The organism is Pseudomonas sp. TE6283, from assembly GCF_054060555.1.
On the sequence record NZ_JBSSDH010000002.1, the window covers coordinates 1 to 229055 of the forward strand.

Annotated in this window: 202 protein-coding genes, 2 tRNA genes, 1 other RNA gene and 4 pseudogenes (1 of these 209 running past the window's edge); 88 read left to right on the plus strand and 121 right to left on the minus strand. The window is 63.8% G+C overall.

The window, feature by feature from the left end:
- Positions 1-272: 272 nt before the first annotated feature.
- From ACVWZ5_RS03625 to pip, 7 genes are all read right to left on the minus strand, one after another.
- Positions 273-1007, minus strand: a complete 735-nt coding sequence (locus ACVWZ5_RS03625) for an amino acid ABC transporter ATP-binding protein (protein ID WP_457340456.1) — start codon at positions 1005-1007, stop codon at positions 273-275.
- Positions 1000-1962 carry an amino acid ABC transporter permease gene (locus tag ACVWZ5_RS03630; protein ID WP_028688381.1) on the minus strand — a complete coding sequence of 321 codons (963 nt, stop codon included), beginning with the start codon at positions 1960-1962 and terminating at the stop codon, positions 1000-1002. Before ACVWZ5_RS03630 ends, ACVWZ5_RS03625 begins: the two co-directional genes overlap by 8 nt.
- Before the next feature lie 79 nt (positions 1963-2041).
- On the minus strand, positions 2042-2839 hold the full coding sequence (locus ACVWZ5_RS03635; protein ID WP_028688382.1) for a transporter substrate-binding domain-containing protein: 798 nt from the start codon (positions 2837-2839) through the stop codon (positions 2042-2044).
- A 262-nt stretch (positions 2840-3101) separates the two neighbouring features.
- Positions 3102-5675 carry a glucans biosynthesis glucosyltransferase MdoH gene (gene mdoH / locus ACVWZ5_RS03640; protein WP_062572598.1) on the minus strand — a complete coding sequence of 858 codons (2574 nt, stop codon included), beginning with the start codon at positions 5673-5675 and terminating at the stop codon, positions 3102-3104.
- On the minus strand, positions 5668-7404 hold the full coding sequence (locus ACVWZ5_RS03645) for a glucan biosynthesis protein G (protein ID WP_336196370.1): 1737 nt from the start codon (positions 7402-7404) through the stop codon (positions 5668-5670). Before ACVWZ5_RS03645 ends, mdoH begins: the two co-directional genes overlap by 8 nt.
- A 263-nt stretch (positions 7405-7667) precedes the next feature.
- A complete protein-coding gene (dtd, locus tag ACVWZ5_RS03650) occupies positions 7668-8105 on the minus strand; it encodes a D-aminoacyl-tRNA deacylase (RefSeq protein ID WP_062572597.1) in 438 nt (145 codons plus the stop codon).
- The gene (gene pip / locus ACVWZ5_RS03655; protein ID WP_046853900.1) at positions 8102-9073 is read right to left on the minus strand and encodes a prolyl aminopeptidase; all 972 of its coding nucleotides are present in this window, start codon (positions 9071-9073) and stop codon (positions 8102-8104) included. Before pip ends, dtd begins: the two co-directional genes overlap by 4 nt.
- A gap of 190 nt (positions 9074-9263) precedes the next feature.
- Between pip and ACVWZ5_RS03660 the strand changes: the two genes are divergently transcribed.
- A complete protein-coding gene (locus ACVWZ5_RS03660; RefSeq protein ID WP_186599688.1) occupies positions 9264-14777 on the plus strand; it encodes a dermonecrotic toxin domain-containing protein in 5514 nt (1837 codons plus the stop codon).
- Between the two features lie 6 nt (positions 14778-14783).
- On the opposite strand, the gene hutG is transcribed toward ACVWZ5_RS03660, so the two are convergent.
- The 7 genes from hutG to hutC all read right to left on the minus strand — a co-directional run bounded on the left by hutG (position 14784) and on the right by hutC (position 23103).
- Complete coding sequence (gene hutG, locus ACVWZ5_RS03665; protein ID WP_062572595.1) at positions 14784-15587, minus strand: N-formylglutamate deformylase; 804 nt, start codon at positions 15585-15587, stop codon at positions 14784-14786.
- Positions 15588-15597: 10 nt separating this feature from the next.
- Positions 15598-16803 (minus strand): imidazolonepropionase, encoded by a 1206-nt coding sequence (gene hutI / locus ACVWZ5_RS03670; protein ID WP_062572594.1) that lies wholly within the window; start codon positions 16801-16803, stop codon positions 15598-15600.
- Positions 16804-16821: 18 nt separating this feature from the next.
- Positions 16822-18225, minus strand: coding sequence for an amino acid permease (locus ACVWZ5_RS03675; protein ID WP_062362632.1), 1404 nt, complete (start codon positions 18223-18225; stop codon positions 16822-16824).
- A 149-nt stretch (positions 18226-18374) separates the two neighbouring features.
- On the minus strand, positions 18375-19907 hold the full coding sequence (gene hutH, locus ACVWZ5_RS03680) for a histidine ammonia-lyase (protein ID WP_028688391.1): 1533 nt from the start codon (positions 19905-19907) through the stop codon (positions 18375-18377).
- Positions 19908-19994: 87 nt separating this feature from the next.
- Positions 19995-21668, minus strand: coding sequence for a urocanate hydratase (hutU, locus tag ACVWZ5_RS03685; RefSeq protein ID WP_028688392.1), 1674 nt, complete (start codon positions 21666-21668; stop codon positions 19995-19997).
- Positions 21669-21823: 155 nt separating this feature from the next.
- A complete protein-coding gene (locus ACVWZ5_RS03690) occupies positions 21824-22396 on the minus strand; it encodes a HutD/Ves family protein (protein ID WP_457340417.1) in 573 nt (190 codons plus the stop codon).
- On the minus strand, positions 22393-23103 hold the full coding sequence (gene hutC, locus ACVWZ5_RS03695; protein WP_172402402.1) for a histidine utilization repressor: 711 nt from the start codon (positions 23101-23103) through the stop codon (positions 22393-22395). Before hutC ends, ACVWZ5_RS03690 begins: the two co-directional genes overlap by 4 nt.
- A gap of 144 nt (positions 23104-23247) precedes the next feature.
- On the opposite strand from hutC, the gene ACVWZ5_RS03700 reads away from it, so the two are divergent.
- The gene (locus tag ACVWZ5_RS03700; RefSeq protein ID WP_280071100.1) at positions 23248-24612 is read left to right on the plus strand and encodes a formimidoylglutamate deiminase; all 1365 of its coding nucleotides are present in this window, start codon (positions 23248-23250) and stop codon (positions 24610-24612) included.
- Positions 24613-24760: 148 nt separating this feature from the next.
- On the opposite strand, the gene ACVWZ5_RS03705 is transcribed toward ACVWZ5_RS03700, so the two are convergent.
- Both ACVWZ5_RS03705 and bamE read right to left on the minus strand, forming a co-directional pair.
- On the minus strand, positions 24761-25333 hold the full coding sequence (locus ACVWZ5_RS03705) for a lipocalin family protein (RefSeq protein WP_062572593.1): 573 nt from the start codon (positions 25331-25333) through the stop codon (positions 24761-24763).
- The gene (bamE, locus tag ACVWZ5_RS03710; RefSeq protein WP_028688397.1) at positions 25330-25584 is read right to left on the minus strand and encodes an outer membrane protein assembly factor BamE domain-containing protein; all 255 of its coding nucleotides are present in this window, start codon (positions 25582-25584) and stop codon (positions 25330-25332) included. Before bamE ends, ACVWZ5_RS03705 begins: the two co-directional genes overlap by 4 nt.
- A gap of 222 nt (positions 25585-25806) precedes the next feature.
- Here bamE and ACVWZ5_RS03715 point away from each other — a divergent pair.
- Positions 25807-26844: pseudogene (locus ACVWZ5_RS03715) on the plus strand (cache domain-containing protein); the annotation flags it as partial.
- 129 nt (positions 26845-26973) lie between these two features.
- Positions 26974-27699 carry a methyl-accepting chemotaxis protein gene (locus ACVWZ5_RS03720; RefSeq protein ID WP_371263164.1) on the plus strand — a complete coding sequence of 242 codons (726 nt, stop codon included), beginning with the start codon at positions 26974-26976 and terminating at the stop codon, positions 27697-27699.
- Positions 27700-27821: 122 nt separating this feature from the next.
- Here ACVWZ5_RS03720 and ACVWZ5_RS03725 read toward each other — a convergent pair whose 3' ends face one another.
- From ACVWZ5_RS03725 to ACVWZ5_RS03735, 3 genes are all read right to left on the minus strand, one after another.
- Positions 27822-28418, minus strand: a complete 597-nt coding sequence (locus tag ACVWZ5_RS03725) for a DUF924 family protein (RefSeq protein WP_457340418.1) — start codon at positions 28416-28418, stop codon at positions 27822-27824.
- Between the two features lie 3 nt (positions 28419-28421).
- The gene (locus tag ACVWZ5_RS03730; protein WP_028688400.1) at positions 28422-29432 is read right to left on the minus strand and encodes a class 1 fructose-bisphosphatase; all 1011 of its coding nucleotides are present in this window, start codon (positions 29430-29432) and stop codon (positions 28422-28424) included.
- Between the two features lie 208 nt (positions 29433-29640).
- Positions 29641-32106, minus strand: coding sequence for a glycogen/starch/alpha-glucan phosphorylase (locus ACVWZ5_RS03735; protein WP_062572590.1), 2466 nt, complete (start codon positions 32104-32106; stop codon positions 29641-29643).
- 198 nt (positions 32107-32304) lie between these two features.
- Here ACVWZ5_RS03735 and ACVWZ5_RS03740 point away from each other — a divergent pair, with 198 nt between their 5' ends.
- On the plus strand, positions 32305-32709 hold the full coding sequence (locus ACVWZ5_RS03740; protein WP_028688402.1) for a YkgJ family cysteine cluster protein: 405 nt from the start codon (positions 32305-32307) through the stop codon (positions 32707-32709).
- A 115-nt stretch (positions 32710-32824) separates the two neighbouring features.
- Here the strand turns inward: ACVWZ5_RS03740 and typA are convergent, their stop codons facing one another.
- Positions 32825-34645 (minus strand): translational GTPase TypA, encoded by a 1821-nt coding sequence (gene typA, locus ACVWZ5_RS03745; RefSeq protein WP_028688403.1) that lies wholly within the window; start codon positions 34643-34645, stop codon positions 32825-32827.
- A gap of 128 nt (positions 34646-34773) precedes the next feature.
- On the minus strand, positions 34774-36228 hold the full coding sequence (thiI, locus tag ACVWZ5_RS03750) for a tRNA uracil 4-sulfurtransferase ThiI (RefSeq protein WP_062572589.1): 1455 nt from the start codon (positions 36226-36228) through the stop codon (positions 34774-34776).
- Between the two features lie 414 nt (positions 36229-36642).
- On the opposite strand from thiI, the gene glnA reads away from it, so the two are divergent.
- The 4 genes from glnA (at position 36643) to ntrC (ending at position 41510) form a co-directional block, all read left to right on the plus strand.
- The gene (gene glnA / locus ACVWZ5_RS03755; protein WP_028688405.1) at positions 36643-38049 is read left to right on the plus strand and encodes a type I glutamate--ammonia ligase; all 1407 of its coding nucleotides are present in this window, start codon (positions 36643-36645) and stop codon (positions 38047-38049) included.
- 145 nt (positions 38050-38194) lie between these two features.
- Positions 38195-38737: a chorismate mutase gene (locus ACVWZ5_RS03760; RefSeq protein ID WP_457340419.1), complete on the plus strand. Its 543-nt coding sequence runs from the start codon at positions 38195-38197 to the stop codon at positions 38735-38737.
- A 254-nt stretch (positions 38738-38991) separates the two neighbouring features.
- Entirely contained in the window at positions 38992-40077 is a 1086-nt protein-coding gene (glnL, locus tag ACVWZ5_RS03765; RefSeq protein ID WP_062362614.1) for a nitrogen regulation protein NR(II), read from the plus strand.
- Positions 40074-41510, plus strand: coding sequence for a nitrogen regulation protein NR(I) (gene ntrC / locus ACVWZ5_RS03770; protein WP_062572586.1), 1437 nt, complete (start codon positions 40074-40076; stop codon positions 41508-41510). Before glnL ends, ntrC begins: the two co-directional genes overlap by 4 nt.
- Before the next feature lie 155 nt (positions 41511-41665).
- Here the strand turns inward: ntrC and ACVWZ5_RS03775 are convergent, their stop codons facing one another.
- Positions 41666-42493: an RHS repeat-associated core domain-containing protein gene (locus ACVWZ5_RS03775; RefSeq protein ID WP_457340420.1), complete on the minus strand. Its 828-nt coding sequence runs from the start codon at positions 42491-42493 to the stop codon at positions 41666-41668.
- Positions 42494-42824: 331 nt separating this feature from the next.
- Positions 42825-43262: a hypothetical protein gene (locus ACVWZ5_RS03780; protein ID WP_457340421.1), complete on the minus strand. Its 438-nt coding sequence runs from the start codon at positions 43260-43262 to the stop codon at positions 42825-42827.
- Here ACVWZ5_RS03780 and trmL point away from each other — a divergent pair.
- The gene (gene trmL / locus ACVWZ5_RS03785; protein ID WP_028688410.1) at positions 43261-43716 is read left to right on the plus strand and encodes a tRNA (uridine(34)/cytosine(34)/5-carboxymethylaminomethyluridine(34)-2'-O)-methyltransferase TrmL; all 456 of its coding nucleotides are present in this window, start codon (positions 43261-43263) and stop codon (positions 43714-43716) included. The genes ACVWZ5_RS03780 and trmL overlap by 2 nt on opposite strands.
- A gap of 114 nt (positions 43717-43830) precedes the next feature.
- Here trmL and secB read toward each other — a convergent pair whose 3' ends face one another.
- From secB to ACVWZ5_RS03800, 3 genes are read right to left on the minus strand one after another with little or no spacing between them, the layout of a single operon-like run.
- Positions 43831-44313 (minus strand): protein-export chaperone SecB, encoded by a 483-nt coding sequence (secB, locus tag ACVWZ5_RS03790; protein WP_011531802.1) that lies wholly within the window; start codon positions 44311-44313, stop codon positions 43831-43833.
- Positions 44314-44352: 39 nt separating this feature from the next.
- Positions 44353-44607: a glutaredoxin 3 gene (grxC, locus tag ACVWZ5_RS03795; RefSeq protein WP_003249204.1), complete on the minus strand. Its 255-nt coding sequence runs from the start codon at positions 44605-44607 to the stop codon at positions 44353-44355.
- A gap of 1 nt (position 44608) precedes the next feature.
- Entirely contained in the window at positions 44609-45022 is a 414-nt protein-coding gene (locus ACVWZ5_RS03800; RefSeq protein WP_028688411.1) for a rhodanese-like domain-containing protein, read from the minus strand.
- 206 nt (positions 45023-45228) lie between these two features.
- On the opposite strand from ACVWZ5_RS03800, the gene gpmI reads away from it, so the two are divergent.
- The 5 genes from gpmI (at position 45229) to ACVWZ5_RS03825 (ending at position 52034) form a co-directional block, all read left to right on the plus strand.
- The gene (gpmI, locus tag ACVWZ5_RS03805; protein ID WP_084941995.1) at positions 45229-46764 is read left to right on the plus strand and encodes a 2,3-bisphosphoglycerate-independent phosphoglycerate mutase; all 1536 of its coding nucleotides are present in this window, start codon (positions 45229-45231) and stop codon (positions 46762-46764) included.
- A 140-nt stretch (positions 46765-46904) separates the two neighbouring features.
- A complete protein-coding gene (locus ACVWZ5_RS03810; protein ID WP_084941996.1) occupies positions 46905-48200 on the plus strand; it encodes a murein hydrolase activator EnvC family protein in 1296 nt (431 codons plus the stop codon).
- Positions 48201-48287: 87 nt separating this feature from the next.
- The gene (locus tag ACVWZ5_RS03815) at positions 48288-49616 is read left to right on the plus strand and encodes a S41 family peptidase (RefSeq protein WP_062572581.1); all 1329 of its coding nucleotides are present in this window, start codon (positions 48288-48290) and stop codon (positions 49614-49616) included.
- 9 nt (positions 49617-49625) lie between these two features.
- The gene (locus ACVWZ5_RS03820) at positions 49626-50390 is read left to right on the plus strand and encodes a divergent polysaccharide deacetylase family protein (protein WP_301143238.1); all 765 of its coding nucleotides are present in this window, start codon (positions 49626-49628) and stop codon (positions 50388-50390) included.
- A gap of 159 nt (positions 50391-50549) precedes the next feature.
- Entirely contained in the window at positions 50550-52034 is a 1485-nt protein-coding gene (locus tag ACVWZ5_RS03825; protein WP_172402401.1) for a trypsin-like serine peptidase, read from the plus strand.
- 55 nt (positions 52035-52089) lie between these two features.
- Here ACVWZ5_RS03825 and ACVWZ5_RS03830 read toward each other — a convergent pair whose 3' ends face one another.
- Entirely contained in the window at positions 52090-54093 is a 2004-nt protein-coding gene (locus ACVWZ5_RS03830; protein WP_062572578.1) for a BCCT family transporter, read from the minus strand.
- A gap of 479 nt (positions 54094-54572) precedes the next feature.
- Here ACVWZ5_RS03830 and betI point away from each other — a divergent pair, with 479 nt between their 5' ends.
- The 7 genes from betI to trxC all read left to right on the plus strand — a co-directional run bounded on the left by betI (position 54573) and on the right by trxC (position 65834).
- Positions 54573-55229, plus strand: coding sequence for a transcriptional regulator BetI (betI, locus tag ACVWZ5_RS03835; protein WP_028688420.1), 657 nt, complete (start codon positions 54573-54575; stop codon positions 55227-55229).
- Between the two features lie 38 nt (positions 55230-55267).
- Complete coding sequence (betB, locus tag ACVWZ5_RS03840; RefSeq protein WP_062362587.1) at positions 55268-56740, plus strand: betaine-aldehyde dehydrogenase; 1473 nt, start codon at positions 55268-55270, stop codon at positions 56738-56740.
- 76 nt (positions 56741-56816) lie between these two features.
- Entirely contained in the window at positions 56817-58514 is a 1698-nt protein-coding gene (gene betA / locus ACVWZ5_RS03845; RefSeq protein WP_028688422.1) for a choline dehydrogenase, read from the plus strand.
- Between the two features lie 164 nt (positions 58515-58678).
- Positions 58679-60421: a potassium/proton antiporter gene (locus ACVWZ5_RS03850; protein WP_062572577.1), complete on the plus strand. Its 1743-nt coding sequence runs from the start codon at positions 58679-58681 to the stop codon at positions 60419-60421.
- A 35-nt stretch (positions 60422-60456) separates the two neighbouring features.
- Positions 60457-63762, plus strand: a complete 3306-nt coding sequence (gene mscK / locus ACVWZ5_RS03855; RefSeq protein WP_301143216.1) for a mechanosensitive channel MscK — start codon at positions 60457-60459, stop codon at positions 63760-63762.
- A 132-nt stretch (positions 63763-63894) separates the two neighbouring features.
- Complete coding sequence (selO, locus tag ACVWZ5_RS03860) at positions 63895-65355, plus strand: protein adenylyltransferase SelO (RefSeq protein ID WP_301143214.1); 1461 nt, start codon at positions 63895-63897, stop codon at positions 65353-65355.
- A 44-nt stretch (positions 65356-65399) separates the two neighbouring features.
- Positions 65400-65834 (plus strand): thioredoxin TrxC, encoded by a 435-nt coding sequence (gene trxC, locus ACVWZ5_RS03865; protein WP_096048893.1) that lies wholly within the window; start codon positions 65400-65402, stop codon positions 65832-65834.
- Here the strand turns inward: trxC and ACVWZ5_RS03870 are convergent.
- Both ACVWZ5_RS03870 and ACVWZ5_RS03875 read right to left on the minus strand, forming a co-directional pair.
- Positions 65831-66604: a ParA family protein gene (locus ACVWZ5_RS03870; protein WP_457340422.1), complete on the minus strand. Its 774-nt coding sequence runs from the start codon at positions 66602-66604 to the stop codon at positions 65831-65833. The genes trxC and ACVWZ5_RS03870 overlap by 4 nt on opposite strands.
- Before the next feature lie 52 nt (positions 66605-66656).
- A complete protein-coding gene (locus ACVWZ5_RS03875; protein ID WP_028688428.1) occupies positions 66657-67562 on the minus strand; it encodes a LysR family transcriptional regulator in 906 nt (301 codons plus the stop codon).
- Between the two features lie 122 nt (positions 67563-67684).
- Here ACVWZ5_RS03875 and ACVWZ5_RS03880 point away from each other — a divergent pair, with 122 nt between their 5' ends.
- Positions 67685-68926, plus strand: coding sequence for an MFS transporter (locus ACVWZ5_RS03880; RefSeq protein ID WP_062572572.1), 1242 nt, complete (start codon positions 67685-67687; stop codon positions 68924-68926).
- Between the two features lie 34 nt (positions 68927-68960).
- Here the strand turns inward: ACVWZ5_RS03880 and ACVWZ5_RS03885 are convergent, their stop codons facing one another.
- Together ACVWZ5_RS03885 and ACVWZ5_RS03890 are read right to left on the minus strand one after the other, a co-directional pair.
- Positions 68961-69533: a DUF2780 domain-containing protein gene (locus ACVWZ5_RS03885; protein ID WP_062572571.1), complete on the minus strand. Its 573-nt coding sequence runs from the start codon at positions 69531-69533 to the stop codon at positions 68961-68963.
- A 174-nt stretch (positions 69534-69707) separates the two neighbouring features.
- Positions 69708-69986: a hypothetical protein gene (locus tag ACVWZ5_RS03890; protein WP_062572570.1), complete on the minus strand. Its 279-nt coding sequence runs from the start codon at positions 69984-69986 to the stop codon at positions 69708-69710.
- Positions 69987-70387: 401 nt separating this feature from the next.
- Between ACVWZ5_RS03890 and ACVWZ5_RS03895 the strand changes: the two genes are divergently transcribed.
- Positions 70388-71218, plus strand: coding sequence for an RHS repeat-associated core domain-containing protein (locus ACVWZ5_RS03895; protein WP_186599680.1), 831 nt, complete (start codon positions 70388-70390; stop codon positions 71216-71218).
- Between the two features lie 90 nt (positions 71219-71308).
- Here ACVWZ5_RS03895 and fdhA read toward each other — a convergent pair whose 3' ends face one another.
- From fdhA to ACVWZ5_RS03930, 7 genes are all read right to left on the minus strand, one after another.
- Positions 71309-72508: a formaldehyde dehydrogenase, glutathione-independent gene (gene fdhA / locus ACVWZ5_RS03900; protein ID WP_069015871.1), complete on the minus strand. Its 1200-nt coding sequence runs from the start codon at positions 72506-72508 to the stop codon at positions 71309-71311.
- Between the two features lie 289 nt (positions 72509-72797).
- Positions 72798-73655 carry a formyltetrahydrofolate deformylase gene (gene purU / locus ACVWZ5_RS03905; protein ID WP_062572568.1) on the minus strand — a complete coding sequence of 286 codons (858 nt, stop codon included), beginning with the start codon at positions 73653-73655 and terminating at the stop codon, positions 72798-72800.
- A gap of 12 nt (positions 73656-73667) precedes the next feature.
- Positions 73668-74300: a sarcosine oxidase subunit gamma gene (locus ACVWZ5_RS03910; protein WP_084942005.1), complete on the minus strand. Its 633-nt coding sequence runs from the start codon at positions 74298-74300 to the stop codon at positions 73668-73670.
- A 135-nt stretch (positions 74301-74435) separates the two neighbouring features.
- Entirely contained in the window at positions 74436-77453 is a 3018-nt protein-coding gene (locus ACVWZ5_RS03915; protein WP_062572566.1) for a sarcosine oxidase subunit alpha, read from the minus strand.
- Positions 77450-77785, minus strand: coding sequence for a sarcosine oxidase subunit delta (locus ACVWZ5_RS03920; RefSeq protein ID WP_028688435.1), 336 nt, complete (start codon positions 77783-77785; stop codon positions 77450-77452). Before ACVWZ5_RS03920 ends, ACVWZ5_RS03915 begins: the two co-directional genes overlap by 4 nt.
- Positions 77786-77801: 16 nt before the next feature.
- On the minus strand, positions 77802-79052 hold the full coding sequence (locus tag ACVWZ5_RS03925; RefSeq protein ID WP_011536148.1) for a sarcosine oxidase subunit beta family protein: 1251 nt from the start codon (positions 79050-79052) through the stop codon (positions 77802-77804).
- A gap of 15 nt (positions 79053-79067) precedes the next feature.
- Positions 79068-80321, minus strand: a complete 1254-nt coding sequence (locus tag ACVWZ5_RS03930; RefSeq protein ID WP_457340423.1) for a serine hydroxymethyltransferase — start codon at positions 80319-80321, stop codon at positions 79068-79070.
- Between the two features lie 272 nt (positions 80322-80593).
- Between ACVWZ5_RS03930 and ACVWZ5_RS03935 the strand changes: the two genes are divergently transcribed.
- Entirely contained in the window at positions 80594-81634 is a 1041-nt protein-coding gene (locus ACVWZ5_RS03935) for a threonine aldolase family protein (protein ID WP_028688437.1), read from the plus strand.
- Positions 81635-81712: 78 nt separating this feature from the next.
- On the opposite strand, the gene ACVWZ5_RS03940 is transcribed toward ACVWZ5_RS03935, so the two are convergent.
- The 4 genes and pseudogenes from ACVWZ5_RS03940 to ACVWZ5_RS03955 all read right to left on the minus strand — a co-directional run bounded on the left by ACVWZ5_RS03940 (position 81713) and on the right by ACVWZ5_RS03955 (position 84315).
- Positions 81713-82450: a methyl-accepting chemotaxis protein gene (locus ACVWZ5_RS03940; protein WP_410175753.1), complete on the minus strand. Its 738-nt coding sequence runs from the start codon at positions 82448-82450 to the stop codon at positions 81713-81715.
- A 123-nt stretch (positions 82451-82573) separates the two neighbouring features.
- Positions 82574-83650, minus strand: a pseudogene (locus ACVWZ5_RS03945) (HAMP domain-containing protein); the annotation flags it as partial.
- A gap of 135 nt (positions 83651-83785) precedes the next feature.
- Positions 83786-84088 carry a cell division protein ZapA gene (locus tag ACVWZ5_RS03950; protein WP_062572563.1) on the minus strand — a complete coding sequence of 101 codons (303 nt, stop codon included), beginning with the start codon at positions 84086-84088 and terminating at the stop codon, positions 83786-83788.
- Positions 84085-84315, minus strand: coding sequence for a hypothetical protein (locus ACVWZ5_RS03955; RefSeq protein ID WP_028688440.1), 231 nt, complete (start codon positions 84313-84315; stop codon positions 84085-84087). Before ACVWZ5_RS03955 ends, ACVWZ5_RS03950 begins: the two co-directional genes overlap by 4 nt.
- 291 nt (positions 84316-84606) lie before the next feature.
- Between ACVWZ5_RS03955 and ACVWZ5_RS03960 the strand changes: the two are divergent.
- Positions 84607-85362, plus strand: a pseudogene (locus ACVWZ5_RS03960) (MCP four helix bundle domain-containing protein); the annotation flags it as partial.
- Complete coding sequence (locus ACVWZ5_RS03965; protein WP_410175754.1) at positions 85354-86217, plus strand: methyl-accepting chemotaxis protein; 864 nt, start codon at positions 85354-85356, stop codon at positions 86215-86217. The pseudogene ACVWZ5_RS03960 and the gene ACVWZ5_RS03965, both read left to right, overlap by 9 nt.
- A 153-nt stretch (positions 86218-86370) precedes the next feature.
- Here the strand turns inward: ACVWZ5_RS03965 and gbcB are convergent, their stop codons facing one another.
- Positions 86371-87471 carry a glycine-betaine demethylase subunit GbcB gene (gbcB, locus tag ACVWZ5_RS03970; protein ID WP_062575666.1) on the minus strand — a complete coding sequence of 367 codons (1101 nt, stop codon included), beginning with the start codon at positions 87469-87471 and terminating at the stop codon, positions 86371-86373.
- Between the two features lie 297 nt (positions 87472-87768).
- Between gbcB and gbcA the strand changes: the two genes are divergently transcribed.
- Positions 87769-89061, plus strand: a complete 1293-nt coding sequence (gene gbcA, locus ACVWZ5_RS03975) for a glycine-betaine demethylase subunit GbcA (RefSeq protein ID WP_062572561.1) — start codon at positions 87769-87771, stop codon at positions 89059-89061.
- 150 nt (positions 89062-89211) lie between these two features.
- Here gbcA and ACVWZ5_RS03980 read toward each other — a convergent pair whose 3' ends face one another.
- From ACVWZ5_RS03980 to ACVWZ5_RS04020, 9 genes are all read right to left on the minus strand, one after another.
- Positions 89212-89955, minus strand: coding sequence for an RHS repeat-associated core domain-containing protein (locus ACVWZ5_RS03980; protein ID WP_084942009.1), 744 nt, complete (start codon positions 89953-89955; stop codon positions 89212-89214).
- Positions 89956-89961: 6 nt separating this feature from the next.
- Positions 89962-90759: an RHS repeat-associated core domain-containing protein gene (locus tag ACVWZ5_RS03985; protein ID WP_081100200.1), complete on the minus strand. Its 798-nt coding sequence runs from the start codon at positions 90757-90759 to the stop codon at positions 89962-89964.
- Positions 90760-90840: 81 nt separating this feature from the next.
- Positions 90841-91683 carry an RHS repeat-associated core domain-containing protein gene (locus tag ACVWZ5_RS03990; protein ID WP_081100199.1) on the minus strand — a complete coding sequence of 281 codons (843 nt, stop codon included), beginning with the start codon at positions 91681-91683 and terminating at the stop codon, positions 90841-90843.
- Between the two features lie 453 nt (positions 91684-92136).
- Positions 92137-92907 carry an electron transfer flavoprotein subunit beta gene (gene etfB / locus ACVWZ5_RS03995; RefSeq protein ID WP_084942010.1) on the minus strand — a complete coding sequence of 257 codons (771 nt, stop codon included), beginning with the start codon at positions 92905-92907 and terminating at the stop codon, positions 92137-92139.
- Positions 92908-92918: 11 nt separating this feature from the next.
- A complete protein-coding gene (gene etfA / locus ACVWZ5_RS04000) occupies positions 92919-94151 on the minus strand; it encodes an electron transfer flavoprotein subunit alpha (RefSeq protein WP_062572558.1) in 1233 nt (410 codons plus the stop codon).
- Positions 94151-96103, minus strand: a complete 1953-nt coding sequence (gene dgcB, locus ACVWZ5_RS04005; protein WP_457340424.1) for a dimethylglycine demethylation protein DgcB — start codon at positions 96101-96103, stop codon at positions 94151-94153. Before dgcB ends, etfA begins: the two co-directional genes overlap by 1 nt.
- 207 nt (positions 96104-96310) lie before the next feature.
- On the minus strand, positions 96311-98371 hold the full coding sequence (gene dgcA / locus ACVWZ5_RS04010) for a dimethylglycine demethylation protein DgcA (RefSeq protein WP_062572556.1): 2061 nt from the start codon (positions 98369-98371) through the stop codon (positions 96311-96313).
- 15 nt (positions 98372-98386) lie between these two features.
- The gene (locus ACVWZ5_RS04015) at positions 98387-98917 is read right to left on the minus strand and encodes a DUF5943 domain-containing protein (RefSeq protein ID WP_028688448.1); all 531 of its coding nucleotides are present in this window, start codon (positions 98915-98917) and stop codon (positions 98387-98389) included.
- Between the two features lie 78 nt (positions 98918-98995).
- Positions 98996-99973, minus strand: a complete 978-nt coding sequence (locus ACVWZ5_RS04020; protein WP_011536164.1) for a dipeptidase — start codon at positions 99971-99973, stop codon at positions 98996-98998.
- A 275-nt stretch (positions 99974-100248) separates the two neighbouring features.
- On the opposite strand from ACVWZ5_RS04020, the gene ACVWZ5_RS04025 reads away from it, so the two are divergent.
- Positions 100249-100650, plus strand: a complete 402-nt coding sequence (locus tag ACVWZ5_RS04025) for a lysozyme inhibitor LprI family protein (RefSeq protein ID WP_028688449.1) — start codon at positions 100249-100251, stop codon at positions 100648-100650.
- A gap of 103 nt (positions 100651-100753) precedes the next feature.
- On the opposite strand, the gene ACVWZ5_RS04030 is transcribed toward ACVWZ5_RS04025, so the two are convergent.
- Entirely contained in the window at positions 100754-101698 is a 945-nt protein-coding gene (locus tag ACVWZ5_RS04030) for a GlxA family transcriptional regulator (protein WP_062572555.1), read from the minus strand.
- Between the two features lie 110 nt (positions 101699-101808).
- Here ACVWZ5_RS04030 and ACVWZ5_RS04035 point away from each other — a divergent pair, with 110 nt between their 5' ends.
- The 5 genes from ACVWZ5_RS04035 to ACVWZ5_RS04055 all read left to right on the plus strand — a co-directional run bounded on the left by ACVWZ5_RS04035 (position 101809) and on the right by ACVWZ5_RS04055 (position 106910).
- Positions 101809-103245 (plus strand): metallophosphoesterase family protein, encoded by a 1437-nt coding sequence (locus ACVWZ5_RS04035; protein WP_457340425.1) that lies wholly within the window; start codon positions 101809-101811, stop codon positions 103243-103245.
- 168 nt (positions 103246-103413) lie between these two features.
- Complete coding sequence (gene choX, locus ACVWZ5_RS04040; protein WP_062572553.1) at positions 103414-104358, plus strand: choline ABC transporter substrate-binding protein; 945 nt, start codon at positions 103414-103416, stop codon at positions 104356-104358.
- A 197-nt stretch (positions 104359-104555) separates the two neighbouring features.
- Positions 104556-105440, plus strand: a complete 885-nt coding sequence (locus tag ACVWZ5_RS04045) for a BKACE family enzyme (protein WP_186599674.1) — start codon at positions 104556-104558, stop codon at positions 105438-105440.
- A 20-nt stretch (positions 105441-105460) separates the two neighbouring features.
- A complete protein-coding gene (locus tag ACVWZ5_RS04050; protein WP_062572551.1) occupies positions 105461-106426 on the plus strand; it encodes an L-carnitine dehydrogenase in 966 nt (321 codons plus the stop codon).
- Between the two features lie 10 nt (positions 106427-106436).
- On the plus strand, positions 106437-106910 hold the full coding sequence (locus ACVWZ5_RS04055) for a thioesterase family protein (protein ID WP_062572550.1): 474 nt from the start codon (positions 106437-106439) through the stop codon (positions 106908-106910).
- Positions 106911-107031: 121 nt separating this feature from the next.
- On the opposite strand, the gene ACVWZ5_RS04060 is transcribed toward ACVWZ5_RS04055, so the two are convergent.
- Positions 107032-108348: a hypothetical protein gene (locus ACVWZ5_RS04060; RefSeq protein ID WP_301142484.1), complete on the minus strand. Its 1317-nt coding sequence runs from the start codon at positions 108346-108348 to the stop codon at positions 107032-107034.
- 323 nt (positions 108349-108671) lie between these two features.
- Between ACVWZ5_RS04060 and ACVWZ5_RS04065 the strand changes: the two genes are divergently transcribed.
- On the plus strand, positions 108672-108929 hold the full coding sequence (locus ACVWZ5_RS04065; protein ID WP_028688456.1) for a hypothetical protein: 258 nt from the start codon (positions 108672-108674) through the stop codon (positions 108927-108929).
- A 323-nt stretch (positions 108930-109252) separates the two neighbouring features.
- On the opposite strand, the gene ACVWZ5_RS04070 is transcribed toward ACVWZ5_RS04065, so the two are convergent.
- Together ACVWZ5_RS04070 and ACVWZ5_RS04075 are read right to left on the minus strand one after the other, a co-directional pair.
- Entirely contained in the window at positions 109253-110035 is a 783-nt protein-coding gene (locus ACVWZ5_RS04070; RefSeq protein WP_155721625.1) for a hypothetical protein, read from the minus strand.
- Between the two features lie 207 nt (positions 110036-110242).
- Positions 110243-111034, minus strand: coding sequence for a hypothetical protein (locus tag ACVWZ5_RS04075; RefSeq protein WP_457340426.1), 792 nt, complete (start codon positions 111032-111034; stop codon positions 110243-110245).
- 245 nt (positions 111035-111279) lie between these two features.
- Between ACVWZ5_RS04075 and ACVWZ5_RS04080 the strand changes: the two are divergent.
- Positions 111280-111483: pseudogene (locus ACVWZ5_RS04080) on the plus strand (hypothetical protein); the annotation flags it as partial.
- A gap of 50 nt (positions 111484-111533) precedes the next feature.
- Here the strand turns inward: ACVWZ5_RS04080 and gbdR are convergent.
- Together gbdR and ACVWZ5_RS04090 are read right to left on the minus strand one after the other, a co-directional pair.
- A complete protein-coding gene (gene gbdR, locus ACVWZ5_RS04085; RefSeq protein ID WP_062572548.1) occupies positions 111534-112640 on the minus strand; it encodes a choline metabolism transcriptional regulator GbdR in 1107 nt (368 codons plus the stop codon).
- 389 nt (positions 112641-113029) lie between these two features.
- Positions 113030-114406, minus strand: a complete 1377-nt coding sequence (locus ACVWZ5_RS04090) for an L-serine ammonia-lyase (protein WP_084941140.1) — start codon at positions 114404-114406, stop codon at positions 113030-113032.
- A gap of 444 nt (positions 114407-114850) precedes the next feature.
- On the opposite strand from ACVWZ5_RS04090, the gene ACVWZ5_RS04095 reads away from it, so the two are divergent.
- The 3 genes from ACVWZ5_RS04095 to choV all read left to right on the plus strand — a co-directional run bounded on the left by ACVWZ5_RS04095 (position 114851) and on the right by choV (position 117903).
- Positions 114851-115798: a choline ABC transporter substrate-binding protein gene (locus ACVWZ5_RS04095; RefSeq protein WP_062572546.1), complete on the plus strand. Its 948-nt coding sequence runs from the start codon at positions 114851-114853 to the stop codon at positions 115796-115798.
- Positions 115799-115879: 81 nt separating this feature from the next.
- Positions 115880-116728, plus strand: coding sequence for a choline ABC transporter permease subunit (choW, locus tag ACVWZ5_RS04100; protein WP_172402369.1), 849 nt, complete (start codon positions 115880-115882; stop codon positions 116726-116728).
- Complete coding sequence (gene choV, locus ACVWZ5_RS04105) at positions 116725-117903, plus strand: choline ABC transporter ATP-binding protein (RefSeq protein WP_062572545.1); 1179 nt, start codon at positions 116725-116727, stop codon at positions 117901-117903. The genes choW and choV overlap by 4 nt, the downstream gene beginning before the upstream one ends.
- Positions 117904-118041: 138 nt before the next feature.
- Here the strand turns inward: choV and hisF are convergent, their stop codons facing one another.
- The 6 genes from hisF to ACVWZ5_RS04135 all read right to left on the minus strand — a co-directional run bounded on the left by hisF (position 118042) and on the right by ACVWZ5_RS04135 (position 123010).
- Positions 118042-118812 (minus strand): imidazole glycerol phosphate synthase subunit HisF, encoded by a 771-nt coding sequence (gene hisF, locus ACVWZ5_RS04110; RefSeq protein WP_062572544.1) that lies wholly within the window; start codon positions 118810-118812, stop codon positions 118042-118044.
- A gap of 9 nt (positions 118813-118821) precedes the next feature.
- A complete protein-coding gene (gene hisA, locus ACVWZ5_RS04115) occupies positions 118822-119559 on the minus strand; it encodes a 1-(5-phosphoribosyl)-5-[(5-phosphoribosylamino)methylideneamino]imidazole-4-carboxamide isomerase (RefSeq protein ID WP_062572543.1) in 738 nt (245 codons plus the stop codon).
- Between the two features lie 27 nt (positions 119560-119586).
- Positions 119587-119847, minus strand: coding sequence for a DUF2164 domain-containing protein (locus tag ACVWZ5_RS04120; protein ID WP_096048918.1), 261 nt, complete (start codon positions 119845-119847; stop codon positions 119587-119589).
- Positions 119848-120486 carry an imidazole glycerol phosphate synthase subunit HisH gene (gene hisH, locus ACVWZ5_RS04125; RefSeq protein WP_062572541.1) on the minus strand — a complete coding sequence of 213 codons (639 nt, stop codon included), beginning with the start codon at positions 120484-120486 and terminating at the stop codon, positions 119848-119850.
- On the minus strand, positions 120487-121080 hold the full coding sequence (gene hisB / locus ACVWZ5_RS04130) for an imidazoleglycerol-phosphate dehydratase HisB (RefSeq protein WP_028688464.1): 594 nt from the start codon (positions 121078-121080) through the stop codon (positions 120487-120489).
- A 271-nt stretch (positions 121081-121351) separates the two neighbouring features.
- Positions 121352-123010, minus strand: coding sequence for an OFA family MFS transporter (locus ACVWZ5_RS04135; protein ID WP_062572540.1), 1659 nt, complete (start codon positions 123008-123010; stop codon positions 121352-121354).
- Positions 123011-123426: 416 nt separating this feature from the next.
- Between ACVWZ5_RS04135 and ACVWZ5_RS04140 the strand changes: the two genes are divergently transcribed.
- The 6 genes from ACVWZ5_RS04140 to ACVWZ5_RS04165 all read left to right on the plus strand — a co-directional run bounded on the left by ACVWZ5_RS04140 (position 123427) and on the right by ACVWZ5_RS04165 (position 128917).
- Entirely contained in the window at positions 123427-125676 is a 2250-nt protein-coding gene (locus ACVWZ5_RS04140) for an AsmA family protein (RefSeq protein WP_301142489.1), read from the plus strand.
- A complete protein-coding gene (gene mutY / locus ACVWZ5_RS04145) occupies positions 125673-126740 on the plus strand; it encodes an A/G-specific adenine glycosylase (protein ID WP_062572538.1) in 1068 nt (355 codons plus the stop codon). The genes ACVWZ5_RS04140 and mutY overlap by 4 nt, the downstream gene beginning before the upstream one ends.
- On the plus strand, positions 126737-127009 hold the full coding sequence (locus ACVWZ5_RS04150) for an oxidative damage protection protein (protein ID WP_011536185.1): 273 nt from the start codon (positions 126737-126739) through the stop codon (positions 127007-127009). Before mutY ends, ACVWZ5_RS04150 begins: the two co-directional genes overlap by 4 nt.
- Positions 127010-127098: 89 nt before the next feature.
- Positions 127099-127174 (plus strand) — tRNA-Phe (locus tag ACVWZ5_RS04155).
- Between the two features lie 188 nt (positions 127175-127362).
- A complete protein-coding gene (gene ppk2 / locus ACVWZ5_RS04160; RefSeq protein ID WP_028688468.1) occupies positions 127363-128373 on the plus strand; it encodes a polyphosphate kinase 2 in 1011 nt (336 codons plus the stop codon).
- 106 nt (positions 128374-128479) lie between these two features.
- Positions 128480-128917, plus strand: a complete 438-nt coding sequence (locus tag ACVWZ5_RS04165) for a hypothetical protein (RefSeq protein WP_084941153.1) — start codon at positions 128480-128482, stop codon at positions 128915-128917.
- A gap of 76 nt (positions 128918-128993) precedes the next feature.
- Here ACVWZ5_RS04165 and gabP read toward each other — a convergent pair whose 3' ends face one another.
- Complete coding sequence (gene gabP, locus ACVWZ5_RS04170; RefSeq protein WP_084941158.1) at positions 128994-130379, minus strand: GABA permease; 1386 nt, start codon at positions 130377-130379, stop codon at positions 128994-128996.
- 606 nt (positions 130380-130985) lie between these two features.
- Here gabP and ACVWZ5_RS04175 point away from each other — a divergent pair.
- Genes ACVWZ5_RS04175 through ACVWZ5_RS04195 form a run of 5 tightly spaced genes read left to right on the plus strand, consistent with a single transcriptional unit; the run spans position 130986 to position 135241 of the window.
- Positions 130986-131759 carry an ABC transporter ATP-binding protein gene (locus ACVWZ5_RS04175; RefSeq protein ID WP_062572536.1) on the plus strand — a complete coding sequence of 258 codons (774 nt, stop codon included), beginning with the start codon at positions 130986-130988 and terminating at the stop codon, positions 131757-131759.
- A gap of 11 nt (positions 131760-131770) precedes the next feature.
- Entirely contained in the window at positions 131771-132523 is a 753-nt protein-coding gene (locus ACVWZ5_RS04180; RefSeq protein ID WP_084941161.1) for an ABC transporter substrate-binding protein, read from the plus strand.
- Positions 132524-132576: 53 nt separating this feature from the next.
- A complete protein-coding gene (locus ACVWZ5_RS04185; RefSeq protein WP_062572534.1) occupies positions 132577-133269 on the plus strand; it encodes an ABC transporter permease in 693 nt (230 codons plus the stop codon).
- Positions 133270-133959, plus strand: a complete 690-nt coding sequence (locus ACVWZ5_RS04190; protein WP_062572533.1) for an ABC transporter permease — start codon at positions 133270-133272, stop codon at positions 133957-133959.
- Between the two features lie 58 nt (positions 133960-134017).
- On the plus strand, positions 134018-135241 hold the full coding sequence (locus ACVWZ5_RS04195; RefSeq protein ID WP_084941164.1) for a methyltransferase: 1224 nt from the start codon (positions 134018-134020) through the stop codon (positions 135239-135241).
- A gap of 225 nt (positions 135242-135466) precedes the next feature.
- Here the strand turns inward: ACVWZ5_RS04195 and mdtI are convergent, their stop codons facing one another.
- Both mdtI and ACVWZ5_RS04205 read right to left on the minus strand, forming a co-directional pair.
- Entirely contained in the window at positions 135467-135784 is a 318-nt protein-coding gene (gene mdtI, locus ACVWZ5_RS04200; protein WP_028688476.1) for a multidrug/spermidine efflux SMR transporter subunit MdtI, read from the minus strand.
- Positions 135778-136137: a multidrug/spermidine efflux SMR transporter subunit MdtJ gene (locus tag ACVWZ5_RS04205; RefSeq protein ID WP_028688477.1), complete on the minus strand. Its 360-nt coding sequence runs from the start codon at positions 136135-136137 to the stop codon at positions 135778-135780. The genes mdtI and ACVWZ5_RS04205 overlap by 7 nt, the downstream gene beginning before the upstream one ends.
- 526 nt (positions 136138-136663) lie before the next feature.
- Here ACVWZ5_RS04205 and ACVWZ5_RS04210 point away from each other — a divergent pair.
- The 7 genes from ACVWZ5_RS04210 (at position 136664) to ACVWZ5_RS04240 (ending at position 139896) form a co-directional block, all read left to right on the plus strand.
- Positions 136664-137242 carry a hypothetical protein gene (locus ACVWZ5_RS04210; RefSeq protein WP_084941166.1) on the plus strand — a complete coding sequence of 193 codons (579 nt, stop codon included), beginning with the start codon at positions 136664-136666 and terminating at the stop codon, positions 137240-137242.
- A gap of 9 nt (positions 137243-137251) precedes the next feature.
- Positions 137252-137458 carry a helix-turn-helix domain-containing protein gene (locus ACVWZ5_RS04215; protein WP_023629980.1) on the plus strand — a complete coding sequence of 69 codons (207 nt, stop codon included), beginning with the start codon at positions 137252-137254 and terminating at the stop codon, positions 137456-137458.
- A gap of 18 nt (positions 137459-137476) precedes the next feature.
- A complete protein-coding gene (locus tag ACVWZ5_RS04220) occupies positions 137477-137857 on the plus strand; it encodes a hypothetical protein (protein ID WP_084941169.1) in 381 nt (126 codons plus the stop codon).
- 22 nt (positions 137858-137879) lie between these two features.
- Positions 137880-138131 carry a hypothetical protein gene (locus ACVWZ5_RS04225; RefSeq protein ID WP_028688480.1) on the plus strand — a complete coding sequence of 84 codons (252 nt, stop codon included), beginning with the start codon at positions 137880-137882 and terminating at the stop codon, positions 138129-138131.
- Positions 138132-138229: 98 nt separating this feature from the next.
- Positions 138230-138305: transfer RNA gene (locus ACVWZ5_RS04230), tRNA-Thr, on the plus strand.
- A gap of 155 nt (positions 138306-138460) precedes the next feature.
- Positions 138461-139606 (plus strand): copper-containing nitrite reductase, encoded by a 1146-nt coding sequence (gene nirK, locus ACVWZ5_RS04235; protein ID WP_062572529.1) that lies wholly within the window; start codon positions 138461-138463, stop codon positions 139604-139606.
- Positions 139607-139683: 77 nt separating this feature from the next.
- Positions 139684-139896, plus strand: a complete 213-nt coding sequence (locus ACVWZ5_RS04240; RefSeq protein WP_028688484.1) for a DUF3079 domain-containing protein — start codon at positions 139684-139686, stop codon at positions 139894-139896.
- A gap of 90 nt (positions 139897-139986) precedes the next feature.
- Here ACVWZ5_RS04240 and ACVWZ5_RS04245 read toward each other — a convergent pair whose 3' ends face one another.
- The 6 genes from ACVWZ5_RS04245 to serA form a co-directional block, all read right to left on the minus strand.
- Positions 139987-140400 (minus strand): type II toxin-antitoxin system HicB family antitoxin, encoded by a 414-nt coding sequence (locus ACVWZ5_RS04245; RefSeq protein WP_062572528.1) that lies wholly within the window; start codon positions 140398-140400, stop codon positions 139987-139989.
- Positions 140401-140518: 118 nt separating this feature from the next.
- Positions 140519-141064, minus strand: coding sequence for a phosphonate degradation HD-domain oxygenase (locus ACVWZ5_RS04250; RefSeq protein ID WP_457340427.1), 546 nt, complete (start codon positions 141062-141064; stop codon positions 140519-140521).
- A gap of 91 nt (positions 141065-141155) precedes the next feature.
- Positions 141156-142178: a putative 2-aminoethylphosphonate ABC transporter substrate-binding protein gene (locus tag ACVWZ5_RS04255; RefSeq protein ID WP_028688487.1), complete on the minus strand. Its 1023-nt coding sequence runs from the start codon at positions 142176-142178 to the stop codon at positions 141156-141158.
- 30 nt (positions 142179-142208) lie between these two features.
- Positions 142209-143933, minus strand: coding sequence for a putative 2-aminoethylphosphonate ABC transporter permease subunit (locus ACVWZ5_RS04260; protein WP_062572526.1), 1725 nt, complete (start codon positions 143931-143933; stop codon positions 142209-142211).
- Between the two features lies 1 nt (position 143934).
- On the minus strand, positions 143935-144993 hold the full coding sequence (locus ACVWZ5_RS04265) for a putative 2-aminoethylphosphonate ABC transporter ATP-binding protein (protein WP_062359809.1): 1059 nt from the start codon (positions 144991-144993) through the stop codon (positions 143935-143937).
- A 183-nt stretch (positions 144994-145176) separates the two neighbouring features.
- On the minus strand, positions 145177-146406 hold the full coding sequence (gene serA / locus ACVWZ5_RS04270) for a phosphoglycerate dehydrogenase (RefSeq protein ID WP_028688490.1): 1230 nt from the start codon (positions 146404-146406) through the stop codon (positions 145177-145179).
- Positions 146407-146578: 172 nt separating this feature from the next.
- Here serA and ACVWZ5_RS04275 point away from each other — a divergent pair, with 172 nt between their 5' ends.
- From ACVWZ5_RS04275 to ACVWZ5_RS04290, 4 genes are all read left to right on the plus strand, one after another.
- A complete protein-coding gene (locus tag ACVWZ5_RS04275) occupies positions 146579-147976 on the plus strand; it encodes an FAD-binding oxidoreductase (protein ID WP_062572525.1) in 1398 nt (465 codons plus the stop codon).
- A 25-nt stretch (positions 147977-148001) separates the two neighbouring features.
- Positions 148002-148667 carry a fumarylacetoacetate hydrolase family protein gene (locus tag ACVWZ5_RS04280; RefSeq protein WP_050707388.1) on the plus strand — a complete coding sequence of 222 codons (666 nt, stop codon included), beginning with the start codon at positions 148002-148004 and terminating at the stop codon, positions 148665-148667.
- 151 nt (positions 148668-148818) lie between these two features.
- The gene (locus ACVWZ5_RS04285; RefSeq protein WP_084941180.1) at positions 148819-149739 is read left to right on the plus strand and encodes an SdiA-regulated domain-containing protein; all 921 of its coding nucleotides are present in this window, start codon (positions 148819-148821) and stop codon (positions 149737-149739) included.
- Positions 149740-149825: 86 nt separating this feature from the next.
- On the plus strand, positions 149826-150731 hold the full coding sequence (locus ACVWZ5_RS04290; RefSeq protein WP_084941183.1) for an SdiA-regulated domain-containing protein: 906 nt from the start codon (positions 149826-149828) through the stop codon (positions 150729-150731).
- Between the two features lie 106 nt (positions 150732-150837).
- On the opposite strand, the gene rpiA is transcribed toward ACVWZ5_RS04290, so the two are convergent.
- Positions 150838-151512 (minus strand): ribose-5-phosphate isomerase RpiA, encoded by a 675-nt coding sequence (gene rpiA, locus ACVWZ5_RS04295; protein WP_011536226.1) that lies wholly within the window; start codon positions 151510-151512, stop codon positions 150838-150840.
- Between the two features lie 133 nt (positions 151513-151645).
- Between rpiA and ilvA the strand changes: the two genes are divergently transcribed.
- Entirely contained in the window at positions 151646-153160 is a 1515-nt protein-coding gene (gene ilvA, locus ACVWZ5_RS04300) for a threonine ammonia-lyase, biosynthetic (protein ID WP_028688495.1), read from the plus strand.
- 53 nt (positions 153161-153213) lie between these two features.
- Complete coding sequence (locus tag ACVWZ5_RS04305) at positions 153214-153639, plus strand: DUF2269 family protein (protein WP_062572521.1); 426 nt, start codon at positions 153214-153216, stop codon at positions 153637-153639.
- A gap of 32 nt (positions 153640-153671) precedes the next feature.
- Here the strand turns inward: ACVWZ5_RS04305 and ACVWZ5_RS04310 are convergent, their stop codons facing one another.
- A complete protein-coding gene (locus ACVWZ5_RS04310) occupies positions 153672-154328 on the minus strand; it encodes a histidinol-phosphatase (RefSeq protein ID WP_062572520.1) in 657 nt (218 codons plus the stop codon).
- Between the two features lie 141 nt (positions 154329-154469).
- Here ACVWZ5_RS04310 and ACVWZ5_RS04315 point away from each other — a divergent pair, with 141 nt between their 5' ends.
- Together ACVWZ5_RS04315 and ptsP are read left to right on the plus strand one after the other, a co-directional pair.
- A complete protein-coding gene (locus ACVWZ5_RS04315; RefSeq protein WP_028688498.1) occupies positions 154470-154949 on the plus strand; it encodes an RNA pyrophosphohydrolase in 480 nt (159 codons plus the stop codon).
- Positions 154950-154971: 22 nt separating this feature from the next.
- Complete coding sequence (gene ptsP, locus ACVWZ5_RS04320; protein ID WP_050707395.1) at positions 154972-157245, plus strand: phosphoenolpyruvate--protein phosphotransferase; 2274 nt, start codon at positions 154972-154974, stop codon at positions 157243-157245.
- 95 nt (positions 157246-157340) lie between these two features.
- Here the strand turns inward: ptsP and ACVWZ5_RS04325 are convergent, their stop codons facing one another.
- The gene (locus tag ACVWZ5_RS04325) at positions 157341-158087 is read right to left on the minus strand and encodes an NRDE family protein (protein WP_457340428.1); all 747 of its coding nucleotides are present in this window, start codon (positions 158085-158087) and stop codon (positions 157341-157343) included.
- 131 nt (positions 158088-158218) lie between these two features.
- Between ACVWZ5_RS04325 and ACVWZ5_RS04330 the strand changes: the two genes are divergently transcribed.
- The 3 genes from ACVWZ5_RS04330 to ACVWZ5_RS04340 are packed head-to-tail and all read left to right on the plus strand — an operon-like array spanning position 158219 to position 160847.
- Positions 158219-159001: a sulfite exporter TauE/SafE family protein gene (locus ACVWZ5_RS04330; protein WP_062572518.1), complete on the plus strand. Its 783-nt coding sequence runs from the start codon at positions 158219-158221 to the stop codon at positions 158999-159001.
- Between the two features lie 16 nt (positions 159002-159017).
- The gene (gene lgt / locus ACVWZ5_RS04335; protein WP_050707398.1) at positions 159018-159827 is read left to right on the plus strand and encodes a prolipoprotein diacylglyceryl transferase; all 810 of its coding nucleotides are present in this window, start codon (positions 159018-159020) and stop codon (positions 159825-159827) included.
- A 48-nt stretch (positions 159828-159875) separates the two neighbouring features.
- A complete protein-coding gene (locus tag ACVWZ5_RS04340; protein ID WP_457340429.1) occupies positions 159876-160847 on the plus strand; it encodes a thymidylate synthase in 972 nt (323 codons plus the stop codon).
- 101 nt (positions 160848-160948) lie between these two features.
- On the opposite strand, the gene cadR is transcribed toward ACVWZ5_RS04340, so the two are convergent.
- Complete coding sequence (gene cadR, locus ACVWZ5_RS04345; protein ID WP_028688504.1) at positions 160949-161392, minus strand: cadmium resistance transcriptional regulator CadR; 444 nt, start codon at positions 161390-161392, stop codon at positions 160949-160951.
- A gap of 111 nt (positions 161393-161503) precedes the next feature.
- Here cadR and ACVWZ5_RS04350 point away from each other — a divergent pair, with 111 nt between their 5' ends.
- Together ACVWZ5_RS04350 and ACVWZ5_RS04355 are read left to right on the plus strand one after the other, a co-directional pair.
- Positions 161504-163735 carry a heavy metal translocating P-type ATPase gene (locus ACVWZ5_RS04350; protein WP_457340430.1) on the plus strand — a complete coding sequence of 744 codons (2232 nt, stop codon included), beginning with the start codon at positions 161504-161506 and terminating at the stop codon, positions 163733-163735.
- Between the two features lie 32 nt (positions 163736-163767).
- Positions 163768-164637, plus strand: coding sequence for a LysR family transcriptional regulator (locus ACVWZ5_RS04355; RefSeq protein WP_062572515.1), 870 nt, complete (start codon positions 163768-163770; stop codon positions 164635-164637).
- A gap of 58 nt (positions 164638-164695) precedes the next feature.
- On the opposite strand, the gene ACVWZ5_RS04360 is transcribed toward ACVWZ5_RS04355, so the two are convergent.
- Positions 164696-165172, minus strand: a complete 477-nt coding sequence (locus tag ACVWZ5_RS04360; RefSeq protein ID WP_096048938.1) for a DUF4399 domain-containing protein — start codon at positions 165170-165172, stop codon at positions 164696-164698.
- Between the two features lie 228 nt (positions 165173-165400).
- On the opposite strand from ACVWZ5_RS04360, the gene ACVWZ5_RS04365 reads away from it, so the two are divergent.
- Positions 165401-165883, plus strand: a complete 483-nt coding sequence (locus ACVWZ5_RS04365) for a transporter substrate-binding domain-containing protein (RefSeq protein WP_323089082.1) — start codon at positions 165401-165403, stop codon at positions 165881-165883.
- A gap of 76 nt (positions 165884-165959) precedes the next feature.
- Here ACVWZ5_RS04365 and ACVWZ5_RS04370 read toward each other — a convergent pair whose 3' ends face one another.
- Positions 165960-166457, minus strand: a complete 498-nt coding sequence (locus ACVWZ5_RS04370) for a DUF523 domain-containing protein (protein WP_457340431.1) — start codon at positions 166455-166457, stop codon at positions 165960-165962.
- Positions 166444-167067 carry a 2OG-Fe(II) oxygenase gene (locus ACVWZ5_RS04375; protein WP_062572512.1) on the minus strand — a complete coding sequence of 208 codons (624 nt, stop codon included), beginning with the start codon at positions 167065-167067 and terminating at the stop codon, positions 166444-166446. Before ACVWZ5_RS04375 ends, ACVWZ5_RS04370 begins: the two co-directional genes overlap by 14 nt.
- Positions 167068-167188: 121 nt before the next feature.
- On the opposite strand from ACVWZ5_RS04375, the gene ACVWZ5_RS04380 reads away from it, so the two are divergent.
- On the plus strand, positions 167189-167941 hold the full coding sequence (locus ACVWZ5_RS04380; RefSeq protein ID WP_457340432.1) for a DUF2059 domain-containing protein: 753 nt from the start codon (positions 167189-167191) through the stop codon (positions 167939-167941).
- Here ACVWZ5_RS04380 and bipL read toward each other — a convergent pair whose 3' ends face one another.
- A complete protein-coding gene (gene bipL, locus ACVWZ5_RS04385) occupies positions 167942-168868 on the minus strand; it encodes a phospholipase BipL (protein WP_096048942.1) in 927 nt (308 codons plus the stop codon). It lies immediately after the preceding gene.
- Between the two features lie 112 nt (positions 168869-168980).
- On the opposite strand from bipL, the gene ACVWZ5_RS04390 reads away from it, so the two are divergent.
- Complete coding sequence (locus ACVWZ5_RS04390) at positions 168981-169538, plus strand: DUF6436 domain-containing protein (RefSeq protein ID WP_457340433.1); 558 nt, start codon at positions 168981-168983, stop codon at positions 169536-169538.
- On the opposite strand, the gene ACVWZ5_RS04395 is transcribed toward ACVWZ5_RS04390, so the two are convergent.
- Positions 169517-170083 carry a sugar O-acetyltransferase gene (locus ACVWZ5_RS04395; protein WP_062359830.1) on the minus strand — a complete coding sequence of 189 codons (567 nt, stop codon included), beginning with the start codon at positions 170081-170083 and terminating at the stop codon, positions 169517-169519. The two genes, ACVWZ5_RS04390 and ACVWZ5_RS04395, sit on opposite strands and share 22 nt — an antisense overlap.
- A gap of 88 nt (positions 170084-170171) precedes the next feature.
- Between ACVWZ5_RS04395 and ACVWZ5_RS04400 the strand changes: the two genes are divergently transcribed.
- Together ACVWZ5_RS04400 and ACVWZ5_RS04405 are read left to right on the plus strand one after the other, a co-directional pair.
- On the plus strand, positions 170172-172535 hold the full coding sequence (locus ACVWZ5_RS04400) for a penicillin acylase family protein (RefSeq protein WP_457340434.1): 2364 nt from the start codon (positions 170172-170174) through the stop codon (positions 172533-172535).
- 47 nt (positions 172536-172582) lie between these two features.
- Positions 172583-173401 (plus strand): alpha/beta fold hydrolase, encoded by an 819-nt coding sequence (locus ACVWZ5_RS04405; protein WP_062572507.1) that lies wholly within the window; start codon positions 172583-172585, stop codon positions 173399-173401.
- Between the two features lie 37 nt (positions 173402-173438).
- Here ACVWZ5_RS04405 and ACVWZ5_RS04410 read toward each other — a convergent pair whose 3' ends face one another.
- From ACVWZ5_RS04410 to ACVWZ5_RS04495, 18 genes are all read right to left on the minus strand, one after another.
- Positions 173439-174311, minus strand: a complete 873-nt coding sequence (locus tag ACVWZ5_RS04410) for a transporter substrate-binding domain-containing protein (protein ID WP_062572506.1) — start codon at positions 174309-174311, stop codon at positions 173439-173441.
- Complete coding sequence (locus ACVWZ5_RS04415) at positions 174308-175081, minus strand: amino acid ABC transporter ATP-binding protein (RefSeq protein ID WP_186599655.1); 774 nt, start codon at positions 175079-175081, stop codon at positions 174308-174310. Before ACVWZ5_RS04415 ends, ACVWZ5_RS04410 begins: the two co-directional genes overlap by 4 nt.
- Positions 175078-175737 (minus strand): amino acid ABC transporter permease, encoded by a 660-nt coding sequence (locus tag ACVWZ5_RS04420; protein WP_062572504.1) that lies wholly within the window; start codon positions 175735-175737, stop codon positions 175078-175080. The genes ACVWZ5_RS04415 and ACVWZ5_RS04420 overlap by 4 nt, the downstream gene beginning before the upstream one ends.
- A complete protein-coding gene (locus ACVWZ5_RS04425) occupies positions 175718-176383 on the minus strand; it encodes an amino acid ABC transporter permease (RefSeq protein ID WP_050707417.1) in 666 nt (221 codons plus the stop codon). Before ACVWZ5_RS04425 ends, ACVWZ5_RS04420 begins: the two co-directional genes overlap by 20 nt.
- A 553-nt stretch (positions 176384-176936) precedes the next feature.
- Positions 176937-177722 (minus strand): MetQ/NlpA family ABC transporter substrate-binding protein, encoded by a 786-nt coding sequence (locus tag ACVWZ5_RS04430; protein WP_084941214.1) that lies wholly within the window; start codon positions 177720-177722, stop codon positions 176937-176939.
- A 181-nt stretch (positions 177723-177903) separates the two neighbouring features.
- Complete coding sequence (locus tag ACVWZ5_RS04435) at positions 177904-178851, minus strand: sigma 54-interacting transcriptional regulator (protein ID WP_084941217.1); 948 nt, start codon at positions 178849-178851, stop codon at positions 177904-177906.
- A gap of 62 nt (positions 178852-178913) precedes the next feature.
- On the minus strand, positions 178914-179495 hold the full coding sequence (locus tag ACVWZ5_RS04440; RefSeq protein WP_062572501.1) for an alpha/beta hydrolase: 582 nt from the start codon (positions 179493-179495) through the stop codon (positions 178914-178916).
- Positions 179496-179737: 242 nt separating this feature from the next.
- Positions 179738-180139, minus strand: a complete 402-nt coding sequence (locus ACVWZ5_RS04445) for an ExbD/TolR family protein (RefSeq protein ID WP_028688526.1) — start codon at positions 180137-180139, stop codon at positions 179738-179740.
- 1 nt (position 180140) lies between these two features.
- Positions 180141-180863 (minus strand): MotA/TolQ/ExbB proton channel family protein, encoded by a 723-nt coding sequence (locus ACVWZ5_RS04450; protein ID WP_028688527.1) that lies wholly within the window; start codon positions 180861-180863, stop codon positions 180141-180143.
- A 30-nt stretch (positions 180864-180893) separates the two neighbouring features.
- The gene (locus ACVWZ5_RS04455; protein ID WP_062572499.1) at positions 180894-181691 is read right to left on the minus strand and encodes an energy transducer TonB; all 798 of its coding nucleotides are present in this window, start codon (positions 181689-181691) and stop codon (positions 180894-180896) included.
- Positions 181692-181989: 298 nt separating this feature from the next.
- Positions 181990-182979, minus strand: coding sequence for a sulfate/molybdate ABC transporter ATP-binding protein (locus ACVWZ5_RS04460; RefSeq protein WP_028688529.1), 990 nt, complete (start codon positions 182977-182979; stop codon positions 181990-181992).
- Positions 182980-182982: 3 nt separating this feature from the next.
- Entirely contained in the window at positions 182983-183852 is an 870-nt protein-coding gene (gene cysW / locus ACVWZ5_RS04465) for a sulfate ABC transporter permease subunit CysW (protein ID WP_062572498.1), read from the minus strand.
- Between the two features lie 12 nt (positions 183853-183864).
- Entirely contained in the window at positions 183865-184683 is an 819-nt protein-coding gene (gene cysT, locus ACVWZ5_RS04470; RefSeq protein ID WP_062572497.1) for a sulfate ABC transporter permease subunit CysT, read from the minus strand.
- A gap of 198 nt (positions 184684-184881) precedes the next feature.
- Positions 184882-185889, minus strand: a complete 1008-nt coding sequence (locus ACVWZ5_RS04475) for a sulfate ABC transporter substrate-binding protein (RefSeq protein ID WP_069015899.1) — start codon at positions 185887-185889, stop codon at positions 184882-184884.
- A gap of 48 nt (positions 185890-185937) precedes the next feature.
- Positions 185938-186120 (minus strand): sulfur starvation response protein OscA, encoded by a 183-nt coding sequence (gene oscA / locus ACVWZ5_RS04480; RefSeq protein ID WP_016489716.1) that lies wholly within the window; start codon positions 186118-186120, stop codon positions 185938-185940.
- A 259-nt stretch (positions 186121-186379) separates the two neighbouring features.
- Positions 186380-189445: an efflux RND transporter permease subunit gene (locus ACVWZ5_RS04485; protein ID WP_028688533.1), complete on the minus strand. Its 3066-nt coding sequence runs from the start codon at positions 189443-189445 to the stop codon at positions 186380-186382.
- On the minus strand, positions 189442-190509 hold the full coding sequence (locus ACVWZ5_RS04490) for an efflux RND transporter periplasmic adaptor subunit (protein ID WP_062572495.1): 1068 nt from the start codon (positions 190507-190509) through the stop codon (positions 189442-189444). The genes ACVWZ5_RS04485 and ACVWZ5_RS04490 overlap by 4 nt, the downstream gene beginning before the upstream one ends.
- On the minus strand, positions 190506-191594 hold the full coding sequence (locus ACVWZ5_RS04495; RefSeq protein WP_084941118.1) for an efflux RND transporter periplasmic adaptor subunit: 1089 nt from the start codon (positions 191592-191594) through the stop codon (positions 190506-190508). The genes ACVWZ5_RS04490 and ACVWZ5_RS04495 overlap by 4 nt, the downstream gene beginning before the upstream one ends.
- A 141-nt stretch (positions 191595-191735) precedes the next feature.
- On the opposite strand from ACVWZ5_RS04495, the gene ACVWZ5_RS04500 reads away from it, so the two are divergent.
- The gene (locus ACVWZ5_RS04500) at positions 191736-192902 is read left to right on the plus strand and encodes an AAA family ATPase (protein ID WP_457340435.1); all 1167 of its coding nucleotides are present in this window, start codon (positions 191736-191738) and stop codon (positions 192900-192902) included.
- A 60-nt stretch (positions 192903-192962) separates the two neighbouring features.
- Here the strand turns inward: ACVWZ5_RS04500 and ACVWZ5_RS04505 are convergent, their stop codons facing one another.
- The 7 genes from ACVWZ5_RS04505 to ACVWZ5_RS04535 all read right to left on the minus strand — a co-directional run bounded on the left by ACVWZ5_RS04505 (position 192963) and on the right by ACVWZ5_RS04535 (position 201260).
- Positions 192963-193856, minus strand: a complete 894-nt coding sequence (locus ACVWZ5_RS04505; RefSeq protein WP_028688537.1) for an ABC transporter permease subunit — start codon at positions 193854-193856, stop codon at positions 192963-192965.
- On the minus strand, positions 193853-194734 hold the full coding sequence (locus tag ACVWZ5_RS04510; RefSeq protein ID WP_172402367.1) for an ABC transporter permease subunit: 882 nt from the start codon (positions 194732-194734) through the stop codon (positions 193853-193855). Before ACVWZ5_RS04510 ends, ACVWZ5_RS04505 begins: the two co-directional genes overlap by 4 nt.
- 35 nt (positions 194735-194769) lie before the next feature.
- Entirely contained in the window at positions 194770-195912 is a 1143-nt protein-coding gene (potA, locus tag ACVWZ5_RS04515) for a polyamine ABC transporter ATP-binding protein (RefSeq protein ID WP_062359856.1), read from the minus strand.
- Between the two features lie 57 nt (positions 195913-195969).
- Positions 195970-197064: a polyamine ABC transporter substrate-binding protein gene (locus ACVWZ5_RS04520; RefSeq protein ID WP_084941113.1), complete on the minus strand. Its 1095-nt coding sequence runs from the start codon at positions 197062-197064 to the stop codon at positions 195970-195972.
- Positions 197065-197225: 161 nt separating this feature from the next.
- The gene (locus ACVWZ5_RS04525) at positions 197226-198323 is read right to left on the minus strand and encodes a polyamine ABC transporter substrate-binding protein (RefSeq protein WP_084941111.1); all 1098 of its coding nucleotides are present in this window, start codon (positions 198321-198323) and stop codon (positions 197226-197228) included.
- A gap of 168 nt (positions 198324-198491) precedes the next feature.
- A complete protein-coding gene (locus tag ACVWZ5_RS04530; RefSeq protein ID WP_028688541.1) occupies positions 198492-199853 on the minus strand; it encodes an aspartate aminotransferase family protein in 1362 nt (453 codons plus the stop codon).
- A gap of 48 nt (positions 199854-199901) precedes the next feature.
- Positions 199902-201260: a glutamine synthetase family protein gene (locus ACVWZ5_RS04535; RefSeq protein WP_301140084.1), complete on the minus strand. Its 1359-nt coding sequence runs from the start codon at positions 201258-201260 to the stop codon at positions 199902-199904.
- Positions 201261-201927: 667 nt separating this feature from the next.
- On the opposite strand from ACVWZ5_RS04535, the gene ACVWZ5_RS04540 reads away from it, so the two are divergent.
- Complete coding sequence (locus tag ACVWZ5_RS04540; protein ID WP_028688543.1) at positions 201928-203304, plus strand: glutamine synthetase family protein; 1377 nt, start codon at positions 201928-201930, stop codon at positions 203302-203304.
- 88 nt (positions 203305-203392) lie between these two features.
- Here the strand turns inward: ACVWZ5_RS04540 and argA are convergent, their stop codons facing one another.
- Both argA and argE read right to left on the minus strand, forming a co-directional pair.
- Positions 203393-204691 (minus strand): amino-acid N-acetyltransferase, encoded by a 1299-nt coding sequence (argA, locus tag ACVWZ5_RS04545; protein WP_062572490.1) that lies wholly within the window; start codon positions 204689-204691, stop codon positions 203393-203395.
- A gap of 109 nt (positions 204692-204800) precedes the next feature.
- Positions 204801-205946, minus strand: coding sequence for an acetylornithine deacetylase (gene argE, locus ACVWZ5_RS04550; RefSeq protein WP_062572489.1), 1146 nt, complete (start codon positions 205944-205946; stop codon positions 204801-204803).
- 127 nt (positions 205947-206073) lie between these two features.
- Here argE and ACVWZ5_RS04555 point away from each other — a divergent pair, with 127 nt between their 5' ends.
- Positions 206074-207453, plus strand: a complete 1380-nt coding sequence (locus ACVWZ5_RS04555; RefSeq protein ID WP_062572488.1) for a CYTH domain-containing protein — start codon at positions 206074-206076, stop codon at positions 207451-207453.
- A gap of 72 nt (positions 207454-207525) precedes the next feature.
- On the opposite strand, the gene ACVWZ5_RS04560 is transcribed toward ACVWZ5_RS04555, so the two are convergent.
- Positions 207526-207996, minus strand: coding sequence for an Lrp/AsnC family transcriptional regulator (locus tag ACVWZ5_RS04560; protein ID WP_062359868.1), 471 nt, complete (start codon positions 207994-207996; stop codon positions 207526-207528).
- Between the two features lie 126 nt (positions 207997-208122).
- Between ACVWZ5_RS04560 and ACVWZ5_RS04565 the strand changes: the two genes are divergently transcribed.
- The 3 genes from ACVWZ5_RS04565 to ACVWZ5_RS04575 all read left to right on the plus strand — a co-directional run bounded on the left by ACVWZ5_RS04565 (position 208123) and on the right by ACVWZ5_RS04575 (position 210626).
- Positions 208123-208437 carry a hypothetical protein gene (locus ACVWZ5_RS04565; RefSeq protein WP_186599646.1) on the plus strand — a complete coding sequence of 105 codons (315 nt, stop codon included), beginning with the start codon at positions 208123-208125 and terminating at the stop codon, positions 208435-208437.
- A 99-nt stretch (positions 208438-208536) separates the two neighbouring features.
- Entirely contained in the window at positions 208537-210219 is a 1683-nt protein-coding gene (locus tag ACVWZ5_RS04570) for a GspE/PulE family protein (RefSeq protein WP_457340436.1), read from the plus strand.
- Positions 210220-210311: 92 nt separating this feature from the next.
- A complete protein-coding gene (locus ACVWZ5_RS04575; protein ID WP_028688550.1) occupies positions 210312-210626 on the plus strand; it encodes a DUF2388 domain-containing protein in 315 nt (104 codons plus the stop codon).
- Positions 210627-210719: 93 nt separating this feature from the next.
- On the opposite strand, the gene gcvP is transcribed toward ACVWZ5_RS04575, so the two are convergent.
- The 10 genes from gcvP to ACVWZ5_RS04625 all read right to left on the minus strand — a co-directional run bounded on the left by gcvP (position 210720) and on the right by ACVWZ5_RS04625 (position 223076).
- The gene (gene gcvP / locus ACVWZ5_RS04580) at positions 210720-213593 is read right to left on the minus strand and encodes an aminomethyl-transferring glycine dehydrogenase (protein WP_457340437.1); all 2874 of its coding nucleotides are present in this window, start codon (positions 213591-213593) and stop codon (positions 210720-210722) included.
- A gap of 139 nt (positions 213594-213732) precedes the next feature.
- Positions 213733-214116 carry a glycine cleavage system protein GcvH gene (gene gcvH, locus ACVWZ5_RS04585; RefSeq protein ID WP_062572484.1) on the minus strand — a complete coding sequence of 128 codons (384 nt, stop codon included), beginning with the start codon at positions 214114-214116 and terminating at the stop codon, positions 213733-213735.
- Between the two features lie 48 nt (positions 214117-214164).
- Positions 214165-215247 carry a glycine cleavage system aminomethyltransferase GcvT gene (gcvT, locus tag ACVWZ5_RS04590; RefSeq protein WP_062572483.1) on the minus strand — a complete coding sequence of 361 codons (1083 nt, stop codon included), beginning with the start codon at positions 215245-215247 and terminating at the stop codon, positions 214165-214167.
- 124 nt (positions 215248-215371) lie between these two features.
- The gene (locus ACVWZ5_RS04595; RefSeq protein WP_084941100.1) at positions 215372-216994 is read right to left on the minus strand and encodes an ABC transporter permease; all 1623 of its coding nucleotides are present in this window, start codon (positions 216992-216994) and stop codon (positions 215372-215374) included.
- A 116-nt stretch (positions 216995-217110) separates the two neighbouring features.
- Positions 217111-218112: an extracellular solute-binding protein gene (locus ACVWZ5_RS04600; protein WP_062572481.1), complete on the minus strand. Its 1002-nt coding sequence runs from the start codon at positions 218110-218112 to the stop codon at positions 217111-217113.
- Positions 218113-218263: 151 nt separating this feature from the next.
- Positions 218264-219481 carry a 2-octaprenyl-3-methyl-6-methoxy-1,4-benzoquinol hydroxylase gene (locus ACVWZ5_RS04605; protein WP_457340457.1) on the minus strand — a complete coding sequence of 406 codons (1218 nt, stop codon included), beginning with the start codon at positions 219479-219481 and terminating at the stop codon, positions 218264-218266.
- Between the two features lie 9 nt (positions 219482-219490).
- Entirely contained in the window at positions 219491-219973 is a 483-nt protein-coding gene (locus tag ACVWZ5_RS04610; RefSeq protein ID WP_062572480.1) for a DUF4442 domain-containing protein, read from the minus strand.
- The gene (ubiH, locus tag ACVWZ5_RS04615) at positions 219970-221169 is read right to left on the minus strand and encodes a 2-octaprenyl-6-methoxyphenyl hydroxylase (RefSeq protein ID WP_062572479.1); all 1200 of its coding nucleotides are present in this window, start codon (positions 221167-221169) and stop codon (positions 219970-219972) included. Before ubiH ends, ACVWZ5_RS04610 begins: the two co-directional genes overlap by 4 nt.
- Complete coding sequence (pepP, locus tag ACVWZ5_RS04620; protein ID WP_028688559.1) at positions 221166-222500, minus strand: Xaa-Pro aminopeptidase; 1335 nt, start codon at positions 222498-222500, stop codon at positions 221166-221168. The genes ubiH and pepP overlap by 4 nt, the downstream gene beginning before the upstream one ends.
- 21 nt (positions 222501-222521) lie before the next feature.
- Positions 222522-223076 (minus strand): YecA/YgfB family protein, encoded by a 555-nt coding sequence (locus tag ACVWZ5_RS04625; protein WP_028688560.1) that lies wholly within the window; start codon positions 223074-223076, stop codon positions 222522-222524.
- A gap of 146 nt (positions 223077-223222) precedes the next feature.
- On the opposite strand from ACVWZ5_RS04625, the gene ACVWZ5_RS04630 reads away from it, so the two are divergent.
- The 4 genes from ACVWZ5_RS04630 (at position 223223) to ACVWZ5_RS04645 (ending at position 224613) form a co-directional block, all read left to right on the plus strand.
- Positions 223223-223432, plus strand: a complete 210-nt coding sequence (locus ACVWZ5_RS04630) for a TIGR02449 family protein (RefSeq protein WP_028688561.1) — start codon at positions 223223-223225, stop codon at positions 223430-223432.
- Positions 223429-223746, plus strand: a complete 318-nt coding sequence (locus tag ACVWZ5_RS04635) for a cell division protein ZapA (RefSeq protein WP_028688562.1) — start codon at positions 223429-223431, stop codon at positions 223744-223746. The genes ACVWZ5_RS04630 and ACVWZ5_RS04635 overlap by 4 nt, the downstream gene beginning before the upstream one ends.
- Positions 223747-223763: 17 nt before the next feature.
- Positions 223764-223943, plus strand: a non-coding RNA gene (gene ssrS / locus ACVWZ5_RS04640) — 6S RNA.
- Positions 223944-224004: 61 nt separating this feature from the next.
- Positions 224005-224613 (plus strand): 5-formyltetrahydrofolate cyclo-ligase, encoded by a 609-nt coding sequence (locus tag ACVWZ5_RS04645; protein WP_028688563.1) that lies wholly within the window; start codon positions 224005-224007, stop codon positions 224611-224613.
- Between the two features lie 16 nt (positions 224614-224629).
- On the opposite strand, the gene ACVWZ5_RS04650 is transcribed toward ACVWZ5_RS04645, so the two are convergent.
- Positions 224630-224785 carry a hypothetical protein gene (locus tag ACVWZ5_RS04650; protein WP_011536298.1) on the minus strand — a complete coding sequence of 52 codons (156 nt, stop codon included), beginning with the start codon at positions 224783-224785 and terminating at the stop codon, positions 224630-224632.
- A gap of 176 nt (positions 224786-224961) precedes the next feature.
- On the opposite strand from ACVWZ5_RS04650, the gene ACVWZ5_RS04655 reads away from it, so the two are divergent.
- The 3 genes from ACVWZ5_RS04655 to rbbA all read left to right on the plus strand — a co-directional run.
- Complete coding sequence (locus ACVWZ5_RS04655) at positions 224962-225411, plus strand: EVE domain-containing protein (protein WP_062572478.1); 450 nt, start codon at positions 224962-224964, stop codon at positions 225409-225411.
- A gap of 93 nt (positions 225412-225504) precedes the next feature.
- A complete protein-coding gene (locus ACVWZ5_RS04660) occupies positions 225505-226464 on the plus strand; it encodes an HlyD family secretion protein (protein ID WP_084941094.1) in 960 nt (319 codons plus the stop codon).
- Positions 226461-229055 carry the 5' portion of a ribosome-associated ATPase/putative transporter RbbA gene (rbbA, locus tag ACVWZ5_RS04665; RefSeq protein WP_457340438.1) on the plus strand. Its footprint extends 129 nt past the window's final position, so only the first 2595 of its 2724 coding nucleotides appear in the window; its start codon is at positions 226461-226463; the stop codon falls past the right edge of the window. Before ACVWZ5_RS04660 ends, rbbA begins: the two co-directional genes overlap by 4 nt.

Here is a 229055-nt window from a genome sequence, read left to right on the forward strand (position 1 = left end):
ATCCTGGGGCGCAGCGCTTGACGGGCATCCATGCCCGTCACCTCCCTCCGCAAGAACTCCGCTCGGCCTCCTGAAGTCGCAATTGGCGGCGCCTGAACTATCGCGCACTTAGAAGCAAGATCAAGATCAAGATCAAGATCAAGAAATGAGCATTCTTTGATTGGAAGGTGGTGGTATTTCGACAGTCAGGCCTCTCGCCAATATATAGCAAGAGGCCTGAACAGTTTTGATCACATACATTGCACCCACGGTTTACGCAGGTCTAAACACAATCACAAAACTTGCCGCAAGAACGCCTGCGCCCGCAAATCCTTCGGCGCAGCAAAGAATTCCTGCGGCGGCGAATCTTCCAGCAACTTCCCGTGGTCAAAGAACAACACCCGATCCGCCACTTCCCGGGCAAAGCCCATCTCGTGCGTCACGCAGACCATGGTCATGCCTTCCTGGGCGAGGGTCTTCATCACATCCAGCACCTCCCCGACCATTTCCGGATCGAGCGCCGAGGTCGGCTCGTCGAACAGCATCACCTTCGGGTCCATCGCCAGGGCCCGGGCGATGGCCACCCGCTGCTGCTGGCCACCGGAAAGCCGCGACGGGTACTCGTTGGCCTTCTGCGCGATACCGACCTTTTCCAGCAACGCCTGGGCCTTGGCCTCGCGCTCGGCCTTGTTGCGCTTGCGCACCACCTTCTGCGCCAGGCACAGGTTCTCCAGCACGGTCATGTGCGGGAACAGGTTGAAATGCTGGAACACCATGCCGACTTCTCGGCGATAGGCGTTGATATCGGTCTTCGGGTCGTCCAGCTGCAAACCGCCGATGGACACATGGCCCTCGTCGAAATGCTCCAGGCCATTCAGGCAGCGCAGGAAGGTCGACTTGCCCGAGCCCGAAGGCCCCAGCACCACCACCACCTCGCCCTTGGCGACCTGGGTGGTGACGTTGTCCACCGCGCGCACCACCTGGCCGCGGGTGTCGAAGACTTTCAGCAGGTCACGGACTTCAATCACTTTGCGCAAGCCTCCGCTCGAGCCGGCTGGCGATGTGCGACAGCGGCAGGTTGATCAGCAGGTACAGGCCCGCCACGCAGAACCAGATCTCGAACGTCGAGAACGAGGTGGTGATGGCCTCGCGGCCGCTCTTGGTCAGCTCGGTGATGGCGATCACCGACACCAGCGAGGTGTCCTTGACCAGGCTGATGAACTGCCCGGCCAGCGGCGGCAGCACGCGCTTGAACGCCTGCGGCAGGATCACGTGGCGCATCGACTGGGCGCCGTTCAGGCCCAGCGATCGCGCCGCCTCGTTCTGCCCCTTGGCGATCGACTGCACGCCGGCACGGACGATCTCGGCCACGTAGGCGCCAGTGAACAGCGCCAGCGCCGCCACCCCGGCGAACTCGCGGGACAGGTTGAGCACGGTACCGATGAAGAAGTAGAAGATGAAGATCTGCACCAGCAGCGGCGTGCCACGCACCAGCTCGACATAGACAGTGGAAAGATCACGCAAGGTCGGGTTGTTCGACAGCCGGCACAGCCCGGCGAACAGGCCGATCACCAGGCCCAGGGCGCCGGAGATCACCGAGATCCACAGCGTCGTCCACAGGCCCCAGGCCAAGGGCCCGGCGGCCCAGTGGCGGGTGACGCCGATGGCATCGCCCTCGGCGACGTCGTCGCCGCGGGCCAGCAGCATGCTGTCCTTGGCCACTTCGACGACCTGGTTGTCGCCGTTCTCGTCCTTCAGGGTGACCCGGGCATTGTCGCCGGACACCACGATTTCCTCGACCGTGCCGGGGTTGGTGGCACGCTGGGTTTCCTCGGCCTTGTAGGCGAAGTATTGCGGAACGCGGTTCCAGCGCCACTCATAGGAAATCATCGAGGTGGCCAGGTACAGGCTGAACGCCAGGCCCACCAGGACCAGCGCGGTCAGCCCATGCCAGGGCCACTGTGCTTTCTTGTGTTTGATCACGTGGGGTACTTCCGTAAAAGCGAAACGCGCAGGGCTTGCCTGCGCGTCGAGGTCAGCGCCTGGGGTTTTGGCCCGGGCCTTATTCCATTTCCTTCAGCCAGTCCTTGCTCTTGAACCACTTGTCGTGAATACGATCGTAGGTCCCGTCATGCTTGATCTGGTGCAGGAAGTTGTTGATGTAGTTGATGCTGTCGTAGTCGCCTTTCTTCAGGCCGAAGGCCAGCGGCTCGTAGGTGAAGGGCTCTTCCAGGAACACCAGCTTGCCGGCGCCGGCCTTCTCCACCGCCACCACGTTGTAGGGCGAGTCGTAGACGAAGGCGTCGGCCTTGCCGTTGACCACGTCCATCACCCCTTCCTGCTCGTTGTCGTAGCCGTGGTACTTGGCCTTGCTGATCAGCTTCTTCGCGACCATCTCGCCGGTGGTGCCAAGCTTGGAAGTGAGGCGGTACTTCTCGTTGTTCAGGTCCTTGTACGACTTGATCTCGCCCGCAAGCTCCTTGCGGATCAGCAGGGTCTGGCCAACCACGATGAAGGGTTCACTGAAGTTCAGGCGCAGGTTGCGTTCCTGGGTCAGGGTCATGCCGCTGCCGATGAAGTCGAACTTGTCGGTCATCAGGGCCGGGATGATGCCGTCGTAGGCGGTGGAAACCATCTCCAGCTTGACGCCCATGGACTTGGCCATGGCCTTGAGGATGTCGACCTCGAAGCCGATGATCTCACCGCGCTTGTTGGTCATTTCGAACGGCATGTAGGTCGGGTCCATGCCCACGCGCAGGGTGCCACGCTTGACCGCGTCGTCGATGGCGCCGGCCTGGGCGGCGGTCACCGCGATCAGGGCGGTCGCACCTACCAGCAGTCGCGACAGGTATTTCTTAATCATCACCAAGTCCCCTAGCAAGAAGTACGCAGATTTTTTCTTGTAAGCACGGTCCGACAGACCGATGCGCAATATCGGGACGGATGCTAACGCATGCGCGGCGCAGGACCTAGAGCCGGGGGGGACTTTGTTGGCCAAAAGATGGCGAAGAACGAGGGCTTTGCCCTCGTATCGCCGGCAAGCCGGCTCTCACAAGGATAATGTTGCACCTGTGGGAGCCGGCTTGCCGGCGAACGGGCCGCGAAGCGGCCCCAAGGAAGGGTCAGGCGCCGGCCAAGGCTGGCTGGGCCACGTTCTCCGGATGCAGCGGCAGCAGCGGCGAGTGCGGATCGTTGGCGATGGACGCCCGCCACACATCGATCCACGCCGTGTTTTGCCCGGTCCACACCTGCTCGTGCAGACGCGATAGCGCCACCGGATCGCTGAGCAGCGCCAGGCGGGTGTTCAGGTCCAGGCCTTTCGGGCCGACTTCCAGTGCCTTGGCCACGCGCTCCGCGCGCAGCGCCTCGATCGGGGCCGCCTGGCCGTGACGCGCCGTGGCCATGGCACAGGCCAGGGCGTTCTGGCGCGGGTCGACCACGGCACGGACGAAACCGTCGTGCAGGGCGTGCCAGCGGTTCTCGTGGGTGTACTGGTCGGTCGCCAGCAGCTCTTGCGGCGTTGCGTATTCCTCGGGGATGAGGAACAGCTTCTCGTCCTTGGCCGCCAGGCCCAGGCGCGTGCGGCTGGAAATTACCGACACCGGGATCGACAGCACCAGCGAGCCGACGATCGGCGCCAGCCACCACAGGAAGCTCGGGTTCAGCCAGGCCACCAGGCCAGCCCAGGCGATGCCCAGCAGGGTCTGCGGACCATGGCGACGTACCGCCTCGCTCCACGGAGTCGAGTCGTCGTCACGCTGCGGCGAGTTCCAGGTCGCGGCCCAGCCGAGGAACGCGGCCAGCACGAAGCGGGTGTGGAAGATCATCCGCACCGGCGCCAGCAACATGGAGAACAGCATCTCCATCAGCATCGACAGGGTGACCTTGATGCGCCCGCCAAATTCGGTGGCGCCTTTGGCCCAGATCAGGATGACGCTGAGCAGCTTGGGCAGGAACAGCAGCACGATGGTGGTGGAGAACAGCGCGATGGCTTTCTCCGGGTGCCACTGCGGCCACAGCGGGTAAAGCTGGAACGGCTCGATGAAGTACTGCGGCTCCATCAGGGTGTTGGTCGCCAGCAGCGCCGTCGACAGCACCAGGAACAGGAACCACAGCGGCGCCGACAGGTACGACATCACCCCGGTGAGGAACACCGCGCGGTGCACAGGGTGCATGCCCTTGACCAGGAACAGGCGGAAGTTCATCAGGTTGCCGTGGCACCAGCGGCGGTCGCGCTTGAGTTCGTCGAGCAGGTTCGGCGGCAGCTCTTCGTAGCTGCCCGGCAGGTCGTAGGCGATCCACACGCCCCAACCGGCACGGCGCATCAGCGCGGCTTCGACGAAGTCGTGGGAGAGGATCGCACCAGCAAACGCGCCTTTGCCCGGCAACGGCGCCAAGGCGCAGTGCTCGATGAACGGCTTCATGCGGATGATCGCGTTGTGGCCCCAATAGTGCGACTCGCCCAGTTGCCAGAAGTGCAGGCCGGCGGTAAACAGCGGGCCGTACACGCGGGTGGCGAACTGCTGCATGCGCGCATACAGGGTGTCCATGCCCGAGGCTTTCGGCCCGGTCTGGATGATACCGGCGTCCGGGTTGGCCTCCATCAGGCGCACCAGGCTGCTCAGGCACTCGCCGCTCATGACGCTGTCGGCGTCGAGCACGACCATGTACTTGTATTCGCCGCCCCAGCGACGGCAGAAGTCGTCGAGGTTGCCGCTCTTGCGCTTCACCCGGCGCCGGCGGCGGCGGTAGAAGATGCGGCCGAAGCCCTTGGTTTCACGGCACACGTCGAGCCAGGCCTGTTGTTCGGCGACGGCGATATCGGTGTCGTTGGTGTCGCTGAGCACGAAGAAATCGAAGCGGTCGAGGTTGCCGCTGGCGGCCACCGATTCGAAGGTGGCGCGCAGGCCGGCGAACACCCGTGGCACGTCTTCGTTGCAGATCGGCATCACCAGCGCGGTGCGCGCCTCGGGCGCGATCGGCTCGTTGCCGGCGCTGCTGCCGGAAATCTTGTACTTGTCACGCCCGGTGAGCAGCTCGAGGAAGCCCATCAGGGCGGTCCAGAAGCCCGCCGACACCCAGCAGAACAGGATGCCGAACAGGACCAGGATGGAGGTCTGCAGCGCATACGGCCACACCTGCACCACCGTGTCCCACAACGGCTGGTTGAGGATCTCGTCGAGATCGACGAACGACCAGCCCTGGTAAGGCAGGATGCCCTTCATGTACCAGCCGGCGACGAGGGTCTGGCCGATCATCAGGGTCAGCAGGATGTAACGGCGGATCGAACCAACCGTGCGCCAGCGCGCCGGCGGCAGCTCGCGCTTGGGCGGCTGCGGGGCGTTGGTGCGGCCGGTCATGCGGCGCCACATGCGGATCAGGATGTTGGTGCGCCACGGCTCGGGCACGACCTTGGTGCGCTTGATCGGCGGGGCGATCTTCAGGCACAGCCGCCCACCGGCATCGACGCCGAGCATCTCGGCGTCTTCCAGTTCGGCGGCGCTGCCGACGGTAAGACGGGCGCCCACCGAAGCCTGGGCGGCCTCGGTGGTGCCGGCGGCCGGTTGGGCCGCCAGGTGTTGGTGCAGCTCGCTGAAGGAGGTGCAGCGGGCAAGTTCCGCACGCTGCTCGTCGCTCAGGGGAAGGTGGGCCAGGTACTCGCTCAGCGATTCCGGCCTTGCGCTTGAGTTACTCATCGGCAGGCAACTGATAGCTCCAGGTCTCGGTCAGCACTTTCTCGGTGGTGGCCGGGATCCCGTTGGTGGATGCCGCATCGGCGGCGGGTTGCTCGGCAGCCTTCTCGGCCTTGGCTTTCTCGGCCTTGGCGTGAGCGTGCTTGGCCGCGGCCTTGTCCTGCTTGGCATCCTTGGCCGGCTTGGGCTGCTCGACCGGAACGTCACGCAGCAGCGCGGCACGCATCTCGGTGGATTTCTTCGGATCCTGCACCTTCAGGCGCAGGGTCAGGCGCCAGCCCTTGGTTTCCGGGTTGTAGCGCAGGTTGTTCTCGACCACTTCGGCGTTGTCGCCAACGCTGACCTGGCTGCGCACGGCGGTGTCGGCCGGCAGGCTGGCAAGGTTCGGGCCGATGAAGTCGACCAGGAAGGCGATGGTGCCATCGGGCTGACGGATCAGGTTGGACTGCTTGACGTCGCCGGTGGAACGCAAGGTTTGCTTGACCCAGCCCAGCTCAGGCGAGTGCAGCTGGTCTTCCTTGATGGTCCAGCGCAGGCGGTAGTCATACTCGAACGGCTTGCCTACCTCCGGCAGTTTTTCCGGACTCCAGAAGGCCACGATGTTGTCATTGGTCTCGTCGGCGGTCGGTATCTCGACCAGGTCGACAGTGCCCTTGCCCCAGTCACCCTTCGGCTCGATCCAGGCGCTCGGGCGCTTCTCGTATTCGTCATCGAGGTCTTCGTAGTCGCTGAAATCGCGCTGGCGCTGCAGCAGGCCGAAACCACGCGGGTTCTCGACACTGAAATTGCTCACGGCCAAGTGTTTGGGGTTGTTCAGCGGACGCCACAGCCATTCGCCGTTGCCGGCGTGGATCGACAGGCCCTCGGAATCGTGCAGGGCCGGACGGTAGTTCATGACCTTGGACGGCTGGTTGGGGCCGAACAGGTACATGCTGGTCAGCGGGGCGATGCCCAGGCGGCTGACGTTGTCACGCAGGTAGACCCGCGACTTGACGTCGACCAGGGTATCCTCGCCCGGACGCAGGGTCAGCTTGTAGGCGCCGGTGGAGCGCGGCGAGTCGAGCAGTGCGTAGATCACCAGGTGCTTGTCATTCGGCTTGGGTTTTTCGATCCAGAACTCGCGAAAGCGCGGGAATTCCTCGCCGGACGGCAGCGCCGTGTCGATGGCCAGGCCACGGGCCGACAGGCCGTAGCGGTGGCCCTTGCCGACCACGCGGAAGTAGCTGGCGCCAAGCAGAGTCATGATCTCATCTTGCTTGTCGGCCTTGTTGATCGGGTAGAGCACGCGGAAACCGGCGTAGCCGAGGTTCTTGGTGGCGTCGGCGTCGTGCGGCACGTCACCGAACTCGAAGCGGCTCGGGTCGTACTTGATTTCCCTGACCTTGTTGGCGGTGATCTCGTTGATGGTCACCGGCGTGTCGAAATGCATGCCCTGGTGGTAGAACGAGAGCTTGAACGGCGTCTTGTCCTTGGCCCACTCGGCCTTTTCCTGCAGGAAGCGGATCTTCTGGTAGTCGGCGTACTTCATGTCGCGGAACACCGGCGGCAGGTTGCTCTTCGGTGCCTCGAACTTCTGACCGGCCAGATCCTTTGCCTTGGCTGCAACATCGTCCAGATTGAATGCCCACAGCTGGCCCGCGCTCATCAGGCCGACCAGCGCCACGCCGGCCAGCATGGCCTTGCGCAGCCGGGTACCGGGGATTCTAGGTGCAATACAGGGGCTTACAATCACGAGCAATCCTCGCCGAAAACAGATCATGAAACCAACGGCCAGCGACCAATGCCGGGTTGGCGAGCACTGTTCGGACCCCGTGAGGGCCTAATGATTCCCCAAACGGATCCTGACAATGCTCGAGTCAAAGTGAAACGAACCTGCGAACGCAGGTTCATGCAGCGCGCGATTATCCAGCAGGTCGCGTTACAACGCATCAGGCTGAACAAACTATTTATCGTACAAAACCCCTTGTTTTTCGACAAACAAAGGGTTTTTTGACCTCATATTTGTAACATAAATGTTACCGGGCCATCATTGACCAGATGCACCTGCATGTCGGCACCGAAGCGACCACTGGCCACAACCGGGTGCCGACCCTGCGCCTGGCGCAGCAGATAGTCGAACAGTTCGGCGCCGAGGGCCGGTGGCGCAGCCGTCGAGAAGCTCGGGCGCATGCCGTTGCGGGTGTCGGCGGCCAGGGTGAACTGCGACACCAGCAGCAGGCCACCACCAACATCCTTGAGCGAACGGTTCATCTTGCCCTGTTCGTCGCTGAACACCCGGTAGTTCAGCAGTTTGTGCAACAGCTTGTCGGCATGCTCAGGCGAATCTTCAGGCTCGACCGCCACCAGCGCCAGCAACCCCTGGTCGATGGCGCCGACGATTTCCCCCGCCACCTCCACCCGGGCGCCGCGCACGCGCTGGATCAGCCCCTTCATGCTTCTTCCAGGGGCAGGTCGAGCAGGCGTCGGGCCATCTGGTCGGCGGCGCGCACCAGGGCATCGGTGATGCCGGGCTCGGAGGCGGCGTGGCCGGCGTCGCGGATCACCTTCAGCTCGCTGTTCGGCCAGGCCTGGTGCAGCTCCCAGGCGTTGTCCAGCGGGCAGATCACGTCGTAGCGGCCATGCACGATCACCGCCGGCAGGTGGGCGATCTTCGGCATGTCGCGGATCAGTTGGTCCTGCTCGAGGAAGGCGTTGTTGGTGAAGTAGTGGCATTCGATGCGAGCGATCGACAGGGCGCGCTGCGGCTCGGAGAAGCGGTCGACCACCAGCGGGTTCGGACGCAAGGTCGCGGTGCGGCCCTCCCAGGTTGACCAGGCCTTGGCGGCATGCATCTGGGCGATCTGGTCGTTGCCGGTCAGGCGCTTGTGGAAGGCCTTGACCAGGTCGCCGCGCTCTTCCGGTGGAATCGGTGCGATATAGTCCTGCCAGTAATCCGGGAACAGACGGCTGGCACCTTCCTGGTAGAACCAGCTGATTTCCTGCGGGCGGCACAGGAAGATCCCGCGCAGGATCAGCCCATGCACGCGCTCAGGATGGGTCTGGGCATAGGCCAGGGCCAGGGTGGAACCCCAGGAGCCGCCAAACAGCACCCACTTGTCGATGCCCAGATGCTCGCGGATGCGCTCCAGGTCCTCGACCAGGTGCCAGGTGGTGTTGTTCTCCAGGCTCGCATGGGGCGTGGAGCGACCACAGCCGCGCTGGTCGAAGGTGATGATGCGGTACAGGTTGGGGTCGAAATAGCAACGGCTCTGGGCATCGCAACCCGCGCCCGGGCCACCGTGGATGAACACCACGGGCAGACCTTCCGGCGAGCCACTCTCATCGACATACAGCACATGCGGCGCTTCCACGGCCAGATCGTGCCGGGCGTAGGGTTTGATCTGCGGGTAGAGGGTCTGCATCGCGCACTCCGTGTGAGGTTTGGTTCAGCCGTGGGCCATCATAAACCTGAATTGCGCTTTGAGCATGTTCTCGTGCAGCCGAACGTCAAAGTTCGAGCAATCGAGCAATCACCGAACAGAAACATCTACCACATGCGCGCCAGGCGCAAGGACATAGTCACTGAGCCTTTCACTTCACACAGGGCTCCTCATGACATTGCAGAAAGACTCCAGCATCGCCTATGCGCTGATCGCCGGAAAAACCCCCGAGTGGTTGAAATCCGCGCCACCCTCGATCCATACCCAGATGAAACAGGTGATGAGCGGCCGGGCATCTACACTGGAACAGGCATGCCAGGCCCAACCTGCCATAGCCAAAGCACTGGCAACCGAGCATGCGCGGTTTCAGACAGCCATGGCTCAGGTGCAGGCCCTGTATCAGCCCCTGCCGGACCTGGAAGCATTCGCCAGGGAGCGGTTGAGCACGGCCATCAAGGAAACCTTCGGCTTCGAGGTGGATGTCACCAACAATTTTCTGCTGGACGTCAGGCAACTCGACAATCAGCCCGGCCAGGAGGTCGGGGCCTACAAAAAAGCCACCCGCTCATTGCTGGAGAGTGCGCTGCGAAATTTCGCGGCCAGTGCAGCCGAACCCGGAGGCATGGACAACGCTGATGCCCTGCTCACGAAGTCGGTGATCCTCGACCATAAAGGCTTCATGGGCACGGTCCCCATCCCCAACGCCCTCGACATGGCGCCCGAACGATTTGCCCAGCTGTGCCGCGAGCTGGATATCGGCGGCCAGTACCAGGCAATGCTGCAGGCCATCTATTACAGCGACATCAAGAGCGGCGCAAGCAACCAGGCGACCTTCGAAAAGATAGCCGAGCTCGAGCGCTGCACCTTCATGCAAAGCCTGCACCTTGCCCGGCTGCAGAATGACATCAGCCAGAACCTCTATGAAGCAGCGCTGGCGCTACCCCTGGATGTTCCGGTTCGATCCTCCTCCCTCACGTTCAGTGTCATTTCGCTTTGGGACGTGCAGCTGACCGGCATGCGCCTGTTCAATTACAGGACAATCGATGGACAACGATCGGTGGCGCTTTACATTCCCGGCGACCCGAGGACACCGCTCAGGGAATTTGCCTCACAGACAGAATGCGAGCAATGGCTGCATGATCGCCTGCGCGGCGACATCAGGTACCTCGATCAGTGCGTAAAAGAGCGCCACAAGCCCTATCTGCTGGGCAAGTTGCTGGACCGGTTGATGCCGTTGACGCTGACGGTCAAGGGCACTCATGAACGCACCGCAGATCCACAAGCCAAGTTGCATTGGCAAACGCGCCAACTGGAAGGATCCCTGTTGCAAGGACTGGTCACGGAAAAAGTCTTCCGCCATGAAGAAGATGCCGCCTTCCACGCTATCCCTACGACCCTCATCGATACCATCACGGCGGTAAGCTACCGCGAGCATTTGCTGCAAAAAGCCCTGACCACTCTCAACATCGCTGGTTTCCTTGTACCTGCACTCGGCGAGGTGATGCTGGGTGTCTGTGCGCTGCAACTGGCCTACGAAGTCTACGAGGGTATCGAAAGCTGGACCCAGGACGATCGGCAACAGGCTTACGAGTACCTGTTGGACGTGGTGAAGAACGTGGCGGAGATGGCCGCATTCACCCTGGCCATCAAGGCGGTCAGGGGTGGCGTGGGTGCCGCTGTTGGCGGCTTGGCAGAGCCAGCGCCTTTGCCTGAGCCCATGCCAGTGGAGACGCCTTCATTCATCGAAGAACTCGACGATGTGGAACTCCCCGAGGGGCAGACCAGGCTCTGGCAACCTGACCTTACGCCCTACGCCCAGTCCGTCGACCTTCCTGCAACACTCCAGCCAGACAACCTGGGGCTGCGTCAACATCATGGCAGAACCTGGCTGCAACTGGACGGCAAAGTGTTCTCGGTCAGGCGCTCAGCACAGGGCGATGGCTACCGCATCGAACACCCGAGCCGGGCGAACGCCTATCAACCACTGCTGCGTCACAACGGCACCGACATCTGGCTGCACCCGTTGGACCGCCCCGAGCTATGGCAGGAAAGCCAACTGCTGCGCCGCTCGGGAGCACTCAACGAAGGATTCGACGACGATACCGCACAGCGCATCTTGCGTGTGAGCGACATCGATGAGGATGTCCTGCGCAACGTGCTCTGCGAAGGTCGGCGCCTGCCTTGCCAACTGCAGGATACCTTTACCCGCTTCAAGCTCTACCAGGCCATGGAACAGGCAAATACGCAGGCATTACCTGGCGAGGTTCAGCGTGACTTCCTGCAGCAGTACCAGCGCCTGCCTGCAAGCCAGGCGCCGGGTGCCGAAATGCTCCGCACACGCTATCGGCAGCTCCCCTCCCCCTTTATCGAGGAGCTGCTGGGCAATGCCACCGCAAGCGAACTGGGCGAGCTGCGCAATGGCAAAGTTCCCAGGCGCCTGGCCGACGAAGTACGCCTGCTCCAGCAGCAGATCAGGCTCAACCGGGCCTATGAAGGGCTGTACCTGGAGCAGTTGCGCAACTGGGACACCGACCGGCTGGTACTCCATACCGTTGCACAGTTACCCGAGTGGCCAGCGGATCTCGGCATCACTCTGGAGCAGCGCATGTACTCGCCCAGCCAAAGTACCCGCATCGGTCCCGACGATGCGCCGGCAGACTCAACGATCATCAGTGCCCAGGCCGGCTATGTGCTGATGCGCAGCGAAACCCCCGGTGCACCACTGAACGCCCACGCCTCGTTGTACGGCGCCCTGTTCGAAGCACTCAGCGAAGCACAGCGCGCTGCGCTGGGGATTAATGACGAGTTGGCACTCAAGGCAATGGTTCAGCAAGCTGACTTGCTGCCACGCCCAGTGCTGAGGCAGGTACTGGGCATGCAGGCGGTGGAACCGGGCTTCCGCTCGCCCATGCGCCTGGCCGATGGGCGTATTGGCTACCCCCTGGGCGGCTCTCGCCCACGCGCTGCCAGCATTTCACGGCAATCACTGCTCGCCAGGATCAGGCAGATTGGCCTGCACACCCCCGTGTCACGCCCCGCCGAGCAGCTCCTGACAGCACTGGAGAGCCGCAGCCTTGATCGTAATGCAATCAACGACCTGCTCGACAATCTGCAGGAGCAACGTAGCCAATTACACACCAGCCTGAACAACTGGCGGCAAAGGACGGCTGCTCTGCCTGGCCAGAGTGGGAGCGACTTCGAGCAGTTGACGAACGCCATCATGCAGCATTGGTATGATCGCGCCTTTGCCGCAAACGGCAGCGTGGTTACACCCTTGCGCCTGGAGCGATTGTCCCTGTTGGACTTCCCCCTTCAGTTGCCGACGTTCTTCACCGCAGGCGTCAGCGATTTGCAACTGCTCGAGACCCAACCTGAACGCTATGAAAGCGTGCGCGAGCACACACCGCGCTTGCACAGCCTGCTGCTGCAATTCGCCAACCTGAGAACACTGGAGATCAGCCGCGCTTACCGGCCAGAGGCTTTGCCCTCGCCGTTCCAGTTCAGCCTGCCGTTGATCGCAGAGCGGCTGCCCTTGCTGCAATCGCTGAGCCTGACACACCAGAACATGCTGATTTCCACAGCAGATATCGACAGCCTCGCAAGCCTGGCCGACCTGCGCCACCTGGATCTCAGCGGAAATCGCCTCTCCGAGGACTACCCGCCTGATTACAGTCAACTCAGGCTGACCTATCTGGGCCTGGACCACATGCACCTGGACCATTGGCCGGACGGACTCGGCTACAGTACCGTCTCGCGCCTGGAGCAGCTTTCCTTGCGCAACAACCAGATCACGTTACTGCCCCACTTCCTTCTGGAAAGCCCTTACGGCGCCAGCGAACATCCCCAGCTGTACCTGCAAGGCAACCCCATCAGTCACGACCACATGCTGTCTGTGATGCTCAACCAGGACGGGTTTGGGTCGCGCCTGGACTGGGACCAGCCCGATGCTTTCCGTGAACGTCTGAATCAGCAATTGAGCCTGCGGCAGCAACTGCATGACCTTCTCGACAACTACATCAACGCCTCCTCCTCGACCACGGTGGTCAGCCAGGCCGTTCTGGCCGGCAGATTGCGTATCGCCACGGCATTGAGGCAGTTCTGGAGTGGTCAGGAGACCCGTCAACTGAGCATCCCGCTACGCCTGACAGGTGTCGCACTAGACTTGTTTCCGGCCCGGCTACCTGCGTTCTTCACCGAACGGGTACGCGACCTCTGCCTCGAAAATGTCAGCGGTAGCACCTCACAGCTGCTGGATCTGCTCAGTCGTTTCCCTCATGTGACGCGCTTGACCCTGGACACTTTCGTACGGGCACCACAAGACCTGCCAATGGCGCTAAGGCAATCTTCCGGGCTCAGCTACCTGGCACTGCGAAATATCGGGCTGGAGGTCGACCAGCACTTCATGGATGCGCTGGAGCCACTGCACCGGCTTGAAGTACTGGACCTCAGCAGCAACGGCGCCGGCACGATCATCAATGCCCCACATACACTCCTCTCGCTGCGACGCCTTTATCTCAACGAGATGGGCCTCGAGCATTGGCCGACCTGGGTAAATCGCCTGTTGCCCCTGGAAATGCTGGACCTGAGCGATAACCAGATCAGGGAGCTTCCCCCCCACATCATGCATAACCTCGATAACAACGTGCTCATCAGCACGATCGGCCTCCACGGCAATCCACTGTCGGAGGACACGGTGCACCGCGCACGCGCGGCATCGGAAAGCCAAAGCAGCTTCACCCTGAGGTTCGATGCACCTGCCGAATGGAACGAGGACCTGCTCAACGAACTTCTCGGGGACCCGGCGCGGCTGCTCATCGACGATGTTCCCAGGCTCAACGACTGGCTCCAGGCGTCGGAGGTGGAGAACGAAGCGCTGCGCGATGTCTGGGAGCAACTTCAGAAGGCAGGCGATGCCCAGGAACTACTCGCCCTGGTGGGCCGGTTGAGGAACACCTCCACCTACCGGAACGACGAAACCCGCGTAGGACTGTGCGAACGGGTGCACAAAGTGCTGGTCAGAGCACTGCTCGACGCAGACGATCGGGCACTGTTCAATATCCAGGCCAGTGAAGCCCTGACGCAGGAGAACGGCAGCCAGACCTGCCATGACGGCGCACTGCTGGCCTTCAAGAGCATCGAGTTCTACATCGCCCGCGAACGCCTGCAGTTCGAAGGCGCGGACAGCGAGGCCAACCTGTACCGTGAACTGCGTCGCCTTTATCGCATACATGCAGTGGATGAGGTGGCAACGCGAGAGGCCGGCAACCGGGATATCGCCGAGGTGCGCCTGACCTACCTGCGCGAACTGAACGGGCCACTGCAGCTAGGTCAGCCTGTCGACAGGCTGCTCTATGCCATCAACCCCAGTATCGAGGAATTGATCGATGCCGAGCTGCAGGTTCGGCGTGGTGAACTCGGCGAAGATTTCCTGCGCTTTGCCGCCACCAATGAAGTGTGGGTGCAGCACTTGCGCCAGGCCTACGCGCAACGCTTCGAGCAGATCGAAAGCGCTTACCGGGACCAGGTGATTGAATTGCAGGAACGTAACCCAGATCGACCACTGGATACACTGGCCGGTGAGTTCAACGTCCTGGAGCAAAGGCGACAAGCCCGCGAAGCGCACCTGATTCGTGAACTCACCGCCTTCGCCGACCCTGATCGCAGACCACGCTCCTCGAGCGAATGACCCGGCTCAACGCCCGTGGCGTTCACGCCCCCAGGCCAGCGTGGCTTGCAGCAACCGCCGCAAGACCACCTGGGTCGGCTGCGCGAGATCTTCGCGGTAGCGGAAAGGCTCGACCTCTTCCATGTAGGTGCTTTGCGCCAGCTCCAGTTGCACCGCATGTATGTTGTTTGCCGGATCGCCGTAGTGCCGGGTGATATGCCCACCCTTGAAACGCCCATTGAGCACATGGCTGTAGCCTTGGGCGTCGCCGCACACGCCCTGCAGCCGATCGGCCAACTCGGGATTGCAACTGGCGCCGTTGAAAGTGCCCAGGTTGAAGTCCGGCAGCTTGCCGTCGAACAGGTGCGGGATCAGCGAGCGGATCGAGTGGGCATCCCACAGCAGCGCATAACCGAACTCGGCACGCAGGCGGTCCAGCTCGCGACGTATCGTGTCGTGGTAGGGGCGCCAGATCTCTTCCAGGTAGGTTGCCCGCTCATCAACGGAGGGCACCTGGCCTTCCCTGAACAACGGCTGGCCATCGAACAATGTCGCCGGGTACAGGCCGGTGGTGGCGCCGGCGTACAGCGGCTTGTCGTCATCCGGGCGGTTCAGGTCGATGACGAAGCGCGAGTACTCCGCCGCCACCACGCTGGCGCCCAGGTCACGGGCGAAGTCGTAAAGGCGCGGAATGTGCCAGTCGGTGTCCGGCAGGCTGCGCGCCTGGTCTACCAGGCCGTCGCGTACGGCATCGGTGAGGCCCAGCCCGGCGTGAGGCATGCTGATCAGCAGGGGCAGGCGGCCCTGGTGGAAACTCAATACCTTGTCCATGTCGCCTCGCTCAATTGGATATCTCATGGCCCAGGCGCACCACGCGCTTGGGCAGGTCGCCGCCGAGCCAGTAGCTGAGGTCGGCCGGGCGTTCGATCTGCCAGGCGATGAAGTCCGCCACCTTGCCCACTTCCAGCGAGCCGTGGCTGTCGCCCAGCCCCAGCGCCGTGGCGGCGTGAACGGTGACGCCGGCCAGCGCTTCCTCCGGGGTCATGCGGAAACAGGTGCAGCCCATGTTCAGCATCAGGCGCAGCGACAGCCCCGGTGAAGTCCCGGGGTTGAGGTCGCTGGCCAGGGCGATCCTCACGCCGTGCCGGCGCAGGGCGTCCATCGGTGGCAGCTGGGTTTCGCGCAGGAAGTAGAACGCCCCTGGCAACAGCACGGCAACGGTGCCGGCCTCGGCCATGGCGATGGCGTCTTCCTCGGTCATGAACTCCAGATGGTCGGCCGACAGCGCCTGGTAGCGCGCCGCCAGGCTCGAGCCGTGCAGCGAAGACAGCTGCTCGGCGTGCAGCTTGACCGGCAGCCCCAACTCGCGCGCCTTGATGAACAGGCGCTCGACCTGGGCCGGGGAGAACGCCAGGTGCTCGCAGAAAGCGTCCACCGCATCCACCAGCCCCTCGGCAGCAAGCGCCGGGAGCATCTGCTCGCAGATATGATCGATGTAATCGTCTGCCTTGCCCGCGTATTCCGGCGGCAGGGCGTGGGCAGCCAGGCAGGTGCTGCGTACCGTCACCGGCAGCTCCTCGCCCAGGCGCCGGGCGACGCGCAGCATCTTGCGTTCGTTCTCGAGGTCCAGGCCATAGCCGGACTTGATCTCGATCGTGGTCACGCCGTCGCGCATCAGCGCCTGGACCCGCTGGCGGGCACTGGCCAGCAGCTCGTCCTCGCTGGCGGCGCGGGTGGCCCGCACGGTGCTGGCGATACCGCCGCCCTGGGCGGCGATCTCGGCATAGCTGACGCCCTGCAGGCGCTGCTCGAACTCGCCGCTGCGGTTGCCGCCAAATACCGCGTGGGTGTGGCAGTCGATCAGCCCGGGGGTGACCCAGGCGCCGCCCAGGTCGACGACGCGGTCGGCCGCGACCGACGGCACATCAGCGCGGGGGCCGATCCACTCGATCAGGCCAGCGCTGGTGACGATCGCCGCGTCCTCGATGACCGCGTAGCGACCATCGGTCATGGTCGCGGCGTGGCAGTGCTGCCAGAGGGTTCTCATCAGGATCTCCTTTCTAATTCAGCGGTGCAGCTCGGCAGGCTCCCGGACCTGCTCGCCACCACCGGCGCGCGGCTTGCACCACAGCAGGTAGGACGCCACCAGGAACACCACCCAGATCACGCCAACGATCAATGCCGCCTGGGTGTCAGGGAAGTAGCCGAGCACACCGAAGATGAACACCATGAAGGCAATGGCCAGGGCCGGGCCATAGGGCCAGAACGGTACCGGGAACTTGAGCTGGGCGACCTCCTCGCGGCTCATGCTGCGGCGCATGGCGACCTGGGTGACGAGGATCATCAGCCACACCCATACCGTGGCGAAGGTGGCGATCGAGGCGATCAGCAGGAACACGTTTTCCGGGATCAGGTAGTTGAGCAGCACGCCTATCAGCAGCGCCGCGCCCATCACCACCACGGTCATCCACGGCACGCCGTGTTTCGACAGTTTACCGAAGCCACGCGGCGCCTGGCCGTGCTGGGCCAGGCCATACATCATGCGCCCGGCGCCGAAGATGTCGCTGTTGATTGCCGAGATCGCCGCCGAGATCACCACGATATTGAGCACGGCCGCGGCCGAACCGATGCCAAGGTTGCTGAAGATCTGCACGAACGGGCTGCCCTGGCTGCCGATCTGCGGCCACGGGTACAGGCACATCAGCACGAACAGGGTGAGCACATAGAACAACAGGATGCGCAGCGGCACGGCATTGATCGCCTTGGGGATGACCCGCTGAGGATCTTTCGCCTCGCCGGCGGTGACGCCGATGATCTCGATGCCGCCGAAGGCGAACATCACCACCGCGAACGAGGCGATAAGGCCACTGACGCCATTGGGCATGAAGCCGCCATGGTCGAACAGATTGCTCACCCCGACCGCGTGCCCGGTGCCCACCTGGCTGAAACCGAAGGCCATGATGCCGAGGCCCGCGAGGATCATCGCGACGATGGCGCCGACCTTGAGCAGCGACAGCCAGAACTCCATCTCGCCGAAGACCCGCACGTTGCACAGGTTCAGGCCGCCAATCAGGAAGACGATACCCAGCACCCAGATCCAGCGGGCGACCTCGGGGAACCAGAAGCCCATGTAGATACCGAAGGCGGTGACATCGGCGATGGCGACGATGACCATCTCGAAGGCGTAGGTCCAGCCGAGGATGAAGCCGGCCATCGGGCCGAGGTAGGTGCTGGCGTAGTGGCCAAAGGAGCCGGCCACCGGGTTGTGCACGGCCATCTCGCCGAGGGCGCGCATGACCATGAACACGGCAGCGCCGCCGATCAGGTAGGCCAGCAGCACGGCCGGGCCGGCCATCTGGATGGCCGAGGCCGAACCGTAGAAAAGCCCGGTGCCGATTGCCGAACCGAGCGCCATGAAACGGATATGCCGGGCCGATAGCCCGCGCTTTAGACCTTGAGCTTGTTGCATGTCACGTCCTTATTGTTGTTCTGGTCGTGAGAATGAGGGGGCTGCTGCGCAGCCCATCGCCGGCAAGCCGGCTCCCACAGGGCGCATGCGGCGCACCTGCGTGGGAGCCGGCTTGCCGGCGAAAGGGCCGCACAGCGGCCCCAGCGGCATTACAGGCTAGGCAGGACCCCAGCCGGCAGCAGGCCGGTCAAGGTACCTTTGGCCAGCAGCTCGGACGCCACTTCGATATCCGGCGCGAAGAAACGGTCGCGGTCATAGTGCGGCACGTCCTTGCGCAGCGCCTGGCGCGCTTGTTCGAGCTTGACCGAAGTCTTCAGCCCCTTGCGCAGGTCCAGGCCCTGGCAAGCGCCCAGCCATTCGATGGCCAGCACGCCACGGGTGTTCTCGGCCATTTCCCACAGGCGCTTGCCGGCAGCCGGGGCCATCGACACGTGGTCTTCCTGGTTGGCCGAGGTCGGCAGGCTGTCGACGCTGTGCGGGTGCGACAGCGCCTTGTTCTCGCTGGCCAGCGCGGCGGCGGTGACCTGGGCGATCATGAAGCCGGAGTTGACCCCGCCGTTTTCCACCAGGAACGGCGGCAGCTGGGACATGTGCTTGTCCATCATCAGCGAGATGCGCCGCTCGCTCAGCGAACCGATCTCGGCAATGGCCAGGGCAATATTGTCGGCGGCCATGGCCACGGGCTCGGCGTGGAAGTTGCCACCGGAGATCACATCACCTTCGGCGGCGAACACCAACGGGTTGTCCGATACGGCGTTGGCTTCGATGCCCAAGACTTCGGCGGCCTGGCGGATCTGGGTCAGGCAGGCGCCCATGACCTGTGGTTGGCAGCGCAGGGAATACGGGTCCTGGACCTTGTCGCAGTTCTTGTGCGACAGCGACACTTCACTGGAGTCGCCCAGCAGATCGCGGAAGCAGGCGGCGGTGTCGATCTGGCCACGTTGGCCACGCACGGCATGGATGCGCGCATCGAACGGTGAACGCGAGCCCAGTGCCGCTTCCACGGTCAGGCCGCCACAGGCGATGGCCGCGGCGTACAGGTCTTCGGCCTGGAACAGGCCGCGCAAGGCGTAGGCGGTGGACGCCTGGGTGCCGTTGAGCAGGGCCAGGCCTTCTTTGGCGGCCAGGGTCAGCGGCTCGAGGCCAGCGACGGCCAGGGCTTCGGTGGCAGGCAGCCACTGACCTTTGTAGCGCGCCTTGCCTTCGCCCAGCAGCACCAGCGACATGTGTGCCAGCGGCGCCAGGTCGCCGGAAGCGCCGACCGAGCCCTTGAGCGGAATGTGCGGATAGACTTCGGCGTTGACCAGGCCGATCAGCGCGTCGATCACCTTGCGGCGGATACCGGAGAAACCTCGGCTCAGGCTGTTGATCTTCAGCACCATGATCAGGCGCACCAGGTCGTCGTCCAACGGCGCGCCGATACCGGCGGCGTGGGACAGCACCAGCGAACGCTGCAGGTTCTCCAGGTCATGGCTGGCGATGCGGGTCGAGGCCAGCAGGCCAAAACCGGTGTTGATGCCGTAGGCGGTGCGGTCTTCGGCGATGATCTGCTCGACGCAGGCGACACTGGCGTCGATGGCCGGCGCGGCGCTGGCGTCCAGCTGCAGGCGCACGGGGGCGGCGTGGATGGCGCGCAGTTGGGCCAGGGTCAGGGTGCCGGGCTTGAGGGTCAATTCGGTCACTTCGCTACTCCAATCGCTTGGGGCCACGCGGGGCCCCTTCTTGTTGTTCAGTATCACCCGTGAAGGGTGCGATCCAAAGCGCGGCGATCAGCCGGTGATCATCGGCAGGTCCAGGCCCTGCTCCTTGGCGCAGTCGATGGCGATCTGGTAGCCGGCATCGGCGTGGCGCATCACACCAGTCCCCGGGTCGTTGGTCAGTACACGGGCGATACGCTCGGCGGCTTCATCGGTACCGTCGCAGACGATGACCATGCCCGAGTGCTGGGAGAAGCCCATGCCCACGCCACCGCCGTGGTGCAGCGAAACCCAGGTGGCGCCGCCCGCGGTGTTGAGCAGGGCGTTGAGCAGCGGCCAGTCGGAGACCGCGTCGGAGCCGTCGCGCATGGCTTCGGTCTCGCGGTTGGGGCTGGACACCGAGCCCGAGTCCAGGTGGTCACGGCCGATGACGACTGGCGCCGACAGCTCGCCGCTGCGCACCATTTCGTTGAACGCCAGGCCAAGCTTGGCGCGCAGGCCCAGGCCGACCCAGCAGATACGTGCCGGCAGGCCCTGGAAGCTGATGCGCTCGCGGGCCATGTCCAGCCAGCGGTGCAGGTGGGCGTCGTCGGGGATCAGTTCCTTGACCTTGGCGTCGGTCTTGTAGATGTCCTCGGCGTCGCCGGACAGCGCGGCCCAGCGGAACGGGCCGACGCCGCGGCAGAACAGTGGGCGGATGTACGCCGGGACGAAGCCCGGGAAGTCGAAGGCGTTGGCCACGCCCTCTTCCTTGGCCATCTGGCGGATGTTGTTGCCGTAGTCGAAGGTCGGGATGCCTTGCTTCTGGAAGTCGAGCATGGCCTTGACGTGCACGGCCATCGATTGCTTGGCGGCCTTGACCACCGCAGCCGGGTCGGTCTGCGCGCGGTCGCGGTATTGCTCCCAGGTCCAGCCGGCCGGCAGGTAGCCGTTGAGCGGGTCATGGGCGCTGGTCTGGTCGGTGACCATGTCCGGGCGCACGCCACGCTTGACCAGCTCCGGCAGGATTTCGGCGGCGTTGCCGTGCAGGGCGATGGAGATGGCCTTGCCTTCGGCGGTGTACTTGGCGATGCGCGCCAGGGCGTCATCCAGGTCCTTGGCTTGCTCATCGACGTAGCGGGTTTCCAGGCGGAAATCGATGCGGCTTTGCTGGCACTCGATGTTCAGCGAGCAGGCACCGGCCAGGGTGGCGGCCAGTGGCTGGGCACCGCCCATGCCACCGAGGCCGGCGGTCAGTACCCACTTGCCTTTCAGGCTGCCGTTGTAGTGCTGGCGGCCGGCTTCGACGAAGGTTTCGTAGGTACCCTGGACGATGCCCTGGCTGCCGATGTAGATCCAGCTGCCGGCGGTCATCTGGCCGTACATGGCCAGGCCCTTGGCATCCAGCTCGTTGAAGTGTTCCCAGTTGGCCCAGTGCGGCACCAGGTTGGAGTTGGCGATCAGCACGCGTGGGGCGTTGCTGTGGGTCTTGAACACGCCGACCGGCTTGCCCGACTGCACCAGCAGGGTTTCGTCGTCTTCCAGGCGGGTCAGGGTCTCGACGATCTTGTCGTAGCACTCCCAGTTGCGCGCGGCGCGACCGATGCCACCGTACACCACCAGCTCTTTCGGGTTTTCGGCGACCTGCGGATCAAGGTTGTTCATCAGCATGCGCAGCGGGGCTTCGGTCAGCCAGCTCTTGGCGGTCAGCTTGTTGCCACGCGGGGCACGGATTTCTACGTCACGGTATTTGTTGTTGTCAGTCACGGGAGAGGTCCTCTGCGGTCGTCCGCGGGCGGGTATGTCGTGCTCAATATACAAACACACCTTTACTTGTATGTACAAGCATGGACAACCAAAAAAATCAGACCTATCCGCTGAGCGGCTGAAATAACTGGGGCCGCTTTGCGGCCCCAGTTATTTCAACGCGAAGTGAGTTCGATCAGGCAGAATCGCCCCTGCATATCCATTTCCAGCAACCCCTCGTTGCCATCGATCCGCAGGCAGTCATACCGCCCAAGCTGCTGCGTCTCTTCCCCAGCCAACCCCACCTCGACATGAGTGCCGGCGGCAAACAGCAACAGCGTCGACGCCGAACTGAACACGCGGTTGCCGCCATCGAACCACTGCAACCGAGCCCGATACCGCTGCGGCGCGTAGATCAGATTGAAATCTCGAATCGCCCCGCCCAGCAGCTTGCAACTGACCTGGCTCTCGCCACTGAAGGCAAACGCATCGAACGGCAGCAGCGGCCGGCTGGCCTGGCCATCGACCAGCAACCGCATGCCGTCGCCTTGCAACACGGTGATGATCCGCTGGTACCCGGCAAAGCTGGAAAAGCCACCGGACTCCTCGATATCGGCAATCGACAAGCGCCAGCCAAAACCGTCCAGGCTGTCGCCGGCATCGCGGGTGATCTCTTCGGTGAAGCCACCACCGTTCTTCCAGGGCATGCGCGGATAATCCCGGGCGCGCAACAACTGCAACTGAGTCATTTGCTGAATCGTCCTTCAAGGCGATGGCGGGAACCGGGGTGGATCAGGCGCGCGGCGGTCACCGGCTGGCGCCCAGACCAGGTGCGGCGGCGGATCAGCAGGCAAGGTTCGCCCCGCTCGATCTGCAACAGCGTGCATTCTTCAGGCTCGGCAAGGATGGCCTCGACCACGTGCTCGCCTTCGGTAAGCGGCGCGACCTGCGAAAGATAGGCGTAAGGCGTCTGCAGGGTGAAATCCTGCTTGAGGTAATCCGGAGCGATGGCCGCGTTGACGTAGCGGTCCTCGATCTGCACCGGCACGCCGTTCTCGTAATGCACGATCAGCGAATGGAACACCCGCTGGCCTTCGCGCATGTCCAGGGCCAGGGCGCGCTCGGAACCGGCGGCCTCCTCGGCCAGGGTAATCACCTGGCAGCTATGCTGGTGGCCACGGCCGGCGATCTCGTCGGCGATGTTGTTGACCTCGAACAGTGCCGAGCGGCTCTTGGGCTCGGCGACGAAAGTGCCGACACCCTGCATGCGCACCAGCAGGCCTTCGGCGGTCAGTTCGCGCAGGGCGCGGTTGATGGTCATCCGGCTGAAGCCCAGCTCGCTGACCAGTTCGCTCTCGGAAGGCACCCGGTGATGAGGCGGCCAGCTGCCGCTCTCGATCTGCTGGATGATCATCTGTTTCACCCGGGCGTAGAGCGGCGCCGGCCCTTCGCCCATCTGGGCAACCAGCGCGGAGACAGGAGGTGTCGGCACGGCGTTGAATCCTTGTGCGGTTGGAGTGAACGGTAGCTTGCCGGAGTTTACCCGGCAGGCAAACGGCTGTATATGTATATACAAGTTAACAATAACAGGATTTCACCGATGTCCGCCTACTTCGCCGAACGCGCCCTGCTGCCCTCGGGCTGGGCCCGCAATGTCCGCCTGGAGGTCGCCGCCGACGGCCAACTGGCCTCGATCGAGGCCGATGCCAGCGCCGCAGGCGCCGAGCGCCTGGCCGGGCCGTTGCTGCCGGGCATGCCCAACCTGCACTCGCACGCGTTCCAGCGGGCCATGGCGGGGCTGGCGGAAGTGGCTGGCAATCCCAACGACAGCTTCTGGACCTGGCGCGAGCTGATGTACCGCCTGGTCGGCCAGATCACCCCCGAGCAACTCCAGGTGATCGCCCGCCAGCTGTACATCGAGATGCTCAAGGCCGGCTACACCTCGGTGGCCGAGTTCCATTACGTGCACCATGACCAGAACGGCCAGGCCTATGCCGACCCTGCCGAGCTGTCGCGCCGCATCAGCGCCGCCGCCAGTGCCAGCGGCATCGGCCTGACCCTGCTGCCGGTGCTGTACAGCCATTCCGGCTTCGGCGGCCAGGCGCCCAACGACGGTCAGCGACGTTTCATCAACTCCACCGAGCAGTACCTGCGCCTGCAACAGCTGCTTGCCCCCTTGCTGGCGCAAAAACCGACGCAGGCGCTGGGGCTGTGCTTCCATTCCCTGCGCGCGGTGACGCCGGGCCAGATCGCCGATGTGCTGGGCGCCAGCGATGCGGCCTGCCCGATTCATATCCACATTGCCGAGCAGCAGAAGGAAGTCGATGACTGCCTGGCCTGGAGTGGCCACCGTCCGCTGCAGTGGCTGTACGAGCATGTCGAAGTCGACAAGCGCTGGTGCCTGGTCCACGCCACCCACGCCGAAGCCGACGAAGTCGCCGCCATGGCCCGCAGCGGCGCGGTGGCCGGGCTGTGCCTGACCACCGAGGCGAACCTGGGCGATGGAATCTTCCCGGCGGTGGACTACCTGGCCCAGGGCGGACGCATGGGCATCGGCTCGGACAGCCATGTGTCACTCAGCGTGGTCGAAGAGCTGCGCTGGCTGGAGTATGGCCAGCGCCTACGTGACCAGCGGCGCAACCGGCTGTATCGCGCCGACCAGCCGATGGTGGGCCGCACGCTCTACGATGCCGCGCTGATGGGCGGTGCCCAGGCGCTGGGGCAGCCGATCGGCGAACTCGCCGTGGGCAAGCGCGCGGACTGGCTGGTGCTCGATGGGCAGGATCCATACCTGGCCGTGGCCGAAGGCGATGCGATCCTGAACCGCTGGCTGTTCGCCGGCGGCGACCGCCAGGTGCGCGATGTGATGGTCAACGGGCAGTGGGTGGTGCGCCAGGGGCGGCATGGGCAGGAAGAGGAAAGCGCGGTGGCGTTTGTCGAGGTGCTACGCCAGGTTCTAGCCTGAACGCGGACCCTGTAGGAGCGGCCTTGTGTCGCGAAAGGGCCGCGAAGCGGCCCCAGCGATTTATGCGTCGGTGCTGACACCCCGGGGCTGCTACGCAGCCCTTTCGCGACACAAGGCCGCTCCTACAGGGACCGCGTCAGCCTGCTGCTCAATGACGGGCAACGATATCTCTGTCGGGCGTGCGCCAGATCAGTCGGCTGGTATCGAAGCCCTGCTGCCGTGCCTTGGCCAGCAGGTTCTCGCGCTCCCACGCCGGCAGCGAAGGCGTACGTGAAAGAATCCACAGGTACTTGCGATCTGGGCTGCCGACAATCGCCGTGCGGTAGCGTTCGTCGACGAACAGGATCCAGTAGTCGCCCTTGGCCACGCCGGGCACCAGGCGGGTGAACCAATTGTCGAACTCCACCCACAGCTTGTCGGTATGCCCGGCCTCCTGCGGGGAGGCATGGCCTTCGGCGCGCAGCCACTCGTCGCCCAGGGTGCGGCAGCGATTGAGCACGCCGACCGTGCCGTCGGGCTTGAGGTTGTAATGGGCTTCCGATTGGGCGCAGCCGTCCTGGTACTTCATCGGCAGGCGCGCCAGTTCGAACCATTTGCCCTGGTAACGCTTGAGGTCGACCGCACCTGCGGTCTTCGGCGCCAGCGGGTCGGTGGCCGAGGTGGCGCAGCCACCGAGCAGCATCACCAGGCACACGCCCAGCAGCAGGTGCAGACGCCTCATTTGAGGCCCTGCCCGGAATACATCAGGACCTTGTCCGCCGCGTACTGCACGCTGATGAAGCTCTTCTCGTCACCCCAGGTGCAACTGCTCATGCCCAGCGCGCCGGAGCACTCCTTGGGCGAACCGAGCAGTTGCTCGACCTCGGCCTTGTTCATGCCGGCCTTGAGCTTGGAATAGTTTTCCTGGTTGATCTTGCTGCAGGCGGTCAGGACGACGCACAAGGACAACAGGGCGAGGGAACGCAACGACATGAAGGGACACTCCTGGAGGTGGATACGCAGGTACGAGGGCCTGCAGGGAGCTTAGAAGGGAAAAAGGCTCCGCGGTTCCCTGGCAGGCCAGGTTTCGTTGTGCGCCGTTGGTCGCCTGGTGCGCAAACGATTAATGTTTTATTCCTGCGCGTCGACATAGAGCGATGGTGTGGCCTTTTGCCGCACCCTCCCCTTCGTGCCCGTGCGCAGATTCCAAGAAAAATGACCAAGAACCTCAAGTTCAGCCACAAGATCCTGCTGGCCGCCGCCCTCGTGGTGGCCGTCGCCTTCACCTGCTTCGTCCTGTTCAACGACTACCGGCAGCGCCAGTCGCTACGCAGCGACACCGAATCGACGTTGCAGTCACTGGGCAACCTGACCGCGGGCAACATCCGCACCTGGCTCGACAGCCGCATTCAGCTGGTGAACTCGGTGGCCCAGCAGATCGCCGTCGACGGCCCGGCCAAGGGCAGCCTTGACCGCATCCTGGCGCTGCCGGTGTACAGTGCCAACTTCATCCTCACCTACTTCGGTGGCCAAGACGGCAGCATGCAGTCGGTGCCGGTGGGCAACCGCGCCGCCGACTACGACCCGCGCGTGCGCGGCTGGTACAAGGCAGCCAGCGCGGCGGGCCAGACCATCGTCACCGAGCCGTACATCTCGGTGTCGGCCGGCAAGCTGGTGATCACCCTGGCCACCCCGGTACAGCAGGGCGGACGCATGATCGGCGTGAGCGGTGTCGACACCGACCTGCAGACCATCAGCAACCTGATCAACACCCTGGACTTCGGCGGTCGCGGCCATGCCTTCATCGTCAACGGCGAAGGCAAGGTGCTCATCCATCCCAAGGGCGAGCTGGCGCTCAAGACCCTGGCCGATGTCTACCCCGGCAACGACCTGCGCATCGGCAGCGGCCTGAAAGAGGTCGAGGTCGAGGGCCGCCGGCAGTTCATCAGTTTCACCCATGTCGACGGCGTGCCGTCGGCGGACTGGTACGTGGCGCTGGTACTGGACCAGGACGCGGCCTTCGCCATGCTTGGCGAGCTGCGCACCTCGGCGCTGGTGGCGACGCTGATCGCGGTGGTGGTGATCATCGCCCTGCTCGGCCTGCTGATCCGCGTGCTGATGGAGCCGCTGCACGTCATGGGCCGCGCCATGCGCGATATCGCCGAGGGCGAGGGCGACCTGACCCGACGCCTGAATATCCACGCCCAGGACGAGTTCGGCAGCCTGGCGCAGTCGTTCAACCGCTTCGTCGAGCGGATCCACGAATCGATCCGCGAAGTGGCCTCGGCCACCGGCCAGGTAAATGCCGTGGCCAGCCAGGTGGTCAACGCCTCCAACGCCTCGATCCACAACGCCGACCAGCAGTCGAGCCGCACCAGCAGCGTGGCCGCGGCAATCAACCAGCTCGGCGCCGCCGCCCAGGAAATCGCCCAGAACGCCGCCCTCGCCTCGCAGCACTCCAGCGCCGCGCGTGGCCTGGCCGAGGAAGGCCAGCAGGTGGTCGGCGAGACCATCGACGTGATGAACCAGCTGTCGGCGCGCATCAGCGACGCCAGCGGCAATATCGAGACGCTGAACAACCACACGGCGAACATTGGTCAGATCCTCGATGTGATCAGCGGCATCTCGCAGCAGACCAACCTGCTGGCGCTCAATGCCGCCATCGAAGCCGCCCGCGCCGGTGAGGCAGGCCGCGGCTTCGCGGTGGTGGCGGACGAGGTGCGCAACCTGGCCCATCGCACCCAGGACTCGGCGCAACAGGTACAGCGCCTGATCGAAGAGCTGCAGGCCGGCGCCCAGGTGGCGGTCAGCACCATGAACCAGAGCCAGCAGCACAGTGACCGCAGCGTGGGCATCGCCAACCAGGCTGGCGAGCGCCTGGGCAGCGTCACCCAGCGTATCGGCGAGATCGACGGCATGAACCAGTCGGTGGCCACCGCCACCGAAGAGCAGACGGCCGTGGTCGAGTCGATCAATGTCGACATCAACGAGATCAATACGCTGAACCAGGAAGGGGTGCACAACCTGCAGAGCACCTTGCGTGCCTGCACCGACCTGGAACATCAGGTCGAGCGGTTGAAGCATCTGGTGGGCAGTTTCAGGATCTGATTCGAAGGCCCTGGGGGCCGCTTTGCGGCCCATCGCGACACAAGGCCGCCCCTACAGGGGGATGCGATTCCCTGTAGGAGCGGCCTTGTGTCGCGAAAGGCCTGCGCAGCAGGCCCGGCTATTCAGAAGCGGGAACCAGGCTCCAGCAAGAAGTCCATCTCCTCGCTGGTGCTCGGGCGGTTCAGCACCAGGTTGCGGTGCGGGAAGCGCCCGAAGCGGGCGATCACCCGCTGGTGCTGCTCGGCATAGTCGAGGAAGCCTTCGAACAACCGGCGGTTGGCCTCCGACTGCTCATCCAGCAGCATCCGGTAGCGCTCGACGCACAGGTTCTGCCAGTCCAGCACCTCGGCATGCTCCAGCACAAGCAGCACGAACACCCGCTGGATCGGCAGCAGCTGATAGTCCCAGCCCTTCTGCAACCCCTGCATGGCCACTACCTGGGCACGCCGGTCACCCTCGAAGGCACGCGGCGTGTCGCGATAGATCATGCGCGGCAGCTGATCCAGCAGCAGCAGCAGACCGAGCCAGCCCTGGGGGCTCTGCTGCCACTCGTCGAGCCCGCCCGCCAGGGCTTGCTCGACCAGGTCGCCGAACAGCGCCTGGGCATCGGCGTCGTGATGCTTGCCGAACCACAGCGTGTTCTTCTCGTCAGCCACGGCCTGGGCACTCGTGCCCCAACCGAACCACCACTCCAGCAACGGCTGCCAAGGTGCGAGCATGACTTACTCCTTGTGGTAGGCGGTGACGCGCTCGACCTCTTCCTTCGAGCCGAGGATCACCGACACGCGCTGGTGCAGGCTCTGCGGCTTGATGTCGAGGATGCGCTCGTAACCGTTGGTGGACGCGCCACCGGCCTGTTCGATGATGAACGACATCGGGTTGGCCTCGTACATCAGGCGCAGCTTGCCCGGCTTGCTCGGCTCGCGGGCGTCGCGCGGGTACATGAACAGGCCGCCACGGGTCAGGATACGGTGCACGTCAGCCACCATCGAGGCGATCCAGCGCATGTTGTAGTTCTTCTTCAGCGGACCGGTCTCGCCGGCCAGCAGCTCGCCTACGTAGCGCTGCACCGGGGCTTCCCAGTGACGCTGGTTGGACATGTTGATGGCGAACTCGGCGGTGGTTTCCGGGACGCGGATGTTCTCGTGGGTCAGGACGAAGCTGCCCAGTTCGCGGTCAAGGGTGAAGCCCTTGACGCCGTTGCCCAGGGTCAGGATCAGCATGGTCTGCGGGCCGTAGATGGCGTAACCGGCGGCGACCTGCTCGGTGCCTGGCTGCAGGAAGGCATTCTCGTTCAGGCTTTCGTTCTGGCTCAGGTACTGGTTAGGGCAACGCAGTACCGAGAAGATGGTGCCGACCGAAACGTTGACGTCGATGTTCGACGAGCCGTCCAGCGGGTCGAAGACCAGCAGGTAGGCGCCTTTCGGGTATTTGCCCGGGATCTGGTAGGCGTTGTCCATCTCTTCGGACGCCATGCCGGCCAGGTGGCCGCCCCACTCGTTGGCCTCGAGCAGGATGTCGTTGGAGATCACGTCGAGCTTCTTCTGCACTTCGCCCTGCACGTTTTCGGTGCCCATGCTGCCCAGCACGCCGCCCAGGGCGCCCTTGGACACGTGGTGGCTGATCTCCTTGCACGCACGCGCCACCACCTCGATCAGGAAGCGCAGATCGGCAGGGGTATTGTTGCTGCGGGTCTGCTCAATCAGATAGCGACTCAGGGTAACGCGGGACATGTATGGCTCCGAAAGGAATAGGGGGAGAAAACCCCCGCAGTTTACAGGGAGAGTGGCGGGCTAGCGAGCAAAGAGACTCGTCGGGAGGTCTTGAGTTCAGCAATGGACAGGCCAATGGTCGGTTGGCGTCATGCTCCGGCGGCCTACCCGGACTCCTTGGGAGCGGCCTTGCGTCGGGGAAGGGGCGCTCCCACAGGTGCCCCCAGCCTCAATCCAACGCCTTCCAGATCTCGGTCGCATACTCGCGGATGGTTCGATCCGACGAGAACCAGCCCATCCGCGCCGTGTTCAGCACTGCCATGCGCCACCAGTCCTGCGGCGCGTGCCACAGTTCCTCGACCCGCCGCTGGGCATCCCAGTAGGCATCGAAGTCGGCGCATACCAGAAAGCGGTCGTAAGCGATCAATCCATCCACCAACCCGGCATAGCGCGCCGGGTCGTCCGGCGAGAACACCCCGCTGCGGATCGCCTGCAGTACATCCCCCAGGCGATGGGAGGCGGCGATCGCCGCCGCGGCGCCGAAATCGCCGCTGCGCTTGCGTGCCTCCACCTGCTGGGCGGTCAGGCCGAAGATGAACATGTTCTCGGCGCCCACCTGCTCGCACATCTCGACATTGGCGCCATCCAGGGTACCGATGGTCAGCGCGCCGTTGAGTCCGAACTTCATGTTGCTGGTACCGGACGCCTCGTAGCCGGCGGTGGAGATCTGCTCGGACAGGTCCGCCGCCGGGATGATGCTCTCGGCCAGGCTGACGTTGTAGTTGGGCAGGAACACCACCTTGAGCAGGCCACGCACCGTGGGGTCGTTGTTGACCACCCGGGCGATGTCGTTGGCCAGCTTGATGATCAGCTTGGCCTGGTGATAACTGGCCGCCGCCTTGCCGGCAAAGAGCTTCACCCGCGGCACCCAGTCGGTGCTGGGGTCATTGCGGATCGCCTGGTACAGCGCCACCGTGTGCAGCAGGTTGAGCAACTGGCGCTTGTACTCATGGATACGCTTGACCTGAACGTCGAACAGCGCCTCCGGATTGACCGTCACCCCCAGCCGGTCCTGGATGATGCTGGCCAGGGCGCGCTTGCTGTGCAGGCGCTGGGCGGCGAACTGCTTGCGGAAGGTGGCCTTGTCGGCAAACGGCGCCAGCCCCTTTAGCTTGCCTTCCGGATCGTCCAGTACCTCGGGGCCCAGCGCCTCGATCAGCATCGCCGTGAGCTGCGGGTTGGACTGGTACAGCCAGCGACGGAAGGTAATGCCGTTGGTCTTGTTGTTGATCCGCTGCGGGTAGAGCTTGTGCAGTTCGGCGAACACCGTGCTCTTCATCAGCTTGCTGTGCAGCGCCGACACGCCGTTGACGCTGTGCGAACCGAGAAACGCCAGGTTGCCCATGCGCACCCGCCGGCCATTGTCCTCTTCGATCAGCGACACCGCGCGCAGCACGTCGAAGTCATGCAGGCCTTTGGCCCGCAGGGCATCGATATGGTAGGCGTTGATCAGGTAGATGATCTGCATGTGCCGCGGCAGCATGCGCTCCATCAGCGCCACCGGCCAGGTTTCCAGGGCCTCGGGGAGCAGTGTGTGGTTGGTGTAGGCCAAGGTTCCGACGGTCAGCTCCCAGGCCTTGTCCCAGGGGATTTCGTGCTGGTCCACCAACAGGCGCATCAGTTCGGCCACGGCGATCGACGGATGGGTGTCGTTGAGCTGGATCGCCGCCGCGTCCGGCAGGTTGAGCAGGTCCTTGTGCATGTTCAGGTGACGGCGCAGCAGGTCCTGCAGCGAGGCCGAGACGAAGAAATACTCCTGGCGCAGGCGCAGCTCCTGGCCGGCCTCGGTGCTGTCGGCCGGGTACAGCACCCGCGAGATGCTCTCGGCGCGGGCCACCTCGGCTACCGCGCCCAGGTGGTCGCCGGCATTGAAGCGCTCCAGGTGCAGCTCTTCCAGGGCCCGGGCCCGCCACAGGCGCAGGGTATTGACGCTGGAACCGCGCCAGCCGACCACCGGCGTGTCGTAGGCCACCGCCCGCACCGTTTCGCCCGGTGACCAGACCTGGCGCTGCTGGCCGTTGCCCTCGTGCACGGTTTCAACGCTGCCGCCGAAGCTGATCGGGTAGATCACCTCGGCGCGCTCGAACTCCCAGGGGTTGCCGAAATCCAGCCAGTTTTCGGTCTGCTCCTGCTGCCAGCCATCGACCACCGCCTGGCGGAACAAACCATGCTCGTAGCGGATGCCGTAGCCATGGGCGGCGATGCCCAGGGTCGACATGCTTTCCATGAAACACGCCGCCAACCGACCCAGGCCGCCGTTGCCCAGCGCCGCGTCGGGCTCGAGCAGGCGGATGCGCTCCAGGTCCACGTCCAGACCTTCGAGGGCCTCGCGGGCGATCTCCAGGTAGCCGAGGTTGCTCAGGCTGTCGTACAGCAGGCGGCCGATGAGGAACTCGAGGGAGAGGTAGTAGACGCGCTTCTGGCTGCGCCGGTAGGCCTGGCGGGTATGGTCCATCCAGTGATCGACCATGTGGTCGCGAGCGGCCAGGGCGATGGCCTCGAACCAGTCGTGGTCGAAGGCATGTTCCGGATCCTTGCCGACCGCGTAGGTCAGCTTGGCCAGCACGGCGGCGCGAAAGGCCGCCACCTCTGCACTATGGTGCTTTTCGTCACGGGCTTCGGTTTCCTGGGACATGGGGCATCCTCGGGCAAATGGGCGAAAGCGCAGGGAGATTGTTCAGCCTAGACGCTCTGACACGGAGCGACAGCGACGGTTCGCGGTTTTCATCCACCGCTGGAGAAACCGGCAAAAGGTTGTTCACAAATTGAACAACTCCGGTATCATCGCGCGCCCCAAAACCGTGATTTCCCTTGCAAGAATAAAACCGCAACCATGAAACCGACCCTGATCGCCGCCGCCGAAGTCGACCGCCTGGAGACCTGGCAGCGCTATGCCAGCCACATGTGCGGTGGCTGCCACTCGACCTGCTGCACCTTGCCGGTGGAGGTGAAGATCAAGGATCTGATCCGTATCGGCGTGGTGGACGAGTTCGAGAAGGACGAGCCGCCGAAGAACATCGCCAAGCGCCTGCAGAAGGACGGCATCATCGAACGCTTCAACCAGAAGTCGGGGATCTTCACCCTGACCCGGATGAGCAACGACGACTGCCTCTATCTGGACCGCAAGAGCCGGCTGTGCACCATTTATGACAAGCGCCCGGATACCTGCCGCAATCATCCCAAGATCGGGCCGCGGCCGGGGTATTGTGCGTACAAGCCCAAGGTGGCTACCCGCTGATCCTGCTTTGCTTTTGAAATCCCGGGGCTGCAAAGCGGCCCCAATTTCTCAAGGCAAACAAAAACGCCCCCGGCCTTTCGACCGGGGGCGTTTTCATTCAGCCTGAACTAATGACTCAGTTCTTGGCTTTCTTGGCAGCGCGGGTACGCTCGCCTTCGTCGAGGATCTTCTTGCGCAGACGGATCGACTTCGGCGTCACTTCGCACAGCTCGTCGTCCTGGATGAATTCCAGGGCCTGTTCCAGAGTGTGGCGAACCGGCGGAACCAGGGCGATGACTTCGTCCTTGCCCGAAGCACGCATGTTGTCGAGCTTCTTGCCTTTGGTCGGGTTCACGCCCAGGTCGTTGTCACGGCTGTTCAGGCCGATGATCTGACCGTTGTAGATCTCCTGGCCGTGTTCAACGAACAGCTTGCCGCGAGCCTGCAGGGTTTCCAGCGAGTAGGTCAGGGCCTTGCCGGTCTCGACCGAAACCAGGACACCGTTCAGGCGGCCGGACATCTGGCCCGACTTCATGGTGTCGTAGCGATCGAAGATCGAGGTCAGGATGCCTGCACCGTTGGTCAGGGTCAGGAACTGGTTACGGAAACCGATCAGGCCACGGGCTGGGATGTTGTATTCCAGGCGAACACGGCCCTTGCCATCCGGAACCATGTTGGTCAGGTCGCCTTTACGCAGGCCCATCTCTTCCATGACCTTGCCCTGGGATTCTTCAGGGATGTCGATGGTGACGTTCTCGAACGGCTCCTGCTTGACGCCGTCGACCTCGCGGATGATCACTTCAGGACGGCCCACGGCCATCTCGAAGCCTTCACGACGCATGGTTTCGATCAGTACCGACAGGTGCAGCTCGCCACGGCCCGATACCTTGAACTTGTCAGGGGAATCGGTTTCCTGAACGCGCAGGGCAACGTTGTACAGCAGCTCTTTGTCCAGGCGGTCCTTGATGTTACGGCTGGTGACGAACTTGCCTTCTTTACCGCAGAACGGCGAGTCGTTGACCTGGAAGGTCATCGAAACGGTTGGCTCGTCAACGGTCAGCGGCTTCATCGCTTCGACGGTATCCGGGGCGCACAGGGTGTCGGAGATGAACAGCTCGTCGAAACCGCTGATGCAGACGATGTCGCCAGCCTGGGCTTCTTCGACGTCGACGCGGTGCAGGCCGTGGTGGCCCATCAGCTTGAGGATACGACCGTTGCGCTTCTTGCCTTCGGTGTCGATGGCAACAACCGGGGTGTTCGGCTTGACGCGACCACGGGCGATGCGGCCAACGCCGATAACACCGAGGAAGCTGTTGTAGTCCAGTGCGGAGATCTGCATCTGGAACGGGCCGTCACGGTCAACAGACGGTGCGGGTACGTTGTCGACGATCGACTGGTACAGCGCGGTCATGTCCTCACCCATTTCGGTGTGGTCCAGGCCGGCGATGCCGTTCAGGGCCGAGGCGTAGACAACCTTGAAGTCCAGCTGCTCGTCGGTAGCACCGAGGTTGTCGAACAGGTCGAAGATCTGGTCCAGAACCCAGTCAGGACGCGCGCCCGGACGGTCGACCTTGTTGATCACGACGATCGGCTTCAGACCGGCTTCGAAGGCCTTCTTGGTCACGAAGCGGGTTTGCGGCATCGGGCCGTCCTGGGCGTCGACCAGCAGCAGCACGGAGTCGACCATCGACATTACACGCTCGACCTCACCACCGAAGTCGGCGTGGCCGGGGGTGTCGACGATGTTGATGTGGTAGCCGTTCCAGTTGATGGCGGTGTTCTTCGCCAGGATGGTAATGCCGCGCTCTTTTTCCTGGTCGTTGGAGTCCATGACGCGCTCGTCGTTGAGCTCGTTACGCTCCAGGGTGCCGGACTGGCGCAGGAGTTTGTCGACCAGGGTGGTTTTACCATGGTCAACGTGGGCGATGATGGCGATGTTACGCAGATTTTCGATCACAACTGTATCTCGATCAGAGGATTCGGTTGCCGCCCAGTGTAGGCGGCCAATATGTACGGTTTGCGGCTCAGCGGGCCCGGTGGTCGGGAGGGCGATGGCGGATGCTGCCGCCATACAGCCCTGGCGTCTTATGTCGGACGATAAACACGCACATTGGCATGTCCCTCACTGAGCAGGTGGTGTGCGTGCAGACGGCTCATCACACCCTTGTCGCAATACAGCAGGTACTGGCGCGTAGGGTCCAGGTGCTTGAACTTGCTGTTGATCGCGTAGAACGGCATGGCCTGGACCTCGATACCTTCCAGCGCCAGGGGTTCGTCTTCCTGGGCATCAGGGTGACGAATGTCGATGACGATCTGACCGGGCAGCGCCTCGGCCACTTCCTCGACTTCGATGTCCTTGCCCAGTTCATCGATCACGTGGTCGATGGAAATGAACTTGGCGCGCTCCAGGGCACGTTCCAGCACTTCCATCTCGAACTGCTTCTCTTCGTGCTCCATGCGGTGACGCTTGGCATGGGTGGTCGGGTTCACCGAGATCACGCCGCAGTACTCGGGCATGTGCTTGGCGAAATCGGCGGTGCCGATCTCGGTGGCCTGGTCGATGATGTCCTGCTTATGGCTGGCCAACAGCGGGCGCAGCACCAGCTTGTCGGTGGCCGAATCGATAATCGACAGGTTCGGCAACGTCTGGCTGGAGACCTGGGAAATCGCCTCGCCGGTGACCAGGGCATCGATCTGCAGGCGGTCGGCCATGCGAGCAGCAGCACGCAGCATCATGCGCTTTAGCGTGACACCCATGTAGCTGTTGTCGACCTTGTTGAGGATTTCGCCGACCACTTCCTCGAACGGCACGCTGATGAACAGCACGCGCTGGCTGCTGCCGTACTTCTTCCACAGGAAGTGGGCCACTTCCATCACGCCCAGTTCGTGGGCGCGGCCACCGAGGTTGAAGAAGCAGAAGTGCGTCATCAGGCCGCGACGCATCATCTGGTAGGCCGCCACGGTGGAGTCGAAGCCACCGGACATCAGCACCAGGGTCTGTTCCAGGGCGCCCAGCGGATAACCACCGATGCCGTTGTGCTGATTGTGGATCACGTACAGGCGCTGGTCGCGGATCTCGATGCGCACCAGCACTTCGGGCTTCTTCAGCTCGATGCCGGCAGCGCCGCACTGCTGGCGCAACTGGCTGCCGACGTAGCGGTCGACGTCCATCGAGGTGAAGTCGTGGTGGCCGCCGCGCTTGCAGCGCACGGCGAAGTACTTGCCGGCCAGCAGATGGCCAAAGTGGTGCTTGCACTTGGCGACAATGTCGTCGAAGTCGCCCAGCGGGTATTCCTCGACCTGCAGGAAGTGGGTGATACCCGGGGTGCAGGACAGGCGCTCGATCATCTCGCGCTGAATCTTCTCGTCCTCGACGCGGGTGACCACCTCGAGATTATCCCAGACACCGTCAACCGCGAGCTCAGGATCAAGGTCCTTGAGCACGTTGCGGATGTTCTTGGCGAGCTGGCGGATGAAGCGCTTGCGCACCGGCCGGCTCTTGATGGTGATCTCAGGGAAGACTTTGACGATAAGTTTCATTGGTTTAACAGCGCGCGCAGGGCCTGCCGAAAATAGGGGGCGCGAATTATAGCGGAAATCGCTCAAGGTTTGAGCAACTTTTGTACAGAAGGTGCGATTTATGTTGGCCGCACCACCCCTCGTCGGCCTGCTGCGTGGGAGCGGACTTGCCCTGCGATAAGGCCCGCGCCGGCACAAGAGCACCATAATGGTGCAGAAGCACCCAAAAACGCATCTTATGAGTGCAAGCCTACACTCCACATCTCCATGAAATGCCCGCCAACGCCCCCTTTTATCCCACGCTCGCCATTTTTGGGCACTGGCATGCAATTTGCTCCCTTGTGAGGCAGGTACGCTTGGCCGACTATCCGCGCCCAGCGACACCCTTTTTCCAGGGCAGCGGCCAACTGCGCCCTAGACCATCCGGAGGACAACATGTCGAAGTCGGTTCAACTCATCAAAGATCATGACGTCAAGTGGATTGATCTGCGTTTCACGGACACCAAGGGCATTCAGCATCACGTGACCATGCCGGCGCGCGATGGCCTGGACGAAGACTTCTTCGAAGTCGGCAAGATGTTCGACGGTTCCTCCATCGCTGGCTGGAAAGGCATCGAAGCCTCCGACATGATCCTGATGCCGGTCGACGAAACCGCCGTGCTGGACCCGTTCACCGAAGAGCCGACCCTGATCATCACCTGCGATATCGTCGATCCGTCGAGCATGCAGGGCTACGATCGCGACCCGCGCGGCATCGCCAAGCGCGCCGAAGAGTACCTGAAGAGCACCGGCATCGGTGACACCGTGTTCGCCGGCCCAGAGCCTGAGTTCTTCATCTTCGACGAGGTGAAGTTCCAGTCGGACATCTCCGGCTCGATGTTCAAGATCTTCTCCGAGCAAGGCTCGTGGATGACCGGCGCTGACGTCGAAGGTGGCAACAAGGGCCACCGTCCAGGCGTGAAAGGCGGCTACTTCCCGGTTCCGCCGTTCGACCACGACCACGAAATCCGCACCGCCATGTGCAACGCCCTGGAAGAAATGGGCCAGACCGTCGAAGTTCACCACCACGAAGTGGCGACCGCCGGCCAGAACGAGATCGGCGTCAAGTTCAACACCCTGGTCAAGAAAGCTGACGAAGTGCAGGCCCTGAAGTACGTCGTGCACAACGTTGCCGACGCCTACGGCCGTACCGCCACCTTCATGCCCAAGCCTCTGTACGGCGACAACGGCTCGGGCATGCACGTGCACATGTCGATCTGGAAAGACGGCAAGAACACCTTCTCCGGCGAAGGCTATGCCGGCCTGTCCGATACCGCCCTGTACTTCATCGGCGGCATCATCAAGCACGGCAAGGCCCTGAACGGCTTCACCAACCCTTCGACCAACTCCTACAAGCGTCTGGTCCCAGGTTTCGAAGCCCCGGTAATGCTGGCCTACTCGGCTCGCAACCGTTCCGCCTCGATCCGTATTCCGTACGTCGGCAGCCCGAAAGCCCGCCGTATCGAAGCACGCTTCCCGGACCCGTCGGCCAACCCATACCTGGCCTTCGCGGCCCTGCTGATGGCAGGCCTGGACGGCATCCAGAACAAGATCCACCCAGGCGATGCCGCCGACAAGAACCTGTACGACCTGCCGCCTGAAGAGGCGAAAGACATCCCGCAAGTGTGCGGCAGCCTGAAGGAAGCCCTGGAAGAGCTGGACAAGGGCCGTGCGTTCCTGACCAAGGGCGGCGTGTTCTCCGACGACTTCATCGATGCCTTCATCGAGCTGAAGAGCGAAGAAGAGATCAAGGTCCGCACCTTCGTGCACCCGCTGGAATACGAGCTGTACTACAGCTGCTGATATGATCGGCGCCCCGCGTCGATGACATCAGGACGGCCTCCCTCGGGAGGCCGTTTCTTTTTCATACCCTCATCATCGGACAACACCTATTAGCCGCCGCACAGCCAAAGGCGACACTCAAGGCTTCATTCCCAAGGAGATCGCCATGCGTGCCACCACCCTCGCCCTGACCTGCTGCTTCGCCCTATCCGGCTGCGCCACCTCACCGAGCGTCACCCCAACCCTGGATCAGTTGCTTGCCACCATTGACCGGCGCCTGGACCTGGCCGAAGCGGTCGCCCTGCACAAGTGGGATCACCAGCAACCGGTGCAGGCCAGCGCCCGCGAGCGGCAGGTACTGGCCAGTGCACGCCAGGCCGCCATCGCCCACCATCTGGACCCCGCCCGCGCCGAGGCCTTTTTTGCCGACCAGATCGAAGCCAACAAGCTCCTGCAGTACCACCTGCTCGACACCTGGCATCGCGCCCGTCAAGCGCCAGCCCTGCCACGCCGCGACCTGGCCAACGACGTGCGCCCGGAACTGGATCTGCTGCAGGAACAGCTGCTGAGCGCCCTCGCCCGCTTTGACCAGACCCCGCCGGCCAATTGCGCCAACCACTTGGCCGACGCCCTGCAGCAACGCGCCCAGGACACCACGCGCCACCTCGCCCTGGTTCGCGCCAGCGCCCAGCTGTGCAAATTGCGCTGACCGCCCTATGCTCCATATTGGTGCATGATTGCGCGATCCGCCCCATCATGTATCCCAATTTGGGTCACAAGAATCGATAAACCAAGGCTTTCTGGCTCGAATTCGCGCATTTCCGAGTCTTTATCCGGAATTTCCGCTTCTTTTCGGAGCCTTGGTTTGGTTCTTGCATTTTCACTGCATCCAGCACTCTTCCGTGCGCGCCCCAGGCCTGAGCCCTTGGGCGCCACTGTGCCAAAAGAGGTCAACGACGCCTTATGACCATCAGCGATGCACAGCACCGTCTGCTTCTGGACAACCTGACCACGGCCACGCTGTTGCTCAATTCTGAACTGCGCCTGGAGTACATGAACCCGGCCGCGGAAATGCTTCTGGCCGTCAGCGGCCAGCGCAGCCACGGGCAGTTCATTAGCGAGCTGTTCACCGAATCGACCGAGGCGCTCAATTCGTTGCGCCAGGCGGTGGAGCAGGCGCACCCGTTCACCAAGCGTGAAGCGCAGCTGACCTCGCTGACCGGACAGACCATCACCGTCGACTATGCCGTCACGCCCATCCTGCACCTGGGCCAGACCCTGCTGTTGCTGGAGGTGCACCCACGCGATCGGCTGTTGCGCATCACCAAGGAAGAGGCCCAGCTGAGCAAGCAGGAGACCACCAAGATGCTGGTGCGCGGCCTGGCCCACGAGATCAAGAACCCTCTCGGCGGCATCCGTGGCGCGGCCCAGTTGCTGGCCCGTGAACTGCCGGAAGAAAGCCTGCGCGACTACACCAACGTGATCATCGAGGAAGCCGACCGCCTGCGTAACCTGGTCGACCGCATGCTTGGCTCGAACAAGCTGCCGTCGCTGGCCATGACCAACATCCACGAAGTGCTCGAGCGCGTGTGCAGCCTGGTCGAGGCCGAGAGCCAGGGCTGCATCACCTTGGTGCGCGACTACGACCCTAGCCTGCCGGACGTACTGATCGACCGCGAGCAGATGATCCAGGCCGTGCTCAACATCGTGCGCAACGCCATGCAGGCCATCGGCGGGCAGAACGAGCTGCGCCTGGGCCGCATCACCTTGCGCAGCCGCGCCGTGCGCCAGTTCACCATCGGCCATGTGCGCCACCGCCTGGTCGCCCGGATCGAGATCGTCGACAACGGCCCCGGCATCCCCACGGAACTGCAGGACACCCTCTTCTATCCCATGGTCAGCGGCCGCCCGGACGGTACCGGGCTGGGCCTGGCCATCACCCAGAACATCATCAGCCAGCACCAGGGCCTGATCGAGTGCGAGAGCCATCCCGGCCACACCACCTTCTCGATCTACCTGCCCCTGGAACAAGGAGCCACTGCCCCATGAGCCGAAGTGAAACCGTCTGGATCGTCGATGATGATCGTTCCATCCGCTGGGTCCTGGAAAAGGCCCTGCAGCAGGAAGGCATGACCACCCAGAGCTTCGACAGCGCCGACGGCGTCATGGGCCGCCTGGCCCGCCAGCAGCCGGACGTGATCATCTCTGACATCCGCATGCCCGGCGCCAGCGGCCTCGACCTGCTCGCCCAGATCCGCGAGCAGCACCCGGGGCTGCCGGTGATCATCATGACCGCCCACTCCGACCTGGACAGCGCCGTGGCCTCGTACCAGGGGGGCGCCTTCGAGTACCTGCCCAAGCCGTTCGATGTCGACGAGGCGGTGTCGCTGGTCAAGCGCGCCAACCAGCATGCCCAGGAGCAGCAAGCCCTGGAAGTGCCCCAGGCGCTGGCCCGCACGCCCGAGATCATCGGCGAGGCGCCGGCGATGCAGGAGGTGTTCCGCGCCATCGGTCGCCTCAGCCACTCCAACATCACCGTGCTGATCAACGGTGAGTCCGGCACGGGCAAGGAGCTGGTGGCCCACGCCCTGCACCGCCACAGCCCGCGAGCGGCGTCGCCGTTCATCGCCCTGAACATGGCGGCGATCCCCAAGGACCTGATGGAGTCCGAACTGTTCGGCCATGAAAAAGGCGCCTTTACCGGCGCCGCCAACCTGCGTCGTGGGCGTTTCGAGCAGGCCGACGGCGGCACGCTGTTCCTCGACGAGATCGGCGACATGCCCGCCGACACCCAGACCCGCCTGCTGCGGGTGCTGGCCGATGGCGAGTTCTACCGGGTCGGCGGCCATGTGCCGGTAAAGGTGGATGTGCGCATCATCGCCGCCACCCACCAGAACCTCGAGTCGCTGGTGCAGGCAGGCAAGTTCCGTGAAGACCTGTTCCACCGCCTCAACGTGATCCGTATCCATATCCCGCGCCTGGCGGATCGACGCGAGGACATCCCGGCCCTGGCCCGCCACTTCCTCGGCCGCGCCGCCCAGGAGCTGGCGGTGGAACCCAAGCTGCTCAAGCCGGAGACCGAGGAGTTCATCCGCAACCTGCCGTGGCCGGGCAACGTACGCCAGTTGGAGAACACCTGCCGCTGGATCACCGTGATGGCCTCCAGCCGCGAAGTGCTGGTCGGCGACCTGCCGCCGGAGCTGCTCAACCTGCCCCAGGACGCCGCGCCGGTGACCAACTGGGAGCAGGCCCTGCGCCAGTGGGCTGATCAAGCCCTGGCCCGTGGCCAGTCGAGCCTGCTCGACAGCGCCGTGCCCAGTTTCGAGCGGATCATGATCGAGACCGCGCTCAAGCATACGGCCGGGCGTCGTCGTGATGCGGCGTTGTTGCTGGGGTGGGGGCGTAATACCTTGACGCGCAAGATCAAGGAGTTGGGGATGAAGGTGGATGGCGGGGATGAGGATGAGGGGGAAGAGCACTGATCATACGAAGTATTGATGGATAGATGAGGACTATGCATTGAGAAATGAGGGCCAGGCTTGGCCCTCATGAATGCCTTGCTAAACTGTAGCGCTCATCCGGATCTTAAGCAGCGCTTCACCAATATCTCACCTGCCACTCATGAGTAAACATTTATTTAATTAGCGGGAGTAACTACAGCTTCCACCATAGGAACCCTGACTTGTTGATTAAGCTTATCAACCTCCCAGGCCACCTGTTTGATTCGGTCCGAATAATTGTATCTTAACCCTCCTGCCACCTCATTTATCGCCGCATTGGAGAAAAGAAGCGTCATTTCAGCTACCTCTTCAAATCCAGCGTACTCAGTCAGACCTGGATCCAGATGCTCCCCGTTCACATTGAGGCTAGCGATATCGGTAACTCCCCCTCCAGAGCCACTCGCGACCTTCGCAATATTTTTCTGCGCAATTCCAAGACCAACTAAGCCCAGCACCACCCCCGCCCCAGCGGCAACGGCGTCCCTTTTTGAGGTGGGCATTGGAAGCCTTGCTTCATCCACACCAGCTTTAATTGCTTGCCGCCTATTCCAAGTGTAATTACCCATGTTGACCAACGCCATGCCATGATCAACTACCTTCGGACCAAAGATCGTCCCAGCCATTAACTTAATCGCTTCCAGATAGCTACCTTTGGGATCAATATAGTTAACCGGATCACCATGGCAATACATGTACGCATTAACCCCACCTTTGCCAAATGGACTCAAATGGTCAGGGGAGGAAAATCGCATCAGCGCCGGGTTGTATCCACGATGACCATTACCCAACAGATACCAACTCAGCTCTGGCTCACATATCTGACCAGTAAACCCCGTCTTGGTATTTTCATCACGCCCTGGGCGCCAACCGTAGGGTGTATAGCAGGTAGTTTTCCGTTGATCGGATACCAGAGACTGTAAAGCGCTTCTTGACCAGTCGGTCGCCAGCAGCATTTGCGTAGCCATTGCGCCACCCCACCTTTGAGAGTCGGTATGAAACATACCAAAGCGGTGCGGACTATGAACCTAGCAGAAATGCCAGGTGCACCTGGCTGGTCATGCGCAGGCCTTGGAAAACATTCGCCCCCAGCACCTGACAAATACAAGTAATCGCTTGCCCCTGCACCGATGCAGTGCCTAATGCACCGCCATAAGGCAAATTTGCCCTCAAAAACCCTAGAAAAATGGCCAAAACACCGCATTCCCGGGCGTACTAGACCTGGCACGCTCCCTGCTAAGTAACCAGCACCTTCAGTTTTGGGGACCTCGGTACAGGCAGGCCGGGAAATCCCCTCTTTTATTCGTGCAGCCTCACCTGCACCCGCCAGCGCCCCGCGTCCTCTGTCGCGCTCCATTCACCGCGCAGGGGGCGGGCGGCCACCACGGTCAATACCAGCCCCTCCTCGCTCTTCTGCAAGCGCCAACCCACAGGCTTGCCTTGCAGGCTCAGTTGGCCACGCTGGGTCTTGCCCTGGGCCTCGAACACGATGGCCACGGTGCCCTGGACGTTCTCGCCATGCAATTTAGGCTCTTCGTTGAACCACAGGTCCAGGCCATCCTGCACCACCTGCACCTGCTCGAGCATCCGTTCCTCCGGGGTGGTCAGGCGCCCGATCATCATGCCGACCATCAGCCCGACAATCGCCAGCGACAGGATCACCCGCGGGAAGGCCTTCGAACGCAGGTCGGGTTCGGGGGTAGAATGCCCGTCATCTTCATGCCTGGAGCCGTGCATGTTTCACGTCATCCTTTTTCAACCAGAAATTCCGCCGAATACCGGCAACATCATCCGCCTGTGCGCCAACAGCGGCTGCGACCTGCACCTGATCGAGCCAATCGGCTTCGAACTGGACGACAAGCGCCTGCGCCGGGCAGGGCTGGACTACCACGAGTATGCCACGCTCAAGCGTCACCAAAGCCTGGCCGAATGCCTGGAAAGCCTGAATCAGCCGCGGCTGTTCGCCTTCACCACCAAGGGTTCGCACCCGTTCCATGAGGTCGAGTACCAGCCTGGCGATGCGTTCCTGTTCGGGCCTGAAAGCCGTGGCCTGCCGGCCGAGGTACTGGACAGCCTGGCCCCCGAGCAGCGCCTGCGCCTGCCGATGCGGCCGGGGTGCCGGAGCCTGAACCTGTCCAATACCGTGGCGGTGACGGTGTACGAGGCGTGGCGGCAGCAGGGGTTTGCCTGAAAGGGCCTATCGCGGGGCAAGTCGCATCGGCGCACCGCCGCTCCCACGAAGCTAAGCCTTGCTAAAAGACGAACAAAAAAGGGCGACCGAAGTCGCCCTTTCTTGTTACAGCGATTACTGCACGGTCGGCACTTCACCGGCTTCCTGCATGCGCTGCATTTCTTGCGCGTACAGGGCGTCGAAGTTGACCGGCGACAGCATCAGCGCCGGGAACGAGCCACGGGTCACCAGGCTGTCCAGGGTCTCGCGGGCGTACGGGAACAGGATGTTCGGGCAGAACGCACCGAGGGTGTGGCTCATCGAGGCCGCGTCCAGATTGGCAATCAGGAAGATGCCGGCCTGCTGCACTTCGGCGATGAAGGCCACTTCGTCGCCGTTCTTGACGGTCACCGACAGGGTCAGCACGACTTCGTGGAAGTCGCCTTCCAGGGCTTTCTGACGGGTGTTCAGGTCCAGCGAGACGCTCGGCTCCCACTGCTGGCGGAAGATCTGCGGGCTTTTCGGGGCCTCGAACGACAGATCGCGCACGTAGATGCGCTGCAGGGAAAATTGTGGGGCGTTGGCGTCAGTGGCGCCGTTGGTCTGTTGCTCGGTCATGGCAGATCCTTTTCCTAATGTTCTTGAATGCAGTGCGAATCAGGCCGCCAGCAGCGCGTCGAGCTTGCCCGCGCGCTCCAGGGCATAGAGGTCATCGCATCCACCGACGTGCGTGCTGCCGATCCAGATCTGCGGCACCGAGGTACGGCCGGCCTTCTGGCTCATTTCGGCGCGAACCTGGGGCTTGCCGTCGACCTTGATCTCCTCGAACGCCACGCCCTTGCTCTCGAGCAGGTACTTGGCGCGCATGCAGTAGGGGCAGTAGTCGCTGGAATAGACGATGACGGGCTTCATATCACTTCACCAGGGGCAGGTTATCGGCTTTCCAGCTGGAAACGCCACCGCTGAGCTTGGCGGCGGTGTAACCAGCCTTGAGCAGCTCGCGGCACAGGGTGCCGGACTGCTGGCCCATCGCGTCGACGACGATCAGGGTCTTCTCTTTGTGTTTTTCCAGCTCGCTCATGCGGCCGGCCACTTTGTCCTGGGGAATGTTCAGCGCACCGACGATATGCCCGGCCGAGTATTCCTTGGCGGTACGGATATCGATCACCACGGCCTTGTCGGCGTTGACCAGGGCGGTCAGCTGGCCGTTGCTCAGGCTCTGGCCGCCACGGCGGACTTCGTTGATCAGCAGCAGGACCAGCAGGACGACGAAAATGGCCACCAGGATGTAGTGATCTGTCGCGAATTGAATCAGGTGAGCAACCATCAGGGGTGTTCCAGGCGATTGAAAATGGCGGCCAGTATACACAGCGCCCCATGACCGCCAAAGCCCACTGGGCTGGCGGCAAACGCGTCTTCATGTTGCATGCCCGACCGCGCCTGTCGGGCAAGGGGAGGAATATTCGCCGCCGCTGGCGGATTTGCCCTAAAATGCGTGTCTTTATCATCTTTGAACAACCGTGAGTTTGATTGATGACGAGTACGCCTAAACCCCTGGTCCTGATCATCCTGGATGGCTTCGGTCACAGCGAAAGCCCCGAATACAACGCCATCTTCGCTGCCAACACGCCGGTCTACGACCGCCTGCGCGCCACCCAGCCGCATGGCCTGATCTCCGGCTCCGGCATGGACGTGGGGCTGCCCGACGGGCAGATGGGCAACTCCGAAGTCGGTCACATGAACCTCGGCGCCGGCCGCGTGGTGTACCAGGACTTCACCCGGGTGACCAAGGCCATCCGTGACGGCGAGTTCTTCGAGAACCCCGTGCTCGGCGGCGCGGTGGACAAGGCCGTCGGTGCCGGCAAGGCCGTGCATATCCTGGGCCTGCTCTCCGACGGCGGCGTGCACAGCCACCAGGACCACCTGGTCGCCATGGCCGAGCTGGCCGCGCAGCGTGGCGCCGAGAAGATCTACCTGCACGCCTTCCTCGATGGCCGCGACACTCCACCGCGCAGCGCCCAGTCGTCGATCGAACTGCTCGACGCCACCTTCGCCAAGCTGGGCAAGGGCCGCATTGCCAGCCTGATCGGCCGCTACTACGCCATGGACCGCGACAACCGCTGGGACCGAGTGAGCGCCGCCTACAACCTGATCGTCGACAGCGTCGCCGACTATACCGCCGACACCGCCCTGGCCGGTCTCGAAGCCGCCTATGCCCGCGACGAGAGCGACGAGTTCGTCAAGGCCACCCGTATCGGCGAAGCCGTGAAGGTCGAGGACGGCGACGCGGTGATCTTCATGAACTTCCGCGCCGACCGTGCCCGCGAGCTGTCGCGTGTGTTCGTCGAGGCCGATTTCAACGAATTCCCTCGCGCCCGCCTGCCGAAACTGGCGGCCTACATCGGCCTGACCCAGTACTCGGCGAAGATTCCGGCCCCAGCGGCGTTTGCCCCGGCCAGCCTGAACAACGTACTCGGCGAATACCTTGCCAAGAACGGCAAGACCCAACTGCGCATTGCCGAGACCGAGAAGTACGCCCATGTCACCTTCTTCTTCTCGGGCGGGCGCGAAGAGCCGTTCGAAGGCGAAGAACGCATCCTGATCCCATCGCCAAAGGTCGCCACCTATGACCTGCAGCCAGAAATGAGCGCCCCCGAGGTCACCGACCGTATTGTCGAGGCCATTGAGCAGCAGCGTTACGACGTGATCGTGGTCAACTACGCCAACGGCGACATGGTCGGCCACACGGGCGTATTCGACGCGGCGGTCAAGGCCGTGGAAGCACTGGACGGTTGCGTCGGTCGCATCGTCGAGGCGCTGGACAAGGTCGGCGGCGAAGCGCTGATCACCGCCGATCACGGCAACGTCGAGCAGATGGAAGACGAATGCACCGGCCAGGCGCACACCGCCCACACCACCGAGCCGGTGCCGTTCATCTATGTCGGCAAGCGTCAGGTCAAGGTCCGCGAAGGCGGCGTGCTGGCCGATGTGGCGCCGACCATGCTCAAGCTGCTGGGGCTGGAAAAACCGGCGGAAATGACCGGGACCTCGATCCTGATCGATACTTGAGGGTTGTATTGGGGCCGCTTTGTGGCCCCGAAATACCCTGATTCCAGACCAACGCCCCGCCGCCCAAGCCGCGGGGCGTTTTTTTTGCAGGCCCGCAAGGGCATACTAGGCCAGTCTCCATCCCCGGTACGCCAAACCCCATGCTCCGCGCCCTCTTCTTACTAGCCCTGTCATGCCTGCTCACCCCGGCCTTCGCCGACGAGCGCGCGCAGACCCAGCAGCAGCTGGACGCCACCCGCCAGGACATCGCCGAGCTGAAGAAGATGCTGGGCAAGCTCCAGGAGGAGAAAGCCGGCGTACAGAAAGACCTCAAGTCCACCGAGACCGACATCGGCAACCTCGAGAAACAGGTGGAGGCACTGCAGCAAGAACTAAAAAAGACCGAGGGCGAGCTGGAGCGCCTTGATCACGAGAAAAAAAAACTCCAGAGCGCCCGCGTTGAACAACAACGCCTGATTGCCATCCAGGCCCGTTCCGCTTATCAGAACAATGGCCGCGAGGAATACCTCAAGCTGCTGCTGAACCAGCAGAACCCCGAGAAGTTCGCCCGCACCCTCACCTATTACGATTACCTGAGCAAGGCACGCATGGAGCAGTTGCGCGCCTTCAACGAGACCCTGCGCCAGTTGGCCAATGTCGAGCAGGACATCGCCCGCCAGCAGGAACAGCTGCTGACCCAACGCGCCGACCTCGACGGTCGCCGTCAGGCGCTGGTGGCCGAGCGCGACAAGCGCCAGCAGGTGCTGGCCAAGCTCAACAGCGACATGAAAGAGCGCGACCAGAAGCTGCAGAGCCGCGAGCAGGACCAGGCCGACCTGGGCAAGGTGCTCAAGACCATCGAGCAAACCCTGGCCCGCCAGGCCCGCGAGGCCGAAGAAGCGCGCCAGCGCGCCCTGCTGGCCAGACAGGAAGAAGAGAAACGCCGCAAGGAGCAGGCCCTGGCCGCGGCCCGTACCCAGGAGCCCGAAGAAGCCCCGAAAAAGGCCCGCACCACCCTCGGCCCGGTGGTTTCCAGCGATGGCGCCAGCTACGGCGGCGCTTTTTCTGCGGCTCGGGGCAAACTTCCATGGCCGGTCAATGGTCGATTGCTGGCACGCTTCGGCGATACCCGCGGCGGCGACGCCCGGGCCAAGTGGGACGGGGTGATGATCGGCGCCAGCGCCGGCACCCAGGTGCGTGCCGTGCACGGCGGGCGCGTGGTGTTCGCCGACTGGTTGCGCGGCGCTGGACTTCTGGTCATTCTCGACCATGGCAATGGCTACCTGAGCCTGTACGGCCACAACCAGAGCCTGCTCAAGAGCGCCGGCGACATCGTCAAGGCCGGCGATGCCATCTCCACCGTCGGCGACAGCGGTGGCCAGGACAACGCGGGCCTGTACTTCGCGATTCGCCAGCAGGGCCGGCCAACCGACCCCGCGCAATGGTGCCGAGGCTAGATAATGCTACTTTTACGGCGCCGCCCACGAAACGGCGGCGCCGATGCTCCCGACGGGAGCACCAACAGGATCAGGAGTTCGTTCGACATGCTGCACTCGCCTCGCCTCACCCAGCTGGCCCTGACCATCGCCCTGGTCATCGGCGCGCCCCTGGCCGTTGCTGCCGAGCCGGCCAAGCCAGCGGCCAAGCCGGCTGCGGTGCCGGCCACCGAGGTGACCGCCAAGGCGCCCCTGCCGCTGGAAGAACTGCGCACCTTCGCCGAGGTCATGGATCGCATCAAGGCCGCCTATGTGGAGCCTGTCGACGACAAGACCCTGTTGGAGAACGCCATCAAGGGCATGCTCAGCAACCTCGACCCGCACTCGGCCTACCTTGGCCCCGAGGACTTCCAGGAGCTGCAGGAAAGCACCAGCGGCGAGTTCGGCGGCCTGGGCATCGAAGTGGGCATGGAAGACGGCTTCGTCAAGGTGGTCTCGCCCATCGACGACACCCCGGCATCCCGCGCCGGCATCGAGGCCGGTGACCTGATCGTCAAGATCAACGGCGCGCCGACCCGCGGCCAGACCATGACCGAGGCCGTGGACAAGATGCGCGGCAAGATCGGCGAGAAGATTACCCTGACCCTGGTGCGCGACGGTGGCACGCCATTCGACGTGACGCTGGCCCGCGCGGTGATCCAGGTCAAGAGCGTCAAGAGCCAGCTGCTGGAGAACGACTACGGCTACATCCGCATCACCCAGTTCCAGGTCAAGACCGGCGACGAGGTGGGCAAGGCCCTGGCCAAGCTGCGCAAGGACAACGGCAAGAAGCTGCGCGGCGTGGTCCTCGACCTGCGCAACAACCCCGGCGGCGTGCTGCAGTCGGCGGTGGAAGTGGCCGACCACTTCCTCACCAAGGGCCTGATCGTCTACACCAAGGGCCGCATCGCCAACTCCGAGCTGCGCTACTCCGCCGACCCGGCCGACGCCAGCGAAGGCGTGCCGCTGGTGGTGCTGATCAACGGCGGCAGCGCCTCGGCCTCGGAAATCGTCGCCGGTGCCCTGCAGGACCAGAAACGCGCCGTGCTGATGGGCACCGACAGCTTCGGCAAGGGCTCGGTGCAGACCGTGCTGCCGCTGGCCAACGACCGTGCGCTCAAACTCACCACCGCGCTGTACTTCACCCCCAACGGCCGCTCGATCCAGGCCCAGGGCATCGTCCCGGACATCGAGGTGCGTCCGGCCAAGCTCACCGCCGAGGCCGACAACGACAACTTCAAGGAAGCCGACCTGCAGGGCCACCTGGGCAACGGCAACGGCGGCGCCGACCGCCCGAGCGGCAGCAGCAAGCGCAAGGATCGCCCGCAGGACAACGACTTCCAGCTGAGCCAGGCACTGAGCCTGCTCAAGGGCCTGAACATCACCAAGGGCGACTGACCGCTTCCCATGCGTTTGCTGCTGTCTACGCTGTTCTGCCTCATGCTCGGTACCGCCCAGGCGGCGCCGGGCAAGGCCTACATGAGCATCATCATCGACGACCTGGGCCAGAGCAGCGAACGCGACAGCCGTACCCTCGCCCTGCCCGGCCCGGTGACCATGGCGATCATGCCCGACACCCCGCACGCCACCGACTTCGCTCGCCAGGCCCACAAGGCTGGCAAGACGGTGATCCTGCACATGCCCATGGACCCGGCCACCGGGCCCTACGCCTGGCACCCCGGCACGCCAATCGACGAGCTGGGCAGACGACTGGACGCCGCCTTGGCCAAGGTGCCTTACGTCACGGGTATCAACAACCATATGGGCAGCCGCATGACCGCCCAGCGCGAGCCGATGCATTGGCTGATGGAGGAACTGCAGCGTCGCCACCTGTTCTTCGTCGATAGCCGTACCAGCGCCGCCACCGTGGCTGCGGCCGAAGCGCAGACTGCCGGCCTGGCCCATGTCTCCCGGGATGTATTCCTCGATGACGTGCGCACCGTCGAGTCGATCAGCAAGCAGTTGCAGCAAGGTATCGCCCTGGCCCGCCGACAGGGCTCGGCGGTACTGATCGGCCATCCCTACCCGCAGACCCTGGAGGTACTGCAAAGGGAAATACCCCAGCTGAGGCGACAGGGCATAGAGCTTATCGGTTTGCACCAGATGATCGGCGAACGTGGCAACCAGGCCATGCCCGCCCATGGGCGGCAGGGCCGCTACAGTAATCGCTGAAACCGTCAAGTCCTGGCCGTGCTTGTGCTGGCAAGCATGCGCGCAACTTCCTGGGCAACTGGAACGACAGGCAGTCCGAGCCAGGCTAACTTAAGTACCGCTTTCTCCTGTTCACGACCGGCCAGATTAGAGCCGGCATTTCGACAAGGAGAATCTTCAATGCCCATACTCCCCCTCCATTGGCCTGCCGTGCTCATGGCCGGTCTTTCCCTCCAGGCGCTCGCCAGCCAGCCCGTTACCCCATTGTCCACACCCAAGACGCTCAATAATGCCCAAGGCGAGAATGCGCGCTGGAGCGGAATCGGGCGGCTGTCCTTTCCCGATAGCAAGCAGTGCATCGGTACGCTTGTCGACAGCCGTGATCCTTCGACGCCATCGAGCGGTCCGGCATATGTCATCACCAGCGGACACTGTGTCGACCAACGTAACGGCACTATCGTCCAGGACAAGGCACTAGAAGGTTCGATCAGCTTCAACTACTTCGTGGACACCGCTGCAAAGCGCAAGACCTTTCCATTCAAGCGCATTGTCTGGAGCAGCATGCAGGGTAGTGACCTGGCCCTGATCGAACTCGACGCCCGCCTGCAGCAGGTCATGGCCGAGGGCATCCAGCCGCTACTTCTCGGCCCAAGCCCGGCAACAGGCAGCCACGTGCAGGTGATCGGCGAACCCAGTCGTCCCGACCAAGGGCTACGCCTGAGCAGCTGCACGGAACATGCTGCCGAGGTTGTCATCGAGTATCCCTGGGTATGGCGCAATGCCCGGAGCAATGACTGCCCAGGCATGCGCGAGGGTGCCTCGGGCAGCCCAGTGATCGACAGCAGCAATGGCCAGGTTGTCAGCGTAGTGAACAGTGGCCGCAAGAATAGATCAGACAGCCTACCGTGCAGCCTGAACAACCCCTGCGCTGGCCATCGGGACGGTCAGCTGGGTAGGGGACCCGTCAATTTCGCCATGCCGGTGGAGCGAGTAAAGGCATGCTTTCGCGCAGGAGAGGTCGATCTGGAACAGCAAAACTGCGACCTGCTGCCCGGGTTCGAATTCAAGCAGGAAAAGCCCATAAGCCGTTGGCGCAGGCTGGCGACGAACGATGACGGGACTACGCAGCCCCCCACATGGGGCGTGGGCTTCACCATCGACACTCGCTACTACCGCTACAAGCCGACGCAGGATGCGCGGGCCTGTGAAGATCCTGTGGATTATAGTGGTGCAGTCCTTTCAGGAACCAATCGGATCGATGACCCGATCGGCACCGCACCAGGTAGGTACTTCCTATGCGTGATTGGCGTCGGGTCGCAACAGCAAAGACCTTCACACGCATTGATGAACAACGCCTTGAGCCTGCCGATCGAAGTGCTTCCGGCGCAGGTGTCGCAGGTGAGTTACTCAAGCGAACGCACGACTGACGGACATGTCAGGATCCAATGGCAGCACGACCAACCCCATCTCAAACGCTACCTGATCAAGTTCGGCCCAATCGACAAATTGGACTGCAATGTACCAATGCGTTATCGACCACTGATGCTCGACAGCCACATCATTCTGAAATCACAACTGCCCCTCAAGTTGTGCGGCGTTGCCGTTGATGTGGACGACAGGAAATCAACACCTCGCAGCGACATCCTGAACGCGCTCGACGACTGAAACGACGAGGGCCCCCGGTCTTTCGACCGGGTCCCTCATTCATGCGCGGTCCGGATTAGCTGTACACACGCCCCAGCAACTGGCGATGGCTCTCGAACTGATCCAGCACGTCACGCACGATCTGCTCGCGGGTGAAGCCCATCAGGTCGTACTCCTGGCTGCCATCGTGCAGGTACACCTCGGCACGGTAGAAGCGCTGGCGCACTTCCGGCTCGCCCTCGACCGGCGCCTCGCTCGGCGCGGCCATGTAACCGTCCAGGCTGGCTTCGTAGACGAAGGGGTTGCCCTCTTCCATCATCACCCGCAGGCCCATCATGTTGCGTGACTGGCCAACACGGGTCTCGACCTCGAAGCCCAGGGTGCGAAGCTGCTCGGCGGCCTCTTTCAGCGCCGGGCTGACCTGCTTGTCCATGAAACGCTGGACCACGGCCTGGGTCGGCTGCAGGTCCAGCTGGCTCAGGCGCTCGCTGAAGCCGCGACGGCCGCGGGCAGCCAGCTCGGCGCGCTCGCTCTCGACCGCGACATCCTGCTTCATGGCCTTCAGCAGGCCGAACATGAACAGCACCAGGACCACCGAGAACGGCAGGCCGGCCAGTACCACCATGGTCTGCATGGCCTCGAAGTTACCGGCGAACAGCAGACCGATGGTGACCAGGGTGATGACCACCGACCAGAACACCACCATCCAGTGCGGGGCGTCCTCGTCGACCTTGCCGCCTTTGCACGACAGGTTGGCCATCATCACCGCGCCGGAGTCGGCGGGAGTCAGGAACAGCACGAAGCCGACGAACACGGCTACACCGATGACAATCTTGGCGGCCGGGAAGAACTCCAGCAGCTGGTAGATCGACATCGACGGCTGTTCGAGCGCCGTCTTGCCCAGCTCCACCGCACCCTGGTTGATCACCAGGTCCAATGCGGTGTTACCGAAGATCGACAGCCAGGCCAGGGTGAAGCCCAGCGGGATCAGCAGCACGCCGCTGACCAGCTGGCGCACGGTACGGCCCTTGGAGATACGGGCAATGAACATGCCGACGAACGGGCCCCAGGAGATCCACCAGGCCCAGTAGAACACGGTCCACAGGCCCAGCCAGCGCTCGGACTTGTCGTTGTCGCCTTCATAGACATACAGGTCGAAGGTCTTCAGCACGACACCGTTGAGGTAGTCGCCGATGTTCTGCACGAAACCATTGAGCAGGTGCAGGGTGTTGCCGGCCAGCAGCACGAAGATCAGCAGGCCGCTGAACAGCAGGATGTTCAGGTTGGACAGGCGGCGGATGCCGTTCTCCACACCCGACACCGCGGCCACGGTGGCAACGCCCGCCATGACCAGGATCACCACCAGCAGGTTGGTTTTGCTGTGGTCCATGCCGAACAGGTATTCCAGGCCAGAGGCCACCTGCATCGAGCCGATGCCCAGGTTGGTCACCAGGCCCAGCAGGGTGACGAACATGCCGAAGATGTCCACGGCATGGCCGGCGCCACCCTTGACCCAACGCTCACCGACCAGCGGATAAAGCGCCGAGCGCAGTGCCAGCGGCTGGTTGTGACGGTAGGCGAAGTAACCCACGGCAAGCCCCACCAGGGCGTAGATTGCCCAGCCGTGCAGGCCCCAGTGCAGGAAAGTCAGCTGCAGGCCCTGGCGCGCGGCCTCGAGGCTGGCTGGAGTGCCTTCCGGTGGGTTGAAGTAGTGGTCCAGCGGCTCGGAGGCGCCGAAGTACAGCAGCGAGATACCGATGCCCGAGGAGAACAGCATGCCGGCCCAGGCGCCGTAGCTGAAGTCGGGAGTGTCGTCCTTGCCGCCAAGCTTGAGCTTGCCGAAATCGGAGAAGGCCAGGTAGACGACGAACAGCAGGTAACCGCAGATCACCAGCATGTAGTACCAGCCGAAGGTACGGGTCAGCCATTTCTGGGCGACGCCCAGCGCCTGGCCGGCGGCTTCGGGGACAGCGATCAGCAGGGCAGTCAGAACGAGGATCATCAGCGCCGAGGTGTAGAACACCACGCGGTTGACCCGTACCCGCTCGGCGGGAGGCTTTGTCAGGGAGGCAGAACTCATTGCACGAATGCTCCGGGCAGTGCGGCAGTGGAGGCTAAACAGTTATTTCCCGCGCAATTGGTGCAATAGCCCTACTGCGCAAGGTGTTATAAAAGGCACCTGGAAACCGTGATCCCGAATCGAAACGCTGCAAAAAATACAGACCGGCCGTCTGTCGCCTTACCACGCACTCAGCAGAAGGTGCGCGCATTCGCCACAGACCACCTGGCCCGCTCCAAGGGCCTACCGCGCAGTCCATGACCGCTCGGCAGAATCTGTCCTTTGCATCACTCATGCCCGTCAACGCCTTGTATTCCGGGGGTTACACGATTTCCTGGGGTGTCGATTCGTGTCCCTTTGACGGCCTGAAAAACTGTCAATGGCACAAATTGTCGCAGAGCTTATTCTTTATTGATTGAACGTTCAATCAAAACAAAATAGACTGGCCTTCGCCGAGGCAGCCGCTCGTCGTCTGCCCGCAGGCCTGAGGAGATAGCAAGATGCCCAAGGTCGGTATGCAACCCATCCGCCGCCAGCAGTTGATCGAAGCCACGTTACAGGCGGTCGATCAGGTCGGACTGGGCGATGCCAGCATTGCGCTGATTGCCCGTTTGGCCGGCGTGTCGAACGGCATCATCAGTCACTACTTTCAGGACAAGAACGGCCTGATCGCAGCGACGATGCGCCACATCATGAACATGCTCAACGAGGGTGTGATCGCGCGTCGTCAGGCACTCACGGACGACAGCCCGCGTGCCCACCTGAAGGTGATCATCGAAGGCAACTTCGATGCGAGCCAGGTGAATGGCCCGGCAATGAAAACCTGGCTGGCCTTCTGGGCCTCCAGCATGCACCAGCCGTCTTTGCACAGGTTGCAGCGGATCAACGATCACCGTCTGTATTCCAACCTGTGCTGCCAGTTCCGCCGCGTCCTGCCGCTCTACCATGCGCGCAAGGCTGCCCGCGGGCTGGCGGCCCTGATCGACGGCCTGTGGTTGCGTGGCGCCCTGTCGGGGGATGCATTCGACACCGACCAGGCGATACGCATCGCTTACGAATACATGGATCTACAACTGGCGAAACAGCAGTCCCTGGGCACAACCGACCAGGCCTCTGAACAGCCGCGCGCAGCGACCAGCCAACCGGCAGGAGCGTGACGCGGCAGCCAACCACACACTGCACTTGCGAGGACACTATGGCCCGTTTCGGAACGCAAAAACTCTACATTGATGGCGCTTACGTCGACGCTGGCAGCGACGCCACCTTCGAAGCCATCAACCCGGCCACCGGCGAAGTCCTCGCCCATGTGCAGCGCGCGACCCAAGCCGACGTCGAAAAAGCCGTCGAAAGCGCCGAGCGCGGCCAGAAAATCTGGGCCGCGATGACCGCCATGCAGCGTTCGCGCATCCTGCGCCGCGCCGTCGACATCCTGCGCGAGCGCAACGACGAGCTGGCCATGCTGGAAACCCTGGACACCGGCAAGTCGTACTCCGAAACCCGCTACGTCGACATCGTCACCGGCGCCGACGTACTGGAGTACTACGCAGGCCTGGTACCGGCCATCGAAGGCGAGCAGATCCCGCTGCGCGAATCGTCCTTCGTCTACACCCGCCGCGAGCCGCTGGGCGTGACCGTCGGTATCGGCGCCTGGAACTACCCGATCCAGATCGCCCTGTGGAAATCCGCCCCGGCCCTGGCCGCCGGCAACGCGATGATCTTCAAGCCGTCGGAAGTCACCTCGCTGACCACCCTGAAACTGGCCGAGATCTTCACCGAAGCCGGCCTGCCGAACGGCGTGTTCAACGTCCTGACCGGCAGCGGCCGCGAAGTCGGCACCTGGCTGACCGAGCACCCGCGCATCGAGAAAGTCTCCTTCACCGGCGGCACCACCACCGGCAAGAAAGTCATGGCCAGCGCCTCCAGCTCGTCGCTGAAGGAAGTGACCATGGAACTGGGCGGCAAGTCGCCACTGATCATCTGCGACGACGCCGACCTGGACAAGGCCGCCGACATCGCCATGATGGCCAACTTCTACAGCTCCGGTCAGGTCTGCACCAACGGCACCCGCGTGTTCATCCCAGCCTCGATGAAAGCCGCCTTCGAAGCCAAGATCGCCGAGCGCGTCGCCCGCATCCGTGCCGGCAACCCGGAAGACGAGAACACCAACTTCGGCCCGCTGGTCAGCTTCCAGCACATGGAAAGCGTGCTGTCGTACATCGCCAAGGGTAAAGAAGAAGGCGCCCGCGTACTGTGCGGCGGTGAGCGTCTGCTGGACGGCGACTTCGCCAAGGGCGCGTTCGTGGCCCCGACCGTGTTCACCGACTGCACCGACGACATGACCATCGTCAAGGAAGAGATCTTCGGCCCGGTGATGAGCATCCTCAGCTACGAGACCGAGGAAGAAGTCATCCGTCGCGCCAACGACACCGAATACGGCCTGGCCGCCGGCGTCTGCACCAACGACATCAGCCGCGCCCACCGCATCATCCACAAGCTCGAGGCCGGCATCTGCTGGATCAACGCCTGGGGCGAGTCGCCGGCGGAAATGCCGGTTGGCGGTTACAAGCAGTCGGGCGTCGGCCGTGAGAACGGTGTCAGCTCGCTGGCTCAATACACTCGCATCAAGTCGGTCCAGGTCGAGCTGGGCGGCTACAACTCGGTTTTCTAAACCCCGTTTAGCCACGCCCGTGCCTTCGCGCACGGGCGCTTGCGCTCCCTGACCACCGCCAACGAGGGTACTTTTCATGTCCCAAGAATTCGATTACATCATCGTCGGTGCCGGCTCGGCCGGTAACACCCTGGCCACCCGCCTGACCGAAGACGCCAGCGTCACCGTGCTGCTGCTGGAAGCCGGTGGCCCCGACTACCGCTTCGACTTCCGCACCCAGATGCCGGCCGCCCTGGCCTTCCCACTGCAGGGTCGCCGCTACAACTGGGCCTACGAGACCGATCCGGAGCCGTTCATGGACGGTCGCCGCATGGAGTGTGGCCGCGGCAAGGGCCTGGGTGGCTCCTCGCTGATCAACGGCATGTGCTACATCCGCGGCAACGCCATGGACTTCGACGGCTGGGCGGAACTGCCGGGCCTGGAAGACTGGACCTACCTGGACTGCCTGCCGTACTTCCGTAAAGCGGAAACCCGCGACATCGGCCCGAACGACTACCACGGTGGCGACGGCCCGGTCAGCGTGGCCACGCCAAAAGCCGGCAACAACCCGCTGTTCCACGCCATGGTCGAAGCCGGCGTGCAGGCCGGTTACCCGCGCACCGAAGACCTCAACGGCTACCAGCAGGAAGGCTTCGGCCCGATGGACCGTTCGGTGACCAAGAACGGCCGTCGCTCCAGCACCGCCCGCGGCTACCTGGACCAGGCCAAGAAACGCCCGAACCTGACCATCGTCACCCACGCCCTGACTGACCGCGTGTTGTTCGACGGCAAGCGCGCCGTCGGCGTGACCTACCTGGTCGGTGACAGCGAAGAGCGCGTCGAAGCCCGCGCGCGCAAGGAAGTCATCGTCAGCTCCGGTGCCATCGCTTCGCCGCAGCTGCTGCAGCGCTCCGGCGTCGGCCCGCGCGCACTGCTGGAAAGCCTCGACATCCCGGTGGTCCACGACCTGCCAGGCGTCGGCGAGAACCTGCAGGACCACCTCGAACTGTACCTGCAGTACGCCTGCACCCAGCCGGTGTCGCTGTATCCGTCGCTGCTGTGGTGGAACCAGCCAGCCATCGGTGCCGAGTGGCTGTTCAACGGCACCGGCATCGGCGCCAGCAACCAGTTCGAGGCCGGTGGCTTCATCCGCACCCGTCCTGAATTCAAGTGGCCGAACATCCAGTACCACTTCCTGCCGGTAGCGATTAACTACAACGGCTCGAACGGTGTGAAAGAACACGGCTTCCAGGCGCACATGGGTTCCATGCGCTCGCCGGCCCGTGGTCGCATCCAGGCCAAGTCGAAAGACCCGCGCCAGCACCCAAGCATCCTGTTCAACTACATGTCCACCGAGCAGGACTGGCAGGAATTCCGCGACGGTATTCGCCTGACCCGCGAAATCATGGCCCAGCCGGCGCTGGACCCGTACCGCGGTCGCGAGATCAGCCCAGGCGCCCACGTGCAGACCGATGAAGAGCTGGACAAGTTCATCCGCGAGCACGCCGAAACCGCCTTCCACCCGTCCTGCTCGTGCAAGATGGGCACCGACGACATGGCAGTGGTCGACGGCGAAGGTCGCGTGCATGGCATGCAGGGCCTGCGCGTGGTCGACGCCTCGATCATGCCGCTGATCATCACCGGCAACCTCAACGCCACCACGATCATGATCGCCGAGAAGATCTCGGACAAGATCCGTGGCCGCAAGCCGCTGCCGCGCAGCACCGCCAAGTACTACGTGGCGGGCGATGCACCGGTGAAGGGCAAGCCGATGCGTGAAGTGAAGCAAGCGTAAGCCTGCTGCGGCAACACAAGAAAGGCACCTCTCGAGGTGCCTTTTCTACATCTGCAGAAACGCTTTACAGCCTGCCAATTCATCAGGTTAGAATCGATTGGCACGCGACCTGCTAGTTCATGCTTCCAGGTCCCTTCCCCCCGCGATATCCCGGAGTACCACCTTTGGATGCGAGCACCATCAACAGCCTGTTCCTGATCGGCGCTTTACTGGTGGGCGCAAGCATCCTGGTCAGTTCGCTGTCATCGCGCCTGGGCATCCCCATTCTCGTCATCATCCTCGCGGTCGGCATGGTTGCCGGGGTCGATGGTGGCGGCATCATCTTCAACAACTACCCGACCGCCTACCTGGTGGGCAACCTGGCACTCGCCGTGATCCTGCTCGACGGCGGCCTGCGCACCCGGGTGGCGAGCTTCCGCGTGGCGCTGTGGCCGGCCCTGTCGTTGGCCACGGTCGGCGTGCTGATCACCACCGGCCTGACCGGCATGGTCGCCGCCTGGCTGTTCAACCTGAACCTGATCCAGGGCCTGTTGATCGGCGCCATCGTCGGCTCCACCGATGCCGCGGCGGTGTTCTCGCTGCTCGGCGGCAAGGGCCTGAACGAGCGGGTCACCGCCACCCTGGAGATCGAGTCGGGCAGCAACGACCCGATGGCGGTGTTCCTCACCGTCACCCTGATCGACATGATCGCCAGCGGCCAGACCGGCCTGCACTGGAGCCTGCTCACCCACCTGCTGCGCGAGTTCGGCATCGGCGGGCTGATGGGCCTGGGCGGCGGCTGGCTGATGCTGCAACTGGTCAATCGCATCAACCTGGCCAGCGGCCTGTACCCGATCCTGGTGGTAGCCGGCGGACTGGCGGTGTTCTCCCTGACCAACGCCCTGCACGGCAGCGGCTTCCTGGCCGTGTACCTGTGCGGCCTGGTGCTGGGCAACCGGCCGATCCGCAGCCGCCACGGCATCCTGCACATGCTCGACGGCATGGCCTGGCTGGCGCAGATCGGCATGTTCCTGGTGCTCGGCCTGCTGGTCACGCCCCACGACCTGCTGCCCATCGCCCTGCCGGCCCTGGGCCTGGCGCTGTGGATGATCCTGGTGGCCCGCCCGCTGTCGGTGGTGGCCGCCCTGCTGCCGTTCAAGGCCTTCCATGGTCGCGAGAAAGGCTTTATCAGCTGGGTCGGCCTGCGTGGCGCGGTACCGATCATCCTGGCGGTGTTCCCGCTGATGGCGGGGCTGCCCCAGGCCCAGCTGTTCTTCAACCTGGCCTTCTTCATCGTACTGGTGTCACTGCTGGTGCAAGGCACCAGCCTGCCGTGGATGGCCAAGCTGCTGAAGGTCACGGTACCGCCGGACCCGGCGCCGATTTCCCGCTCCGCACTCGAAGTGCACGTCACCAGCGAGTGGGAGCTGTTCGTCTACCGCCTGGGCGCCGAGAAATGGTGTATCGGCGCCGCCCTGCGCGAGCTGAAGATGCCCGAGGGCACGCGCATCGCCGCCTTGTTTCGCGGCGAGCAACTGCTGCACCCATCGGGCAGCACCGTGCTGGAAGTCGGCGACATGCTCTGCGTGATCGGCCACGAACATAACCTGCCGGCGCTGGGCAAGCTGTTCAGCCAGGCGCCACAGCGTGGCCTGGACCTGCGTTTCTTCGGCGACTTCGTCCTCGAAGGCGACGCCGAACTGGGCGCGGTGGCCGCGCTGTATGGCCTGAAACTCGATGGCCTGGACGCGAACATGCCGCTGGCGCAGTTCATCCGACAGAAGGTCGGAGGCGCGCCAGTAGTAGGCGACCAGATCGAATGGCACGGCACGATCTGGACCGTCGCGGTCATGGACGGGAACAAGATCCAGAAAGTGGGCGTCAGATTCCCCGAAGGTACCCGCCCCGGACCCGGGCTGTTCCTCTAAACTCCGATTTGCCGCGTAACACAAGAACTCTGCCTATGTCCCTGCGTGACCATTGCCGCGCAGCCCTGCTGGGGCTGTGCCTGACCCTCTCGTTCGCCGCCGGCGCGGTGGAAGTACCGACCACCCCGGGCATCCAGAGCAGCCTGAGCAAGATCGCCGAGCGCAAGCTGCCGGAAACCGAGCAGAAAGCCGTGCAGCAGGTGCTGGAGCAGACCCTGGCGCTGCTCAACGCCCGCGACGACAGCGAAAAGAAGCTCGAAGCCCTCAAGCAGCAGCTGGCCGGCGCCCCCCAGGAGATCCGCGACAGCCAGCGCGAGTTGATCAAGCTCAAGGCCAGCACCACCCCGCCGGTGGCGCAGCGCTACGCCAGCCTGACGGTGCCGCAGCTCGAGCAGATGCTCAGCGAACGCAGCACCCAGCAGGGCGATCTGCAAAAGGCGCTGTCCGAAGCCAACAGCCTGATCATCAATGCGCAGACCCGTCCTGAACGCGCCCAGGCCGAGATCAGCGGCAACCAGATGCGCGCCCAGCAGATCAACAGCAGCCTCAAGAGCGGCAAGGACAACGGCAAGGCGATCAACGCCGACCAGCGCAACCAGCTCAACGCCGAGCTGGCCTCGCTCAACGCGCTGACCCTGCTGCGCCGCCAGGAACTGGCCGGCAACAGCGTGCTGCAGGACCTGGGCAACGCCCGCCACGACCTGCTGATCGAACGCGCCACCCGCCTGGAACAGGAAATCCAGGACCTGCAGACGCTGATCAACGAAAAGCGCCTGGCCCAGTCGCAACAGGCCGTCACCCGCCAGTCGATCGAGGCGCAGAAGGCCGGCGGCAGCAACCTGCTGGCCACCGAGAGCACCGCCAACCTGCAACTGTCCGACTACCTGCTGCGCAGCACCGATCGCCTCAACGAGGTGACCCAGCAGAACCTGCGTACCAAGCAACAGCTCGACAGCCTCACCCAGGCCGACCAGGCCCTGGACGAGCAGATCAACGTGCTCAAGGGCAGCCTGCTGCTGTCGAAGATCCTCTACAAGCAGAAGCAGGCCCTGCCGCACCTGAAGCTTGACCGCAACCTGGCCGACCAGATCGCCGATATCCGCCTCTACCAGTTCGAGATCAACCAGGAACGCGAACAGATGAGCAGCCCGTCCACCTATGTGGACAAGCTGCTGGCCAGCCAGCCCGAGGAAGATGTCACCCCGCAACTGCGCAAGGCCCTGCTGGAAGTGGCGATCACCCGCAGCGACTTGCTCGAGCGGTTGAACCGCGAGCTGTCGGCGCTGCTCAACGAATGCATCACCCTGCAGTTGAACCAGAAGCAACTGCTGAGCACCGCCCAGAACCTGCGCACCACGCTGGAAGAACAGATGTTCTGGATCCCCAGCAACAAGCCGCTGGACTGGCAATGGCTGCGCGAAGTACCCGAACGGCTGACCACACAGGTGGCCAGCCTGCCCTGGGGCGCGGGCATCAAGGAACTGGCTGACGGCCTGGTGCAACAGCCGCTGCTGTTCCTACCGCTGATCCTGGTGATCGGCGCCCTGTTGTGGCGGCGCAAGGCGCTGTACCGGCGCCTGGGCAAGGTCCACCAGGACATCGGCCACTTCAAGCGCGACAGCCAGTGGCACACGCCCCAGGCGATCCTGATCAACATCCTCCTGGCCCTGCCGGTGGCCCTGGCCCTGACCCTGGGCAGCTACGCCCTGCAGCTCGATGCCCGCGGGCAGAACGCCAACCTCGGCGCCGCCTTGTGGCAGATCGCCCAGGCCTGGCTGGTGTTCTACACCGCCTACCGTATCCTCGCCCCGGGCGGCGTGGCCGAGATCCACTTCCGCTGGCACAAGCCGCAGGTCGAGTTCCTGCGCGGCTGGGTGCGCCGGCTCGGCACCGTGGTGCTGGCCCTGGTCGGCGTGGTGGCGGTGGCCGAACACCAGCCATCGGCCCTGGCCGAGGACGTGCTGGGCATCGGCGTGGTACTGACCTGCTACGCGCTGATGGCCTGGCTGCTCAGCCGCCTGCTGCTGAGCAGCCCGGCGCACCGCAACACCTCGCTGTTCCGCAAGGCCGTCGGGGTGGCCTTCACCGCCCTGCCCATCGCCCTGTTCGTGGCGGTGTGCTTCGGCTACTACTACACCGCCCTCAAGCTCACCGACCGGCTGATCTACACCCTCTACCTGCTGCTGTTCTGGCTGGTGATCGAGGCCGCATTCGTGCGCGGCCTGTCGGTGGCGGCGCGGCGCCTGGCCTACCAGCGCGCCCTGAGCAAACGCCAGGCGGCCAAGGAAGGGCTCGACGGCGAAGTGGTGGTCGAGGAGCCGACCCTGGACATCGAGCAGGTCAACCAGCAGTCCCTGCGCCTGATCCGCCTGGCCCTGCTCGGCGGCTTCATCGGCGGGCTGTACTGGGTCTGGGCGGACCTGATCACGGTGTTCGCCTACCTCAACAACATCACCCTCTACGAGTACAGCAGCGGCACCGGCGCGGCGGCCAGCATGGTGCCGATCAGCCTCGGCGACCTGCTCGGCGCCATGGTCATCGCCGGTATCGCCGTGGCCCTGGCCAGCAACCTGCCGGGGCTGCTCGAAGTGCTGGTGCTGTCGCGCCTGAACCTTGCCCAGGGCAGCGCCTACGCCATCACCACGTTGCTGTCCTACGTGATCGCCGGCGTCGGCATCGTCAGCACCCTGGCCACCCTCGGGGTCAGCTGGGACAAGCTGCAATGGCTGGTGGCGGCACTGTCGCTGGGCCTTGGCTTCGGCATGCAGGAGATCTTCGCCAACTTCATCTCCGGCATCATGATCCTGTTCGAGCGCCCGGTGCGCATCGGCGACACCATCACCATCGGCAACCTGTCCGGCACGGTGAGCAAGATCCGCATCCGCGCCACCACCATCACCGACTTCGACCGCAAGGACATCATCGTCCCCAACAAGACCTTCATCACCGGCCAGCTGATCAACTGGTCGCTGACCGACACGGTCACCCGGGTGACGCTGAAGCTGGGCATCGACTACGGCTCGGACCTGGACCTGGTGCGCGACCTGCTGCTCAAGGGCGCCCACGAGAACCCGCGGGTGCTCAAGGACCCGGAGCCGCTGGTGTACTTCCTCAACTTCGGCGAAAGCTCGCTGGACCACGAGCTGCGCATGCACGTGCGCGACCTGGGCGACCGCAACCCGACCCTGGACGAGCTGAACCGCTATATCAACCGCGAGTTCAAGGCACACAACATCAAGATCTCGGTGCGCCAGGTGGAGGTGTTCCTCATGGACCCGAAGAACGGCAAGCAGCAATTGATCCCGATGGACGGCAAACCGGACAGCACGCCGCCGAGTTGAGTGGACGCCAAGGAGCAAGCCCTTGAGAATGATGCGCAGGAGTCATAAACGCATCGCGGGGCAAGCCCGCTCCCACGCAACCTTCGTGGGAGCGGGCTTGCCCCGCGATCAGTCCAATTGCGGAGCAGGCCTGTGAAGTCCCTTGACCAACTCACCTTCGACAACCGCTTCGCCCAACTCGGCGATACCTTCTCCACCCAGGTCCTGCCCGACCCGATCGCCGATCCACGCCTGGTCGTCGCCAGTGAATCGGCCATGGCCCTGCTCGATCTCGACCCGGCACAGGCCGAGCTGCCGGTGTTCGCCGAGCTGTTCAGCGGCCACAAGCTTTGGGAAGAGGCCGACCCACGGGCGATGGTGTATTCCGGTCACCAGTTCGGCTCGTACAACCCGCGCCTGGGTGATGGTCGTGGCCTGCTGCTGGGCGAGGTTCTCAACGATGCCGGCGAGCACTGGGACCTGCACCTCAAGGGCGCCGGCCAGACGCCCTATTCGCGCATGGGCGACGGCCGCGCCGTGCTGCGCTCGTCGATCCGTGAGTTCCTCGCCTCCGAGGCCCTGCACGCCCTGGGCATTCCCAGCAGCCGCGCGCTGTGCGTGATCGGCTCGAGCACCCCGGTATGGCGCGAGACCCGCGAGAGCGCCGCCATGCTCCTGCGCCTGGCCCAGAGCCACGTGCGCTTCGGCCACTTCGAATACTTCTACTACACCCAGCAACCGGAACAGCAGCGGGTGCTGATCGACCACGTGCTGGAGCAGCACTACCCCGAGTGCCGCGACGCCGAGCAGCCCTACCTGGCCATGTTCCGCACCCTCGTCGAGCGCAACGCCGAGCTGATCGCCCGCTGGCAGGCCTATGGCTTCTGCCACGGGGTGATGAACACCGACAACATGTCGATCCTGGGCATCACCTTCGACTTCGGCCCCTACGCCTTCCTCGACGACTTCGACGCCAACTTCATCTGCAACCATTCCGATGACCGGGGCCGCTACAGCTACGCCAACCAGGTGCCAATCGCCCACTGGAACCTCAGCGCCCTGGCCCAAGCCCTGACCACGGTGATCGAAGTCGAGCCGCTGAAGGAGGCGCTGGGGCTGTTCCTGCCGCTGTACCAGGCGCACTACCTTGACCTGATGCGCCGCCGCCTGGGCCTGATCACGGCCGAGGACGACGACATGGCGCTGGTCGAGCGCCTGCTGCAGTGCATGCAGCGGGGCGGCGTGGACTACACCCTGTTCTTCCGCCGCCTGGGCGAGCAGCCCGTGGCCCGGGCCCTGCAGGTGGTGCGGGAAGATTTCATCGACCTGGCCGGCTTCGACGCCTGGGGCACCGAATACCAGGCGCGCTGCGCGCGCGAAGCGGGCAATGCAGAAGGGCGCCGCGAGCGCATGCATGCGGTCAACCCGCTGTATGTGCTGCGCAACTACCTGGCGCAAAAGGCCATCGAAGCCGCCGAGGCGGGCGACTACAGTGAAGTGCGCCGGCTGCACCAGGTGCTGGGCAAGCCGTTCGAGGAACAGCCCGGGATGCAGGCCTATGCCGAGCGTCCGCCGGAGTGGGGCAAGCATCTGGAGATCAGCTGTTCGTCATGAACCCCGGGGCCGCTGCGCAGCCCCAGCAATATCAAGGAGATGAAATGTCCGAGCCCCTGGTAATCCCCTGCCCCCACTGCAGCGGCCTCAACCGCCTGCCCGCCGAGCGCCTGGGCGACAGCCCCAAATGCGGCCGCTGCAAGCAGGACGTGCTGCTCGCTCAGCCCTTCGAACTGAACGAGGGCACCTACGCCGCCCAGATCAAGGGCGACCTGCCATTGCTGCTGGATGTCTGGGCCGACTGGTGCGGCCCCTGCAAGAGTTTCGCCCCGGTGTTCGAACAGGCCGCCCGTCAGCTCGCCGGCCGCTGCCGCCTGGCCAAGCTCGACAGCGAGGCCAACCGCAACCTGGCCGGCCAGCTCGGCATCCGCTCGATCCCCAGCCTGATCCTGTTCAGGAACGGCCGCGAAGTGGCTCGCCAAGCCGGCGCGTTTCCACTGCAGTCGTTGCTGGAATGGCTACGGACCCAGGGGATCTAGGCGCTGCGCTCAAGCAGATCGTGCAGTTCAACGAACTGCTGGGTCAGCTTGTGCCGTGGTTCCAGGTGGATCAGCGGCAGGCTGGCATGGTGGGATTCGCGCATCTTCACCGAACTGCCCAGGTACACCGGCAGCACCGGCAGGCCCTCGGCCAGCAGCTCGTCGAGCATCTGCTGGGGCAGGCTGGCCCGTGACTGGAACTGGTTGACCACGATGCCCTCGACCACCAGCTCGTCGTTGTGGTCTTCCTTGAGTTCGTCGATCTCGGCCAGCAGGCCGTACAGTGCCTGGCGCGAGAAGCTGTCGCAATCGAAGGGAATCAGCAGGCGATCGGCGGCGATCAGTGCGGAAACCGCGTAAAAGTTCAATGCTGGCGGCGTATCGATGTAGATCCGCTCGTAGTCTTCGTCCAGCTCGTCGAGCAGTTTGCGCAGCTTGTTGATCTTGTGCTTGGCCTCGAGCTTGGGCTGCAGGTCGGCCAGCTCCGGGGTTGCAGTCACCACGTGGAGGTTGTCGAAGGGGGTTTCGTAGATATCGACCTTGTTCTTCTTGGCGAACGGCCCGCTGGACAGCGACTGCTTGAAGAAGTCGGCGATGCCCATGGGGATGTCGTCGCCGGTCAGGCCGGTCAGGTACTGGGTCGAGTTGGCCTGGGCATCCAGGTCGATCAGCAGGGTCCTATAGCCTTCACTGGCGCTGACCGCCGCAAGATTGCAGGCAATGCTCGACTTGCCCACGCCACCTTTCTGATTGAACACCACGCGCCGCATGTCAGACCTCCGTGTATCAACGAATGCCCGAGTATGTGGTCAGCGCAGCGGTTTAGCCAGCACCTTCGGGCTGTTCCAGCCCGGCCAGCAGGGCGATGAAGGCATTGGCCATGGCCGAGCCGGGCGCCTCGCGACGTACCAGCCACACGGCGGTCATGGCCTCTTCGTCGAGCAACGTGCGGTACACCACGCCTTCGATGCGCATGCGCTGGAACGAGGCCGGCAATACCGAAACGCCCAGCCCCGCCGACACCAGGCCGATGATGGTCATCGCCTCACCGGCTTCCTGGGCGAAATGCGGGCTGAAACCCGCCTGGCGCGCCAGGCTCAGCAACTGGGCATGCAGGCCACTGCCGTAGCTGCGCGGGAAGAATACGAACGGCTCATGGGCCAGGGCCTGCATGTGCACACCCTGCTCACTGCCAATGGCCAGCGGATGCGATGCATTGAGCACAGCCACCAGGGGCTCGCGGAACAGCTCGGTGCAGGCGATCCCTTCCGGCAACGGCATCGGTCGCATCAGGCCGATTTCGATGGACTCATCGAACACCGCCTCCACCACTTCACGGCTGCTCATTTCCTTGAGGTTGAGGTGCACTGACGGATAGCGCTGGCGGAAGGCCCGAATTGCCTGGGGAATCCGCGAGGTGAACGGTGCCGACGAGGTGAAGCCGATCTTCATCTCGCCCAGTTCACCCAGTTGCGCTCGCCGCGCCACGTCGGCGGCCTTCTCTACCTGCGCCAGCACCTGGCGCGCCTCCTCGAGGAACAATCGCCCGGCCTCGCTCAACTCGACCCGACGGTTGGTGCGCTCGAACAGGCGCGCTCCCAACTCCTGTTCCAGTGCCTGGATCTGCTGGCTCAAGGGTGGCTGGGAAATACCCAGCTGCTGAGCGGCGCGGCCGAAGTGCAGCTCCTCGGCCACGGCGATGAAATAGCGCAAGTGACGCAGCTCCATGATCGACTCCAAACAGGTCGTAAAACGTCTTGAACAGGTCGAACAATATATTGGATCTAATCATTAGCCAGCTATATGCTTTTTTTACCGCAGCACCGGCCCCAGCGCCCGAGGTACCCTCCGTGAGATCCGTCGTAGTCCCCCTGCCTGCCGAACCCGAGCCTGTCGTCGACGATACCTGGATCGAGAAAGGCTCCCCCGCCTTCATGAAGACCGTGCTGGCCCTGTTCAGCGGTGGCTTCGCCACCTTTGCCCTGTTGTACTGCGTGCAGCCGATGATGCCGCTGCTGTCCCGGGAGTTTTCCATCAATGCCGCGCAGAGCAGCCTGGTGCTGTCGGTGTCCACCGCCATGCTGGCATTCGGGCTGCTGGTCACCGGGCCGATCTCCGACCGCATCGGGCGCAAGCCGGTGATGGTCTTCGCCCTGCTCTGCGCCGCCCTGTCGACCCTGGCCAGCGCGGTGATGCCGAGCTGGGAGCTGGTGCTGGCGACGCGCGCCCTGGTGGGTTTGTCGTTGAGCGGCCTGGCGGCGGTGGCGATGACCTACCTGAGCGAAGAAATCCACCCGCAGCACATCGGCCTGGCCATGGGCCTGTACATCGGTGGCAACGCCATCGGCGGCATGAGCGGGCGCCTGATCACCGGCGTGCTGATCGACTTCGTCAGCTGGCACACGGCGATGCTCACCATCGGCGGATTGGCCCTGGCAGCGGCGCTGGTGTTCTGGAAAGTGCTACCCGAATCGCGCAACTTCCGGCCCCAGGCCCTGAATCCGCGCAGCCTGCTGGACGGCTTCGCCATGCACTTCAAGGACGCAGGGCTGCCCTGGCTGTTCCTCGAAGCCTTCCTGCTGATGGGCGCCTTCGTCACCCTGTTCAACTACATCGGCTACCGCCTGCTGGCCGGGCCCTATCACATGAACCAGGCGCTGGTCGGGTTGCTGTCGGTGGTGTACCTGTCGGGGATCTACAGCTCAGCGCAGGTCGGCGCCCTGGCCGACAGGCTGGGCCGACGCAGGGTGTTCTGGGCCAGCATTTTGGTGATGGCCAGCGGCCTGCTGATGACCCTGGCCAACCCACTGGCGATGATCATCGTCGGCATGCTGGTGTTCACCTTCGGCTTCTTCGGCGCGCACTCGGTGGCCAGCAGCTGGATCGGCCGCCGGGCGCTGAAGGCCAAGGGACAGGCGTCTTCGCTGTACCTGTTCTGCTACTACGCGGGATCAAGCGTCGCCGGGACTGCCGGCGGGGTGTTCTGGCACCGGTGGGGCTGGAACGGGACAGGACTGTTCATTGCCAGCCTGCTGGCGGTCGCGTTGCTGGTGGCGCTGCGCCTGAGCAAGTTGGCGCCTAAATCGAGCTGATCCCTGCGCCGCTCAATGCCGATGTCAGGTGTGCTCAGACCGATGGCTGGCTCAAGGGTGCCGGGGTATTCCACAAACTCCCCAGATTCTGCAGCAACGACCCGGCAATCCCCTGCTGCCCCAGGTACTGCAGGATCAACGGCGCAAACTGCCCGATCATCCCGGTGTCCATGCCCAGCGCCTTGAAGGCGGTGTCCAGGTCGCTACGGTTCTGCACCTCGCCCCCCAGCGCTTGGCTCAGCGCCGAGCTGTTCTTGTCATTGCCGAGCAACTGCCCCAGGCCGCTCAGCCCACCCAACGCATTGGTACCGGACAGCAGGTCCAGCCCGGGTACGGCCTTGGTCAGTTGCCCATAGTCGTCGCCGCTGAGGTTGTTGCGCGCCAGCCCCAGCATCGCCCCGGCACCACCGATGGCCTGCTCGGGGGTGATCTTCAACTCGCTGCCCAAGGTGTTGAGCAGGTTGGCCTGGCCTGCCGGCGCCTGCACCTGGCCCTGTTGATTCGGGTTCTGCATGGCCGAGACGGCATTGGCCGCGTCGCTGAGGTTGAAGGCGAACACCGGGCTTGCGGCCAGGGTCATCAGGGTTGCCAGGGTGAATGCTTTCATCGGAAGGGACCTCGTCGGCCGGAATGGCCGGGAAACGAGGGGTTGGACTGGAGCACCAGGGGTTTGTTCCGGGCCGGCCATCGGTGTTCATTGCAAGGGCCTTATCGCGGGCAAGCCCGCTCCCACAGATTGGCACAGGGCCTCGTGGGAGCGGGCTTGCCCCGCGATGGACATTTACTGGCCAGCTCTGTTTTCCACCGCACTGGCCAGCGCATCCGCCTGTCCCCAGGCGATCTGCATGGCCCTTAGCCCAAGCTTGAGCAACTGCCGCGTCTCCTCGTCCTCGATGCGGTCAAGCGCCCGGTGGCTGTCGCTGAAGGCGAACATCAGGTAGTGGGAGACGTTGGCCAGCACGTACTCCATGGGCACGACACCGTCGTGGATGGCGCGGGCGAGGGATTTGTCGGGGGGTAAGGCGAATTGGTGGGGTGGATCGGGGACGATCTTTTTCATGGCAGTCACCTGAATGCAGTGATGCTGCACCATTCGTTTCCACACAAAAGGGTGGCAGCTGTACACGGGGTGGAAACCCGGATGCATTCAGGAAAGCCCGGTAGGCACAAAGCCTCCCGCGCACAGCCGCCATGACGACACGTTCCAGAATGCATATCCGGGTTTCCACACCCGATCGCTGAACCGACAGCGACCGAGAGAGCCTAGTGGGCAAAAATTCCCCGGACAATCAGACGTGAATCGACAGACTGCATAGGGTATTTCCTTCGACCACACGTTTTTATCAGAAGATCACCTGTAAGCGAGTAGGAATATTCCGTACACCTAGTATTTTTACCAGTTGCGGGCTCACCAACCTCCCCACAAAGTTCTGCATCAGCAAACTCACAATCGGAGGACCTATGACACAGGACCACAAAGCCAGCAGGGCAACCAATCTATTGATAACAGATGGGCCAGGCTCTGTTCTGCGTGAGTTATCTAGTCACATATATTACACTTACACACCTTTCGGCTATGACGCCCCCAGAGCAAATGGCAGACCATTGCTAGGGTTTAACTCGCAGCTTCTTGACCTTTCTTGCACCTACCTTCTAGGAAACGGATATCGCGCATACAACCCAACTGCAATGCGCTTCAACTCACCAGATAGCCTCAGCCCATTCAGCGGTGGTGGCATCAACGCATATATTTACTGCTCTAACGACCCAATCAACAACATAGACCCAAGCGGTCACATTCAACGTCCACTGCTACAAATCAACGCAACATATAAAGCCCACAATGGAGTCCTGTATAAAACTATGCCAATCGGGGGGAAACAGCAAATGGTTCTGGCGCCTCCAGGGTCTATGAAGACAATTGCAGAAGGCATTGCTCAATCGCAAACGATACTCGAGACGCTCAATAAATACGCTAACACATTGAAAGCCAAGATACAGCCCGAGCTAAAAACCATACTTAAATCTCAGCAAACCATCGACAAAAACTCCAACACCTTAGCCCAACTACCGATACCCAAACGCGGCGCAAGAGATCGCGACTCAATTCAGAAAATCCACCTAAGATTAAACGTAGAGTCGCAACTAGAGCAGGGAAGAATCAACATAGCACGTAACAGCAAGGCATCAACATTTGCCGAGCTAGAAGAAACCAATAGAGACATCAAAACAATCATTTCCGACATATTCACAGCACAGGCAACCATGAACGCCAGCAGATCCAGAGAATGAATACATACAACCAATAAAACATGCCCGCGCCAGATTTAGCATCCAACACAAACAACAACACCCCTGAACGGGGTGTTGTTGTTTAATATACTAAGCAGCACTAAACGTCCTATGCGGATCAATCACAAACTTCTTCGGCACCCCCGCATCAAACTCCCCATACCCCTCCGGCGCCTGATCCAGGCTGATCACCTGCACCCCCACCACTTCAGCGATGTTGATGCGATCCCACATGATCGCCTGCATCAACTGGCGGTTGTACTTCATGGTCGGGGTCTGCCCGGTGTGGAAGCTGTGGGACTTGGCCCAGCCCAGGCCGAAGCGGATGCTCAGGGCACCGATCTTGGCGGCGGCATCCACCGCGCCCGGATCCTCGGTCACGTACAGGCCCGGAATACCGATCTTGCCGGCCACGCGGGTCACCTGCATCAGTGAGTTGAGCACGGTGGCCGGGGCTTCGTGCTTGGCGCCTTCATGGCCATGGCCACGGGCCTCGAAGCCGACGGCATCGACAGCGCAATCCACTTCCGGCTCACCGAGGATATCGATGATCTGCTCGTGCAGCGGAGTGTCCTTGGACAGGTCGACCACTTCGAAACCTTGCGACTTGGCATGGGCCAGGCGGGCCGGGTTGAGGTCGCCGACGATTACGCAGGCGGCGCCCAGCAGGCGGGCGGACGCGGCGGCGGCCAGGCCGACCGGGCCGGCGCCCGCGACGTAGACGGTGCTGCCCGGGCCGACACCGGCGGTGACGGCGCCGTGGTAACCGGTGGGGAGGATGTCGGACAGGCAGGTAAGGTCGCGGATCTTCTCCATGGCCTTGTCGCGGTCCGGCAGTTTCAGCAGGTTGAAGTCGGCGTAGGGCACCAGCACGTACTCGGCCTGGCCACCGGTCCAGTCGCCCATGTCGACATAGCCGTAGGCGCCTCCGGCGCGAGCCGGGTTGACGGTGAGGCAGACGCCGGTGTGCATCTCCTTGCACGAGCGGCAGCGGCCGCAGGCGACGTTGAAGGGTACCGACACCAGGTCGCCGATTTTCAGGCGTTCGACGTCACGGCCCATTTCGACGATTTCACCGGTGATTTCATGACCCAGGACCAGGCCGACCTGGGCGGTGGTGCGGCCGCGGACCATGTGCTGGTCGGAGCCGCAGATGTTGGTGGAGACCACCTTGAGGATGACACCGTGCTCGATCTTCTTGCCGCGCGGGTCCTGCATCTTGGGGTAGTCGATCTTCTGCACCTCGACCTTGCCCGCGCCGAGATACACCACTCCACGGTTACCAGACATGCTTCTTACCTCGCTTGATTTGTATTTATGCAGCGGTGGTGGAAAGCGCCGCCTTTCCGTGGGCGGCCTGTGTTACTGGAATGAGGGGAATTGTGGGCTGGATGGGAGGTGGGGCGGTGACTGGATGCGACAGGCAGATACCTGTTCACGGCAGGCCAAAAGCCGGGGCCGCTCTGCGGCCCTTTCGCGACACAAGGCCGCTCCTACATGGCCAGCGCAACACCTGAGACTTGTGCTGTACCTGTGGGAGCGGCCTTGTGTCGCGATGGGCTGCAAAGCAGCCCCAATGTCAAAGCACCACAGTCCGATTGGCGTTGAGGAACACCCGCCGTTCGATGTGATAACCCACAGCCCGCGCCAGGGTCAGGCACTCGATATCGCGCCCCTTGGCGATCAGGTCCTCGGGATAGTGCGCATGGTCAACCACCTCGACGCCCTGGGCGATGATCGGCCCTTCGTCCAGGTCGTTGTTGATGTAGTGCGCCGTGGCGCCAACCATCTTCACGCCCTTGTTGTAGGCCTGGTGATACGGTTTGGCGCCCTTGAACCCGGGCAGCAACGAGTGGTGGATGTTGATCGCCCAGCCATCCAGCCGCCGGCACAGCTCCGGCGACAGCACCTGCATGTAGCGGGCGAGGATCACCAGTTCGGCGCCGCTCTCCTCGATCACCTGCAGCACCTTGCGTTCCTGCGCCGGCTTGTCGTTGGGGTCGAGGGCGAAGTGGTAATAGGGGATCTTGTGCCAGTGGGCCAACGGTTCGAGGTCGGGGTGGTTCGATACTACAGCGACCACGTCCATCGTGAGCTGGCCGATACGCTGGCGGTACAGCAGGTCGTTAAGGCAGTGGTCGGCCTTGGACACCATGATCACCACCTTGGGGCGGTGATTCGGCGCGGTCAGCTCGAACGCCATGCCAAAGGCTTCGCTGCGCTCGGCCAGGCCTGCGCGAAAACCATCCTCATCGAAGCCATCGGGGGCGCGGAACTCCACGCGAATGAAGAACCGCCCCGACAGCCGGTCATCGAAGGAATGGTGCTCGGTGACGTAGCAGCGCTGCTCGTAGAGATGACGCGTCACCACATCGACCGTGCCGAGCATGCTCGGGCAGTCGGCAGTGAGAATCCAGGTGTCCGGTGCCCGACTCATGGGTAATGCTCCTTACGCTTCGATGGCCAGGCCGTATTCGGCCGACGCGTCCTGCAGCCACAGCCACCAGTAGTCGGAGAAGCTGCGGCGGATCACCAGTTCCCAGGTGTCCTCGGCGGTGCGCCGGATCACCAGTTGCGACTTGGCGAACACGGTGCCGACGGCCTTGCCCACCGGGAAGTTGTTCGGGTGTACATCATAGCTGGTGGATTTCATCAGCACGTCGCGCACATGGGGGCCGCGCAACTCGAGCAGGGTCTGCCCGCCACTGACGTTGACCACCTGGATGTGCTGGCCGTCGAGGGCGTCGCGCAGCTTCTGCTCGACGGCGAATTCCTGGCCGCCGGGGACGATCAGCAGCCACTCGTCCGGGCCCACCCATTGCAGCGACATCTCGCTGTTGGCGACCACGGTCAGGGCCACCGGCAGCTCCAGGCCCAGGGCCTTGTGCACGCCGCCGGCGAAGGCCTGGTCATGGCCATTGCCACGGATAGTCAGGTGGCCGAGGAGTTTCTTCTCGCGCAGGGTCACGCCTGCGTTCTTGCGACCCTTGCCGACCAGGCTGGCCAGGTCGGCGTGGTGCAGCGGCGACTGGGCCTTGGCATCGCTGCCTGGGTTTTGCTGGAAGACGTTGATAGCGCTCATTTCTTACCTGCCTTTAATTCTTGTGCGAGGAACCACTGACCTCGTGGGAGCGGGCTTGCCCCGCGATAGCGGCATCAAGGCCACCATCGCATCGCGGGGCCAGCCCGCTCCCACAAAGATCGCGTCATCCTGATATCAAACGTTCTGCCGCTCGCCCTTCGGATCGAAGAACACCGAAGACACGATCTCGGCCTCGATCACGCTGCCGTCGGCCTGGGGCGAATACACCCGCTCGCCCATGCGCTTGAGACCGCCCTTGACCACGCCCATGGCGAACGAATAGCCCAGGGAGTTGGCCGCGTAGCTGGAGGTGACGTGGCCGACCATGTCCATCGGGATCGGCTGCTTGGGATCGAACACCAGCTGGGCGCCTTCCGGCAGCCACACGTTCGGGTCCACGGGCTTCAGGCCAACCAGCTGCTTGCGGTTCTCTCGCACGGTGTCTTCACGGTTCATGCCGCGCAGGCCGATCCACGAGAAGGCCTTGTTGCGGCCCACGCACCAGCTCATGTTGAGGTCGTCCGGGGTCATCGAGCCGTCGGTGTCCTGGCCGACGATGATGAAGCCCTTCTCGGCGCGCAGCACGTGCATGGTCTCGGTGCCGTACGGGGTCAGGTTGTACTTCTTGCCCGCCTCGACGATCTGCTCCAGCACGCCCATGGCGTAGTTGGCCTGGACGTTGATCTCGTACGACAGCTCGCCGGTGAACGAGATGCGGAACACCCGTGCCGGCACGCCGCCAACCAGGCCTTCCTTCCAGCTCATGAACGGGAAGCCTTCCTTGTCCAGGTCGATGTCGCTGACCTCGGCCAGCAGCTTGCGGCTGTTGGGGCCGGACAGGGTCATGGTCGCCCAGTGGTCGGTGACCGAGGTGAAGTACACCTTCATCTCTGGCCATTCGGTCTGGTGGTACAGCTCCAGCCACTGCAGCACACGGGCGGCGCCGCCGGTGGTGGTGGTCATGATGAAGTGGTTGTCGCCGACGCAGGCGGTCACGCCGTCGTCGAAGACCATGCCGTCTTCCTTGCACATCAGGCCGTAGCGGGCCTTGCCCACGTCGAGCTTGGTCCAGGCGTTGGTGTAGATGCGGTTGAGGAATTCGCGCGCGTCCGGGCCCTGGATGTCGATCTTGCCCAGGGTCGAGGCGTCCAGCAGGCCGACGCTGTCACGCACGGCCTTGCATTCGCGGGCCACGGCGGTGTGGATATCTTCGCCGGGCTTGGGGAAGTACCACGGGCGCTTCCACTGGCCGACGTCCTCGAACTCGGCGCCGTTCTTGATGTGCCAGGCATGCAGGGCGGTGAAGCGCACCGGCTCGAACAGGTGGCCGCAGTGCCGGCCCGCCACCGCGCCGAAGGTCACCGGCGTGTAGTTGGGGCGGAACATGGTGGTGCCCATTTCCGGGATGCCGATCCCGAGCGAGCGGGCGGCGATGGCCAGGCCGTTGATGTTGCCCAGCTTGCCCTGGTCGGTGCCGAAGCCCAGGGCGGTGTAGCGCTTGACGTGCTCGACCGACTCGAAGCCTTCGCGGGTGGCCAGCTCGATGGCGGCGGCGGTGACATCGTTCTGCTGGTCGACGAACTGCTTCGGCGCACGGGCGGTGCCCTTGTCGTGGGGCACCTGGAACAGCGCCACGGTGGCTTCTTCCTTGCGCGCCAGGGTTTTCGGCAAGGTGCCGACGCTGGCCTTGAAGCCGGCTTCGGTGGCGGCGCGAACACCGCCCTCGAAGCCGTCAGCGATCACATCGCCCAGGGCATAGACGCCGTTCACGCCACCGACGCACACGCGCTTCTGCGGTGCGTCGCCCGGCACGAAGCCGAGGATGTCTTCACGCCAGACCGGGCGACCGCCCAGGTGCGAGGCCAGGTGGACCACTGGGCTGTAACCGCCGGAAGTCGCGATCAGGTCGCACTCGAGGGTTTCACCCGGGCTGGTGACCTTGTGCGCCTGCACATCGATGGCGGCCACGCGGGCGCCAGTGACGTGCTTGCTGCCCTTGGCCTCGATCACGGCGCTGGAGGTGAGGATACGGATACCTTTGGCGCGAGCCTCTTCGACCAGCGAACCGCGTGGGTTGTGGCGGGCATCGGCAATGGCGACCACCTGCAGACCCGCGTCGTGCCAGTCCAAAGCACAGCGGTAGGCGTGGTCGTTGTTGGTCGACAGCACCAGCTTGCGGCCCGGCGCCACGCCATAGCGGCGCACGTAGGTGGACACGGCACCCGCCAGCATGTTGCCCGGCAGGTCGTTGTTGCCGTACACCAGCGGGCGCTCATGGGCGCCGGCAGCCAGGACCACACGGTTGGCGCGCACACGGTGCACGCGTTGGCGTACCTGGCCGATGGGCGCACGATCGCCAAGGTGGTCGGTCAGACGCTCGTGGATGGTCAGGAAGTTGTGGTCGTGATAGCCGTTGACCGTGCTGCGTGGCAGCAGGGTGACTTCCGGCAGCGACTCCAGCTCGGCAACGACGGCATTGACCCAGTCGACGGCTGGTTTGCCATCAAGGGTTTCGCGGCTGTCGAGCAAGGTGCCGCCGAACTCCTCCTGCTCGTCCGCCAGGATCACCCGGGCGCCGCTGCGCGCGGCAGCCAGCGCAGCGGCCAGGCCAGCAGGGCCGGCGCCGACGATCAGCACGTCGCAGTGCTGGTTCATGTAGTCGTAGCTGTCCGGATCGTTCTGCAGCGGCGCACGGCCCAGGCCCGCCGCCTTGCGGATGTACTTCTCGTAGGTCATCCAGAACGACTTGGGGTACATGAAGGTCTTGTAGTAGAACCCGGGCGGCATCATGTTGCCGCCGACCTTGCCGATGATGCCCATCATGTCGTTGTTGACGTTCGGCCAGCCGTTGGTGCTGGTGGCCACCAGGCCGGCATACAGGGCCTGCTGGGTGGCGCGCACGTTGGGGATCTGGGTGGCTTCGCTGGAGCCGATCTGCAGGATCGCGTTCGGCTCCTCGGTGCCGGCGGCGATGATCCCGCGCGGGCGCGAGTACTTGAAGCTGCGCCCGACGATGTCGACGCCGTTGGCCAGCAGCGCGGCGGCCAGGGTGTCGCCGGCATAGCCCTGGTAGGTCTTGCCGTTGAAGCTGAAGTTCAGCACCTTGCTGCGGTCGATACGGCCGCCGCTGGCGAGGCGATAGGTCTGGCTCATACTTTTTCCCCTTGGCCCTTGGCGGTCGCTGGCGCGGTGCTCTGTTTCGAGGCGGCGGTAACCTGCGGCTTCTCGCCGATCTTGTAGGTTTCCAGGATTTCGTAGGTCACGGTGTCGCGGGTGACGTTGAAGTACTGGCGACAGCCCGCGACGTGGTCCCACAGTTCGTGGTGGATGCCGCGCGGGTTGTCGCGGAAGAACATGTAGGTGCCCCACTCCTCGTCGGAGCAGGCGTTGGGGTCCAGCGGGCGGGCGATGTGCGCCTGGCCCGACGCGTGGAATTCTTCCTCGGAGCGCAGCTCGCCGCAGTGGGGACAGAAGATTTGCAACATGACGGTTGTCTCCGGGTCAGTGGGCGACGGCAGCGGCGCCGTGTTCGTCGATCAGCGCGCCGTTGTAGAAACGGTCGATGGAGAAAGGCGCGGCCAGCGGGTGCATCTCGCCCTTGGCCAGGCTCGCGGCGAACACGTTGCCCGAACCCGGGGTGGCCTTGAAGCCGCCGGTGCCCCAGCCGCAGTTGAAGAACATGTTCTTCACCGGGGTCTTGGAGATGATCGGGCAGGCATCGGGGGTGGTGTCGACGATGCCGCCCCACTGGCGGTTCATGCGCACCCGGGAGAGGATCGGGAACATCTCGACGATCGCCTGCAGGGTGTGCTCGATGATCGGGTACGAGCCGCGCTGGCCGTAGCCGACCCAGCCGTCGATACCGGCGCCGATCACCAGGTCGCCCTTGTCGGACTGGCTGATGTAGCCGTGCACGGCGTTGGACATGATCACGCTGTCGATGATCGGCTTGATCGGCTCCGATACCAACGCCTGCAATGGGTGGGATTCCAGCGGCAGGCGGAAGCCTGCCAGCTTGGCCATGTGGCCAGAGTTACCCGCAGTGACCACGCCGACGCGCTTGGCGCCAATGAAGCCCTTGTTGGTTTCGACACCGATCACGGCGCCATTCTCTTTACGGAAGCCGATCACCTCGGTCTGCTGGATCAGGTCCACGCCCAGGGCGTCGGCGGCACGGGCGAAGCCCCAGGCCACGGCATCGTGGCGGGCCACGCCGCCACGCCGTTGCACGGTGGCGCCGAGGATCGGATAGCGGGTGTTCTTCGAGCAGTCCAGGTACGGGATCTCGGCCGCCACCTGCTCGGTGCGGATCAACTCGCCGTCCACGCCATTGAGGCGGTTGGCGTTGACCCGACGCTCGGAGTCGCGGATGTCCTGCAGGGTGTGGCACAGGTTGTAGACGCCGCGCTGGGAGAACATCACGTTGTAGTTGATGTCCTGGGAAAGCCCCTCCCACAGTTTCATGGCGTGTTCATACAGGTGCGCCGACTCGTCCCACAGGTAGTTGGAACGCACGATGGTGGTGTTGCGGGCAGTGTTGCCGCCGCCCAGGTAGCCCTTCTCGACCACCGCCACGTTGGTGATGCCGTGTTCCTTGGCCAGGTAGTAGGCAGTCGCCAGGCCATGGCCGCCACCGCCGACGATGACCACGTCGTAGACCTTCTTCGGCGTCGGCGTGCGCCACATGCGCTGCCAGTTCTCGTGGTGGCTGAGAGAGTGCTTGAAAAGGCCGAAGCCCGAATAACGTTGCATGGTGTTCTGCTCCACTCAGCGGTAGACCGGGAAGTCGGCGCACAGGGCGGCGACGTTCTTGGCCACATCGGCCTCGACATCGGCGTCGCCCAGGTTGTCCAGCACATCGCAGATCCAGCCGGCCAGCGCCACGCACTGGGCGACCTTGAAGCCGCGGGTGGTGACGGCCGGGGTGCCGATGCGCAGGCCCGAGGTGACGAACGGCGACTGCGGGTCGTTGGGCACGGCGTTCTTGTTGACGGTGATATGGGCGCGGCCCAGGGCGGCGTCGGCGTCCTTGCCGGTCAGGCCCTGGCGGATCAGGCTGACCAGGAACAGGTGGTTGTCGGTGCCGCCGGAGACCACGTCGTAGCCGCGGTCGATGAACACCTGGGCCATGGCCTGGGCGTTTTCGATGACCTGTTTCTGGTAGCTCTTGAACTCAGGCTCCAGCGCTTCCTTGAAGCACACCGCCTTGGCGGCGATCACGTGCATCAGCGGGCCACCCTGGGCGCCGGGGAACACGGCGGCGTTGAGCTTCTTCTCGATCTCTTCGTTGCTCCTGGCCAGGATCAGGCCACCACGCGGGCCGCGCAGGGTCTTGTGGGTGGTGGTGGTGACGACATCGGCGAAGGGGATCGGGTTCGGGTACAGGCCGGCGGCGACCAGGCCAGCGACGTGGGCCATGTCGACGAACAGCAGCGCGCCGACTTTATCGGCGATCTGGCGGAAACGTGGGAAATCGAGGGTCTTCGAGTAGGCCGAGAAACCGGCGACGATCATATTCGGCTTGTGCTCGACGGCCAGGCGCTCGACTTCGTCGTAGTCGATCAGGCCGGTGGTGGTGTCGATGCCGTACTGCACGGCGTTGTACAGCTTGCCCGAGGACGACACCTTGGCACCGTGGGTCAGGTGGCCGCCATGGGCCAGGCTCATGCCCAGGATGGTATCGCCGGCTTGCAGCAGGGCGAGGTACACGGCGCCGTTGGCCGAGGAGCCGGAGTGCGGCTGGACGTTGGCATAGTCGGCGCCGAACAGCTGCTTGGCGCGCTCGATGGCCAGCGCCTCGACCTTGTCGACGTGCTCGCAGCCGCCGTAGTAGCGCTTGCCCGGGTAGCCCTCGGCGTACTTGTTGGTCAGGCCGCTGCCCTGGGCCTGCATCACGCGCTTGCTGGTGTAGTTCTCCGAGGCGATCAGCTCGATGTGATCTTCCTGGCGCTGTTCCTCGGCATTCATCGCCGCCAGCAGTGCGTCGTCATAACCCTGGATCTGGTCTTGCTTGCTGAACATCGTGTATCTCCCGGCAGCGATCGTTTCTTGTCTGGTGAGGGTTTTCCCACCCTTTGCAGCGATGGTATGACCGGGCACCGGGGCACAGATGCCTGCGCGCGCCTTGCAATGGCGCGTTTACGACATTGTTCAAGGCGCTGAGGAAAGTTGCGTGGGAGCGGCGGTGCGCCGCCGCTCCCACGAGACCGCATCCGGCTCAAACAGCCTGTATAGGCAACCGCCAAATCGATGGTTTAGAGTGCGTTCCTGCGTCGTACAAAAGGACAGGCGTCATGATCGACAACAACCAACAATTCGCCAGCGACAACTACTCCGGCATCTGCCCCGAAGCCTGGGCCGCGATGGAAAAGGCCAACCAGGGCCACGAACGCGCCTACGGCGACGACCAGTGGACCGAACGCGCCTCGGAATACTTCCGCAAGCTGTTCGAGACCGACTGCGAGGTGTTCTTCGCCTTCAACGGTACCGCCGCCAACTCCCTGGCCCTGGCCTCGCTGTGCCAGAGCTACCACAGCGTGATCTGCTCCGAGACCGCCCACGTCGAGACCGACGAATGCGGCGCGCCGGAGTTCTTCTCCAACGGCTCCAAGCTGCTGACCGCCGCCAGCGTCAACGGCAAGCTGACACCCCAGTCGATCCGCGAAGTGGCCCTCAAGCGCCAGGACATCCACTACCCCAAGCCCCGCGTGGTGACCATCACCCAGGCCACCGAAGTGGGCACGGTGTATCGCCCCGACGAGCTCAAGGCGATCAGCGCCACCTGCAAGGAACTGGGCCTGAACCTGCACATGGACGGCGCACGGTTCACCAATGCCTGCGCGTTCCTCGGCTGTTCGCCGGCCGAACTGACCTGGAAGGCCGGGGTCGATGTGCTGTGCTTCGGCGGCACCAAGAACGGCATGGCGGTGGGCGAGGCGATCCTTTTCTTCAACCGCGCCCTGGCCGAGGACTTCGACTACCGCTGCAAGCAGGCCGGGCAGTTGGCATCGAAGATGCGTTTCCTGTCGGCGCCATGGGTTGGTCTGCTAGAAGACGGCGCGTGGATGCGTCATGGCAAGCATGCCAACCACTGCGCGCAGCTGCTGGCATCGCTGGTGAGCGATTTGCCGGAGGTGGAGCTGATGTTCCCGGTGGAGGCCAACGGCGTGTTCCTGCAGATGCCGGAGCATGCGCTGGAAGTGCTGCGCAACAAGGGGTGGCGGTTCTATACCTTCATTGGCAGCGGTGGGGCGCGGTTCATGTGCTCGTGGGATACCCAGGAAGCACGGGTGCGTGAACTGGCGGCGGACATCCGCGCCATCTTTGCTGCCTGATATATCGTCATCACGGGGCAAGCCCGCTCCCACGAGCATTCCAAGCCTCTTGTGGGAGCGGGCTTGCCCCGCGATCAGCTAGAGGCGGAACCCACCCATCTGCCGCGCCAGGTCATCGGCCAGCCCACGCAACGCCTGGCATTCGTCGCGACACCCCTGCACTTCGCTGGCCGTCTGCCGCGCCAGGTCGGAAATCCCCTGTACCGTCCGGTTGATCTCCTCGGTCACCGCCGACTGTTCCTCGGTGGCGGTGGCCACCTGCTCGTTCATGCCGCTGATGCGCTCGACCTGATCGGTGATCGCACCGAGCGAGGTGCCGGTACGCTGGCTCGACTCGACCCCGTTGCCGGTCGCCTGCTGCCCCGCCTGCATCGACGCCACGGCGGTGCCCGCGCCCTGCTTGAGGCGGTGGATCATCTGCTGCACCTCGTCGGTGGATACCTGGGTCCGCCGTGCCAAGGTCCGCACCTCATCGGCCACCACGGCGAAACCCCGGCCCATCTCGCCGGCCCGTGCCGCTTCGATGGCGGCGTTGAGCGCCAGCAGGTTGGTCTGCTCGGAAATGCTGCGGATCACCGCCAGCACTTCGTCAATCGAGGCGACTTCGTCGGCCAGCTGCGTCACCGCCTCGGCGGCGCGGCCGATCTCCCCGGACATGCCTTCGATGTTGTGGATGGAACGGCGCACCACCTCCCGCGCCTGCAGCGCCTCGTCGCGCGCCGACTGCGAGGCATGGGCGGCGGAGCCGGCATTCTGGGCGATGTCCTGCACGGTCAGGCCCATCTCGTGCACGGCGGTGGCGACCATCTCGGTCATTTCCTGCTGGCGGCCCGAGCGCTCGGCGGTGTTGTCCACCACCAGGGTCACCTGCTCCACCGACCGGTGCAGGCGTTCGGTCGTACGCAGCACCTCGCCGATCAGGTCGCGCTGGCTGTCGAGGAAGCGGTTGAAGCCACGGGCCAGGTCGCCCAGTTCGTCCTGGCGCGAGTCGTCCAGGCGATGGCTGAGGTCTCCCGCACCACCGCCGATCTGCACCAATGCGGCAGTGACCTGGCGAATGGGCCGGACCAACCCGCGTGCCAACAGTACCACCAGCAACAGCGAAAGCAGCGCCACGCCTCCGCCGATCAGGCAGGTCTGCCAGATGGCCTGGCGGGCCTGGGCGTAGATCTCGGCTTCCGGCACCTCGGCTACCAGGGTCCAGTTCAGGTCTCGCAGGGGCAGGCCCAGGGCCAGGTAGTCCTTGCCATCACGCTGGAAACGGCTGCTGCGCAGGCCTTCACCGCCCACCAGCACGGCCTTGGCCGCCTCGACGTCCAGCTGCTCGGCAAGCTGGCGCTTGCCGCTGAACTGCTGGTCGGGATGGACCTGGATCAAACCGTCATTGCGCACCAGGAACACTTTGCCGTGCTCGCCGAAACTGAAGTCGTGGATCAGCTTCGACAGCTCGGTCATGCGCAGGCCCATGCCGGCCACGCCGACCAGCTGGCCGTCCTTCTCGACCCGATAGTCGATGAACAGCGCCAGCTCGCCAGTGGAGCCGTCGATATCGATATTGATGAAGCGTTCGGCACCACTGTCGATGTAGCCGTAGAACCACTTGTCCTTGGGATTGGCGCGGCTGAGGGTGCGGTCCAGCCCCTTCTCGTTGTAGTAGTGGCCGGTGACAGTCGAGGCGAACAGAGTGGTGAAGGCGTGGTTGCGCTGCTTGGCCGCCTCCAGGTATTCGATGAAGCGCGGCAGCTCGGCCGGGGCCTCACCGGCGGCCAGCCAGTCGCGAAGGAGCGTGTTGCCGGCAATGTCCGCCGCCGCCACCAGCGGCTGGCCGAGCATGCGCTCGATATCGTTGCGAATGGCTTCGACGCTGGCCGGCAACGCCGTGTCCACCAGGTAGCGCTCGGTCAGGCGGTTGAGCGCCATCGTATAGATCGCCACCACCACCAGGATGCTCGCCAGCAGGGCGGCGCCCATGCTTGCGATCAGTTGCCACTGGATACTCCGCCGCCAGATGCGCATGTTCCACTCCCCGATAATTATTGTTTTTCGGGAAGTGTATACACTTAAGTATCCAGTTGTTCCAGTGATCCGCGACACAATGGCCGCCCTAGTCGCGGGGCAAGCCTGCTACCAGTCGCCGCGCGATGGCGTCAGTCAGACGTCGGAGACGGCCTTGCTGATGGCATCGACCGTGGCGTCGATCTGCGCCTGGGTGCGCTCGAGGGTGCGGTCGTGCTCGCGCTGCAGTTCGATCTGCCGGGAGCACAGGTTCAGGGCGGCCAGCACCAGCAGCTTGTCGCCGATCAAGGTCGGGTAGCTGCGCTTGGTTTCGGCCAGGGCGACATTGAGCATGCGCACGGCTTGGTTCAGGGTTTCTTCCTGGCCCTCGGGAGCCTTCAGCGAATAGTCGTTGCCCAGGATCGACACGACATTGACCGGCTGCGCTTGCAGTCTCATGCGTTCACGACACCCGCGCTGGCGCGCTCGACCAGGGCCTGGATGCGCGCGGCGGTGGCGCCGTGCTTCTCTTCCTGCTCCATCAGCGACAACTGCAGGCTGTCGTTCTCTTCCTTGGCCTGGGCCAGTTCCTGGCCGAGGCTGGCGTTCTGCTCGGCCAGTTGCGCGTTCTTGTGCATCAGGTCGCTGACCAGTTGCTCGAGTTGATTCAGGGAAGTTTCCAACATGCGTCTATCTCGGTTGTTGCAAAGGGCGCACACGATAAGGAAAAACTGCCGCCCCCGCCATTAAATATCGGATTCAAAAGGTGTTTGCCGGGTTCAGGTTGACCCAGGATCGGCTCCCTTGTTCCGGCCTGGATCAACCGCTGGTCAGGAAAATAGTTAGCTGCCTCACATTTCTTGTCTGACGGACTCAAGACTGGGCGGTCACGACCGATAGGCAGGCAGGTCTTCTTCCGTCGCATGGATCGCGGCACCTCTTCTGCCTTGGGAACTGCCTCCATGTCCTTACGCAATATGAATATCGCGCCGCGCGCGCTGCTCGGGTTCGCCGTGATCGGCCTGCTTATGCTGGGCCTCGGCGTGTTCTCGCTGATCCAGATGGGCAACATCCGCCAGGCCGGGGTGACCATCGAGGAGATCAGCGTGCCCAGCATCAAGACCCTCGACGAACTGACCGCGCTCAACCTGCGCCTGCGCACCCTGTCCTACCGCCTGCTGCTCAACCGCGAACCGGCCACCCAACAGGACACCCTGCGCCTGCTGGACGAGCGCAACGCACAGATCGACAAGGCCCGCCGCGCCTACGAGCCGCTGGTGACCGCCGCCGACGAGAAGGACGCCTTCGACCAGTACGGCCTGCTGCTCAACCAGTACCGCCAGCTCGAGGCGCGCATGCGCACGCTGAGCCAGGCCGGTGATCTGGACGCCCTGCGCGACCTGCTCAACCGCGACCTGCTGAACAACTCCGAACAGATCAACAAGATCATGGACACCCTGGTGCGCATCAACACCGACCAGACCAGCGCCACCAATGCCCAGGCCGCCGACCAGTACAGCGGCGCCTTCGCCTTGGTGATCAGCCTGCTGGTGGCCGCCACGGTGCTGACCCTGCTGTTCGCCTTCCTGCTTACCCGCAGTATCGTCAAGCCCATCGACGAAGCGCTGCAGGCCGCCGAGCAGATCGCCGAGGGCGACCTGACCCACAGCGTTCACGCCGAAGGCACCGACGAGGCGGCGCGGCTGCTCAAGGCCATGGCCAAGATGCAGGACAAGCTGCGTGACACCCTGCAGCTGATCGCCGGCTCCGCCACCCAGCTGGCCTCCGCCGCCGAGGAGCTGAACAGCGTCACCGACGAAAGCGCCCGTGGCCTGCAGCAGCAGAACAACGAGATCGAGCAGGCCGCCACCGCCGTCACCGAGATGACCAGCGCGGTCGAGGAAGTGGCGCGCAACGCGGTAAGCACCTCCGAGGCCTCCAGCGAAGCCAGCCGTTCGGCCGGCGATGGCCGCGACCTGGTGATGGAGACCGTGGGCGCCATCGAACGCATGAGCGGCGACGTGCAGGCCACCGCCAAGCTGATCACCCACCTGGCCGAGCAGTCCCGCGATATCGGCAAGGTGCTCGATGTGATCCGCGGCCTGGCCGACCAGACCAACCTGCTGGCGCTCAACGCCGCCATCGAGGCCGCTCGCGCCGGCGAGGCCGGTCGTGGTTTTGCCGTGGTCGCCGACGAGGTGCGCGCACTGGCGCATCGCACCCAGCAGTCCACCAGCGAGATCGAGCGGATGATCGGCAGCATCCAGGGCGGCACCGAGCAGGCCGTGGACTCGATGCGCACCAGCACCGAGCGCGCCGAGTCGACCCTGAACATCGCCCGTGGCGCGGGCCTGGCGCTGGACACCATCGCCGGCGCGGTGGCGCAGATCAACGAACGCAACCTGGTGATTGCCAGTGCGGCGGAAGAGCAGGCCCAGGTGGCCCGTGAGGTGGACCGCAACCTGGTGAACATCAACGACCTGTCGGTGCAGAGCGCCACCGGGGCGCACCAGACCAGCGCAGCGAGTGCCGAGCTGTCGCGCCTGGCGGTGGACCTCAGCGGGCTGGTGGCTCGTTTCCGTACCTGAAAATGCTGGGGCCGCTTTGCGGCCCTTTCCGACCGTTCCGACGCCTCGCAAGGCCGCTCCCACAGGTGCTGCGCTGCCTGAAAGCTTACGCTGTACCTGTGGGAGCGGCCTTGTGTCGCGATGGGCTGCGCAGCAGCCCCCTACACACTCGGATCAATACTCGATCCGCACATCCCCTTTCGGCACGCTGCAGCACGACAGGATGTAGCCCTCGGCCTCATCCTCTTCAGTGATCCCGCCGTTGTGCTCCATCTCCACTTCACCGCCGAGCTTGAGCACCTTGCAGGTGCCGCAGATCCCCATGCCGCAGGCCTTGGGAATCATCAACCCGACCTTGGCCGCTGCCGCATGCACAGTCTCGCCCGGGGCCACCCGAATGCTCTTGTCGCTACCGACGAACTCCACCAGGTTGAGGTCGGCCACATCCACTTCCGGCGCATCGGCAGCCGCTTCGGCATGCTCCACCGCGTCGGCCTTCGCCTCAGGCGGCGTCGCACCGAACGATTCCTCGTGATAATTCTTCATGTCGAAGCCGACCGCCTCGAGCATGCGCTTGACCGCGTTCATGTAGGGCGTCGGCCCGCAGCAGAAGATCACACGTTCCAGGTAGTCCGGGGCGATCAGTTCCATCAGCCGCTGGTTCAGGTAGCCGCGGTAACCGGCCCAGGGCTCACCCAGCCCGTGCTTCTCGCAGATGATGTGCAGGCTGAAATTGGGGATGCGCGAGGCCATCTGCTCCAGCTCGCGGTGGTAGATGATGTCCTTCGGCGAGCGGGCGCTGTGCACGAACACCATGTCGACATTGGCGTTGGTGTCGTAGAACCAGCGGGCCATGGACATCACCGGGGTGATGCCGACGCCGCCCGAGAGGTACAGCACCTTGCCCGCCGGGAAGTCGATGGCGTTGAACAACCCCACCGGCCCGTGCACCGGCAGTTCGGCGCCTTCGTGCATGGTGTCGTGGAGGAAGTTGGACACCAGCCCGCCCGGCACGCGCTTGACGGTGATGGAGAAGCTGTAGGGTACCGACGGCGAGCTGGAGATGGTGTACGAACGCATCACAGGCTTGCCTTCGATCTCCAGCTCCAGGGTGACGAACTGCCCGGGCTTGAAGAAGAACATGATCGGCTGGTCGGCCATGAAGCAGAAGGTGCGCACGTCCCAGGTTTCCTGGATGACCTTGACGCAGCGCACGATGTGGCGACCATTGGCCCAGGTCTGGGTGGTAACCGGATTGAGGAAGGTATCGGACATGTTCATCTCCAGCAGCCGACTGTCGGCCATTCTCATGGCTCCGATAATGCGCAAGCGCACCGCGCCGTACATTCCCATCCGCGACATCGGCGTGCTCATCGCGACCAGCCCCGCGCTACAAGGGTTGGCGCGTCGGAATTCGATGCGGCCATGTCGCCCGTGGATATGGCCATTTCCCGGCCCGGACGCACACTCCTCGGCAAAACAACAGGCTGTTTATCGCGAACAACAGCCTTGCGGCACTACAACAACGATTAGCCACTTCAGCCGGCCGCGCGCGGCCACGAGGACCACACGATGGACGTCACCGCAACCCTGAGCCTGGGCGATCCACTGGAACCTGCACGCAAGGCCACCGCCGAGATGCTGCAGACCCGCGAGCGCACCTACTCGCTGCCGCAGCCGTTCTACTGCGACGAGCGCCTGTTCCAGATCGACATGCAGGAGATCTTCCACAAGGAGTGGCTGATCGCCGGCATGGTTTGCGAGATCCCGACCAAGGGCAACTACATCACCCTGCAGATCGGCAAGAACCCGATCATCGTGATACGCGGTGCCGAAGGTAAGGTGCATGCCTTCCACAACGTCTGCCGCCACCGCGGCTCGCGCCTGTGCGTCAGCGACAAAGGCAAGGTGGCCAAGCTGGTCTGCCACTACCACCAGTGGACCTACGAACTTGATGGCCGCCTGCTGTTCGCCGGCACCGAGATGGGCGCCGACTTCGACATGAACCAGTACGGCCTCAAACCGGTGAACGTGAAGGTGGCCGGTGGCTACATATTCATCAGCCTGGCCGAGAACCCGCCAGCCATCGACGAGTTCCTCGCCACCCTCGACCACTACATGGAACCCTACGACATGGAGAACACCAAGGTGGCGGTGCAGACCACCTTGATGGAGAAGGCCAACTGGAAACTGGTGCTGGAGAACAACCGCGAGTGCTACCACTGCAGTGGCTCACACCCCGAATTGCTGAAGACCCTGCTGGAATGGGACGACACCAACGACCCGCGCGCCAGCCAGGAATTCAAGGACCACGTGGCCGTCTCGGCCGCCGCCTGGGAAGCCGAGGGGATTCCGTACCTGCACAAGAGCCATGGCCTGCGTAACCGCATCGTGCGCATGCCGCTGCTCAAGGGCACCGTGTCGATGACCATGGACGGCAAGCAGGCCTGCCAAAAATTGATGGGCCGCATCAAGAACCCGGACCTTGGCTCGATGCGCATCCTGCACCTGCCGCACTCGTGGAACCACTGCATGGGCGACCACATGATCGTGTTCACCGTGTGGCCGATCAGCGCCCAGGAGACCATGGTCACCACCAAGTGGCTGGTGCACAAGGATGCGGTCGAGGGGGTTGATTACAACCCAGAGGAGATGCGCAAAGTATGGGATGCCACCAATGACCAGGATCGGCGGTTGGCGGAGGAGAACCAGCGGGGGATCAATTCTACCGCTTACCAGCCTGGCCCGTACTCCAAGACCTACGAGTTCGGGGTGGTGAACTTTATTGACTGGTACAGCCAACGCTTGCTTAACAATCTTGGTGCCGAGCCGGCGCCTTACTTAAAGGAAGTCATTTCTCAGTAACCCCAGGCCCTACGTGCTGCCTAGTACTGAACCAGCGGCAGGTAGGGCAATCCACCTTCATCATGCGAAGATGCGGCTATAACCCTGTCATCACTGGAATGGGGTGTAACGACTGCGGAAAGTTCCTCTCGCCAGATCAAACATCGCCTTTTACAGCCTGTTCAGTAGTTCATCATTTTCCTGGGCCTGCCTCAACATATCGGCCTCATGACGCACATCGACTCGCCTATTTTTTTGTACCGCTTGATAAATGTCTACACTTGCGATGAGAATCTCGATACCTGTCGCACCTAGACTTAAAACTGCGGCAGCACCTTTCAAATTGTCGGCGTCACTCATTAGTCGATCGTAGCCAGCCTGCTCTGTTGGCATCTTAGGGCCTGGTAGATTGCTTATAAGCTCAGACATCGCTGTCAATGCCACTGCAGCCCCCTTGAAAGCGTAGGAAACATACTCGCCAATTTTTTTCGGTTCATACCACACCCCCTCTGAACCGGTGATATAGCGCTTTACAATCTTCTGACCAACATAAATTCCTTCCATGATAATTTTTGCCGTCATGAGGTTGTCCTTCGCGACGGTATAAAACCATCGACCATTAGGATCTACATGATTTATGGGGTCGAGCGCGCAATAGGCATAAGCATTTATACCCCCTTGGGAAAAAGGGCTTAATGCATCTGGAGTATGGTAGCGCATCAGCCAGGGGTTATAGAAGCGGTGTCCGTTCCCGAGCGCATACGCCCCCAAGCCACGCTCACATAACTGACCTGTGAAACCCATCAGCGAAAAATATGCCTGCCTGTAGCCAAACGGCGTGTACCCACGACCCGTATTGAGGTTCAAGGCACTCTTCTGCCTGTCAACTTCTAGAATTACAGCAGCATGTCTCATGGTGTGTCACCTGCCTGGGTAGACAAAATAACGCTCTTTTTCTTGGCTAGGCGATCCTGAATCATGGTGAACTGAAGAGCTAGAGGATTGACGAACCTGCAAAGAAACTAGTGCGAGTGTGGGCGAAGTAGGCTGACTAGCTTGTGACTCTGACTCCGATGACGTCGCTGATGTTGACTGCGAAAGAATGGCGCTGTCCTCATTAACTGATATAAGAAACTTCTCGAGCTTATGCTTTCTCAGCTGTAATTGCACCATCGACTTCCGAAGGCTTTCCTCTGCGAAACTTGGCAATCCACGCGACGAGCTAATGTTCAACAACCTTCTGCTTTTTTCAAGCTGTGCATCCAAGATACTTATTTCTGTTGTATATTCTCTAGCCCGGCTTGCCACTGTAGCCAGTGTATCTTCTCTAGCCCGGCTTGCCACTATAGCCAGTTCGAATTCAGATGGTGATATTTTTCGAGCAGGTTTCCGCACCCTCCCAGAGTCATCTCGATAATTGACTGGATCACCCTGACAGTACGCATAAGCATTTACTCCACCTCGCCCAAATGGACTCACCTGGTCGGCAGAATAAAAACGCATCAGCATGGGGCTGTATACACGATAACCATTTCCAAGCAGATACCCCCCCAAACAGCCGTCCCGCACTATTCCATCAAAACTCGTCAAGGTACCAGCGACTATTACCGGAGACGCGCCATATACGGTATAAGCAATGAACCGAGATCCGTCTCTAAACATGGCGGCCAGGGCACTGTACTGAAGATCCGTCTGCAACAATGATGATGAAACGCTCATAGTCGGTACCTCGACAGGTCGAAACAACACGAATAATCCGTAGTTGCGCCGAAGCCGAATACTGTCTAGCCAGGTGGCTAATCAGCTCCGTCTTAGCGATTCAGCATACCTAGTAACATCAGGCTCGCCATCCGAACTCGACGAGCTTGCACTTCTGCCTGGGACTTCTACCACGCGGTGCTGCGCCACGAATGTGCGAAGTATTGCTAGATTTTCTTTGGTCATCCCCTCCATTGCGATATCGTTTGCATGTCGACTCCGGAAACTTTCGTGGGTATAACTGGCCACCTTTCCACCGATTTCCCGAACTTTTTCAAGGCTTAACGTACCGCCTTTCAGCAGATCACTCATAAATAAATATGCAGTCGTTCCAATTCCATTTATCGCCGTTGTCCAGTTAGCATAATCATCACCCAACGGATCCCCGTGATACTGCAACAGAGCACCATACATACCTACACCGCCAACTGCTGCGGTGGCGAGCGTGACAACGGTATCTTTAGCCGATGGCAGTGTTCTATTGTAGAGACTACTGACTACCATTTTACCTGCCGAATAGAGTGCCGGCGCGTTCCCCATCACTGTCGCCTTGTATCCAGGGACATTGCCACTTGGGTCGGTCATGTTGACAGGGTCACCTTTGCAGTACGCATAGGGGTTCAGGCCTCCGGCAGCAAATGGGCTTAGTGCATCGGGTGAATGGAAGCGCATCAGCTGAGGGTTGTAGGACCTGCGGCCATTGCCAAGCAGGTATCTTCCTAATCGTGGTTCGCGAAACTGGCCTGCGAAGCCTGTGCATGCAAAATCCGTTCGCGAAGAACGGTCACCGTAGGGGGTATAGGAGACAGGCGCACTCCCTGATGTCCCCCGTACAAGGCTAGGACTAAGTAGATGGTCTGTGACCAACAGCTTTGCCGTGAACATAGATAAGCCCCTGTCTGACCTGGCAGCAACACTACCACCGCCTGTCAGGGAGCGTTAACTAGCAAAATTACCAGGGTCATGCAGCCCGCCTGGTAAAGGGGGTCCTCTTTTCAACAACTCACAGGCACAGCTTCGCCTGTCTGCTTCCGACCATTGATGAACAAAAAATAGTCACTCTTCCACAGTCCAATGAGTCCGGTGCTTGCAGCCTTGCACAAACAACTTGTCCACAGAGAAATGAACAAGCTTTGTTGACAACCCCCCCTCCAATCAAGGTCTGTGCATATGTCTGTGCATATCTCATATCAATCCCAGTTCGCTATAGCTTCCATGATGAATGGAGATGCCAGTGCTCAGAAATTGAACAAACCTGCAGACACTTTGATTGCCAGGGGCTTCAGCGGTATTCGAACAGTTTATCCACAGCGTGACCAACAGTGAATGTGGGCAAAATCAGCGTAGCACCCCCTCATCTACCAGCAGCTTGAGAATAGCCTCCGCGCCTTCCTGTGGAGATACATCCTTGAGCACCTTGCCCCCCCCGCCACTGGCCTTGGCCGTGGCGGCCTTCATGCGGTCGGCGCCGCTCTTGGCCTTGATCACCTTGAGCCGCTTGGGCCGTGGCCTGGCCGGTTGCAGGGCATCCTCGGCCAGCAGCGGATCCTCGATCACTGCCACATTGCGCGCCGCCAGCACACCACGCCGGGCCGGGCCGAACGCCGATTGTCGAGGCTTGGGCGCAGCGTTATCCACAGTCGCCAGCAATGGCAGGCGCACCTTCAGGCGACGCCGCTGACCCCTTGGCAGAGCCTGCAGCACCTGGGCGGTACCGTTGTCGATGGACTCGACCTCGGCCAACCCCACCACCAGCGGCCAGCCCAGCTTCTCGGCCAGCAGGAACGGCAGCATGCCCGAGCCTTCGCCGGTTTCGGCCTGGCTGCCGGTCAGCACCAACTGGGCACCCGCGTCGCGCAGATAGTCGCCGAGCACGCCCAATACATCGGCACCGGCGGGTTGTTCCAGCACATCCAGATGATCCAGACCCATGCCCAGGTAGGCACGCAGCGCCTCTTCACGAGGATCGCCGGCATGCACCACCTGCAAGTTATCCCCAGCCAGTTGCAAGCCCAGCTCCACGGCACGGGCATCCTGCTCGGCGCGACGCGCGCGGCCGGAGCTGGGGTGGGCGCCGATCGAGACCAGGCTGATGACTTTCGTACTCATGCTCGCTGCCCCTATGCCGCGTCGCGCTGGCCGCCGCTGCGGAAGTTGTCCACAGCCTCGATCAGTGCCTTGAGAATCGCCGAGCTGTCGCCGATCACCGACAGGTCGGCTCGCTTGATCATGTCGCAGCCTGGGTCCATGTTGATCGCCACCACCTTGTCGCAGGCACCGATGCCCTGCAGGTGCTGGATGGCTCCGGAGATACCCACAGCCACATAGACCCGCGCCGTGACCCAGGTGCCGGTGGCGCCGACCTGGCGGTTGCGCGGCATGAAGCCGTCGTCCACCGCCACCCGCGACGCGCCCTCGGTGGCACCGAGGGCCGCCGTGGCCCGGTGATACAGGTCCCAATCCTTGACGCCGTTGCCGCCGGAGACGATGAACTCGGCCTCGGCCATGGCAATGGCGGCGGGGTCCACGGCCACCGACCCCAGGTCTTCGATACGCGACAGGCTGCGCGCCACGCCTGTGGACAACTCCACCGGCAGCGCTTCATGACGGGTTTCGCTGACCGGCTCGGCGCATTCGGCGGCGGCCAGGATCAGGCGTGGCACGCTCCGCTGGATATCCTGCTGGCCGGCACCGGCACGACCGATACATAGGCCGTCCTTGACCTGCCACACCCGCGTCGCCGGGCGCTCGCCCAGCGCGGCGGCCAGGCGGCGTCCCAGTTCGCCGCCGCCGGTGCGGCTGTCGGGCAACAGCCAATGGCGCGGCGCGAACTGGTTATCCACAGCCCGCAGGCCCTGCACCAGTTGCTCCGGTGCATAACCTGCGAAGGCCTCGCCCTCGATGACCAGCAAGCGATCGACGCCGGCTGTGGAAAAGTTGTTTTCCTTGTGCTCGCCAAAGACGATGGCCAGCACCGCGCCGTCGCTGCCAGCAAGGCTGTGGGCAAGGCCGAGCAGGTCACGGTCGTGGCTGCCGAGGCGGCCACCGACCATGTCTGGCACCACGGCGATGTAGAACGCAGGCGCAGCCACGCTGTGCAGCGGCAACTGCACTTCGGCAGCTGCCGTGCGCCGACCGCCGACTCCGGTGCCCTGCTGGGCGCCGCTGCGGTCGATGCGCTTGAGGCCGCTGGGGCCAATGAAGCCGGCGGCGATCGCGTGCGGGTTCTTGCGGATGATGCCGTGGGGGCCCATCCAGCGGGTCTGTTGCGTCTGCATCGCCGCGTGCAGCGGATGCAGACGGTTACGGGCGATCCACTCGGCGCGTGGATCGCGGCGGATGATGTCGCTCATCAGTGCACCTCCGCAGGTTCACGTTTGGCAGCCTGCGACTTCGCGGTTGCAGGGGCTTCGTCTTCGACCAGCACATCGGCGACCAGCTCGGCCAGGTCCTTGATCTGCGGACGCGGCTCGACCACGCCTTCGAGCATTGCCGTGCACTGTGGACAACCCACCGCCACCAGCTCGGCCTCGGTCTCGCGGATATCGTCCATGCGCATGTCGGGAATACGCTGCTTGCCGGGGATGTCGGTGATCGGCGCACCGCCGCCACCGCCGCAGCAGCGGGAACGGAAGCCCGAGCGCTGCATCTCGCGCACTTCGATGCCCAGCGCCTTGAGCACTTCGCGCGGGGCTTCGTATTCGCCGTTGTAGCGGCCCAGATAGCACGGGTCGTGATAGGTAACGCTGCCGCCCTTGTGCTGGCCGAGGTTGAGCTTGTTCGCGGCGATCAGCTCGGCAATGTAGGTGCTGTGGTGCTGAACCTGATACTCGCCGCCAAGCGCACCGTACTCGTTCTTCAGCACATGGAAGCTGTGCGGATCGCAGGTAACGATGCGCTGGAAGCTGTATTTGCCCAGGGTCTGGATGTTGCGCTTGGCCAGTTGCTGGAAGGTCGCCTCGTCGCCCAGGCGCCGGGCCACATCTCCGCTGTCGCGCTCTTCAAGGCCGAGCACGGCGAAGTCCACGCCCGAGGCCTTGAGCACTTTGACGAAGGCCCGCAGGGTGCGTTGGTTGCGCATGTCGAAGGCGCCGTCGCCGACCCAGAACAGTACTTCGGTGCGCTTCACCTCGGACAGCAGTTTCAGGTTGAGGTCGGCCGCCCAGTTCATCCGCCCGCCCGGGGCGAAACCGCCGGGGTTGTCGGTGGCGATCAGGTTGTCAAGCACCTCGGCGCCCTTGTTCGGCGTGGCGCCCTTTTCCAGGGTCAGGTGGCGGCGCATGTCGACGATGGCATCGACGTGCTCGATCATCATCGGGCATTCCTCGACGCAGGCGCGGCAGGTGGTGCACGACCACAGCGTCTCGGCATCCACCAGGCCGTTGACGATCGGCTGGTGCGGATGGCCGCCATGCTCGCCGACCGGCTTGCCCGGGTAAGGGCTGCCGGCAAACTGTGCGTCGGTACCACCGGCCAGGCCGATGACCATGTCCTGGATAAGCTTCTTGGGGTTCAGCGGCTGGCCGGCGGCGAACGCCGGGCACATGGCCTCGCATTTGCCGCACTGCACGCAGGCGTCGAAACCGAGCAGTTGGTTCCAGGTGAAGTCGACCGGTTTTTCCACGCCCAGCGGCGCATTAGGGTCCTCGAGGTCCAGCGGCTTGAGACCGGTGGAGCGGCCACCGCCGAAGCGCTCGGCGCGGCGGTGCCAGGCCAGGTGCAAGGCACCGGCGAAGGCGTGCTTCATCGGCCCGCCCCAGGTCATGCCGAAGAACAGCTCGGACACGCCCCACAGCACACCGATCCCGAGCAGCGCCACCAGCACCCAGCCGCCAGTACCTTCCGGCAGGATGCCGGCAACCGGCAGCGTGGCGATAAAGAAGCTTGCCGCGAACATCAGCAGGCTCTTGGGCAGGCGCATCCATGGGCCCTTGGACAGGCGCGAAGAAGGATCGAGCCGGCGTTTGAAGACGAAGAGCGCGCCGGTGAACATGATCACCGTCGCCACCAGCAAGGCATAGCCGAGGATCTTGCTGTGCAGGCCGAAGCCGTGCACCAGTATCGCCAGTACGGCCGACAGCACGAAGCCGCCGGCGGTGGCCACGTGGGTCCTGGACATGTACCTGTCGCGCTCGACCACATGGTGCAAGTCCACCAGGTAGCGCCGTGGCATGGCCAGCAGGCCACCAATCAGGTCGACCTTGCTCGGCCGCCCGCGCCGCCACATGCGCACCCGGCGCAGGGCGCCGAGCACCGCCAGGCCGAGGGCGGCGAACAGCAGGATGGGTAAGAGGGTGTTCAACATGGGAGGCTCCCACAACAGCTAGAATCCTGCGCCGCTCTCATGGGCGGCACCGACCCCTGTAGGAGCGGCCTTGTGTCGCGAAAGGGCTGCGAAGCAGCCCCTGGGGCTCAGCAGTGATGCACAGATCCCGGGGTCGCTTCGCGACCCTTTCGCGACACAAGGCCGCTCCTACAGGGGGCCAATCCCGCCTCTAGAGAGGCGGTGCGATCAGAAGTCCTTGCACAGCCGCAAGGCGTCATAGATCGCCGCATGCACGTTGCGCTGGGCCACGCAGTCGCCGATGCGGTACAGCAGGTAGCCCTCGCCCGGCTGGCCGAGGATCGGCTGCGGCTTGATGGCGAACAGCGCCTCCACGTCGATCTGGCCCTTGTTGCGCGAGCCGTCCTTGAGCGCGTAGTACAGCTGCTCGTCAGGGCGCACGCCGTTCTCCACCACCACCTGGTCGACCACGCGCTCTTCCTTGGCGCCGGTGTACTCGTTCTCGAGCACCGCCACCAGCTTGTCGCCCTCGCGGTAGACCTTCTCCAGCATCATGTCGCCGGTCATGATCACTTCTTTGGGGTACATGCTGCGGTAGTAGGTCGGGAAGCTCGTGCCGCCCATGGCCACGCCCGGCTTGATGTCGTCGGTGACGATCTCGACCTGGCTGCCCTTGTCGGCGATGAAGTCGGCCACCGACATGCCGGTGAATTCGCAGATGGTGTCGTACACCAGCACGTTCTTGCCCGGCGCGACCTTGCCGTCGAGCACGTCCCAGCTGCTGACCACCAGCCCTTCGGCGGCGCCCCAGTGCTCGTTCTGCTCAAGGAACGAATGGCCGCCCACCGCCAGCACGATGATGTCCGGGCGCAGGTCCTGGATGGTGTCCACATCCGCGGCGGTGCCCAGGCGCAGGTCGACCTTCAGGCGGGCGAACTCCAGCTGGTACCAGCGGGTGATGCCGGCGATCTGGTCGCGCTGCGGCGCCTTGGCGGCGATGGTGATCTGCCCGCCGATCTGGTCTTTCTTCTCGAACACGGTGACGTCGTGGCCGCGCTCGGCGGCGACGCGGGCCGCCTCCATGCCGGCCGGGCCTGCGCCAACCACCACCACCTTGCGCCTGGGCCCGGTGGACTTCTCGATGATGTGCGGCACGCCCATGTATTCACGGGAGGTCGCGGCGTTCTGGATGCACAGCACATCCAGGCCCTGGTACTGGCGGTCGATGCAGTAGTTGGCACCGACGCACTGCTTGATCTGGTCGACCTGGCCCATCTTGATCTTGGCGATCAGGTGCGGGTCGGCGATGTGCGCGCGGGTCATGCCGACCATATCGACGTAGCCGCCTTCGAGGATGCGCGTGGCCTGGTTCGGGTCCTTGATGTTCTGCGCGTGCAGCACCGGGACCTTGACCACTTCCTTGATGCCGGCCGCCAGGTGCAGGAACGGCTCCGGCGGGTAGCTCATGTTGGGGATGACGTTGGCCAGGGTGTTGTGGGTGTCGCAGCCCGAGCCGACCACGCCGATGAAATCGAGCATGCCGGTGGCGTCGTAGTAGGCGGCGATCTGCTTCATGTCCTCGTGGCTGAGGCCATCGGGATGGAACTCGTCGCCGCAGATACGCATGCCCACGCAGAAGTCGTCGCCGACTTCCTTGCGCACGGCCTTGAGCACTTCCAGGCCGAACTTCATGCGGCCCTCGAAGGTGCCACCCCACTCGTCGGTACGCTTGTTGACCCGTGGGCTCCAGAACTGGTCGATCATGTGCTGGTGCACGGCCGACAGCTCGACGCCGTCCAGGCCGCCCTCCTTGGCGCGACGCGCGGCTTGCGCGTAGTTGCCGATCACCCGCCAGATCTCTTCCACCTCGATGGTCTTGCAGGTGGCGCGGTGCACCGGTTCGCGGATGCCCGACGGCGACATCAACGTCGGCCAGTTGAAGCCGTCCCACCGTGAGCGACGACCCATGTGGGTAATCTGGATCATGATCTTGGCGCCATGCTTGTGCATGGCGTCAGCGAGGTTCTGGAAGTGCGGGATGATGCGGTCGGTGGACAGGTTGACCGACGACCACCACTCCTGCGGGCTGTCGATGGCCACCACCGACGAGCCGCCGCAGATGGCCAGGCCGATGCCGCCCTTGGCCTTCTCTTCGTAGTACTTCACGTAGCGGTCGGTGGTCATGCCGCCGTCGGTGGCGTAGACCTCGGCGTGCGCGGTGCTGAGCACACGGTTGCGGACGGTCAGCTTGCCGATCTGGATCGGCTGGAACATTGCTTCGAAGGCCATGACGCTATCTCCGGCTTACAACGGCTTTGTAACGAACAGGCCATCTTCGTGGCCTTCTTCCGACCCGCCGTAGACCTGTTCGGCCACGGTGCGGATCGAGCTGCCGCGGGCAGCGAGAATCTGGTCCATGGCCCCGGCGAACCAGCCGGTGAACATGTAGTCGACCTTGCGGCCGCACTTTCCATACACGTACACGAATGCGGAGTGCTTGAGCTTGACGCTGCAGGTGCCTTTATCCAGGTCGATGTCCTGGATCTGGAACAGGCCCCAGCCACGCTGGCTCAGGCGTTTCATGTAGTGCTCGAACACCGCCACGCCTTCCAGGCCATGGCACTCGGCTTCTTTCTCGCACCAGTGCCAGGCGGACTTGTAGCCGGCCTTGTAGAGGATCTCGGCGTACTTGTCGGCGCCCAGCACCTCCTCGATGCCCATGTGGTTGTTGACGAAGAAATGCCGTGGCACGTAAAGCATCGGCAGGGCGTCGCTGGTCCAGACACCGGTCTCGCTGTCGACTTCGATTGGCAATTGCGGGGCGATCTTGGCCATGGAAACTCAACTCCATAAAATTTTTTGTTTGGATGCCCCGGCGTTGCTGGCAGGGGCTTTCAGGCTTGGAGAGCGGCTTTACTCGCCCCACACATCCTTGAGGACGTTGACCCAGTTCTCGCCCATGATCTTGCGCACCACCCGTTCGGAGTGGCCGCGCTTGAGCAGGGTTTCGGTCAGGTTGGGGAACTCGCCGACGGTACGGATACCCAGCGGGTTGATGATCTTGCCGAAGTTGGTCAGGCGTCGGGCGTAGCCCTTGTCGTGGGTCAGGTACTCGAAGAAGTCCTGGCCATGGCCCTGGGTGAAGTCGGTGCCGATGCCGATGGCGTCCTCACCGACGATGTTCATGGTGTACTCGATGGCCTCGGCATAGTCGTCGATGGTCGAGTCGATACCCTTGGCCAGGAACGGCGCGAACATGGTCACGCCGACGAAGCCGCCGTGGTCGGCGATGAACTTCAGCTCTGCGTCGGACTTGTTGCGCGGGTGTTCCTTCAGGCCCGAGGGCAGGCAGTGGGAATAGCAGACCGGCTTCTTCGACTCGAGGATGACCTCTTCGGAGGTCTTGGAGCCGACGTGGGACAGGTCGCACATGATGCCGACGCGGTTCATCTCGGCGACGATCTCGCGGCCGAAGCCCGACAGGCCACCGTCACGCTCGTAGCAACCGGTGCCGACCAGGTTCTGGGTGTTGTAGCACATCTGCACGATGCCCACGCCGAGCTGCTTGAACACGTCGACATAGGCGATCTGGTCTTCGAACGCATGGGCGTTCTGGAAGCCGAAGAGGATGCCGGTCTTGCCCAGCTCCTTGGCCTTGCGGATATCGGCGGTGGTGCGCACCGGCATCACCAGGTCGCTGTTCTCGCGGATCAGCTTCTGGCTGGAGGCGATATTGTCGACGGTGGCCTTGAAGCCCTCCCACACCGAGACCGTGCAGTTGGCCGCGGTCAGCCCGCCCTTGCGCATGTCCTCGAACAGCTCGCGGTTCCACTTGGCAATGATCAGGCCGTCGATGACGATGCTGTCGGCGTGAAGTTCGGCTGGGCTCATCAGGCTGTCCCCTTTTATTGGAGTCTGCATGCGCCGAACCTTGTGCCGGCGCTTTGGGGCCAGCATATGCCTGCCGCCCGAGGCGCCCCGATGCAAAAACGACAGGGGGTTTGCCGAAAGCGTCAATGCCCGATCCGGCACGCTCTGGCACGGCGCTCGGCAATGAGAGCGAGTCTCGACAACGACGTTTGATGAACATTTCGTCAGGGAGCTATCGCCCGAACCTGCGCTGAGCGAGAATCCAGCGATTGGTCAGCCTGTTCAGGAGAAATTGGATGAAATCAATGGCATGGCTGGTTCTGCTGGCGGTCGCAGGTAGCACGCACGCCGCCGAGGAAGAAAGCACGCCCTGCGACAACGTCGAGACCGAACAGCAGGGGTATGCCTGCGCGGCCTACAACAAGCAGACCGCCGAGCGCGAACTGAAAGCGGCCTATGACGACCTGATGCAACGCATCCGCGACCAGTACGCGGATGAAAGCGACAAGGCCGCGGCGCTGAGCGGCAAGATGGAGGCCGCCGAAAAGCTGTGGGCGCAGTTGCGCGACGCCGACTGCAAGGTCGAGACCTGGGCCGAGAAGCCGGGGAGCAAGGCGTACGAGGCAGCGTGGGATACCTGCGTGGCGCAACGTAGCGACGAGCGCTCGGAATACCTGCAGTCGATCGGGCAGCAGTGACTGCCTGTACCGGCGCCATCGCGGGACAAGCCCGCTCCCACGCCATGAAATGCTGGATGCCAGGCTATAACGTGGGAGCGGGCTTGCCCCGCGAATGCTCACTTCATGACACGACCAATCGTCTGTCTTCCCGCGGACACCGCTCGAACCGCGCCCGGTAGCACCGGGTAAAATACGAAGCCGACTCGAACCCGCACGCCACACCCACCTCCAGCACGCTCATATCGGTCTGGCGCAACAACTGTCTGGCTTTATCCAACCGCAACCGCAAATAGAAGCCGCTAGGCGTGTCGTCCAGATGCAAACGAAACAACCGCTCCAGTTGCCGCCGTGTCACCTGCACCGCATCGGCCAGCACCTGGGTATTGAGCGGCTGCTCGATATTACGTTCCATTTCGCCAATCACCTTCACCAGCTTCTTGTTGCTGATGCCATAGCGGCTTGCAATTTGCATGCGCTGGTGGTCTTGTCGCTGGCGGATACGCCCGAGCACAAATTGCTCCGACACCTGCACCGCCAGCTCGCTGCCATGGGCCTGGGCAATCAGGTCGAGCATCAGGTCGATCGACGCCGTGCCGCCTGCGCAGGTGATGCGCCGCCGGTCGATCTCGAACAGCTCCTGGGTCGCCTGTAGGCTCGGGTAGTTCTCCTTGAACGCCTCCAGCGCTTCCCAGTGCACGGTGGCGCGGTGGCCGTCGAGCAAGCCGGCCTCGGCCAGCACCACCGCGCCGGTGTCGATGCCGCCCAAAATGACCCCATCATGGTCCAGCCGGCGTAATGCCTGCTGCAGCGGCGGGCCATAGCAGGCCAGCGGCTCGAAGCCGGCCACGATCAGCAGGATGCCAGCCGGCTCACTCTCCGCCAGCGCTGCATCGGCGTTCACTGACATGCCATTGCTCGCCTGCACAGCTCCGCCATCCAGGCTCAGCACTTGCCAGCGATAGGACGGGCCCTTGAAGCGGTTGGCCACCCGCAGCGGCTCCAGGGCGCTGATGAAGCCAATAGCCGAGAACCCCGGCAGCAGCAGGAACTTAATCAGTTGCAACATTTACATGCTCCTCGAGGGTATCCAGGCCGGTCACACCTGATATTTCTGCCAGTTGCCTGCCATGTGCTGGTTGCCCACAATCAATCACACCTCATATCGAGAAACTTGCCATGAGCACCATTAGCCTACTGAGAAAGCTGGCCGTGATACTGACAACTCTACAGCTGGCAGCATGCACCAGCCCAGACAATACTGACCAAACCAAAGCGCTGACCGGCTCATCTGCTTTGATGGTCGCAGGATGCGAAAGCACCCCAACCGATGACTTCGCCAGCTATATTCGCCCTGGTTGGCAAAACCCGAGTCCTACACTACAAAAAATCGTTATTGCCTCGGACCCACAACCGTTCCGTGCCATGACCAAGCGCAACCCATATGAAGAAGAGGTGGACGAGGCCAAGTGGAAACTCAACCTCAGCGAGAACTGGACCGGAATATTCAAATTGCAGCGCCAGGGCAGTTACCATATTCCGCTATTGGTGAATGGCGACATGACAGATTATGGCCATGGCAATGAACGTAGCGCGATGCGCGAGCGCATGAGAAAAATGGGATACGAAAACGGCCCCCTCATGCTCCCAGGATTGGGCAATCACGATTACGATCAAAATGTTGGCGACTGCGCCAACAATGGCTGCGCCCGGGATGCCGTCTGCGATCACATACAGTGGGTCAGCGCGATCAAGAATAATGGCACGGGGGTCAATTTTGATTACAACTATAATGCAAGCTCAAGAACGCACTCCGGCTCTCTCGCCTATTCGCTGGACGTCGGCAACATTCACATCGTTCAACTCAACCTCCAACCAAACTACACCAAGAATTTCTCGTCAGGCGCTCCTACAAAAACCCACTTCAACATCACCTCGTCCATGAATTGGCTGCGCAGCGACCTACAGGCAGCGAAGCAGCGCGGAAAATATACAATAATTAACATGCACAAGATGGTCAGTGACGAAGCCGAGGTAAAAGCGCTGTCATCATTGGCCGCCGACAACAAGGTCGTTGCCATTTTCGCTGGCCACTTGCACGGTTCACTCGGGCAAGTGCGGAAACTGGGGAAAGTGCCAGTATTCCAAGACGGCGCGTTACTTGCGCGATCATTCCTGACTGTGCTGTTTTATTGGGATGTCAAGGTGATGCAGGTCAACGCATTTGCTGACTTCAACGATGCGGGCGAGTGGAAATATAACATAGACACCCTTGAACCACCCGCACCACCTGAAGGGTCGTCAATGGAAATAACCGTATACACCAACGCAAATTACCAAGGGAAATCGTGCACCCTCACACTCACGGTTGGCCACACGACTCAACTATGCTCGGATTATTTACTTTTGCCTGTCAAATCCATGAAAGTTCGCAACTATAGCGGCAGTACGCTGAATCTTGTAGGGCCCATTCTGAACTATCTTATGATAAATGGGAGCTTCACAGGGGATTTTGAACTTCCAGACTTCAACGAAGGACACACCCTACCTTCACCCCTCACGTATCATACTTTTTTGCCCCTACGCACTTACGTGAACGTCGAGTCTCATAAATAAAGGTTAAAGCATGACCGGGAGGTAGTACTCTTAACGACAAACGGGTCGCTACAGTGCAATTGTTGGTCGTCAGTGTGCGATTTTTCACCCTGCCGGCAGCGTAAGGTGTTCACACGGTCCAGAGAGACCGAACCTCATAACAATATGCACTGCCGATGGAGAGCCACCATGCACAGCTTGATCCGCCGCAGCCTGTTGACCCTTGCCCTGAGCAGCATCGCCACTTCCCCGCTTTTCGCCGCAGAGCCCGCGGCCTGCAAGAACGTGCGCCTTGGCGTGGTCAACTGGACCGACGTCATCGCCACCAGCGCCATGGCCCAGGTGCTGCTCGATGGTCTGGGCTACCAGACCAAGCAGACCAGCGCCTCGCAGCAGATCATTTTCGCCGGTATTCGCGACAAGCGGCTGGACATGTTCCTCGGGTACTGGAACCCGATCATGACCCAGACCATCACCCCATTCATCCAGGCCAACCAAGTCAAGGTGCTCGACAAGCCAAGCCTGGAAGACGCCCGCGCCACCCTGGCCGTGCCGAAATACCTGGCCGACAAAGGCCTGAAGACCTTCGCCGACATCCACAAGTTCGAAAAGCAGCTGGGCGGCAAGATCTACGGCATCGAGCCAGGCTCCGGCGCCAATACCCAGATCAAGGCGATGATCAGCAAGAACCAGTTCGACCTGGGCAAGTTCCAGCTGGTCGAGTCGAGCGAGGCCGGGATGCTCGCCGCGGTGGACCGAGCGGTACGACGCAAGGAAGCGGTGGTGTTCTTCGGCTGGGCGCCGCACCCAATGAACGTGAACATCGACATGGTCTATCTCGGCGACAGCCAGGACGCCCTGGGGCCGGACGAAGGCCGCGCCACGGTGTGGACGGTGACCGCGCCGGACTACGCCGAACGCTGCCCCAACGCCCACCGCCTGCTGGCCAACCTGAACTTCAGCGCCGAGGACGAGAGCCGGATGATGCAGCCGCTGCTCGATCACAAGGACGCGCTGGAGTCCGCCCGCCAGTGGCTCAAGGACCACCCTGAGGACAAGGCCCGTTGGCTCGAGGGTGTAACCACCTTCGATGGCAAACCCGCCGCGGAAAACCTCAAGCTCACGGCCAACTGACAGAACCTCATCGCCTACTCGCACACCGACAGGTCAACCCGATCGGTGTAGGAGCGGCCTTGTGTCGCGATAGGGCCGCAACGCGGCCCCCGGACTTCAACGCCACCACATAAATCCTGGGGCCGCTGCGCGGCCCTATCGCGACGCAAGGCCGCTCCTACAGAGATCCGGTCCATAGTCACAAAAAGGAATCCACCATGAACCACGACGTCATCATCACCTGCGCCCTCACCGGTGCCGGCGACACGGTCGCCAAAAGCCACCTGGTCCCGGTCACCCCGAAACAGATCGCCGAATCCGCCGTCGAGGCCGCCAAGGCCGGCGCCACCGTGGTCCACTGCCACGTTCGCGATCCGCAAACCGGCCGCTTTAGCCGCGACGTCAACCTCTATCGCGAAGTGATGGAGCGCATCCGCGAGGCTGACGTGGACATCATCGTCAACCTCACCGCCGGCATGGGCGGTGACCTGGAGATCGGCCCGGGCGAGTCGCCCATGACGTTCGGCCCAGGCACCGACCTGATCGGACCCTTGGAGCGCCTGGTCCACGTCGAGGCGCTGCTGCCGGAAATCTGCACCCTCGACTGCGGCACCCTCAATTTCGGCGACGGCAATGCCATCTACGTGTCCACCCCGGCCCAGCTGCGCGCAGGCGCCAAACGCATCACCGAGCTGGGCGTGAAGGCCGAGCTGGAGATCTTCGATACCGGTCACCTGTGGTTCGCCAAGCAAATGATCAAGGAAGGCCTGCTGGACGACCCGCTGTTCCAGCTGTGCCTGGGCATCCCATGGGGCGCCCCGGCGGATACCACCACCATGAAGGCGATGGTCGACAACCTGCCGGCCAACGTCACCTGGGCCGGCTTCGGCATCGGCCGCATGCAGATGCCCATGGCCGCCCAGGCGGTGCTGCTCGGCGGCAACGTCCGGGTCGGGCTGGAGGACAACCTGTACCTGGACCGTGGCGTGCTGGCCAGCAACGGCCAGCTGGTGGAACGGGCGGCGGAAATCATCACCCGCATGGGTGCCCGCGTGCTCAGCCCGGCAGAAGGCCGGGAAAAGATGAATCTCAAGCGTCGCTAAGATCCCTACAGGAGCCCGATATGCCTTTCATCACCGAGATCAAGACCTTCGCCGCCCTGGGTAGCGGCGTAATCGGCAGCGGTTGGGTCGCCCGTGCCCTGGCCCATGGCCTGGACGTGATTGCCTGGGACCCTGCGCCCGGCGCCGAGGCCATGCTGCGCAAACGTATCGCCAATGCCTGGCCGGCCCTGCAGAAGCAAGGTCTGGCACCCGGCGCCTCACAGGATCGCCTGACTTTCGTCGCCACCATCGAGGCGTGCGTGCGCGACGCCGATTTCATCCAGGAGAGTGCCCCCGAACGCCTGGACCTCAAGCTCGACCTGCACGCGAAGATCAGCGCCGCCGCCAAGCCGAATGCGATCATCGCCAGCAGCACCTCGGGCCTGCTGCCCAGCGAGTTCTATGAATCGGCCACCCACCCCGAGCGCTGCGTGGTGGGCCACCCGTTCAACCCGGTGTACCTGCTGCCATTGGTGGAAATCGTCGGCGGCCGAAACACCAGCCCCGACGCCATCGAAGCGGCGAAAACCATCTACACCACGCTGGGCATGCGCCCATTGCATGTGCGCAAGGAAGTCCCCGGTTTTATCGCCGACCGCCTGCTCGAAGCGCTCTGGCGCGAGGCCTTGCACCTGGTCAACGACGGCGTCGCCAGCACCGGCGAGATCGACGACGCGATCCGCTTCGGCGCCGGTCTGCGCTGGTCGTTCATGGGCACTTTCCTTACCTATACCCTGGCTGGCGGCGACGCCGGCATGCGCCACTTCATGGCCCAGTTCGGCCCCGCGCTGAAGCTGCCCTGGACGTACCTGCCGGCACCGGAGCTGACCGACAAGCTGATCGACGATGTGGTGGAAGGCACCTCGGAACAGCTGGGCGAGCGCAGCATCGCGGCCCTGGAGCGCTATCGTGATGACACACTGCTGGCGGTACTGGAAGCGGTGAAAACCAGCAAAGCCAAGCACGGCATGGCCTTCGGCGACTGAGGAGAAAACGATGCCCGCCCTGATCACCTACCGTACCCGGGTGTCGCCAGAATGGGTCGACTACAACGGCCACCTGCGCGATGCCTACTACCTGCTGATCTTCAGCTACGCCACCGATGCGCTGATGGAGCGCATCGGCCTGGATGCCGATGCAAGGGGCCAGAGCGGACATTCGCTGTTCACCCTGGAGGCGCACATCAACTACCTGCACGAGGTGAAACTCGATACCGAGGTGTGGGTACAGACACAAATCATCGGCTTCGACAGGAAGCGCCTGCACCTTTACCACAGCCTGCACCGGGAGGGGTTTGACGAGGCGTTGGCGGCCAGTGAGCAGATGCTGCTGCATGTTGACCTGACAGGGCCGAAATCGGCGCCGTTTGGTGATGACTGCAAGGACCAATTGAAACGACTGGTAGAAACGCAGGATTACACCCTCTCTCTTGATTGGATAGGCCGATCCATCTCACTTGCCAGGCATTGAGTGAACAGATTTTTTGTAAACCGGCCCTTCCTAGAGAGGGCCATTTCCAAAAGCACTTTCATCACCGCATCCGCCTTGAAAAGCTTCTTGAGAATCCCTATTGCGCCTTGAAAATAAGTCATCAAGGATAAAAATTCTCTATGATCTCCCGCTGCTCATTCATTCGACGCACCACGTCGTAGCTCTCTTTCGTACCTAACGGTATACCCTGCCATTGCTTGCTCGGATTCGAGTAGACGTTGAGCCTCGTGCAGCCCCGGCAGTCCTCATAATCCGTCATTATGGTTCTTGCATTGCCGCCGGGAAGCAGATAACCGTACTGATAGGGCGGTCCAGGAAGCTTTGGAGCGCCTGGTCTCCAGTAATGCTCGCCGCCTATGTTGTGACCCAGAACATGCCCCATGTCCAAGTAACCGCCCAATATGTTCCAGGTGCTGAATCCAGTTTCTCTACGATTCGCCAGGTAATACGTTCCGAACACCGTTGGGTCGATGATGGCGGTGAGCACCAGATCGGCGCTCAAGCGTTCACGCGCAGCCTGCATCTGAGCATACACATCGCTGCCATTCATACGGATCAAGTTCAAGACCGCGATGGGCGTCAGGCCTTTCTCGCTAGCGATACTTTCAGTATATCCGGCAAATTCATACTGTATTTCGACTCCACTGTTCTGTAACTGCCGATTAGCAAAAATCAGATGGTCTTCCATGATGTCTGACAGGCTAGGGTAGTCTGCGGGTCGCCGCGAAAAACCCGCACGGGCTTCAACCGTACTCATCATCATTACCCGAATAGTACTGACGGCCGCCGGTTGCACGTCCTGTTGCCGCACAGCAGCGTGCGCGACGGGGCCCGGATCGGGGTCTTCTACCTGAAGACAAGACTGGACGTGCGCCTGTTTCGATGGGTCGACCCTTATCAGCACCTGTTGCCCTGCTCCGATATAATCGAGCCGGTAAAGCTGTCCGTCCACACGTATCTCTCCAAATACCTTGTCGCCATAGCGGACCAGCGAAGCCCAACTTGCCGGATCGACGTCAACTTCTGCGGAAGAAGAGAAACGTAGCTTGCGATCAGATAGAATGTCGCCATACCAATAAGACCTGCCTGGCTTGTCACTATTGAACCAACGGAGCTGATATTGCAGTGGCTTTTCACCCGGCAGCTCCACCGAAATTACGATGGTTTCTGGCCCGACACGTTCCGGAAAGACAGTTACCCCGCGAATTTCCTGATTGACAGGATCATCAAGCAAGTCATTCAGATAAGATGAGAAATTTCGTTTGCGCTGCATACCAAGCCAAGCTTCGTGCTCCATCACAGGCCCAAGTTCGAAGAGCACTGGATTCGCATGGGCCGTCGGCGCTGAAAGTTTATTGGCCGGAGAGCAAGCTGATAGAAGAGTAATAATTAACGCTATCCGAATTAATGGGTACATGCCGCTGCTCCTTTCCGAATTACCTCATTAGAGCGACCGGCACGGTGGTGGACAACTGGCAAAATTATCAGGTAGCCAAAAAATAACCCCGGAAGCCGTGAGCATCCGGGGCCAAGAGCGAGCAACATCCACTGTGCGTAAAGTCAGGGTGACCAAGCCCTCTGCGCCGTGAATGATGTCAGTGTGCGTCCTTCCTTCCCCTGCGATTTAGCCGTAAACGACCTGTTCTTAGCCAAAGCGGCCATCGCGACGATCCGCCCTTGCCGTCCAGACGCGTCAGACACAGAATCGATGGCAAACAACAGCGGCGAAGGACATTAGTCATGATGCATGCGGATTTGATCGACCAGGACGACCTGCTGGGCCAACTGCGTTCGCGGGGTTTCGACATTCCGGCCGGAGCCAGCGCCGAGCAGGCCTGCGAGGTCGTGATACGCGGACTGACCGAGCCCAATGCCCGGGCCCTGAAGGGCATGGTCGAGCAGATGTATACCGGCAGCGCGACCATCCTTCCGGCCGTGCGCCAGGCCATCGACAAGCAGTTGCTGCCGGCGTTGGCGCAGTTCAACAAGCGCGCCTGAAGATATGACTGGCGCATTGTAATTGAATGGACTCATCCCCACCGAGGCATCACCGTGTCACGGTGGTGTTGCAAGAACAACACGCGGTGTCGGGCCGATCATCGCCCGGCAATGCTGGCCAAACATTCTGAGCTTGCATGTCTGCACAATGCTCGCCAGTTTGCCGCCGCCTGCTTACTTGAAAACCTTGAGGGCTGTGCAAGTGGATGTGGCTGGACACCCGCCCGCAAGTTGGGTGATGCTACCCCTTCCCATATAGCCAGTTCCTCAAGTTTCCAGTTGGCCGAGTAATGCTCAAGCGACCTCCTTCCGGCAAACGAGCGTTATTGCAACATGTCAATACTGTACAATTTGGTTGCTAATACATCACCTTTACTCGTTACCTTTGCCCCAGGCACGTCCGTGCTATTCAGGTCCGGAATAGAAATTGCATATACACCAGCCAAGGAGCTACTGGGCTCATAGCACCGATTGGCCTCATCCTTCACTGCTCGAAAACAGACCTTTCTATTTTTCGGAAGTCCAATGATCTTTGCAGAGTGCGCGCGCGCACCGCTATCGTTACAGGCCGGCTTCGAGTCGTCGACTCCGACTTCAACTGTACAAAGATGTTCTCCCTGCATATTCTGAGAAGAATACAGTTTCACGAAAATTTTCCCAGGCTCATAGGTTAACTCGACTGGGGAAACGTAGGGAGAAGGCAAAAACCCATAAAAGACCATGCTATGACTTTCGTGCTGTTCACGGAGCGTGACAAAACCTTCATCACCGTAACCGCCTCCGGTCAGGTCAAAGAATAAGCAAAACAGGCTTTCTCCTGTCGGTTTATTCCCACACACGCGACCGAAGCCATAGGCTCGATCATCAGTGCCGGCAAAAAGTTCCAGGGCCTCAGCAGGTTTGCCAGACCATGCGCAAGACGTCGTCTCACCGAGTTCCCAGTGTTTGACTTTGCAAAGCTCCTTACGATCACCGTCAAATAGTCTAAATTGCATAATGAAGTCATAATCACCTTTGACGCTGGGCTGTGCGCCCCATAGAGCGAATGACGCCATGCACAACATAGCCCCAACCATCGCCATGATTTTATTGGATTTCATGGTCATGCCTCTTCCCTCTGCGCTAGACAAAGCAAAACCCAAACTGCCTTACCCAGGCAAATTGATTGATCCAAATAGCTCCGGCGCACAATTATCAAACGCATGCTTGGCTGGCTGAATGTGGCATGCTTCGACACACTGCGAAAAGCTACGCCGCCATTACCTCACTGGCTTGTACCATGCGCTGTTTGCAACATCTCTTTCGTATAGAGCCTAGTACTTCACCTTCTGCAGTTTACCTCTGACATCCCCCTTCACCTCAAACTCCACACCCCCGCCCCTGGCCGGCCCGCCCAGCTCCGGCACCTCATATTCCGGTTTAGTTGTGCTGTAGCAAGTGCTATCAGAACTGGTGCGCCCGTTAAAACATAATTTTCTATTCCCGGGATTCTCGGAGATGTTCAGGCGAAGATCCGTCTTTAAAAAATCTGTACCAGGACACTTTGCCCTGACATCAACTTCGCCCCATTGTTTAACGGCGAACGTGCACAAAGGATCGTCACCTACCCGCGGAGACATCGCCACCGTGGCGGCCCTTTCAGCCGAATAAATCACTTTAGTGACATCTTTATACAAACGTGGATCGTTTTTTACGGCAATATATGGCCTAAGAGCCTCTGTGATCGGTGGCCACGTCGAAAGAAACGCCCTATCTACTCTATTCGCATCACCATCCCTCGAACCTTGTATACACAACGCAGCCCCTACTTCAGGATCTTGTGAATCAGTCAACAAACAAAGTGTCATATCGCTATTAGGAAGCCGCCCCATAGACAACGACCCAATATTTTTTCCTTTAAAGCCATCACAAACACCCCTTGTCTCTATGGGATTCTCAAAAGAAATAGAACAACTTGCCCCCTTCAAATTCGCTTCTGCATATAGTATCAACACCAGTTCGCTGGACGACTTTTTGTCAGCCAATGCCTCCGAGGCAGCCGCCGCCTCCACCATGAAGCTAGCCAGTGCCAAAATTGATGCAAAGCAATAAAATCGCCCCTTCATTTTTCCTATCCCTCGATGAGCTCACCGCATTTAACGAGTGCGCCAGCCTTAAGTAAGCCAGTCAAATACTGGTACAAAAAATGCCAACTACCCCGCCAAGACAAACACTCGAACACTCACGTCAATAAATTATTTGCCCAACAATCGATCTTCACAACTAGTAAAAATACCAGGTCTAGTTCATGAAAAAGCCCGGACGCACTGAGCGACCAGACTAAATAGTCATGGACTACTTAATTTAGCCTTGCGAGGTAGGGGCGCAAGGGCTGACCGAGCTCAACGGGAGGACGCTCAAGGATAGGGTGGAGAAGATGTACACCGGCACGCCGGCGGTGCGCCAGGCCATCGACAAGCAGTTGTTGCCGACGTTGGCACAATACAACACGCGCATGAGGCCATCGAAAAGAGTGGCCGCAAGATTTGTGGGAGCGGGCCTGCCCCGCGATTGAACCATCGCCGGGCAAGCCCGCTCCCACAAGCTTGTCAAATAAGCCCGCGTCTACAGGCGCACACTGGCAAAGGTCGACTCGTTGCGCGCCTGGCTCAGCGCCGCCATCGGCCCGCTGTGCGGCGACAGGGCCATGGCTTGCGGGATCGGCATCATCGCCACCTGCTGGGTGGTGTTCGAACCCACGCGCTCGTCACGCGGCGGAATGCCAAAGTACTCGCGGTAGCACTTGGAGAAGTGTGGGGTGGACACGAACCCGCACACCGACGCCACCTCAATGATCGACATCGGCGTCTGCTTGAGCAGTTGCCGCGCCCGGATCAGGCGTAGCTTGAGGTAGTAGCGCGACGGCGAGCAATGCAGGTACTTCTGGAACAATCGCTCGAGCTGGCGGCGCGACACCGATACGTACACCGCGAGTTCGTCGAGGTCGATCGGCTCTTCGAGGTTTGCCTCCATCAGCGCGACGATTTCCTGCAGCTTCGGCTGGTTGGTGCCGAGCATGTGCTTGAGCGGCACGCGCTGGTGATCCTGCTCGTTGCGGATGCGCTCGTAGACGAACATCTCGGAGATCGCCGCCGACAGCTCGCGGCCATGATCGCGGCTGATCAGGTGCAGCATCATGTCCAGCGGCGCGGTGCCGCCGGAGCTGGTGAAGCGGTTGCGGTCGAGGGTGAACAGGCGGGTGCTCATGTTCACCCGCGGGTAGGCTTCCTGCATCGCCGCCAGGCATTCCCAGTGCACGCTGCAGTCGAAACCGTCGAGCAGACCGGCGCAGGCCAGCGCCCAGCTGCCGGTGCACACCGCGCCCAGGCGACGTGACTGGCGGGCCTGGGCCTGCAGCCAGGTGACGTGCTCGCGGGTGACGGTGCGCTGGATGCCCACGCCGCCGCAGACGATCACTGTGTCCATGGGCGGCGCGTTGTGCATTGCCGCGTCCGGGGTGATCTGCAGGCCGTCGCTGGCCCATACCTGGCCACCGTCGACGGTCAGCGTGTGCCAGCGATACAGCTCGCGGCCGGACAGCTGGTTGGCCATGCGCAGGGGTTCGACGGCCGAGGCCAGCGAGATGAGGGTGAAGTTGTCCAGCAGGAGAAAGCCGATGGACTGGGGTGCTGTGCGGTTCTGGGTTGGGGTCCCGGAGGTGTACGACGTCATCGCGATTTCTCCTCACACAATGCAGGGGGTGCCTCAGGCGAGCACTGTTCTTGTAATGGCCCCGTTTCGTATGCAGGGGCTTTGCCAATCTCAACGCAAATGGCATGCCTGAATTTGAACGCCCATCCAATAAAACCCAAAAGCGACGTCGGCATGCGCCTTCCAGCAGCCCGGGTGATGAGCGTCAGGTCAAACGCAAACAGGCGGGCCAGCGCCTCTGCGCGTCACCTCTGAGCAATTCGGTAGCACTTGTGGGAAGGTTGCCCAGATGCGACAGACTTAAGTGTCACCGACAACCAACCTGCTGGTAACGACAGGCGACGGCCGGTAGAAGACAACCAGTGCGCCAGAATGTGGCGCATCGGTCACGCGTGGGCCGGAACGGCGCATCAGCACTCGATGACGCTGACCGCCAAGCCCCCACGGGAGGTTTCCTTGTACTTGTCATGCATGTCGGCGCCGGTGTCGCGCATGGTGCGGATCACCTGGTCCAACGAGATGAAGTGTTCACCATCACCGCGCAAGGCCATCTGCACGGCATTGATCGCCTTCACCGCAGCGATGGCGTTGCGCTCGATGCAGGGCACCTGCACCAGGCCACCGACCGGGTCGCAGGTCAAGCCGAGGTTGTGTTCCAGGGCGATCTCGGCGGCGTTCTCAAGCTGCGCGGGCGTCGCGCCCAGCACTTCGGCCAGGCCCGCCGCGGCCATGGCGCAAGCCGAGCCGACCTCGCCCTGGCAACCGACTTCGGCGCCGGAGATCGAGGCGTTCTTCTTGCACAGGATGCCCACCGCCGCCGCGCCGAGGAAGAAGTCCACAACATTGGACTCATCCACCGCATCGGAGAAACGCATGTAGTAGTGCAACACCGCCGGGATGATGCCCGCCGCACCGTTGGTGGGCGCGGTGACCATGCGCCCGCCAGCGGCGTTCTCTTCGTTGACCGCCAGGGCAAACAGGTTGACCCACTCCATGGCGCTCATGGTCGAGCCGATCACGTTGGGCTTGCCCAGCTCCTGCAGGCTGCGGTGCAGGCGGGCGGCGCGGCGACGCACATTGAGCCCGCCGGGCAGGATGCCTTCATGCTTGAGGCCGTTGTTCACGCACTCCTGCATGGCTTGCCAGAGCTTGAGCAGGCCGGCACGGATCTCGGCTTCGCTGCGCCAGACCTTTTCGTTCTCCAGCATCAATTGCGACACGCGCAGGTCGTTTTGCTTGCACAGGCGCAGCAGTTCGGCGGCGCTGTCGAAGTCGTAGGGCAGCACGGTCTGGTCGGCGTCCAGCACACCGCTGGCGGCCTGGGCGGCATCGACCACAAAGCCGCCGCCCACCGAGTAATAGGTGTCGCGGTGCAGCTCGCCCGCCTCGCCTTCGGCAATCAGGGTCATGGCATTGGGGTGGTACGGCAGGTTCTCGTCCAGCAGCAGCATGTCGCGGGCCCAGACGAATTCGATGGGCAGGCGGTTGTCGAGCTTGAGCACGTTGGTTTCACGCAGGTCGGCGATGCGCGGAGTGATCTGGCCGGGGTCGATGGCGTCGGGCCATTCGCCCATCAGGCCCATGATCGTGGCGTTGTCGGTGCCGTGGCCGACGCCGGTGGCCGACAGCGAGCCATACAGCCGCACCTCGATGCGCCGTACTCGCTCCAGCTCGCCGCGTTCGCGCAGCCCCTGGACGAACAGCGCACCGGCGCGCATGGGGCCTACGGTGTGTGAGCTGGAAGGCCCGACACCGATCTTGAACAGGTCGAACACGCTGATGGCCATTGTCGCATCACCTCTTGATGGGCTTGTCTCGCAGCGCCGAACACCGCCTTGCGCAACTGCTAGGCTGAAAGCTCGAGCCGCCTCGGAATGCTCGCATCATCGGGCTTTTGCCCACCCACTCGCCGTCTGCAACCGACGTACTTTTGTCCAGCAGCGCCGCCCCTGCACCGGCCCTGCGTGCGCCGTTTTCCAGCGCCGGGACGCCGCAAAAACCGAGGCCGGGGGGTGGAAAAATCCAGTTGCGACATCGTCCGTACTGGATGCGACCCGTCCTGTACTGGATACGACGCCACCAGTAGGCGATTGCCGAACGCTGGAGGATTATCGAAAGCGACTCGTATTGCACGGCCTCGCATCCTGCCCTCTGCAGGCCTGGTCGACCGGAGCCCTGAGAACGCCCGGCGACCCACGCGAACCCGAAGATAAAATCACAGGAGTCCATCCATGAAAGCTTCACCCAAGCTGTTGCTGGTCGCGTTGCTGTCCGCTCCGCTGCTGGCCCAGGCCGCCGAACCCGAGCAGTGTCAGACGGTGCGTTTCTCGGATGTCGGCTGGACCGACATCACGGTCACCACCGCGACCACCAGCGTCGTGCTCGAAGCCCTGGGCTACAAGACCCACACCACCATGATCTCGGTACCGGTGACCTACAAGTCGCTGGCCACCGGCAAGGACCTGGACGTGTTTCTCGGCAACTGGATGCCGACCATGGAGAACGACATCAAGCAGTACCGCGACGCCGGCACCGTCGAGACCGTGCGCGCCAACCTGGAGAACGCCAAGTACACCCTGGCCGTGCCCCAGGCCCTGTATGACAAGGGCCTGAAGGACTTCGCCGACCTGCCCAAGTTCAAGCAGGAACTCAAGGGCAAGATCTATGGCATCGAACCCGGCAACGACGGCAACCGCACCATCCAGAAGATGATCGACGACAACGCCTTCGGCCTGAAGGACGCCGGTTTCCAGATCGTGCAGTCCAGCGAGGCCGGCATGCTCGCCCAGGTCGACCGGGCGCAGAAGCGCGACGAGGCGATCGTGTTCCTCGGTTGGGAACCACACCCGATGAACACCCGCTTCAAGATGCAGTACCTGACCGGCGGGGACGCCTACTTCGGTCCCGATTTCGGCAAGGCCACCGTGCTCACCAACACCCGCAAGGGCTATGCGCAGGAATGCACCAACGTCGGCCAGCTGCTGAAGAACCTGTCGTTCGAGCTCAAGGATGAAAGCACCATGATGGGCTATGTCCTGGACGACAAGATGAAACCCGAGGCGGCGGCCAGGAAATGGCTCAAGGACAACCCTGGCAAGCTGGATGCCTGGCTGGCCGGCGTGACCACCGTGGACGGCAAGCCCGGCCTCGAGGCGGCCAAGGCCAAACTGACGCAATAACGCAAGACGCAATGGCAACACCTCGGGGCGGGACCGTGCCCGCCCCGGACTGATTTCAATCTTTGCAGGTGGAAGCTCGCTATCATGCTTATCGATCAGAAAATACCCCTGGGGCAGTACATCGCCTCATTCGTCGAATGGTTGACCCAGAACGGCGCCAGTTACTTCGACGCCATCGCCGCAGGCCTGGAATTCATGATCCATGGGGTCACCAGCGCCCTGACCTGGTTCAACCCGTTCGTGCTCATCGCCCTGTTCGCCGCCCTCGCGCACCTGATCCAGCGCAAGTGGGCCCTCACCGTCTTCGTCGCCCTGTCGTTCCTGCTGATCCTCAACCTGGGCTACTGGCAGGAAACCATGGAAACCCTGGCGCAGGTCACCTTCGCCACGGTGGTCTGCGTGGTCATCGGCGTGCCGCTGGGCATCGCCGCCGCGCACAAACCAATGTTCTACACCGCCATGCGCCCGGTACTGGACCTGATGCAGACCGTGCCCACCTTCGTCTACCTGATCCCGACCCTGACCCTGTTCGGCCTGGGCGTGGTGCCGGGGCTGATCTCCACCGTGGTGTTCGCCATCGCCGCGCCCATCCGCCTCACTTATCTGGGCATCTGCGACGTGCCGCAGGAACTGATGGACGCCGGCAAGGCCTTCGGTTGCTCGCGCCGCCAGTTGCTGACCCGTATCGAACTGCCCCACGCCATGCCGAGCATCGCCGCCGGCGTGACACAATGCATCATGCTGTCGCTGTCGATGGTGGTGATTGCCGCCCTGGTGGGCGCCGACGGCCTGGGCAAACCCGTGGTCAACGCACTGAACACCGCCGATATCTCCCTGGGCTTCGAAGCGGGCCTGGCGATCGTGCTGCTGGCAATCATGCTCGACCGTATCTGCAAGCAACCGGAGCTGCCGGTAAGGGGTGAGGCATGAGCATCATTCGTTTCGAAGACGTCGACGTCATCTTCTCCAGCAAGCCGCGCGAGGCGCTGGCCCTGCTCGACCAGGGCAAGACCCGCGAGCAGATCCTCAAGCAAACCGGGCTGGTGGTCGGTGTCGAGAAGGCCAACCTGGACATCAACAAGGGCGAGATCTGCGTGCTGATGGGCCTGTCCGGCTCGGGCAAATCCAGCTTGCTGCGCTGCATCAACGGCCTCAACACCGTGAGCCGCGGCAAGCTGTTCGTCGAGCATGAAGGCAAGCATATCGACATCGCCCACTGCACCCCGGCGGAGCTGAAAATGATGCGCACCAAGCGCATCGCCATGGTGTTCCAGAAGTTCGCCCTGATGCCCTGGCTGACGGTGCGCGAGAACATCAGTTTTGGCCTGGAGATGCAGGGCCGTCCCGAGAAGGAACGGCGCAAGCTGGTGGATGAAAAGCTCGAGCTGGTGGGCCTGACCCAGTGGCGCAACAAGAAGCCGGATGAACTCTCGGGTGGCATGCAGCAGCGCGTCGGCCTGGCCCGGGCGCTGGCGATGGACGCCGACATCCTGCTGATGGACGAACCGTTCTCGGCCCTTGACCCGCTGATCCGCCAGGGCCTGCAGGACGAACTGCTGGCCCTGCAGAGCAAGCTGAGCAAGACCATCGTCTTCGTCAGCCACGACCTCGACGAGGCCCTGAAGCTGGGCAGCCGCATCGCGATCATGAAGGACGGGCGGATCATCCAGTACAGCAAGCCGGAAGACATCGTGCTCAACCCGGCCGACGAGTACGTGCGTACCTTCGTCGCCCACACCAACCCGCTCAACGTGCTGTGCGGCCGCAGCCTGATGCGCAGCCTGGACCAGTGCAAGCGAGTCAACGGCTCGGTGTGCCTGGACCCGGGGATCGACTCATGGCTGGACCTCGGCGAGGGAGGCTCGATCAAGCGCGCGCGCCAGGGCCAGAACGGGCTGGATATGCAGAACTGGGCACCAGGGCAGGATGTGGAGCTGCTGGAGCGCAGGCCGACCGTGGTGCACGCCGATATCGGCATGCGCGAGGCGCTGCAGATTCGTTACCAGACCGGCAACAAGCTGGTGCTGCAGGATAACGACAAGGTGGTGGGGATTCTCGGGGATACCGAGCTTTACCATGCCTTGCTTGGCAAGAACCACGGGTGATGCCTCTGGGGCCGCTTCGCGGCCCTTTCGCGACACAAGGCCGCTCCCACAGGCACGACGCCAGCCTCAGGCGCAGTGCTGTACTTGTGGGAGCGGCCTTGTGCCGCGAAAGGAGGGCGAAGCCCTCCCAGCGCTCTGTCAGCGAACGACGATCCCACGCGAAACCATATAGGCCTTCGCCTCAGGCACCGTGTACTCGCCAAAGTGGAAGATACTGGCCGCCAGCACCGCGCTGGCATGCCCTTCCAGAATCCCGTCGGCCAGGTGCTGCAGGTTGCCCACGCCACCGGAGGCAATCACCGGAATCCCCAGCGCATCGCTGATCGCCCGGGTAACCCCCAGGTCGAAGCCGTTCTTCATGCCATCCTGGTCCATGCTGGTCAGCAGGATTTCACCGGCCCCCAGCCCTTCCATCTTCTTCGCCCACTCCACCGCATCCAGCCCGGTGGGTTTGCGTCCGCCGTGGGTGAAGATCTCCCAGCGCGGCGCTTCGCCCGGGCCGGATACTTTCTTCGCGTCGATGGCGACGACGATGCACTGCGAACCGAAACGGTCCGCCGCCTCGCCCACGAACTCCGGGTTGAACACCGCCGCGGTGTTGATCGACACCTTGTCGGCACCGGCGTTGAGCAGGTTGCGGATGTCCTGCACGGTACGCACGCCGCCGCCGACGGTCAGCGGGATGAACACCTGGCTGGCCATGCGCTCGACGGTATGCAGGGTGGTGTCACGGCCATCGACGCTGGCGGTGATGTCCAGGAAGGTGATCTCGTCCGCGCCCTGCTCGTTGTAGCGGCGGGCGATCTCCACCGGGTCGCCGGCATCGCGGATGTTCTCGAACTTGACGCCCTTGACCACCCGGCCGTTGTCCACGTCCAGGCAAGGGATGATGCGCTTGGCCAGTGCCATGGTCGCTCCTTAGCCTTGATAGTTGTCGCAGAAGGCCTGGGCCTCGGCGACGTCGAGGGTGCCTTCGTAGATGGCGCGGCCGGTGATGGCGCCAATGATGCCAGGGGCCTTGGCGTCCAGCAGGGCCTTGATGTCGCCCAGGTTGTGGATGCCGCCCGAGGCGATCACCGGAATCGAGGTGGCTTCGGCCAGGGCCTTGGTGAACGGCACGTTGCAGCCCTGCATCATGCCGTCCTTGGCGATGTCGGTGTAGACGATCGCCGAGACGCCATCGGCCTCGAAACGCTTGGCCAGGTCGATGACCTGCACCGAGCTCACTTCGGCCCAGCCGTCGGTGGCGACAAAGCCGTCTTTCGCATCAAGACCGACGATGACCTTGCCCGGGAAGGCCTTGCACGCTTCGGCGACGAACTCGGGCTGCTTGACCGCCTTGGTGCCGATGATCACGTGGCTGACGCCGGCCTTGACGTAGTGCTCGATGGTTTCCAGCGAGCGGATGCCGCCGCCGATCTGGATCGGCAGGTTCGGGTAGCGCCTGGCGATGGCAGTGACCACTTCACCGTTGACCGGCTGGCCTTCAAAGGCGCCGTTCAGGTCGACCAGGTGCAGGCGGCGGCAGCCACCCTCGACCCATTTGGCGGCCATGCTCACCGGGTCGTCGGAGAATACGGTGGAGTCTTCCATGCGGCCTTGGCGCAGGCGTACGCAGGCACCGTCCTTGAGATCGATAGCAGGGATAATCAGCATCTTGGCAACCTGTCTTGTTCGTTGGGTTCAGGGCTTTTCGAGCGCCCACAGGTCGCTTTCGATACTCTCGAACCGCTCCTTGAGGTGCAGCTGAACATCGGCAATCGCCCTGTTGTAGTAGTGGGGTGCAATTTCCTTGCTGAACAGCTCGAGGACCTCGGCCACCTCGAACGACCCCAACTGCAGCTCGAAGCGGTCTTCGAGGAAGCGCTTGAGCGTGTCGAGCGCCTCGCGCTCCTGCTCCGGGGTCAGCGTGATGATCGGGGCCTTGGTCTTCGATCGGCTCATTTACCAGCGCCCGTCCCAGGCGACGAAGTTCTGCAGCAGCTGCAGGCCATGGGTATGGCTCTTCTCCGGGTGGAACTGCACGGCGAAGCGCGAGCCATCGGCCAGCGCGGCGGCGAAGTCGACGCCATAATGGCCGCGACCAACCACCTGGCCCGGCTTGCCGGCGTTGATGTAGTAGCTGTGCACAAAGTAGAAGCGCGCCCGGTCAGGGATGTCATGCCACAGCGGGTGGTCGATGGTCTGGCTCACTTCGTTCCAGCCCATGTGCGGCACCTTCAGGTGCTCGCCGTCTTCCTTCAGGTCTTTACCGAAGAAGCGCACCTGGCCGGGGAACAGGCCGATGCACTCGACGCCATCGTTTTCTTCGCTGTGGTCGAGCAGCGCCTGCATGCCCACGCAGATACCGAGGAACGGACGGTCCTGGCTGACCTCGCGCACCAGGCTGTCAAAGCCCAGGCGGCGGATCTCGGCCATGCAGTCGCGGATCGCGCCGACGCCGGGGAACACCACGCGGTCGGCTTCACGAATCAGCGCAGCGTCGCTGGTCACCAGCACCTTGCCGGCGCCCACGTGCTCGAGGGCCTTGGCCACCGAGTGCAGGTTGCCCATGCCATAGTCGATTACGGCTACCGTCTGCATTTACAGGCACCCTTTGGTGGACGGCATCTGCCCGGCCATGCGCTCGTCGAGGGTGACGGCCATGCGCAGGGCGCGGCCGAAAGCCTTGAATACGGTCTCGATCTGGTGGTGAGTGTTGTGGCCACGCAGGTTGTCGATGTGCAGGGTCACCAGGGCGTGGTTGACGAAGCCCTGGAAGAACTCCTGGAACAGGTCGACATCGAAGCCGCCGACGGTGGCGCGGGTGTAGGGCACATGCATCTGCAGGCCCGGGCGCCCGGAGAAATCGATGACCACGCGCGACAGCGCTTCGTCCAGCGGCACATAGGCATGGCCGTAGCGGAAGATGCCTTTCTTGTCGCCGATGGCCTGGGCGAACGCCATGCCGAGGGTGATGCCGACGTCCTCGACGGTATGGTGATCGTCGATATGCAGGTCGCCCTTGCACTCGATGTCCAGGTCGATCAGCCCATGCCGGGCGATCTGGTCGAGCATGTGTTCAAGGAAAGGCACGCCGATTTCAAATCGGGCCTTGCCGCTGCCATCGAGGTTGATCGAGCACTTGACCTGGGTTTCCAGGGTATTGCGCTCGACGGAAGCCTTACGTTCGACCATCACCAGCTCCGCAAAATCATTGGGCGAAAAGGGCTCCATTATAGGCCCAGAACGCGCCGGCTTGAAACGCGGATGACATATGGCAGGGCTAGTAATTACGGGGGCGGGACGGGCCTACAGGTCTATACAAGTACCTTTGGGGGCTGCTTCGCAGCCCATCGCGACACAAGGCCGCTCCCACAGGCATTGCGTACCTTCAGGCTTACGAGGCTCCTGTGGGAGCGGACTTGTGTCGCGAAAGGGGCGCAAAGCGCCCCCAGGGCCAGCCAACTCAGTGAAACAGCACCGCCGTCTTCTGCAAGGTGATCCAAACCCCCCAGGCCAGCGGAATCACCACCACGGCCCAGGCCAGCAGCACCAATGGCAGACTGCCCGGCGCCGCATGCCACTCCAGCGAGCGCGCCGAATCCACGCCCTTGTCATGGCTCAGCGCTCGCTCGGCAGCCAGCTCGGCATCGGTCATGAAGTACTTGTCCGCCACCGGCCGCACCAGCATGTTGCAGATGAAGCCCAGCACCAGCAGGCCGGCGAGGATGTACAACGTCATGTCGTAGGCCGCTGCCCGCTCCACCCCCGCCGCCAGCTGCGCCTCGCGCAGGTAGGTGATCAGCACCGGGCCGAGCACGCCGGCCGCCGCCCAGGCCGTCAGCAGGCGACCATGGATGGCGCCGACCATCTGAGTGCCGAACAGGTCGGCCAAGTACGCCGGGACGGTGGCGAAACCGCCGCCGTACATCGACAGGATGATGCAGAACGCCGCCACGAACAGCGCCACGTTGCCGATGTGCCCCATGTTCGGCACCAGGCTGTAGAGCCCCACGCCCAGGGCGAAGAAGGCGAAGTAGGTGTTCTTGCGGCCGATGTAGTCGGAGAACGACGCCCAGAAGAAGCGTCCGCCGATGTTGAACAGGCTCAGCAGCCCGGTGAAGCCGGCAGCAATGGCGGCGATCTGCGCCAGTTGCGCGGCGTTCAGCTCGCTGAAGGTCAGCTCATTGCCCAGCAGCTTGCCGGCAAACACTTCCTGCAGCAGCGGCGAGGCCATGCCCAGGATGCCGATACCGGCCGACACATTCAGGCACAGCACCAGCCACACCAGGGCAAACTGCGGGGTCTTCCAGGCCACGCTGACATGCACGTGACGGTCGGTGACCATGGCGTTGGCCTTCTTCGCCGGCGGCGTCCAGCCTTCAGGTTTCCAGCCGGTCGGCGGCACGCGGTAGGCCAGGGCACCGGCGGTCATGAACACGAAGTAGATCGCGGCCATGGCAACGAAGCTCTGCCATACGCCCACTTCGGTCGGGCTGGAGAAATGGCCCATCAGCGCGGTGGCCAGCGGCGCGCCCACCATGGCACCCCCGCCAAAGCCCATGATCGCCATGCCGGTGGCCATGCCGCGCTTGTCCGGGAACCACTTGATCAGCGTCGACACCGGCGAGATGTAGCCCAGACCCAGGCCGATCCCACCGATCACCCCCGAGCCCAGCCACATCAGCCACAACTGGTGGGTCTTCACGCCGATCGCCGAGATCAGCAGGCCACCGCACCAGCACAGCGCCGATACCAGGCCGGCCTTGCGCGGGCCGGCGTGCTCCAGCCAGCCGCCGAGCACCGCGGCCGAGCAGCCGAGGAACACGAAGAACAGGGTGTAGATCCAGCTGAGCATGGAGATTGGCCAGTCGCACTCGGCGCTGAACAGGCGGGCGACAAAGCCCATGTCGGCGGCGCAGGCCACCGGCGCGCTGACACCCAGGGCCTGGGACAGCGGCAGCCAGAACACCGAGAAGCCATAGGCCATGCCGATGCACAGGTGAATCGCCAGGGCCGCCGGTGGCACCAGCCAACGGTTGAAGCCCGGGCGGGCGATGATGCGCTCCTTCGACAGGAAGCCCGGCGCGCTCGCCACCGCCCCCGCCGTGATACTGCTGTTCATGGATTGTTCCTTTTGTAGGTGGGCTGTGCGCGTGGACGGCTCTGCTTTGGCTGCACGCAAGGCAGCCCGGCCGCTTGGGCTGGCACCCCGCGACAATGGGTCGCGGGGACTCCACGGGCGGGCGCAAGATTACCAGCAGGGGGTGACATGAAAGCAATCTGATATCGTATTTTTTTCGTCAGCTGAATCGGTATTTCGCGTATTCAGGTGAGATTGTGTCGCCTGTTCGGGCCTCATCGCGGGGCTAGCCCGCTCCCACGCAGGTACCACGCTGGTCTCGGCCCCGCGATTAGGTCCGATCAGGTGATAAATGAACTGTCATCATTCCCACTGTCGAAATGTCGGATACGCAGAGCCAAGTGCCACGGCGCTATACTCGCCGCTGAATTTCTAAATCGGACTACAAGGACTCGCCCATGAAAGCGTTCGGCAAAATCCTGGGGCTGGGGCTTCTCGGGTTGTTGCTGATCATCGTGGCGCTGGGCTTCGCCCTGACCCACCTCTTCGATCCCAACGACTACAAAGATGAAATCCGCAAGCTGGCCCGCGACAAGGCCCATGTGGAACTGACCCTCAACGGCGACATCGGCTGGAGCCTGTTCCCCTGGCTGGGCCTGGAACTGCACGAAGCGAGCATCGCCACGCTGAACAACCCCAAGGTGCCGTTCGCCGACCTGCAGATGCTCGGCCTGTCAGTGCGCGTACTGCCGCTGCTGCGCCGCGAGGTGCAGATGAGCGATGTGCGGGTCGAGGGCCTCAACCTGACCCTGACCCGCGACGCCAACGGCCACGGCAACTGGGAAGACATCGGCAAGCCACTGCCGCAGCCGACCGTCGCCGGCGCGTCGGCGAGCACGCCGGCTGAAACGCCAGCCGCCGCACCAGCCAACTCGGAAGCCAGCGAGCGCTCGGTCAAGCTCGACATCGACAGCCTGACCGTCAATAACGCCCGCGTGCTCTACACCGACGAGAAAGCCGGACAGACCTACGGCGCCGAAAGCATCCAGCTGAGCACCGGTCCCGTGCACGAAGGCACGAACATCGCGCTCAAGGCCAGCGCCTTCCTCAGCGCCAGCCAGCCGAACATCAAGGCGCGCACCGAGCTGACCGGCGAGTTGCGCTTCGACCGCAAACTCAAGCGCTACAACCTCGAGGACATGCGTCTGTCCGGCGAAACCTCGGGCGAGCCGCTGGCCGGCAAGACCCTGACCTTCGTTGCCCAAGGGCAGGTGCTGGTCGACCTGGCGGCCAATGTCGCGTCCTGGAGCGGCCTGAAGGTCTCGGCCAACCAGTTGCGTGCCCTGGGCGAGCTGAACGTGCGTGACCTGGACAAAGCCCCGCAGGTCAGCGGCGGCCTGTCCATCGCCCAGTTCGACCTGCGCACCTTCCTCGACGGCATCGGCCACCCGCTGCCGGCCACCGCTGACCCGGCGGCCTTCAAGAAACTGGAGCTGGTCACCCGCCTGCAGGGCACGCAGAACAGCCTGGCCCTGGAGGACCTGGCGGTGAAGCTGGACGACAGCACCTTCACCGGCCGTGTCGCCGTGGACGACTTCGCCAAGCAAGCGTTGCGTGTGCGCCTCAAAGCCGACACGTTCAACGCCGATCGCTACCTGCCGGCCAAAAGCGAAGAGGCCAAGGGCGCCACGGCGGCGCGCCAGGCCGAGGTCAAGCAGCAGGAAGCCACCGCCGTCGCTGGCGCGGGCACCACGCCGCTGCCCGACGCACCGACCCAGGTGGCCTGGAGCAACGACAAGCTGTTGCCGGTCGACCGCCTGCGCGCCCTGGACCTGCAGGCCGACCTGTCGTTCGGCGCCCTGACCCTGGACAAGCTGCCGATCAGCGACGCGCAGCTGACCGCCAGCGGCCAGGCCGGCCTGGTCACCCTGCAGACCCTGCGCGGCGGCCTGTACAACGGCACCTTCGAGGCCAAGGGCACTGTCGACGTACGCCCCGCCGTGCCGCAGATCGGCGTGAACACCAAGATCAATCGCGTGCCGGTGGAGCACTTCATCAAGCGCGAAAGCCCGGACCAGGCGCCGCCGGTCAAGGGCCTGCTGACCCTGAACAGCGACCTGACCGCCACGGGCAACAGCCAGAAAGCCTTGGTCGATACCCTCAACGGCAACGCCAGCTTCACCATCAATGACGGTGTGCTGGTCAACGCCAACCTGGAACAGCAGCTGTGCCAGGCCATCGCTACCCTCAATCGCAAGCAGCTCAGCGGCGAACAGCGGGGCAAGGACACGCCGTTCCAGGAACTGCGCGGCAGCCTGGTGGTACGTAACGGCGTGGCCAGCAACCCGGACCTCAAGGCACGCATCCCGGGCCTGACCGTCAACGGCCATGGCGACCTCGACCTGCGCGTGCTGGGCATGGACTACAACGTCGGCGTGATCGTCGAGGGCGACCAGCGCGCCATGCCCGACCCGGCCTGCCAGGTCAACGAGCGCTTTGCCGGCGTCGAAGTGCCGCTGCGCTGCCGCGGGCCGCTGGAACTGGGCGCCAAGGCCTGCCGCCTGGACCAGGACGGCCTGGGCAAGGTCGCCGCGAAGCTGGCCGGCAACCGCCTGAAGGACAAGATCGATGAAAAACTCGAAGAGAAACTCGGAGACAAGGTGAGCCCGGAACTCAAAGATGCGCTCAAGGGGCTGTTCAAACGATGAGCCCCCAGCAGTTCTCCAGCGCCGTGCTGGACTGGTACGACCAGCACGGCCGCCACGACCTGCCGTGGCAACAGGGCATCACCCCGTATCGGGTGTGGGTCTCCGAAATCATGCTGCAGCAGACGCAAGTCAGCACCGTGCTCAACTACTTCGACCGTTTCATGCAGGCGCTGCCGACCGTGCAGGCCCTGGCCGAGGCGCCGGAGGACGAAGTGCTGCACCTGTGGACGGGCCTTGGCTACTACACCCGCGCCCGTAACCTGCAAAAAGCCGCGAAGATGGTTGTAGAGCAGCATGGCGGCGAGTTCCCGCGCAGCGTCGAGCAACTCACCGAACTGCCCGGCATCGGGCGCTCCACGGCGGGCGCCATCGCCAGCATCAGCATGGGCATCCGCGCGCCGATCCTCGACGGCAACGTCAAGCGCGTGCTGGCCCGTTTTACCGCGCAGGCCGGCTACCCCGGCGAGCCCAAAGTGGCCAACCAGCTCTGGGCCACCGCCGAACGCTTCACACCGATGACCCGGGTCAACCACTTCACCCAGGCAATGATGGACATGGGCGCCACGCTGTGCACCCGCAGCAAGCCCAGTTGCCTGATCTGCCCGCTGCAAAGGGGTTGCGAGGCGCACCTGCATGGCGAGGAGACCCGCTACCCCGAGCCCAAGCCGCGCAAGGCCCTGCCCCAGCGCAAGACCCTGATGCCACTGCTGACCAACCACGAAGGCGCGATCCTGCTCTATCGCCGGCCCTCCACCGGCCTGTGGGGCGGACTGTGGAGCCTGCCGGAGCTGGACAGCCTGGAACAGCTCGACGACCTCGCCTACCAGCACGGCCTGCGCCTGAACGGCAGCCAGGCCCTGGACGGCCTGACCCACACCTTCAGCCATTTCCAGCTGGCCATCGAGCCCTGGCTGGTGCGTGTCGAGCCCGTCGGCTCGCACGTGGCCGAGCCCGACTGGCTCTGGTATAACCTCGCCACCCCGCCGCGCCTGGGCCTCGCCGCCCCGGTCAAGAAGCTGCTGCAACGCGCGGCCGACGAACTGATTGCAGGAGACAAGCCATGACCCGCACCGTGAAGTGCCGCAAGTACAACGAAGAACTCCCCGGCCTGGACCGCCCGCCCTACCCGGGCGCCAAGGGCCAGGACATCTTCGAGCACATCTCGCAGAAGGCCTGGAAGGAGTGGCAGGACCACCAGACCATGCTGATCAACGAGAAGCGCCTGAACATGATGAATGCCGAGGACCGCAAATTCATCCAGGCCGAGATGGACAAGTTCTTCGCCGGCGAGGATTACGCCCAGGCCGAAGGCTACGTTCCGCCCTCGAATTGACCCACGAATCGTAAGCGACGGAATTAATTTAAATTTTTTTGAAAAAGTCGTTGACGGCCTCTGAGAAAATCTATTTAATTCACCCCGTCGCCCAGATAGCTCAGTCGGTAGAGCAGAGGATTGAAAATCCTCGTGTCGGCGGTTCGACTCCGTCTCTGGGCACCACCTTCAAGCTTCTGGTGGTTGCAAAGTTACCCGAAGCGACACAAGAAACCCGCCTAGCGCGGGTTTTTTGTTGTCTGCCGTTTTACCCCAGGAATCCTTCGCCCCTGGTTGATCGATATCAAAATGCCTCCCCTTGCTCCTGCATAGGATGGAAGGTGGACATTCGACCGACCCCCGCAAGGACCTCCATGAGCGAAGAATCCGCCACCCTCCTCCTGCCAGCGCCCGCCGAGGCCGCCAGCAGCCCCAAGCCAGCCCCTCGCCCTCGTCGCCCACGCCAGCGCAAGCCGGCCACCAGCACCGCCGCGCAAGAGACCATTACCCAGGTCAGCCAGCAGCCCGCCGCCCTGGAAGTGGCGAACGCTCGCAAAGGCAGCAACGAAGACAGCACCTCCGCTCGCCTGCCGGCCAACTACCCCTACCGCACGCGCATGCGCCGCCAGGACTATGAGAAGGCCAAGCATGACCTGCAGATCGAGCTGCTCAAGGTACAGAACTGGGTGAAGGAAACCGGCCAGCGCATCGTCGTGCTGTTCGAGGGCCGTGACGCCGCCGGCAAGGGCGGCACCATCAAGCGCTTCATGGAGCACCTGAACCCGCGCGGCGCGCGCATCGTCGCGCTGGAGAAGCCCTCCGAGCAGGAGAAGGGGCAGTGGTACTTCCAGCGCTACGTCCAGCACCTGCCCACAGCCGGCGAAATGGTGTTCTTCGACCGCTCCTGGTACAACCGCGCCGGGGTCGAGAAGGTCATGGACTTCTGCTCGCCCCTGCAGTACCTGGAATTCATGCGCCAAGCGCCGGAGCTGGAGCGCATGCTGTGCAACAGCGGCATCCTGCTGTTCAAGTTCTGGTTCTCGGTGAACCGCGAGGAGCAGTTGCGCCGCTTCATTTCGCGCCGTGACGATCCGCTCAAGCACTGGAAGCTGTCGCCCATCGACATCAAGTCGCTGGACAAGTGGGAGGACTACACCGCGGCCAAGGAAGCGATGTTCTTCCACACCGACACCGCCGATGCACCGTGGACGGTGATCAAGTCGGACGACAAGAAGCGGGCACGGATCAACTGCATTCGCCACTTCCTGCACTCGCTGGATTATCCGGGCAAGGATCACAGCGTGGCGCATGCGCCGGATCCGTTGCTGGTCGGGCGGGCTTCGCGGGGCTTCGAGGAGGATGAGCCGGAGGCGCTAGTCAGTTAAGCCCCTGGGGCGCGTTGCGCCCCCGGCGATCTCGAATACCTGCTTGGGTTTCCCTGGCAACTACGCTTCAATACGCGCCTTTACCAGACACCCCAAGGATCCACCCATGGCCACCAACACCAAACAACAGAAACGCGCCAAGCGCGCCGCCACCAAGGCCAAGCAGAACCGCATGGTGCGCAGCGGCCAGGCGGTCAAGGCCAGCGCCGGTGACAGCGCCAGCGTCGAGCAGGTGTTCAACAAGGCCATGGAGTCGGGCAGCTACAACAGCCTGTTCGAAAAGATGAAGCAAGCCCAGGAAAACGGCCTGGTGCCGATGATCTCGGTATTCCTGGTCGACCCGCTGCTGGCACTCGTGCTCAAGGGCCACAAGGAAGAACACGCCACCGACTACATCGTCCTGGTGTTCACCGCCTACCGCAAATGGCTCGACGGCGCCGACGAGGACGCCACCATGGCCTGGCTGGAAAGCGACGAGTTCCAGGACGCCTATGTCACTGCCTCGGAAGTCGTGGCCAGGCAACAGCAGAAGCAGTTCGGCTGATCAGGACTGCTCGCACAAGGCAAACAAAAGGCCGCGCCCCTCACAGGGCGCGGCCTTTGCATTTCATATCAGTGAATCAGCTATCCAGCGCCACCCGCGCAGCAGCACCACGCTTGCGGTGCACCAGCAGACCAGCCGCCACCACGCCAATGCTCAGGATCGCCGTGGCGATGATCTCGGCACGGTGGTCTTCACGCAGGCCCATCACCACCAGAATGGCGATGATGAAGGCGATGGTCGCCCAGGTCAGGCCCGGGAACATCCACATCTTGAACGAGATCTTCTCGCCCTTCGCCTCACGCTGGGCACGCATGCGCAGTTGCGACACGGCGATCACCAGGTACACCAGCAGGGCGATGGCGCCGGAGCTGGCCAGCAGGAACTCGAACACCGCGGCCGGGGCCAGGAAGTTGGCGAACACACACAGGAAGGCTGCGGCAGTGGACAGCAGCACGGCCCAGTGCGGGGTGCCCGCCTTGGTGGTGCGTTGGGCGATGGCCGGGGCGTCGCCACGCTTGCTCAGGGAGAACAGCATGCGCGAGGAAGTGTACAGCGCCGAGTTCAGGCAGCTGGTCACGGCGATCAGCACGACGATGTCGACGATCAGCTTGGCATTCGGCACGCCGATCAGGCTGAGGACGGTCTGGTAGGAGCCTTTCTCGGCCAGGGCCGGATCGTTCCACGGCACCATGGCGACGACCAGGAAGATCGACACCAGATAGAACAGGCAGATACGCCAGATCACCGAGTTGGTGGCCTTGCTGATCTGCTTGCCCGGGTCTTTCGATTCGGCGGCGGCGATGGTGACGATCTCGGTACCCATGAACGAGAACATGGTGGTCAGCATCGCGGCCAGCACCGCGCCCAGGCCATTGGGCATGAAGCCCTGGGTATCGAACAGGTGGCCGATGCCGCTGACCTGGCTGCTCGGCACCATGCCGAACATGGCCGCGCAGCCGACGACGATGAAGCCGATGATCGCCAGCACCTTGAGCAGGGCGAACCAGAACTCGAACTCACCGTAGTTCTTCACGCTGAACAGGTTGGTGACGGTCAGCGCCAGGGTGATGATCAGGGAGAAAGCCCACAGGTCCACCGACGGGAACCAGGCATGCAGGATGGCCGCGGCGGCGTTGGCCTCCAGCGGGATCACCAAGACCCAGAACCACCAGTACAGCCAGCCGATGGTGAAACCGGCCCAGCGCCCGATGGCGCGGTCGGCGTAGGTGGAGAAGGAACCGGTATCCGGCGAGGCGACCGCCATTTCGCCGAGCATGCGCATCACCAGGACCACCAGGGTACCGGCGGCAGCGTAGGCCAGCAGCACGGCAGGGCCGGCGGCAGCGATGGCATGGCCGGAGCCGACGAACAGGCCGGCGCCGATCACGCCGGCAATCGAGAGCATGGTCACATGCCGTTGCTTGAGCCCCTGAGCGAGGTCATTGGAATTGTTACCGCTCATAAAACTACCTTTGTAAGGAGGTGGACTACACGAATGACTGGCCAGCGTGCCGGGGTGTGAGTGGGCGTCGCTGCATTCAGTGGTTTCGGGATGGCAATAAGCGGGCCAGCTGAGAATGGCTTTCGTCTGAAATGTTTCTGCAACCAATAACGACGCGGCTTGCAGGGCATTGCGCCAAGCTTTGGCCGAAGGGTCGCCAAACCCCCATGCCAAGTTGGGATTACTGAAATACCCACTTACAAACGCACCAAAGGTGCCCCTCGGTAACACCCAGGCACACATTCAGGGCAAAGCAAAGCGCAACCCAAAGGCGCAACCCGGACTCCGCATAACACGCAACACAGCGCCACCCGGCCAAAAACGGCTTCCCAGACCGGAGCAAAGCTGGCACCATCGCGCCTTTTTTCATCAAGGCTCCGGTGCTGGGCAAAACGCCAATGCGGATATCCTGGCGACAGTCCACTGCAGCGATGCGACAAACTGTCCCACCAGCGACCCGAGCCCCCCGCGACCCGGTTGGCCGCCGTTGCGCCGCTATGCTAGCGTGGCGCTCGCCAGGAAGGCCGCCAACAGCTGGGAACGCACCCGAACACATGAGGACCGCACATGGCCCAGGCTACGCCCGCGCTGGAAATCCGCAACCTGCACAAACGCTATGGCGAGCAGGAAATTCTCAAGGGCATTTCGCTGACCGCGCGCGACGGTGACGTGATCTCCATCCTCGGCTCATCCGGCTCTGGCAAGTCCACCCTGCTGCGCTGCATCAACCTGCTGGAGAACCCACACCAGGGCGAAATCCTCGTTGCTGGCGAAAGCCTCAAGCTCAAGGCCGCCAAGAACGGCGACCTGATCGCCGCCGACAACCGCCAGATCAACCGCCTGCGCAGCGAGATCGGCTTCGTCTTCCAGAATTTCAACCTGTGGCCACACATGTCGATCCTCGACAACATCATCGAGGCGCCACGCCGCGTGCTCGGCCAGAGCAAGGCCGAGGCCATCGAAGCCGCCGAAGCGCTGCTGAACAAGGTTGGCATCTACGACAAGCGCCACAGCTACCCCGCCCAGCTTTCCGGTGGCCAGCAACAGCGTGCCGCCATCGCCCGTACCCTGGCCATGAAGCCCAAGGTCATCCTGTTCGACGAGCCGACCTCGGCGCTCGATCCGGAAATGGTCCAGGAAGTGCTTAACGTCATCCGCGCATTGGCCGACGAAGGCCGTACCATGCTGCTGGTGACGCACGAGATGAACTTTGCCCGCCAGGTGTCCAGTGAAGTGGTCTTCCTGCACCAGGGCCTGGTTGAAGAGCAAGGATCGCCGCAGCAGGTCTTCGAGAACCCGACCTCGGCGCGTTGCAAGCAATTCATGTCCAGCCACCGCTAACGGAGCAATACATGCACACTTACAAGAAGTTCCTCCTGGCAGCCGCTGCCACCCTGGTGATGTCGGCAAACGCCATGGCCGCGGAAAAACTGCGCATGGGTATCGAAGCCGCCTACCCACCGTTCAACAACAAGGACGCCAGCGGTAACGTCGTCGGCTTCGACAAGGACATCGGCGACGCCCTGTGCGCCAAGATGAAGACCGAATGCTCGGTAGTAACCTCCGACTGGGACGGCATCATCCCGGCCCTGAACGCCAAGAAGTTCGACTTCCTGGTGTCGTCGCTGTCGATCACCGACGAGCGCAAGCAGGCTGTCGATTTCACTGACCCGTACTACTCCAACAAGCTGCAGTTCATCGCGCCGAAGGACGTCGACTTCAAGACTGACAAGGCTTCGCTCAAGGGCAAGGTGATTGGCACCCAGCGCGCCACCCTGGCGGGCACCTGGCTGGAAGACAACTACGGCAACGACGTAGAGATCAAACTGTACGACACCCAGGAAAACGCCTACCTGGACCTGGTCTCCGGCCGCATCGACGGCATCCTGGCCGACAAGTACGTGCAGTACGAGTGGCTCAAGAGCAAGGACGGCATGAACTTCGAGTTCAAGGGCGAGCCTGTGGTCGACAGCGACAAGATCGGCATCGCCGTGCGCAAGGGTGACCCGCTGCGCGAGAAGCTGAACAAGGCCCTGGCAGAAATCAAGGCCGACGGCACGTACAAGAAGATCAACGACAAGTACTTCCCATTCAGCATCGAATGATCCGCTTGACCTGCGCGCCCTCGCGGCGCGCAAGTCCCTAGAATGACCTGCCCATGAATATCGACCTGCACGGATTCGGTCCGGCCATGATGGCCGGCACCCTGATGACCGTAAAACTGGCGGTTTGCGCCCTGCTGCTGGGGCTGGTCCTGGGCCTGCTCGGCGCCCTGGCCAAGACTTCCTCGATCAAGCCATTGCAATGGCTTGGTGGCTTCTACTCGACCCTGGTGCGCGGCGTGCCCGAACTGCTCTGGGTCCTGCTTATCTACTTCGGCACCGTCGGCCTGATGAACAGCCTCGGCGAAGCCCTGAACATGCCTGGCCTGGAGCTGAGCGCCTTTGCTGCGGGCGTCATTGCCCTGGGCCTGTGCTTCGGCGCCTACGCCACTGAAGTGTTCCGTGGCGCGATCCTGGCGATCCCCAAGGGCCACCGTGAAGCCGGCCTGGCGCTGGGTCTGTCCAAGGGCCGCATCCTGTCGCGGATCATCCTGCCGCAGATGTGGCGCATCGCCCTGCCGGGCCTGGGCAACCTGTTCATGATCCTGATGAAGGACACCGCGCTGGTGTCGGTGATCGGCCTGGAAGAAATCATGCGCCATGCACAGATCGGCGTGACCGTGACCAAGGAGCCGTTCACCTTCTACATGGTCGCCGCCTGCATCTACCTGAGCCTGACCATCATCGCCATGACTGGCATGCACTTCATGGAAAAACGCGCCGCTCGCGGCTTTGCGAGGGCCGAATAAATGAATTGGGAAGTCATCATCAAATGGCTGCCGCGCCTGGCCCAGGGTGCGACCCTGACCCTGGAGCTGGTGGCCATTGCCGTGGTCGCCGGGCTGATCCTGGCCATCCCGTTGGGCATCGCCCGCTCCTCGCGCCACTGGTACGTGCGCGCCGTGCCGTTCAGCTACATCTTCTTCTTCCGTGGCACGCCCCTGCTGGTGCAGCTGTTCCTGGTCTACTACGGCCTGGCGCAGTTCGACGCGGTGCGCTCCAGCTCGCTGTGGCCGTACCTGCGCGATCCGTTCTGGTGCACCGTGCTGACCATGACCCTGCACACTGCCGCCTACATCGCCGAGATCCTGCGCGGGGCGCTGCAGTCGATCCCCAAAGGTGAGATCGAAGCAGCACGGGCGCTGGGCATGTCGCGCGGCAAGACGCTGTTCTACATCATGCTGCCACGCGCCTCGCGCATCGGCCTGCCGGCCTACAGCAACGAAGTGATCCTGATGCTCAAGGCCAGCGCCCTGGCCAGTACCGTGACCCTGCTGGAACTGACCGGCATGGCGCGGACCATCATCGCCCGCACCTACCTGCCGGTGGAGATCTTCTTTGCCGCCGGGGTGTTCTACCTGGTGATCTCGTTCGTGCTGGTGCAAGGCTTCAAAGTACTGGAGCGCTGGCTGCGCGTGGATGCCTGCCAGGGACGTTGAGCCCATGAAGACATCGGGGCTGCCCAGCAGCCCCTCTCGACCGCGCCCCGGTGCTCGAATGACCACAACATCCTGCCTGCAAAACGACCAGCTCCTCGAGCGCTTCCAGGCCCTCGACCGCTTCCTCGCACAGCACCAGCCGCTGTGGCACCCACGCCCGTTCACCCACCTGCGCCTGGCGTGGGAAGACGAACACCCGGAACTGTCCCATTGGCTGCGCCAGCGCACCCTCGAGCAAGCCGAATCCCCCGAAACACCTGAGGCCCCGGCCCCCTTCCCACAACTGGCCGCCGAAGCCGCGCAGCTGTCCGCCATCGGCGAGCTACCCGACGCCGGCCTGCATCCCGCCGGCCACCGCCTCGATGTCGGTGTCCCCGGCCGCAAGTGGCAGCAGATCGAAGCCTTCAGCCGTCGCCTGGCGTTCAGTCAACCCGCCCGGCACTGGCTCGACTGGTGTTCCGGCAAAGGCCACCTGGGCCGTCGCCTGCTACAGCCCGGCCAGCGCCTGACCTGCCTGGAGTACGACGCCGAACTGGTCAGCGCCGGCAAGGCCCTGAGCGAGCACCATCACTTGCCTGCCACCCACGTGCATCAGGACGTCATGGCCGCCGACAGCGCCCGCCACCTGGACGGCGACAAGAGCGTGGTCGCCCTGCACGCCTGCGGCGACCTGCATGTTCGGCTCATGCAGCTGGCAAGCCAGCAGGGTTGCCGGCAGATCGCCGTTGCGCCCTGCTGCTACAACCGCATCCAGGGCCAGGCCTATCAGCCACTCTCCGGCGCCGCCCGAGCCTCGAGCCTGGCGTTGACCCAGGAAGACCTGGGCCTGCCGCTGAGCGAAGCGGTCACCTCCAGCCTGCGCACCCGCCGCCAGCGTGACAGCTCCATGGCCCGCCGCCTGGGCTTCGACCTCTTGCAGCGCCAGCAACGTGGCATCGACGACTACCTGCCCACGCCATCGCTGCCGGTCAGCTGGCTGGCAAAGCCCTTCGAGCAGTACTGCCGCGACCTGGCCGAACTCAAGCAGGTCATGATCAGCGGCAACCCCGACTGGGCCTCCCTGGAAGCCGCCGGCCAGCGACGCCTGGCCGAGGTGCGCAACCTCGAGCGGGTACGCAATCTCTTCCGCCGCCCCCTGGAAATGTGGCTGGTGCTCGATCGCGCTCTGTTCCTTCAGGAGCAAGGCTATGCGGTTCGGGTCGGTGTGTTCTGCGATTACCCGTTAACCCCCCGCAACCTGCTGCTGCTTGGAGAGCGCGACACAGCGCCGCAGCGCAGTTGACAGCCTGTGGATAACTCTGTGAACAAGCTTGTGATGAAAATCACCAATTCTTGGATCCATAGGCTATTTGCGCTGCTTTGCTTATTCCACCGCAGGCTCCAAAGCCAGTAAAAACAGGCCTTTGCGCAAAGACCGATGGTAGCGCCGGTCGACATGCCTTTCACGCAAGCGATCAATGCCCATTGTGCATAAGCCATTCGGCCAAGCGCTCTGGCAGGGGGGTTGTCAAGCCAGTTTGAGCAAGCTCATGCCTACCAGCAGCAGCACCAGACCGAGCCAGCCGCGACCGGCCAGGCGCTGGCCGAACAGGGCCCAGCCCATGGCCACGGTGGCGAGGATGCCGAAGCCACCCCAGATGGCGTAGGCCAGCGACAGGTCGATGTCCTTGACCGCCTGTGCCAGCGCGGTGAACGCCGCCAGCACACACAGGATCGAGGCCACGCCCAGGCCCTTGCGGCTAAAACCCTCGGAATACTTGAGCAGCAGGTTGGCCAGGACTTCCAGCACGATGGCCAGGCCCAGCCAGGCAAATGGCATCAGCATGGCACCGCCTCCCCTTCACGCTCGACGGCCTTGGCCCGAGTGCCGGCCTTGACCAGCAGGATACCGGCGATCATCACCGCCAGGCCCAAGGCCTTGGTCCAGCCCAGGCTTTCGCCGAGCCAGAGCACGCTGATCAAGGTGATCAGCACGATGCCGAACCCTTCCCACAGCGCGTAGGCGACACCCACCGGCACACGCTTGACGGCCAGGGCCAGGAAGAAATACGACAGACAGATCATGACGTACATGACGGCATGCCCCAGCACGGGGAAATGGGTGGCGGCGAGTTTCATCGACGCCGTGCCGATCACCTCGAAGGTGATGGCGACGATCAGGTAGATCCAGGAACGCATGATGCCCTCCCATGGGCGACAGCAGCCGAGCACACAGGCATCGGCACCAGACAGAGACGTTTACGGCTGTAAAGGGAGGGTGGCGCTAGAGATCGCCGGTCCAGTGACGCTCACGGGAAACCAGGCGGGAGGAAGAGAGGAGCTTGAAAGCTTTACTGTTCAACATAATGAACACAAGATTAACTGAGGTGATCGATTAAGTCAAAACGATAGGCTTAGACTAAATGTTTCTCGCGAAAAATTGCACACCTCCAGATTTATCCCCTTAAAGCCTGCTGAAAGCTTCGTAAATTATATTCCCCACAGTCGTTCCTATAGGGATGACCCTGCGACTGCTCTATAGCGTAGGCAAGCTTCCTCAGCGTGGGAGCGGGCTGACCCGCGAACACCGGCAAGGCCTGTGCCATGCTCACCCCCTCCCCCTGCGACAAACCGTCGCCACAGTCAAAAACACAAAATTAATTATTGTTTTACGATAATTATTCAAGAATAATCCGCCCCGTTCATCACTGTACGGAGGCACCCCATGAACAGTAGATCCGTGGCCTATGCGCGTACGCGCCTACGCACCATCGGCACATTTGCCGCCTACCTGGCCTGGACGACCGCGATCGTCGAGTTGGCGGCCATCCCGTTGCTCTGCATCTTCGACTTCCCTGAAATGCTCAACGGCTACCTGCAGGCCTATGGCGACCAGATGCCCCTGCTGCTGGAACCCGGCTACATGCCATCTCCCCTGGCCATCGGCCTGGTACTGGCCGTGGACATGATCCCGACAATGATTTCCGTCATTGCCCTAAGCCTGACCGGCCTGTTCTTCCATCGGCTGTCCCGTGGCCAGACCTGGTCCTCGGACAACATCAAGCTGCTGTGGTGGGTCGGCCTGCTGTGCATCTTCACCCCGTTGCTGTGGCCGGTGACCTACACCTTGCAGGGCCTGGCCCTGGCCATCGACCTGCCGGCCGGCGAAAGGAGCTTCAGCTTCTCGATCGGTGTATCATCGCAGGCTGTCTACGAGATCATGAAAGGCATCTTGCTGTGTGCCTTCTCGCTGCTCATGCGTGACGCCAAGACCATCAGCGATGAACACAACTGTTATGTCTGACTGCTTCCTATGCCGATAATCATCCGCCTCGACGTCGTCATGGCCCGGAACAAGATGCGTTCCAAGGACCTGGCGGAAATCATCGGTATCACGGAAGCGAACCTGTCGCTGCTGAAGAACGGCAAGATCAAGGGTTTCAAGATCGAGACCCTGGAGAAGCTGTGTCGCGCCCTGAACTGCCAGCCCGGCGACCTGCTGGAGTTCAGCGACGAATGATCAAGGACTGCAACACCCATGGCATTTTCCCCCAAGGGCCTGGCCGCCCTGATACTGGCTTGCCTGCTGCTGGCCGGCTGCGGCCCTAGCTACACCTACAGATACTCGCCACCGCCCAGCGCGCATGGCATGAATTGCATCAACAGCTGTTCGACCGAGCGCAACCACTGCCAGCAGATGGCGCGCCTGCAGGAGAACAGCGAACGTGCGTTGCACCAGGCCGAGATGAGGGCCTACCAGTACTGCAAGAACGGCAAGAGCAAGAAGGAAGCGCGTCACAGTTGCTACTACCCGAGCTACCCCTCCTACACGGGGAGCAGCTACAGTTGCGGCAATGACTACGACTCCTGCTACATGGCCTGCGGCGGCACCATCCAGCGCATCCTGAACAAAGACTGATCCCGGAACGGACTCGAACATCGTGAAACACACCAAGCCCTTCGCCCTGCTGACCCTCGCCCTGGCCATGACCGGCTGCGCCAGCGGCACGCCATCGAGCAAGCCCGCCCCGTTGAACTGGAACATGCCCGGCATGCAACTGGGCGGCGACCGCGGCCTGCCCCTGCACAACGCCGACGGCAGCTGCCGCAAGCGCGGCTGCGACAACGGCAAGCTGTTCTTCAACCCGGGCCAGCCCGAGCCGAGCGTCAACTCGATTCACCGCGGCTGGTAGGAAAATTCTCCTTTCTGCGCGGTGACTTAGGGGAATGTGCGATGGATGCAACGAAGTGGTTTACAGCGGCAAATCCATCGCTATAATGACGCCCCTGTGCCGGTATAGCTCAGATGGTAGAGCAACTGACTTGTAATCAGTAGGTCCCGGGTTCGATTCCTGGTGCCGGCACCATCCTCAAAAGCCTCGACGAATGTCGGGGCTTTTTCGTTTCAGCCCCTGCGACACATTGCCCACCCTCTCCGCTTCTTGTTCTCCCTCAATAAACCTTACCTGTAAAGCGGCTATTCCTGTGCCCGACGGCTTTCGTCGACTTAAGGAGAAGTCCCATGAACGAGCAAGAAGGCGTGTCCCTCACCCGGCGTGGCATGCTGGCCGGTACCGTGTTACTGGGCGTCGGCGCCTCGGCGCTTGGCAGTGGCCTGGCAAAGGCCGCGACCGCCGTACCGGGCCAGGACCCGGCGGTTGGCCTGGCGAAACTGGAACGTGTCAGCGTCGAGCTGGTGGCGCCGCCGCAAGTCCACGCTCATACCCAGAGTGCCGAGGGCAAGCCGCGGATCGTCGAGTTCCGCATGGTCATCGAAGAGAAAGAACTGGCCATCGACACCGCCGGCGCCTACATCCACGCCATGACGTTCAACGGCTCGGTTCCCGGCCCGCTGATGGTGGTGCATGAGGGCGACTACGTGGAACTCACCCTGGTCAACCCAGCCAGCAACAGCATGATGCACAACATCGATTTCCACGCCTCCACCGGCGCCCTCGGCGGCGGCGAGCTGACCCACGTGAAGCCCGGCGAGCAGGTCAAGCTGCGCTTCAAGGCCGACCGTGCCGGGGTGTTCGTATACCACTGCGCACCGGGCGGGGCGATGATTCCCTGGCATGTGGTGTGCGGCATGAACGGCGCGATCATGGTCCTGCCCCGCGATGGTCTGAAGGACCCCGAGGGCCGGCCATTGCGCTACGACAAAGTCTGGTACATCGGCGAACAGGACTACTACATCCCCCGCGACAAGGACGGCAAGTACAAGCGCTACGCCAACCCCATGGCCAGCTTCGGTGACATGAGCCAGCTGATGAAAGGGCTGGTGCCCAGCCATGTGGTGTTCAACGGCAGCGTCGGTGCCCTGACCGGCAAGCAGGCGCTCACCGCCAAGGTCGGCGAGACCGTGCTGATCGTTCACTCCCAGGCCAACCGCGATACCCGCCCGCACCTGATCGGCGGCCACGGCGACTATGTCTGGGCCTCGGGCAAGTTCGCCAACCCGCCGCAGCGCAACCTGGAAACCTGGTTCATTCCCGGCGGCGCGGCGGGCGCGGCGTTGTATACCTTCCGCCAGCCCGGGCTGTACACCTACCTCAACCACAACCTGATCGAAGCGGTGATGCTCGGCGCCGCCGCGCATGTGCAGGTCGAGGGCCACTGGAACGACGACCTGATGAAACAGGTGCAGGCGCCCGGGCCGATCAGCTAGCGGCATTGACCCCGATCAAGCCCCTTGGCCATGCGCGGCATAGCCTGAGCGCAGGCATTCACTTCATGGAGGGAAACATGGCCAAGCGATTTCCCAGCAACCCCAGCCATCCCGAACGGATCTGCTGGGGCTGCGACCTGTACTGCCCGGCCAAGGCACTGGCATGCGGCAACGGCGCGGACCGGACCATGCATCCGGTGGAGTTGTTCGGGGAGGATTGGAACCAACTGGACGATCACCTCGACAGGCCAATCGACCCCCACCCGGATCGCCAATCAAACGCAGGTTGATCCGGCCCTTAAAACTACAGATCTCGATCGGACTGAAACGATGGCGAATTGTGCGTCAGCGTGCGCCTACCGTTGGACGCGAGCGCCCGATCACTTGCAGTCCCCCTGCAAGATCCTGAGCGCCGCTTCGGCCAGGAAGCCCGAACGGCTCTTGTGCTCCGGATGGTTCTGCACGTACGCGTCGATGCGGGTGAGCAAGTACGCCGGCAGCGTGATGTTGAGCTTCTCGGCCTTGCCCAGGTAACGGGTGATGTCGATGTCGATCAGCGCCCAGGTACAGCCGGCATAGGCCGGATTCGCCGCGTGCACGCTGACCAGGCTGGCCTTGGGAATCTCCTGCTGGTCCTGGGCCAGCAGTTCGAGGTGGCCTTCGATGGCCTCGCGGGCCATGGCAATGACGTTGTCGAGGTCCTCGCCGGCCGAGAAACAGCCTGGAATGTCAGGGACTTCCACACCCCTGGCATGTTTATCGTCACCGGGGAGAATCGCAATGGGGAACGACATGGTGATAGGTCTCCTCGTCGCGACGAGTGGGCTGCCAAGAGGGGAAGTATGGTAAGAGGCACAGCATGAGCATCTGGAGAAGTGATGCGGGATCTTGCGGAAAGGGAAAACGGATCGATCAAAGTACCGCCAGCGCCTTTCTCTTCAGCACCTCCAGATCCATCACGGGCACCCCGGTCAGCTTCGCCATCTCGTCCCACTCACGCAGGCGCAGACTCACCCGGAACAGAGGATCGGCCTCGAACGCGTCGGCTTCGCTGTTGTTCATCACCCCACCCTGGTAGGCCAGCGTGCGCCGGCTGGCCTCGCTCAGGCGAGCGTAGTAGCCGGGCTGGCGCAAGGTCAGGTAGCGCTTGGCCTCGACGTGATACTGCACCAGCCGCGCCAGTCGCTCGCTGAAGCCGCAGCGACGCAGGTACTCGGCGCCGATGCGCTCATGGCTGACGATGCCATAGCCGCCCATGTCCTCGCCCTCGCACAGGTGGCCGATGTCGTGGAAAAAGGCGGCGAGGATCACTTCGTCGTCGTAGCCCTCCTCCATCGCCAACTGGGCGGCCTGGGACATGTGCTCGACCTGGGTGATGGCTTCGCCGATGTAGTCGGCGCTGCCATGACGGTCATAGAGGGCAAAGATGTCGCTGACAATCTTGGAGGATGTTGCCATCACGCGGGCTCCTGTTCTGACGGATGTGACGCCGTAGCGGGGCAAGCCCGCTCCCACGATCTTGCAGGAACAGGCTCGCTGCGCGAAGGCTTTACTGCTGGGCGACCTTCTCGGACTTGCCGTCGTAGCGCTTGCGCCACTCACTGAGGATCTGGTCGCGGTTCTTCGAGGCCCAGGCGAAGTCGTTCTTGATCAGGCGCTGCTCGTAATCGGCCGGCAACTCGGTCTGCGGCTTGGCGATGCCCGGCGCGGCGAGCACGGCGAAGTTCTCCTTGTACAGCTCCATGGCCGCGGGGCTCGCCGAGAAGTCGGCCAGGCGCCTGGCGGCATCGGCCTTCGGCGAGCCCTTGATCACCGCGGTGGCTTCGATCTCCCAGCCCAGGCCTTCCTTGGGCAGCACGATATCCAGCGGCGCGCCCTGGCGCTTGAGCTGCACGGCCGGGTACTCGAAGGAGATGCCGATCGGGAACTCGCCGGCGGCCGCCAGCTTGCACGGCTTGGAGCCGGAATGAACGTACTGGCCGATGTTCTGGTGCAGCGCATCCATGTAGGCCCAGCCCTGCGGTTCGCCGAAGGTCTGCAGCCAGGCGCTCACATCCAGGAAGCCGGTGCCGGACGAGGCCGGGTTGGGCATGACGATCTTGCCCTTGTACTCAGGCTTGGTCAGGTCCTGCCAGCTCACCGGCTTGCTCAGGCCCTGCTTCTCGGCCTCGACGGTGTTGAAGCAGAGGGTAGCGGCCCACACGTCCATGCCCACCCAGGCCGGCGGGTTGGCGGCGTCGCGATAGTTGGCCGAGATCTTGCCCAGGTCTTTCGGCGCATAGGCCTCGAGCATGCCGTTCTGATCGAGGATGGCCAGGCTGGAAGCAGCCAGGCCCCACACCACGTCGGCCTGCGGACGGTCCTTCTCGGCCAGCAGCTTGGCGGTGATGATGCCGGTGGAGTCGCGCACCCACTTGATCTCGATGTCGGGGTTGGCCTTTTCGAAAGCCTGCTTGTAGCGCTTGAGCTGCTCGGCCTCGAGGGCGGTGTAGACGGTCAGCTGGGTCGCGGCCGAGGCCTGCAGGCTGAAGACAGCGGATACGGCAGCGGCAAGTGCGAGGGGCTTGAACATGATGCGGTTCCTATCAGTGTGGGCAGTCGGTCAATGGCCTGGGGCGCGCTGGCGCCAGGCCTGGGAGCGGCGCAGCAGGCCGCGTGAGGCACCGGCCAGCAGCAAGGATGCGGCAGCGCTGGTGAGCAGGATCAGGGTCGACATGGCAGCGGCACCGCCGACGTTGCCGGCGTCGTCCATGTTCAGCACGGCAACGGCGGCGAGGATGGTGTCGGGGCTGTACAGGAAGATCGCCGCCGACACGGTGGTCATGGCCGAGACAAACAGGTAGCGAATGATGTCCAGCAGCGCCGGCAGGCAAATCGGCACGGTGACCCGCATGAAATGCCTGTACAGCGGCGCCTTGAGCGACAGCGCGGCGGCCTCGAACTCGCCATCGAGCTGGCGCAGTGCGGTGGTGGCGGTCATCTGCGCGGTGGTCAGGTAGTGGGCGATGGTGCACACCACCAGCAGCGCCATGCTGCCGTAGAACACATGCAGCGGGTTGCCGTTGAGGTTGAAGAAGAACACGTAGCCCAGGCCCAGCACCAGGCCGGGCACCGCCATGGGAATAAAGCTCAGCAGGCGCAGCAGTTGGTTGAGCAGGCGCTGCCCCTGGGCCTTCTCCATCAGGTAGGCGCCGGTGAAGATCACCACGCTGCCGATCAGCGCGGTGCCGATGGCCATGGTCACGCTGTTGCGATAGGCCAGCCAACCACCACCGGCGGTGTCCTCGAACATGTAGTGCTTGAGCGACAGCGACAGGTTGTACGGCCAGAACTTGACCAGCGACGAGTACACCGCCATGCCGATCACCGCCAGCAGTGCCGCGCACACCAGCAGCACGATGGCCAGGAAGCAGCCATCGCGCAGCCGCGACGGCTTGGGCTCGAACACCTGGGCGCGGCCGCTCATGGCCTCGCCCTGGCGGCGGCGCAACCAGGCATCGACGGCGAAGCTGAGCAACGCCGGTACCAGCAGTACCATGCCGATCAGCGCGCCACGACCGAACTGCTGCTGGCCGACCACGGCCTTGTAGGCTTCCAGGGCCAACACCTGGTAATCCCCACCTACCACGACAGGCACGCCGAAATCGGTGATGGTCAGGGTGAACACCAGGCAGAACGCGGCGAACACCGCCTGGCGCGTGGCCGGCCAGGTGATGCTGAAGAATGCCCGCGCCGGCCCAGCCCCCATGCTCGAGGCGGCGTCGAACAGTCGCGCGTCGGCCAGCGACAGCGCCGAAAGCAGGATCATCAGGGCGTGGGGGAAGGTGTAGATGGCCTCGCCGATGACGATGCCCCAGAAGCCGTAGATGTTGTCGCTGAGCAGCCCGCGCAGCAGGCCCTGGTTGCCGAACAGGTACACCAGGGCGATGGCCGGCAGCATCGACGGCGCCAGCAACGGCAGCAGCGATATGCCTCGCCAGAGGCCCTTGGCCGGAATCAGCGTGCGTTGCAGGGCATAGGCGAACAGGTAGGCCAGCGGCACGACGATGGCGGCGACGGTGAAGGCCACCGCCAGGCTGTTGCCGAGCAGCCAGTGGAAGTTCTCGCTGGCGAACAGCTCACGGGACGCCGGCAGGCCGCCGCCCTGCCCGGCTTCAGCGCTGAAACCGCGCCAGAAGATCGCCAGCAACGGCATCAGCACCGCCAGCACCAGCAAGACCAGCAGCAGGCTCTTGCCACCGACCACGAACAGACGGTCCCCCAGAGCGACACCACTGCGAGGTGCGGCCTTGGTGGAGGTGAGCGGCAGGGTCATCGGCGCGGCCATCTCAGGCGAACACCTGCAGGCTCTGCGGCGGCAGGGCCACCCAGATGTCCTGCGAGCCCAGGCGCGGCATCGCCTCCGGCGCCAGCTCCGCAAGCAATGCGTGGCCCGGCAGGGCCTTGAACTCGAAGCTCATGCGGCAGCGGTTGCCGAGGAAAGTGATCTCGCGGACCTTGGCCGGGAACAGGTTTTCCTCGTGTACCACCGGGTTGACGGTGATCGCCTCGGGCCGGCAGAACAGCCGCCCACTGCTGGCACCGGCGGCATTGGCCGCCAGACGCATGTGCAGGCCGCCGACCTGGGCATGGCTGTCGCCGCTGCGCTGGAACGGCAACCAGTTGCCCTGGCCGACGAATTCGGCGACGAACGGCGTGGCCGGCTGGTCGTAGATCTCCTGGGGCGTGGCGTACTGCTCGACCTGGCCGTTGTTCATCACGGCGATGCGGTCGGCCATCAGCATGGCCTCGTCCTGGTTGTGGGTGACCATCAGCGTGGTTATGCCCAGTTGACGCTGCAGTTGGCGCAGTTCGGTGCACAGGTGCTCGCGCACACGGGCGTCCAGCGCCGACATCGGCTCGTCGAGCAGCAGCAGCGACGGCGAGGGCGCCAGCGCTCGGGCCAGGGCCACGCGCTGCTGCTGGCCGCCGGACAGCTGGCCGGGGTATTTCTTCTCGCTGCCGGCAAGGCCGACCAGCTCGAGCATTTCACCGACCCGCTGGCGCGAGGCCTCACGGCTGCTGCCGGCCAAGCCGTAGGCGATATTGGCCTCGACGGTGAGGTTGGGAAACAGGGCGTAGGACTGGAACAGGATGCCGTAGTCACGGGCCTGGGGTGGCAGCTCGGAGATGTCGCGCTCGCCGATGTATAGCGTCCCGCGGTCCTGGCGTTCGAGCCCGGCGATGCAGCGCAGCAGCGTGGTCTTGCCACAGCCCGACGGGCCGAGCAGACACACCAGCTCGCCGGCGGCGATATCGAGGGAGACGTCGTTGAGTGCGGTGAAGGCGCCGAAGCGCTTGTGGATACCGCGCACTTTCATCTGTGCGCCTGGCGTGGCGTCGTTCATGGCAAGGCCTCATCGAAGAGATGGGGCCATGCTAGGAAGGCTGTGAGACGGTTGTGTGGCGCGAGGGCAAAAACGAGTGATAGTGGTATTGGTGGATTTTTGTAGTGGCCCTTCGGGTTTTAGCCGTTGGCCAAACAAAAAGGGAGGCCACCAGGGCCTCCCGCTTTCATGACGCAGTGAACCTCAGAACAGTACGCGCGAGCGGATGGTGCCCTTCACGTGCTGCAGTTTCTCCTGGGCCAGGTCCGAGTACTCGGCGTCGACGTCGATGACCACGTAACCCACTTTCTCGTTGGTCTGCAGGAACTGACCGGAGATGTTGATACCGTTCTCGGCGAACACCTTGTTGATCTCGCTGAGCACGCCCGGGATGTTTTCGTGGATGTGCAGCAGGCGGTGCTTGCCTGGGTGGGCCGGCAGGGCCACTTCCGGGAAGTTGACCGACGATACGGACGTACCGTTGTCGCTGTACTTGACCAGTTTCTCGGCCACTTCCAGGCCGATGTTGGCCTGGGCCTCGGCGGTGGAACCACCGATGTGCGGGGTCAGGATCACGTTGTCCAGGCCGCGCAGCGGGCTTTCGAACTCTTCGTCGTTGGAGCGCGGCTCGACCGGGAACACGTCGATGGCGGCGCCGATCAGGTGCTTGTCCTTGATCGCGGCGGCCAGGTGGTCCAGCTCGACCACAGTACCTCGGGCGGCGTTGATCAGGATCGAGCCCTTCTTCATCGCGCGGATTTCCTTCTCGCCGATCATCCACTGGGTGGACGGCAGCTCAGGCACGTGCAGCGAGACGATGTCGGCCAGGCCCAGCAGCTCGTGCAGGCTGGTGACCTGTACCGCGTTGCCCAGCGGCAGCTTGGTCAGCGGGTCGAAGAAGTACACCTGCATGCCCAGGCTCTCGGCCAGGACCGACAGCTGGGTGCCGATCGAGCCGTAGCCGACGATGCCCAGCTTCTTGCCACGGATCTCGAAGGAATTGGCCGCGCTCTTGATCCAGCCGCCACGGTGGCAGGAGGCGTTCTTCTCGGGGATGCCGCGCAGCAGCAGGATGGCTTCGGCCAGCACCAGTTCGGCCACCGAACGGGTGTTCGAGTAGGGCGCGTTGAACACGGCGATACCGCGCTCGCGGGCCGCTTCCAGGTCGACCTGGTTGGTGCCGATGCAGAAGCATCCGACCGCCACCAGTTTCTTCGCGCAGTCGAAGATCTCTTCGGTCAGTTGGGTGCGCGAGCGGATGCCGATGAAGTGGGCATCGGCGATCTTTTCCTTCAGCTCGGCTTCCGGCAGCGAACCAGTGAGGTATTCGATGTTGGTGTAGCCGGCGGCCTTGAGGGTATCGACCGCGTTCTGGTGCACACCTTCAAGAAGAAGGAACCGGATCTTGCTCTTGTCGAGAGAAGTCTTGCTCATCTGCGTAAACCTGTATCCCGGAGAAAAATGGCGAAGGGGGGGTGAAGCGGCGCGGCGTCGGCCTTAGCACGAACAGCGGGAGGGCTATGCTAGCATACGCGACACAATCTGAGCTTATGCCGACAGGTGAAGCGTGCTCAGGGTGACTATGAATAAGTCGAGAGTTCCAGCGATGACCCAGTCTGCGGTAATTGATGAGCTGATGACCCTGGTCGACCCTGGCAAGGTCCTCACCGACCCGGCCTCGCTCGAGGCCTACGGCAAGGACTGGACCAAGCACTACCCGCCGGCTCCCACCGCCATTGTCTTCCCCAAGTCTGTCGAGCAGGTACAGGCCATCGTGCGCTGGGCCAACCGGCACAAGGTCGCCCTGGTGCCATCGGGCGGGCGTACCGGCCTGTCGGGCGCCGCCGTGGCCGCCCATGGCGAGGTGGTGGTGGCCTTCGATTACATGAACCAGATCCTGGCCTTCAATGAGTTCGACCGCACCGTGGCCTGCCAGCCAGGGGTCGTCACCCGCCAGTTGCAGCAGTTTGCCGAGGACCAAGGCCTCTATTACCCAGTGGACTTCGCCTCGAGCGGCTCCAGCCAGATCGGCGGCAACATCGGTACCAACGCTGGCGGGATCAAGGTGATTCGCTACGGCATGACCCGCAACTGGGTGGCCGGGTTGAAAGTGGTCACCGGCAAGGGCGAGCTGCTCGAGCTGAACAAGGACCTGATCAAGAACGCCACCGGCTACGACCTGCGCCAGCTGTTCATTGGCGCCGAAGGCACCTTGGGCTTCGTGGTCGAGGCCACCATGCGCCTGGACCGCGCGCCGCGCAACCTCACCGCCATGGTGCTGGGCACGCCCGATTTCGACGCGATCATGCCGGTGCTGCACGCCTTCCAGGGCAAGCTCGACCTGACGGCCTTCGAGTTCTTTTCCGACAAGGGTCTGGCCAAGATTCTCGCCCGGGGTGATGTGCCCGCGCCGTTCGAAACCGACTGCCCGTTCTATGCCCTGTTGGAGTTCGAAGCCAGCACCGAGGAGGTGGCCAACGAGGCCCTGGCCACCTTTGAGCACTGCGTGGAGCAGGGCTGGGTGCTCGATGGGGTGATGAGCCAGAGCGAGACCCAGCTGAAGAACCTGTGGAAGCTGCGCGAGTACCTGTCAGAGACCATCTCGCACTGGACGCCGTACAAGAACGACATCTCGGTCACCGTATCGAAGGTGCCGGCCTTCCTGCGCGATATCGACGCCATCGTCGGCGAGCACTACCCGGACTACGAAGTGGTCTGGTACGGCCATATCGGCGACGGCAACCTGCACCTGAACATCCTCAAGCCCGACCACATGAGCAAGGACGACTTCTTCGCCTCCTGCGCCAAGGTCAACAAGTGGGTGTTCGAGATCGTCGAGCGCTACAACGGCTCGATCTCCGCCGAGCATGGCGTGGGCATGACCAAGCGTGACTACCTGGGCTACAGCCGCTCCCCGGAGGAAATCGCCTGCATGAAGGCGATCAAGGCGGTGTTCGACCCAAACGGCATCATGAATCCGGGTAAGATCTTCGCTCCCGAATAAAAAGCAGTATTCACAGGAGTCGGCCATGAGTTACCAGCACCAGTACGTAGACGGCACGCGCATCCACTTCCCGCTGGGCAAGGTGGTGTGCATCGGCCGCAACTACGCCGAGCATGCCAAGGAACTGGACAACCCCATCCCCAGCGAGCCGCTGCTGTTCATAAAACCCGGCAGCTGCGTGGTGCCCCTGGAAGGCGGCTTCAAGATCCCGACCGAGCGCGGTTCGGTGCACTACGAAGCGGAGATCGCCGTGCTGCTGGGCAAGCCTCTGTCCACCCATCCCTCCGAGGAAGAGGTGCTCGACGCCATCTCCGGCTTTGCCCCGGCGCTGGACCTCACTCTGCGCGATGTGCAGGCGAAGCTGAAGGAAAAGGGCCTGCCCTGGGAACTGGCCAAGTGCTTCGATGGTGCCTGCGTGCTGCCGCCGTTCGTGTCGGCCGGTACCTTCGAGGACCTGACCGATATCGGCATTCGCCTGACCATTAACGGCGAGGTACGCCAGGACGGCAACAGCGCGCTGATGCTCAACCCGATCGTGCCGATGATCCAGCACATGGCCACGCATTTCTCCCTGCAGGCCGGCGATGTCATCCTCACCGGCACCCCGGCGGGCGTGGGGCCGTTCAATGTGGGCGATGAGCTGGTGCTGGAACTTCCGGGCGCGAGCCGGTTCGAAGGCCGGGTGCTCTGACCAAGTTCGACGACGGCGCAATGCCGTCGTCGCCGCACTTGCCGGTAGGATTTGTCGTTTTTTTCACAATTGATCCGGATAATTCGTTGTTTCCCGCTCCTTTGCCGACCGTGGCGGCCACCCCGCCGCCTATTGCCAGGATCCCTGTCCGATGATCAATCCCCCCAGCGCATCACTGCCGCCAAAGCGACGACTGATCACCCGCTGGTCGCTGTGGCTGCTTGCGCTGGCGATCATCGCCTATGGCCTGGTGGTGGCCATGCATTGGGATGACCGTGGCCTGCTGTGGATAAAGGAAGGCTTCGAAAGCCAGGCCGAGCGCCAGGAAAGCATCTGGCTGCCGGACTACGTGGTCGACATCGATGCCAAGCCATTGCCGGGCATGGAGCGTGACGAAGCATCGGACCTCGCGTTCAATCCGCACACCCGCACCTTGTTCTCGGTCATGGGCAAGCACCCATTCCTGGTCGAGCTCACCCTTGACGGTGATGTATTGCGCAAGATTCCCCTGGTGGGCTGGTCGAACCCGGAAGGCGTGGCGGTACTCGAAAATGGCCAGGTCGCCATTGTCGACGAGCGCAACCATGACCTGACGCTGGTCAAGGTGGATGCCACCACGACATCGCTGAACCGCGCCGACTACCCGCCCTATGACCTGGGCAATACCGAGGATGGCAACAAGGGCTTCGAAGCCATTGCCTGGGACCAGATCCGGCAGCGGCTGATCATCGGCGCCGAGCGGCCACCGAAACTGTTCATCTGGAGCACTGACGGCCAAGGCCCGCTCAAGGGCGACAAGCAACCGCTGCCCAGCGACGAATTGGACCTGCGCAACCTGTCGGCACTGGGCATCGACCCGCGCACCGCTCACCTGCTGGCGCTGTCGGCGGACTCCAACATGCTGCTCGAACTGGACGAGAAGGGCGAGCAGGTCAGCTTCATGACCTTGCTCGGTGGCTTCAACGGCCTGGGTGACACCATTCCGCGGGCTGAAGGTGTGGCGATGGATGACAGGGGCAACCTGTACATCATCAGTGAGCCCAACCTGTTCTATCGTTTCAGGAAGCCCTGAACTGCCAGACTTGCCGGATGATGGCATTAAGCTTTGCTTCAGTTGATAGTGGTTAGCTACGCGCTCCTTTCGCCGAGTCCGACCGCATGCGCCGCCACCTTCGCCTGATCTTCGCCTTCATCGTGCTTGTTGTCCTGCTCGTCCTGGCTGCTGCCGGGCATGAGTTCCGCCTGTTCGAGCGCGGCTGGTTCAACCTCAAGACCTGGTGGCAACCGGCCGAACAAAGCATCGGCCTGGATCGCTACCGGGTGGCGATCGAAGCGCAGCCCATCGTCGGGCTGGACGACGATATCTCGGCGCTGACCTACGACCCCGACCGCAAGAGCCTGTTCACCGTCACCAATGCCCGCTCGGAGCTGATCGAGCTGTCGCTGGACGGACGTATCCTGCGCCGCGTGCCGCTGACCGGCTTCGGTGACCCCGAGGCGGTGGAGTATGTGGGGCCCAACAGCTACGTGATCACCGACGAGCGCCAGCAGCGGCTGATTCGCGTGCGCCTGGACGACGACACCCTGTTCCTCGACGCCAGCGATGCCGAACAACTGTCCCTGGGCATCGGCCTCAATGGCAACAAGGGCTTCGAGGGGCTGGCCTACGACTCGGCGGGCAAGCGCCTGTTCGTGGCCAAGGAGCGGGATCCGATGATGATCTACGAAGTCCATGGTTTCCCTCATGACAATCCTGGGAAGCCCTATGCGGTGCATGTGGTACAGGACCGCAAGCGTGACCGGCGGTTGTTCGTGAGGGACTTGTCGAGCCTGCAGTTCGATGAGCGCAGCGGGCATCTGCTGGCGCTGTCGGACGAGTCGCGGCTGGTGCTGGAGCTGGATGTGAAGGGCAAACCGCTGAGTACGCTGTCGCTGCGCAAGGGGTCTCAGGGTTTGAAGCAGACCGTGCCGCAGGCGGAGGGGATTGCGATGGATGACGCCGGGACCATTTACCTGGTCAGCGAGCCGAACCTGTTCTACGTGTTCAAGCAGCCGGCTGATTGATTGCCTGGGCTGGCACTGTCACGGGGCAAGCGGACTTACGCCTGCCCCTGTAGGAGCGGCCGCTCCTACAGGGATCGCGCAAGACTTGAGGTTAGCGCGACCAGGCTTACTCGGCCTTGAGGGTCTTCACGCCTTCAGCGGTCCCCAGCAACAGCACATCCGCCGGACGCGCCGCGAACAGGCCGTTGGTGACCACGCCGACGATGGCGTTGATCTGGCTTTCCAGCTCCACCGGGTTGGTGATCTGCAGGTTGTGCACATCCAGAATGACGTTGCCGTTGTCGGTCACCACGCCTTCACGGTAGACCGGGTCACCGCCCAGCTTGACCAACTGGCGCGCAACATGGCTGCGGGCCATCGGAATCACCTCGACCGGCAGCGGGAAGGCGCCGAGCACCGGTACGAGCTTGCTGGCGTCGGCGATGCAGATGAAGGTCTTGGCCACCGCCGCGACGATCTTCTCGCGGGTCAGGGCCGCACCGCCGCCCTTGATCAGGTTGAGGTGGGCGTCGCTCTCGTCGGCGCCGTCGACGTAGAACTCCAGCTCGCTGACGCTGTTCAGCTCGTAGACCGGGATACCATGCCCCTTCAGGCGCTGGGCGGTGGCTTCGGAGCTGGCGACGGCGCCATCGAAGGCGGTCTTGTGCTGGGCCAGGGCGTCGATGAAGAAGTTGGCGGTCGAACCGGTACCGACGCCGACGACGCTTTTCTCATCCAGTTTCGGCAGGATGAGATCGACGGCGGCCTGGGCGACGGCCTGTTTGAGTTGGTCCTGGGTCATGCGGGCTCCGGGAGGGGCTGGGCGGATTTCAAAGTTGCCTAGTATAACGGCTCCGGTGGCTTTGCTGTGGTCGCCCGACGTGACGCTGCGGTAGACTCCCAGCCCTTGTCCCGCGGCCCAGTGATGCTTTCCGATGCTCGAACAGTACGTCAAGAAGATCCTCACCTCGCGCGTCTACGACGTTGCCGTCGAAACCCCGCTGCACAGCGCCGGGCAGTTGAGCAAGCGCCTGGGCAACACCGTGCTGCTCAAGCGCGAGGACCTGCAGCCGGTGTTCTCGTTCAAGATCCGCGGGGCCTACAACAAGCTGGCGCAACTAAGCGCCGAGGAACTGGCCCGCGGCGTGGTCACCGCCTCCGCCGGCAACCACGCCCAGGGCCTGGCCCTGGCGGCGCGGGAGCTGGGGATCAAGGCGACCATCGTCATGCCCAAGACCACCCCGGAGATCAAGATCGAAGGCGTGCGTTCCCGGGGCGGCAAGGTGGTGCTGCACGGTGACACCTTCCCCGAGGCGCTGGCCTACTCGCTGAAGCTGGTGGAAGAAAAGGGCTTCGTCTACATCCACCCCTACGACGATCCGCACACCATCGCCGGGCAAGGCACGGTGGCCATGGAAATCCTGCGCCAGCACCCGGGCCAGCTGGACGCGATCTTCGTGCCGGTCGGCGGCGGCGGGCTTATCGCCGGCATCGCGGCGTACGTGAAGTACCTGCGCCCCGAGATCAAGGTGATCGGCGTCGAGCCGGACGACTCCAACTGCCTGCAAGCCGCCATGGCTGCGGGCGAGCGCGTGGTGCTGCCGCAGGTCGGCCTGTTCGCCGATGGCGTGGCGGTGGCGCAGATCGGCCAGCACACCTTCGATATCTGCCGCCATCATGTCGACGAGGTAATCACCGTCAGCACCGACGAGATCTGCGCGGCGATCAAGGATATCTACGACGATACCCGCTCGATCACAGAACCTGCAGGCGCACTGGGCGTGGCCGGTATCAAGAAATACGTCGAGCTCAAGGGCGTTGCCGGGCAGACCCTGGTGGCCATCGACTCGGGTGCCAACGTCAATTTCGACCGCCTGCGCCATGTGGCCGAGCGCGCCGAACTTGGCGAGAAGCGCGAGGCGATCATCGCCGTAACCATTCCCGAGCGCCCGGGGAGCTTCAAGGCCTTCTGCGAGGCCATCGGCAAGCGCCAGATCACCGAGTTCAACTACCGCAAGCACACTTCGGACGAGGCGCATATCTTCGTCGGTGTGCAGACCCACCCGGAAACCGACCCGCGCGCGGCGTTGGTCCAGCAGTTGACCGAGCAAGGTTTCCCGGTCACCGATCTGACCGACAACGAGCTGGCCAAGCTGCACATCCGCCACATGGTCGGTGGCCACTCGGCCGGGGCCAGCGACGAGATGGTGCTGCGCTTCGAGTTCCCCGAGCGGCCGGGCGCGCTGTTCAACTTCCTCAACAAGCTGGGTGGGCGCTGGAACATCTCGATGTTCCACTACCGCAACCACGGCGCCGCCGATGGCCGGGTGGTCGCGGGCCTGCAGGTGCCGGAGGAGGAGCGCCACCTGGTGCCAGCGGCGCTGGCCAAGATCGGCTATCCGTACTGGGACGAGACCGAGAACCCGGCCTACCAGCTATTCTTGGGCTGAACACGCCAAACGGCCCCCGCGATGAAGCCGCCAGCAAGAAGGACGATCACGAAATGGAACACCTGACCACCCTCAAGACCCTGCACATCCTCGCCACCGCCCTGTTGCTGCTGGGCGGTCTGGGCCTGGCGATCTGGACTGTCCGCGCCCGCCGCCAGGGCGATACCGAGGCCTACGGCAAGCTGTTGCGCCGACCACTGGTGTTCGTCTGGCTGCTGATGGGATTGTGCCTGGTGAGCATGCCGTTCACCGGCTGGTGGCTGGTGCACCTGGTCGGCTGGCCGCTGGGGCAGGCCTGGGTGCTGGCGTCCAGCATCATCTATACGCTGGGCGCGTTTGCCGTGTGGTGGCTGGTAGTGCGGCTCAACCGGCTGCGCAAGGCTGAAACCGTGGGTTTGAAGTTCACCTTGGCATTGGCGCTGTTCAGTGGCGTCTGCTTCCTGTCCATCGCAGGCCTGATGGGCGCCAAGCCGATCTAGGTTCCGGGGGCTGCTTTGCAGCCCCGCCGATCTCACCTCCGAAGAGAAATCACCGGCCACCCCCGCCGCTCGGCCTCGGCCCGCAGCTTCGGATCCGGATCCACCGCCACCGGGTTCGCCACCACCTCCAGCAGCGGCACATCGTTCAGCGAGTCGCTGTAGAAGTAGCTGTCTTCCAGGTCGAACCCATTCTCCAGCATCCAGCGCGCAAGCCGCGTCACCTTGCCTTCACGGAAACAGGGTATATCGGTACTGCGCCCGGTATAGCGCCCGTCCTGCGTTTCGCATTCGGTCGCCAGCAGCACGCGCACGCCCAGGCGGCGGGCGATCGGCGCGGTGACGAAGCGGTTGGTGGCGGTGATGATCACCAGCTGGTCGCCGGCCTCGCGGTGCTGGTGCAACAGGGCCTCGGCCCTGGGCAGGATGATCGGTTCGATGCAGTCGCGCATGAACTCGCGGTGCCATTGATCCAACTGCGCGGGTTCGCTGGCCGCGAGGATTTCCATGGAAAAGGCCAGGTAGGCCTGCATGTCCAGGGTGCCGTTGAGGTAGTCCTGGTAGAAGGCGTCGTTGCGTTGCTTGTAGGCGACCGGGTCGAGAATGCCCCGCTCGCACAGGTAGTCACCCCAGGCGTGGTCGCTGTCGCCACCGAGGAGGGTATTGTCCAGGTCGAATAAAGCCAGGCGCATCGCGGTCACTCGCATCAGCCACGGGAGAGTCCCGCAGAATACGGAGTTTTCACCTCGCTGCACATAAGCTTGGCGGGCGCGTTGCTGCGCGCTCGGGCTTTGTGGAACAATGCGTTGACATGCGTTTGCGAGGTTGCTGCCGTGATCGACCCGGATGGTTTTCGCCCCAATGTCGGGATCATTCTCACGAATGATGCCGGGCAGGTGCTATGGGCTCGGCGGATCAACCAGGATGCCTGGCAGTTTCCCCAGGGTGGCATCAACCCTGACGAGACGCCGGAAGATGCCCTGTACCGCGAGCTGAACGAAGAAGTGGGCCTGGAGCGCCAGGATGTGGAAATTCTTGCCTGCACCCGTGGCTGGTTGCGTTATCGTTTACCCCAGCGCCTGGTGCGCACCCACAGCCAGCCCCTGTGCATTGGCCAGAAACAAAAGTGGTTCCTGCTGCGCCTGGTGAGCAATGAGCAACGGGTGCGCATGGACCTCACCGGCAAACCGGAATTCGATGGCTGGCGCTGGGTCAGCTACTGGTATCCGCTGGGCCAGGTGGTGACATTCAAGCGCGAGGTATACCGCCGCGCCCTGAAAGAGCTAGCCCCGCGCCTGCTGACGCGCGACTGACGACGGAGTCCGACCCCGAGCCATGCTCAATACGCTGCGCAAGATCGTCCAGGAAGTGAACTCCGCCAAAGATCTCAAGACGGCGTTGGGTATCATTGTCTTGCGCGTCAAGGAGGCGATGGGCAGCCAGGTCTGCTCGGTCTACCTGCTCGACCCGGACAGCAACCGCTTCGTGCTGATGGCGACCGAGGGCCTGAACAAGCGCTCCATCGGCAAGGTCAGCATGGCCCCCAATGAAGGCCTGGTCGGCCTGGTCGGCACCCGCGAGGAGCCACTGAACCTCGAGAACGCCGCCGACCACCCCCGCTATCGCTACTTCGCCGAGACCGGCGAAGAGAAATTCGCCTCCTTCCTCGGTGCGCCGATCATCCACCACCGCCGCGTGGTGGGGGTACTGGTCATCCAGCAGAAGGAACGCCGCCAGTTCGACGAAGGCGAAGAGGCCTTCCTGGTCACCATGAGCGCCCAGCTCGCCGGGGTGATCGCCCATGCCGAGGCGACCGGTTCGATCCGCGGCCTGGGCCGCCAGGGCAAGGGCATCCAGGAAGCCCGCTTCGTCGGCGTGCCAGGCTCGCCGGGTGCCGCCGTCGGCCGTTCCGTGGTGATGCTGCCGCCTGCCGACCTCGAGGTGGTGCCGGACCGCACCGTCGAGGACATCGACAACGAACTCAAGCTGTTCAACAACGCCCTCGAAGGCGTGCGCGAGGACATGCGCAAGCTGTCGGCCAAGCTCGCCACCCAGCTGCGTCCCGAAGAGCGCGCGTTGTTCGACGTGTACCTGATGATGCTCGAGGACGCCGCCCTCGGTGGCGAGGTGGTCGAGGTCATCAAGACCGGCCAGTGGGCCCAGGGCGCGCTGCGCCAGGTGGTCGGCGAGCACGTCAACCGCTTCGAGCTGATGGACGACGACTACCTGCGCGAGCGCGCCTCGGACGTCAAGGACCTGGGCCGGCGCCTGCTGGCCTACCTGCAGGAAGCCCGTTCGCAGTCGCTGGTCTACCAGGACAACACCATCCTGGTCAGCGAAGAGCTGACCCCGGCCATGCTCGGCGAGGTGCCGGAAGGCAAGCTGGTGGGCCTGGTCTCGGTACTGGGCTCGGGCAACTCCCATGTGGCGATTCTAGCCCGTGCCATGGGCATCCCGACCGTCATGGGCGTGGTCGACCTGCCCTATTCGAAGGCCGACGGCATCGAGATGATCGTCGACGGCTACAAGGGCGAGGTGTTCACCAACCCGGGCGAGGTGCTGCGCAAGCAGTACAGCGACGTGGTCGAGGAGGAGCGCCAGCTGGCCCGTGGCCTCGACGCCCTGCGCGAGCTGCCGTGCATCACCCCGGACGGCCATCGCATGCCGCTGTGGGTCAACACCGGCCTGCTCGCCGATGTGGCCCGCGCCCAGCAGCGCGGCGCCGAAGGCGTCGGCCTGTACCGCACCGAAGTGCCGTTCATGATCAACCAGCGCTTCCCCAGCGAGAAGGAACAGCTGGCGATCTACCGCGAGCAGTTGCAGGCGTTCCACCCGCTGCCGGTGACCATGCGCAGCCTCGACATCGGTGGCGACAAGTCGCTGTCGTACTTCCCGATCAAGGAAGAAAACCCGTTCCTCGGCTGGCGCGGCATCCGCGTCACCCTCGATCACCCGGAAATCTTCCTGGTGCAGACCCGTGCCATGCTCAAGGCCAGCGAGGGCCTGAACAACCTGCGCATCCTGCTGCCGATGATTTCCGGCATCCACGAACTGGAAGAAGCCCAGCACCTGATCCACCGTGCCTGGGGCGAGGTGCGCGACGAGGGCACCGACGTGCCGATGCCGCCGGTGGGGGTGATGGTGGAAATTCCCGCCGCCGTGTACCAGACCCGCGAACTGGCGCGCCAGGTCGACTTCCTCTCGGTCGGTTCCAACGACCTGACCCAGTACCTGCTGGCGGTCGACCGCAACAACCCACGGGTCGCCGACCTGTACGACTACCTGCACCCGGCGGTGCTGCAGGCGTTGCAGACCGTGGTCAGCGTCGCCCACGAGGAAGGCAAGCCGGTGAGCATCTGCGGCGAGATGGCCGGTGACCCGGCCGCGGCGATTTTGCTGATGGCCATGGGCTTCGACAGCCTGTCGATGAACGCCACCAACCTGCCGAAGGTGAAGTGGATGCTGCGCCAGATCAACCTGGGCAAAGCCAAGGAACTGCTGGCCGACGCAATGAGCCATGACAACCCGCAGGTTATCCACAGCTCGCTGCAACTGGCGCTGAAGAACCTTGGCCTGGCGCGGATGATCGGGCCTAACAAGACCCTCTGATCGTCGGTACCGGCCTCATCGCGGGGCAAGCCCGCTCCCACAAAGTTGCTGCAAGAGCCTCGTGGGAGCGGGCTTGCCCCGCGATGAGGTCGGACTCACACCTCCAGGCTGACCTCGCCCAGGTGCCCGCCAAACGGCCCGAAACTGCGCTCGACCATCCGCCGCCGCCCCTGGTCATCGACGATCAGCACCGTGCTCGCCCGCGTCCCATAGTTCTGGCTGGCGATGAACACGCTCGACAGCAACCTTTCGGTGGCCAACCCCACGCCAGTCTCCGGCAGCTCACCATCCGACGCGGGCTGCGCATCGCCCAGCAGGGTCAACAGCCGTTGCGGATCGGCGGCCTCAAGCAAACTCTCAAGCCCGCTACGCGCCTTCACCAGCTTGGGCCACGGCGTATCCAGCCCGGCGTTCGAAAGCCCGTAGACCCCAGGCGCCAACAGACGCGGCGCGGCCTCACGGGCATGCAGGTAGCCCAGCCGCTCGCCATCGCCCACCAGCAGGTTGAACCCCGAGTACTGCCCACTGCGGCTGGCCACCTGGTCCAGGTAGGCCTCGACATCCAGCTCGCCCTGCAGGTACGCCGCCACCAGCTCGCCCCGTGAGCGCGGCCCCAGCGGCTGGCGCGGATCGCGGATGTTGGTCAGCGCGGCGAAGCGCCCGTTCGGCCCCACGCCAAGCCAGGTGCCGCCGGCCTCCAGGTCGCGCCCGGCATGCACCCCCGGGGCATCCTCCCAGGCCGCCAGGGCCTGGGTCGGCCGGGCATAGAACTCGTCGCGGTTGGCCGCGACGATCAGCGGCCGGGCTGTCCCCGGCCGCCAGGCGAATACGATCAGGCACATAGGTTGTCCCCTGTGTTTTCGGCCACTCTACCTGCGCCGCCGACCGCTAGCCATCATCTGACACAGAGTTCACTAGAGCGCCGGGCTTGGCTTCCGTTACCATGCCGGATTGTTTTCCACTGGGGCCACGAATGGAATTCGCTCTCTATCTGCTGTTGGGCGCCTGCGCCGGCGTGCTGGCCGGGCTGTTCGGCGTTGGTGGCGGCATCATTATCGTGCCGGTGCTGGTGTTCAGCTTCACCCTGCAGGGCTTCGACCCTTCGGTGCTGACCCACCTGGCGGTCGGCACGTCGCTGGCGACCATCGTCTTCACCTCGATCAATGCCGTGCGCGAGCACCAGCGCAAGGGGGCGGTGCAATGGCCGGTCTTCGCCTGGATGACCGTGGGCATCCTGCTCGGCGCACTGGTCGGGGCCAAGACCGCCTCGCTGATCCAGGGCCCGATGCTGCAGAAGATCATCGGCGTGTTCGCCCTGGTGATCGCCGCGCAGATGGCCCTGGACCTCAAGCCCAAGGCCAGCCGCGGCATCCCCGGCAAGCCCGGGTTGACCGCCGCCGGCGGGGTGATCGGCTGGGCCTCGGCCATCTTCGGCATCGGTGGCGGTTCGCTGACCGTGCCGTTCCTCACCTGGCGCAGCCTGCCCATGCAGCAGGCGGTGGCGACTTCGTCGGCCTGTGGCCTGCCGATCGCCCTGGCCAGTGCCCTGGGTTTCATGTGGCTGGGCTGGCACGAGGAACACCTGCCGGCCCACAGCCTGGGCTACGTCTACCTTCCGGCGCTGGTCGGCATCGCTGCCACCAGCATGTTCTTCGCCCGCTATGGCGCGCGTCTGGCGCACAAGCTGTCGCCGCGCGTGCTCAAGCGTCTGTTCGCCGCGCTGCTGTTCTGCGTCGGACTGAGCTTCCTTATCTGAACCTAGAGGAAAGACAATGCTGCCTTACCCGCAGATCGACCCGGTGGCCGTGGCCCTCGGTCCACTGAAAATCCACTGGTACGGCCTGATGTACCTGATCGGCATTGGCGGCGCCTGGCTGCTGGCCTCGCGCCGGTTGAACCGCTTCGACCCGACCTGGAGCCGCGAGAAACTCTCCGACCTGGTGTTCTGGCTGTCGATGGGGGTGATCGTCGGCGGGCGCCTGGGCTACGTGCTGTTCTACGACCTGCATCAGTACCTGGCCAACCCGACCTTGATCTTCGAGGTGTGGAAAGGCGGCATGTCGTTCCACGGCGGTTTCATCGGCGTGATGCTGGCCGCGCTGTGGTTCGGCAAGCGCAACAACAAGTCGTTCTTCGAGCTGATGGACTTCGTCGCGCCGCTGGTGCCGATCGGCCTGGGCGCCGGGCGTATCGGCAACTTCATCAACGCCGAGCTGTGGGGCAAGGCCACCGACGTGCCGTGGGCGATGGTGTTCCCGCCGTTCAGCGACCCGGCCCAGCTGCCGCGTCACCCGTCGCAGCTGTACCAGTTCGCCCTCGAAGGTGTGGCATTATTCGTCATCCTTTGGCTGTACTCGCGCAAGCCGCGCCCGACCATGGCCGTTTCCGGCATGTTCGCGCTGTTCTACGGCATCTTCCGCTTCATCGTGGAATTCGTGCGGGTACCCGACGCCCAGCTGGGCTACATCGCCTTCGGCTGGTTGACCATGGGTCAGCTGCTCTGCGTGCCGATGATCGTCGGCGGCATCTTCCTGATCTGGTGGGCCTACAACCGTAAACCGTCGGCCAAGGCCACCGTCTGATTTTCACGGCAGGGGCGATCCTCCTGCCGTTCTTGCTACAGGTAAGCCATGAAACAGTATCTAGATCTGGTCCGTGACGTCATCGAGAACGGCACGCTGCAGGAAAACCGCACCGGCATCCGCACCATCAGCCTGCCGGGCGCCATGCTCAAGTTCGACCTGCAGAAAGGCTTCCCGGCCATCACCACGCGCAAGCTGGCGTTCAAGTCGGCGATCGGCGAGATGGTGGGCTTTTTGCGCGGCGTGAAGAACGCCGGCGAGTTCCGCGAGCTGGGCTGCAAGGTCTGGGACCAGAACGCCAACGAGAACGCCCAGTGGCTGGCCAACCCGTTCCGCCAGGGCCATGACGACCTCGGCGAGATCTACGGCGTGCAATGGCGCCAGTGGCCGGGCTACAAGCGCATCCCGCTGAGCAACCCGGCGGCCATCGAGATGGCCGAGAAGGCCGGTTTCCGCCGTATCGCCCAGGACGAGGAAGACGGCCAGGCGTTCGTCATCCTGTACAAGGCCATCGACCAGGTGCGCCAGTGCCTGGACACCATCGCCAACGACCCGGGCAGCCGACGCATCCTGTTCCACGGCTGGAACTGCGCCCAGCTGGATGAAATGGCCCTGCCGCCGTGCCACCTGCTGTACCAGTTCCACCCGAATGTCGAGACGAAGGAAATCTCCCTGACCCTCTACATCCGCTCCAACGACCTGGGCCTGGGCACGCCGTTCAACCTCACCGAGGGCGCGGCGCTGCTGTCGCTGTTCGGCCGCCTGACCGGCTACACCCCGCGCTGGTTCACCTACTTCATCGGCGATGCCCATGTGTACGAGAACCACCTGGACATGCTCAATGAGCAGATGAAGCGCGAGCCGCTGGCAGCGCCGAAGCTGGTGATCAGCGACCGCGTGCCGGCCTTCGCCGAGACCGGCAGGTACGAGCCGCAGTGGCTGGAGAAGATCGAGCCAAGCGACTTCTGGCTGGAAGGCTACGAGCACCATGCGCCGATGACGGCGCCGATGGCGGTCTGACAGATCTTCATCGCCTGAGCTGACGCAATCGCGGGGCAAGCCCGCTTCCACGTATGCATTGAGTCACGTGGGAGCGGGCTTGCCCCGCGATGCTTTTGGCATCAATGCCCGTGACTGCGCCCCACATGAGAATGCTCGGTTTCCGGCACCGTCACCGCCCCATTGGTCTCCAGTTGCTGGAGAATCGCGCACTCCGCCCCCTGCGCATTGCACCGCTGCCTCAACTCCACCAGCTGCGCCTGCAGCGCCACCAGCCCGTCGATCCTCGCCTGCACATGCTCGATATGTTCGTCGATCAGCGCGTTGACGCTGCCGCATGAGCCGTCGGGGCTGTCGCGCAGGTTCAACAGGCTGCGGATTTCATCGAGGGTCATGTCCAGGGTGCGGCAGTTGCGGATGAAGGTCAGCCGCTCGACATGGGCCTGGGTGTAGAGCCGATAGTTGCCGTCGCTGCGGGCGGGCTCGGGCAGCAGCTGCTCGCGTTCGTAGTAGCGGATGGTCTCCACGGCGCAGTCGGTGGCCTTGGCCAGTTCTCCGATCTTCATGGCAAATCTCCAGCAGAGGGCTTGACCCTATAGTGGCTACAGGGTGTTCACTTGGCAACAACCCACTCTGCGGAAATCCGCAGAGGCCTGTGCTCAGTTAAGGATGATTCCATGAACCAGCCTGTCAGCCCCGACCACAAGCATGACCACGCGCATGGCCATGAGCCCCACGCCCACAGCTGCTGCGCCAGCAAGGCGGCACCGGCCCTGGTGCAGCTGACCGAGAAGGCCAGCGCCCAGGCGCAGCTCAGCCGTTTCCGCATCGAGGCCATGGACTGCCCCACCGAACAGACGCTGATCCAGGACAAGCTGGGCAAGCTGGCCGGTATCGAGCAGCTGGAGTTCAACCTGATCAACCGTGTGCTTGGCGTGCGCCATACACTGACCGGCACCGCCGAGATCGAGCGGGCCATCGACAGCCTGGGCATGAAGGCCGAACCGCTGGCCGCCGAGGACGACGGCAGCGCCAATGCGTCCCAGCCGAGCAAGACCCGCTGGTGGCCGCTGGCCTTGTCGGGTATTGCCGCGATTGCCGCCGAAGTCGTGCACTTCTCCGGCAAGGCGCCGGAGTGGGTGGTCGCCGCGCTGGCCCTGTCGGCGATCCTCGGCTGTGGCCTGGGCACCTACAAGAAGGGCTGGATCGCCCTGAAGAACCGCAACCTCAACATCAATGCCCTGATGAGCATCGCCGTGACCGGCGCCGTGCTGATCGGCCAATGGCCCGAGGCGGCCATGGTCATGGTGCTGTTCACCATCGCCGAGCTGATCGAGGCACGCTCGCTGGATCGCGCGCGCAATGCCATTGGCGGCCTGATGCAACTGGCGCCAGACCTGGCCACCGTGCAGCAGGCTGACGGCCAGTGGCGCGAGCTCGACGTGCGCGAGGTGCCGATCGGCGCCCTGGTGCGGGTACGGCCGGGCGAGCGTATCGGCCTGGATGGCGAGGTGGTCAGTGGCCAGTCCAGCGTCGACCAGGCGCCGATCACCGGCGAGAGCCTGCCGGTCGAGAAAGCCGTGGGCGACAAGCTGTTCGCCGGCACCATCAACCAGGCCGGTGCTTTGGAGTACCACGTCACCGCCGCCGCCGGCCAGTCGACCCTGGCGCGGATCATCAAGGCCGTCGAGGAGGCCCAGGGCGCCCGCGCGCCGACCCAGCGCTTCGTCGACCAGTTCTCGCGCATCTACACCCCGGTGGTGTTCGCCGTGGCCCTGGCCGTGGCGGTCATCCCACCGCTGTTCATGGCCGGGGCCTGGTTCGACTGGATCTACCGCGCCCTGGTGCTGCTGGTGGTGGCCTGCCCGTGCGCGCTGGTGATCTCGACCCCGGTGACCATCGTCAGCGGCCTGGCCGCGGCGGCGCGCAAGGGCATCCTGATCAAGGGCGGCGTGTACCTCGAAGGCGGGCGCAAGCTGGACTTCCTCGCCCTGGACAAGACCGGCACCATCACTCACGGCAAGCCAGTGCAGACCGACAGCAAGGTCCTCGACCCACTGTTCGAAGGCCGTGCCCAGGCCCTGGCCGCCAGCCTGGCCGCCCGCTCCGACCACCCGGTGTCCGGTGCCATCGACCTGTTCGCCAAGGGCCAGGGTCTGGCCTTGAGCGAGGTCACCGAGTTCGCCGCCCTGGCTGGTCGCGGTGTGCGCGGTGATATCGGGGGCCAGACCTACCACCTGGGCAACCATCGCCTGGTGGAAGAGCTTGGCCTGTGCTCCCCGGAGCTTGAAACGCAGCTCGATGTGCTGGAGCGCCAGGGCAAGACCGTGGTGCTGCTGCTCGACCGCTCCGGCCCGCTGGCGTTGTTCGCCGTGGCCGACACGGTCAAGGACAGCAGCCGCCAGGCCATCGCCGAACTGCACGAGCTGGGCATCAAGACAGTCATGCTGACCGGCGACAATCCCCACACTGCCCAGGCCATCGCCGCCCAGGTGGGGATTGATCACGCCGAGGGCAACCTGCTGCCGGCGGACAAGCTGGCCAGCATCGAGCGCCTGTACGGCGAGGGCCATCGGGTCGGCATGGTCGGTGACGGCATCAATGACGCACCAGCCCTGGCCCGTGCCGAAATCGGCTTCGCCATGGCCGCCGCCGGCACCGACACGGCCATCGAGACCGCCGACGTGGCGTTGATGGACGACGACTTGCGCAAAATCCCGGCGTTCGTCAGGCTGTCGCGCCAAAGCGCGGCGATCCTCACCCAGAACATCGTGCTGGCCCTGGGCATCAAGGCGATCTTCCTGGCAATCACCTTTGCCGGCATGGCCACCATGTGGATGGCGGTGTTCGCCGACATGGGCGTAAGCCTGCTGGTGGTGTTCAACGGCTTGCGCCTGCTGCGCAAATAGGCGCCCGCAGCGCAGAACAGAGGTTATCCACAATGCTGAGCGCCGAGCTCAAAGCCTTCTACATGGTGGCCCGCCTGGGCAGCATCACCCTGGCGGCGAAGAAGCTCGGGCTCAGCCAGCCGACGGTGACCACGCAGATACGCAATCTCGAGGGCCAGTACAACGTCGAGCTGTTCTATCGCGGTGGCCGGCGCCTGGTGCTGAGCGAGGAAGGCGTGCGCCTGCTGCCGATGGTCAAGGCACTGCTGCAGCAGGAGGCCGACATCGAATTCGAGCTGCGCAACAGCGGCCAGGCCCAGGGCAGCCTGCGCATCGCCGCGACGGCGCCCTACTACATCCTCGACCTGGTGAAGGTCTTCCGCGAACGCCTGCCCCAGGTGGAAGTGGCGGTAGAAATCGGCAACTCGCAGCAGGTGCTGGAGATGCTCGAGGAATATCGGGTGGATATCGCCGCCTCTTCACAACTGCTGGAAGATGCGCGCCTGGTGCGCCGCGTGCTGGGCACCGACCCGCTGGTGCTGGCGGTGCACCGCAATCATCCGCTGGCCCAGCGTCAGGCGGTGTCCATCGACGTGGTGGCCGGGCATTGCCTGCTGATGCGCGAGCAGGGCTCGACCACCCGCAAGCTGACCGAGCAGATGATGCAAGAAGCCAATGTGAAGGCCGGGGCCTTGCTGGAGATCGGTAGTCGCGAGTCGATCCGCGAGGCGGTGCTGCGCAACATCGGCATCAGCATCATTGCCCGCCACGAGGTGCCGCATAACCCGGAGCTACGGGTGCTGGCGCTGGAGGAGGCGCCGGTGATGCACGAGTACCTGTACTGCCTGAAGGAACGGCGCCAGGCGCGACTGCCGGCGGCTTTTCTGGGCGTGGCGCAGGAAGTGGTTGGCTCGCAGTTCTGAAACGGCCTGCAATGCGCCCATCGCCGGCAAGCGGGCCGGCCGGCGATGGCGCGGCGGGTCACTTCACGTTGACGGTGATCTTCTGCGACTCGACGCTTGGCTTGAACGGCACGTGGTACTTGTCGCCCAGCACCAGCTGCAGGGTGTGCTTGCCCGGCGTGAGGGTGATGGTCGCCTCGGTCTGCGCCTTGCCGAAGTGCAGCACCTGCGGACCTGCCGGCAGCGGCGCGTTGTTCTCGGGCATCAGGCTCGTGGGCAGCGGCTGGTCGGCCAGGGGCGCCTTGTCCACATCCACCAGCAGGTGGTGATGGCCAGAGTGCGGGGTCTGGTCACCCGCGGGCTTGAGGTCCATGCCTTCGATGCCAAACTTGACGATGAAGGTCTTGTCGACCGTGGCCCCGTCGGCGGGGGAAACGATGAAGACCTTGGCGCCTTCCGGTGGCTGCTCGCTCTTCAGGGCATCCGCGGCACTGGCGAACACCGACGCCCCCATCAGCAGACCGGCGACGGCAGCACGCGAAAATAGGCTTTTCATTCACTTCTCCTGTGATTCACTTCAATTGACCGCTATCACTTAAAGGCAGTGTGGCGGTACTTCACCATAGTCCAACGCGACCGGGAGAGGTTCAAAAACAGGGACAGAAATATTTCAGGGCAGAAGAAAACCTTGCCGCGACCTGGAGGTCTTAGGCTGCGTTCGACCGGGGCAGACGAGAAAGCCACGGCGAATGCACTTCATCTGCCGAACAAGAAAGGGGCACTCATGCGTTTGACCATTGGCATTCTGCTGGCGGCACTGTTCAGCCCATTGGCCCAGGCCGAACTGATCGACGAAATCAACGACCGTGGCGAACTTCGCATCGCCGTGCTTGGCGACGCGCCACCCTATGCGTTCAAGGAGAACGAACACCTGACCGGCTTCGAGATCGAGTTGGGGCAGGCCCTGGCCAAGGAGCTGGATGTGCGGGCCGAGTTCGTCGAGACCGTCGCCGAAGAGGTGCTGCCTGGAGTGGAAAGCGGCAAATTCGACATGACCTTCAACCAGCAAGACGCCGAACTGAGCGACAAGCTCGACGCCATTCGTACCCTGGCCGGCCAGAAACTGGTGATCCCGTACCAGAAGGGCAATCCAGCTTTCGAGACGGCTGTGAACAATGCCCTGCAGCGGATCGAGGATGATGGCCGTCTGGCCGACCTGGAAAGCAAATGGTTCAAGGGCACCAAGCAGGCGACCACCGGACAGTAACACCGCATCGCGGGGCAAGCCCGCTCCCACGCTGCCGTCATGGTCACCATTGCGTGGGAGCGGGCTTGCCCCGCGATCAGACCTTGGCCAACGCTCGCTGCGCGTCTTCCAGCTCCAGCTCGCTGAACACGCGTACCCCTTCGCGACGCAGCAAGGCCGTGGTCACCCCTTCCCCCGCCACCTTCACACCGCTGAAGCTGCCGTCATAGGTCTGCAGGTTGCCACACGACGGGCTGCCAGACTTGAGCACCGCCACACGGATGCCATGCCGGCGCACCAGCTCCAGCGCCAGTCGGGCCCCGGCCAGGAACGCCTCGCTGACATCGTCGCCGGACACCGTCAGCACCCGCGCCTGCCCATCCAGTACCTGAACGCCCTGCCCGCCCGGAATTTCCGCAGGCGGGCGCGGCGTCGGCAGGCCACCGGCCACCTCCGGGCACAGCGGCACCACCCGGCCTTCGGCCTGCCAGCGCTGCAAGACGTCGGGATGACCACTGGCACGCCCGTCATAGCGCACTGGCTGGCCCAGCAGGCAGGCACTGACCAGTACTTTCGGCCGCTCAGAACGGGTCATTGCCACGGCGCCGGAACCAGCCGGTCAACGACAGGCGCTCACGCCCGGCCGGGAGCACTTCGTGCGGCACTTCACCCGACAGGAACACCACCAGGCTGCCCGCCACCGGCTGTACGTCGTGCTCGACACCGTCCTGCAGGAACATCCGCAGTTGCCCGCCATCCTCCGGTTGCCAACCTTCATTGAGGTAGAACACGGCCGATACCATGCGCCGGTCGTCGTCACGGAAGCGGTCGAGATGGCGCTTGTAGAAAGCCCCCGGGGGATACAGCGCAAAATGGCACTCGAAGTCCTCAAGCCCCAGGAACAAGCCCTGGTTGATGGCCTGGCGCAGGCTGTCCATCGCGCCCAGGTAGCGGTCGCAGACCTCCGACTCGCCGGGGTCGAGCCACTGGATCTGGTCGCCACGGATCGCCTCGCGGATCTCCTGCGCGGCGCCGCGACCGACGCTGGCCGGGTTGAGTTCGCCCTCGGCGTGACGGCGACGGCATTCGGCCGCCAGCGCGCGCGACAGCGCGTCGGGCAGGAAGAGAGGTTGCTGCGACCAGCCACGGGTGGCCAGGTCGTCGACGATCGTCGACAGCAGCGAATGTTCGAAAGGCGTGTGCATGGCGCATCATAGCCATTCGCCAATCGCTCGCACAGCGCCACTTGGTCAGGAAGCGCCGCTGGCGACTCGACAAAGCCCCGCCACGCCTAGGACAATAGCGGCCTGCCGACAGGAGTCCTGAATGCGCCGTCTGTTTTCCCTGCTTCTGCTGATGATCTGCACCATGCCTGTCTGGGCAGACAGCCTCGATCAGCTGTACAAGGCCGCCGGCTGGCCCGACCAGCGCGCCCATTTCAACGATGCCGTGAGCGCCGCCCAGCAGCGCTACCGCAACAGCCTGCCGCCTGCCGTCTACCAGGCGCTGGTCAACAACAGCAACCAGCGCTTCCAGGCCCAGGCCATGGACCGCCGGGCCCAGGCGCAACTGCGCGCCAACCTGCCCAACCCCTCGCCGGCCCTGGCATTCTTCCAGTCACCGCTGGGGCGCAAGGTGGTGGCCGCCGAGCTGCTGGCCACGCGCAAGGACCAGCTGGCCAAGAACGCCAAGGGCCTGCCGAAGGTCCAGGCCAGCGACAACCGCCTGCTGATCGTCGGCCACCTGGCCCAGGCCCTGCCGGCCCGCGAAGCCGGCGCCGAGGTCAGCCTGGCGATCGCCGGCGTGGCGGCCGACAGCCTGAGCTCGATGCTGCCCGGCCTGTTCGGTGGCGGCCAGGCGCAGAACCTGCTCGATGGCCAGCGCCAGCGCCTGATGAACCAGGTCGGCGAAGACCTGAACAATACCCTGCTGTACGTCTATCGCGACCTGTCGGACGCCGAGCTGGAGGAATTCGCCACCTTCGCTGAATCCGCCGAAGGCCAGGCCTACTACAAGGCAGCGGTGGCCGCGGTACGCGCCGCCCTGGCCGTGGGCCAGAACGCCGCCGAGCTGAAGTGATCAGCCCAGGCGCTGGCCGATGAAGTCGAAATAGCGCTGGCGAATGCCGGGCAGCTCGTTGGCCAGGTGATGCCGCGCTTCGGGCAGCATGAGGATCTGCGGTTCGGCGAACTTGGCCTTGAGCACCTTGAGGTTGTAGGGCCAGTCCACCGTGCCGTCCGCCTCGCCCTGCACGATCAGGGGCTGGCGTGTGCTGCGCGGCGCGGCTTCGATACGCCGGACCCACTTCATCAGCGCCCCGACCCAGGCGGTCGGCAGGCGCCGTGGCTGCAGCGGATCGGCCTCAAGGAAGGGCAGGAAAGCCGGGTCGTTGGTGTTCTCGCTGAAGCGCCGCTCGATGCCGTTGACGAAGTGGCGCAGCACCCGATAGCTCAGTTTCGACCAGTGCCAGGCACGCGGGCGCACCAGGGGCGCGAGCAGGATCACCTGGCCGTCGGCCGGGCTGCGTTCGCCCTGATGCAGCAGGTGATCGACCACGATTGCCCCACCGGTGCTCTGTCCACACAGATGCCAAGGGCGTGGCAGCTCCAGCAGGCGGGCCTGCTCGAACAGCGCATCGAGCACTTGCTGGTAGATGCCAAAATCGTCGATGCTGGCCCGCTCGCCGCTGGACAGGCCATGGCCGGGCAGGTCGCAACCGATCACCGCGTAGCCCTGGCCCAATGCCCAGGCGATCACATGCCGGTACAGGCCCATGTGATCGTAATAGCCGTGCAGCAGGAACACTGTCGCCACCGGTTGCTCCGGCAGCCAGAGCTGTCCGACCAGATCGAAGCCCGCCACGCGGAAGCCACCCAGCCAACTGCGCGCGGGTAGATCCAGGCCGTAGAAGCGCTGGTAGGCCTGGCCCTGGGCGGACAACGGCTGGCGATCAGCAAGGGGCGACAGGCTGGTACGCAACTGGTCGGGATTGAAGCTGGCGGGCATCGGTACATCCAGTGTGAAGCAATTATTGATCTGCGATATTCAGCTCTGAGCCGCGCCATGGCAAGCTTGGCCCCTCCTCCGATGAACAGTGCGACCTCGTGCCAAGGCCCCCATGGCGAAGCGATTTATCACATTACTTGCACTGCTGCTCTGCGCCACCACCCTCTGGTGGGCCTACGACAGCTTCCAGTCCCGCTACCTGCGCACCTTCGACAACCAGACCACCTTCTTCGATGGCAGCCAGCTGCGCCTGCCCCCCGAACTGGCAGGTCCGGGCCCGATCCGCGTGGTGCACTTCTGGGACCCGGCCTGCCCGTGCAACGTCGGCAACCAGCAGCACCTGGGCGAGCTGCTCGAGCGCTTCGCGCCGCTCGGGGTCAGCTTCCATGTCTTGCAAAAACCTGGCAGCCACGGCCAACTGCCAGCCAACCTGGGAACACTCAAGCCCCTTACCAGCCTACCCGGCAGCGAGCACCTGCCCGCCAGCCCCGCCGTGGCGATCTGGGACCACGACGGTAATCTCGCCTACTTCGGCCCCTACAGCGAAGGGGCGGTGTGCAACTCCAACAACAGCTTCATCGAACCGATCCTCACGGCGCTGAATGAAGGCCGCCGGGTGCAGGCATCCAATACCCTGGCCGTCGGCTGCTATTGCCCTTGGACCGGCTGACGCACCCGTGCCGGATTGCCTACCACCACCGCCCCCGCCGGCACATCCCGGGTCACCACGCTGCCGGCGCCGACCACGGCGTTATCACCGATGGTCACCCCAGGCAGGATGATTGCCCCGCCGCCGATCCAGACATTGTCGCCGATGATCACCGGGCGCCCGCTTTCCAGGCCACTGCGGCGCAGCGCCGGGTCCAGCGGGTGGTCGGCGGTGTAGATCTGTACCGCCGGGGCGATCTGGCAATCGGCACCGATCCGCACAGGAAGCACGTCGAGAATCACGCAGTTGAAGTTCATGAAGGTGTTGGTGCCCACACTGATGTTGTAGCCGTAGTCGCAATGGAATGGCGGGCGGATCACCACGCCGCTGCCCACACTGCCGAAATGCTCCTCCAACAGGCCATGACGCGCCTCGTTGGGCTGATCGACACTGTTGTTGTAGCGGTGCATCCAGTGGCGGTTGGCCGCCTGTTCGGCTTGCAGCTCGGGACAGCCGGCATGGTAGAGCTGGCCTGCCAGCATTTTCTGTTTTTCGCTGAGGGACATGGAAACTCCTTCCAGGGGACTATGCTCAGTTCGCGAATCCGCCGATGATCGGACCATATTTTCTCGTTCGAGTGCACAAGGAGTCTCGATGAAGCGCAGCCTGACCTTGCTGGCGGTGGTGATCGCAGTGGCCGCCGCAGGCACCGGTTACTGGTACGTGCGCGGCAAGCAGCCGCAACGTGACGGCGAGGTGGCCGTCGGCGGATTGCAGGCGCCGGTCAGCGTGCGTTTCGATGCCCGCGGCGTGCCGCACCTGCAGGCGCAGAACGAGCAGGACCTGTACCGCGCCCTGGGCTACGTGCACGCCCAGGACCGTCTGTTCCAGATGGAGATCATGCGACGCCTGGCCCGTGGCGAGCTGGCCGAGGTGCTGGGCGAGAAGCTGCTGCCCACCGACACCCTGTTCCGCAGCCTGCGCATCCGCGACCAGGCGGCCCTCATGGCGCAGCGCCAGGACCGCCAGTCGCCGGCCTGGCAGGCGCTGCAGGCTTACCTGGACGGCATCAACCAGTGGCAGGCCGGCCATCCCAAACCCATGGAGTTCGACCTGCTCGGCATCCCGCCACGCCCCTTCACCGCCGAGGACACCCTGAGCATCGCCGGCTACCTCGCCTACAGCTTCGCCGCGGCGTTTCGTACCGACCCCGCGCTGACCTACATCCGCGACCAGCTCGGCCCCGACTACCTGAAGATCTTCGACCTTGACTGGCAGCCCGACGGCGCCGTGGCCCCCCCTCTGGCCGCCGCCGACTGGCGCAGCCTGGAGCAGCTGGCGCGGCTGAGTCACGACGCCCTGGGCGATGCCGGGATCCCGCAGTTCGAAGGCAGCAACGCCTGGGCCGTGGCTGGCAGCCGCACCCGCAGTGGCCGGCCGCTGCTGGCGGGCGATCCGCACATCAGCTTCGCCGTGCCGGCAATCTGGTACGAGGCGGAGCTGTCGGCGCCGGGTTTCAACCTGTATGGCTACTTCCAGGCGCTCAACCCGTTCGCCCTGCTCGGCCACAACCGCGACTTCGGCTGGAGCCTGACCATGTTCCAGAACGACGACGTTGACCTGATCGCGGAGCGGACCAATCCGCAGGACCCCGAGCAGGTGATGGTCGATGGCCGCTGGCAGCCACTGGAAAAAATCGAACAGAAGATCGCGGTCAAGGGCGCGGAACCTGCCAGCATCACCCTGCGCCGCTCGCCCCACGGGCCGATCGTCAACAGCGTGCTCGGCGATACCGCAGGCCCGACGCCCATCGCCATGTGGTGGGCGTTCCTGGAAACAGAGAACCCGATACTCGAGGGCTTCTACCAGATCAACCGCGCCGACACCCTGGGCAAGATGCGCGAGGCGGCCGCCAAGGTCCAGGCGCCGGGGCTGAACCTGGTATGGGCCAATGCCCAGGGCGATATCGGCTGGTGGGCCGCGGCGCGCCTGCCGATCCGCCCCGACGGCGTCAACCCGGCGTTCATTCTCGATGGTGCCAGCGGCCAGGCCGCCAAGCCGGGCTTCTACCCGTTCAGCGCCAATCCGCAGCAGGAGAACCCGGCGAGCGGCTACATCGTCTCGGCCAACTACCAGCCGCCCGGCGCAATCCCCGTGCCCGGCTACTACAACCTGGCTGACCGCGGTCGCCAGCTCGATCGCCAGTTGAGCGACCCGGACATCAAGTGGGACACCCAGAACAGCCAGGCCCTGCAACTGGACACCAGCACCGACTACGGCCCGCGTACCCTGGCGCCGCTGCTCGGCACCTTGCGCAACGTCGCCCAGGGCGACGAGGAGAAGGAGCTGGTCGAGCAACTGGCCGCCTGGCGCGGCGACTATCCGCTGGACTCCACCAGTGCCACGCTGTTCAACCAGTTCCTCTACGAACTGGCGTTCGCCGCCCTGCACGACGAGCTGGGCGACACCTGGTTCCCGGTGCTGATCAGCACCCGCGCCATCGACGCCGCCCTGCCCCGCCTGGCCGCGGACCCGGCATCGCCCTGGTGGAACCTGCGCGGCGCCAGCGAACCTACCGACCGCGGCGCCATCGTGCGCCTGGCCTGGCAACGCAGCCTCAAGCACCTGCGCGAGACATTCGGCAAGGATCCGGCCAGCTGGCAATGGGGCAAGGCCCACACCCTCACCCACAACCATCCACTGGGGGTGAGGAAGCCGCTCAACCTGCTGTTCAATGTCGGCCCGTTCGCCGCGCCCGGCACCCACGAGGTGCCGAACAACCTGTCGGCGAAGATCGGCCCGGCGCCCTGGCCGGTGACCTATGGTCCTTCAACCCGCCGGTTGATCGACTTCGCCGACGCAGGCGCCGCGCTGACCATCAACCCCGTCGGGCAGAGTGGCGTGCCGTTCGACCGGCATTACGGCGATCAGGCCGAGGACTATATCGAGGGGCGCTATCACAAGGCGCGGATGGGGGTGATTCCGGCGCAGAGCACGTTGCGGCTGGTGCCCAGATAGAAACCGGGGCCACACAGCGGCCCTCTCGCAATCCATGAGGTCACGCAATGCAGAAACTCTTCATCGAGATAGACGGAGCACGCATGAGCTATGTCGACCAGGGCCAGGGCTTCCCAGTGCTGCTGGGACACAGCTACCTGTGGTCGTCCGCCATGTGGCAACCGCAGATCGACGCCCTGTCACGGCACTTCCGGGTCATCGTGCCTGAGCTGTGGGGGCACGGCGATTCCGCCGCTCCGCCCGCCAGTACCGTCGACATGGCTGCCCTGGCTCGACAGCACCTGGCATTGCTCGATGCCCTGGATATCCAGAAGTGCCACCTGGTCGGGCTGTCGGTTGGCGGCATGTGGGGCGCGCAGCTGGCCGTTGACCACCCTGAACGAGTCGACCGCCTGGTGCTGATGGACACCTACCTGGGCGCCGAGCCCGAGCCGACGCGGCTGAAGTATTTCGGTTTGCTGGATGCGGCAAGCAAAGCGGGAGCCTTCATAGACCCGTTGCTGGACGTTGTGGTGCCGATTTTCTTCCATGCCGGTGGCCAGACGGTGCCCGAGGTGCGCGAATGCTTCCGTGCGGACCTCAAGGCAAGCAGCGCCGAAACCATCCGGGACAGCCTCGATCCGATGGGCCGGGTGATCTTCGGCCGGCCAGACCTGCTGGCGCGACTGGGTGAGCTGCCAGGAGAGCGAACCATCGTGCTCTGTGGCGACCAGGACATTCCAAGGCCACCAACGGAGTCCGCCGAGATGGCGCAGCTGATTGGATGCTTGGCGGCACAGATTCCATTCGCCGGGCATATTTCCAGCCTGGAGAATCCGCAGGTGGTGAATGATTTCCTGTTGAACTGGTTGCCGCGAAATCGCTGAGACCGGAGGGGGCCGCTGTGCGGCCCCGTTCAGGTAATCAACCCTGCCACTTGCCGCCCTCGACGATCACGCTCTCAGGCTTGGTGTCGTCGCTCAGTTCCTTGCGCACGTACTGGTCGTACAGCTTGAGCAGGAACTTCTCCTCGCCCAGCTTGGCCAGCTCGCTGTTCACCCAGTCGCGCAACTCGGTGTTGCCCTTCTTCACCGCCGGAGCAATCGGCGCCTCGTCGCCCAGCAGCTGCGGCAGCACGCGATAGCCCGGGTTCTGCTTGGCCCAGCTGAACAGGATCAGGTTGTCCTGGGCATAGGCATCGCCACGGCCATTGGCCAGGGCGGCCAGCGACTCGGTGTTCTTCTCGAACTTCAGCAGCTTCCAGTCCGGGTGATTCATGGTCAGCCAGATATCGGCGGTGGTGCCGGTGGTGACGATAATGGTCTTGTCGGCCAGGTCGTCGAGCTTCTGCACCGGGCTGCCATCGGCGACGATGGCCTGCACCGCCACGCGCAGGTTGGGGTTGGTGAAGTCCACCGCTTCCTTGCGCTCGGGGGTGACGGTCATGTTGGCGAGGATCAGGTCGACCTTGTCGCTCTGCAGGAACGGAATGCGGCTGGCAGGCTCGACGGCGACGAACTCGACCTTGCTTTCATCGCCCAGCAGGTCCTTGGCGAAGCGACGGCCGATGTCGGTGTCGAAGCCCACGTAGCGGCCGCTTTCATCGACGAAGCCGAACGGTGGCTTGTCGGTGAACACACCGACGATCAGCTTGTCGCGGGCCTTGATGGTTTCCAGGTAGCTGGAGGCCGGCGAGGCAGCAGCAGGCTTGGCCGGGTCTTCGGACTTGTTGCAGCCGGCCAGCAGGGCCAGGCCAAGCAGTGGAGCGAGCAGTTTGGCGAACGGGGCAATCTTCATGACAGTTCCTTGTGCAGTGTCTTGGGCAGGCTTTCGACGAACGAGAATTTCTCCAGGAACTGCTGCGCGCGTGCGGTCTGCGGTTGGGTGAAGAAGCGCTCGGGGTGGTTCTGTTCAAGGATCCTGCCGGCCTCCATGAACACGATGCGGTCGGCCACCGCGCGGGCGAAGGCCATTTCGTGGGTGACGATGAGCAGGGTCATGCCTTCGCGGGCCAGGCCCTGGATCACCTGCAGCACCTCCTTGACCATCTCCGGGTCGAGGGCGGCGGTGACCTCGTCGAACAGCATCACCTGGGGGTTCATGCACAGCGAACGGACGATGGCGATGCGTTGCTGCTGGCCACCGGAGAGCTGGCGGGGGAAAGCGTCGCGCTTGTCCAGCAACCCGACCCGGGCCAGCAGCGCCTCGGCCTGGGCCTGGGCCTCGCGGCGTTCGCGCTTCTGCACCTTCAGCGGGCCCAGCAGCAGGTTGTCGAGCACGCTCATGTGACCGAACAGGTGGTAGCTCTGGAACACCATGCCGACCCGCTGGCGCACCTGGCGCCAGTCGGTGTCGGGGCCGAGCAGCTCCTGGCCGTCGAGACGCAGGCTGCCGCCCTGGGCCTCCTCCAGGCCGTTGAGGCAGCGCAGCAGGGTGCTCTTGCCGCAGCCGCTGGGGCCGAGGATCACCACCACCTCGCCGGACTGGACCTTGAGGTCGATGTCCGCGAGCACCTGGTGCTGGCCGAAGAACTTGTTGAAGCCTTGGAATTCGATCAATGGATTCATGCGTGGGCCCAGCGCCGCTCCAGCACGCGGGAGGCGGCCGACAGCGGGTAGCAGACAAGAAAGAAGAACAGGAACAGCGCGCCGTAGATCAGCACCGACTCGTAGGTGCGTTCGATGATCTGCTGCCCCGCCTTGATCACTTCGACCACGCCGATCAGCACCGCCAACGAGCTGGTCTTGATGATCCGCGTGTAGAGGTTGATGATCGGCGGGGTCATGCGCTTGAGCGCCTGGGGCAGCAGCACGTAGCCATACAGCTGCCAGCCGGCCAGGCCGATCGACAACCCCGCCTCGCGCTGCCCGCGTGGCAGCGACTGCAAGGCGCCGCGCACCACCTCGCCGACCTCGCTGGCGCCCCACAGGCCCAGCACCAGCACCGCGCACCAGAAACTGGGAATGCTCAGGCCGAAGAAGATCGGCAAGCCGAAGAACACCAGGTACAGCCAGACCAGCACTGGAATCGCCCTGAACAGTTCCAGGTACACCTGCAGCAGGATGTTCAGCCAGCGCTTGCCGAGGGTCGCCAGCACGCCGTAGAGCACACCGCCGAGGGTGGCGAACAGAATGCCCAGGGCCGAGATCGCCAGGGTCTGCCCGGCGCCCGTGGCCAGTTGCGGCAGCGAAACCAGCAGCAGCTCAATGCCCGAACTGGCCATGTTGCAGCCTCCGTTCCAGGTAGCGCAGCAGCAGCGACAGCGGCAGGAAGATCAGCACGCAGAGCAGGGTCAGCACGGCGAGCATTTCGTAGGTCTTGTAGTACAGGGCGATGTAGTTCTTGGTGGTGTAGAGGATCTCCGGCACCGCCACCGCCGACACCACGGTGGTTTCCTTGAGCAGGAAGACGAAGTTGGCGAACAGTGCCGGCAGGCTGAGGATGCCAGCCTGGGGCAGGATCACATGGCGCAGCAGCTGGCCCTCGGAGAGCCCGATGGAGCGCCCGGACTCCAGTTGCGCCCGCGGCACTGCTTCTACCCCGGCGCGCAGCACCTCGGTGAGATAGGCGCCGCCCATGAACGTCAGGGTGATGATCGCGGCGGCGAAGCCGGACACCTTCAGCCCCAGGCTCGGCAAGGCGAAGTAGACGAAGAACAGCTGGATCAGCAGCGGTGTGTTGCGGGCCAGTTCCACGTAGCCCTTGACCAGGCGCCACAGGTACGGCGTGCGCAACACCAGGATCGTCGCGTTGAGCAGCGCCACCAGCAACGAGGTGACGATGGCGATCGCCCCGACTTGCAGGGTCACGCCAACGGCCTTGAAGAAGGCCGGCAGTGTGCTAAGCATGAAAGCGGTGTCGAAGCTCATGGAAGGAGCCTCGACACGGGGTCACGAAGGTACGGCATGGGGCAGGTCCAGGGTCGGCACGAGGGTGGCTCGGCGTCGTTTCACGAATAGTGGCGCTGTGCCGGTAAGCACGACCCCTAGACTCTAAAGGTATAAAAATATTTTTATAAATATCTTTATTGCATATCTATATCACCGCCCAGTGACGCTCAGAGATTTCCTTCATCCCACACGGACCTTTCCGAGCATTTTCCCCTCCAAGGGGTTTCAAACTGTGACTTGCACGGCCATCACATTCAAAACAAGGAAGACAACGATGAACAGCCCCTGCTTGCCTGCTTCGAATGAACAACTGCTGTGGCTCCTGGCCCTGCGCCGGGCGCTGGCCAGTCAGCGCTGAGGACGTCATCGTGGGGCAAGCCCGCTCCCACGCAGCTTGTTCTCACAAATGTGAGGCACCTGTGGGAGCGGGCTTGCCCCGCGATAGGGCCGAACCTGCCGCCCCCTCTTCAAGCCAGCCCAAACAAAAACGCCGACGCAAAATGCGTCGGCGTTTTTCGTACCAGTTCGCGTATCAGAACGCCGGCAGTACCGCACCGCTGTATTTCTTCTCGATGAACGCCTTCACCTCCGGGCTGGTCAGCGCCTTGGCCAGCTTCTGGATGGCCTCGCTGTCCTTGTTGTCCGGGCGGGCGACCAGGAAGTTAACGTAAGGCGAGTCGCTGCCTTCGATCACCAGCGCATCCTTGGCCGGGTTCAGGCCGGCTTCCAGCGCGTAGTTGGTGTTGATCATGTCCAGGTCGACCTGGTCCAGCACACGCGGCAGCATGGCCGACTCGAGCTCCTTGAACTTCAGCTTCTTCGGGTTCTCGGCGATGTCTTTCGGCGTGGCCAGGGCGTTCTTCGGATCCTTCAGGGTGATCAGGCCAGCCTTCTGCAGCAGCAGCAGGGCGCGGCCGCTGTTGCTACCTTCGTTGGGAATGGCGACAGTGGCGCCGTCCTTCAGCTCGGTCAGGCTCTTGACCTTCTTCGAGTAGCCACCGAACGGCTCGACGTGCACACCGATCACGGTTTCCAGGTGGGTGCCCTTGCCTTCGTTGAAGTTCTTCAGGTACGGCAGGGTCTGGAAGTAGTTGGCGTCCAGGCGCTTCTGGTCGACCTGCACGTTGGGCTGGACGTAGTCGGTGAAGACCTTGATTTCCAGGTCCACGCCCTCTTTGGCCAGGGTCGGCTTGATCAGCTCGAGGATTTCGGCATGCGGCACGGGTGTGGCGGCGACCACCAGTTTCTCGGCGGCATTGGCCAGGCCAGCAAACGAAAGGGCGGCGGCCAGGGCGGTGGTCAGCAGGGTCTTTTTCATGGTGATCCTTGTTCTAAAGCTGGGCCATCGCAGATGGCGAGTCGGGTGCCCATCCGTTCGGGTGGGCGTGCAACGGACAATACCGAGATTTTTTATTCCGTAAAAATATCTTTTGATTAGCTGCTTATTCCAAAAACAAATCGCCATCACCGCCTTTGCTTATGAGCGGCCACGCACTGCTCTACGGCGCGGCTTCGCCCAATTGCGCCAAGGCGGTGTTCAGCAACCCGCGCAGTTCGGCCACGGTTTGCGGCTCCCGACTGGCACCCAGTTGCGCGAGCTGACGGGCCAGGCTGGCCAAGGGTGCGGTATCCGGAAGGTCGAGGTGCGCCGGGAGGATTTCCTCGCCGTCGCTGACCAGCAGGGCAAAGTGGATGATGTTCTCCAGCTCACGGGTATTGCCCGGCCAGGCATGGGCCTCCAGCGCCTGCTGGGCAGCCTCGCTGATCAGGGGCAACGGCCGATCCAGGCGCACGCTGTAGATACCGACGAAGTACTCGGCCAGCGGCAGGATATCGCCGACCCGATCACGCAATGCCGGCAGCTCGAGCTCACCCTCGTGCAGGTAATGGTAGAGCCGTTCGTTGAAGCGCCCGGCGCGCACGGCCTGGGCCAGGTCGATGCTGGAAGCGGCCACCAGCCGCACATCGACCGCCTGCGGCTGGGTGGCGCCGACCCGGGTTACCTCGCGGTTCTCCAGGGCGGCCAGCAGCTTGCCCTGGATCGCCAGGGGCAGGTCGGCGATCTCGTCCAGGTACAGCGTTCCGCCGTTGGCCGAGCCGAACCAGCCGGCTCGACTGCTGGCGGTGCCGCCCTGGGTAGCGGCACTGTAGCCGAACAGCTCGGCATCGGCGTAGGTCGGGCTGATGGCCGCGCAGTTGACCGACACGAACAACCCGCCGCGGTCACTGGCGCGGTGGATCTGCCGGGCCAGCAATTCCTTGCCGGTGCCGGTCTCGCCACGGATCAGCACGGGCAAGGGTTGTGGCGCCAGCCGCTCCAGGGCCTGGCGCAACGCCTGGGAGCGAGGATCGACGAACACCAGCGCCTTGGCGCGAATGCTCAACGGGCTCTTGTCCAATTCGGGGAAAGTCAGCAAAGGCTGGCCGAAAGCAGTGTGAAACGTCATGGAATACTCCCGCCCCGGTCGCACGCGACCGGGGATTCGACTCGTTCGAAAAAACCGGCGGATCAGGCGCGGCGCAGCGCGCGCTGATCGACACGGGCCTGCAGGCGGTAGAGGTAGGCGAAGCCCTGTTCCCAGCGCTCATGGCCGGACTTGACGTTGATGTGCCCGGCATCAGCCAGCAGCCCAGCCTCGGCACCCCAGGCCTGGGCCAGGTACAACGCGCGCGGCACACTCACCGCCGGGTCGTTGTCGGAGCTGACCACCTGGCTGGGGAACGGCAGGGCCTGCAGTGGAATCGGCGCGAAATTGCGCAGGGCCGGCGCGCAGGTCGGCCGCTCGACATCCGCCGGCGCCACCAGCAGTGCGCCACGTACTCGGCACAGCAGCTCGGGGCTGGCCTGGGCTGCCCAATGGGCGACCGTGATGCAGCCCAGGCTGTGGGCGATGAGAATTACCGGCGAGCGTTCGGCGGCAATCGCCTGCTCCAGGGCCTGCACCCAATCGCGCCGCTGCGGGGTCAGCCAGTCGTGCTGCTCGACCCGGGCGCTGTTGGGCAGGCTGCGCTGCCAGTGACTTTGCCAATGGTTGTCTGGCGATCCTTGCCAGCCCGGCACAATCAGGTAACGAATCGACTCATTGCGCATGGGGACGCCTCCGGAAGTTTGCGTGCTTGGGTGCAAGTATAGGGAGGGGGTTATATTCGTAAAGGAATAAGAAGCTATTTATTAATAACCAGAATTCCAGAAAGCAACTGTCTTGCACCGTGCTAAGTCCTGCTCCTACAGGGATCGCGAAAGGCTTCAAATCCGCGTCTCCAATAAAAAAAGGGCCATCCCCTGCCAAGGAAAATGGCCCCGAAGCACTTGCCTGAAGAGGGTATCGTCGGTCAGCGCGCGGTGATCACCGCCAGCTTGCTGATCCCGGCACGCTCGATCGCCGCCATCGCGCGGGCGACCTCGCCGTAGTTCACACCATCGTCGGCCTGCAACTGCACACGCAGCTCGGCGTCCTTGTCCTTGGCAGCCTTTAGGTTGGTCTCCAGCAAGTCCGGCTGGATCTCGTCCTTGTTGATGAACAGCTTGCCGCTGCCGTCGATGCTCACCACCAGCGGGTCCTTCTGCTCCACCGGGGCGACGGCCTCGGTCTTGGGCAGGTTGATCGGGATGGCATTGGTCAGCAACGGCGCGGTGACGATGAACACCACCAACAGCACCAGCATGACGTCCACCAATGGCGTGACGTTGATTTCACTCAACACTTCATCGCTGTCCTGGGTCGAGAAGGCCATGTCAGGAGGCCTCCTTCACCGGTTGGGTGAAGCCGGTGTGTTGGCGCTGCACGGCGGGGTGCACCAGCACGCGGAAGGCACTCTTCTGCGCCAGGCTGTAGAAGTCATGGGCAAAATCGTCGAGGTCCGCCGCGGTCAGCTTCAGGCGACGGAGGAAGTAGTTGTAGACCAGCACCGCCGGCACCGCGACGGCGATACCCACGCCGGTGGCGACCAGCGCCGCGCCGATCGGGCCGGCCACGGTTTCCAGGCTCGCCGAGCCCGCCGCGCTGATGCCCTTGAGGGCTTCCATGATGCCCCACACGGTGCCGAACAGGCCGATGAACGGCGAGGTGCTGCCGATACTGGCGACCACGGCCAGGCCGGTCTCCAGCGAACGGCGCTCGCGGACGATCTGCTGGCGCAGGGCGCGCTCCAGGCGATCCTGGTGGTTGATCGCCTGGCTGAGGTCACTGGCCTGACCAGGCTCGCCAACCGCGATCGCTGCAAAGCCCGCCTGGGCGACACGGGCGGCCGGGCCGGGCAGGTCGTGGGCGGGCTCGGCGGCGGAGTCGAGGCTGGAGGCGGCCCAGAACTGCTGGTGGAAGCGCTTGTCCTGGTTTTTCAGGCGCACGAACTGCACGACCTTGACCAGGGCCAGCGCCCAGGTGGCGACGGAGAAGCCGACCAGCAGCCAGATGACCGCGCTTTCAACGGATTCGAGGGGAGATGCCAACAAGCTCATGATGAAGTCCTTCCTGTATGCGGTCGCAAGTTAACGAAGCTTGAAATCGATCGGTACGCTGACCCAGCCCACCTGGGCCACGTCGCCCTGCTTGGCCGGGACGAAGCTCCAGCGTTTCACCGCGGCCAGCGCGGCGGCGTCCAGGGCATCGCGGCCACTGCTCTTCTGGATCTGGATCTGCCCCGGCTTGCCACTGGGCAGCACCTCCACGCGCAGCAGCACGGTGCCTTCCCAGCCGCGGCGCTGGGCCATCTGCGGATACTCCGGCGCCGGGTTCTTCAGGTACGCGGCGTTGGCCGAGGCAGGGGTCACCGGAGCCGGCGCGGGTGGCGCAGGTGCCGGCGCCGGGGGTGCTGGCGCGGCGACCGATGTCGGCGGTGGCGCCTCGACTGGCTTGGGCTGCGGCTTGGCCACGGGCTTGGGCAGCGGCTTGGGTTTGGGGACCGGCTTGGGCGCAGGCTTGGCGGCCAGTTCGTCGACCACCGGTGGCGGTGGCGGCGGCTGGACCACAGGGGCCGGCGGTGGCGGCTCGGCCACCGGTGGCGCTGGCGCGGCGAACTCGATGGTCATGGGCGGAATCTTCGGCGGGATGACCGGCAGCTCAGGGGTCGGCTGGTGGCTGACCCAGTACGCCACCGCGCCATGCAGCACCAGCACCAGCAGGCCCAGCGCCAGCTTGTCGCTACGCTTCAAGCCGCTGACCGGCGTGCGTTGCAGGCGCAGTTGCGCGAGCGGCAAGCGCAGGGTGCGGCCAAGCTCGACGAGCTCCCCTGGCGCGGGGCGCCAAGGCTGGTCGTAGGCCCGGGCGGAGGTCTGGACATTACCCATTGCTTGAGGCTCCTGGGGTGTTGATTCAGGTGTGTGGCTGAATCATCAGTGCCAGAGGCTTAGTTCATAAAGCAATGTTTAAACGTAAAGTTAGATATTTTTGGAATATTTATTTTGATCGACTGCCCACAGCCCGCGCCGTTCTTGGCCTGCAGCAAAACAGCTCGCGAACGATGCTTTATCGGCATTCAAAATATTCGTTCAAGGCATCGGTTCGCGGCGAGGGCTTCGCCCTCGATCGCGCTCAGGCAATAAAAAACCCGGGACCATGCCCGGGTTTTTCATCGCAAGCGCCAGCTCAGATATCCGTCACCTTCTGCCACACCTTCGGCCGGAAGAACAGCGTTTCCCCCCGCGCCAGCCCGGCCAGGCTGTCGTGATCCTTGACCACCTCGGCCTCGATCAGCTCGCTCTGCCCTTCCACCTTCAGCGTCACCCGCGTGGTTGCACCCAGCGGCCGGATATCGCGCACCTCGGCGGCATGGTGCCCCTCGGTCTCATGCCGAGACAGCGACACTTCGTGCGGCCGGAACAGCACATGATGGCCCTCGCTCAAAGCCAGACGGTTGGAGTCGCCAAGGAAGTGGTAGACGAAGTCGTTGGCCGGCTTCTCGTACACCTCACCCGGAGAGCCGATCTGCTCGATCACGCCCTTGTTCATCACCACGATACGGTCGGCGACTTCCATGGCCTCTTCCTGGTCGTGGGTGACGAACACCGAGGTCAGGTTGATGTCCTCGTGCAGGCGCGCCAGCCAGCGGCGCAGCTCCTTGCGCACCTTGGCATCCAGCGCCCCGAACGGCTCGTCGAGCAGCAATACCTTGGGCTCCACCGCCAGGGCACGGGCCAGGGCGATACGCTGGCGCTGGCCACCGGACAGCTGCTCGGGGTAGCGATCGGACAACCAGTCGAGCTGGACCATGTTCAGCAACTCATGGACCTTCTCGGCAATCTTGCTCTCACTCGGGCGCTCGCCCTTGGGCTTCATGCGCAGGCCGAAGGCGACGTTGTCGAACACGCTCATGTGGCGGAACAGTGCGTAGTGCTGGAACACGAAACCGACGTTGCGATCACGCACGTCATGGCCGGACACGTCCTCGCCATGGAACACGATGCTGCCGTCATCCGGGGTCTCGAGGCCGGCGATGATGCGCAGCAGGGTGGTCTTGCCGCAGCCGGACGGGCCGAGCAGGGCCACCAGCTCGCCGCTGTGGATATCCAGGTTGATGTTGTCCAGGGCCTGGAAGCTGTTGAAGCGCTTGCTGACGTTACGAACTTCGATCGACATGAATCATTCCTCCGCGGCGCTGTGGCGCAGGCGGTTAATACGGTTCTCGCTCCACTGCTTGAGCAGCAGGATGAAGAGCGCCAGGATCAGCAGCAGGCTGGCCACGCTGAAGGCCGCGACATGGTTGTACTCGTTGTAGAGGATCTCCACGTGCAGCGGCAAGGTGTTGGTGACGCCACGGATATGGCCCGACACGACAGACACCGCGCCGAACTCGCCCATGGCCCGGGCGGTGCACAGCACCACGCCGTAGATCAGGCCCCATTTGATGTTCGGCAGCGTGACGTGCCAGAACATCTGCCAGCCGTTGGCGCCCAGCAGGCGCGCGGCCTCCTCTTCCTGGGTGCCCTGCTCCTGCATCAGCGGAATCAGTTCACGGGCGACGAACGGCACGGTGACGAAGATGGTCGCCAGGACGATGCCCGGCAGGGCGAAGACGATCTGGATATCGTGGTCCTGCAGCCACGGCCCGAACAGGCCCTGCGCACCGAACATCAGCACATAGACCAGGCCGGCGATCACCGGCGATACCGAGAACGGCAGGTCGATCAGGGTGACCAGCAGGCTCTTGCCGCGGAACGTGTACTTGCTCACGCACCAGGCAGCAGACACACCGAACACCAGGTTCAGCGGCACCGAGATGGCCACCGCCAGCAGGGTCAGCTTGAGCGCGGACAGCGCGTCGGGCTCGAAGATCGCGTCGAAGAACGTGCCGAAGCCGTTCTTCAGTGCCTGCGACACCACGATCACCAACGGCAGCGCCAGGAACAGCGCGAAGACGATCCAGGCCAGGGCGATCAGCACCCGGCGCGAGGTGGCGCTGCTGCGTCGTGCGGCGTTGGCGGCGGTTGCACTCATGGGTTGACTAGACATTGCCGGCCTCCTTCAAGGGGTTTCGATGCGCCGCTGCAGCAGGTTGATCAGCAGCAGCAGGATGAAGGAAACCACCAGCATCAGCACGCCGATGGCAGTGGCGCCGGTGTAGTCGTACTGGTCGAGCTTGACCATGATCAGCAGCGGCAGGATCTCGGTCTTCATCGGCATGTTGCCGGCGATGAAGATCACCGAACCGTACTCGCCCACGCCCCGGGCGAAAGCCAGGGCGAAGCCGGTCAGCCAGGCCGGCAGCAGAGCCGGCGCCAGCACATGGCGGAACACCTGCAAGGGCCTGGCGCCCAGGCAGGCAGCGGCCTCCTCGACCTCACGCGGGATGTCGGCCAGCACAGGCTGCACCGTGCGCACCACGAACGGCAGGGTGACGAAGGTCAGCGCCAGGGTGATGCCAAGCGGCGTGTAGGCGATCTTGAAACCGAGGTCGGTGGCGAACTGGCCGACCCAGCCCGCCGGGGCGTACAGCGCGGTCAGGGCGATACCGGCAACGGCGGTGGGCAGGGCGAACGGCAGGTCGATCATCGCGTCGATGACCTTGCGCCCGGGGAAGGTGTAGCGAACCAGCACCCAGGCCAGCAGGGTGCCGATCACGCCGTTGATGATGGCGGCGAACAGGGCGGTGCCGAAACTCAGCTTCAGCGCGGCCAGCACCCGTGGTGCGCTGATGATGTTCCAGAACTGCTCCCAGGTGAGCTGCGCGGCATGCACGAACATGGCGGCCAGCGGTATCAGCACGATCAGGCTGAGGTACACCAAGGTGTAGCCCAGCGTCAGCCCGAAGCCGGGTATGACGGGGGAAATGCGACGTGACATAAAGGTCCCTGGTTGAACGCACGAAGCCCGGGAGCGCTCCCGGGCCCATGCAGGCTACTGAAGGGTGAAACGGTGGTAAGCGTGGGAGCGGCGGTGCGCCGGTGCGACTTGCCCCGCGATTACGATGGTGGGCTTACCGACGCCATCGCGGGGCAAGCCCGCTCCCACAACATACCCAGACACTGGCGGAACTACCGATCACTGTGCCTGATAGATCTGGTCGAACACACCGCCATCATTGAAGAACTTCGGCTGTGCAGTCTTCCAGCCACCGAAGTCCTTGTCGATGGTCACCAGGTCCAGTTTCGGGAACTGCTGGCCGAATTCGGCGGCGACCTTCGCGTCACGCGGACGGTAGAAGTTCTGCGCGGCGATCTTCTGGCCAGCGGGGCTGTACAGGTGCTTGAGGTACTCCTCTGCGATCTTCTCGTTGCCCTTCTTTTCGGCGTTCTTGTCGACCACCGCCACCGGTGGCTCGGCCAGGATCGACAGCGAAGGCACGACGATCTCGAACTTGTCGGCGCCGCCGTCTTCCTTCAGCGCCAGGAAGGCCTCGTTTTCCCAGGCCAGCAGCACATCGCCCTGGCCGTTGTTGACGAAGGTGATGGTCGAGCCACGGGCGCCGGTATCGAGCACCGGCACGTGCTTGAACAGCTCCTGCACGTAAGCCTTGGCCTTGTCTTCGCTACCGCCGGTCTTCAGCCCATAGGCCCAGGCGGCGAGGAAGTTCCAGCGGGCGCCGCCGGAGGTTTTCGGGTTGGGGGTGATGACCGAGACATCCTTCTTGATCAGGTCGCCCCAGTCCTTGATGCCTTTCGGGTTGCCCTTGCGCACCAGGAACACGATGGTCGAGGTGTACGGCGTGCTGGCGTCCGGCAGGCGCTTCTGCCAGTCCTCCGGCAGGGTCTTGCCGAGCTTGGCGATCTCGTCGATGTCACCGGCCAGGGCCAGGGTCACCACGTCGGCGCGCAGGCCGTCGATCACCGCGCGCCCCTGCTTGCCCGAACCACCGTGGGACTGCTGGATCTTCACCTTGTCGCCCGGGTGGGCGGCTTGCCAGTGCTTGATGAACTCGGCGTTGTACTGCTGGTACAGCTCGCGGGTCGGGTCATAGGACACGTTCAGCAGTTCGTAGTCCTTGGCGATCGCGGAACCGGCAAAAACCGCACTGGCCAGGGCGGCAAGCGCATAACGGCGGATGGACATGGTGAAGCTCCCGATTGGCATTTTTCTAGTTTTTGAAGTGATGCGGTGTCAGCCGGACTTGTTGCCGGGCTGCTGCAGGCGGAACTTCTCCTTGCGTTCGATCTGCACCACCTGGGCGTTGTGCACGGTGATCTCCACCGCGCCGAAGCGCAGGTCGCGCAGCGCGCTCTGGATTTCACGCAGAATGGTGGCTTCGTCCTGACCGTCGATGCTGCGCAGGGATGCACTCATGCTCGTTCTCCTGTGAGTAAGGGTGCCGGGCAGAGGTGTGAAGGGGATTTGCGCCTGGCTTGAAGGCAATACTAGTGAGGCGCGGATATTCTTAAAAATACTGTTTAAGAATGTTTATATAACCAACTTTAAAAGGATGACCTGTAGGAGCGGCCTTGTGTCGCGCTGGGCTGCGCAGCAGCCCCGACAATTCTGCAAGATGCCCAGATCCTGGGGCCGCCATGCGGCCCATCGCGACACAAGGCCGCTCCTACAGGGGTCAATGCGGTCGCGGGGTTTTGTCCTCGGGCTCGCGAATCTTGTACCAGGCCACATACAGCGCCGGCAGGAACAGCAGCGTCAGCAGCGTTGCACTGATGATGCCGCCGATCATGGCGTAGGCCATCGGCCCCCAGAACACTTCCCGGGCGATCGGGATCATGCCCAGGCTCGCCGCCGCCGCCGTCAGCAGGATCGGCCGGCGGCGGTGGTTGGTCGCCTCCACCACCGCATCCCACGGCGTATAGCCCTGCTCTTCGAATTCGTCGATCTGGGTCACCAGGATCACCGAGTTGCGAATGATGATCCCTGCCAGCGCGAGGATCCCGAGGATCGCCACGAAGCCCATCGGCGTACCCGTGGGCACCAGCGCCAGCACCACGCCGATCAGCCCCAGGGGCGCGACGCTGACCACCAGGAACAGCTTCTGCACGCTGTGCAGCTGGATCATCAGGAAGGTCGCCATCAGGAACAGCATCAACGGGATGACGTCGGCGATCGGTCCCTGGGCCTTGCTGCTCTCCTCCACCGTACCGCCGGTGGCCACCTCATAACCTACCGGCAGCTGGCTGGCAAAGCCTTCGATACTGGGCTTGAGTTCGGCCACCAGGTCGGTGGGCTGGATATCACCGACCACCGAGGCCTTGATGGTGATGGTCGGCTTGCGGTCGCGACGCCATACCAGCGGTTGCTCCTGCTCATAGCGCACCGTGGCGAAGGCCAACAGAGGAATCGAGGCGCCGCTGGGCGTGACGATCTGCAGGTTCTGCAAGGTATCCGGCGAGCCGCGTTCGCTGTCTTCGGCGCGGGCCACCACGTTGACCAGGTAGATGTTGTCGTTGATCTGGGTGACCGGCACGCCGCTGACGATGCTGTTCATCACATTGGCCACGTCCTCGGACGACAGGCCCAGCTGGCGCGCCTTGTCCTGGGCGATCTCGATGCGCAGCACCTTACCGGGCTCATTCCAGTCGTAGATCATCTCGCCGATGTGTTCGTTGCTGTCGAGCAGGGTCGCCAGTTCGATGGCGTGCTTGCGCACCTGGTCGATATCCTTGCCGCTGACCCGGTACTGGATCGGCCGGCCCACCGGGGGGCCCATCTCCAGCGACTGAACGTTGGTACCGATGCCGACGAACTCCTCACGCAGCAGCTTCTGCAGGCGCTGCATCATGCCCTCGCGCTCCTCGAAACCCTTGCTGACGATCACCAGCTGGGCGTAATACGGATTCTGCAACTGCTGGTCGAGGGGCAGGTAGAAACGGATCGCGCCCTGGCCGATGTAGGTGCTCCAGTGCACCAGGTCCGGGTCGTCCTTGATCCGCGCCTCCAGGCGGTCGACGACTTTGCGCGTTTCCTCGATCGAGGCATTCTGCGGCAGGTTCAGGTCGACCAGGATCTCCGGCCGGTCCGACGACGGGAAGAACTGGTTCTGCACGAAACGCATGCTGAAGATCGACAGGGCGAACAGCAGCACCGTGCCGATGATGGTCAGCCAGCGGTGGCGCATGCACCACAGCAGCCCGCCTTCGAACGCCCGGCCGACACGCCCGGGCTCGGCTTCATGGGGCTTGAGCTTGCTGCTGCTGAGAATGTGCACGCCCAGTACCGGCGCGAAGAATACCGCCACCACCCAGGACACCAGCAAGGCCACGGCAATCACCGCGAACAGGGTGTAGGTGTACTCGCCCGCGGAACTGGCGTTGAGGCCGATCGGCACGAAACCGGCCACCGTCACCAGGGTGCCGGTGAGCATGGGGAACGCCGTGGAGGTGTAGGCGAAGGTGGCCGCCTGCTCCTTGGTCTCGCCCATCTCCAGGCGCGTGACCATCACCTCGACGGTGATCATCGCGTCGTCCACCAACAGCCCCAGGGCGATGATCAGCGCACCGAGCGAGATCCGCTGCATGGTGATGTCGCTGTACTCCATGAACACGAAGACCATGGCCAGCACCAGCGGGATCGAACAGGCCACCACCAGCCCCGCACGAATGCCCAGGCTGACGAAACTCACCGCCAGCACGATCACCACGGCTTCGAACAGCGCGCTGGTGAACCCGCCCACCGCCTGCTTGACCACCACCGCCTGATCGGACACGTTGTGCACGCCAACCCCCACCGGCAGGTCGCGGACGATGCTGTCCATCCGCGCTTTCAGGGCGGCGCCGAACACCTCGATGTTGGCGCCGGCCTTCATGCCGATCGCCAGGCCAATGGCAGTCTGGCCATTGAAACGGAACATCGGCGACGGCGGGTCGACATAGCCGCGCTCGATATCGGCGATGTCGGCCAGGCGGAAGAAGCGATCGTTGATACGCAGGTTCACCGTCTGCAGGTCCTTCTCCGAGGCGAACTGCCCGGTGGTGCGCACCGAGATGCGCTCGGGCCCGGCCTCGATCACCCCGGCCGGGGTCACCGCGTTCTGCTGCTGCAGGGCCTGCATGGCCTGGCGCTGGTCGATGCCAAGCGCGGCCAGCTTGCGGGTGGAGAAGTTCAGGTAGAGCACTTCGTCCTGGGTCCCGATCAGCTCGACCTTGCCGATGTTGGGCACCTCGCGCACTTCGGCCCGCGCCACTTCCACATAATCGCGCAGTTGCCGCAGCGTGAGGCCGTCGGCGGTAAACGCGTAGATCGAGCCGAACACGTCGCCGAACTCGTCATTGAAGCCCGGGCCCTGGATGCCTGCGGGGAACTGCCCGCGGATGTCCTGGATCTTCTTGCGCACCTGGTACCAGATCTGGGGAATGTCCTTGGCCTTGGTGGTGTCACGCAGGTAGACGTAGACGGTGGATTCCCCTGGGCGGGTGTAGCTTTTCACGTAGTCGAGTGAGTCCAGTTCCTCGAGCTTCTTCTCGATGCGGTCGGTGACCTGGTAGAGGGTCTCGTCCTGGGTGGCGCCGGGCCAGCGGGTCTGGATGACCATGGTCTTGATGGTGAAGGATGGATCTTCCTCACGGCCGAGATTGAAGTAGGAGAAGATCCCCATCAGCAGGCCAACGAACATCAGGTACCAGACGAAGGACTGGTGCTTCAGCGCCCATTCCGAGAGGTTGAAGCTTCCTTTCATTGCGCGTCCTCGTCGAAGGTGACCTTCTGGCCGGGCTTGAGGCTGTTCACGCCAGCGGTCACCACGCGCTCGCCGGGCTGCACCCCGGAGGCAAGGACGATGCTGTCGGCGGTACGTTCGATCAACGCGACATCGCGGGTAGCCACGGTTTTCTGCTGCGGATCGACCACCCACACCTGGGTCTTGCCGTCCCGCTCGAGCAGCGCGGTCAACGGCAGCTCGCTGCGCGGGCTCACCGCCGAGGTCAGGGTGACGCTGACCGCGGTGCCCAGGTGGAAGGCATCGGGCGTGCTGGTCAGGGTCAATCGGGCGCGGCGGGTACGGGTGGTGGCGTCAGCCTGTGGCTCGAGCTCGCGCAGCGTGGCGGTGGTATTGATACTCGGGTCGAGCTGCGAAGCGACGGTAAAGGTGAGGTCCTTGTTCAACTGTTCGGCGAGCGGGATCGGCAGGTCGATCACCGCCTCCTTGACGTCCGGACGGGCCAGGGTGACAACGGCCTGACCCGCGCTGACGGTCTGCCCCGCCTCGGCCTGCCAGGCGGTGACCACCGCCGCATGATCACTGCGCAGGGTGCTGTAGCCGAGCTGGTCGCGGGCCTGGCTGACCGCCGAGCGTGCCTGCTCCAGCGCGGCGCCGGTGGTTTTCAGGTCGGTCTGGGCGATATCCAGCTGGGCCTGGGCGCCGACGCCACGGTCGTACAGCTGCTGCTGGCGGCGGGCATTGGCCTGGGCGTTGATCCATTGCGCCTGGACCTTGGCCAGGTCGCCTTCGGCGGCGCGCAGCTGGTTTTGCTGGTCGGTCGGATCGAGGGTCGCCAGGGTGTCGCCTGGGCTTACCCGGGCGCCGACATCCAGCCAGCGCCGGGCGATGCGTCCGGACACCCGAAAACCCAAAGTGCTTTCATAGCGGGCCTGGATGGCGCCGGCAAAGCGGCCCAGCTGCGACTGTACCTGCGGCTCGACCAGTGTCGAGAGCACCGGACGGATCGCCTCAGGCGGCGCCTCATCGCCACCGCAGGCGCCCAGCATCAGGCTGGCCGACAGTATCAGCAACTGACGTTTCATGGCGCGGCCCCTCCGTCCTTGACGCTGACCTTCTCGACCTGCATGTCCGGATGCAGCAGCTGCCCACCGCCCACCACCACGGTCTCGCCGCCCTTGATACCGTCAGCGATCACCACCTTGCCGGTGAGGTAGCGCGCGACCTGGACCTTGCGCAATTCAACCTTGTCGCCCTCGCCCACCACCCACACCGCCGGCTCCTTCAGCGCCTTGGTCAGGGCCGACCACGGCAGCTCGATGCTGGGCCGCCCCTGGGTGTTGCCAGTGGCCGTGACCGGCGAACCCAGTTGCATGCCCGCCGGCACGTTGCGCAGCGCGACCTTGACCTGCACCGTGCCGCTCTCTGCGGACACCGTCGGGGTGATCTCGCGGACCCGGCCCTCGGCCTTGATCGCCGGGTTGTCCAAGAGGCTGACGACAACGCCCTCGTCGCTGGGGGACTTCACCAGCAACGATTCGTAGACATTGAACACAGCGTCACGGTCGCCATCGACCGCCAGGCTGAAGATCGGCATGGTCGCCTGCACCACCTGGCCGACTTCGGCCTGGCGCGCGGTGATCACCCCGTCGGCTTCGGACACCAGCGCCGTGTAGCTCAACTGTTCGTTGGCGTTGGCCAACTGCGCCTGGGCGGCCTTGAGCGCGCTCTGGCTGCTGCGCAGCGCGGCTTCGGCGGAATCGTACTCGCTCTGGCTGGTGTAGCCCTTGGGCAGGAGCTTCTGCTGACGCACGAACGCGGCGCTGGCCTGGGTAACCCGCGCCTGCTCGGCGAACACCTCGGCCTTGGCCGAGTCGACGTTGTTCTGCAGGTCCTTCGGATCCAGGCGCGCCAGCACCTGGTTGGCCTTGACGTGGTCGCCGACATCGACGCCGCGGGCGATGATCTTGCCGCCCACGCGGAACGACAGGTCGGTCTGCACCCGCGCCTGCACGTCTCCGGTCAAGGTGACCCGGGCGGCGAAGTCGGTGGGCTGCACCTGTTGCACCGCGACCCGGGGCAACACCGGCGCGGCCTTCTCTTTACCACAGCCCGTCAGCATGAACAGCAGCCCCAGGCAAACGACCATCAGCGGACGCGTTACCGTCATGCAGGCTCCTTGCTTCGACAAAGGGAGTGAGGGATGCGTTTGAAAGCGTAGATCAGGGATGGACAAACGACACCGATGTCGGTTCAACAAAGCACAGCGCTATCGGCGATACTGTGGGCCAGACGCTCAAGGACAATGCTGATGCTGACCACCCTGGCCATTGCCAACTACCGCTCGATAAACCAGCTGGTGATGCCGCTCGGGCAGCTCAACGTGATCACCGGTGCCAACGGCAGCGGCAAGTCCAACCTGTACAAAGCCTTGCGCCTGCTGGCCGAGACCGCCCGCGGCGGCGTGGTCAACGCGCTGGCAGCCGAGGGCGGGCTGGAGTCGACCTTCTGGGCCGGCCCCGAGAAACTCTCCCGGCGCATGCTCAACGGCGAGGTGCCGGTGCAAGGCGGGCCACGCCAGCAGGCCAGGCGCCTGAAGATGGGCTTCGCTGGCGAAGACTTCGGCTACGCGATCAGCCTCGGCCTGCCCGAACCCAGCCGCTCGAAGTTCGCCCTGGACCCGCAGATCAAGCAGGAGACGATCTGGGCAGGCCCCCTGTGCCGCCCCGCCAGCCTGCTGGTGCAGCGCAATGCAGGGATGGTCAGGGCCCGCGATGGGCGCCAATGGCAGGTGCTGCACCAGCACATGACCGAGTTCGACAGCCTGTTCGACCAGGTCGGCAGCCTCCAGGGCTCCCCCGAGGTGCCGCATCTGCGCGAGCAGATCCGCAGCTGGCGCTTCTATGACCATTTCCGTACCGATGCCGATGCCCCTGCCCGGCAATCACGGCTGGGCACGCGCACGCCGGTGCTGCATCACGACGGCCGTGACCTCGCCGCCGCCCTGCAGACCATCGACGAGATCGGCGACCTGCAAGCCCTGCAGGACGCCGTGGGCGACGCCTTTCCCGGCGCCCGGCTCGCGGTCGATGCCCAGCCCGGCGGTCTGTTCGGCCTGCGCTTGCACCAGGCCGGACTGCTGCGGCCGCTGAGCGCCGCGGAGCTGTCCGACGGGACCCTGCGCTACCTGTTGCTGGTGGCTGCCCTGCTCACGCCGCGCCCGCCGAGCATGATGGTGCTCAACGAGCCGGAGACCAGCCTGCACCCGGACCTGCTGCCGGCACTGGCACGCCTGATCCGCCGCGCGGCCCAGCAATGTCAGGTATGGGTGGTATCGCACGCGCCCCGGCTGGTGGCGGCGCTGGAGGAGGATGCCGACTGCAATTCGATCCACCTGGAAAAAAACTTGGGGCAGACCGGTATCGTCGGACAAGGCATGCTGGATGAACCGGCCTGGAACTGGCCGGACCAGGGCTGAAACGATCGCGGGGCAAGTCGCATCGGTGCGCCGATGCGACTTGCCCCGCGATGCGTTGGCTCAGGCCTGCGCGGTGGCCTGGGCCGGACGACGCACCTGCGGCTGCGAGACGTTCGCCGCGGCGCCCTCTTCGATGGCCTGCTGGATCGCCCGGCGGCGACGCTCTTCGGCCTGGCGGCTGAAGTACCAGACCAGGAAGGTCACCAGCGACACCGACAGCAGGATCAGGCTGGCCACGGCGTTGATCTCCGGCTTCACGCCCAGGCGCACGGCCGAGAATACTTCCATCGGCAGGGTGGTCGAGCCCGGGCCGGAGACGAAGCTGGCCAGCACCAGGTCATCCAGCGACAGGGCGAACGACATCATGCCGCCCGCCGCCAGCGACGGCGCGATCATCGGGATGGTGATCAGGAAGAACACCTTCCACGGCTTGGCGCCCAGGTCCATGGCCGCCTCTTCGATGGACAGGTCCAGCTCGCGCAGGCGCGCCGACACCACCACCGCCACATAGGCGGCGCAGAACGTGGTGTGGGCGATCCAGATGGTGACGATGCCCCGCTCCTGGGGCCAGCCGATCATCTGCGCCATGGCCACGAACAGCAGCAGCAGCGACAGACCGGTGATCACCTCGGGCATCACCAGCGGCGCGGTGACCAGGCCACCGAACAGGGTGCGGCCCTTGAAGCGGGTGACCCGGGTCAGCACGAAGGCCGCCAGGGTGCCCAGCGCCACGGCGGCGACCGCCGTGTAGCAGGCGATCTCCAGCGAGCGCATCACCGAACCCATCAGCTGGGTGTTGTCGAGCAGGCCGACGTACCACTTCACCGACCAGCCGCCCCACACCGTCACCAGTTTCGAGGCGTTGAACGAGTAGATCACCAGGATCAGCATCGGCAGGTAGATGAACAGCAAGCCGAGCACCAGCATCAGCTTGGAGAAACTGAAGCGTTTCATGCGCGGCCCTCCATCTCTTTGGCCTGGCTACGGTTGAACAGCAGGATCGGCACGATCAGGATCGCCAGCATCACCACCGCCAGGGCGGATGCCACCGGCCAGTCGCGGTTGTTGAAGAACTCCTGCCACAGCACTTTACCGATCATCAGGGTTTCCGGACCGCCCAGCAGTTCCGGGATGACGAACTCACCGACCACAGGGATGAACACCAGCATGCAGCCGGCGATGATGCCGTTCTTCGACAGCGGCACGGTGATTTTCCAGAAGCTGTTGAAGGTGCTCGAACCCAGGTCCGATGCGGCTTCGAGCAGGCTCTGGTCATGCTTTACCAGGTTGGCGTACAACGGCAGGATCATGAACGGCAGGTACGAATAGACCACGCCGATATACACCGCCAGGTTGGTGTTGAGAATCTGCAGCGGCTGGTCGATCACGCCAAGCCACAACAGGAAGCTGTTGAGCAACCCGTTGTTGCTGAGGATGCCCATCCAGGCATAGACGCGGATCAGGATCGCGGTCCAGGTCGGCATCATGATCAGCAGCAGCAGGACCGTCTGCGATTCCTTGTTCGCCTTGGAGATGGCATAGGCCATCGGGTAGCCGATCAGCAGGCACAGCAAGGTGCTGAAGAAGGCCACTTTCAACGAGCCGAGGTAGGCCGCGATGTACAGTTCATCCTCGGTCAGCAGGCCGTAGTTGGCCAGGTTCAGCACCAGCTGGACCTTGCCTTCCAGATAGGTATAGATCTCGGTGTACGGCGGAATCGCCACGTCGGCTTCGGCAAAGCTGATCTTCAATACGATGAAGAACGGCAGCATGAAGAACAGGAACAGCCAGATGAACGGCACGCCGATCACCATGTGCCGTCCTTCGGGGATCAAGCGCTGGAGGGCTCGTTTGAGCTTTCGTGGTTTCATGAGCGCAGTACCACGCCGCTGTCGTCTTCCCACCACACGTAGACTTCGTCATCCCAGGTCGGGCGGGTGCCCTGGCGCTCGGCGTTGGCGACGAACGACTGGACGATCTTGCCGCCGGGCAGCTCGACGTAGAACACCGAGTGGCCGCCGAGGTAGGCGATGTCGTGGACCTTGCCGCGCGACCAGTTATGCTCGCAGGTCGGCTGCTCGGTGGTGACCAACAGCTTCTCCGGACGCAGGGCGTAGGTGATGTGCTTGTCCTCGACCGAGGTGGTGACACCGTGGCCGACGTAGATCTTGCGCTCCAGTTCCGGGCTGGCAATGATCGCGTGGCCTTCGGCGTCGTCGACCACCTCGCCCTCGAACAGATTGACGTTGCCGATGAACTCGCAAACCAGGCGGCTGGTCGGGGTTTCATAGACGTCGATCGGGCTGCCGATCTGGGCGATCCAGCCCAGGTGCATGATGGCGATGCGCTGGGCCATGGTCATGGCCTCTTCCTGGTCGTGGGTCACCATCACGCAGGTCACGCCCACGCGCTCGATGATCTCCACCAGTTCCAGCTGCATCTGCGAACGCAGTTTCTTGTCCAGCGCGCCCATCGGTTCGTCAAGCAGCAACAGTTTCGGTCGCTTGGCCAGCGAGCGGGCCAGGGCCACGCGCTGACGCTGGCCACCGGACAGCTGGTGCGGCTTGCGCTTGGCGTACTGGGTCATGTGCACCAGCTTGAGCATCTCGGCCACGCGGGCTTCGATCTCGGCCTTGGGCATCTTGTCCTGCTGCAGGCCGAAGGCGATGTTCTGCGCCACGGTCATGTGCGGGAACAGCGCGTAGGACTGGAACATCATGTTGATCGGCCGCTCGTAGGGCGGCATGTCGGTGATGTCGACGCCATCGAGGAAGATCCGCCCTTCGGTCGGACGCTCGAAGCCGGCCAGCATGCGCAGCAAGGTCGATTTGCCGGACCCGGAGCCGCCCAGCAGGGCGAAGATCTCGCCCTTGCGGATTTCCAGGGACACATCGTCCACGGCTACCGTTTCGTCGAATTTTTTTGTGACCCGGTCGATCTTGACCAGCACCTGCTTGGGTTGCTGGCCACCCTCGAGGGCTTTCTTATAGGCACCGGAGGCAACTGCCATGAGTGAAACTCCCAACAAGATTTATGTGCCCGCCGCTGCGCTGGCGGGCCTGGATTGTTACTTGCCCGACTTGACCTTGGTCCAGCTGCGGGTCATCAAACGTTGCACCTTGGGTGGCAACTCGGCGTTGACGAACATCTTGTCCAGCACTTCCTGCGGTGGGTAAACCGCGGCGTCAGTCCTCACGGCCTGGTCCATCAGGTCGCCAGCCTTGGGGTTCGGGTTGGCGTAACCGACGTAATCACTGACCTGGGCGATCACCTCAGGTTTCAGCAAATAGTTGATGAAGGCGTGGGCCTCCTTGACGTTGCTGGCGTCCTTGGGAATCGCCAGCACATCGAACCAGAGGTTGCCGCCTTCCTTGGGAATGGCGTAGGCCAGCTTCACGCCCTTTTTCGCCTCGATGGCGCGGGCCTTGGCCTGGAAAATATCGCCGGAGAAGCCGGCGGCCACGCAGATGTCGCCGTTGGCGAGATCGGTGATGTACTTCGAGGAGTGGAAATAGGTGACGTACGGGCGCACGGCCAGCAGTTTCTCTTCCGCCTTCTGGTAGTCCTTGGGGTTGCTGCTGTTCGGGTCCAGGCCCATGTAGTTGAGCACCGCAGGGAGCATTTCGTCGGCCGAGTCGAGGAAAGCCACGCCGCATTTGCTGAGCTTCTTCATGTTCTCGGGCTCGAACAGCACCGCCCAGGAGTCGATCTTGTCGGTACCCAGCGCCGCCTTGACCTTCTCGACGTTGTAGCCGATGCCATTGGTGCCCCACAGGTAGGGGACGGCGTACTGGTTGCCCGGATCGTTCTTTTCCAGGCGCTTCATCAGCGCCGGGTCGAGATTCGCGTAGTTGGGCAGCAAGTCACGGTCGAGCTTCTGGAACGCGCCCGCCTTGATCTGCTTGCCGAGGAAATGGTTGGACGGCACGACCACGTCATAGCCGGTGCGCCCGGCCAGCAGTTTGCCTTCCAGCGTCTCGTTGCTGTCGAAGACGTCGTATTTCGGGGTGATGCCGGTTTCCTTCTGGAAATCGGCGAGGGTATTGGGGCCAACGTAGTCGGACCAGTTGTAGATGTGCACCGTGGGCGCCGCTTGGACGCTGCAAGCCAGCGTCAGACCCGCTCCGGCCATCAAGGCCTTGCGAAAAACAGAAATAGACAAGTGGGTGGTCCTCACAATCAGTGCCTTTGCGGGCAGTAAACCTCGGCCGCACACGCAAAACCGGCGCGCAACTTACCTTCACGGCGTGGATGCCGCAAACTTATTTGCCTTAACCTGCCTCCAGGCCGGGAAACCCCGGCCCAGAGGGCCTTGCATCGGGCTTACTTGCCCGACTTGATCTTGGTCCAGCTGCGGGTGATCTCGCGCTGGGCGGTCTTCTCCGGCGCCTTGATGGCGTACAGCTTGGCCTTCACGTCATCGGACGGGTAGATCGCCGGATCGCTGGTGATCTCTTTGTCCACCAGCGGGGTGGCGGCCTTGTTGCCGTTCGGGAAGCGCACGGCATTGGTGATGCCGGCCATCACTTCCGGTTGCAGCAGGAAGTCCATGAACTTGTAGGCGGCCTCGACGTTCTCGGCGTCCTTCGGAATGGCGACCATGTCATAGAAGGTGCCGGCACCTTCCTTCGGAATGGTGTAGCTCAGCTTGACCTTGTCGCCGGCCTCGTGGGCACGGGCCTTGGACTGCTCCAGGTCACCCGAGTAACCCACGGCCACGCAGATGTTGCCGTTGGCCAGGTCCGAGATGTACTTGGAGGAGTGGAAGTAGGTGATCGAAGGACGGATCTTCAGGAACAGGTCTTCCGCGGCCTTCAGGTCTTCCTTCTTGGTGCTGTCGCTGGGCAGGCCCAGGTAGTGCAGCGCGGCCGGGATCATCTCGGTCGGGGCATCGAGGAAGCTCACGCCGCAGCTCTTGAGCTTGGCGATGTTCTCGGGCTTGAACACGGCGTCCCACGAGTCGATCTTGTCCACGCCCAGCGCGGCCTTGACCTTCTCCGGGTTGTAGCCGATGCCGATGGAGCCCCACATGTACGGGAAGGCGAACTTGTTGCCTGGGTCGCTGGCATCGCCCACGGCCTTGAGCAGTGCCGGGTCGAGGTTCTTCCAGTTGGGCAACTTGGAGCGGTCCAGCTCTTGATAGACGCCGGCCTTGATTTGCTTGGCCAGGAAGTTGTTCGATGGCACGACGATGTCGTAGCCCGACTTGCCCGCCAGCAGCTTGGCTTCGAGGGTCTCGTTACTGTCGAAGACGTCGTAGACCACCTTGATGCCGGTCTGCTTCTCGAAGTTGGCCACGGTGTCCGGGGCGATGTAGTCCGACCAGTTGTAGACGTGCAGCACCTTGTCGTCAGCCTGAACAGCGGTCGCCATGGCACCCATCAGGGCGGCGGCCAGCAGCGTCTTGCCCAATTTCTTCATGCGTAATGCTCCAGAATTTATTATCAAGCCATCTGTTCAGCAGCCAGGTACCACGGGACGCGCGCTGGGCGACTAAACAGCCGTTAGTCTGGCAAGTTACAAGGCGCTGTTTCAACAGAAGCAGGGCCTTGTAACGACTTAATGTCACCTCGCCAGCCTAGCAGACTGTCATTTGACCGCTTCGTAGGTCAGGTCCAGGCACTTGCGCGCCTTTTCCACCAGTTCGTCGATCTCTTCGCGACTGATCACCAGCGGCGGCGCGATGATCATGGTGTCGCCCACCGCGCGCATCACCAGGCCGTTCTCGAAGCAGTGGGTGCGGCAGATCATGCCAACGCCCTTGCCCTCGTAACGGCTGCGGGTGGCCTTGTCCTTGACCAGCTCGATCGCGCCGAGCAGGCCCAGGCCGCGTACCTCGCCCACCAGCGGATGGTCCTGCAGCTCACGCAGTCGTTTTTGCAAATACGGTGCCGTTTCGTTGCGGGCACGCTCGACAATCTTCTCGTCACGCAGGATGCGCAGGTTTTCCAGGCCCACCGCCGCCGCCACCGGGTGGCCGGAGTAGGTGAAGCCGTGGTTGAAATCGCCACCTTCGCTGATCACCTTGGCCACCTTGTCACGCACGATCACACCGCCCATGGGGATGTAACCGGAGGTCAGGCCCTTGGCGATGGTCATCAGGTCAGGCGCAAGGTCGTAGTAGTCGGAGCCGAACCACTCGCCGGTGCGACCGAAACCGCAGATCACTTCGTCGGCAACGAACAGGATGTCGTACTTGGCGAGGATCTCCTTGATCTTCGGCCAGTAGGTCTCAGGCGGAATGATCACCCCGCCGGCGCCCTGGATCGGCTCGGCGATGAAGGCGGCGACGTTGTCCTCGCCGACTTCGAGGATCTTCTTCTCCAGCTGTTCGGCCGCCCACACGCCGAACTCATCCGGCGTCATGTCGCCGCCCTCGCCGAACCAGTACGGCTGCGGGATATGCACGATGCCCGGAATCGGCAGGCCACCCTGCTCGTGCATGCCGCTCATGCCGCCCAGGCACGCACCCGCAAAGGTGGAACCGTGGTAGCCGTTGATGCGGCCGATGATGGTCTGCTTGTGCGGCTTGCCCTTCAGCGCCCAGTAGTGACGGACCATGCGCAGCACGGTGTCGTTGCCCTCGGAGCCGGAGCCGGTGAAGAACACATGGGTCATGCCCTTGGGCGCCACGTCGGTGATCGCCTTGGCCAGCTCCAGCGCCGGCGGGTGAGCGGTCTGGAAGAACAGGTTGTAGTACGGCAGCTCGCGCATCTGCTTTTCTGCCGCCTGCACCAGCTCTTCACGACCATAGCCGACCGCCACGCACCACAGGCCGGCCATGCCGTCGAGGATCTTGTGCCCCTCGCTGTCCCACAAATGCACGCCCTGCGCCTTGGTGATGATGCGCGGCCCCTTCTCCTTCAGCTGCTTGTAGTCACTGAAAGGTGCAAGGTGGTGCTCGCCGCTCAGGGTTTGCCATTCACGGGTTTGCGGGTTGTTGACGCTCATGTGCCTCTCCATTTTCCGGTGGCCGCCCGCAGGCGGCCTCAGGGTTGATCACACAGCAAACAGCAGGAACTCACGCTCCCAGGAGCTGATGACGCGCTTGAAGTTCTCATGCTCGGCGCGCTTGGTGGCGACGTAGCCGGTGATGAATTTCTTGCCCAGGTACTGCACCAGCGCGCGGCTGTTCTCCATGCGTTCCAGGGCGTCCTCGATGGTCAGCGGCAGGCGCAGGTTGCGCCGCTCGTAGCCCCGGCCCTGCACCGGTGCGCTGGCCTCGATGCCCTCGACCATGCCGATGTAGCCACACAGCAGGCTCGCGGCGATGGCCAGGTAGGGGTTGGCGTCGGCGCCCGGCAGGCGGTTCTCGACCCGGCGGTTCTGCGGGCCGGCGTCCGGCACGCGCAGGCCGACGGTACGGTTCTCTTCGCCCCACTCGACGTTCACCGGCGCCGAGGTGTCGGGCAGGAAGCGGCGGAACGAGTTGACGTTGGGGGCGAACAGCGGCAGCGCCTCGGGGATGAACTTCTGCAAGCCGCCGATATGGTGCAGGAACAGCTCGCTCATGCTGCCGTCGGCGTTGGAGAAGATGCTCTTGCCGGTGGCCACGTCGACCACGCTCTGGTGCAGGTGCATCGCGCTGCCCGGCTCGCCGGTCATGGGCTTGGCCATGAAGGTGGCGGCCACGTTGTGCTTGAGCGCGGCCTCGCGCATGGTGCGCTTGAACACCAGGATCTGGTCGGCCAGGTGCAGGGCATCGCCGTGACGGAAGTTGATTTCCATCTGCGCGGTGCCGTCCTCGTGGATCAGCGTGTCGAGGTCCAGCTGCTGCAGTTCGCACCAGTCATAGACGTCCTCGAACAGTGGGTCGAATTCGTTGGCCGCCTCGATGGAGAACGACTGCCGCCCGGTTTCCGGACGGCCGGAACGACCCACCGGCGGCTGCAGCGGAAAGTCCGGGTCTTCGCTACGCTTGGTGAGGTAGAACTCCATCTCGGGCGCGACGATCGGCTGCCAGCCCTTGTCGGCGTAGAGTTTCAGGACCTTCTTCAATACGTTGCGCGGCGACAGTTCGACCGGGTTGCCCTTCTTGTCGTAGGTGTCGTGGATCACCTGGGCGGTCGGCTCGATGGCCCACGGTACGAGAAACACCGCGTTCTCGTCGGGGCGGCAGATCATGTCGATGTCGGCCGGGTCAAGCAGTTCGTAATAGATGTCGTCGTCGACGTAGTCGCCGGTCACGGTCTGCAGCAGTACGCTTTCAGGCAGGCGCATGCCTTTCTCGGCGATGAACTTGTTGGTGGGCGAGATCTTGCCGCGGGTGATGCCGGTCAGGTCGCTGATCAGGCATTCCACTTCGGTGATCTTGTGCTCTTTCAACCAATCGGTGAGCTGGTCGAGGTTGTGACTCATAAATACCTCAGGAGGTAATGTGGCGCGATTGAAGGCAACCGGCGGCCACTGACGCCAGGCGTCGGGCAAAGTCGGCGCGCAGGGCGCCGAGGGGCCTGGAAAGGCCCGCGCCTTGATTCTGGATGCTGTGCATGGCTAAAGCAAAAACCCTCACGCAGGACGACAGTGGAGGCACGCCATGACGGCGCGTCCGGACAGAAAGCGAAGGGCAGAAGGAAAGGAGGTGTTGCGGTAAAGCGTTACGAGGTATGGCTTTTTTACGCGAACCGTCAATTATTGCGGCCAGCGCGGCGCCCCTTCGATGCAGGCGTGCGATGACCGGACGGCAACCGGGAGATGTACCTGAACGCACCGTGCATGCGGCGCTGACAGGTCTCGGCAAGCGGACCATGTGACCCTCGTATTATTGTGTTCTGGGTTGTGACCGAGCTTATCCTCGTTCATTTTTTTACACAACCTCTCCGTAAAAAATAAAACACGCCCTGCTCGGGATAACCCTTCAGGGCAAAAATAGCGGATAATGGCACGCCCCGATATGCAGCAAATCTGCCGTAGATGTGCCATTTAAGGGCATCATGGGGTTGGCTTGACTTCACCTGGTCTTTCCGATTGACTGAGGTTGCAAGCCCCCCTTGATTGATATTTTTAACAACAAAGGTGTTGCATCATGTCGGTACCCCCGCGTGCCGTTCAGCTTAACGAAGCGAACGCGTTCCTTAAGGAACATCCTGAGGTTCTCTACGTTGACCTTCTGATTGCAGATATGAATGGTGTGGTGCGTGGCAAGCGCATCGAGCGCACCAGCCTCCACAAGGTTTACGAGAAAGGCATCAACCTGCCTGCCTCCCTCTTCGCCCTGGATATCAACGGTTCAACCGTCGAAAGCACAGGCCTTGGCCTGGACATCGGCGACGCCGACCGTATCTGCTACCCCATCCCCGGCACCCTCTCCAACGAACCCTGGCAGAAGCGCCCGACCGCGCAGCTGCTGATGACCATGCACGAACTCGAAGGCGAACCCTTCTTCGCCGACCCGCGCGAAGTACTGCGCCAGGTGGTGAGCAAGTTCACCGAGATGGGCCTGACCATCTGCGCCGCGTTCGAGCTGGAGTTCTACCTGATCGACCAGGAGAACGTGAACGGCCGTCCGCAGCCGCCGCGCTCGCCGATCTCGGGCAAGCGCCCGCAGTCGACCCAGGTCTACCTGATCGACGACCTCGACGAATACGCCGACTGCCTGCAGGACATCCTCGAAGGCGCGAAGGAGCAAGGCATCCCGGCCGACGCCATCGTCAAGGAAAGCGCCCCGGCGCAGTTCGAAGTCAACCTGCACCACGTCCCCGACCCGCTCAAGGCCTGTGACTACGCGGTGCTGCTCAAGCGCCTGATCAAGAACATCGCCTACGACCATGAAATGGACACCACGTTCATGGCCAAGCCCTACCCGGGCCAGGCAGGCAACGGCCTGCATGTACACATCTCCGTGCTGGACAAGGATGGCAACAACATCTTCACCAGCGAGGATCCCGAGCAGAACGCCGCGCTACGTCACGCTGTCGGCGGTGTGCTCGAGACCCTGCCCGCCTCGATGGCGTTCCTCTGCCCGAACGTCAACTCGTACCGCCGTTTCGGCGCGCAGTTCTACGTGCCGAACGCACCGAGCTGGGGCCTGGACAACCGCACCGTAGCCCTGCGCGTGCCGACCGGCTCGCCGGACGCCGTACGCATCGAGCACCGGGTGGCCGGCGCCGACGCCAACCCGTACCTGATGATGGCGGCCGTGTTGGCCGGCGTGCACCACGGTCTGACCAACAAGATCGAACCGGGCGAGCCGATCGAAGGCAATTCGTACGAGCAACTGGAACAGAGCCTGCCGAACAACCTGCGCGATGCCTTGCGTGAGCTGGACGACAGCGAAATCCTCAACAAGTACATCGATCCGAAGTACATCGACATCTTCGTCGCGTGCAAGGAGAGCGAGCTGGAGGAGTTCGAGCATTCGATCTCCGACCTCGAATACAACTGGTACCTGCATACCGTGTAAACGAAAACGCCGCCCACAAGGGCGGCGTTTTTGTTTGGGCCAAGGGCCGACTCGCTCCCACAGGTACTGCGCAAGCCGGCGAATATCTTTACAACGGCTTCTCGAAGATCTTCGAATTGCGCTGGTAGTTGTACAGCGACGCCCGCGCCGCCGGCAGCCGTTCCACGCCACTGGGCGCAAAGCCTCGCTCCTGGAACCAATGCGCGGTACGGGTCGTCAGCACGAACAGGGTGTTCAGCCCCAGCGCCCGCGCCCGCTCCTCGATACGCTCGAGCAGCTCGTCACCACGCCCGCCATGGCGATACTCCGGGTTCACCGCCAGGCACGCCAGCTCCCCGGCCTCGGAATCGGCAATCGGATACAACGCCGCGCAGGCGATGATCATGCCCTCGCGCTCGACCACGCTGAACTGCTCGATCTCCCGCTCCAGCACCTCGCGCGAGCGACGCACCAGGATGCCCTGCTCTTCCAGCGGGCTGATCAGCTCCAGCAGGCCGCCGACATCCTCGATGGTCGCCTCGCGCACCACTTCGAACTGCTCCTGGGAGACCAGCGTACCGCCACCGCCACGGGTGAACAGCTCGGTCAGCAACGCACCGTCCTCGGCATAGCTGACGATATGGCTGCGCGCCACGCCGCCCTTGCAGGCCTCGGCGGCGGCATCCAGCAGCTCGGCCTGGTAGTCGCTGCCCAGGCGCTGCAGGTGCGGCGCGATCTGCTGCGGCCGCAGCTCGCGCACCAGCTGGCCATGCGCGTCCAGCAGGCCAGGTTCGGCGCCGAACAGCAGCAGTTTGTCGGCGCCCAGCTCGATGGCGGCGCGGGTGGCCACGTCCTCGCAGGCGAGGTTGAAGATCTCGCCGGTCGGCGAATAGCCCAGCGGCGACAGCAGCACGATGGAGCGCTCGTCGAGCAGGCGGTTGATGCCCTTGCGGTCGACCCGGCGCACCTCGCCGGTATGGTGGTAGTCGACCCCTTCGAGCACGCCGATCGGCCGCGCCGTGACCAGGTTGCCGGAGGCCACCCGCAGGCGCGAGCCCTGCATCGGCGAGGCCGCCATGTCCATCGACAGGCGCGCCTCGATGGCCAGGCGCAGGGCGCCGACCGCATCGATCACACAGTCGAGCGTTGCCGCATCGGTGATGCGCATGCCGTGATGATAGTGCGGGGTCAGGCCGCGGGCGGCCAGGCGGCTTTCGATTTGCGGGCGCGAGCCGTGGACCAGCACCAGCCGCACACCAAGGCTGTGCAGCAGCACCAGGTCGTGGACAATGTTGCCGAAGTTCGGATGTTCGACGCCATCACCGGGAAGCATGACCACGAAGGTGCAGTCGCGGTGGGCGTTGATGTAGGGAGACGCATGACGCAGCCAGTTGACGTAATCGGGCATGACAGGGCCTGTGGATAAGTGAACGGAGAACGAAAAGGCGCACAACGTTCGAAAGTCATCGTCGGAACAGGCTTGCGGTCACGCGCGGTCTCCTCTGGTCAGGGAAAGATCAATGGCTCAGGCAATAGTGCCGGATCAGGTCACGGAGTAGACGCACAGTAGGCTCGATTCGTGACATTTCCAGGTATTCGCCGGGCTGGTGGGCGCAGGCGATGTCACCCGGGCCGAGCACGATGGTCTGGCAACCGAGCTGCTGAAGATAAGGCGCTTCGGTGCCAAAGGCCACCGCTTCGGCGCGGTGACCGGTCAGGCGTTCGGCCAGGCGCACCAGTTCACAGTCCGCGTCCTGCTCGAATGGCGGTACTTCGGGGAACAGCGGCGCATAGTCGATACGCACGTCGTGACGTTCGGCCAAAGGCGCGATCTTGCCGCGAATCGCCGCGCGCAGCTGCTCGACATCCATGCCCGGCAGCGGGCGCAGGTCGAACTCCAGGGCGCACTGGCCACAGATGCGGTTGGGGTTGTCGCCACCATGGATGCAGCCGAAGTTCAGGGTCGGCGTCGGCACCGTGAACTGCGGGTTGCGGTATTGCTCCTGCCAGGTACGACGCAGGCCCATCAGCTCGCCCATCACCGCGTGCATGGCTTCCATGGCGCTGCGGCCCAAGCTCGGATCCGACGAATGGCCACTGCGCCCGAGGATGTCGATACGGTCCATGAGGATGCCCTTGTGCATCCTGATCGGCTTGAGCCCGGTGGGCTCGCCGATCACCGCCGCCCGTCCGAGCGGCTGGCCGGCCTCGGCCAGGGCGCGGGCGCCGGACATCGAGCTTTCCTCGTCGCAGGTGGCGAGGATCAGCAGCGGTTGCTTGAAATCGTGCTCGAGCAGCGGGATGACGGCGTCGATGACCAGGGCGAAGAAGCCTTTCATGTCGCAGCTGCCCAGCCCGACCCAACGACCATCGACCTCGGTCAGCTTGAGCGGATCGCTGCCCCACAGCTGCGGGTCGTAGGGCACGGTATCGCTGTGCCCGGCCAGCACCAGGCCGCCCGGGCCGGTGCCGCGGCTGGCCAGGAGGTTGAACTTGCCGGGGCTGACCTGCTGGATCTCGCAGGTGAACCCCAGGTCGCCCAGCCAGCCGGCCAGCAGGTCGATGACCGCGCGGTTGGACTGGTCCAGCGCAGGCTGGGTGCAACTGACCGAGGGCGCGGCGATCAGGGCGGCGAACTGGTCTTTCAGCGACGGCAACGGCATGCGCGACTCCTCGACGGCGTGAAAGGCATCATAACAATGGCGACCCGTCACCTGGCAATCCACAGCATCCTCGTGGAGCAAGTACTGTAGACTGCCCAGCAACGATGCCCCTCCTTCCGAGCCCGCGATGCACAAAGAAACCGAACTCAAACTCCGCGCCAGCCGCGAGACCCTTGCCGCCCTGCGCGAGCACCCCCTGCTGAAGAAGCGCAACAAGTCCGGCTGGCAGACCCGCGAATTGCTCAACCAGTATTTCGACACCCCCGAGCGCGACCTGTCCGCCGCCCGCGTCGCCCTGCGCCTTCGCCGTGATGGCGATGTCATCATCCAGACCCTCAAGTGCCGTGGCCAGAGCGTCGCCGGCCTGTCCGAGCGCAACGAGCACGAGTGGCACCTGGACAAGGTCAAGCTCGACCTCAAGAAGCTCGACGCCACCTGCTGGCCCGAGCAACTGGCCGAGCTGGACAAGAAGACCATCAAGCCGCTGTTCACCACCGACTTCACCCGCGAGTACGCCGAAATCGCCTGGGGCCGTGGCAAGGCGAAGGTGGTGATCGAGGCCGCGCTGGACCAAGGTTTCGTGATCGCCGGCAAGCGCAAGGAAGAAATCTGCGAGCTGGAGCTGGAACTGCGTGAAGGTACCCCTGAGGCGCTGTTGGAGCTGGCCGCCGAGCTGGCCGCCAGCCTGCCGCTGATGCCCTGCGACATCAGCAAGGCCGAGCGCGGCTACCGCCTGCTCGATCCGGACAGCTACGAGCTGGGCCTGCCGGTGACCGAGCTGCAGGCCGAGATGCCGCTGGACGACGCCTACGCCGCCCTCGCCTGGCAACTGCTGGGCAGCAGCCAGCGCCTGGCCGAGCAGTATCGCCACAATGGTCACTGGCGCCTGCTGCAGGACTGGGTTCGCTGCCTGGCCGAACTGCGCGCCCTCACCGCAAGCCTCGGCCAGGCCGCGCCGCGCCCGACCACCCGTGCCCTGCGCGCCAGCCTCGACGCGCTGCTGGAAGACTGGCGCCCGCTGGTGCTGGCCGGCAACGATGACGAGGACATTCGCCGCGCCGCCCCCGAGCAGTTCGCCGAAGAACTGGAAGACCCGCGCTGGGGCCAGTTCTCCCTGGAGACCGCACGTTGGCTTACCGCCCGCGCCTGGACCGCCGAGCGCAAGGGCCGTGGCGAGCGCCAGGGCAAGGCGCAGCTGGCCAGCTGGCTGCAGCACCTGCTGGGTGAGGAGTCTCGCGCCCTGAAGCTGCCGCTGTACGTGCAGCGCCCGGAAGACCTGGCCGAACAGCTGCCACGCATCGAATGCGTGCAGAGCTGGCTGCACCACGCCCGCCAGGTGCTGGACCTGCCGCAACAGGACCGCCTCTACGGCGAGCTGAACAAGCTGCACGAACTGGCCGAGCAACCCCTGGTGGAAGAAGGCAAGGAAGAACTGCTCGAAGCCCGTATCGAGCAGGCCCGCGCCATCGAGCAGAACCGCGCCTGGAAGCACCTGCTCAAGGCCTGAGTCCGCGCTGCCCGCTCCTGCACTTCGTGGGAGCGGCGGTGCGCCGTTGCGACTTGCCCCGCGATCGACTCGTCAGGGTCTCAATGGCAAGCTCGTGGTCGACTTGATCTCCGACAACGCCACGATCGAGTTCACTTCCTGGATACCCGGCACGTTCGACAGCTTCTCGAAGAAGAACCGCTCATAAGCCTCGATATCCGAGGTAACGATGCGCAGCAGGAAGTCCACCGCCCCCATCAGCACGTAGCATTCCAGCACTTCGGGAAACCCGCGGATCGCCTCGGTGAACTCGGCGAAGTTCGAGCGCCCATGCGCATTGAGTTTCACCTCGGCAAAGATCTGCGTGTTCAGCCCCACCTTCTTGCGATCCAGCAGGGTCACCTGCCCGCGGATCACGCCCTCCTCCCTCAAGCGCTGGATGCGCCGCCAGCATGGCGACTGCGACAGGCCCACGCGCTCGGCGATCTGCGCGCTGGACAGCGACGCGTCCTCCTGCAGCAGCTCGAGGATGCGCCGATCATAGGCATCCAATCCACCATGCATTATCAATTCTCCAGAATTCAACTTTGCGAATTAAACTATTCTCAATAGATAGAAAACGCTCAAATCATAGCGAAAAAATACCATCGCCAACGTGCAAGAATTTCTTCACATTCGTGGAGAAACGCCATGCACTCAGCCGAACACCCCAGGATCGACGCCTGGGCCGCCAACACCGCCCACAGCACCGTCCACTATCGCCTGCAGGCCGAGGCGGAACCGGACAGCCTGTGCCGGGTGCTCAACCTGTTCGCCCTGCAGTTCCTCACGCCGCACAGCGTCCAGGTCAACCAGTGCGATGACCTGCTGGACATGGAAATCGGCATCGGCGGCCTGAGCTGGCACCGCGCCGAAGTCATCGCGCAGAAGCTGCGCAACCTGGTCTGCGTGGCCGATGTCAGCCTGGAGTGCCAGCCACGCCTGGCGCAGGCCGCCTCGGCCTGATCGCGCTCCGGCAAGATTCCGAAATCCTTTTTTCACCCGAGCGCCGCGCCCTCTGGCTAGCCTTGCCAGCGTCATGGATCACCTGGCAGGGATCTCGCCATGTTTGCCAACGCTAGCCAAGACCTGGACCTGAACCGGCTGCTCGACGCCTTGCTCGCCGAACAGCGGATCGCCGCCTGCGACGCGCTCCAGGCGCTAGAGCTGGCCAGGCAGAACCCTGACGAGCATCCCCTGGAGCTGATCGCGACGCTGGCCCTGGCAGATCCGTTGCACCCTGGCCAGCACCTGGACCTCGATGCGCTCTGCCACTGGCTGGCCGATCAGGTGGGCCAGCCATTCCTGCACATCGACCCGCTGCAGGTCGACCTGGCACAGGTCGCCAGCCTGATGTCAGCGGCCTTCGCCGAACGTCACGGCATCCTTGCCGTGGCGCTGGACGACAGCTGCGTGACCGTGGCCAGCGCCCAACCCTATCGACGTGACTGGGAGGCCGACCTGTGCCACGGCCTGGGCAAGCGCGTGCAACGTGTGCTGGCCAGCCCCCGGCAGATCCGCCAACTGACGCCCACCTTCTTCGGCCTGGCACGTTCACTGCGCGATGCCCAGCAGCCCCCGGCGCCCGGGCTCGGCGAACTGGAGCAGTTGCTGGAGCTGGGTGCCAGCCAGGCCCAAGCGGGCGCCGAGGATCAGCATGTGGTGCGCATTGTCGACTGGGTGCTGCAGTACGCCATCGAGCAGCGTGCCAGTGATATCCACCTGGAACCGCGCCGCGAACTGGGCCACCTGCGCCTGCGCATCGATGGCCTGCTGTACCCTGTCTACGCCTTCCCGGCGGGCGTCGCACTGGCCATGGTCAGCCGCCTGAAGCACCTGGGTCGGATGAACGTGGCGGAGAAGCGTCGGCCCCAGGACGGTCGCCTGAAAAGCCGCCTGCCGGATGGTGCGCAGATCGAGCTGCGCCTGTCCACGCTGCCCACGCCATTCGGCGAGAAGCTGGTGCTGCGTCTGTTCGATCCGCAGCTACGCCATGAAACCCTCGAGCACCTCGGCCTGGAGGCGCCCTTGCTGGCCCAGTGGAAAACCCTGCTGCAACGGCGCCAGGGCATCCTGCTGGTAACCGGCCCCACTGGCTCGGGCAAGACCAGCACCCTCTACGCCAGCCTGCGCCACCTGGCCACGCCCCAGGTCAACCTGTGCAGCATCGAGGACCCCATCGAGCGCCTTGAGCCGGCGATCAACCAGCTGCAGGTGCAACCCGGCCTGGGCCTGGGCTTCGCCGATGGCGTGCGCGCTCTGCTGCGGCAGGACCCGGACATCATCATGATCGGCGAGATACGCGACCAGGAAACCGCCCAAGTGGCGGTACAGGCGGCGCTGACCGGCCACCTGGTACTGTCCACCTTGCACACCGACGATGCCTGCGCGGCAATCACCCGCCTGCAGGAACTGAAGGTGGCCGACTACCTGATCAGGGCCACGTTGCTGGGGGTCATGGCCCAACGGCTGGTGCGCACCTTGTGTCCTGCCTGCCAAGGCATGGAATACACCGATCGCCCCGCCTGCCAGACCTGTCGGGGCAGCGGCTTTCATGGCCGCACCGGGCTGTTCGAGCTGCTACGGGTCGACAGCGCGCTACGCCAGCGCATCACCCCAGACGCCGACCTGGAAGTGCTGCGCCAGCAGGCGATCGCTGATGGCCTGCACGACCTGCGCCGCAGCGGAAGCCGCCTGGCCGAGCAACGGCTGACCTCCATCGAGGAGGTGCTACGAGTCTGTGGATAAGTAAGAAATCCCCTGTATGGTCGGGAACTTGGCAGCGGTAAAACGGATCAAACCGGCATTCCGACAGCCCTCATCGACCGAGGTGATTCATCATGCGTTTCAAAACAGCCATCGCAGCCACCGTCCTCTGTTCGCTGCCCCTCGGCTCGGCCATGGCCGACACGTTCTGGCGCAACATCATCTCCTCCGGTGCCACCACCGCCTCGACCTACCTGACCTTCAAGGACCACAAACTGATCGTCGCCGCCCAGGACGACGCCGGCAGCTTCGTCGCCAGTGAAGGCGCCATCCGCGGTCCGTTCCTGGAAGCCGCGATTCGCCAGGTACGCGCGGACAACCCGGGCGTCCAGGCCAGCGACATGGAACTGGCCAACGCGATCCTGGCCAAGAACGCCGTGGCCGAGTAAGTCCCGGGCCGCTGTGCAGCCCATCGCAGGCAAGCCGGCGATGGGCTGCACAGCGGCCCCAATGCAAGACGGTTTCCCCTCCCACGCCAGACGCTAGCGATACGCCTCCACCGGCACGCACGCACAGAACAGGTTCCTGTCTCCATACACGTTGTCGACCCGGTTCACCGCCGGCCAGTACTTGTGCTGGCGCGCGTGAGCGCTGGGGGCGATGCCCTGCTCGATGCTGTACGGCCGGTCCCAGGGCGCGAGCACGTCGGCCAGGGTGTGCGGCGCATGCTTGAGCGGATTGTCCTCGGCCGGCCAGTTGCCCTCCTGCACTTGGGCAATCTCGGCCCTGATCGCCAGCATCGCCTCGACGAAACGGTCCAGTTCGGCTTTCGACTCGCTCTCGGTGGGCTCGACCATCAGCGTGCCCGGCACTGGGAACGACATGGTCGGCGCATGGAAGCCATAGTCCATCAGGCGCTTGGCCACATCTTCCTCGGTGATGCCGGTCAGCGCCTTGAGTGGCCGCAGGTCGAAGATGCACTCATGGGCCACCCGCTGGTTGCGCCCACGGTAGAGCACCGGGAAGGCATCGCGCAGTTGGCTGGCCAGGTAGTTGGCGGACAGGATCGCCACCTCGCTGGCATCGGCCAGTTGCGGCCCCATCATGGCGATGTACATCCAGCTGATCGGCAGGATGCTGGCACTGCCCCAGGGCGCCGCGCTCACCGCGCTGTTGGTCGGCTCCAACCCCGGCACCGGCACCACCGGGTGGCTGGCGACGAACGGCTTGAGGTGGGCGCGGATGCCGATCGGGCCCATGCCCGGGCCGCCACCGCCATGGGGGATGCAGAAGGTCTTGTGCAGGTTCATGTGCGAGACGTCGGCGCCGATGTCCGCCGGTCGCGCCAGCCCGACCTGGGCATTGAGGTTGGCGCCGTCCATGTACACCTGCCCGCCATGCTGGTGCACCACCTCGCAGATCTCGCGGATCCCCTCCTCGTACACGCCGTGGGTGGAGGGGTAGGTCACCATCAGGCATGACAGCCGCTCGCCGGCGGCCCGGGCCTTGGCCTTGAGGTCGTCGAGATCGACGTTGCCGTCTTCGTCGCACTCTACGATCACCACCTCCATGCCGGCCATCTGCGCCGATGCCGGGTTGGTGCCATGGGCCGAGGACGGAATCAGGCACAAGGTGCGCCCGGGCTGGTGGCGGCTGCGGTGGTAACGGGTGATGGCCATGAGCCCGGCATATTCGCCCTGGGCACCGGAGTTGGGTTGCATGCAGATGGCGTCGAAGCCGGTGATCGCGCACAACCAGCTTTCCAGCTCGTCGATCATCGCCTTGTACCCTTGCACCTGGGCGGCCGGGGCGAAGGGATGCGGCAGGGCGAACCCCGGCCAGGTGATGGGAATCATCTCGCTGCTGGCATTGAGCTTCATGGTGCACGAGCCCAGCGGGATCATCGACTGGTTCAGCGCCAGGTCCTTGTTCTCCAGCTGTTTGAGGTAGCGCAGCATCTCGGTTTCGCTATGGTGCAGGTTGAACACCGGGTGCCCGAGGATCGGCGTACGGCGCATCAGCGCCCCAGGGATGCCTTCGGGCAGCGCCTGCTGGTCGAGCGTGGCGATGTCCAGGCCATGGTCGACGCCGAGGAAGATATCCAGCAGCTTGAGCACCGTGGCTTCGTTGCAGGTTTCGTCCAGGCTCACGCCCAGGTGCCCGCGTCCGAGGATGCGCAGGTTGATGCGGGCGGCCTCGGCGCTCTCGATGATCGCCGCCTGGGTACCGCCGACATCCAGGGTCAGGGTGTCGAAAAAGTGCTGGTTGAGGCGCTTGATGCCCTTGGCCTCGAGGCCGGCGGCAAGGATGAAGGTCAGCCGGTGCACCCGCTGGGCGATGCGCTGCAGGCCCTCGGGGCCGTGGTAGACGGCGTAGAAGCCGGCGATGTTGGCCAGCAGCACCTGGGCTGTGCAGATATTGGAATTGGCCTTCTCCCGGCGAATGTGCTGCTCGCGAGTCTGCAGGGCCATGCGCAGCGCGGTATTGCCGCGGGCATCGCGGGACACCCCGATGATGCGCCCGGGCATGGCCCGCTTGTAGTCGTCGCGGCAGGCAAAATAGGCCGCGTGCGGCCCGCCGTAGCCCATCGGCACGCCAAAGCGCTGGGTCGAGCCGAGCACCACGTCGGCCCCCAGTTCGCCCGGCGGCGTGAGCACCACCAGGCTGAGGATATCGGCGGCGACGCAGGCCAGGGCCTGCTGGGCGTGCAGCTGGTCGATCAGCGGGCGCAGGTCGCGCACCTCGCCATGGGTGTCCGGGTACTGCAGCAACGCCCCGAACACCTTGTGCTTGGCCAGGTTATCCACAGAATCGATGATCAGATCGAAACCGAAGCCCTCGGCCCGGGTCTTGAGCACCGACAGGGTCTGCGGGTGGCAGTGCTCGTCGGCGAAGAAGGCGTTGCTCTTGCTGCGCGCCACGCGCTTGGCCATGGCCATGGCCTCGGCGGCGGCGGTGGCCTCGTCGAGCAACGAGGCATTGGCCAGGGCCAGGCCGGTGAGGTCGATGACCATCTGCTGGTAGTTCAGCAGCGCCTCCAGGCGCCCCTGGGCGATCTCCGGCTGATAGGGCGTGTAGGCGGTGTACCAGCCGGGATTCTCCAGCACGTTGCGCAGGATGACGGTGGGGGTGATGGTCGCGTGGTAGCCCATGCCGATCAGGCTTGTCCACAGCTGGTTCTGCGCGGCATGGTCCGCCAGCCTGGCCAGCGCGGCCTGCTCATCGAGAGCCGGCGGCAGGTCCAGCGGGCGGTTGAAGCGGATGCCCGGCGGCACCGTCTGCTCGATCAGCTCGCTGCGGCTGGCGACGCCGAGGGCATCGAGCATGGCCTGCTGCTCCTGGGCATCGGGCCCCAGGTGGCGGCGCAGGAAGGGGTTGGGCTCTTGCAGTTGATGCAGGGATGGCGACTGGGACATGGCGACGATCTCTTCCTGGACCAGTTCTCATGGGAGACTTACAAGTCTAGGAAGGATTGCCGGATGTGCGGGGATTATTGCATTGGCCGTGCAGGCCTCATCGCGGGGCAAGCCCTTCCCCACGATGAGGCCAGTCCTGTCACTCGCCGATCAGGGCTGCGTAACCAGCGGCATCCAGCAGCTTGTCCAGCTCAGCCGGGTTGCTTGGCTTGAGCTTGAAGATCCACGACTCGTAGGGTTCTTCGTTGAGCAGCTCCGGGCTATCGGCCAGTTCTTCGTTGACCGCGATCACCTCGCCGCTTACCGGTGCGTAGATGTCCGACGCAGCCTTGACCGACTCGACCACGCCAGCGGCGTCGCCAGCAGCGAACACCTTGCCGACTTCGGCCAGCTCGACGAACACCACGTCACCCAGGGCTTCCTGGGCGTGGTCGCTGATACCCACGGTCACTGTGCCATCGGCTTCCAGGCGGGCCCATTCATGGCTTTCGGCAAAACGCAGGTCGGCGGGGATATTGCTCATGTCTTGTCTTCCTCGATTGGGTCAGCGGTCGGCCCGCCATTTGAGTGTTCAGATCAGGATCTTGCCATGGCGCACGAAGGTCGGCTTGACCACCCGCACCGGGTACCACTTTCCGCGGATCTCCACTTCGGCGCGGTCGCCGGTGGCCATGGGCACGCGGGCCAAGGCAATGGATTTGCTCAGCGTAGGCGAGAAACTACCACTGGTGATCTCTCCTTCGCCAATCCCGGATACACGGACCACCTGGTGGGCACGCAGTACTCCGCGCTCCTCGAGCACCAGGCCGACCAGTTTTTCCTTCACGCCCTGCTCGATTTCCGCCAGCAGGCCGGCACGGCCGATGAACTCGCGGCCCGCCGGCTCCCAGGCGACGCTCCAGCCCAGGTTGGAGGTCAGCGGGGTGTGGGCTTCGTCGATGTCCTGGCCATACAGGTTCATGCCGGCTTCCAGGCGCAGGGTGTCACGCGCGCCCAGGCCGCTCGGGGCGATACCGGCGCCGACCAGGTCGTTGAAGAACGCCGGGGCCTGCTCGCCGGGAAGAATGATCTCCAGGCCGTCCTCGCCGGTGTAACCGGTGCGGGCGATGAACCAGTCACCGTCGGCGAGGCCTTCGAAGGGGCGCAGTTCGCGAATCAGCGCGGCACGCGAGGCGCTGAGCAGGGCGGCGACCTTTTCCCGGGCATGGGGGCCCTGGATGGCGAGGATGGCCAGTTCGGGGCGGACTTTGAAGCCAACCTTGAATCCTTCGCTCTGCGCTTGCAGCCAGGCCAGTACCTTGTCGCGGGTGGCGGCGTTGGCCACCAGGCGATAGCCGTCCTCGGTGCGGTAGGCGATCAGGTCGTCGATCACCCCGCCATCGGCGTTGAGCAAAGGGCTGTAGAGGGCCTTGCCGGGGCTTTCCAGACGCGTCACGTCATTGGCCAGCAGGTGTTGCAGCCAGGGCGTGGCGGCGCAACCTTCGATATCGATGACGGTCATATGGGAGACATCGAAGACCCCGCAGTCGCTGCGCACCTGGTGGTGCTCCTCGACTTGCGAGCCGTAATGCAGGGGCATGTCCCATCCGCCGAAATCGACCGTCTTGGCGCCGAGCGCCAGGTGCAGGTCATACAGAGGCGTACGCTGTCCCATGGGTTTCTCCTTCCGGGCGTGGCGAGGCGGCGGCGGTCGGCGATGTTCAAGCATCACCTGTTCTTGTAGGACCCGTCGCTGCGAATGCCGCGCATTGTAGCCGCAAGGAAGCTGCGTGACACCCTCAGCGCGGGTGTCCCGGACGATGGGCCGAGCGACGGATCAGGCCGATCACCGGCAGCAGACCGACCAGCACCAGGGTCAGGGCCGGCAGCGAGGCCCGTGCCCATTCGCCCTCGCTGGTCATCTCGAACACCCGCACGGCCAGGGTGTCCCAGCCGAACGGGCGCATCAGCAGGGTCGCCGGCATCTCCTTCAACACGTCGACGAACACCAGCAGGGCGGCGCTGAGCGCACCGGGCACCAGCAGCGGCAGATACACCTTGAAAAACAATCCCGGCCCGGCGACCCCGAGGCTGCGTGACGCCTCCGGCAACGACGGGCGGATCCGCTCCAGGCTGCTTTCCAGCGGGCCATAGGCCACGGCGATGAACCGCACCAGGTAGGCCAGCAGCAGGGCCGACAGGCTGCCCAGCAACAATGGCTTGCCCGCCCCGCCCAACCATTGCGACAGCGGCACCACCAGCTGGTTGTCCAGGTAGCTGAACGCCAGCATGATCGATACGGCCAGCACCGAACCCGGCAAGGCATAGCCGAGATTGGCCAGGCCGACCCCGGCACGGATGGCCGTGGTCGGTGCCTGGCGCCGGGCGAAGGCCATCAGCATGGCCACGCTGACCGTGATCAGCGCCGCCATGGCGCCGAGATACAGGGTGTGCATGACCAGGCCGAGGTAGCGCTCGTCCAGGTCATGCCGGCCCCGCTGCCAGAACCACGCCAGCAACTGCAGCATCGGGATGACGAAGGCGCAGGCGAACACCAGCAGGCACCAGCCGCTGGCGGCCAGGGCCTTCACGCCCCGCAAGTGATACAGCGCCTGGCCCCGTGGTCGCTCGTTACCACTGCGGCTGGCGCCCCGGGCACGACGCTCGCCATACAGCACCAGCATCACCGCCAGCAGCAGCAGGCTGGCCAGCTGCGCCGCGCTGGACAGGCTGAAGAAGCCGTACCAGGTCTTGTAGATGGCGGTGGTGAAGGTGTCGAAGTTGAACACCGCCACCGCGCCGAAGTCGGCCAGGGTCTCCATCAGTGCCAGGGCGATGCCGGCGCCGATGGCCGGGCGTGCCATGGGCAGGGCCACCCGCCAGAACGCCTGCAACGGCGACAGCCCGAGCACCCGCGCGGCCTCCATCAGGCCCTTGCCTTGGGCCAGGAATGCGGTGCGCGCCAGCAGGTAAACGTAGGGATAGAACACCAGCACCAATACTGTGATCACCCCGCCGGTGGAACGTACCCGTGGCAGGCGCATGGGCCCGAACACCTCGCGCAGCGCCGTCTGCACGGGGCCTGCGAAGTCCAGCAGGCCGACGAAGACGAACGCCAGGACATAGGCGGGAATCGCGAACGGCAGCATCAACGCCCAGTCCAGCCAGCGCCGACCGGGGAATTCACAGAGGCTGATCAGCCAGGCCAGGCTCACCCCCAGCACGGTCACGCCGACGCCAACGCCGACCACCAGCGTGAGGGTGTTACCCAGCAGGCGGCCCATCTGGGTGTCGAGCAGGTGCGACCAGATCTGCATATCGACCGATTGCCAGGACAGCAGCAGGACACTCAGCGGGAGCAGGACCAGGGCGGCGGTCAGGGAGACCGGCAGGTACCAGCGGCGTTGGGGGGTGTGAGGCAAATCGAAGGTCTCGATGGCTGGGCGATAGCATCGCGGGGCAAGCCCGCCCCCACGTCTGCATGGTTCGTGGGAGCGGGCTTGCCCCGCGATTGGTTCTCAAGGATAAGGCGACAGGCTCAGTTCCAGCCAGCCCGGTCCATCAGGCGAATGGCTTCGGCCTGGCGCTTGCCGGCGACTTCCACCGGAATGCTGTCGGCCTTGAAGCTGCCCCAGGCCGCGACTTCCGCAGAAGGCTTGACCTTCGGATTGGCCGGGAACTCCTGGTTGATGTCGGCGAACAGCTTCTGCGCCTCTTCGCCGGTCATCCACTCCACCAGTTTCTTCGCCGCTTCCGGATGCGGTGCGTGCTTGGTCAGGCCGATGCCCGACAGGTTGACGTGCACGCCGCGATCAGCCTGGTTGGGCCAGAACAGCTTCACCGGCAGGTCGGGTTTCTCCTTGTGCAGGCGCCCGTAGTAGTAGGTGTTGACGATGCCCACGTCGCACTGGCCGGCGGCAATGGCCTGGAGCACCGCGGTGTCGTCGGAGAACACATCGGTGGACAGGTTGTTGACCCAGCCCTTGATCAGCTTCTCGGTCTCGGCCTCGCCGTGGTTCTCGATCAGCGTGGCGGTCAGCGACTGGTTGTAGACCTTCTTCGCCGTGCGCAGGCACAGGCGGCCCTCCCAGTGCTTGTCGGCCAGAGCCTCGTAAGTGGTCAGCTCCGCCGGTTTGACCCGGTCGGTGGAGTAGGCGATGGTCCGCGCGCGCAAGCTCAGGCCGGTCCAGTCATGGGACGAGGCACGGTACTGCGGCGGGATATTCTGGTCGATGACCGCCGACTTGATCGGCTGCAGGATGCCCATCTGCTCGGCCTGCCAGAGGTTGCCGGCATCGACGGTGAGCAGCAGGTCGGCCACGCCGTTCTCGCCCTCGGCCTTGATGCGCTGCATCAACGGAGCTTCCTTGTCGGTGATGAACTTGATCTTGACGCCGGTCTTGGCGGTATAGGCGTCGAACACCGGTTTGATCAGCTCGTCGATGCGCGAGGAGTACACCACCACCTCATCGGCCGCCTGGGCGGTGCCGCCGAAGAGAGTGAGGGCCAGGGCGGCCATTAGGGGCTTGCGGGGCAACATCGGGGGACTCCTCGCTGGGTTGAGAGGTGTAAATGGTAGTGAATCCCATTTTCCTGCTCATCTGCTTAGCCGTTACCGGATGTTGCAAGGAGCCGCTGCGCAGTCCTTTCACCGGCAAGCCGGCTCCCACAATGTCAGCGGCCCATCGATATCAGGCCCTGGCCAGCGCCGGCAAATCCCCGGACAACCCCAGCGCCTGGCGCACGAACAGCGCCTTGGCCTCGGGCATCTGCTCAACCAGCTTCAAGCCGCTGTTGCGCAGCCAGCGCAAGGGCAGCGGATTGGCCTGGAACAACCGCTCGAAGCCTTCCATCGCCGCCATCAACGCCAGGTTGTGCGGCATGCGTCGCCGCTCGAAACGGCTCAGCACCTTCACATCGGCCAGGCGCTCGCCACGCTCGCAGGCGCGGACCAGTTCCTCGGCCAGCACCGCGGCATCGAGAAAGCCCAGGTTGACCCCCTGCCCGGCCAACGGGTGAATGGTGTGGGCGGCATCGCCGATCAGCGCCAGCCCCTCCTCCACGTAGCGCTTGGCATGGCGCTGGCGCAGCGGCACGCAGACCCGCGAATCCGCCTCCAGCACATCGCCCAGACGCCCCTCGAACGCCCGTTCCAGTGCCTGGCGGAAGCTCGCGTCGTCCATCGCCATGGCCTGCTCGGCCTGCTCTGGGGTGGTCGACCAGACGATCGAGCACCAGTCCTGGCGACCATCGCGGCTGAGCGGCAGGAATGCCAGCGGGCCTTCGTCGGTGAAACGCTGCCAGGCCGTGGCCCGGTGCGCCTCGCTGCAGCGCACGCTGGTGACGATGGCGTGGTGCAGGTAATCCCATTCACGGGTCGCGCAGCCGGCCAGGCGGCGTACCGCCGAGTTGGCGCCATCGGCTGCGATCACCAGCGGCGCGCGCAGCTTGCGGCCATCGGCCAGGGTCAGCAGCCACTCATCGCCGGAGCGGCGCAGCTGCTCCAGGCGGGCGTTGGCCAGCAGCCCGACATCGCTGTCGTGCAGGCGCTCCAGCAGGCCGTCCTGGACCACGCGGTTCTCGACGATGTGACCCAGCACCTCGGCATGCACGCTGGCCGCGGAGAAATGGATCTCGCCAGTGCCGCTGCCGTCCCAGACGTGCATGTCCGAATACGGCGAGACACGGCGACGGGCGATACCGTCCCAGGCCCCGAGGCGCTCGAGAATGCGCTGGCTGGCCGCCGACAGGGCGCTGACCCGCGGCTCGAAAGGTGCCTCGCCGTCAAACGGCTTGACCGTCATCGGCCCGCCGTCGAGCAGGAGCACCTCCAGGCCACTGTGGCGCAAGGCCAAGGCCAGGGCGCTGCCGACCATACCGGCACCGACAATCAACAGATCTGCGCGCATTTCCATGCCTTACGCCTGCCTCGCTTGCGGCTTTAGCCGCACGTATAGGGTTTTGTCGACCCGCGCCACCAGCTCGCCGGCGCCATCGCGGATCTCCACCTGCAACCGTGGCAGGTATTTCTTGCCGCTGGCGGTCTGCTGGCGGATCTCGTCCAGCAGCGCGTCGTCGACGTGGAACTCGGCATATACCGGGCCCTTGCCCGGGGTGATGAAATCGATGCTGGCGGCCTTGTCCCAGACGATGTAGTCACGCCCCAGCTGCTCGATCAGCAGCAGCATGTAGAACGGGTCGACCATCGCGTACAGGCTGCCACCGAACTGGGTGCCGACGTAGTTGCGATTCCACCGCGTCAGCTTCATGCGCACCTTGACGCTGCGCATGTCCGGGCTGATTTCCTGGATATGGATGCCGGCGCCCAGGTAGGGCGGGTAGAAGTTCAGCAGCCAGCGCAGCATCCGCGCCCGCCGTGCGAGCCTGCGCGCCGCGCTCATGGGCGACCTCGCGGGTCGGGGCGGGTGCCCAGGCCCATGGCCTGGCGGGCGAACCAGCTTTTCGCCGGTGGCAGCAGGTCCAGGCCGAGCAGGCCGAGGTTGCGCCCGGCCGCCAGCAGCGGCTGACTGCTGCCGAACAGGCGGGTGACCTGGTCGGAGAAGCCGATGGTCAGGGCCTGGTCGAGGCGCTGGCGCTGGTGGTATGCCTGCAGCGTGGCCAGGTCGCCCGGCAACGCCGGGCCGGCCAGCAGGGCGTCCGCCAGCGACTGCACGTCGCGCAGCGACAGGTTGAAGCCCTGGCCGGCGATCGGGTGCAGGCTGTGGGCGGCGTTGCCCAGCACCACCAGGTGCGGGCGTACCTGCTCCTCGGCCTCGACCAGCGACAGCGGATAGAGATGGCGGGCACCGACCTGGCGCAAGGCGCCGAGGCGGTAACCGAAGGCCTCCTGCAATTCACGCAGGAAGCTGCGCTCGTCGAGCTCGGCCAGGCGCCTGGCGTCCATCCCCTGGCGGGTCCAGACCAGCGCGCAGCGGTTGTCCGCCAGCGGCAGCAAGGCCATCGGCCCTTGTTCGGTGAAGCGTTCGAACGCCTGGCCGGCGTGGGCTTCGCCCGGGGTGATGTTGGCGATCAGCGCGCTCTGGTCATAGGGCGTGTTGCGCACATGGATGCCCAGTTGCTCGCGCAGGCCCGAACGACCACCATCGGCCAGCACCGCCAGGTCGCATTCCAGCGAGGTATCGTCGTCCAGCTGCAAGCGATAGCCGCCGGCAATAGCCTGCATCGCCTGCACCTGCGCCGGGCAGCGCCAGCTGATCACTTCGTCGTCGATGGCCTGCCACAGGCACTGGCCAAGCCAGGCGTTCTCGACCACGTAGCCGAGAGCCGGCACGCCTTCTTCCAGGGCGTCGAGGCGGGTGGCGCCGAAGCGGCCGCGGTCGGACACCTGGATCTGCCGGATCGGCTCGGCGCGGCGGCTGATGGCCTGCCACAACCCAAGGCGCTCGTAGATCTGCCGGGTGCCGTAGGACAGCGCCGAGGAACGTGCGTCATAGCTGGGCTGGAAGCTGTCGCCGGGCGCGAACGGCTCGATCAGCAGGATCTTCCAGCCACGGGCCTTGGCCGCGCCCTGCAGCGTCAGGGCCAGGCTCGCGCCGACCAGGCCGCCACCGATGATCGCCAGGTTGACCCGGTTCATGCGGCGTCCTTGCGGGCGTCTCGCATCAGCGCCTCGATCTCGGCGACCGTGCGTGGCACGCCTGAAGTCAGGATTTCACAGCCTTGTCTGGTCACCACCACGTCGTCCTCGATCCTTACCCCGATGCCGCGCCATTTCTTCGCCACCGCCTGGTTGTCGGCAGCGATGTAAATGCCAGGCTCGACGGTCAGCGCCATGCCCGGCTCGAGCACGCGCCACTGGCCACCGACCTTGTATTCCCCCACATCGTGCACATCCATGCCCAGCCAGTGTCCGGCGCGGTGCATGTAGAAGGCGCGGTAGGCCTCGCTGTCGATCAATGCCTGCACCTCGCCCTTGAGCAGCCCCAGCGCCACCAACCCTTCGGTGATCACCCGCACGGTCGCCTCGTGGGCGTGGTTCCAGTGCTTGCCCGGGGCGATCTCGGCGAACGCCGCGGCCTGGGCCGCGAGCACCAGCTCATAGATGGCTTTCTGTTCCGGCGAGAACCGCCCGCTGACCGGGAAGGTGCGGGTGATGTCGCTGGCGTAGCAATCGATCTCGCAACCGGCGTCGATCAGGACCAGGTCGCCGTCCTTGAGCGGCGCGTCGTTCTGCTGGTAGTGCAGGATGCAGCCATTGCGCCCGGCGGCGACGATCGAGCCGTAGGCCGGCATCTTCGCCCCGCCCTTGCGGAACTCGTAGTCCAGTTCGGCTTCCAGGCTGTACTCGTGCAGTCCGGGGCGGCAGGCCTGCATGGCGCGTACGTGGGCCCGGGCGGAAATCGCCGCGGCCTCGCGCATGACCTTCACTTCCGCCGCCGATTTATACAGGCGCATGTCGTGCAGCAGATGATCCAGGGCAACGAACTCGTTCGGCGGCTGGGCGCCGAGGCGGGCCTTGGAACGGATCACGTTGATCCACTCCATCAGCCGGCGGTCGAACTCCGGGTTGCTGCCCATGTTGCTGTAGACCCGCTCGCGCCCTTCGATCAGGCCCGGCAGGATCTCGTCGATATCGCTGATGGGGAAGGCGTCGTCGGCGCCGAAATCGCGCACCGCGCCTTCCTGGCCGGCGCGCAGGCCGTCCCACTGCTCGCGTTCGGGATTGCGCTCGCGGCAGAACAATACGTACTCGCCATGCTCGCGCCCCGGAATCAGGGCGATCACCGCCTCGGGTTCAGGAAAGCCGCTCAGGTACTGGAAATCGCTGTCCTGGCGGTAGACATGCTCGACGTCGCGGTTGCGGATGGCAACCGCGGCCGCCGGCAGGATGGCGATACTGTTGGGGACCATCTGCGCCATCAGCGCCTTGCGCCGACGCGCGTACTCCGCCTTGGGTATGTGGCTCATGGGCAAACGACCCCGTTCAGATCAGTGCAGCGATGGCTTTGGCGCGGGCGCTTGCGGCTTGGCCAGCTCCGTGTACAGCAGCAGCGGGGCGACGCGCAGGTACTCCATGACTTCCATGTAGTCGCTCTCGCCGTCCTCGGACTCTTCCAGCGCTTCCTGGACCTGGGAAATGGCCACCAGGTCCTGGAGCACTTCCTTGGCATCGGTGGACAGGTCCTTGCCGCCGGCGTTCAGGCCGAAACCGGTGATGAAGCCCTGGCACCACTGACCCAGTGCAGTGGCACGGTCGGCCAGCGCGGCGTCGTCGGAAGGCAGCAGCAGGACGATGGCGACGTCCTCGCCGGTCAGCTCGGCCTTGACCATCTCTTGCAGGCCGACCAGGGCGTTGCGCACCGAGTCACCGGGCTCGGTCTCGAGCAGCTGGGCGGCGTCGGCCAGCCAGGCATCGGCATCGAAGCCGGCGCCGGCGCAGCTGCGGCCGATCAGCAGGCCATGCAGCTCGGCGGGAGTGACAGGGTGGCCATTGCTCGAAAGCAACATGGCGAAGGCGATGTAGGGCGATTGGGTATTGGGCATGGGCAGCTAGGCGCCAGACGGCGCAATGACTAGAATGGAGACCTTGTATCCTAGCACCGGCAGGCGCGCCAAGACCATCGGCACTGGCCGTCGCGCCCTTGGGGCAGGCATGATCGTCAGGCGAGTCAAGGAATCGAGTGCAACCCATGCAAGAGAACGACCTGCAAGCGCTGATGGGCCGGTTCGAGTTGCTGATCGAACGGGTCGAGCAACTAAAGCGGCAAAATGCACTCTTAGTAGCTCAGGAACGAACCTGGCGCGAGGAGCGCGCCCACCTGATCGAAAAGAACGAGATCGCCAAACGCAAGATCGAATCGATGATCCTGCGCCTCAAGGCCCTGGAGCAAGACTCATGAGTTCAAGCAATAGCGTCACCGTCCAGATCCTCGACAAGGAATACTCGATCATCTGCCCGCCCGAGGAGCGCAACAACCTGGTCGGCGCCGCCCGTTACCTGGACGGCAAGATGCGCGAGATCCGCAGCAGCGGCAAGGTGATCGGTGCCGACCGCATCGCCGTGATGGCCGCGCTGAATATCACCCACGAGCTGCTGCACCGCCAGGAACGCCCCGAAGTGACCAGCGGTGGCACCACCCGCGAGCAGGTGCGCGACCTGCTGGAGCGGGTCGACCAGGCCCTGTCCGACGATCCGGTTAGCAAAAACGACTGAGATTGGTATACTGGCGCCACTCCCTGGGGGATGCGCCAGTCGGTTATGTCCCTGAGCCGATACGCACAACCACGGGGGTTGCACGCTGGGGCAGGTGTGCATGTCCGCCCGACGGAAAGCCTTAACGCCCCCTGCAATCTCCACCTTGAACTTTCGGGTTCAAGGGCTACACCGATAGCGGTCTTGTCGGGGAGCCTGCATTCAGAACTGCCCGCCTCCAACGGCGGGCTTTTCGTTTCTTCTGGGATCGCCCGTGCCATGACCGACACCGCGCCGCTTACCCGCCCCCAGCTTCGCCGTCTCCTGCGCAACGCTCGCCGCGCCCTCACACCCGCCCAGCAACGCCAGGCCGCCGAAGGCCTGTATCGCCAACTGGCGCAGGATCCGCTGTTCCGCCGCGCCCGGCATATCGCCCTGTACCTGCCCAACGACGGCGAGATCGACCCGCGCCTGCTGCTGCGCGAGGCGCACAAGCGCGGCAAGCGCGTCTACCTGCCGGTGCTCCACGCCTGGCCGCGCACGCGCATGGTGTTCCAGCGCTTCGAGGCCGGCGAGGCACTGCGCCCGAACCGGTTTCGCATCCTGGAGCCGGTGATCGAACGCAAGCGGCAACGGCCGATCTGGGCGCTGGACCTGATCCTGCTGCCGCTGGTCGGTTTCGACGAGGTGGGGGGACGCCTGGGCATGGGCGGAGGCTTCTATGACCGCAGCCTGGCCTACCAGGGCCGGCGCAAGGCGTGGAAAAAACCGCTGCTGCTGGGGCTGGCGCACGAATGCCAGAAAGTGGAGCGACTCAACCAGGCGAGCTGGGATGTACCGTTGCAAGGCACGGTCTCGGACCGTGGCTGGTACCTGGCGCCCAAGTGAGGCGCGCGAAGGGGAATCAGCGGTGCTGTTGCTGCGCCGGATCGACAGGCGCCTGCTGATAGGCGGCATCCAGCTTGCGTTCCCACAAACCTTGCGCGTAACCGGTGGTGACCACGCCCAGCCCGAAGATGAACGCCAGGATCCAGAGCAGGTCCGGTTTACGTTGTTTCATTGATTGCCCCCCAAGAACAACTGTCCAGGCTCGGCGGCTTTCTTGATGGCTGCCGGAGCGTATAGCTTAAAATCGGCGCATTTTCCGACAACATGAGCCGCCAGGCAAACGTTGACGCCAACCGACTGTCGGTTTCATGCAACGAGTTATTTCAAACTTTTTCAGGAGCAGCTTCCATGGCCTACTGGCTGATGAAATCCGAGCCCGACGAGCTTTCCATCGAAGCCCTGGCACGCCTGGGCAGCGCCCGCTGGGACGGGGTGCGCAACTACCAGGCGCGCAACTTCCTACGGGCCATGAGCGTAGGCGACGAGTTCTTCTTCTACCACTCCAGTTGCCCGCAACCGGGTATCGCCGGCATCGCCCGAATCAGCACCGCCGCCTACCCGGACCCGACCGCCCTGGATCCGCACAGCCACTACCACGACGCCAAGGCCAGCACCGAGAAAAACCCATGGAGCGCAGTGGATGTCGAGCATGTGCGGACGTTCCGCCAGGTACTCGGCCTGGGCCTGCTCAAGCAGCAGGCGGCGCTCGAGGAACTGCCCCTGGTGCACAAAGGCAGCCGCCTGTCGGTGATGCCGGTGACCGCCGGGCAATGGGCCGCGATTCTCGCGCTGAGCTGATTGTGCGGCTATTGTCAGGGGTTTGACCAATATCAACGCGCAAGGAAGCGCGTCGCGCCAGGATAAGGCGTGCCAGCCGCAGGATGCAGACCGATGAATCGAAAAGCCCCCAGAATCTTCGCCTCCGCCTTGGTATTGCTGTTGCTGGCGGCAGGCGGGCTGGGCTACTGGAAGTCCCTTCACGACCGCCTGCCCGAAGGCCTGAGCATGGGCAACGGGCGCCTCGAGTCCACCGAGGTGCAGATCGCCAGCAAGATCCCCGGGCGCCTGGCCGAGGTGCTGGTCGACGAAGGCGACAAGGTCACCCGCGGCCAGTTGCTGGCACGCATCGACACCCGCACGATGGAAGCCCAGCGCAGCCAGGCCGAGGCCGAAGTGCTGCGCGCCCGGGAGAACTACGCCGCTGCACAGGCCAGCGTGCAGTTGCGCCAGAGCGAGCTGTTGCTGGCCAGCCAGGAGCTCAAGCGGGTACGCGAGATCTACCAGCGCAAGTTCGCCAGCCAGCAGCTGCTCGACCAGCAGCAGGCCCGCTACGACACCGCCACCGCGGCCGTGGTCGCGGCCCGGGCCCAGCTGGCGGCGATCAAGGCCGCCATCGGCGCCGCCGAGGCCCAGGTCGCCCAGCTCGCCAGCGAAATCGACGACAGCAGCCTGCGCGCGCCCATCGACGGCATCATCCAACTGCGCCTGGCCGAGCCCGGCGAAGTACTCGGCGCAGGCGGCCGGGTGCTGATGCTGATCGACCCCAGCGACCAGTACATGAACCTCTACCTGCCCGCCGCCACCACCGGCCGGTTGACCGTCGGCGACCAGGCGCGGATCGTGCTCGACGCCCTGCCGGACAAGGCCCTGCCGGCCAAGGTGGCGTTCGTCGCGGCCAAGGCGCAGTTCACCCCGAAACAGGTCGAGACCCGCGATGAGCGGCAAAAGCTGGTGTTCCGGGTCAAGCTGCGCCTGACCGAACCGAGCGCCGTGCCCCAGGCCAAGCCGGGCATGCCCGGCGCCGGGTACGTGCGCACCGCCGACGTGGGCTGGCCGGCCAACCTGCAATGAACGCGGCGATCGCCCTGCGGGCCGAAGGGGTCAGCCACCGCTATGGCGACCTGCAGGCCCTGCACAGCCTCGCGTTCAGCCTGCCGGCCGGGACCCGCTGCGGCCTGATCGGCCCGGATGGCGCCGGCAAGTCGACCCTGCTCGGGCTGATCGCCGGGGTCAAGCGCCTGCAACAGGGCGAGTTGCAGGTACTCGGCGGCTCGATCCGCCAACGCCGCCACCGCACCGCGCTGTATCCCAAGGTCGCCTTCATGCCCCAGGGCCTGGGCAACAACCTGTACCCGGAGTTGTCGATCCGCGAAAACATCCGTTTCTTCGCCACCCTGTTCGGCCTGGGCCGCGCCGAATGCGAGCAGCGCATGACCAGCCTGCTGCGCGCCACCGACCTGGAGCGCTTCGCCGAACGCCCGGCCGGCAAGCTCTCGGGCGGCATGAAGCAGAAACTGGGGTTGTGCTGCGCGCTGATCCACGAACCGGACCTGCTTATCCTCGACGAGCCGACCACCGGCGTCGATCCACTGTCACGGCGGCGCTTCTGGGAGCTGGTCGAGCAGGTGCGCGCCCAGCGCCCGCAACTGACCCTGCTGGTGGCCACCGCCTACATGGAGGAGGCCGAGCAGTTCGAGCATTGCCTGATGCTCGACGCTGGCCGCCTGCTGGCTGCCGGCCTCAGCCGCGAACTGGCGGCGATTACGCCCAGCGGCAAGCTGGACGACGCCTTCACCCACTTCCAGGGCGCCGGACGACCACAGCCCGAGCCCCTGCGCATTCCGTCACGCCAGGCCGACGGCGGGCCGATTGCCATCGAGGCCCACGACCTTACCCTGCGCTTCGGCGACTTCACCGCGGTGAACAAGGTCAGCTTCGCCATCGGCCGCGGCGAGATCTTCGGTTTCCTCGGCTCCAACGGCTGCGGCAAGACCACCACCATGAAAGTGCTCACCGGACTGATGCCGGCCAGCGAGGGCAGCGCCAGTCTGCTTGGCCGCCCGGTGGATGCCGGCGACCTGGCCACGCGCAAGCGGGTCGGCTTCATGTCCCAGAGCTATTCGCTGTATGGCGAACTGAGCGCCCGACAGAACCTCGAACTGCACGCCCGCCTGTTCGACCTGGCCAAGGCCGACAGCGCGCCGCGCATCGCCGAGCTCATCGAACGCTTCGACTTAGGCGACATCGCCGACCAGCCGTCCGGCGCCCTGCCCCTGGGCCTGCGCCAGCGCCTGTCGCTGGCCGTGGCGGTATTGCACCGCCCGGAAGTGCTGATCCTCGACGAGCCGACCTCGGGTGTCGACCCGGCGGCCCGCGACGACTTCTGGCGCCTGCTGGTGGAGTTGTCCCGCGAGCAGGGCGTGACCATCTTCCTGTCCACCCACTTCATGAACGAGGCCCTGCGCTGCGACCGCATCTCGCTGATGCACGCCGGCCGGGTGCTGGCCTGCGACACCCCGCGGGCCCTGCAAGTCCAGTTCGGTGGCGACACCCTGGAAGACGCGTTCGTGCGTTGTCTCGAACAGGCCCAGGACGCGCCCCCCCAGACACAAGCCGACACCACGCTGGATCAGGCCGCTGCCCCAGCGCCCGCCCTGCGCCAGGCCTTCAGTCTGCGTCGCCTGCTGGCCGTAGCCAGCCGCGAAGGCAAAGAGCTGCTGCGCGACAAGGTGCGTCTGGCCTTCGCCCTGGCAGGGGCGTTGTTCATGATGGTGATCTTCGGCCATGGCATTTCGCTGGATGTGGAGAACCTCGCCTTCGCCGTGTACGACCAGGACCAGAGCCCCCAGAGCCGCGCCTACCTCGAGGCCTTCCGGGGCTCGCGCTATTTCGCCGAACAGGCGCCGATCCGCGATGCCCGCCAGTTGCACCAGCGTCTGCAACGCTCAGAGATCAAGCTGGCCCTGGAGATCCCGCCGGGCTTTGGTCGCGACCTGCATGCCGGGCGCCAGCCGGTGGTGGCTGCGTGGCTCGATGGCGGCATGCCGTTCCGCGCCGAGACCAGCCGCAACTACGTCGAGGCCGTGCACCAGGCCAACCTGGAGCAGCTGGCCGCCCTCGGCCCGCACCCGGTGGCGCGCCAGCAGCCGGTACGCCTGGAGACACGCTTTCGCTACAACCAGGACGTGGTCAGCGTGAACGCCATCGGCCCCGGCGTCATGGCGCTGATCCTGGCCTTCATCCCGGCCATGCTCACCGCGCTGGGCATCGTGCGGGAAAAGGAACTGGGCTCGATCACCAACTTCTACGCCACCCCGCTGACCCGCCTGGAGTTCCTGCTCGGCAAGCAGGCGCCCTACCTCGCGGTGAGCCTGGTCAACCTGGCGCTGCTGGTGGCGATGAACCGCTGGCTGTTCGGCGTGCCGCTCAAGGGCAGCCCGCTGGCCCTGGCCTGCGGCGGCCTGGCCTACCTGCTGGCGACCACCAGCCTGGGCCTGCTGATCTCGGCATTCACCCGCACGCAGATCGCGGCGATCCTCGGCACCATGATCATCACCAGCCTGCCTACCATCCAGTTCTCCGGCCTGATCGTGCCACGCTCGTCGCTGGACGGCGCAGCGGCGCTGATGGGCCAGCTGTTCCCGGCCGGCTACTTCCTCGAC

Coding starts and splice junctions, on each gene's coding strand:
- mdoH (WP_062572598.1), bottom strand. CDS start 5,675: ATGAGTAACTCAAGCGCAAGGCCGGAATCGCTGAGCGAGTACCTGGCC.
- dtd (WP_062572597.1), bottom strand. CDS start 8,105: ATGAAGGGGCTGATCCAGCGCGTGCGCGGCGCCCGGGTGGAGGTGGCG.
- pip (WP_046853900.1), bottom strand. CDS start 9,073: ATGCAGACCCTCTACCCGCAGATCAAACCCTACGCCCGGCACGATCTG.
- ACVWZ5_RS03660 (WP_186599688.1), top strand. CDS start 9,264: ATGACATTGCAGAAAGACTCCAGCATCGCCTATGCGCTGATCGCCGGA.
- hutG (WP_062572595.1), bottom strand. CDS start 15,587: ATGGACAAGGTATTGAGTTTCCACCAGGGCCGCCTGCCCCTGCTGATC.
- hutI (WP_062572594.1), bottom strand. CDS start 16,803: ATGAGAACCCTCTGGCAGCACTGCCACGCCGCGACCATGACCGATGGT.
- ACVWZ5_RS03675 (WP_062362632.1), bottom strand. CDS start 18,225: ATGCAACAAGCTCAAGGTCTAAAGCGCGGGCTATCGGCCCGGCATATC.
- ACVWZ5_RS03690 (WP_457340417.1), bottom strand. CDS start 22,396: ATGACTCAGTTGCAGTTGTTGCGCGCCCGGGATTATCCGCGCATGCCC.
- hutC (WP_172402402.1), bottom strand. CDS start 23,103: ATGGGCGAAGGGCCGGCGCCGCTCTACGCCCGGGTGAAACAGATGATC.
- ACVWZ5_RS03700 (WP_280071100.1), top strand. CDS start 23,248: ATGTCCGCCTACTTCGCCGAACGCGCCCTGCTGCCCTCGGGCTGGGCC.
- ACVWZ5_RS03705 (WP_062572593.1), bottom strand. CDS start 25,333: ATGAGGCGTCTGCACCTGCTGCTGGGCGTGTGCCTGGTGATGCTGCTC.
- bamE (WP_028688397.1), bottom strand. CDS start 25,584: ATGTCGTTGCGTTCCCTCGCCCTGTTGTCCTTGTGCGTCGTCCTGACC.
- ACVWZ5_RS03725 (WP_457340418.1), bottom strand. CDS start 28,418: ATGCTCGCACCTTGGCAGCCGTTGCTGGAGTGGTGGTTCGGTTGGGGC.
- ACVWZ5_RS03730 (WP_028688400.1), bottom strand. CDS start 29,432: ATGTCCCGCGTTACCCTGAGTCGCTATCTGATTGAGCAGACCCGCAGC.
- ACVWZ5_RS03735 (WP_062572590.1), bottom strand. CDS start 32,106: ATGTCCCAGGAAACCGAAGCCCGTGACGAAAAGCACCATAGTGCAGAG.
- ACVWZ5_RS03740 (WP_028688402.1), top strand. CDS start 32,305: ATGAAACCGACCCTGATCGCCGCCGCCGAAGTCGACCGCCTGGAGACC.
- thiI (WP_062572589.1), bottom strand. CDS start 36,228: ATGAAACTTATCGTCAAAGTCTTCCCTGAGATCACCATCAAGAGCCGG.
- glnA (WP_028688405.1), top strand. CDS start 36,643: ATGTCGAAGTCGGTTCAACTCATCAAAGATCATGACGTCAAGTGGATT.
- ACVWZ5_RS03760 (WP_457340419.1), top strand. CDS start 38,195: ATGCGTGCCACCACCCTCGCCCTGACCTGCTGCTTCGCCCTATCCGGC.
- glnL (WP_062362614.1), top strand. CDS start 38,992: ATGACCATCAGCGATGCACAGCACCGTCTGCTTCTGGACAACCTGACC.
- ntrC (WP_062572586.1), top strand. CDS start 40,074: ATGAGCCGAAGTGAAACCGTCTGGATCGTCGATGATGATCGTTCCATC.
- ACVWZ5_RS03775 (WP_457340420.1), bottom strand. CDS start 42,493: ATGGCTACGCAAATGCTGCTGGCGACCGACTGGTCAAGAAGCGCTTTA.
- trmL (WP_028688410.1), top strand. CDS start 43,261: ATGTTTCACGTCATCCTTTTTCAACCAGAAATTCCGCCGAATACCGGC.
- ACVWZ5_RS03780 (WP_457340421.1), bottom strand. CDS start 43,262: ATGCACGGCTCCAGGCATGAAGATGACGGGCATTCTACCCCCGAACCC.
- secB (WP_011531802.1), bottom strand. CDS start 44,313: ATGACCGAGCAACAGACCAACGGCGCCACTGACGCCAACGCCCCACAA.
- grxC (WP_003249204.1), bottom strand. CDS start 44,607: ATGAAGCCCGTCATCGTCTATTCCAGCGACTACTGCCCCTACTGCATG.
- ACVWZ5_RS03800 (WP_028688411.1), bottom strand. CDS start 45,022: ATGGTTGCTCACCTGATTCAATTCGCGACAGATCACTACATCCTGGTG.
- gpmI (WP_084941995.1), top strand. CDS start 45,229: ATGACGAGTACGCCTAAACCCCTGGTCCTGATCATCCTGGATGGCTTC.
- ACVWZ5_RS03810 (WP_084941996.1), top strand. CDS start 46,905: ATGCTCCGCGCCCTCTTCTTACTAGCCCTGTCATGCCTGCTCACCCCG.
- ACVWZ5_RS03815 (WP_062572581.1), top strand. CDS start 48,288: ATGCTGCACTCGCCTCGCCTCACCCAGCTGGCCCTGACCATCGCCCTG.
- ACVWZ5_RS03820 (WP_301143238.1), top strand. CDS start 49,626: ATGCGTTTGCTGCTGTCTACGCTGTTCTGCCTCATGCTCGGTACCGCC.
- ACVWZ5_RS03825 (WP_172402401.1), top strand. CDS start 50,550: ATGCCCATACTCCCCCTCCATTGGCCTGCCGTGCTCATGGCCGGTCTT.
- ACVWZ5_RS03830 (WP_062572578.1), bottom strand. CDS start 54,093: ATGAGTTCTGCCTCCCTGACAAAGCCTCCCGCCGAGCGGGTACGGGTC.
- betI (WP_028688420.1), top strand. CDS start 54,573: ATGCCCAAGGTCGGTATGCAACCCATCCGCCGCCAGCAGTTGATCGAA.
- betB (WP_062362587.1), top strand. CDS start 55,268: ATGGCCCGTTTCGGAACGCAAAAACTCTACATTGATGGCGCTTACGTC.
- betA (WP_028688422.1), top strand. CDS start 56,817: ATGTCCCAAGAATTCGATTACATCATCGTCGGTGCCGGCTCGGCCGGT.
- mscK (WP_301143216.1), top strand. CDS start 60,457: ATGTCCCTGCGTGACCATTGCCGCGCAGCCCTGCTGGGGCTGTGCCTG.
- trxC (WP_096048893.1), top strand. CDS start 65,400: ATGTCCGAGCCCCTGGTAATCCCCTGCCCCCACTGCAGCGGCCTCAAC.
- ACVWZ5_RS03870 (WP_457340422.1), bottom strand. CDS start 66,604: ATGCGGCGCGTGGTGTTCAATCAGAAAGGTGGCGTGGGCAAGTCGAGC.
- ACVWZ5_RS03875 (WP_028688428.1), bottom strand. CDS start 67,562: ATGGAGCTGCGTCACTTGCGCTATTTCATCGCCGTGGCCGAGGAGCTG.
- ACVWZ5_RS03885 (WP_062572571.1), bottom strand. CDS start 69,533: ATGAAAGCATTCACCCTGGCAACCCTGATGACCCTGGCCGCAAGCCCG.
- ACVWZ5_RS03890 (WP_062572570.1), bottom strand. CDS start 69,986: ATGAAAAAGATCGTCCCCGATCCACCCCACCAATTCGCCTTACCCCCC.
- ACVWZ5_RS03895 (WP_186599680.1), top strand. CDS start 70,388: ATGACACAGGACCACAAAGCCAGCAGGGCAACCAATCTATTGATAACA.
- fdhA (WP_069015871.1), bottom strand. CDS start 72,508: ATGTCTGGTAACCGTGGAGTGGTGTATCTCGGCGCGGGCAAGGTCGAG.
- purU (WP_062572568.1), bottom strand. CDS start 73,655: ATGAGTCGGGCACCGGACACCTGGATTCTCACTGCCGACTGCCCGAGC.
- ACVWZ5_RS03910 (WP_084942005.1), bottom strand. CDS start 74,300: ATGAGCGCTATCAACGTCTTCCAGCAAAACCCAGGCAGCGATGCCAAG.
- ACVWZ5_RS03915 (WP_062572566.1), bottom strand. CDS start 77,453: ATGAGCCAGACCTATCGCCTCGCCAGCGGCGGCCGTATCGACCGCAGC.
- ACVWZ5_RS03920 (WP_028688435.1), bottom strand. CDS start 77,785: ATGTTGCAAATCTTCTGTCCCCACTGCGGCGAGCTGCGCTCCGAGGAA.
- ACVWZ5_RS03925 (WP_011536148.1), bottom strand. CDS start 79,052: ATGCAACGTTATTCGGGCTTCGGCCTTTTCAAGCACTCTCTCAGCCAC.
- ACVWZ5_RS03930 (WP_457340423.1), bottom strand. CDS start 80,321: ATGTTCAGCAAGCAAGACCAGATCCAGGGTTATGACGACGCACTGCTG.
- ACVWZ5_RS03935 (WP_028688437.1), top strand. CDS start 80,594: ATGATCGACAACAACCAACAATTCGCCAGCGACAACTACTCCGGCATC.
- ACVWZ5_RS03940 (WP_410175753.1), bottom strand. CDS start 82,450: ATGACCGAGATGGTCGCCACCGCCGTGCACGAGATGGGCCTGACCGTG.
- ACVWZ5_RS03950 (WP_062572563.1), bottom strand. CDS start 84,088: ATGAGACTGCAAGCGCAGCCGGTCAATGTCGTGTCGATCCTGGGCAAC.
- ACVWZ5_RS03955 (WP_028688440.1), bottom strand. CDS start 84,315: ATGTTGGAAACTTCCCTGAATCAACTCGAGCAACTGGTCAGCGACCTG.
- ACVWZ5_RS03965 (WP_410175754.1), top strand. CDS start 85,354: ATGCAGGACAAGCTGCGTGACACCCTGCAGCTGATCGCCGGCTCCGCC.
- gbcB (WP_062575666.1), bottom strand. CDS start 87,471: ATGTCCGATACCTTCCTCAATCCGGTTACCACCCAGACCTGGGCCAAT.
- gbcA (WP_062572561.1), top strand. CDS start 87,769: ATGGACGTCACCGCAACCCTGAGCCTGGGCGATCCACTGGAACCTGCA.
- ACVWZ5_RS03980 (WP_084942009.1), bottom strand. CDS start 89,955: ATGAGACATGCTGCTGTAATTCTAGAAGTTGACAGGCAGAAGAGTGCC.
- ACVWZ5_RS03985 (WP_081100200.1), bottom strand. CDS start 90,759: ATGAGCGTTTCATCATCATTGTTGCAGACGGATCTTCAGTACAGTGCC.
- ACVWZ5_RS03990 (WP_081100199.1), bottom strand. CDS start 91,683: ATGTTCACGGCAAAGCTGTTGGTCACAGACCATCTACTTAGTCCTAGC.
- etfB (WP_084942010.1), bottom strand. CDS start 92,907: ATGAGTACGAAAGTCATCAGCCTGGTCTCGATCGGCGCCCACCCCAGC.
- etfA (WP_062572558.1), bottom strand. CDS start 94,151: ATGAGCGACATCATCCGCCGCGATCCACGCGCCGAGTGGATCGCCCGT.
- dgcB (WP_457340424.1), bottom strand. CDS start 96,103: ATGTTGAACACCCTCTTACCCATCCTGCTGTTCGCCGCCCTCGGCCTG.
- dgcA (WP_062572556.1), bottom strand. CDS start 98,371: ATGGCCTTCGAAGCAATGTTCCAGCCGATCCAGATCGGCAAGCTGACC.
- ACVWZ5_RS04015 (WP_028688448.1), bottom strand. CDS start 98,917: ATGGCCAAGATCGCCCCGCAATTGCCAATCGAAGTCGACAGCGAGACC.
- ACVWZ5_RS04020 (WP_011536164.1), bottom strand. CDS start 99,973: ATGAGCCCAGCCGAACTTCACGCCGACAGCATCGTCATCGACGGCCTG.
- ACVWZ5_RS04025 (WP_028688449.1), top strand. CDS start 100,249: ATGAAATCAATGGCATGGCTGGTTCTGCTGGCGGTCGCAGGTAGCACG.
- ACVWZ5_RS04030 (WP_062572555.1), bottom strand. CDS start 101,698: ATGTTGCAACTGATTAAGTTCCTGCTGCTGCCGGGGTTCTCGGCTATT.
- ACVWZ5_RS04035 (WP_457340425.1), top strand. CDS start 101,809: ATGAGCACCATTAGCCTACTGAGAAAGCTGGCCGTGATACTGACAACT.
- choX (WP_062572553.1), top strand. CDS start 103,414: ATGCACAGCTTGATCCGCCGCAGCCTGTTGACCCTTGCCCTGAGCAGC.
- ACVWZ5_RS04045 (WP_186599674.1), top strand. CDS start 104,556: ATGAACCACGACGTCATCATCACCTGCGCCCTCACCGGTGCCGGCGAC.
- ACVWZ5_RS04050 (WP_062572551.1), top strand. CDS start 105,461: ATGCCTTTCATCACCGAGATCAAGACCTTCGCCGCCCTGGGTAGCGGC.
- ACVWZ5_RS04055 (WP_062572550.1), top strand. CDS start 106,437: ATGCCCGCCCTGATCACCTACCGTACCCGGGTGTCGCCAGAATGGGTC.
- ACVWZ5_RS04060 (WP_301142484.1), bottom strand. CDS start 108,348: ATGTACCCATTAATTCGGATAGCGTTAATTATTACTCTTCTATCAGCT.
- ACVWZ5_RS04065 (WP_028688456.1), top strand. CDS start 108,672: ATGATGCATGCGGATTTGATCGACCAGGACGACCTGCTGGGCCAACTG.
- ACVWZ5_RS04070 (WP_155721625.1), bottom strand. CDS start 110,035: ATGACCATGAAATCCAATAAAATCATGGCGATGGTTGGGGCTATGTTG.
- ACVWZ5_RS04075 (WP_457340426.1), bottom strand. CDS start 111,034: ATGAAGGGGCGATTTTATTGCTTTGCATCAATTTTGGCACTGGCTAGC.
- gbdR (WP_062572548.1), bottom strand. CDS start 112,640: ATGACGTCGTACACCTCCGGGACCCCAACCCAGAACCGCACAGCACCC.
- ACVWZ5_RS04090 (WP_084941140.1), bottom strand. CDS start 114,406: ATGGCCATCAGCGTGTTCGACCTGTTCAAGATCGGTGTCGGGCCTTCC.
- ACVWZ5_RS04095 (WP_062572546.1), top strand. CDS start 114,851: ATGAAAGCTTCACCCAAGCTGTTGCTGGTCGCGTTGCTGTCCGCTCCG.
- choV (WP_062572545.1), top strand. CDS start 116,725: ATGAGCATCATTCGTTTCGAAGACGTCGACGTCATCTTCTCCAGCAAG.
- hisF (WP_062572544.1), bottom strand. CDS start 118,812: ATGGCACTGGCCAAGCGCATCATCCCTTGCCTGGACGTGGACAACGGC.
- hisA (WP_062572543.1), bottom strand. CDS start 119,559: ATGCTGATTATCCCTGCTATCGATCTCAAGGACGGTGCCTGCGTACGC.
- ACVWZ5_RS04120 (WP_096048918.1), bottom strand. CDS start 119,847: ATGAGCCGATCGAAGACCAAGGCCCCGATCATCACGCTGACCCCGGAG.
- hisH (WP_062572541.1), bottom strand. CDS start 120,486: ATGCAGACGGTAGCCGTAATCGACTATGGCATGGGCAACCTGCACTCG.
- hisB (WP_028688464.1), bottom strand. CDS start 121,080: ATGGTCGAACGTAAGGCTTCCGTCGAGCGCAATACCCTGGAAACCCAG.
- ACVWZ5_RS04135 (WP_062572540.1), bottom strand. CDS start 123,010: ATGAACAGCAGTATCACGGCGGGGGCGGTGGCGAGCGCGCCGGGCTTC.
- ACVWZ5_RS04140 (WP_301142489.1), top strand. CDS start 123,427: ATGAAAGCGTTCGGCAAAATCCTGGGGCTGGGGCTTCTCGGGTTGTTG.
- mutY (WP_062572538.1), top strand. CDS start 125,673: ATGAGCCCCCAGCAGTTCTCCAGCGCCGTGCTGGACTGGTACGACCAG.
- ACVWZ5_RS04150 (WP_011536185.1), top strand. CDS start 126,737: ATGACCCGCACCGTGAAGTGCCGCAAGTACAACGAAGAACTCCCCGGC.
- ppk2 (WP_028688468.1), top strand. CDS start 127,363: ATGAGCGAAGAATCCGCCACCCTCCTCCTGCCAGCGCCCGCCGAGGCC.
- ACVWZ5_RS04165 (WP_084941153.1), top strand. CDS start 128,480: ATGGCCACCAACACCAAACAACAGAAACGCGCCAAGCGCGCCGCCACC.
- gabP (WP_084941158.1), bottom strand. CDS start 130,379: ATGAGCGGTAACAATTCCAATGACCTCGCTCAGGGGCTCAAGCAACGG.
- ACVWZ5_RS04175 (WP_062572536.1), top strand. CDS start 130,986: ATGGCCCAGGCTACGCCCGCGCTGGAAATCCGCAACCTGCACAAACGC.
- ACVWZ5_RS04180 (WP_084941161.1), top strand. CDS start 131,771: ATGCACACTTACAAGAAGTTCCTCCTGGCAGCCGCTGCCACCCTGGTG.
- ACVWZ5_RS04185 (WP_062572534.1), top strand. CDS start 132,577: ATGAATATCGACCTGCACGGATTCGGTCCGGCCATGATGGCCGGCACC.
- ACVWZ5_RS04190 (WP_062572533.1), top strand. CDS start 133,270: ATGAATTGGGAAGTCATCATCAAATGGCTGCCGCGCCTGGCCCAGGGT.
- ACVWZ5_RS04195 (WP_084941164.1), top strand. CDS start 134,018: ATGACCACAACATCCTGCCTGCAAAACGACCAGCTCCTCGAGCGCTTC.
- mdtI (WP_028688476.1), bottom strand. CDS start 135,784: ATGCTGATGCCATTTGCCTGGCTGGGCCTGGCCATCGTGCTGGAAGTC.
- ACVWZ5_RS04205 (WP_028688477.1), bottom strand. CDS start 136,137: ATGCGTTCCTGGATCTACCTGATCGTCGCCATCACCTTCGAGGTGATC.
- ACVWZ5_RS04210 (WP_084941166.1), top strand. CDS start 136,664: ATGAACAGTAGATCCGTGGCCTATGCGCGTACGCGCCTACGCACCATC.
- ACVWZ5_RS04215 (WP_023629980.1), top strand. CDS start 137,252: ATGCCGATAATCATCCGCCTCGACGTCGTCATGGCCCGGAACAAGATG.
- ACVWZ5_RS04220 (WP_084941169.1), top strand. CDS start 137,477: ATGGCATTTTCCCCCAAGGGCCTGGCCGCCCTGATACTGGCTTGCCTG.
- nirK (WP_062572529.1), top strand. CDS start 138,461: ATGAACGAGCAAGAAGGCGTGTCCCTCACCCGGCGTGGCATGCTGGCC.
- ACVWZ5_RS04240 (WP_028688484.1), top strand. CDS start 139,684: ATGGCCAAGCGATTTCCCAGCAACCCCAGCCATCCCGAACGGATCTGC.
- ACVWZ5_RS04245 (WP_062572528.1), bottom strand. CDS start 140,400: ATGTCGTTCCCCATTGCGATTCTCCCCGGTGACGATAAACATGCCAGG.
- ACVWZ5_RS04250 (WP_457340427.1), bottom strand. CDS start 141,064: ATGGCAACATCCTCCAAGATTGTCAGCGACATCTTTGCCCTCTATGAC.
- ACVWZ5_RS04255 (WP_028688487.1), bottom strand. CDS start 142,178: ATGTTCAAGCCCCTCGCACTTGCCGCTGCCGTATCCGCTGTCTTCAGC.
- ACVWZ5_RS04260 (WP_062572526.1), bottom strand. CDS start 143,933: ATGGCCGCGCCGATGACCCTGCCGCTCACCTCCACCAAGGCCGCACCT.
- ACVWZ5_RS04265 (WP_062359809.1), bottom strand. CDS start 144,993: ATGAACGACGCCACGCCAGGCGCACAGATGAAAGTGCGCGGTATCCAC.
- serA (WP_028688490.1), bottom strand. CDS start 146,406: ATGAGCAAGACTTCTCTCGACAAGAGCAAGATCCGGTTCCTTCTTCTT.
- ACVWZ5_RS04275 (WP_062572525.1), top strand. CDS start 146,579: ATGACCCAGTCTGCGGTAATTGATGAGCTGATGACCCTGGTCGACCCT.
- ACVWZ5_RS04280 (WP_050707388.1), top strand. CDS start 148,002: ATGAGTTACCAGCACCAGTACGTAGACGGCACGCGCATCCACTTCCCG.
- ACVWZ5_RS04285 (WP_084941180.1), top strand. CDS start 148,819: ATGATCAATCCCCCCAGCGCATCACTGCCGCCAAAGCGACGACTGATC.
- ACVWZ5_RS04290 (WP_084941183.1), top strand. CDS start 149,826: ATGCGCCGCCACCTTCGCCTGATCTTCGCCTTCATCGTGCTTGTTGTC.
- rpiA (WP_011536226.1), bottom strand. CDS start 151,512: ATGACCCAGGACCAACTCAAACAGGCCGTCGCCCAGGCCGCCGTCGAT.
- ilvA (WP_028688495.1), top strand. CDS start 151,646: ATGCTCGAACAGTACGTCAAGAAGATCCTCACCTCGCGCGTCTACGAC.
- ACVWZ5_RS04305 (WP_062572521.1), top strand. CDS start 153,214: ATGGAACACCTGACCACCCTCAAGACCCTGCACATCCTCGCCACCGCC.
- ACVWZ5_RS04310 (WP_062572520.1), bottom strand. CDS start 154,328: ATGCGCCTGGCTTTATTCGACCTGGACAATACCCTCCTCGGTGGCGAC.
- ptsP (WP_050707395.1), top strand. CDS start 154,972: ATGCTCAATACGCTGCGCAAGATCGTCCAGGAAGTGAACTCCGCCAAA.
- ACVWZ5_RS04325 (WP_457340428.1), bottom strand. CDS start 158,087: ATGTGCCTGATCGTATTCGCCTGGCGGCCGGGGACAGCCCGGCCGCTG.
- ACVWZ5_RS04330 (WP_062572518.1), top strand. CDS start 158,219: ATGGAATTCGCTCTCTATCTGCTGTTGGGCGCCTGCGCCGGCGTGCTG.
- lgt (WP_050707398.1), top strand. CDS start 159,018: ATGCTGCCTTACCCGCAGATCGACCCGGTGGCCGTGGCCCTCGGTCCA.
- ACVWZ5_RS04340 (WP_457340429.1), top strand. CDS start 159,876: ATGAAACAGTATCTAGATCTGGTCCGTGACGTCATCGAGAACGGCACG.
- cadR (WP_028688504.1), bottom strand. CDS start 161,392: ATGAAGATCGGAGAACTGGCCAAGGCCACCGACTGCGCCGTGGAGACC.
- ACVWZ5_RS04350 (WP_457340430.1), top strand. CDS start 161,504: ATGAACCAGCCTGTCAGCCCCGACCACAAGCATGACCACGCGCATGGC.
- ACVWZ5_RS04355 (WP_062572515.1), top strand. CDS start 163,768: ATGCTGAGCGCCGAGCTCAAAGCCTTCTACATGGTGGCCCGCCTGGGC.
- ACVWZ5_RS04360 (WP_096048938.1), bottom strand. CDS start 165,172: ATGAAAAGCCTATTTTCGCGTGCTGCCGTCGCCGGTCTGCTGATGGGG.
- ACVWZ5_RS04365 (WP_323089082.1), top strand. CDS start 165,401: ATGCGTTTGACCATTGGCATTCTGCTGGCGGCACTGTTCAGCCCATTG.
- ACVWZ5_RS04370 (WP_457340431.1), bottom strand. CDS start 166,457: ATGACCCGTTCTGAGCGGCCGAAAGTACTGGTCAGTGCCTGCCTGCTG.
- ACVWZ5_RS04375 (WP_062572512.1), bottom strand. CDS start 167,067: ATGCACACGCCTTTCGAACATTCGCTGCTGTCGACGATCGTCGACGAC.
- ACVWZ5_RS04380 (WP_457340432.1), top strand. CDS start 167,189: ATGCGCCGTCTGTTTTCCCTGCTTCTGCTGATGATCTGCACCATGCCT.
- bipL (WP_096048942.1), bottom strand. CDS start 168,868: ATGCCCGCCAGCTTCAATCCCGACCAGTTGCGTACCAGCCTGTCGCCC.
- ACVWZ5_RS04390 (WP_457340433.1), top strand. CDS start 168,981: ATGGCGAAGCGATTTATCACATTACTTGCACTGCTGCTCTGCGCCACC.
- ACVWZ5_RS04395 (WP_062359830.1), bottom strand. CDS start 170,083: ATGTCCCTCAGCGAAAAACAGAAAATGCTGGCAGGCCAGCTCTACCAT.
- ACVWZ5_RS04400 (WP_457340434.1), top strand. CDS start 170,172: ATGAAGCGCAGCCTGACCTTGCTGGCGGTGGTGATCGCAGTGGCCGCC.
- ACVWZ5_RS04405 (WP_062572507.1), top strand. CDS start 172,583: ATGCAGAAACTCTTCATCGAGATAGACGGAGCACGCATGAGCTATGTC.
- ACVWZ5_RS04410 (WP_062572506.1), bottom strand. CDS start 174,311: ATGAAGATTGCCCCGTTCGCCAAACTGCTCGCTCCACTGCTTGGCCTG.
- ACVWZ5_RS04415 (WP_186599655.1), bottom strand. CDS start 175,081: ATGAATCCATTGATCGAATTCCAAGGCTTCAACAAGTTCTTCGGCCAG.
- ACVWZ5_RS04420 (WP_062572504.1), bottom strand. CDS start 175,737: ATGGCCAGTTCGGGCATTGAGCTGCTGCTGGTTTCGCTGCCGCAACTG.
- ACVWZ5_RS04425 (WP_050707417.1), bottom strand. CDS start 176,383: ATGAGCTTCGACACCGCTTTCATGCTTAGCACACTGCCGGCCTTCTTC.
- ACVWZ5_RS04430 (WP_084941214.1), bottom strand. CDS start 177,722: ATGAAAAAGACCCTGCTGACCACCGCCCTGGCCGCCGCCCTTTCGTTT.
- ACVWZ5_RS04435 (WP_084941217.1), bottom strand. CDS start 178,851: ATGACGTTTCACACTGCTTTCGGCCAGCCTTTGCTGACTTTCCCCGAA.
- ACVWZ5_RS04440 (WP_062572501.1), bottom strand. CDS start 179,495: ATGCGCAATGAGTCGATTCGTTACCTGATTGTGCCGGGCTGGCAAGGA.
- ACVWZ5_RS04445 (WP_028688526.1), bottom strand. CDS start 180,139: ATGGCCTTCTCGACCCAGGACAGCGATGAAGTGTTGAGTGAAATCAAC.
- ACVWZ5_RS04450 (WP_028688527.1), bottom strand. CDS start 180,863: ATGAGCTTGTTGGCATCTCCCCTCGAATCCGTTGAAAGCGCGGTCATC.
- ACVWZ5_RS04455 (WP_062572499.1), bottom strand. CDS start 181,691: ATGGGTAATGTCCAGACCTCCGCCCGGGCCTACGACCAGCCTTGGCGC.
- ACVWZ5_RS04460 (WP_028688529.1), bottom strand. CDS start 182,979: ATGTCGATCGAAGTTCGTAACGTCAGCAAGCGCTTCAACAGCTTCCAG.
- cysW (WP_062572498.1), bottom strand. CDS start 183,852: ATGTCTAGTCAACCCATGAGTGCAACCGCCGCCAACGCCGCACGACGC.
- cysT (WP_062572497.1), bottom strand. CDS start 184,683: ATGTCACGTCGCATTTCCCCCGTCATACCCGGCTTCGGGCTGACGCTG.
- ACVWZ5_RS04475 (WP_069015899.1), bottom strand. CDS start 185,889: ATGTCCATCCGCCGTTATGCGCTTGCCGCCCTGGCCAGTGCGGTTTTT.
- oscA (WP_016489716.1), bottom strand. CDS start 186,120: ATGAGTGCATCCCTGCGCAGCATCGACGGTCAGGACGAAGCCACCATT.
- ACVWZ5_RS04485 (WP_028688533.1), bottom strand. CDS start 189,445: ATGAAAGGAAGCTTCAACCTCTCGGAATGGGCGCTGAAGCACCAGTCC.
- ACVWZ5_RS04490 (WP_062572495.1), bottom strand. CDS start 190,509: ATGAAACGTCAGTTGCTGATACTGTCGGCCAGCCTGATGCTGGGCGCC.
- ACVWZ5_RS04495 (WP_084941118.1), bottom strand. CDS start 191,594: ATGACGGTAACGCGTCCGCTGATGGTCGTTTGCCTGGGGCTGCTGTTC.
- ACVWZ5_RS04500 (WP_457340435.1), top strand. CDS start 191,736: ATGCTGACCACCCTGGCCATTGCCAACTACCGCTCGATAAACCAGCTG.
- ACVWZ5_RS04505 (WP_028688537.1), bottom strand. CDS start 193,856: ATGAAACGCTTCAGTTTCTCCAAGCTGATGCTGGTGCTCGGCTTGCTG.
- potA (WP_062359856.1), bottom strand. CDS start 195,912: ATGGCAGTTGCCTCCGGTGCCTATAAGAAAGCCCTCGAGGGTGGCCAG.
- ACVWZ5_RS04525 (WP_084941111.1), bottom strand. CDS start 198,323: ATGAAGAAATTGGGCAAGACGCTGCTGGCCGCCGCCCTGATGGGTGCC.
- ACVWZ5_RS04530 (WP_028688541.1), bottom strand. CDS start 199,853: ATGAGCGTCAACAACCCGCAAACCCGTGAATGGCAAACCCTGAGCGGC.
- ACVWZ5_RS04535 (WP_301140084.1), bottom strand. CDS start 201,260: ATGAGTCACAACCTCGACCAGCTCACCGATTGGTTGAAAGAGCACAAG.
- ACVWZ5_RS04540 (WP_028688543.1), top strand. CDS start 201,928: ATGTCGGTACCCCCGCGTGCCGTTCAGCTTAACGAAGCGAACGCGTTC.
- argA (WP_062572490.1), bottom strand. CDS start 204,691: ATGCCCGATTACGTCAACTGGCTGCGTCATGCGTCTCCCTACATCAAC.
- argE (WP_062572489.1), bottom strand. CDS start 205,946: ATGCCGTTGCCGTCGCTGAAAGACCAGTTCGCCGCCCTGATCGCCGCG.
- ACVWZ5_RS04555 (WP_062572488.1), top strand. CDS start 206,074: ATGCACAAAGAAACCGAACTCAAACTCCGCGCCAGCCGCGAGACCCTT.
- ACVWZ5_RS04560 (WP_062359868.1), bottom strand. CDS start 207,996: ATGCATGGTGGATTGGATGCCTATGATCGGCGCATCCTCGAGCTGCTG.
- ACVWZ5_RS04565 (WP_186599646.1), top strand. CDS start 208,123: ATGCACTCAGCCGAACACCCCAGGATCGACGCCTGGGCCGCCAACACC.
- ACVWZ5_RS04570 (WP_457340436.1), top strand. CDS start 208,537: ATGTTTGCCAACGCTAGCCAAGACCTGGACCTGAACCGGCTGCTCGAC.
- ACVWZ5_RS04575 (WP_028688550.1), top strand. CDS start 210,312: ATGCGTTTCAAAACAGCCATCGCAGCCACCGTCCTCTGTTCGCTGCCC.
- gcvP (WP_457340437.1), bottom strand. CDS start 213,593: ATGTCCCAGTCGCCATCCCTGCATCAACTGCAAGAGCCCAACCCCTTC.
- gcvH (WP_062572484.1), bottom strand. CDS start 214,116: ATGAGCAATATCCCCGCCGACCTGCGTTTTGCCGAAAGCCATGAATGG.
- gcvT (WP_062572483.1), bottom strand. CDS start 215,247: ATGGGACAGCGTACGCCTCTGTATGACCTGCACCTGGCGCTCGGCGCC.
- ACVWZ5_RS04600 (WP_062572481.1), bottom strand. CDS start 218,112: ATGTTGCCCCGCAAGCCCCTAATGGCCGCCCTGGCCCTCACTCTCTTC.
- ACVWZ5_RS04605 (WP_457340457.1), bottom strand. CDS start 219,481: ATGCGCGCAGATCTGTTGATTGTCGGTGCCGGTATGGTCGGCAGCGCC.
- ACVWZ5_RS04610 (WP_062572480.1), bottom strand. CDS start 219,973: ATGAGCGCGGCGCGCAGGCTCGCACGGCGGGCGCGGATGCTGCGCTGG.
- ubiH (WP_062572479.1), bottom strand. CDS start 221,169: ATGAACCGGGTCAACCTGGCGATCATCGGTGGCGGCCTGGTCGGCGCG.
- pepP (WP_028688559.1), bottom strand. CDS start 222,500: ATGAGCCACATACCCAAGGCGGAGTACGCGCGTCGGCGCAAGGCGCTG.
- ACVWZ5_RS04625 (WP_028688560.1), bottom strand. CDS start 223,076: ATGCCCAATACCCAATCGCCCTACATCGCCTTCGCCATGTTGCTTTCG.
- ACVWZ5_RS04630 (WP_028688561.1), top strand. CDS start 223,223: ATGCAAGAGAACGACCTGCAAGCGCTGATGGGCCGGTTCGAGTTGCTG.
- ACVWZ5_RS04635 (WP_028688562.1), top strand. CDS start 223,429: ATGAGTTCAAGCAATAGCGTCACCGTCCAGATCCTCGACAAGGAATAC.
- ACVWZ5_RS04645 (WP_028688563.1), top strand. CDS start 224,005: ATGACCGACACCGCGCCGCTTACCCGCCCCCAGCTTCGCCGTCTCCTG.
- ACVWZ5_RS04650 (WP_011536298.1), bottom strand. CDS start 224,785: ATGAAACAACGTAAACCGGACCTGCTCTGGATCCTGGCGTTCATCTTC.
- ACVWZ5_RS04655 (WP_062572478.1), top strand. CDS start 224,962: ATGGCCTACTGGCTGATGAAATCCGAGCCCGACGAGCTTTCCATCGAA.
- ACVWZ5_RS04660 (WP_084941094.1), top strand. CDS start 225,505: ATGAATCGAAAAGCCCCCAGAATCTTCGCCTCCGCCTTGGTATTGCTG.